At 65.2% G+C, this 222,662-nt stretch carries 211 protein-coding genes, 10 pseudogenes and 1 riboswitch (2 of these 222 running past the window's edge); of the genes and pseudogenes, 96 read left to right on the forward strand and 125 right to left on the reverse strand.

Annotation, left to right across the window (positions count from 1 at the left end; translation table 11 throughout):
* The 4 genes from rpe to ACNJYB_RS25120 form a co-directional block, all read left to right on the forward strand.
* Positions 1–612, forward strand: partial view of a ribulose-phosphate 3-epimerase gene (gene rpe, locus ACNJYB_RS25105; RefSeq protein ID WP_439369106.1) — the 3' portion only. Its footprint begins 90 nt before the window's first position; 612 of the gene's 702 nt are visible here — the last part of the coding sequence; its start codon lies off the left edge, out of view; the stop codon is at positions 610–612.
* Between the two features lie 150 nt (positions 613–762).
* Positions 763–903 carry a hypothetical protein gene (locus ACNJYB_RS25110; protein ID WP_439369107.1) on the forward strand — a complete coding sequence of 47 codons (141 nt, stop codon included), beginning with the start codon at positions 763–765 and terminating at the stop codon, positions 901–903.
* A gap of 5 nt (positions 904–908) precedes the next feature.
* On the forward strand, positions 909–1,082 hold the full coding sequence (locus ACNJYB_RS25115; RefSeq protein WP_439369109.1) for a hypothetical protein: 174 nt from the start codon (positions 909–911) through the stop codon (positions 1,080–1,082).
* A gap of 24 nt (positions 1,083–1,106) precedes the next feature.
* Positions 1,107–1,298 (forward strand): hypothetical protein, encoded by a 192-nt coding sequence (locus ACNJYB_RS25120; RefSeq protein ID WP_439369111.1) that lies wholly within the window; start codon positions 1,107–1,109, stop codon positions 1,296–1,298.
* A 6-nt stretch (positions 1,299–1,304) separates the two neighbouring features.
* Here ACNJYB_RS25120 and ACNJYB_RS25125 read toward each other — a convergent pair whose 3' ends face one another.
* The 5 genes from ACNJYB_RS25125 to ACNJYB_RS25145 all read right to left on the reverse strand — a co-directional run bounded on the left by ACNJYB_RS25125 (position 1,305) and on the right by ACNJYB_RS25145 (position 5,657).
* The gene (locus ACNJYB_RS25125; protein ID WP_439369112.1) at positions 1,305–2,726 is read right to left on the reverse strand and encodes a serine/threonine protein kinase; all 1,422 of its coding nucleotides are present in this window, start codon (positions 2,724–2,726) and stop codon (positions 1,305–1,307) included.
* Positions 2,727–2,732: 6 nt separating this feature from the next.
* Positions 2,733–3,473: a metallophosphoesterase family protein gene (locus ACNJYB_RS25130; protein ID WP_439369113.1), complete on the reverse strand. Its 741-nt coding sequence runs from the start codon at positions 3,471–3,473 to the stop codon at positions 2,733–2,735.
* Between the two features lie 117 nt (positions 3,474–3,590).
* The gene (locus ACNJYB_RS25135; RefSeq protein ID WP_439369114.1) at positions 3,591–4,196 is read right to left on the reverse strand and encodes a hypothetical protein; all 606 of its coding nucleotides are present in this window, start codon (positions 4,194–4,196) and stop codon (positions 3,591–3,593) included.
* Positions 4,189–4,875, reverse strand: coding sequence for a hypothetical protein (locus ACNJYB_RS25140; protein WP_439369116.1), 687 nt, complete (start codon positions 4,873–4,875; stop codon positions 4,189–4,191). The genes ACNJYB_RS25135 and ACNJYB_RS25140 overlap by 8 nt, the downstream gene beginning before the upstream one ends.
* A complete protein-coding gene (locus ACNJYB_RS25145; RefSeq protein WP_439369118.1) occupies positions 4,872–5,657 on the reverse strand; it encodes a MotA/TolQ/ExbB proton channel family protein in 786 nt (261 codons plus the stop codon). Before ACNJYB_RS25145 ends, ACNJYB_RS25140 begins: the two co-directional genes overlap by 4 nt.
* Positions 5,658–5,856: 199 nt before the next feature.
* Between ACNJYB_RS25145 and ACNJYB_RS25150 the strand changes: the two genes are divergently transcribed.
* The 3 genes from ACNJYB_RS25150 (at position 5,857) to ACNJYB_RS25160 (ending at position 8,306) form a co-directional block, all read left to right on the forward strand.
* Complete coding sequence (locus tag ACNJYB_RS25150; RefSeq protein ID WP_439369120.1) at positions 5,857–7,227, forward strand: histidine kinase; 1,371 nt, start codon at positions 5,857–5,859, stop codon at positions 7,225–7,227.
* Between the two features lie 7 nt (positions 7,228–7,234).
* A complete protein-coding gene (locus ACNJYB_RS25155; RefSeq protein WP_439369122.1) occupies positions 7,235–7,888 on the forward strand; it encodes a response regulator in 654 nt (217 codons plus the stop codon).
* Positions 7,889–8,000: 112 nt separating this feature from the next.
* Positions 8,001–8,306 (forward strand): hypothetical protein, encoded by a 306-nt coding sequence (locus ACNJYB_RS25160; RefSeq protein ID WP_439369123.1) that lies wholly within the window; start codon positions 8,001–8,003, stop codon positions 8,304–8,306.
* A 9-nt stretch (positions 8,307–8,315) separates the two neighbouring features.
* Here the strand turns inward: ACNJYB_RS25160 and ACNJYB_RS25165 are convergent, their stop codons facing one another.
* Positions 8,316–8,903, reverse strand: coding sequence for a TetR family transcriptional regulator (locus tag ACNJYB_RS25165; protein WP_439369124.1), 588 nt, complete (start codon positions 8,901–8,903; stop codon positions 8,316–8,318).
* A gap of 562 nt (positions 8,904–9,465) precedes the next feature.
* On the opposite strand from ACNJYB_RS25165, the gene purB reads away from it, so the two are divergent.
* Together purB and ACNJYB_RS25175 are read left to right on the forward strand one after the other, a co-directional pair.
* Positions 9,466–10,773: an adenylosuccinate lyase gene (purB, locus tag ACNJYB_RS25170; RefSeq protein ID WP_439369125.1), complete on the forward strand. Its 1,308-nt coding sequence runs from the start codon at positions 9,466–9,468 to the stop codon at positions 10,771–10,773.
* Positions 10,774–10,887: 114 nt separating this feature from the next.
* Positions 10,888–12,057, forward strand: coding sequence for a M20 aminoacylase family protein (locus ACNJYB_RS25175; protein WP_439369127.1), 1,170 nt, complete (start codon positions 10,888–10,890; stop codon positions 12,055–12,057).
* A gap of 176 nt (positions 12,058–12,233) precedes the next feature.
* Here the strand turns inward: ACNJYB_RS25175 and ACNJYB_RS25180 are convergent, their stop codons facing one another.
* Complete coding sequence (locus ACNJYB_RS25180) at positions 12,234–14,087, reverse strand: ATP-binding protein (protein WP_439375643.1); 1,854 nt, start codon at positions 14,085–14,087, stop codon at positions 12,234–12,236.
* 435 nt (positions 14,088–14,522) lie between these two features.
* Here ACNJYB_RS25180 and ACNJYB_RS25185 point away from each other — a divergent pair, with 435 nt between their 5' ends.
* Positions 14,523–15,662 carry an ABC transporter substrate-binding protein gene (locus tag ACNJYB_RS25185; RefSeq protein ID WP_439369128.1) on the forward strand — a complete coding sequence of 380 codons (1,140 nt, stop codon included), beginning with the start codon at positions 14,523–14,525 and terminating at the stop codon, positions 15,660–15,662.
* A gap of 48 nt (positions 15,663–15,710) precedes the next feature.
* Here ACNJYB_RS25185 and ACNJYB_RS25190 read toward each other — a convergent pair whose 3' ends face one another.
* Positions 15,711–17,036, reverse strand: a complete 1,326-nt coding sequence (locus ACNJYB_RS25190; protein ID WP_439369129.1) for an LVIVD repeat-containing protein — start codon at positions 17,034–17,036, stop codon at positions 15,711–15,713.
* 75 nt (positions 17,037–17,111) lie between these two features.
* A pseudogene (locus ACNJYB_RS25195) lies at positions 17,112–17,381 on the reverse strand (acyl-CoA synthetase); the annotation flags it as partial.
* On the opposite strand from ACNJYB_RS25195, the pseudogene ACNJYB_RS25200 reads away from it, so the two are divergent.
* Positions 17,373–17,717, forward strand: a pseudogene (locus ACNJYB_RS25200) (preprotein translocase subunit SecD); the annotation flags it as partial. The pseudogenes ACNJYB_RS25195 and ACNJYB_RS25200 sit on opposite strands and share 9 nt — an antisense overlap.
* A gap of 244 nt (positions 17,718–17,961) precedes the next feature.
* Positions 17,962–18,768, forward strand: coding sequence for a Crp/Fnr family transcriptional regulator (locus ACNJYB_RS25205; RefSeq protein ID WP_439369130.1), 807 nt, complete (start codon positions 17,962–17,964; stop codon positions 18,766–18,768).
* A 7-nt stretch (positions 18,769–18,775) separates the two neighbouring features.
* Here the strand turns inward: ACNJYB_RS25205 and ACNJYB_RS25210 are convergent, their stop codons facing one another.
* Positions 18,776–19,417: a glutathione S-transferase family protein gene (locus ACNJYB_RS25210; RefSeq protein WP_439369131.1), complete on the reverse strand. Its 642-nt coding sequence runs from the start codon at positions 19,415–19,417 to the stop codon at positions 18,776–18,778.
* Positions 19,418–19,599: 182 nt separating this feature from the next.
* Here ACNJYB_RS25210 and murI point away from each other — a divergent pair, with 182 nt between their 5' ends.
* The 7 genes and pseudogenes from murI (at position 19,600) to ACNJYB_RS25245 (ending at position 24,097) form a co-directional block, all read left to right on the forward strand.
* Entirely contained in the window at positions 19,600–20,391 is a 792-nt protein-coding gene (murI, locus tag ACNJYB_RS25215; protein ID WP_439369132.1) for a glutamate racemase, read from the forward strand.
* A 61-nt stretch (positions 20,392–20,452) separates the two neighbouring features.
* The gene (locus ACNJYB_RS25220) at positions 20,453–21,226 is read left to right on the forward strand and encodes an HpcH/HpaI aldolase family protein (RefSeq protein WP_439369133.1); all 774 of its coding nucleotides are present in this window, start codon (positions 20,453–20,455) and stop codon (positions 21,224–21,226) included.
* 227 nt (positions 21,227–21,453) lie between these two features.
* A pseudogene (locus ACNJYB_RS25225) lies at positions 21,454–21,655 on the forward strand (acyltransferase); the annotation flags it as partial.
* Between the two features lie 199 nt (positions 21,656–21,854).
* A complete protein-coding gene (gene rpsD, locus ACNJYB_RS25230) occupies positions 21,855–22,472 on the forward strand; it encodes a 30S ribosomal protein S4 (protein ID WP_439369134.1) in 618 nt (205 codons plus the stop codon).
* Positions 22,473–22,540: 68 nt separating this feature from the next.
* Positions 22,541–22,756, forward strand: coding sequence for a hypothetical protein (locus ACNJYB_RS25235; RefSeq protein ID WP_439369135.1), 216 nt, complete (start codon positions 22,541–22,543; stop codon positions 22,754–22,756).
* Entirely contained in the window at positions 22,716–23,009 is a 294-nt protein-coding gene (locus ACNJYB_RS25240; protein ID WP_439369137.1) for a type II toxin-antitoxin system RelE/ParE family toxin, read from the forward strand. The genes ACNJYB_RS25235 and ACNJYB_RS25240 overlap by 41 nt, the downstream gene beginning before the upstream one ends.
* A 20-nt stretch (positions 23,010–23,029) precedes the next feature.
* Positions 23,030–24,097, forward strand: coding sequence for a threonine aldolase family protein (locus ACNJYB_RS25245; RefSeq protein ID WP_439369138.1), 1,068 nt, complete (start codon positions 23,030–23,032; stop codon positions 24,095–24,097).
* Here the strand turns inward: ACNJYB_RS25245 and ACNJYB_RS25250 are convergent, their stop codons facing one another.
* Genes ACNJYB_RS25250 through grxD form a run of 4 tightly spaced genes read right to left on the reverse strand, consistent with a single transcriptional unit; the run spans position 24,098 to position 27,580 of the window.
* Positions 24,098–25,363, reverse strand: coding sequence for a serine hydrolase domain-containing protein (locus tag ACNJYB_RS25250; RefSeq protein WP_439369139.1), 1,266 nt, complete (start codon positions 25,361–25,363; stop codon positions 24,098–24,100).
* A gap of 1 nt (position 25,364) precedes the next feature.
* Positions 25,365–26,651: a serine hydrolase domain-containing protein gene (locus tag ACNJYB_RS25255; protein WP_439369141.1), complete on the reverse strand. Its 1,287-nt coding sequence runs from the start codon at positions 26,649–26,651 to the stop codon at positions 25,365–25,367.
* Positions 26,652–26,697: 46 nt separating this feature from the next.
* Complete coding sequence (locus ACNJYB_RS25260; RefSeq protein ID WP_439369143.1) at positions 26,698–27,249, reverse strand: O-acetyl-ADP-ribose deacetylase; 552 nt, start codon at positions 27,247–27,249, stop codon at positions 26,698–26,700.
* A 4-nt stretch (positions 27,250–27,253) separates the two neighbouring features.
* Positions 27,254–27,580 (reverse strand): Grx4 family monothiol glutaredoxin, encoded by a 327-nt coding sequence (gene grxD, locus ACNJYB_RS25265; protein ID WP_018647423.1) that lies wholly within the window; start codon positions 27,578–27,580, stop codon positions 27,254–27,256.
* Positions 27,581–27,827: 247 nt separating this feature from the next.
* Between grxD and egtB the strand changes: the two genes are divergently transcribed.
* Together egtB and egtD are read left to right on the forward strand one after the other, a co-directional pair.
* A complete protein-coding gene (egtB, locus tag ACNJYB_RS25270) occupies positions 27,828–29,126 on the forward strand; it encodes an ergothioneine biosynthesis protein EgtB (RefSeq protein ID WP_439375644.1) in 1,299 nt (432 codons plus the stop codon).
* A gap of 51 nt (positions 29,127–29,177) precedes the next feature.
* The gene (egtD, locus tag ACNJYB_RS25275) at positions 29,178–30,149 is read left to right on the forward strand and encodes an L-histidine N(alpha)-methyltransferase (protein WP_439369145.1); all 972 of its coding nucleotides are present in this window, start codon (positions 29,178–29,180) and stop codon (positions 30,147–30,149) included.
* 13 nt (positions 30,150–30,162) lie between these two features.
* On the opposite strand, the gene ACNJYB_RS25280 is transcribed toward egtD, so the two are convergent.
* On the reverse strand, positions 30,163–31,356 hold the full coding sequence (locus ACNJYB_RS25280; protein ID WP_439369147.1) for a low temperature requirement protein A: 1,194 nt from the start codon (positions 31,354–31,356) through the stop codon (positions 30,163–30,165).
* Positions 31,357–31,395: 39 nt separating this feature from the next.
* Entirely contained in the window at positions 31,396–31,632 is a 237-nt protein-coding gene (locus tag ACNJYB_RS25285; RefSeq protein ID WP_011088461.1) for a BolA family protein, read from the reverse strand.
* Positions 31,633–31,844: 212 nt separating this feature from the next.
* Here ACNJYB_RS25285 and ACNJYB_RS25290 point away from each other — a divergent pair, with 212 nt between their 5' ends.
* The gene (locus ACNJYB_RS25290) at positions 31,845–32,204 is read left to right on the forward strand and encodes a DUF427 domain-containing protein (protein ID WP_018647428.1); all 360 of its coding nucleotides are present in this window, start codon (positions 31,845–31,847) and stop codon (positions 32,202–32,204) included.
* A gap of 67 nt (positions 32,205–32,271) precedes the next feature.
* Here the strand turns inward: ACNJYB_RS25290 and ACNJYB_RS25295 are convergent, their stop codons facing one another.
* Complete coding sequence (locus tag ACNJYB_RS25295; protein WP_439369150.1) at positions 32,272–32,445, reverse strand: DUF1328 domain-containing protein; 174 nt, start codon at positions 32,443–32,445, stop codon at positions 32,272–32,274.
* 182 nt (positions 32,446–32,627) lie between these two features.
* Here ACNJYB_RS25295 and ACNJYB_RS25300 point away from each other — a divergent pair, with 182 nt between their 5' ends.
* Complete coding sequence (locus ACNJYB_RS25300) at positions 32,628–33,818, forward strand: acyltransferase family protein (RefSeq protein ID WP_439369152.1); 1,191 nt, start codon at positions 32,628–32,630, stop codon at positions 33,816–33,818.
* Between the two features lie 156 nt (positions 33,819–33,974).
* Here the strand turns inward: ACNJYB_RS25300 and purL are convergent, their stop codons facing one another.
* A complete protein-coding gene (gene purL / locus ACNJYB_RS25305; protein ID WP_439369153.1) occupies positions 33,975–36,185 on the reverse strand; it encodes a phosphoribosylformylglycinamidine synthase subunit PurL in 2,211 nt (736 codons plus the stop codon).
* Positions 36,186–36,370: 185 nt separating this feature from the next.
* Here purL and ACNJYB_RS25310 point away from each other — a divergent pair, with 185 nt between their 5' ends.
* A complete protein-coding gene (locus ACNJYB_RS25310; RefSeq protein WP_439369155.1) occupies positions 36,371–36,850 on the forward strand; it encodes a PaaI family thioesterase in 480 nt (159 codons plus the stop codon).
* Here ACNJYB_RS25310 and ACNJYB_RS25315 read toward each other — a convergent pair.
* Entirely contained in the window at positions 36,835–36,990 is a 156-nt protein-coding gene (locus ACNJYB_RS25315; protein ID WP_439375797.1) for a hypothetical protein, read from the reverse strand. The genes ACNJYB_RS25310 and ACNJYB_RS25315 overlap by 16 nt on opposite strands.
* Between ACNJYB_RS25315 and ACNJYB_RS25320 the strand changes: the two genes are divergently transcribed.
* Positions 36,926–37,891: a DMT family transporter gene (locus ACNJYB_RS25320; protein ID WP_439369157.1), complete on the forward strand. Its 966-nt coding sequence runs from the start codon at positions 36,926–36,928 to the stop codon at positions 37,889–37,891. The two genes, ACNJYB_RS25315 and ACNJYB_RS25320, sit on opposite strands and share 65 nt — an antisense overlap.
* A gap of 297 nt (positions 37,892–38,188) precedes the next feature.
* Here ACNJYB_RS25320 and ACNJYB_RS25325 read toward each other — a convergent pair whose 3' ends face one another.
* The gene (locus ACNJYB_RS25325) at positions 38,189–39,163 is read right to left on the reverse strand and encodes a tripartite tricarboxylate transporter substrate binding protein BugD (RefSeq protein WP_439369159.1); all 975 of its coding nucleotides are present in this window, start codon (positions 39,161–39,163) and stop codon (positions 38,189–38,191) included.
* Positions 39,160–39,861, reverse strand: a complete 702-nt coding sequence (purQ, locus tag ACNJYB_RS25330; protein ID WP_439369161.1) for a phosphoribosylformylglycinamidine synthase subunit PurQ — start codon at positions 39,859–39,861, stop codon at positions 39,160–39,162. The genes ACNJYB_RS25325 and purQ overlap by 4 nt, the downstream gene beginning before the upstream one ends.
* 167 nt (positions 39,862–40,028) lie before the next feature.
* Between purQ and corA the strand changes: the two genes are divergently transcribed.
* Entirely contained in the window at positions 40,029–41,045 is a 1,017-nt protein-coding gene (corA, locus tag ACNJYB_RS25335; RefSeq protein ID WP_439369162.1) for a magnesium/cobalt transporter CorA, read from the forward strand.
* 21 nt (positions 41,046–41,066) lie between these two features.
* Here the strand turns inward: corA and purS are convergent, their stop codons facing one another.
* A complete protein-coding gene (gene purS / locus ACNJYB_RS25340) occupies positions 41,067–41,306 on the reverse strand; it encodes a phosphoribosylformylglycinamidine synthase subunit PurS (protein WP_439369163.1) in 240 nt (79 codons plus the stop codon).
* A gap of 14 nt (positions 41,307–41,320) precedes the next feature.
* Positions 41,321–42,088 (reverse strand): phosphoribosylaminoimidazolesuccinocarboxamide synthase, encoded by a 768-nt coding sequence (purC, locus tag ACNJYB_RS25345; RefSeq protein WP_172782948.1) that lies wholly within the window; start codon positions 42,086–42,088, stop codon positions 41,321–41,323.
* A gap of 331 nt (positions 42,089–42,419) precedes the next feature.
* On the opposite strand from purC, the gene ACNJYB_RS25350 reads away from it, so the two are divergent.
* Entirely contained in the window at positions 42,420–42,743 is a 324-nt protein-coding gene (locus ACNJYB_RS25350; protein WP_439369165.1) for a DUF1476 domain-containing protein, read from the forward strand.
* Positions 42,744–42,841: 98 nt separating this feature from the next.
* Here the strand turns inward: ACNJYB_RS25350 and cynS are convergent, their stop codons facing one another.
* From cynS to ACNJYB_RS25370, 4 genes and pseudogenes are all read right to left on the reverse strand, one after another.
* A complete protein-coding gene (gene cynS / locus ACNJYB_RS25355) occupies positions 42,842–43,330 on the reverse strand; it encodes a cyanase (RefSeq protein ID WP_211403748.1) in 489 nt (162 codons plus the stop codon).
* 73 nt (positions 43,331–43,403) lie between these two features.
* On the reverse strand, positions 43,404–44,327 hold the full coding sequence (locus ACNJYB_RS25360; RefSeq protein ID WP_439369167.1) for an ABC transporter ATP-binding protein: 924 nt from the start codon (positions 44,325–44,327) through the stop codon (positions 43,404–43,406).
* A 5-nt stretch (positions 44,328–44,332) separates the two neighbouring features.
* Positions 44,333–45,175, reverse strand: a complete 843-nt coding sequence (gene ntrB / locus ACNJYB_RS25365) for a nitrate ABC transporter permease (RefSeq protein ID WP_439369168.1) — start codon at positions 45,173–45,175, stop codon at positions 44,333–44,335.
* 184 nt (positions 45,176–45,359) lie between these two features.
* Positions 45,360–46,741: pseudogene (locus ACNJYB_RS25370) on the reverse strand (CmpA/NrtA family ABC transporter substrate-binding protein).
* Positions 46,742–46,901: 160 nt separating this feature from the next.
* Between ACNJYB_RS25370 and ACNJYB_RS25375 the strand changes: the two are divergent.
* Entirely contained in the window at positions 46,902–48,866 is a 1,965-nt protein-coding gene (locus tag ACNJYB_RS25375) for a sigma 54-interacting transcriptional regulator (RefSeq protein ID WP_439369170.1), read from the forward strand.
* Between the two features lie 98 nt (positions 48,867–48,964).
* On the opposite strand, the gene ACNJYB_RS25380 is transcribed toward ACNJYB_RS25375, so the two are convergent.
* The 4 genes from ACNJYB_RS25380 to ACNJYB_RS25395 all read right to left on the reverse strand — a co-directional run bounded on the left by ACNJYB_RS25380 (position 48,965) and on the right by ACNJYB_RS25395 (position 51,860).
* Positions 48,965–49,843 (reverse strand): sulfurtransferase, encoded by an 879-nt coding sequence (locus tag ACNJYB_RS25380; protein ID WP_439369172.1) that lies wholly within the window; start codon positions 49,841–49,843, stop codon positions 48,965–48,967.
* A gap of 63 nt (positions 49,844–49,906) precedes the next feature.
* Complete coding sequence (locus ACNJYB_RS25385; protein WP_439369173.1) at positions 49,907–51,019, reverse strand: acyl-CoA dehydrogenase family protein; 1,113 nt, start codon at positions 51,017–51,019, stop codon at positions 49,907–49,909.
* 35 nt (positions 51,020–51,054) lie between these two features.
* Entirely contained in the window at positions 51,055–51,597 is a 543-nt protein-coding gene (locus tag ACNJYB_RS25390; protein WP_439369175.1) for an OsmC family protein, read from the reverse strand.
* Positions 51,598–51,707: 110 nt separating this feature from the next.
* The gene (locus ACNJYB_RS25395) at positions 51,708–51,860 is read right to left on the reverse strand and encodes a hypothetical protein (protein ID WP_439375798.1); all 153 of its coding nucleotides are present in this window, start codon (positions 51,858–51,860) and stop codon (positions 51,708–51,710) included.
* On the opposite strand from ACNJYB_RS25395, the gene ACNJYB_RS25400 reads away from it, so the two are divergent.
* Positions 51,845–52,498 (forward strand): TetR/AcrR family transcriptional regulator, encoded by a 654-nt coding sequence (locus tag ACNJYB_RS25400; protein WP_439369177.1) that lies wholly within the window; start codon positions 51,845–51,847, stop codon positions 52,496–52,498. The genes ACNJYB_RS25395 and ACNJYB_RS25400 overlap by 16 nt on opposite strands.
* Positions 52,499–52,777: 279 nt before the next feature.
* On the opposite strand, the gene ACNJYB_RS25405 is transcribed toward ACNJYB_RS25400, so the two are convergent.
* On the reverse strand, positions 52,778–53,977 hold the full coding sequence (locus tag ACNJYB_RS25405; RefSeq protein WP_439369178.1) for a TrmJ/YjtD family RNA methyltransferase: 1,200 nt from the start codon (positions 53,975–53,977) through the stop codon (positions 52,778–52,780).
* A gap of 326 nt (positions 53,978–54,303) precedes the next feature.
* Here ACNJYB_RS25405 and ACNJYB_RS25410 point away from each other — a divergent pair, with 326 nt between their 5' ends.
* Both ACNJYB_RS25410 and ACNJYB_RS25415 read left to right on the forward strand, forming a co-directional pair.
* Entirely contained in the window at positions 54,304–55,518 is a 1,215-nt protein-coding gene (locus tag ACNJYB_RS25410) for an NADP-dependent isocitrate dehydrogenase (protein ID WP_439369180.1), read from the forward strand.
* 151 nt (positions 55,519–55,669) lie between these two features.
* Complete coding sequence (locus tag ACNJYB_RS25415) at positions 55,670–56,170, forward strand: DUF3455 domain-containing protein (RefSeq protein WP_439369182.1); 501 nt, start codon at positions 55,670–55,672, stop codon at positions 56,168–56,170.
* A gap of 4 nt (positions 56,171–56,174) precedes the next feature.
* On the opposite strand, the gene ACNJYB_RS25420 is transcribed toward ACNJYB_RS25415, so the two are convergent.
* Both ACNJYB_RS25420 and alaS read right to left on the reverse strand, forming a co-directional pair.
* A complete protein-coding gene (locus ACNJYB_RS25420; RefSeq protein ID WP_439369184.1) occupies positions 56,175–57,401 on the reverse strand; it encodes a cyclic nucleotide-gated ion channel in 1,227 nt (408 codons plus the stop codon).
* A gap of 6 nt (positions 57,402–57,407) precedes the next feature.
* The gene (gene alaS / locus ACNJYB_RS25425) at positions 57,408–60,086 is read right to left on the reverse strand and encodes an alanine--tRNA ligase (protein ID WP_439369186.1); all 2,679 of its coding nucleotides are present in this window, start codon (positions 60,084–60,086) and stop codon (positions 57,408–57,410) included.
* A gap of 219 nt (positions 60,087–60,305) precedes the next feature.
* Positions 60,306–60,396, forward strand: a riboswitch (glycine riboswitch).
* A 145-nt stretch (positions 60,397–60,541) separates the two neighbouring features.
* Between alaS and gcvT the strand changes: the two genes are divergently transcribed.
* From gcvT to gcvP, 3 genes are all read left to right on the forward strand, one after another.
* Positions 60,542–61,687, forward strand: coding sequence for a glycine cleavage system aminomethyltransferase GcvT (gcvT, locus tag ACNJYB_RS25430; protein WP_439369188.1), 1,146 nt, complete (start codon positions 60,542–60,544; stop codon positions 61,685–61,687).
* Between the two features lie 113 nt (positions 61,688–61,800).
* On the forward strand, positions 61,801–62,169 hold the full coding sequence (gcvH, locus tag ACNJYB_RS25435; protein WP_439369190.1) for a glycine cleavage system protein GcvH: 369 nt from the start codon (positions 61,801–61,803) through the stop codon (positions 62,167–62,169).
* A 17-nt stretch (positions 62,170–62,186) separates the two neighbouring features.
* Entirely contained in the window at positions 62,187–65,054 is a 2,868-nt protein-coding gene (gcvP, locus tag ACNJYB_RS25440; RefSeq protein WP_439369192.1) for an aminomethyl-transferring glycine dehydrogenase, read from the forward strand.
* Between the two features lie 113 nt (positions 65,055–65,167).
* Here the strand turns inward: gcvP and ACNJYB_RS25445 are convergent, their stop codons facing one another.
* Positions 65,168–65,509, reverse strand: coding sequence for a hypothetical protein (locus tag ACNJYB_RS25445; RefSeq protein ID WP_439369193.1), 342 nt, complete (start codon positions 65,507–65,509; stop codon positions 65,168–65,170).
* Between the two features lie 105 nt (positions 65,510–65,614).
* Positions 65,615–66,703, reverse strand: coding sequence for a recombinase RecA (gene recA / locus ACNJYB_RS25450; protein ID WP_439369195.1), 1,089 nt, complete (start codon positions 66,701–66,703; stop codon positions 65,615–65,617).
* Between the two features lie 234 nt (positions 66,704–66,937).
* On the opposite strand from recA, the gene ACNJYB_RS25455 reads away from it, so the two are divergent.
* The 5 genes from ACNJYB_RS25455 to ACNJYB_RS25475 all read left to right on the forward strand — a co-directional run bounded on the left by ACNJYB_RS25455 (position 66,938) and on the right by ACNJYB_RS25475 (position 69,017).
* Positions 66,938–67,072: a hypothetical protein gene (locus ACNJYB_RS25455; protein ID WP_439369197.1), complete on the forward strand. Its 135-nt coding sequence runs from the start codon at positions 66,938–66,940 to the stop codon at positions 67,070–67,072.
* Between the two features lie 44 nt (positions 67,073–67,116).
* Positions 67,117–67,362: a DUF6894 family protein gene (locus ACNJYB_RS25460; RefSeq protein ID WP_439369199.1), complete on the forward strand. Its 246-nt coding sequence runs from the start codon at positions 67,117–67,119 to the stop codon at positions 67,360–67,362.
* A 182-nt stretch (positions 67,363–67,544) separates the two neighbouring features.
* Complete coding sequence (locus ACNJYB_RS25465) at positions 67,545–67,775, forward strand: hypothetical protein (RefSeq protein ID WP_439369201.1); 231 nt, start codon at positions 67,545–67,547, stop codon at positions 67,773–67,775.
* A 72-nt stretch (positions 67,776–67,847) separates the two neighbouring features.
* A complete protein-coding gene (locus tag ACNJYB_RS25470) occupies positions 67,848–68,030 on the forward strand; it encodes a hypothetical protein (RefSeq protein WP_439369203.1) in 183 nt (60 codons plus the stop codon).
* Positions 68,031–68,846: 816 nt separating this feature from the next.
* Positions 68,847–69,017 (forward strand): hypothetical protein, encoded by a 171-nt coding sequence (locus tag ACNJYB_RS25475; protein ID WP_439375799.1) that lies wholly within the window; start codon positions 68,847–68,849, stop codon positions 69,015–69,017.
* Between the two features lie 701 nt (positions 69,018–69,718).
* Here the strand turns inward: ACNJYB_RS25475 and ACNJYB_RS25480 are convergent.
* Complete coding sequence (locus ACNJYB_RS25480; protein ID WP_439375645.1) at positions 69,719–69,958, reverse strand: DUF2798 domain-containing protein; 240 nt, start codon at positions 69,956–69,958, stop codon at positions 69,719–69,721.
* A gap of 239 nt (positions 69,959–70,197) precedes the next feature.
* Here ACNJYB_RS25480 and ACNJYB_RS25485 point away from each other — a divergent pair, with 239 nt between their 5' ends.
* Both ACNJYB_RS25485 and ACNJYB_RS25490 read left to right on the forward strand, forming a co-directional pair.
* Positions 70,198–70,401, forward strand: coding sequence for a hypothetical protein (locus tag ACNJYB_RS25485; RefSeq protein WP_439369205.1), 204 nt, complete (start codon positions 70,198–70,200; stop codon positions 70,399–70,401).
* A gap of 77 nt (positions 70,402–70,478) precedes the next feature.
* On the forward strand, positions 70,479–70,718 hold the full coding sequence (locus ACNJYB_RS25490) for a DUF6894 family protein (protein WP_439369206.1): 240 nt from the start codon (positions 70,479–70,481) through the stop codon (positions 70,716–70,718).
* A gap of 13 nt (positions 70,719–70,731) precedes the next feature.
* Here ACNJYB_RS25490 and ACNJYB_RS25495 read toward each other — a convergent pair whose 3' ends face one another.
* The gene (locus ACNJYB_RS25495) at positions 70,732–70,989 is read right to left on the reverse strand and encodes a hypothetical protein (RefSeq protein ID WP_439369207.1); all 258 of its coding nucleotides are present in this window, start codon (positions 70,987–70,989) and stop codon (positions 70,732–70,734) included.
* A gap of 219 nt (positions 70,990–71,208) precedes the next feature.
* The gene (locus tag ACNJYB_RS25500) at positions 71,209–71,502 is read right to left on the reverse strand and encodes a hypothetical protein (protein ID WP_439369208.1); all 294 of its coding nucleotides are present in this window, start codon (positions 71,500–71,502) and stop codon (positions 71,209–71,211) included.
* Between the two features lie 353 nt (positions 71,503–71,855).
* On the opposite strand from ACNJYB_RS25500, the gene ACNJYB_RS25505 reads away from it, so the two are divergent.
* Positions 71,856–72,320: a PaaI family thioesterase gene (locus ACNJYB_RS25505; RefSeq protein ID WP_439369210.1), complete on the forward strand. Its 465-nt coding sequence runs from the start codon at positions 71,856–71,858 to the stop codon at positions 72,318–72,320.
* Between the two features lie 35 nt (positions 72,321–72,355).
* Here the strand turns inward: ACNJYB_RS25505 and ACNJYB_RS25510 are convergent.
* Positions 72,356–74,322, reverse strand: a pseudogene (locus tag ACNJYB_RS25510) (pyrroloquinoline quinone-dependent dehydrogenase); the annotation flags it as partial.
* 68 nt (positions 74,323–74,390) lie between these two features.
* Positions 74,391–74,615 carry a hypothetical protein gene (locus tag ACNJYB_RS25515; protein ID WP_439369211.1) on the reverse strand — a complete coding sequence of 75 codons (225 nt, stop codon included), beginning with the start codon at positions 74,613–74,615 and terminating at the stop codon, positions 74,391–74,393.
* 153 nt (positions 74,616–74,768) lie between these two features.
* Here ACNJYB_RS25515 and ACNJYB_RS25520 point away from each other — a divergent pair, with 153 nt between their 5' ends.
* Together ACNJYB_RS25520 and ACNJYB_RS25525 are read left to right on the forward strand one after the other, a co-directional pair.
* Positions 74,769–75,173, forward strand: a complete 405-nt coding sequence (locus ACNJYB_RS25520) for a hypothetical protein (RefSeq protein ID WP_439369213.1) — start codon at positions 74,769–74,771, stop codon at positions 75,171–75,173.
* A 111-nt stretch (positions 75,174–75,284) separates the two neighbouring features.
* A complete protein-coding gene (locus tag ACNJYB_RS25525) occupies positions 75,285–75,620 on the forward strand; it encodes a hypothetical protein (RefSeq protein ID WP_439369214.1) in 336 nt (111 codons plus the stop codon).
* Positions 75,621–75,739: 119 nt separating this feature from the next.
* Here the strand turns inward: ACNJYB_RS25525 and ACNJYB_RS25530 are convergent, their stop codons facing one another.
* Together ACNJYB_RS25530 and ACNJYB_RS25535 are read right to left on the reverse strand one after the other, a co-directional pair.
* On the reverse strand, positions 75,740–76,207 hold the full coding sequence (locus ACNJYB_RS25530) for a DUF6691 family protein (protein WP_439369215.1): 468 nt from the start codon (positions 76,205–76,207) through the stop codon (positions 75,740–75,742).
* Positions 76,208–76,212: 5 nt separating this feature from the next.
* Positions 76,213–76,641: a YeeE/YedE family protein gene (locus ACNJYB_RS25535; RefSeq protein ID WP_439369216.1), complete on the reverse strand. Its 429-nt coding sequence runs from the start codon at positions 76,639–76,641 to the stop codon at positions 76,213–76,215.
* 181 nt (positions 76,642–76,822) lie between these two features.
* On the opposite strand from ACNJYB_RS25535, the gene ACNJYB_RS25540 reads away from it, so the two are divergent.
* Positions 76,823–78,016, forward strand: coding sequence for a GNAT family N-acetyltransferase (locus tag ACNJYB_RS25540; protein WP_439369217.1), 1,194 nt, complete (start codon positions 76,823–76,825; stop codon positions 78,014–78,016).
* Here ACNJYB_RS25540 and ACNJYB_RS25545 read toward each other — a convergent pair.
* Both ACNJYB_RS25545 and ACNJYB_RS25550 read right to left on the reverse strand, forming a co-directional pair.
* Positions 77,994–78,659, reverse strand: coding sequence for a DsbA family oxidoreductase (locus ACNJYB_RS25545; RefSeq protein WP_439369219.1), 666 nt, complete (start codon positions 78,657–78,659; stop codon positions 77,994–77,996). The two genes, ACNJYB_RS25540 and ACNJYB_RS25545, sit on opposite strands and share 23 nt — an antisense overlap.
* Positions 78,660–78,733: 74 nt before the next feature.
* Positions 78,734–79,591, reverse strand: coding sequence for a helix-turn-helix domain-containing protein (locus ACNJYB_RS25550; RefSeq protein WP_439369220.1), 858 nt, complete (start codon positions 79,589–79,591; stop codon positions 78,734–78,736).
* A 100-nt stretch (positions 79,592–79,691) separates the two neighbouring features.
* Here ACNJYB_RS25550 and ACNJYB_RS25555 point away from each other — a divergent pair, with 100 nt between their 5' ends.
* Complete coding sequence (locus tag ACNJYB_RS25555; protein WP_439369222.1) at positions 79,692–79,922, forward strand: hypothetical protein; 231 nt, start codon at positions 79,692–79,694, stop codon at positions 79,920–79,922.
* Between the two features lie 27 nt (positions 79,923–79,949).
* A complete protein-coding gene (locus ACNJYB_RS25560) occupies positions 79,950–80,348 on the forward strand; it encodes a hypothetical protein (protein ID WP_439369223.1) in 399 nt (132 codons plus the stop codon).
* Positions 80,349–80,534: 186 nt separating this feature from the next.
* Here ACNJYB_RS25560 and ACNJYB_RS25565 read toward each other — a convergent pair whose 3' ends face one another.
* A complete protein-coding gene (locus ACNJYB_RS25565) occupies positions 80,535–81,095 on the reverse strand; it encodes an SET domain-containing protein (protein ID WP_439369224.1) in 561 nt (186 codons plus the stop codon).
* A 168-nt stretch (positions 81,096–81,263) separates the two neighbouring features.
* Here ACNJYB_RS25565 and ACNJYB_RS25570 point away from each other — a divergent pair.
* A pseudogene (locus ACNJYB_RS25570) lies at positions 81,264–81,527 on the forward strand (hypothetical protein); the annotation flags it as partial.
* 37 nt (positions 81,528–81,564) lie between these two features.
* Here ACNJYB_RS25570 and ACNJYB_RS25575 read toward each other — a convergent pair.
* Positions 81,565–82,290 (reverse strand): TetR/AcrR family transcriptional regulator, encoded by a 726-nt coding sequence (locus ACNJYB_RS25575; protein WP_439369225.1) that lies wholly within the window; start codon positions 82,288–82,290, stop codon positions 81,565–81,567.
* A gap of 105 nt (positions 82,291–82,395) precedes the next feature.
* On the opposite strand from ACNJYB_RS25575, the gene ACNJYB_RS25580 reads away from it, so the two are divergent.
* From ACNJYB_RS25580 to ACNJYB_RS25600, 5 genes are all read left to right on the forward strand, one after another.
* Complete coding sequence (locus ACNJYB_RS25580) at positions 82,396–83,793, forward strand: carotenoid oxygenase family protein (protein WP_439369226.1); 1,398 nt, start codon at positions 82,396–82,398, stop codon at positions 83,791–83,793.
* 127 nt (positions 83,794–83,920) lie between these two features.
* The gene (locus tag ACNJYB_RS25585) at positions 83,921–84,184 is read left to right on the forward strand and encodes a hypothetical protein (RefSeq protein ID WP_439369227.1); all 264 of its coding nucleotides are present in this window, start codon (positions 83,921–83,923) and stop codon (positions 84,182–84,184) included.
* 74 nt (positions 84,185–84,258) lie between these two features.
* Positions 84,259–84,843 (forward strand): hypothetical protein, encoded by a 585-nt coding sequence (locus tag ACNJYB_RS25590; protein WP_439369228.1) that lies wholly within the window; start codon positions 84,259–84,261, stop codon positions 84,841–84,843.
* A gap of 2 nt (positions 84,844–84,845) precedes the next feature.
* Entirely contained in the window at positions 84,846–85,400 is a 555-nt protein-coding gene (locus tag ACNJYB_RS25595; RefSeq protein WP_439369229.1) for an inner membrane-spanning protein YciB, read from the forward strand.
* A 189-nt stretch (positions 85,401–85,589) separates the two neighbouring features.
* Positions 85,590–85,886, forward strand: coding sequence for a hypothetical protein (locus ACNJYB_RS25600; RefSeq protein ID WP_439369230.1), 297 nt, complete (start codon positions 85,590–85,592; stop codon positions 85,884–85,886).
* 232 nt (positions 85,887–86,118) lie between these two features.
* Here the strand turns inward: ACNJYB_RS25600 and ACNJYB_RS25605 are convergent, their stop codons facing one another.
* The gene (locus ACNJYB_RS25605; protein ID WP_439369231.1) at positions 86,119–87,774 is read right to left on the reverse strand and encodes a fumarate hydratase; all 1,656 of its coding nucleotides are present in this window, start codon (positions 87,772–87,774) and stop codon (positions 86,119–86,121) included.
* A gap of 244 nt (positions 87,775–88,018) precedes the next feature.
* Here ACNJYB_RS25605 and ACNJYB_RS25610 point away from each other — a divergent pair, with 244 nt between their 5' ends.
* Positions 88,019–88,492, forward strand: a complete 474-nt coding sequence (locus ACNJYB_RS25610; protein WP_439369232.1) for a hypothetical protein — start codon at positions 88,019–88,021, stop codon at positions 88,490–88,492.
* 281 nt (positions 88,493–88,773) lie between these two features.
* Positions 88,774–88,947, forward strand: coding sequence for a hypothetical protein (locus ACNJYB_RS25615; protein ID WP_439369233.1), 174 nt, complete (start codon positions 88,774–88,776; stop codon positions 88,945–88,947).
* Positions 88,948–89,016: 69 nt separating this feature from the next.
* Here ACNJYB_RS25615 and ACNJYB_RS25620 read toward each other — a convergent pair whose 3' ends face one another.
* The 10 genes from ACNJYB_RS25620 to flgB form a co-directional block, all read right to left on the reverse strand.
* Positions 89,017–89,724 carry a glutathione S-transferase gene (locus ACNJYB_RS25620; protein WP_439369234.1) on the reverse strand — a complete coding sequence of 236 codons (708 nt, stop codon included), beginning with the start codon at positions 89,722–89,724 and terminating at the stop codon, positions 89,017–89,019.
* A gap of 230 nt (positions 89,725–89,954) precedes the next feature.
* Complete coding sequence (locus ACNJYB_RS25625) at positions 89,955–90,635, reverse strand: lectin (RefSeq protein WP_439369235.1); 681 nt, start codon at positions 90,633–90,635, stop codon at positions 89,955–89,957.
* A 145-nt stretch (positions 90,636–90,780) separates the two neighbouring features.
* Positions 90,781–91,794 (reverse strand): Tim44 domain-containing protein, encoded by a 1,014-nt coding sequence (locus ACNJYB_RS25630; RefSeq protein WP_439369236.1) that lies wholly within the window; start codon positions 91,792–91,794, stop codon positions 90,781–90,783.
* 328 nt (positions 91,795–92,122) lie between these two features.
* Complete coding sequence (cckA, locus tag ACNJYB_RS25635; protein ID WP_439369238.1) at positions 92,123–94,711, reverse strand: cell cycle histidine kinase CckA; 2,589 nt, start codon at positions 94,709–94,711, stop codon at positions 92,123–92,125.
* Positions 94,712–94,865: 154 nt separating this feature from the next.
* The gene (gene flhB, locus ACNJYB_RS25640) at positions 94,866–95,945 is read right to left on the reverse strand and encodes a flagellar biosynthesis protein FlhB (RefSeq protein WP_439369240.1); all 1,080 of its coding nucleotides are present in this window, start codon (positions 95,943–95,945) and stop codon (positions 94,866–94,868) included.
* Between the two features lie 7 nt (positions 95,946–95,952).
* Positions 95,953–96,723 (reverse strand): flagellar biosynthetic protein FliR, encoded by a 771-nt coding sequence (fliR, locus tag ACNJYB_RS25645; protein ID WP_439369241.1) that lies wholly within the window; start codon positions 96,721–96,723, stop codon positions 95,953–95,955.
* Positions 96,724–96,740: 17 nt separating this feature from the next.
* Positions 96,741–97,004 (reverse strand): flagellar biosynthesis protein FliQ, encoded by a 264-nt coding sequence (fliQ, locus tag ACNJYB_RS25650; RefSeq protein ID WP_028180904.1) that lies wholly within the window; start codon positions 97,002–97,004, stop codon positions 96,741–96,743.
* Between the two features lie 169 nt (positions 97,005–97,173).
* Positions 97,174–97,482, reverse strand: a complete 309-nt coding sequence (gene fliE, locus ACNJYB_RS25655; RefSeq protein ID WP_008142413.1) for a flagellar hook-basal body complex protein FliE — start codon at positions 97,480–97,482, stop codon at positions 97,174–97,176.
* A 16-nt stretch (positions 97,483–97,498) separates the two neighbouring features.
* Positions 97,499–97,924: a flagellar basal body rod protein FlgC gene (flgC, locus tag ACNJYB_RS25660; RefSeq protein ID WP_439369242.1), complete on the reverse strand. Its 426-nt coding sequence runs from the start codon at positions 97,922–97,924 to the stop codon at positions 97,499–97,501.
* 15 nt (positions 97,925–97,939) lie between these two features.
* Positions 97,940–98,344, reverse strand: coding sequence for a flagellar basal body rod protein FlgB (gene flgB, locus ACNJYB_RS25665; protein WP_439369243.1), 405 nt, complete (start codon positions 98,342–98,344; stop codon positions 97,940–97,942).
* Positions 98,345–98,690: 346 nt separating this feature from the next.
* Here flgB and ACNJYB_RS25670 point away from each other — a divergent pair, with 346 nt between their 5' ends.
* Positions 98,691–99,665, forward strand: a complete 975-nt coding sequence (locus tag ACNJYB_RS25670; RefSeq protein WP_439369244.1) for a flagellar biosynthetic protein FliO — start codon at positions 98,691–98,693, stop codon at positions 99,663–99,665.
* On the forward strand, positions 99,662–100,414 hold the full coding sequence (gene fliP, locus ACNJYB_RS25675) for a flagellar type III secretion system pore protein FliP (RefSeq protein ID WP_439369245.1): 753 nt from the start codon (positions 99,662–99,664) through the stop codon (positions 100,412–100,414). The genes ACNJYB_RS25670 and fliP overlap by 4 nt, the downstream gene beginning before the upstream one ends.
* A 1,770-nt stretch (positions 100,415–102,184) precedes the next feature.
* On the opposite strand, the gene ACNJYB_RS25680 is transcribed toward fliP, so the two are convergent.
* The 6 genes from ACNJYB_RS25680 to fliL all read right to left on the reverse strand — a co-directional run bounded on the left by ACNJYB_RS25680 (position 102,185) and on the right by fliL (position 109,257).
* Positions 102,185–102,421: a hypothetical protein gene (locus ACNJYB_RS25680; protein WP_439369246.1), complete on the reverse strand. Its 237-nt coding sequence runs from the start codon at positions 102,419–102,421 to the stop codon at positions 102,185–102,187.
* Positions 102,422–102,502: 81 nt separating this feature from the next.
* Positions 102,503–106,207 (reverse strand): tetratricopeptide repeat protein, encoded by a 3,705-nt coding sequence (locus ACNJYB_RS25685; RefSeq protein ID WP_439369247.1) that lies wholly within the window; start codon positions 106,205–106,207, stop codon positions 102,503–102,505.
* 102 nt (positions 106,208–106,309) lie between these two features.
* A complete protein-coding gene (locus ACNJYB_RS25690) occupies positions 106,310–107,071 on the reverse strand; it encodes a MotE family protein (RefSeq protein ID WP_439369248.1) in 762 nt (253 codons plus the stop codon).
* Between the two features lie 9 nt (positions 107,072–107,080).
* Positions 107,081–107,527, reverse strand: coding sequence for a DUF6468 domain-containing protein (locus ACNJYB_RS25695; RefSeq protein ID WP_439369250.1), 447 nt, complete (start codon positions 107,525–107,527; stop codon positions 107,081–107,083).
* On the reverse strand, positions 107,524–108,726 hold the full coding sequence (fliM, locus tag ACNJYB_RS25700) for a flagellar motor switch protein FliM (RefSeq protein ID WP_027560322.1): 1,203 nt from the start codon (positions 108,724–108,726) through the stop codon (positions 107,524–107,526). Before fliM ends, ACNJYB_RS25695 begins: the two co-directional genes overlap by 4 nt.
* Positions 108,727–108,756: 30 nt before the next feature.
* On the reverse strand, positions 108,757–109,257 hold the full coding sequence (fliL, locus tag ACNJYB_RS25705; protein WP_211408776.1) for a flagellar basal body-associated protein FliL: 501 nt from the start codon (positions 109,255–109,257) through the stop codon (positions 108,757–108,759).
* A gap of 385 nt (positions 109,258–109,642) precedes the next feature.
* On the opposite strand from fliL, the gene flgF reads away from it, so the two are divergent.
* The 4 genes from flgF to flgH are packed head-to-tail and all read left to right on the forward strand — an operon-like array spanning position 109,643 to position 113,124.
* The gene (gene flgF / locus ACNJYB_RS25710) at positions 109,643–110,404 is read left to right on the forward strand and encodes a flagellar basal-body rod protein FlgF (RefSeq protein ID WP_439369251.1); all 762 of its coding nucleotides are present in this window, start codon (positions 109,643–109,645) and stop codon (positions 110,402–110,404) included.
* A 16-nt stretch (positions 110,405–110,420) separates the two neighbouring features.
* The gene (gene flgG / locus ACNJYB_RS25715; RefSeq protein ID WP_439369253.1) at positions 110,421–111,209 is read left to right on the forward strand and encodes a flagellar basal-body rod protein FlgG; all 789 of its coding nucleotides are present in this window, start codon (positions 110,421–110,423) and stop codon (positions 111,207–111,209) included.
* Between the two features lie 10 nt (positions 111,210–111,219).
* Complete coding sequence (flgA, locus tag ACNJYB_RS25720; RefSeq protein WP_439369255.1) at positions 111,220–112,359, forward strand: flagellar basal body P-ring formation chaperone FlgA; 1,140 nt, start codon at positions 111,220–111,222, stop codon at positions 112,357–112,359.
* 3 nt (positions 112,360–112,362) lie between these two features.
* A complete protein-coding gene (gene flgH, locus ACNJYB_RS25725; protein WP_439369256.1) occupies positions 112,363–113,124 on the forward strand; it encodes a flagellar basal body L-ring protein FlgH in 762 nt (253 codons plus the stop codon).
* Positions 113,125–113,386: 262 nt separating this feature from the next.
* Here flgH and ACNJYB_RS25730 read toward each other — a convergent pair whose 3' ends face one another.
* The 4 genes from ACNJYB_RS25730 to ACNJYB_RS25745 form a co-directional block, all read right to left on the reverse strand.
* Positions 113,387–114,166, reverse strand: coding sequence for a 2-keto-4-pentenoate hydratase (locus ACNJYB_RS25730; protein WP_439369257.1), 780 nt, complete (start codon positions 114,164–114,166; stop codon positions 113,387–113,389).
* An 82-nt stretch (positions 114,167–114,248) separates the two neighbouring features.
* A complete protein-coding gene (locus ACNJYB_RS25735; RefSeq protein ID WP_439369258.1) occupies positions 114,249–114,428 on the reverse strand; it encodes a hypothetical protein in 180 nt (59 codons plus the stop codon).
* Positions 114,429–114,815: 387 nt separating this feature from the next.
* On the reverse strand, positions 114,816–115,181 hold the full coding sequence (dksA, locus tag ACNJYB_RS25740) for an RNA polymerase-binding protein DksA (protein WP_008554760.1): 366 nt from the start codon (positions 115,179–115,181) through the stop codon (positions 114,816–114,818).
* A 216-nt stretch (positions 115,182–115,397) separates the two neighbouring features.
* Positions 115,398–116,009, reverse strand: a complete 612-nt coding sequence (locus ACNJYB_RS25745; protein WP_439369259.1) for an NAD(P)-dependent oxidoreductase — start codon at positions 116,007–116,009, stop codon at positions 115,398–115,400.
* Positions 116,010–116,166: 157 nt separating this feature from the next.
* On the opposite strand from ACNJYB_RS25745, the gene ACNJYB_RS25750 reads away from it, so the two are divergent.
* Positions 116,167–116,538, forward strand: a complete 372-nt coding sequence (locus ACNJYB_RS25750; protein WP_026311964.1) for a winged helix-turn-helix transcriptional regulator — start codon at positions 116,167–116,169, stop codon at positions 116,536–116,538.
* Between the two features lie 153 nt (positions 116,539–116,691).
* On the opposite strand, the gene ACNJYB_RS25755 is transcribed toward ACNJYB_RS25750, so the two are convergent.
* Positions 116,692–117,105 carry a flagellar assembly protein FliX gene (locus ACNJYB_RS25755; protein WP_439369261.1) on the reverse strand — a complete coding sequence of 138 codons (414 nt, stop codon included), beginning with the start codon at positions 117,103–117,105 and terminating at the stop codon, positions 116,692–116,694.
* Between the two features lie 280 nt (positions 117,106–117,385).
* On the opposite strand from ACNJYB_RS25755, the gene ACNJYB_RS25760 reads away from it, so the two are divergent.
* The 4 genes from ACNJYB_RS25760 (at position 117,386) to ACNJYB_RS25775 (ending at position 119,915) form a co-directional block, all read left to right on the forward strand.
* The gene (locus tag ACNJYB_RS25760) at positions 117,386–118,510 is read left to right on the forward strand and encodes a flagellar basal body P-ring protein FlgI (protein WP_439369262.1); all 1,125 of its coding nucleotides are present in this window, start codon (positions 117,386–117,388) and stop codon (positions 118,508–118,510) included.
* A complete protein-coding gene (flgJ, locus tag ACNJYB_RS25765; protein ID WP_439369264.1) occupies positions 118,510–118,884 on the forward strand; it encodes a flagellar assembly peptidoglycan hydrolase FlgJ in 375 nt (124 codons plus the stop codon). The genes ACNJYB_RS25760 and flgJ overlap by 1 nt, the downstream gene beginning before the upstream one ends.
* Positions 118,885–118,895: 11 nt before the next feature.
* Positions 118,896–119,393: a hypothetical protein gene (locus ACNJYB_RS25770; RefSeq protein WP_439369265.1), complete on the forward strand. Its 498-nt coding sequence runs from the start codon at positions 118,896–118,898 to the stop codon at positions 119,391–119,393.
* A gap of 159 nt (positions 119,394–119,552) precedes the next feature.
* Positions 119,553–119,915 (forward strand): hypothetical protein, encoded by a 363-nt coding sequence (locus tag ACNJYB_RS25775; RefSeq protein WP_439369266.1) that lies wholly within the window; start codon positions 119,553–119,555, stop codon positions 119,913–119,915.
* Between the two features lie 133 nt (positions 119,916–120,048).
* Here ACNJYB_RS25775 and flaF read toward each other — a convergent pair whose 3' ends face one another.
* The 4 genes from flaF to ACNJYB_RS25795 all read right to left on the reverse strand — a co-directional run bounded on the left by flaF (position 120,049) and on the right by ACNJYB_RS25795 (position 128,061).
* Positions 120,049–120,417 carry a flagellar biosynthesis regulator FlaF gene (flaF, locus tag ACNJYB_RS25780; RefSeq protein ID WP_018642830.1) on the reverse strand — a complete coding sequence of 123 codons (369 nt, stop codon included), beginning with the start codon at positions 120,415–120,417 and terminating at the stop codon, positions 120,049–120,051.
* Between the two features lie 293 nt (positions 120,418–120,710).
* The gene (locus ACNJYB_RS25785; protein ID WP_439369268.1) at positions 120,711–122,843 is read right to left on the reverse strand and encodes a DUF1522 domain-containing protein; all 2,133 of its coding nucleotides are present in this window, start codon (positions 122,841–122,843) and stop codon (positions 120,711–120,713) included.
* A gap of 349 nt (positions 122,844–123,192) precedes the next feature.
* Positions 123,193–125,466 carry a DUF1522 domain-containing protein gene (locus ACNJYB_RS25790; RefSeq protein WP_439369270.1) on the reverse strand — a complete coding sequence of 758 codons (2,274 nt, stop codon included), beginning with the start codon at positions 125,464–125,466 and terminating at the stop codon, positions 123,193–123,195.
* 321 nt (positions 125,467–125,787) lie between these two features.
* On the reverse strand, positions 125,788–128,061 hold the full coding sequence (locus tag ACNJYB_RS25795) for a DUF1522 domain-containing protein (RefSeq protein ID WP_439369271.1): 2,274 nt from the start codon (positions 128,059–128,061) through the stop codon (positions 125,788–125,790).
* Positions 128,062–128,383: 322 nt separating this feature from the next.
* On the opposite strand from ACNJYB_RS25795, the gene flbT reads away from it, so the two are divergent.
* Positions 128,384–128,821: a flagellar biosynthesis repressor FlbT gene (gene flbT, locus ACNJYB_RS25800; protein WP_439369272.1), complete on the forward strand. Its 438-nt coding sequence runs from the start codon at positions 128,384–128,386 to the stop codon at positions 128,819–128,821.
* Positions 128,822–128,892: 71 nt separating this feature from the next.
* Here flbT and ACNJYB_RS25805 read toward each other — a convergent pair whose 3' ends face one another.
* The 9 genes from ACNJYB_RS25805 to ACNJYB_RS25845 form a co-directional block, all read right to left on the reverse strand.
* Positions 128,893–130,389 (reverse strand): pyridoxal phosphate-dependent decarboxylase family protein, encoded by a 1,497-nt coding sequence (locus tag ACNJYB_RS25805; RefSeq protein WP_439369274.1) that lies wholly within the window; start codon positions 130,387–130,389, stop codon positions 128,893–128,895.
* Entirely contained in the window at positions 130,386–131,639 is a 1,254-nt protein-coding gene (locus ACNJYB_RS25810) for an ATP-grasp domain-containing protein (protein WP_439369275.1), read from the reverse strand. Before ACNJYB_RS25810 ends, ACNJYB_RS25805 begins: the two co-directional genes overlap by 4 nt.
* 1 nt (position 131,640) lies before the next feature.
* Positions 131,641–133,263, reverse strand: a complete 1,623-nt coding sequence (locus ACNJYB_RS25815) for a hypothetical protein (RefSeq protein WP_439369277.1) — start codon at positions 133,261–133,263, stop codon at positions 131,641–131,643.
* Positions 133,264–133,273: 10 nt separating this feature from the next.
* Complete coding sequence (locus tag ACNJYB_RS25820; RefSeq protein ID WP_439369279.1) at positions 133,274–134,056, reverse strand: hypothetical protein; 783 nt, start codon at positions 134,054–134,056, stop codon at positions 133,274–133,276.
* Between the two features lie 71 nt (positions 134,057–134,127).
* Complete coding sequence (locus tag ACNJYB_RS25825; protein WP_439369280.1) at positions 134,128–136,011, reverse strand: flagellar protein; 1,884 nt, start codon at positions 136,009–136,011, stop codon at positions 134,128–134,130.
* Positions 136,012–136,031: 20 nt separating this feature from the next.
* The gene (gene flgK / locus ACNJYB_RS25830) at positions 136,032–137,915 is read right to left on the reverse strand and encodes a flagellar hook-associated protein FlgK (RefSeq protein ID WP_439369281.1); all 1,884 of its coding nucleotides are present in this window, start codon (positions 137,913–137,915) and stop codon (positions 136,032–136,034) included.
* A 34-nt stretch (positions 137,916–137,949) separates the two neighbouring features.
* Positions 137,950–140,217, reverse strand: a complete 2,268-nt coding sequence (locus ACNJYB_RS25835) for a flagellar hook-basal body complex protein (RefSeq protein WP_439369282.1) — start codon at positions 140,215–140,217, stop codon at positions 137,950–137,952.
* A 239-nt stretch (positions 140,218–140,456) separates the two neighbouring features.
* On the reverse strand, positions 140,457–140,969 hold the full coding sequence (msrB, locus tag ACNJYB_RS25840; protein WP_439369283.1) for a peptide-methionine (R)-S-oxide reductase MsrB: 513 nt from the start codon (positions 140,967–140,969) through the stop codon (positions 140,457–140,459).
* Positions 140,970–141,054: 85 nt separating this feature from the next.
* Positions 141,055–142,524, reverse strand: a complete 1,470-nt coding sequence (locus ACNJYB_RS25845) for an NAD(P)/FAD-dependent oxidoreductase (protein WP_439369284.1) — start codon at positions 142,522–142,524, stop codon at positions 141,055–141,057.
* 195 nt (positions 142,525–142,719) lie between these two features.
* On the opposite strand from ACNJYB_RS25845, the gene ACNJYB_RS25850 reads away from it, so the two are divergent.
* Complete coding sequence (locus ACNJYB_RS25850; protein WP_439369285.1) at positions 142,720–143,256, forward strand: SixA phosphatase family protein; 537 nt, start codon at positions 142,720–142,722, stop codon at positions 143,254–143,256.
* Positions 143,257–143,305: 49 nt separating this feature from the next.
* The gene (locus ACNJYB_RS25855) at positions 143,306–143,731 is read left to right on the forward strand and encodes a universal stress protein (protein ID WP_018642845.1); all 426 of its coding nucleotides are present in this window, start codon (positions 143,306–143,308) and stop codon (positions 143,729–143,731) included.
* 154 nt (positions 143,732–143,885) lie between these two features.
* Here the strand turns inward: ACNJYB_RS25855 and ACNJYB_RS25860 are convergent, their stop codons facing one another.
* A complete protein-coding gene (locus ACNJYB_RS25860) occupies positions 143,886–144,119 on the reverse strand; it encodes a DUF1127 domain-containing protein (protein ID WP_439369286.1) in 234 nt (77 codons plus the stop codon).
* A gap of 185 nt (positions 144,120–144,304) precedes the next feature.
* Between ACNJYB_RS25860 and ACNJYB_RS25865 the strand changes: the two genes are divergently transcribed.
* Positions 144,305–145,648 carry a PLP-dependent aminotransferase family protein gene (locus tag ACNJYB_RS25865; RefSeq protein WP_439369287.1) on the forward strand — a complete coding sequence of 448 codons (1,344 nt, stop codon included), beginning with the start codon at positions 144,305–144,307 and terminating at the stop codon, positions 145,646–145,648.
* A 13-nt stretch (positions 145,649–145,661) separates the two neighbouring features.
* On the opposite strand, the gene ACNJYB_RS25870 is transcribed toward ACNJYB_RS25865, so the two are convergent.
* A complete protein-coding gene (locus tag ACNJYB_RS25870; RefSeq protein WP_439369288.1) occupies positions 145,662–146,243 on the reverse strand; it encodes a hypothetical protein in 582 nt (193 codons plus the stop codon).
* A 64-nt stretch (positions 146,244–146,307) separates the two neighbouring features.
* Here ACNJYB_RS25870 and ACNJYB_RS25875 point away from each other — a divergent pair, with 64 nt between their 5' ends.
* Complete coding sequence (locus ACNJYB_RS25875; RefSeq protein WP_439369289.1) at positions 146,308–146,742, forward strand: hypothetical protein; 435 nt, start codon at positions 146,308–146,310, stop codon at positions 146,740–146,742.
* 254 nt (positions 146,743–146,996) lie between these two features.
* Here the strand turns inward: ACNJYB_RS25875 and ACNJYB_RS25880 are convergent, their stop codons facing one another.
* Positions 146,997–147,503, reverse strand: coding sequence for a YciE/YciF ferroxidase family protein (locus ACNJYB_RS25880; RefSeq protein ID WP_439369291.1), 507 nt, complete (start codon positions 147,501–147,503; stop codon positions 146,997–146,999).
* 426 nt (positions 147,504–147,929) lie between these two features.
* On the opposite strand from ACNJYB_RS25880, the gene ACNJYB_RS25885 reads away from it, so the two are divergent.
* The 10 genes and pseudogenes from ACNJYB_RS25885 (at position 147,930) to ACNJYB_RS25930 (ending at position 158,782) form a co-directional block, all read left to right on the forward strand.
* Positions 147,930–149,012: a lysylphosphatidylglycerol synthase transmembrane domain-containing protein gene (locus ACNJYB_RS25885; protein ID WP_439369292.1), complete on the forward strand. Its 1,083-nt coding sequence runs from the start codon at positions 147,930–147,932 to the stop codon at positions 149,010–149,012.
* Positions 149,013–149,098: 86 nt separating this feature from the next.
* Positions 149,099–151,051, forward strand: a complete 1,953-nt coding sequence (locus ACNJYB_RS25890; RefSeq protein ID WP_439369294.1) for a hypothetical protein — start codon at positions 149,099–149,101, stop codon at positions 151,049–151,051.
* A 289-nt stretch (positions 151,052–151,340) separates the two neighbouring features.
* A pseudogene (locus ACNJYB_RS25895) lies at positions 151,341–151,511 on the forward strand (MFS transporter); the annotation flags it as partial.
* A 122-nt stretch (positions 151,512–151,633) separates the two neighbouring features.
* On the forward strand, positions 151,634–152,539 hold the full coding sequence (locus ACNJYB_RS25900; protein WP_439369295.1) for a LysR substrate-binding domain-containing protein: 906 nt from the start codon (positions 151,634–151,636) through the stop codon (positions 152,537–152,539).
* A 126-nt stretch (positions 152,540–152,665) separates the two neighbouring features.
* Positions 152,666–153,610 (forward strand): 5-dehydro-4-deoxyglucarate dehydratase, encoded by a 945-nt coding sequence (kdgD, locus tag ACNJYB_RS25905; protein WP_439369297.1) that lies wholly within the window; start codon positions 152,666–152,668, stop codon positions 153,608–153,610.
* A 26-nt stretch (positions 153,611–153,636) separates the two neighbouring features.
* Positions 153,637–154,980, forward strand: a complete 1,344-nt coding sequence (gene gudD / locus ACNJYB_RS25910; RefSeq protein WP_439369299.1) for a glucarate dehydratase — start codon at positions 153,637–153,639, stop codon at positions 154,978–154,980.
* A gap of 23 nt (positions 154,981–155,003) precedes the next feature.
* On the forward strand, positions 155,004–156,452 hold the full coding sequence (locus ACNJYB_RS25915; RefSeq protein ID WP_439369300.1) for an aldehyde dehydrogenase family protein: 1,449 nt from the start codon (positions 155,004–155,006) through the stop codon (positions 156,450–156,452).
* Positions 156,453–156,547: 95 nt separating this feature from the next.
* Positions 156,548–158,089 (forward strand): galactarate dehydratase, encoded by a 1,542-nt coding sequence (gene garD / locus ACNJYB_RS25920; RefSeq protein WP_439369301.1) that lies wholly within the window; start codon positions 156,548–156,550, stop codon positions 158,087–158,089.
* A gap of 110 nt (positions 158,090–158,199) precedes the next feature.
* Entirely contained in the window at positions 158,200–158,370 is a 171-nt protein-coding gene (locus tag ACNJYB_RS25925; RefSeq protein ID WP_439375646.1) for a hypothetical protein, read from the forward strand.
* A 142-nt stretch (positions 158,371–158,512) separates the two neighbouring features.
* Complete coding sequence (locus tag ACNJYB_RS25930) at positions 158,513–158,782, forward strand: hypothetical protein (RefSeq protein ID WP_439369302.1); 270 nt, start codon at positions 158,513–158,515, stop codon at positions 158,780–158,782.
* 52 nt (positions 158,783–158,834) lie between these two features.
* On the opposite strand, the gene ACNJYB_RS25935 is transcribed toward ACNJYB_RS25930, so the two are convergent.
* The 3 genes from ACNJYB_RS25935 to ACNJYB_RS25945 all read right to left on the reverse strand — a co-directional run bounded on the left by ACNJYB_RS25935 (position 158,835) and on the right by ACNJYB_RS25945 (position 161,433).
* Complete coding sequence (locus ACNJYB_RS25935) at positions 158,835–159,191, reverse strand: hypothetical protein (protein ID WP_439369304.1); 357 nt, start codon at positions 159,189–159,191, stop codon at positions 158,835–158,837.
* A gap of 440 nt (positions 159,192–159,631) precedes the next feature.
* A complete protein-coding gene (locus tag ACNJYB_RS25940) occupies positions 159,632–160,231 on the reverse strand; it encodes a DUF2147 domain-containing protein (protein ID WP_439369305.1) in 600 nt (199 codons plus the stop codon).
* Between the two features lie 173 nt (positions 160,232–160,404).
* Positions 160,405–161,433: an NAD(P)/FAD-dependent oxidoreductase gene (locus ACNJYB_RS25945; RefSeq protein ID WP_439369306.1), complete on the reverse strand. Its 1,029-nt coding sequence runs from the start codon at positions 161,431–161,433 to the stop codon at positions 160,405–160,407.
* Between the two features lie 182 nt (positions 161,434–161,615).
* On the opposite strand from ACNJYB_RS25945, the pseudogene ACNJYB_RS25950 reads away from it, so the two are divergent.
* Positions 161,616–162,086, forward strand: a pseudogene (locus ACNJYB_RS25950) (acyl-CoA thioesterase).
* 13 nt (positions 162,087–162,099) lie between these two features.
* On the opposite strand, the gene ACNJYB_RS25955 reads toward ACNJYB_RS25950, so the two are convergent.
* The gene (locus ACNJYB_RS25955; RefSeq protein ID WP_018642875.1) at positions 162,100–162,420 is read right to left on the reverse strand and encodes a 2Fe-2S iron-sulfur cluster-binding protein; all 321 of its coding nucleotides are present in this window, start codon (positions 162,418–162,420) and stop codon (positions 162,100–162,102) included.
* Between the two features lie 172 nt (positions 162,421–162,592).
* On the reverse strand, positions 162,593–162,967 hold the full coding sequence (locus ACNJYB_RS25960; protein WP_439369307.1) for an Hpt domain-containing protein: 375 nt from the start codon (positions 162,965–162,967) through the stop codon (positions 162,593–162,595).
* Positions 162,968–163,363: 396 nt separating this feature from the next.
* Here ACNJYB_RS25960 and ACNJYB_RS25965 point away from each other — a divergent pair, with 396 nt between their 5' ends.
* Complete coding sequence (locus tag ACNJYB_RS25965; RefSeq protein WP_439369308.1) at positions 163,364–169,147, forward strand: negative regulator of septation ring formation; 5,784 nt, start codon at positions 163,364–163,366, stop codon at positions 169,145–169,147.
* 348 nt (positions 169,148–169,495) lie between these two features.
* Here the strand turns inward: ACNJYB_RS25965 and ACNJYB_RS25970 are convergent, their stop codons facing one another.
* From ACNJYB_RS25970 to ACNJYB_RS25980, 3 genes are read right to left on the reverse strand one after another with little or no spacing between them, the layout of a single operon-like run.
* Entirely contained in the window at positions 169,496–170,368 is an 873-nt protein-coding gene (locus ACNJYB_RS25970) for an MlaD family protein (RefSeq protein ID WP_439369309.1), read from the reverse strand.
* A gap of 16 nt (positions 170,369–170,384) precedes the next feature.
* Positions 170,385–171,155 (reverse strand): ABC transporter ATP-binding protein, encoded by a 771-nt coding sequence (locus ACNJYB_RS25975; RefSeq protein WP_439369310.1) that lies wholly within the window; start codon positions 171,153–171,155, stop codon positions 170,385–170,387.
* A 2-nt stretch (positions 171,156–171,157) separates the two neighbouring features.
* Entirely contained in the window at positions 171,158–172,291 is a 1,134-nt protein-coding gene (locus tag ACNJYB_RS25980) for an MlaE family ABC transporter permease (RefSeq protein ID WP_439369311.1), read from the reverse strand.
* 143 nt (positions 172,292–172,434) lie between these two features.
* On the opposite strand from ACNJYB_RS25980, the gene dgcA reads away from it, so the two are divergent.
* Positions 172,435–173,430, forward strand: coding sequence for an N-acetyl-D-Glu racemase DgcA (gene dgcA, locus ACNJYB_RS25985; protein ID WP_439369312.1), 996 nt, complete (start codon positions 172,435–172,437; stop codon positions 173,428–173,430).
* Here dgcA and ACNJYB_RS25990 read toward each other — a convergent pair.
* Positions 173,400–174,596: an MFS transporter gene (locus ACNJYB_RS25990; RefSeq protein ID WP_439369313.1), complete on the reverse strand. Its 1,197-nt coding sequence runs from the start codon at positions 174,594–174,596 to the stop codon at positions 173,400–173,402. The two genes, dgcA and ACNJYB_RS25990, sit on opposite strands and share 31 nt — an antisense overlap.
* A 75-nt stretch (positions 174,597–174,671) precedes the next feature.
* On the opposite strand from ACNJYB_RS25990, the gene ACNJYB_RS25995 reads away from it, so the two are divergent.
* Positions 174,672–176,084: a hypothetical protein gene (locus ACNJYB_RS25995; protein ID WP_439369314.1), complete on the forward strand. Its 1,413-nt coding sequence runs from the start codon at positions 174,672–174,674 to the stop codon at positions 176,082–176,084.
* A gap of 184 nt (positions 176,085–176,268) precedes the next feature.
* On the opposite strand, the gene ACNJYB_RS26000 is transcribed toward ACNJYB_RS25995, so the two are convergent.
* Positions 176,269–176,628, reverse strand: coding sequence for a hypothetical protein (locus ACNJYB_RS26000; protein ID WP_439369315.1), 360 nt, complete (start codon positions 176,626–176,628; stop codon positions 176,269–176,271).
* 511 nt (positions 176,629–177,139) lie between these two features.
* Here ACNJYB_RS26000 and ACNJYB_RS26005 point away from each other — a divergent pair.
* Positions 177,140–178,828: a Na/Pi cotransporter family protein gene (locus ACNJYB_RS26005; RefSeq protein ID WP_439369316.1), complete on the forward strand. Its 1,689-nt coding sequence runs from the start codon at positions 177,140–177,142 to the stop codon at positions 178,826–178,828.
* A gap of 61 nt (positions 178,829–178,889) precedes the next feature.
* Here the strand turns inward: ACNJYB_RS26005 and ACNJYB_RS26010 are convergent, their stop codons facing one another.
* Positions 178,890–179,330 (reverse strand): RbsD/FucU family protein, encoded by a 441-nt coding sequence (locus tag ACNJYB_RS26010; protein WP_439369317.1) that lies wholly within the window; start codon positions 179,328–179,330, stop codon positions 178,890–178,892.
* A 185-nt stretch (positions 179,331–179,515) separates the two neighbouring features.
* On the opposite strand from ACNJYB_RS26010, the gene ACNJYB_RS26015 reads away from it, so the two are divergent.
* Positions 179,516–181,297, forward strand: a complete 1,782-nt coding sequence (locus ACNJYB_RS26015) for a caspase family protein (RefSeq protein ID WP_439369318.1) — start codon at positions 179,516–179,518, stop codon at positions 181,295–181,297.
* Positions 181,298–181,537: 240 nt separating this feature from the next.
* On the opposite strand, the gene ACNJYB_RS26020 is transcribed toward ACNJYB_RS26015, so the two are convergent.
* From ACNJYB_RS26020 to thiD, 4 genes are all read right to left on the reverse strand, one after another.
* On the reverse strand, positions 181,538–182,521 hold the full coding sequence (locus ACNJYB_RS26020) for a threonine/serine dehydratase (RefSeq protein WP_183240052.1): 984 nt from the start codon (positions 182,519–182,521) through the stop codon (positions 181,538–181,540).
* Between the two features lie 63 nt (positions 182,522–182,584).
* The gene (locus ACNJYB_RS26025; RefSeq protein ID WP_439369320.1) at positions 182,585–183,643 is read right to left on the reverse strand and encodes a glycosyltransferase family 4 protein; all 1,059 of its coding nucleotides are present in this window, start codon (positions 183,641–183,643) and stop codon (positions 182,585–182,587) included.
* Positions 183,644–183,656: 13 nt separating this feature from the next.
* The gene (locus ACNJYB_RS26030; RefSeq protein WP_439369321.1) at positions 183,657–184,469 is read right to left on the reverse strand and encodes a UDP-2,3-diacylglucosamine diphosphatase; all 813 of its coding nucleotides are present in this window, start codon (positions 184,467–184,469) and stop codon (positions 183,657–183,659) included.
* A gap of 221 nt (positions 184,470–184,690) precedes the next feature.
* Complete coding sequence (thiD, locus tag ACNJYB_RS26035) at positions 184,691–185,491, reverse strand: bifunctional hydroxymethylpyrimidine kinase/phosphomethylpyrimidine kinase (RefSeq protein WP_439369323.1); 801 nt, start codon at positions 185,489–185,491, stop codon at positions 184,691–184,693.
* Between the two features lie 203 nt (positions 185,492–185,694).
* Between thiD and ACNJYB_RS26040 the strand changes: the two genes are divergently transcribed.
* Positions 185,695–185,940 (forward strand): Lrp/AsnC ligand binding domain-containing protein, encoded by a 246-nt coding sequence (locus ACNJYB_RS26040; RefSeq protein ID WP_018642903.1) that lies wholly within the window; start codon positions 185,695–185,697, stop codon positions 185,938–185,940.
* Positions 185,941–186,044: 104 nt separating this feature from the next.
* Here ACNJYB_RS26040 and ACNJYB_RS26045 read toward each other — a convergent pair whose 3' ends face one another.
* On the reverse strand, positions 186,045–186,968 hold the full coding sequence (locus ACNJYB_RS26045) for a c-type cytochrome (protein ID WP_439369325.1): 924 nt from the start codon (positions 186,966–186,968) through the stop codon (positions 186,045–186,047).
* A gap of 152 nt (positions 186,969–187,120) precedes the next feature.
* On the opposite strand from ACNJYB_RS26045, the gene ACNJYB_RS26050 reads away from it, so the two are divergent.
* On the forward strand, positions 187,121–187,540 hold the full coding sequence (locus ACNJYB_RS26050; protein WP_439369327.1) for a CHRD domain-containing protein: 420 nt from the start codon (positions 187,121–187,123) through the stop codon (positions 187,538–187,540).
* An 86-nt stretch (positions 187,541–187,626) separates the two neighbouring features.
* On the opposite strand, the gene ACNJYB_RS26055 is transcribed toward ACNJYB_RS26050, so the two are convergent.
* The 9 genes from ACNJYB_RS26055 to ACNJYB_RS26095 all read right to left on the reverse strand — a co-directional run bounded on the left by ACNJYB_RS26055 (position 187,627) and on the right by ACNJYB_RS26095 (position 199,288).
* Positions 187,627–188,910, reverse strand: a complete 1,284-nt coding sequence (locus ACNJYB_RS26055; RefSeq protein WP_439369329.1) for a cystathionine gamma-synthase family protein — start codon at positions 188,908–188,910, stop codon at positions 187,627–187,629.
* Positions 188,911–189,142: 232 nt separating this feature from the next.
* On the reverse strand, positions 189,143–189,592 hold the full coding sequence (locus ACNJYB_RS26060) for a cytochrome c (RefSeq protein WP_439369330.1): 450 nt from the start codon (positions 189,590–189,592) through the stop codon (positions 189,143–189,145).
* Positions 189,593–189,718: 126 nt separating this feature from the next.
* Complete coding sequence (locus tag ACNJYB_RS26065) at positions 189,719–192,028, reverse strand: xanthine dehydrogenase family protein molybdopterin-binding subunit (protein WP_439369331.1); 2,310 nt, start codon at positions 192,026–192,028, stop codon at positions 189,719–189,721.
* A gap of 215 nt (positions 192,029–192,243) precedes the next feature.
* Positions 192,244–192,519 (reverse strand): DUF1127 domain-containing protein, encoded by a 276-nt coding sequence (locus ACNJYB_RS26070; RefSeq protein WP_439369332.1) that lies wholly within the window; start codon positions 192,517–192,519, stop codon positions 192,244–192,246.
* 263 nt (positions 192,520–192,782) lie between these two features.
* The gene (murJ, locus tag ACNJYB_RS26075; RefSeq protein WP_439369333.1) at positions 192,783–194,309 is read right to left on the reverse strand and encodes a murein biosynthesis integral membrane protein MurJ; all 1,527 of its coding nucleotides are present in this window, start codon (positions 194,307–194,309) and stop codon (positions 192,783–192,785) included.
* A gap of 196 nt (positions 194,310–194,505) precedes the next feature.
* Positions 194,506–195,681 carry a DegT/DnrJ/EryC1/StrS family aminotransferase gene (locus tag ACNJYB_RS26080; RefSeq protein ID WP_439369334.1) on the reverse strand — a complete coding sequence of 392 codons (1,176 nt, stop codon included), beginning with the start codon at positions 195,679–195,681 and terminating at the stop codon, positions 194,506–194,508.
* 9 nt (positions 195,682–195,690) lie between these two features.
* Positions 195,691–196,695, reverse strand: a complete 1,005-nt coding sequence (locus tag ACNJYB_RS26085) for a Gfo/Idh/MocA family oxidoreductase (protein ID WP_439369335.1) — start codon at positions 196,693–196,695, stop codon at positions 195,691–195,693.
* 183 nt (positions 196,696–196,878) lie between these two features.
* The gene (locus ACNJYB_RS26090) at positions 196,879–198,291 is read right to left on the reverse strand and encodes a mannose-1-phosphate guanylyltransferase/mannose-6-phosphate isomerase (protein WP_439369336.1); all 1,413 of its coding nucleotides are present in this window, start codon (positions 198,289–198,291) and stop codon (positions 196,879–196,881) included.
* A 7-nt stretch (positions 198,292–198,298) separates the two neighbouring features.
* Positions 198,299–199,288: an SDR family NAD(P)-dependent oxidoreductase gene (locus ACNJYB_RS26095; RefSeq protein ID WP_439369337.1), complete on the reverse strand. Its 990-nt coding sequence runs from the start codon at positions 199,286–199,288 to the stop codon at positions 198,299–198,301.
* Positions 199,289–199,518: 230 nt separating this feature from the next.
* On the opposite strand from ACNJYB_RS26095, the gene ACNJYB_RS26100 reads away from it, so the two are divergent.
* Entirely contained in the window at positions 199,519–200,478 is a 960-nt protein-coding gene (locus ACNJYB_RS26100; protein ID WP_439369338.1) for a lysylphosphatidylglycerol synthase transmembrane domain-containing protein, read from the forward strand.
* The gene (locus ACNJYB_RS26105) at positions 200,475–201,485 is read left to right on the forward strand and encodes an MraY family glycosyltransferase (RefSeq protein ID WP_439369340.1); all 1,011 of its coding nucleotides are present in this window, start codon (positions 200,475–200,477) and stop codon (positions 201,483–201,485) included. The genes ACNJYB_RS26100 and ACNJYB_RS26105 overlap by 4 nt, the downstream gene beginning before the upstream one ends.
* Here ACNJYB_RS26105 and ACNJYB_RS26110 read toward each other — a convergent pair.
* The 6 genes from ACNJYB_RS26110 to rfaD all read right to left on the reverse strand — a co-directional run bounded on the left by ACNJYB_RS26110 (position 201,473) and on the right by rfaD (position 209,422).
* Positions 201,473–202,420, reverse strand: a complete 948-nt coding sequence (locus ACNJYB_RS26110; protein ID WP_439369342.1) for an NAD-dependent epimerase/dehydratase family protein — start codon at positions 202,418–202,420, stop codon at positions 201,473–201,475. The two genes, ACNJYB_RS26105 and ACNJYB_RS26110, sit on opposite strands and share 13 nt — an antisense overlap.
* Positions 202,417–203,637, reverse strand: a complete 1,221-nt coding sequence (locus ACNJYB_RS26115; protein WP_439369343.1) for a glycosyltransferase family 4 protein — start codon at positions 203,635–203,637, stop codon at positions 202,417–202,419. The genes ACNJYB_RS26110 and ACNJYB_RS26115 overlap by 4 nt, the downstream gene beginning before the upstream one ends.
* A gap of 2 nt (positions 203,638–203,639) precedes the next feature.
* Complete coding sequence (locus ACNJYB_RS26120) at positions 203,640–205,553, reverse strand: SDR family NAD(P)-dependent oxidoreductase (RefSeq protein WP_439369344.1); 1,914 nt, start codon at positions 205,551–205,553, stop codon at positions 203,640–203,642.
* Positions 205,554–205,637: 84 nt separating this feature from the next.
* On the reverse strand, positions 205,638–206,891 hold the full coding sequence (locus ACNJYB_RS26125) for an O-antigen ligase family protein (RefSeq protein ID WP_439375647.1): 1,254 nt from the start codon (positions 206,889–206,891) through the stop codon (positions 205,638–205,640).
* A gap of 53 nt (positions 206,892–206,944) precedes the next feature.
* Entirely contained in the window at positions 206,945–208,429 is a 1,485-nt protein-coding gene (rfaE1, locus tag ACNJYB_RS26130) for a D-glycero-beta-D-manno-heptose-7-phosphate kinase (protein ID WP_439369345.1), read from the reverse strand.
* A gap of 12 nt (positions 208,430–208,441) precedes the next feature.
* A complete protein-coding gene (gene rfaD / locus ACNJYB_RS26135) occupies positions 208,442–209,422 on the reverse strand; it encodes an ADP-glyceromanno-heptose 6-epimerase (RefSeq protein ID WP_439369346.1) in 981 nt (326 codons plus the stop codon).
* 171 nt (positions 209,423–209,593) lie between these two features.
* On the opposite strand from rfaD, the gene waaF reads away from it, so the two are divergent.
* Positions 209,594–210,664, forward strand: coding sequence for a lipopolysaccharide heptosyltransferase II (gene waaF / locus ACNJYB_RS26140; RefSeq protein WP_439369347.1), 1,071 nt, complete (start codon positions 209,594–209,596; stop codon positions 210,662–210,664).
* Positions 210,665–210,841: 177 nt separating this feature from the next.
* Here waaF and ACNJYB_RS26145 read toward each other — a convergent pair whose 3' ends face one another.
* The gene (locus tag ACNJYB_RS26145; protein ID WP_439369348.1) at positions 210,842–211,879 is read right to left on the reverse strand and encodes a glycosyltransferase family 4 protein; all 1,038 of its coding nucleotides are present in this window, start codon (positions 211,877–211,879) and stop codon (positions 210,842–210,844) included.
* Between the two features lie 126 nt (positions 211,880–212,005).
* On the opposite strand from ACNJYB_RS26145, the gene galE reads away from it, so the two are divergent.
* The 3 genes from galE to ACNJYB_RS26160 all read left to right on the forward strand — a co-directional run bounded on the left by galE (position 212,006) and on the right by ACNJYB_RS26160 (position 215,677).
* Entirely contained in the window at positions 212,006–213,019 is a 1,014-nt protein-coding gene (gene galE / locus ACNJYB_RS26150; protein ID WP_439369349.1) for a UDP-glucose 4-epimerase GalE, read from the forward strand.
* A 117-nt stretch (positions 213,020–213,136) separates the two neighbouring features.
* Positions 213,137–214,939, forward strand: a complete 1,803-nt coding sequence (locus tag ACNJYB_RS26155; protein ID WP_439369350.1) for an ABC transporter ATP-binding protein — start codon at positions 213,137–213,139, stop codon at positions 214,937–214,939.
* A gap of 36 nt (positions 214,940–214,975) precedes the next feature.
* Positions 214,976–215,677 carry a fumarylacetoacetate hydrolase family protein gene (locus ACNJYB_RS26160; RefSeq protein WP_439369351.1) on the forward strand — a complete coding sequence of 234 codons (702 nt, stop codon included), beginning with the start codon at positions 214,976–214,978 and terminating at the stop codon, positions 215,675–215,677.
* 65 nt (positions 215,678–215,742) lie between these two features.
* Here ACNJYB_RS26160 and ACNJYB_RS26165 read toward each other — a convergent pair whose 3' ends face one another.
* The 4 genes and pseudogenes from ACNJYB_RS26165 to ACNJYB_RS26180 all read right to left on the reverse strand — a co-directional run.
* Positions 215,743–216,201 carry a YybH family protein gene (locus ACNJYB_RS26165; RefSeq protein WP_439369352.1) on the reverse strand — a complete coding sequence of 153 codons (459 nt, stop codon included), beginning with the start codon at positions 216,199–216,201 and terminating at the stop codon, positions 215,743–215,745.
* A gap of 198 nt (positions 216,202–216,399) precedes the next feature.
* A complete protein-coding gene (locus ACNJYB_RS26170) occupies positions 216,400–217,329 on the reverse strand; it encodes an aspartyl/asparaginyl beta-hydroxylase domain-containing protein (protein WP_439369354.1) in 930 nt (309 codons plus the stop codon).
* A gap of 145 nt (positions 217,330–217,474) precedes the next feature.
* Complete coding sequence (locus ACNJYB_RS26175) at positions 217,475–217,630, reverse strand: hypothetical protein (protein WP_014493894.1); 156 nt, start codon at positions 217,628–217,630, stop codon at positions 217,475–217,477.
* A gap of 108 nt (positions 217,631–217,738) precedes the next feature.
* Positions 217,739–217,957, reverse strand: a pseudogene (locus ACNJYB_RS26180) (LysR family transcriptional regulator); the annotation flags it as partial.
* Between the two features lie 154 nt (positions 217,958–218,111).
* Between ACNJYB_RS26180 and ACNJYB_RS26185 the strand changes: the two are divergent.
* A pseudogene (locus ACNJYB_RS26185) lies at positions 218,112–218,821 on the forward strand (SDR family NAD(P)-dependent oxidoreductase).
* A 234-nt stretch (positions 218,822–219,055) separates the two neighbouring features.
* On the opposite strand, the gene ACNJYB_RS26190 reads toward ACNJYB_RS26185, so the two are convergent.
* From ACNJYB_RS26190 to ahcY, 4 genes are all read right to left on the reverse strand, one after another.
* A complete protein-coding gene (locus tag ACNJYB_RS26190) occupies positions 219,056–219,685 on the reverse strand; it encodes a phasin family protein (protein WP_439369356.1) in 630 nt (209 codons plus the stop codon).
* Entirely contained in the window at positions 219,654–220,316 is a 663-nt protein-coding gene (locus tag ACNJYB_RS26195) for a nucleotide-binding protein (RefSeq protein WP_439369357.1), read from the reverse strand. The genes ACNJYB_RS26190 and ACNJYB_RS26195 overlap by 32 nt, the downstream gene beginning before the upstream one ends.
* A gap of 132 nt (positions 220,317–220,448) precedes the next feature.
* Positions 220,449–221,909, reverse strand: coding sequence for a flavin-containing monooxygenase (locus ACNJYB_RS26200; protein ID WP_439369358.1), 1,461 nt, complete (start codon positions 221,907–221,909; stop codon positions 220,449–220,451).
* Between the two features lie 160 nt (positions 221,910–222,069).
* A protein-coding gene (gene ahcY, locus ACNJYB_RS26205; protein ID WP_439369359.1) for an adenosylhomocysteinase crosses the window boundary here: on the reverse strand, positions 222,070–222,662 show its 3' portion. Its footprint extends 829 nt past the window's final position; 593 of the gene's 1,422 nt are visible here — the last part of the coding sequence; its start codon lies beyond the right edge, outside the window; the stop codon is at positions 222,070–222,072.

Consider the following 222,662-nt stretch of genomic DNA (forward strand, 5'->3'; position numbering starts at 1 on the left):
GTGGACGCCGCCGGCGCGGACTGGATCCATCTCGACGTGATGGACGGGCATTTCGTTCCCAACATCTCCTACGGCCCCGAGGTCATCAAGGCGATGCGCCCGCACACGAAGAAGATCTTCGACGCGCATCTGATGATCTCGCCCTGCGATCCCTATCTCGAAGCCTTCGCAAAGGCCGGCTGCGACCACATCACGGTGCATGCGGAGGCCGGTCCCCACCTGCACCGCTCGCTCCAGGCCATCCGCGCGCTCGGCAAGAAGGCCGGCGTCTCGCTCAACCCGGGCACGCCCATCAGCGCGCTCGAATACGTTCTAGACCTCGTCGACCTCGTGCTGGTGATGTCGGTCAATCCGGGCTTCGGCGGCCAGGCCTTCATTCCCTCCGCGATCAACAAGATCCGCGACATCCGGGCAATGGTCGCGGGCCGTCCGATCGACATCGAGGTCGATGGCGGCGTCGGCCCCGACGTCGCAGGCCCGCTGGCGGCCGCCGGCGCCAACGCCTTCGTCGCCGGCACCTCCGTGTTCAGGGGCGGCACGCAGGACGCCTATAAGGCCAACATCGCCGCGATCCGCAACGCGGCGCTCGGGGCGCGTGGCGAGGCGATCTGAAGACCGAAGAAGCGCCCGCATCCTTCGGACCTTACGGGTGCTGCGGCGGGCAATGCCTAAAATTGCAACTTCGACCCGTACTCATCCGGGCTTCACTGCCTCGTGCAAATCACTGCAAGTGATTCCTGCCGGTTTTTGCAGGAGCACATCATGACGACGACCCTGGTTTGGACTGGCGTGGCGTTGTGGATCGGTTTCGGTGCATTTGTCGTGTTCGGCCCGTCGGCCGGACCGGTCGAGGCCCCGGCGCGTTCGGCCCGCAACATCCGTCACGACCGCCATCGGGCTTGACGCCCATGCAGATCGCCCTCGTGAAGCGCCTGCCGAAACGCAGGTGCCGGATTCCGCGGCGCCCCCATCCGAGCCTCGACTATTTCTTCGGTCGGCTCGAACGCACTGACGGCGCGCCGGTCGACGATGCCAGGCCCGACAATTCGGACCTGGACCACCCGTCCCAGCGCCACCACTGACGATCTCCTTTTCGGAACGACGCCATGAAACCGCATTGCCCCAACTGCCTGAAGGAAATGACCAAGGCATCCGCGTCGCGTAACCTGTTCAATTGCGAGCCCTGCCGCGAGATCATCCAGTATTTTGGCGGCAGCGCGGATCACGGCGAGCCGGGGCAGCAATTCTCCTGGCCCATCCGCCGCAAGCGCGTCGTCCACACCGCTCACGCAGCCTGATTTGGTCTAACTGACCTCATCCGCATCCGCCGCCATCCGCGGCGGCCGTACCACGGTGACGGTGCAGGCCGCTTCCGCGGCCACCTTGGCCGAGACGCTGCCGAGCAGCGTGCGGCGAAACGAGCTCTGCCGCGCGCCGATGATGACGTGGTCGACCTGGTTGACCTCGGCGAATTCCAAGAGCGCCGCCGCGGGATCGACGGCCTCCAGCACGTGAACCGAGAGCCGACTCTCGTCGAGCTTCAAGGGCGTCGCCCAATGCCGGAGCGCGACCAGGCGGTCGATATGCTTGTTCGAGCCTTGCTCGTCCAGAGTCCGGTCGATCGCGATGCGGTTCAGCTTGAGCACGTTGACGCAGGCAAGCCGCGCCGAGGGCAGCGTGGCGAGAATGCGCTCGGTGGTGACGCGCAGGGCCTCGTTCAGCTCCGGCGCGCCTTCCGCCGTGTCGAGTGCAACCGCGAGAATCGGGCTCGATGCGATCTGCGCTGCGACATCCGATTTCGCGCGCGGGGCCATGACGCCCTGGTTGAAGCGGCGCCGCCAGGCGATGCTGAGTGGATCGCGCTTCAGCCGCTCCGAGCGTGTCGTCAGCTTGACCTGGCCCGGATGGGCCAGATCGAAGGCGAGCTGGGACGCGGTCGGATAGCGCCACACCGGCTCGATCTCCAGACAGCGCAGCACCACCTCCTGGAGCCAGGGCGGATAGTCGGCGCGAAGCGCGCGCGGCGGATGCGGATCGCGCCAGAGCCTCCGCCGCATCGCGCGCAGCGTCTCGCCCTCGCCGAACGGACGCTCGCCGGTGGTGAAGAAATAGAGCAGCACGCCGAGTGAGAACAGATCGCTGCGCGGATCGTCGCGCACGCCGAGCAGCCGTTCCGGCGCCATGTACGGCGCGGTGCCGTAAGGCAGGCGGAACTCCTCCTGCAGGAGATCGGGCAGATGGTCATGGTGCGACAGGCCATAGTCGATCAACACCGCCTCGCCGCTCTCGCGAAACATGATGCTGCTGGGCTTGATGTCGTGATGGATCACGTTCTGCCTGTGCAGGTCGGCGAGCGCGGTCGCGACCCTGGCGACGAGCTGCCGCGCCTCGTCATACGGCAGCGGCAGGTCGGGCAGCCGCTTGTAGAGCGTGGTCCCGGGGATGCGCTCGATCACGACATAGGCCTGGTGCGCGAAATCGCCGGTGCCGAAACAGGCGGGCACGTGCGGACCCGCAAGCCGCGGCAGGATCATCATCTCCATCTCGAAGGAGACGATCGCGGCGGGGTCCTCGCCCTCCGACACCCTGGGGATCTTCATCAGCAAGGGCACGTCGATGCCGGGATGGGTGACGGTCCAGAGCGTCGCCATGCCCCCGGCATGGACGCATTCGCCGATCGTGTAGCCGTCGATCACAGCGCCCGACTTGACCAGGGGTTTGGGCATCGGCTTCTAGCGTCCCTGCGACAGCCGGTCCGCGAGCCAGTGCGGCAGGCCGTTCTCGCGGATCCGGCTCGCGGCCGTCTCGATGTCATAGGGCGCGCGGCAATAGGTGATCCGGCACGTCACCGTGTCGAACAGCACGAAGGCCGCGGACGGATCGCCGTCGCGAGGCTGGCCGACCGAGCCGAGCACGGCGAGCCATTGCCGTCCGCGCAGCAGCGGCACCGCGACGTCGGTCTTGGGCACGAGGCTCGTCATCTTCGCCGTCACCGACATCGAATACAGCGCCGGACGGTGGATGTGGCCGCAGAAGGTGACATGGGCCGGTGTCGAGATCAGGCTCTTGGCGGCATCCGCCGTCGATCGGACATAGTGCCAGCGCTGTGGGCTGGAGGCTTCCGAATGCACGAACAGGCGGTCGCCGTCCTCGACCAGCATCGGCAGTTCGGCCAGGAATCGCCGCTGCGCGGTATCGAGCCGGCCACGGGTCCATTCGATCGCGATCTGCGCCTCGGCGTTCATGGTCTCGGCCGAGGAATTGACCGCCTGGTCGTGATTGCCGCGCACGGCGACGGCCCCCTGCGCAACCAGCTCCATCGCGGTATCCACCACCCATTCCGGATCGGCGCCATAGCCGACGAAGTCGCCGAGCAGGATGAATCGCTCGGCGCCCTTGGCGCGCGCAGCCTTCAGGCAGGCCTCGAACGCCTGCCTGTTGCCATGGATATCCGAGAAGACAGCGAGAAGCACGCACCCTCCACCCTCAAATTCTTATTGGAGGCCGATGAGGCCAAATTGAGGGAGGTCAACAGGATGCGTCAGCGCTGCGCCGTTTACCAGCGCAGCGCTGCGGTGATGGTGAAAGGCCTATTGCTCGTCCTTCGGCGGCATCCGGGGCGGCGGAATCGGGGTGAACACCGCGCCCTGGGCAGCGGCGGGCGGGGCATTGAATTCGCCGGTCGAGGAATCGCCGCCGCTGGTCTCCAGGATGGTCTTTGGGGTCACATATTCCCTGACCATGTCGATCAGGCTGCCGTCGCCGCCGCCGAAATCGGCCGCGCGGCCGCCTTGCGGATGTCCGAGCGCGATCTCGTTCTCCGCGGCATGGGTCTTGTCGGCCAACCTGTCATTGTAGGGCACACGAAACGCGCGCGGGATGCCGCTCGGGCGATTGTCCTCGTCCAGCGCCTCGACCCAAAGATAGATCGAGCCGGGGTCGCCCTCCAGCGAATGCGGCTCGACGATGCGGGCCTTCAGCAGCTTGAAGGTAGCAGGCAGCCGGTCGGGGCTGGCCCAGCCGAGCAGTCCGCGCATTTCGGTGAAGCTGACGACATAGAAGGCGCTGGTCACGACCACCGCGACCGCCTTCAGCGACCAGTGCAGCCGCGCATAGACCAGCACGACCAGCAGCAGCGCGCCGATGACGGCATAGGCGACCGACAGCGTCGCGATGACCGTCTGCGGGTTACTCACGGCGGATCCTCACAGCGTTCCTGCTCACACCGGTCTTGGGATCGACATCGGCGCCGTTGCGCCAGCTGCTGCGGAACGTCTCCAGCAGCGATTTCGGCCGCTGATCGACATTGACGACCTTGCCTTCGGCATCGATGCGGAATCGCACCGCGGTCTTCTCGTCGCCGGTGTGGTCGAGCGTGAACTTGTTGTCGAAGATCACCTGCGCGGTCGGATTGAGCTTCTGCACCTTCACATTGGCGGTCACCGGCTCGCCGGTCGTCGCAACGAAATGCGAGACGTTCACCGTGTATTCGCCGGCGAGGATGCCGCGCACCGTCACGATCTCCTCGCGGATGGGGGAAGCGATTTTCTTGCCGGCAACCATGATGAAATCGTTGGCGCCGCCACGGTCGTCGCGATCGAGCGTGAGGAAGCCGGCCTCGCGGTGGCGATACCAGGCGATATTGCCGGCGGGATCCTGCACGAACAGGTCGAGATCGTCAGGGTGGTTGTCCGGCCAGTCCAGCGTAATGATGAACTCGGCCTTGGAGTCGATCTTGCCGTCCTTGGCGTCCGGGGACACCGCGAGCAGCGCAAGGAAGAACAGGAAGGCGATCACCTGGAGCGCCTTGAACAGCATCACGCCGAGGGGATCGAACGGCTCCTCGCGTGGATAGAGGCCGAAATCATCCATCATGACGACGTTCCGGCGCCCTTGGTTTCAGAAGCTTTGCGTTCCAGCACCGGCGTCACATAGGTCTCGGTCAGCACCACCGCATCCGAGAACACCCGCTGGGTCGCCGAATCCAGCATGTAGTACTGGATGCGGACCAGGATCGAGCCGACGAGGCCGGCCAGCGTCGTGTACATCGCGACCGCCATGCCGTCGCTCATCAGCCCCATGGACGAGCGCATCGCGACCTTGTCGGCGGCATCCAGCCCCGCGATCGGCGCCAGCATGATGATGAAGCCGATGATGGTGCCGAGCAGGCCGAGCTTCATCAGCGTGTCCGAGACGAAGGCGCCGAAGCCGTTGGAGCCGCGCAGCCGGTCGGCCAGCGTCCGCAGCAGCAGCGTCTGGTCCACGGGGCGGTAATCCTGCGCCGCCGCCTTCGTCACCAGGCTCTCGATGTGATCGCGCACCAGCCCGCGCGGCAGCGCCGTCGCACGCGCATCGAGCACCCTGCCGCCATCAGGCGCGGCGAGCGCCGCCCGGCAACGCCGCGCCGCCGCCCCCTCACGCGCGATCGCGCGCGTGCGCAGGAAACAATGGCCACAGGTGACAATGTAGAGCACCGCGATGACGCTCGAAATGTAGGTGCGGTCCGAGGTCAGCATCAGATGGATCAGGCCGAAGCGCCACAGCAGCACGACGGCGAAGATCGACAACCCGGTGAAGATCATCCAGAACAGCAGCGCGCTGCGCTCGGATGGATCTGCAGCAGACCCGGCGATCGGTCCAATGGTCATTGAACTCATGCTGCACCGCTCCTCGCCCGCAACGATGGGCCTGTAAAGATTCCATCCCGATTAGATCAAAGCTACCGGGCCCGGTCCAAAGACCCATGCCCAAACCGGCTTGGGAAATTTGCCCGAGCTGCAATCCTGCCACACCCTGCAATTGGCAAGGCGCGGCGGCGTTGTTAGGCTGACCTTACCAAACGCCGGGGGTGATCGCATGCGCCTCGTACTTCAGCTTGTTGCCCGCCTGCTGCTCATCGTGGCGCTGTGCCTCGGCGCGGCGACCATATGGGCCACGTTCGACGCCTATCGCAGCATTGACCGGGCGACCGCGGCCTCGGCGCAGCGGGTCGCGCAGGCACTTCAGGCGCTGTACTGGCATGAGCTGTTGTTGCGCAGCAGCAGAGCCCGCGAGCACCTGCTGCCGGTTCCGGAATGGCGCACGCTGGAGACGATGAAGCTGATCTCGCCCGGCGTCTGCGTCGAGTTCCAGCCGGCGACCACATTCGAGAAGCCGCTCTGCGGCCAGAGCGAGGGGCTCGGCAAGACCCCGCCGCGCTGGTTCGCGTCCATCGTGCCGACCTTCCTCGGCAGCCATGCCGAGGTGGTGCGGCCCGTCAGTCCGCGCGCCGCAGCCGCCGGCACCGTGGTCGCGTCGCCGGATGCGATTGCCGCGATCTCGCTCGCCTGGGAATACATCCTCAACGTCATCGATGTCGCGCTGCTGATGGCGGGCGCGATTGCACTGCTGGCGTCGCTCGCCATCGCGCACGCGCTGGCGCCGGCACGCACGATCGTCACGGCTCTCCAGCGCATGGCGCGCGGACAGTATCGCACGAAACTGCCGCGCTTCCGCTCGATGGAGCTGGCGATGATCGGGAGCGCCGTCGGCGAGCTCGGCGGGCGGCTGGAGGAAGCCACCGAACAGCGCGCGGCGCTGACGCGGCGCTTGATCGAGATCCGCGACGACGAGCGCCGCGCGCTCGCCCGCGAGCTGCACGACGAGTTCGGGCAAAATCTTTCCGCTATCCTCGCCTTTGCCAACACCATCGAGACCGCGAGCGCGAAGCAGAACAAGGACGATGGGATCGCGCAGGACGCGCGCATGATCTCGCAGGCCACCCATCATCTGATGGCCTCGCTGCGCGATGCGCTAAAACGGCTGCGCAATCCGCTGCCCGCGGAGCTCGGGCTCGAGGCCAGCCTCGTCAATCTCGTCGACACCTGGCGCTCGCACAGCACGGCGCGGCCGACAATCCAGCTCGACCTCAGGGGCGACCTCACCGACATATCCGGCCCGGCCGCCACCACCGCCTATCGTGTCGCGCAGGAATGCCTGACCAACGCGCTGCGTCACAGTACGGCGCGCGAGATCTCGCTGCGGGTCGAGCGGCGCGCGGGCGAGGACGATGCGCTCGTGATCCGTGTCGAGGACGACGGGGGCGGCGATGCCGCACGCGTCGCGCAGTCGGCCGGCTTCGGCCTCACCGGCATTCGCGAGCGTGTCGCCGCAGCCGGCGGATCGCTGTCGATCCTGCCTGCAACCCGCGGCCTCAGTGTCGCCGCCACCATCCCGCTCGCCGCGTGAGGCCGACATGAGCGATGTCGCCGCAACAGGCATCTCCGTGCTGCTGGTCGACGATCATCCGATCGTCCGGCAAGGCTACCGGCGCGTGCTGGAGAGCCAGGGCGATCTACATGTCGTGGCTGAGGCCGACAACGCGGCGGATGCATACGGCGCCTTCAAGGCGCACGATCCTGACGTCGTCGTGCTGGATATCTCGATGCCCGGCGCCAGCGGGCTGGAAGCCATCCGCAACATCCGCGCCCGCAGCCCGCGGGCACGGATCCTCGTCTTCACCATGCACAACGAGGCCGTTCTGGTGAAAGCGGCCTTCGGCGCCGGCGCCTCCGGCTTCGTCACCAAGAGCAACGAGCCGTCTGCGGTCGTGAATGCAATCCGCAGCGTCGCCCGCGGCGAGCGCGCGATGAGCGACGACATTGCGCATACCCTCGCCGAGGACAGCCTGTCGCCGACCGGCTCGGTGCTGGACCAGCTCGGCGAGCGCGAGATCGAGATCCTGCGCCAGTTCGCCGGCGGAGCTACCACCGAAGAGATCGCGACGCACCTCAATCTCAGTGTAAAGACAGTCCAGAACTATCACTACCTGATCAAGACCAAGACCGGCGCGCGCACGGACGCACAGCTGGTGCGGCTGGCCGCGACGTGCGGGCTGACGAAGATCTAGCAGCGGGGCTGCCGCTTCCGCCTCAGGCGAACTCGAAGCTGCCAATCTGGTAGGCGGATTGGAACTGACAGCATGCGGTTCCGGTTGGTAGCAGAGTGAAGGAGTGAATCTCATGAGTAAGGGTCATCACAACCCGGCAGCCCACCCCCCGATCATCACCGTAGGCGAACTCATCGACGAGCTTTGCCGACTTCCCGATACCGCCGTCGTCCATTTCCGCTGTCCCATGCTCGAACAGGAGCTGACTTTCTATCGCCTCCGCAAGCGGTCAAAGGATGTCGTCGAAATCGCGGTCAATACATACCCGGAGAGCCCGCCGGTCGCACCATCAGCCAACGGCGGGCTTCACCCGCGCCGGCACGCAACTGCATCGCCCTCCGTCCGCGAGGGCGCGCTTCTCCACAAGGCAAGAGGGTAAGCTAGTCGTCTACGCCGCCTTCAACCCACGCAGCACCAGTGCGAGCGTCGCATCGACACGCCCCGGCAGATCGGCGTCTTTCCATTCGTCGGCATGCGCCGGATGATGGAAGCGGCAGGTCGCATCGAAGATCGCGCGCGCGGTCGCCTTGACGTCGTCCACGGCAAACACGCCCTGGCTGACGCCATCGGTCAGGATCGCCGCGATCTGGTCGATCATGGTGTCCTTGTGACACTTGACGGCCGCGCAGGCTTCTCGCGCCAAAGTAAGATAGGTTTCGAACATCTCGGGGTCGTCGAGCACGCGCGAACGCTTGGCCGCGAACAGCGTGCGCAGCCAGCGGTCCAGCCTGTCCGGCGCCGGTCCCTGCTCCCTGACGATTGCCAGGAGCGGCGCGTCGATCCGGTCGAGCCAGCGTTTGGCAACGGCCTCGCGCAGGGAGGCCTTGCTTGGGAAATGGCGATAGACGCTGCCGTGGCTCACATCGAGCGCACGGGCAACGTCAACCACGGTGGCCTTGGCAAGTCCGTAGCGCCGCAAGACGTCCTCGGTGACTTCGAGGATCCGCTCCGGCGTCAGGATAACGGCTTCATTCATGCCAGCACCTTGTTCCCGTCCAGGGTTCGTCCGGCGACGGCGCTGATTCCGAAGCGCCTCTACCGGTCGTTTCGGAAAGCTCTCGCCTTAATGAGGCAGTTTTGCAGCCTGCGCCGCTATCTGGCGCGCCACCAGCAAATTGAGCCAATGCCCAATGGTGCCGGTGAAATTGAGGATTTCGGTCGTCATCGTCTCAAGTCTCCATTCGTCCACGGCTCCCACCCCTTGATTACGTCCCTCGATCCGCTGGTTTTTCGAATCTCGGGACCCCCTGGCAGGATGGCCGCGGGACGCCCAATCGGAGCGTCCGAGAACGGATATACACGTCTAGATGACAGATTTCAATATCTGTCAGTCAAAGATACGTGACTGACAGTTAATATTTGCGGCCCGGCGGCGCCACCCTGCCGGCCCGGGGCCCGGTGGATAGCTCGGTGATCCCCCTCTTCCGGGGCCCAGACCGTTTGTTTCGCCCTGCCCGCTCTGTTAAATCACGGCGTAAAAAGCATTTTGGCCGGCGCAGCCCCGAGGGACCGCCCGCCCACCTTCCTGGAGCCGTCAGATGATCCCCCGCTATACCCGTCCCGAAATGGCCGCGATCTGGGAGCCGCAGACCCGGTTCAAGATCTGGTTCGAGATCGAGGCGCATGCGGCGGATGCCCTGGCCGAGCTCGGGACCATCCCCAAGGAGGCCGCCAAAACGGTCTGGGCCAAGGCCAAGGACGCCACCTTCGACGTGGCCCGCATCGATGAGATCGAGCGCGAGACCAAGCACGACGTCATCGCCTTCCTCACCCACCTCGCCGAGATCGTCGGCCCCGAGGCGCGCTTCGTGCACCAGGGCATGACCTCCTCCGACGTGCTCGACACCTGTCTCAACGTCCAGCTCACCCGCGCCGCCGACCTGTTGCTCGCCGACCTCGACAAGGTGCTGGCGGCGCTGAAGAAGCGTGCCTTCGAGCACAAGATGACGCCGGCCATCGGCCGCAGCCACGGCATCCATGCCGAGCCCGTCACCTTCGGCCTCAAGCTCGCCTATGCCTATGCCGAGTTCACGCGCGCCAAGGAGCGCCTGATCGCAGCGCGGAAAGAAGTCGCGACCTGCGCCATCTCGGGCGCCGTCGGCACCTTCGCGCAGATCGACCCGCGCGTCGAAGAGCATGTCGCGAAGGCCATGGGCCTCGTGCCGGAGCCGATCTCGACCCAGGTGATCCCGCGCGACCGTCACGCCATGTATTTCTCGACGCTCGGCGTGATCGCCTCCTCGATCGAGCGCATCGCGGTGGAGATCCGCCACATGCAGCGCACCGAGGTGCTGGAGGCCGAAGAGTTCTTCTCGGAAGGGCAGAAGGGCTCCTCCGCGATGCCGCACAAGCGCAATCCGGTGCTGTCGGAGAACCTCACCGGCCTGTCCCGCATGGTGCGCGCCTATGTGACCCCGGCGCTGGAGAACGTCGTGCTCTGGCACGAGCGCGACATCTCGCACTCCTCGGCCGAGCGCATGATGGGCCCCGATGCCACCGTCACGCTCGACTTCGCGCTGGTGCGCCTCGCCGGCCTGATCGACAAGCTCCTGGTCTATCCCGCCAACATGCAGAAGAACCTCGACCGCCTCGGCGGCCTCGTGCATTCGCAGCGCGTGCTGCTGGCGCTCACCCAGAAGGGCGCAAGCCGCGAGGACGCCTACAAGCTGGTGCAGCGCAACGCCATGCCGGTCTGGCGCGGCGAAGGCGATTTCCTCCAGCTCCTGAAGAAGGATGCTGAAGTGAAGAAATATCTCAGCGACGCCGAGATCGAGGAGCAGTTCGACCTCGGCTATCACCTCAAGCACGTCGACGCGATCTTCAAGCGCGTGTTCGGGGAGAGCTGAGCGTCACGTCCGTAGCCCGGGTGAGCGCAGCAATACCCCGGCATTCACCTGCGAAAGATCCCGGATGTCGCTTCGCTCATCCGGGCCACCCAACCAATCAAAAACGGATCCCCCATGCCCATCGTCAACCGCATCGCCGCCCTCTCCGACGAAATGGCCGCCTGGCGCCATGACTTCCATGAGAACCCGGAGCTGCTCTACGAAGTCCACCGCACCGCCGGCATCGTCGCCGACAAGCTGCGCGAATTCGGCTGCGACGAGGTGGTGACGGGCATCGGCCGCACCGGCGTGGTCGGCGTGATCCGCGGACGCAAGTCGGCCTCCGGCAAGACCATTGGCCTGCGCGCCGACATGGACGCGCTGCCGATCATGGAGACCTCGGGCGTGCCCTACGCCTCGAAGGTGCCCGGCAAGATGCACGCCTGCGGCCATGACGGCCACACCGCCATGCTGCTCGGCGCCGCCAAATATCTCGCCGAGACGCGCAATTTCGACGGCACTGCGATCATGATCTTCCAGCCCGCCGAGGAAGGTGGCGGCGGCGGCAAGGCGATGGTCGAGGACGGGCTGATGACACGCTGGAACATCCAGGAAGTCTACGGCATGCACAACATGCCCGGCCTGCCGGAAGGCCATTTCGCCACCACGCCGGGCGCGATGCTGGCTTCCTCCGACAACATCCAGATCACGGTCCACGGCAAGGGCGGTCACGCCGGCGCCGGTCCGCACAAATCGGTCGACAGCGTGCTGATCGGCTCGCAGATCGTCAACGCGCTGCAATCGATCGTCGCGCGCAACGTCGATCCGCTGAAATCGGCCGTCATCTCGATCACCCAATTCCACTCCGGAACCGCCTTCAACATCATCCCTGAAGTCGCCGAGCTCGCCGGCACCGTGCGCACGCTCGATCCCGAGGTGCGCGATCTCGTCGAGCGCCGCATTGGCGAGGTCGCCGAGAGCGTCGCCCGCGCCTATGGCGGCTCGGCGGAGACGAAGTACACGCGGATGTATCCGGTGACGATGAACCATGCGCGCGAGGCCGGCCTTGCCGCCGACGTCGCCCGCGACATCGTCGGCAATGATCGCGTCAACGACAAGTTCATCCCGATGATGGGCGCCGAGGACTTTTCGTTCATGCTGGAGGCGCGTCCCGGCGCCATGGTGCTGGTCGGCATGGGCGACGGCAACGAGTGCCACCACCCCGCCTATGTCTTCAACGACAACATCCTCGGCCACGGCGCCTCGTTCTGGGTGCGCATGATCGAGACGAGGATGCCGGCGTAGCTGACCAAAGCTTGTAGCCCGGGTGAGCGGAAGCGACACCCGGGACAAGTCTCGTCAGATCGCAGCACTGCCCCGGATGTCGCTGCGCTCGATCGCCGTCGGCCTTGAACCCGAAATTGCGCACCAGCGGACAGACCCGCCCCGCGCGGCCGCAAAGGGATAGGTGGCGGCCCTCGTCAGTGGGCAACAGAGCGCAGGCCCGTTGGCTCGTCCGCCCTCAACATGCCGGATGTGGCCTCGCCCGAGGCGAGAGGCAGGGAGAACTGAAAGACCGCGCCCCGAGGCTCGTTGGCGCCGGCCCACATCCGTCCACCATGCGCCTCTATGATCGAGTGGCAAATGGCGAGGCCCATGCCCATGCCTGCCGGCTTGGTGGTGTAGAAGGCCTCGAACAGGCACTCGAGATTCTTCGGATCCAGTCCCGGACCGGAATCCCGCAAGGTGACGTGCACGCCGTTCGATACATCCCGGTCGGTGCTGATCAGCAACTCGCGTTCGTGCTCGCCAACCGCGGCCAACGCCTCGATCGCGTTGACGATCAGGTTTAGCAGCACTTGCTGAAGTTGAACCCGGTCCGCCGGAATGGTCGGCAGGCCTTCGGCAAGTTGCGTTCGTACCGAGACGCGGTTCTTGAACGCTTCACTGCGGGTCAGCGCGATGACGTCGAGCACCGCCTGGTTGATGTCCATATCCTCCTTTTGCGGCGGCGCTTTCCTTATCAACGCCCGGATCCGGCCGATGATGCCGCCGGCTCGCATGCCATCGCCGGTGATCCAGTCGAATGTCTGTCGAACCCGCTCCAGATTTGGCGGTTGAGCCTCCAGCCAATTCAACCCGGCCTCGGCGTTCGCCACGATCGCGGCGATCGGCTGGTTGACCTCATGGGCAATCGAAGCCGTGATCTGCCCCATCGTGGTGACGCGATTGGCGTGCGCGAGCTCCATCAGGGCTTCGCGGTAGAGCCGCTCGTGCTCGCGAGCTTCGGCCTCTGCCCGCTTGAGAGGCGTCAAATCGAGGACAAAGCCGACCCCTTGATCTCCACCTGGTGCAAACATCGTCCCGCCGATCAGCACGGAAACACGGCTTCCATCCTTCCGGACATACTCCTTCTCGAACGGCTGGGCCGTCCCGACCCGCTTCAACTCCGCCGCGGTTTTTTCGTCGCGGTCGCGCCATTCCGGCGGCGTCAGATTGTATCGATGCAGGCGCCCCGAAGCGAGATCATTCCGGTCATATCCGACGATGCGCAGGAACGCGTCATTGGCCTCGACAATGCGCCCCTCGACTTCCCAGATGATGATCCCGATGATGTTGGAATCGAACAGGCGCCGGATCTTGATATCCCGCGCTGCAAGATCGCTCTGCAGTTGAATGTTCTCCTCGGTCGCCTGTCTCCGCCGCTTCGCTTCGAGCCGCGCGAGCGCCAGCGCTGCTCCCGCAAGCGCGACGACGAGGACGACGGCGCCGGCAATCAGCCAGGTCCAGCGCTGCTCGAATGCGTCGGCATGCGTCTCCCGGTCGGCGAGCCGAAAGCGCTCATGATCCACCATCTGATCGATCTGCGAGCGGATCTCGTCCATGCTGCGGATCATCGCCAGCGCCGGCTGCCCGGACGTGCCGGCGGACTTCACCATCTGGTCAATCTCGCGCAGCTTTGCCGAAACGGTCAGCGCCAGATGTTGCGCGCGCAGACTTTGCAACGGATCGTCCGCGACCAGCGCGAGCAGCGCCTGCGCCTCGCGCCGCACACCTTCGTCGGAGACCCCGTAGGCTTTGAGATAGGTGGGGTCGAGGGTCATTAGATACCCGCGCCGTTCGGTCTCCAGCTCGGCGGTCATCGAACGCAACCGATCGAGCGTTTCGAGCACCTGGCGGCTGTGCCCAAGCACGTCGTGAGCCGCCTGCCGCTCCTGCTGATATTGCAGGCCGAGAAACGTCGTCGCAGCGAACAGCGTCAGTAGCGCCACGACCGCCACGATCAGCGGACGAGCCAGCCATCGCCAAGACGGGACCAGAGCAGGAACTGACATCGGCCTTGGGTCTTCGATGCTCGTGTGACAGCGCGTCTTCTGGTGTCGACGCCTGCGCGTGATAGAATAATAGCATGGATAGGTGGGGCGGAACGCGACATTCTCGCCCGCCAAGGTATACCGGTCTGGCCAGTCGTTGCGCGATGGCCGCGACATCACCGGCATGGCTCGTGTTGCGAATGATTGCCCGTCGCAGGGAGAGCCAACATGACGTACGCACACAGCGGTCGAAGTCCGACCAGCCGTCGCAGCTTCGTTACGGCATTGGGGGCGGCGGGCGCCGTGTTGCCTGCGCTGGCCGCGTTGCCGCGCTGGAGCTTCGCCGAGGATCGCGCAGCGACCTACGCCAGCGCGAACATCGATTGGAAGCAGTTTGCGGGACAGACCATCTCTCTTTCGGGCGCGATCCATCCCTGGTCGACTGCGATCACGCCGTTGCTGCCTGAGTTCACCCGGCTCACCGGCATCAACGTCACCATCGATTTCCAACTCGAAACCACATTCCTCGGCGCCTTGGCGATCAAACTGGCCCGCGGTAGCGCGACGCCCGACGTCTTCATGTTCACGGCCTATGGCCAGGGCATCGCAGGAGGGTGGCTCGAGCCGCTGAACGGCTATTATTCCAACCGATCGCTGACCGATCTCGGCTGGTACGACGAGAGCGACCTGCTCAAGACCGCTCAGGCCTTCCCGCTGTGGTCCGACGGCGAACGGTATGCCGTACCGATCACCTCCGAAGCGATGACCATGTTCATCAACGGTGACGCGCTTGCAGCCAAGAACCTGTCGGTTCCGCAGACGTTCGAAGAGTTGCTTGCGACCGCCAAGGCGCTCAAGTCCGGCGAGATGTCGGGGATGGCCATGCGGGCCCAGGCGAGCGGCAATTCCTCCCCGCCGGCCATGGGCTTCGTGTTCTCTTACGGCGGCGCCATAGTCAAGGACAACAAGGCCGTCTTCGCAAGCTCCGAAGCGATCGCCGCCGTCGAGATGTACGGGCGCCTGCTCAGCCAGGCCGGGCCCGGCGGCGTCGGCAGCTATGAATGGTACCACGTGCTGGACGATTTCCTGCAGGGACGGACTGCAATGGCAATCGACAGCAGCAATTTCGCGACCGACATCTCCAACCCGGCGCGGAGTCGCGTCGCGAAGCAGACCGTATTTGCAGTCTTTCCGCATCTCCCTGGTCGCGCGCCCGTGCCCTTCATGTCGCACTGGCAGGCCTGCATCAATTCAAGATCACGAAGCAAGCGGGCAGCTTTCCTGTTCCTGCTCTGGGCGACGAGCAAGCCGACATCGCTGCAGACTGCGGCAGCAGGGCTGGCGACGACACGCGTGTCGGCGTGGTCCAGCGAGGGTTTCAAGAGGGCATTCGGCTCGCAAGCCGCCGAGGCGGCGCTGACCAACCTGCAAAATGCCGATGTCGACCGCGCCAAGGCGATTCTCTTCCATCCGCGATCGAGATCGATCCTGGATGCGTTCATGATCGGCGTCAATGAAGTGGTCAACGGCGAGAAATCGGCAAAGGATGCCATGACCGGTGCAGCCGCGCAGGCCAACGCGGCGATCCGCGGGTAGCGGCGAGTCGGTCGCCGAACAAGTCCCCAACTCAACCTTGCGCGGCGTTCACCCCTGATACTGCAGCACGTGCATGCCGGCGTTCCAGTCGGAGACGAACATCAGCCCGTCGGGCCGGACATGGGCGTCACAGGTCTTGGCTGCGAGGGCGACGTTCGGCCGGGGGTCGATGAGCTTCGTCGGCGTCGGCGGCGCCCAGTACGCAATCTCCTTCGGTGCGAAGGCATCCCTGATGTCGAACACTCTAACGCCCGCATTGTTGTAGGTCGCGAAGATCGTCTCCTCGCTCTGGAACGAGCCCGGCCGGTTCTCGTGCAGATTATGCGGGCCGAACGTGCCGCTCGTGCAAAAATCGCGCTCGCGCGGGGTCGGCAAGGTTGCGATCGGCACCGGGTTCTCGGGCGCGCGCACGTCGAGCACGAAGGTGTGGAACAGGCCCTTGGCGCATTTCTCCGCATTGGCTTCGTCCGCGACCATCGCGAGCTGTCGCTTGGGCAGCGGCAACGGCGTATGCGTGCCGCCGGCGAAGGGCGGCGACCAGTTGATATGGGACAGCAGCTTGGGATTGGCGGGATCGCTGATGTCGTGGATGGTGAAGCCGCCATCGCGCCAGGCGGCGTAGCCGCGATCACCCGCCGTGATCATGTGATGCAGCGCAAAGCGCTTGCCCTTGGGCGTCGGCGGCTCGCCGGCCGCGCGGTTCATGCCGGGCAGCCACCATTTCGCGATCACTTCCGGCCTGGTGATGGTCTCGAGATCGACCACGCACAGGATGTGGTCGGTGAAGCCGTCGAAATGCGCCGAAACATAGGCGTAGCGGCCGCCCGGCCACCACAGCCGGTTGATGCCGAACCCGGGCATCTCCAGGAAGGCGATCTCGCGCATCTCGCCCGGTTTCGAGATGTCGTGGATCGACAGGCCGGAGCGGAATCTTTTGGCCTTGGTGATGCTGTCGACCAGCGTGTTCTCGAAATAGCCGCGCATGTTGTCGTAGGACTGCATCGCGACGATGTTGGCGCCGTTCGCAACCAGCAGCAGGTCCTCTGCCGCCTGCAAATGATGGGTGCGGGTGTATTGCCCCGCCGTGAAGAAATTAACCGGCTTCAGCGCACGCGGATCGGAGGCGTCCAGGATCGTCACGCCGTCGCTGAACATGTGCCCGACATAGACGTGCTGCCGGTTGAACATCACTTGCACGCTGTCGGGCCGGCCGCCGATGTCGCTGTAGGAGATGTGCTGGATGCCTTTGCCGATGCCGTCCGGCGGAATGTCGGCCTCTGACGCCGAGGCCGGCCTCGACCAGGGCGATAGCGCGACAGCCCCGAACACGCCCGACAATTGCTGAAGGTGGCGGCGGCGCGAGAATTGACGCATCGGTTTCCCCCCATTTTTTGAGGGATGATGCGCGCACGACGCGAGGCATGCAAGCCCAGTGTCATGCGCCCTCACCTACACCTGCACCACCTCGTGCCGCATCACGAACGGTGCCAGCAGCGTATGCACTTCGCCGGCGACGATCTCGCGCTGGTCCGCCGGCACGCCCGTGAGCGTCACGGTGGCGATCGAGCCGTGGCTGCCATGGGCGCCGACCTTGACCTTGCAGTCGATGCCGCGCTCGACGAGCGGCGTCAGCACTTTCGTGAACACGCGCTGCGCGGCGTCCCAGCGCAGCTGCGGCTTGAACACCTTGCCGACGCCCGTCACCGGCATCGGACCAGCGCGCTCGACGGCAACGACATCAGCTATGCGGGCCCGGGGTTCGCGAGCAGCACGAACGAACCGATCGCCACGTTCCGCTTCAATGGGCGCGGCGCGCGGCGTTTCGCCCACATCACCGAAGAGAATATTGGAAAGCCCTTCGCCATCGTGCTTGACGACAAGGTGATCTCCACCCCCGTGATCCGCGAGCCCATCAGTGGTGGTTCCGGCCAGATCTCGGGCAATTTCACCCTGGAGGAAGCAAGCAGCGTCCCCATGTTGATGCGCGCCGGGTCGCTGCCCGGGCGCCTCGAGCTGGTCGAACAGGAGGCGATCCAGCCTGCCGCCAAGCCCTGAGGCGGAAGGCACCCGGGCGCCCCGCCTCGCCGGGGCGCCCGGGTCCCTCCACGACCCCCACGCCCCCGAATCATGGGCAGGCGGAAGCCATACGCGCAACCAAGGGGCAATTGCCGAAACGCCCGATCGGGCTAAATTTGCCTCTTGCGGCATGACGGCCGAAGGCTTCATTCAAGCGGTCGTCATTCGATTTCCGCTATACGAGTACCGACCAGGACTGAAGGCCTTACGCGGGGTTAGTACCATGCCGTCCGGCAGCGCAGACATTTCCTCGATCCTCGACCGCATTCTCGATGCGGCGACGGATAACCTCAGGATCGCGAAAATCCTGGTCCAGATGGGGCTCGATCCCGAGAACGTCACTTACGACGCCATCTTCAATCGGCTGCTGGAGATCTTTGTCCACAACATCACGTTCGCCAATTTGTTCGCTGCGGTCGGCGCCGGCTTCTTCGTCGCAACCCTCCTGATGCGGACGATGGTGCCCCTGCGGGTGGCCAACATGATCGGCTGCGCGTTCTTCGCCGCTTTCGGCGCACTCTCGGCCAACGTCGCGACGTTCCTGCTCTATCTTCTCTTGCTTCCGATCAACGCCCTTCGCCTGCGGCAGATGCTCAAGCTGGTCAAGAAGGCGCGCCATGCGGCCGAGGGCGACATGTCGATCGAATGGCTGAAGCCGTTCATGACCGAGCGCAAATATCGCCGCGGCGACACGCTGTTCAAGCTTGGCGACCCGGCCAAGGAGATGCTGCTCACGGTCACCGGCAAGTTCCTGGTCAAGGAGATCAACGTCGAGATCCTGCCGGGCTCGCTGATGGGCGAGCTCGGCTTCCTGACGCCGGACAACCGTCGCACCGGAACGATCGAATGCATCGAAGACGGCCAGGTGCTGACGATCACCTATGACCGGCTGCTCGAGATCTACTTCCAGGACCCACAGTTCGGCTATTACTTCCTGGTGTTGACCAGCCAGCGCCTCCTGCAGAACATCGATCGCCTGCAGAAGCAGCTGGCGACCGAGCGCGCGGCGACCACGAACAAGATCGCCTGACGGCTGCTCAGCCGAGCAGCAGCGCCATGCCGGGATCGCCCTTTTCCATCGCCCGCCGGTAGGCGGGACGCGCACCAATGCGGCCGAGATATTTGACCACGTTCGGACAACGCGAGAGATCATAGGGCTGGAAGTAGCGCATCGTGGTGAGCGAGAAGCCCATCATGATGTCGGCGGGGGTGAAGGTCCTGCCCGCCAGATATTCGGCATCACCAACGCGCGCATCGACCAGATCGAAGGCGCGGTCGACGCGGCCCCTGGTCGCGGCCAGCAGCGGATTGTCCTCGGCGAGCTTGAGCCGGTTCAGGATCATCAGCCGGCCCATGCCGGCTTGCAGCGTGCCGTTGGCAAAGTGAAACCAGTACAGGAACTGCGCGAAATCAGGATCGTCAGGACGGAGCACGAGACGGCCACCGCCATGCTTGGCCATGATGTAGTCGACGATGGCACCGGATTCGGCGAGCACGAGGTCGCCGTCGGTGATGACGGGTGCGGCTCCGATCGGGTGCAACGCCTTGTAATCGGGCGGCGCCAGCATGGTGACGGGATCGCGGGCGTAGCGCTTCAGCTCGTAGGGAATATCGAGCTCCTCGCACAGCCAGACAATGCGCTCGGACTGCGACTTGCCGAGATGATGGACCGTGAGCATGAGGCCTCCTGCGACCGCAACTGGAGCACTGTGATGCCGCGTCATACTTCGCGATGGCGGACTTCCCGGAATTTTGCGGAGATGCCCCGGCGCATTCAACCCTTTTAGATCGGCCCCAGGCGGCCCCGCCGCAAAATCGCCCTAAAAACCGAATGGTAACCATGACGCCTTAAGGTAACAACGTGACCAATTCCCCGACGATCCTCGTGTTCGATTCCGGCCTGGGCGGGCTCACGGTGCTCCGTGAGGTCGTGGCCGCGCGCCCGGACGCACACTACGTCTACGTCGCCGATGACGCCTTCTTCCCCTATGGCCACCACAGCGAGGACGAGATCATCGCCCGCGTCGTGCCGCTGATGGGTCAACTGATCGGCACGCACGATCCGGACCTCGTCGTCATCGCCTGCAACACGGCCTCCACCCTGGTTCTATCGCACTTGCGCGCTGCTTATTCCCTGCCCTTCGTCGGCACGGTGCCGGCGATCAAGCCGGCCTGCGCACAGTCGAAGACCCGCCGCGTCTCGGTGCTCGGCACCAAGGGCACGGTCAAGCGCGAATACACCAAGGCGCTGATCCGCGATTTCGCGCAAGGATGCGAGGTAACGCTGGTCGGCTCGCCCGAGCTCGCCTCGCTGGCCGAAGCCGAGCTGAGTGGCGCTTCCGTCAGTGACGACGCCATCCGCGCCGAGCTCGCCCCCTGCTTCGTCGGCGAGGAAGCGGGCGCGCGCACCGATACCGTGGTCCTCGCCTGCACGCATTATCCGCTGCTGCTCGACCGGCTGAAGCAACTCGCACCCTGGCCGGTCGACTGGATCGACCCCGCCCCCGCCATCGCCCGCCGCGTTTCAGACCTTCTCGGCGCGCGCATCGCAGGCGTCGCGCAGTCCGGCGCCAAGATGATTTTCACGTCGAGCCGCGTGCACGGCCTCGGCGCCACGCTGACGCCGTTCTTCGGCGGCCGCGTGCTGGCCTGACTTTCCGCGTTGACGACGCGCTGCTAGGCTCTGCCGTCGTCATCCGCGCGCAGGTCATCACATGTCGATCCCCGCAACGCCGCTCAATCGCCTCCGCCAATTGTGGAGCGAGGGGCGCCCGGCCTTCGGCGCGATCGCGACCATCCCGAGCGTGCAGCTGGTGCAGATCATGGCGCGCTCGCTCGACTGGATCGTCATCGACCTCGAGCACGGGCCGATCGGCCTCACCGAAGCGCATGCGATGATCGCCGCCACGACAGGCACGCCGTGCACGCCCCTGGTGCGGATCGCGGCCAACGAGCCGTGGCTTGCCAAAGCGCCGATGGACATCGGCGCCTTCGGCATCAACTTCCCGATGATCACCAGTCGTGACGAGGCCGAGAAGGCGGTGCGCAGCGTGCGCTACCCGCCGCGCGGCGATCGTCTCTGGGGCCCGTTCCACGCCCCGTTCCGCTGGGGCCAGTCGATGCCGGATTACATGGCCTCTGCCGACGACGAGATGATCTGCATGGTCACCATCGAGCATGTCGAGGCCGTCAACCGCATCGACGAGATCATGGGGACACCCGGCATCGACGTCGCGGTGATCGGCCCCGGCGATCTCGCCACCTCCATCAACAAGCGCGGCCGGATGGACGATCCGGAGCTGTTGGAGCTGGTGGCGCGCGCCGAAGCCGGCATCCTCAGAAGCGGCGTGCCGATCGGCGGTGTGGCCCGCACCGCCGAGCAAGCCAACGCCCTGATCGACCGCGGCTACCGCGCGATCGCGCTCGGCTTCGACTGGTCGCTGTTCCAGCGCGGCATCACGGCCGCGTTCGAGGGGATCAGGTGCTGAACTTTGCCACCTTTACCGTAGGCTCACGGGGATAAGGCTATGAAAGTGCTCGGGGTTTACGTCGTCGACAAGTCCAAGCGGCGAACCGACCGATCCCAAAGGGGTTGGTTCGTGCTGGAGCGGGAAGCGAGCGGGGGACCCCCGCTCGCTGCACATATTTTCATCCGCGGGAACCGAAAAAGCGATGTGGGGGACACCTAGGACCATTTCGCTGCCGCGCCGCCGACCCCATCACGCCCGGCCCCTTCATCGTCAGCGGTGGTCGAGCCCGCCCAGACCATCCATATCGAGATCCGCTGGGATCACGGGGTCACGGATCCAGCCCCCATCGCCCGGGTCCTGACCCGGCTGGAGCAGGTCCTGAATGCTGAAATCGCTGCCGAATTATGGGCAGCCGGCGCCGAGCCGGTCCCGGCGGTCAGGACCTGATTCCGGGGCCATTCGCATTGACAGTGAACCCCAAACTCCCCTAAAAGCCGCCTGCTCGCGGGCCGATTTCGGCCCGCGAAGCGTTTCGCGACCCGTGGTCGGCTCCCTTAAGCTTTGGGGATCGGACCTGTCGGTGGCGGGCCTGGCCCGTCACACAGGAGGGCGCGTTTCCTCAAACCATGTAACCGAAGAGGACGCGATGACTAAGCGCAGTGAGGCGAAGTACAAGATCGATCGCCGTATGGGCCAGAACATCTGGGGTCGCCCGAAGAGCCCCGTGAACCGCCGCGAGTACGGCCCCGGCCAGCACGGCCAGCGTCGCAAGGGCAAGCTGTCCGACTTCGGCGTGCAGCTGCGCGCCAAGCAGAAGCTCAAGGGCTACTACGCCAACATCTCCGAGCGTCAGTTCCATGGCATCTATGTCGAGGCGAGCCGCCTCAAGGGTGACACCGGCGAGAACCTGATCGGCCTCCTCGAGCGTCGTCTCGACGCGGTCGTGTACCGCGCCAAGTTCGTCTCGACGATCTTCGCCGCCCGTCAGTTCATCAACCACGGCCACATCAAGGTGAACGGCCGCAAGGTCAACATCTCGAGCTACCAGCTCAAGGTCGGCGACGTGATCGAGGTCAAGGAAGCCTCCAAGCAGCTCGCCCACGTGCTCGAAGCCAGCCAGCTCCCCGAGCGCGACGTGCCCGACTATCTCGAAGTCGACCACGGCAAGATGACCGCGAAGTACACCCGCATCCCCGGCCTCTCCGACGTGCCGTTCCCGGTGCAGATGGAGCCCCATCTGGTCGTCGAATTCTATTCGCGCTGATATCTCCGCGTTCCATTGCTCAAAGGCCCCGGTTTCCGGGGCCTTTGTCTTGTGGTAACATGCTCTCGATGTCCCAGACGACCGACGAGCTCTCCAACATCACCCCATCGGCAACGCCTTCCGAGGCGGAGCTTGAGGCATGGGCCAAGCTGCCCCGTGACGAGCAGGTCCGCCGATATCAGGCGCTGTTCGCTCGGCCCGATTGCAACAATTTCACATCGGACACGCCGGACGACATCCTCGTTGCCGCGCGCCAACGTGTTGCTCAACGCCGCCATGGCTGAGTATCGGTTATCGGAGCGCACCCGAGCCGACCTGATCGACATCTACGACTTCACCGAAAGCCGGTTCGGCAAATATCAGGCTGAAGCTTATTACGCTGGTCTGATCCGTTCCTTCGGACTTCTCGCCGATTTTGCGGCCGGCTATCGACGCTTCCAATCCCATCTGATCTTCTACACGGTACAACCCGACCACGACGAGATCCGCGCCATTCTTCACGGCGCGCAGGACATCAGACCGCAATTGTTCGACTAGATGAAATGACGAGATCAGCCATGCTCTACACCCCTCCCCCGATCGATCCCAAGGCGCCGCCCGTGCGCATCAATCTGCTCTCGGACACGCAGACCAAGCCGACGGCAGGGATGCGCGAGGCTATGGCGCGGGCGGAGGTCGGCGACGAGCAGGTCGGCGACGATCCGACCGTGAACGCGCTGTGCGAGCGCGTTGCGGATCTGCTCGGCAAGGAGGCCGCGGTCTACATGCCGTCGGGCACGATGTGCAATGTCACCGCGACGCTGGTGCATTGCCGTCCCGGCGACGAGATTCTTGCGCACGAGACGGCGCACATCATTGCCCGCGAAGGCGGCGCGCATGCCGCGATCGGCGGCTTTCAGGTGACGCAGCTCAAGGGTCCTGACGGCCAGTTCACGCCGGAGACCTTTCGCAAGGCGCTGCATCCGCGCACGCGCTATCAGCCGCCGCAGACCGTCGTCAGCGTCGAGCAGACCGCCAATATCGGCGGCGGCACGATCTGGAAGAAGGCCGCGCTCGACGAGATCGTCGCGATCGCCAAGCAACACGGCCTCGTCACCCACATGGACGGCGCTCGTCTCCTCAATGCCACCGTCGCCAGCGGCATCTCCCCGCGCGACATGACCGCGGGCTGGGATTCGGCCTGGATCGACTTCTCCAAGGGGCTGGGCGCGCCGATCGGCGGCGTGCTCGCAGGCACACGCGCCTTCATCGATGCGGTGTGGCAATGGAAGCAGCGCCTCGGCGGCTCGATGCGGCAGGCCGGCATCTGCGCCGCGGCCTGCATCTACGCGCTCGACCATCACGTCGAGCGCCTTGCCGACGACCATGCCAATGCCCGCGCGCTCGCCCGCGGGCTGTCGCAGATCGCAGGCATCGAGGTGCAGGAGCCCGAAACCAATCTCGTGTTCTTCAAGCCCGACGGGGCCGGCATTGCCGGCGACAAGATGGTGGCCGCGCTGCGTCAGCGCGGCGTGACGCTGGCGATGATGGACGGCCGCATCCGCGCCTGCACCCATCTCGACGTCAATGCGGCCCAGGTCGAGGAGACGATCGGACACGTGCGCGAGATCGTGCGCAGGGCGTAACTACCGCCCCATCGCCTGATAGATCAGCGTCTTCAGCGCGAGTTGAATGCGGCCTCGCTGCGAGGGTGTCTGCACCATGAAGATCCCGAACAGATCGTCTTCGGGATCGATGAAGAAGAAGGTGCCGCCCACCCCGTCCCAGCGATATTCGCCGAGCGGCCATGACGTGCCTGATGGCACCGAGGTGCGCACGGCGAAACCGAGGCCGAAGCCGGAGCTGCTGCCCGGATAATAGTTCTGGTCGCGCGCGATTCTGGTCTCCGGCCCGCAATGATCAGACGCCATCAGCGCGATGGTCTCGGGCGTGAGATAGCGCCGGCCTTCAAAAGTGCCGCCGTTCAGCAGCATTTGCGAGAAGCGCGCGTAGTCGCCGACAGTGCCGACGAGGCCGCCGCCACCCGACTCCCATTTCAGCGGTTTCCTGATATCGCGGACCTGCGTCATCGGGCTGATCGCGCGATCTTGCGGCATAGGCTCGGCGATGCGCGGCCACTTGGCGGGATCGGCGACATAATACGCCGTGTCCGTCATCCCGAGCGGATCGAGCAGCCGCTCTTTCTCGAACTGGAACAGCGATTTTCCCGAGATCACCTCGATGATACGGCCGAGCACGTCGGTGGAGAGGCCGTAGTCCCAGATCGTGCCGGGCTGCTCGGCGAGCGGCAGCGTGGCGATCTTCGCGACGAGTTCGGCATTGGTCAAAGCCTTGTTGCCGAACAGGCCGGCGTCGGCATAGAGCCTGTTCACCAGCCCCCCGCCGTAATAGCCGTAAGGAAGCCCGGCGGTGTGGCGCATCAGATCCTTGACCGTGACCGGACGATTGACCGGCTCGAAGGCCAGCGAGACCTTGTCGTCCTCGGCCTTCGTCTCGACGCCGACCTTCATCTCGCCAAAGGCCGGAATGTATTTCGAGACGGGATCGTCGAGCGAGAGCTTGCCCTCCTCGACCAGCATCATCGCCATGACCGTCGTGACCGGCTTCGACATCGAGTAGAGGCGGAAGATGGTGTCCGCGCTCATCGAGAGCTCGGTCGCCACGTCCCGGACGCCGAAATTGTCGTAATAGACCGGCTTGCCGTGCTGCTGCAGCAGCAGGATCGCGCCCGGAAACGTCCCGGCGAGGATCTCCTTGCGGATGTAGTCCGAGACCCTTGCGAGGCCCTCAGGCGAGAAGCTGCGCGCGGCGCGCGTCTCCGAGCCCGCTTGCGCGCCGGCCGCACTCAACAGCAGAACGAGCGCCGCGAACAGCGCACGGCGCCCGAACATGTCAATTCTCCATGGCTTCATAAACCAGCAGCTTCAGCGTCCGCTGCACGCGCTGGCGCTCGGTCGGGGTCTGCTCCAGCAGAACGAAGAACATGTCCTGCTTGGGATCGATCACGAAATAGCAGCCGGAGGCGCCGTCCCATTTCAATTCGCCGAGATCGCCGGGCGGCGGCGGTTTTGCGTTGCCGGGATCGGTGCGGACCGCGAGCCCGAGACCGAAGCCGAAGCCGTCGCCGGGGAAATAGAAATAGTCGCGATCAACGCCCGATTTCGGGCCGATCTGATCGGTCACCATCAGCTTGAACGTCTCCGGCTTGAGGATGGTCTTGCCCTCGAGACTGCCGCCATTGAGCAGCATCTGCGCGAAGCGCTTGTAGTCCGCCATGGTCGTGACCATGCCGCCGCTGGCGAACATGATCTTCTTGACGACGGTGGGATCGTTGATGCGGCCGACGCGGAAATCCGCGTCATTCGGCACCGGCTGTGCCAGCAGCTTCTGCTTCTCTGGATCGGTGACGAAGAAGCCGGTGTCGACCATGCCGAGCGGCGTGAGCAGCTTTTCCTGCATGATGTCGATCAGCGGCTTGCCGACGGCGATCTCCATCACGCGCGCCAGAATGTCGGTGGAATGGCCGTATTGCCAAAGCGCGCCCGGCTGGTTGTGCAGCGGCAGTTTCGCGATGCGCTCGGCGAACTCGGCGAGGTCGAAATCGCCGGCATAGATGTTGGCGTCGCGATAGGCCTTGCGCACCAGGCTGTCGCCATAGAAGCCATACGTGATGCCGGAGGTGTGCGTCATCAAATCGTGCACAGTCATCGGCCGGTTCGGCGGCACGAGCTCGAGCGACTTGCCGCCATCCTCGGCCTTCTTCTCGACGCCGACCTTCACATTGGCGAAGGACGGAATGTATTTCGAGACGGGATCATCCAACTTGATCTTGCCGTCCTCGATCAATTGCATCGCGACGACCGAGGTGATCGCCTTGGTCATCGAGAACAGGCGGAAGATGGTCTTGTCGGTGATCGGCGCCTTGCTGACCACGTCCTGTACGCCGAAAGCCTCGTGGTAGACGGGCTTGCCGTGCTGCTGGATCAGCACGGTTGCGCCGGCGATCTTGCCGGTCGCGACCTCGTTCTTGAAGAAGTCACTGACCCTCGAGAGCTTGTCCTGGTTGAAATGCGCGCCGGCCGGAATCTCGTAGGTGCCTTCCGCGCGTGCCAGTGACAGCAGGCCGAACGACAACAATGCGCCATAGACAAATGGGCGCGGTCCAAAATGAAAATTCATATCCCCTCCCCGGAAAATGGTCCGGCGGAGTGTACTGGCGGCGTCATCAGGCACAAGGGCCGCTGTGGCGCGCCAGCGCTTCGGAATGGAGTTTGGCACTCGGCTCCGCGAAGCAGCAGAACACCACGCGGGTGACCGATGGCGCGGCGGCGAGCCCTTCGATGGTCGTGCGCACCGCGATATCGGCGGCCCGGTCGGCAGGAAAGCCGAAAATGCCGGTCGAAATCGCGGGGAAGGCCACCGAGGTCAGCGCGTGCTTCCCACACAGCTCCATCGCACGGCGATAGCAGGAGGCTAGCAGGTCGTCCTCGCCGAGCGTACCGCCGTTCCAGACCGGCCCGACGGAGTGGATCACATGGGCGGCCTTGAGCCGGTAGCCCTTGGTGATCTTGGCATCGCCCGTCTTGCAGCCGTAGAGCATCCGGCACTCGGCGAGAAGCTCGGGCCCGGCCGCGCGATGGATCGCGCCATCCACGCCGCCCCCACCGAGGAGCGACGTGTTCGCCGCGTTGACGATGGCGTCAACGCGCAGTGTCGTGATGTCGGCAATGACGACGTCGAGCTCCGCGCCGCCGATCCGGCGCGACAGCACGGTCATGCCTTTAGGCCGCGACGACGACGCCCTTCTCGGAGAAGAGCTGCTGCAATTCGCCGGCCTGGAACATCTCGCGGACGATATCGCAGCCGCCGATGAACTCACCCTTCACATAGAGTTGCGGGATGGTCGGCCAGTTCGAGTATTCCTTGATGCCGTTGCGCAGCTCGGCGGATTCGAGGACGTTGAGGCCCTTGTAGCCGACACCGATATGGTCGAGGATCTGGACGACCTGGCCGGAGAAACCGCACTGCGGAAATTGCGGCGTCCCCTTCATGAACAGAACCACGTCGTTCGACTTCACTTCGTTGTCGATGAATTCCGCGATGCTCATATCCGTGTCCTTCTGGGGCAGAGCCCTCACCAATTGCTTCGGGCTGGCTCAGCCGTTTAACCCGATACCTGCCGCTATATGTAGCCCAAACCGTTGTGCATCCAAAGTAAAATGGCGGCGAACGGTCCCCGTTCAGGTCTTGGGCAGCCGGCCCCGGCGCCCCGCCCATTGCATGATGGCACAAATATCATCACCGGGGAGGACTTTCATACCGTAACGGAGGCCCTATCTAGGACGAACCTTGGTTTTGGAACCGGGCAACGCCAACAACGTTCTCTTGTCCTGTCTGGAGAAAAACGTGACGAAACCAGCCTCCGCCACGGCCGCCTCCGCGCTTTCGTCACTATCCTCCGAGGAGGGCAGCCTCGCCCCGCGGCTGGAACAGGCTTTTCTTGCGGTTCGCAATGAGACCGAGCGCCGGGCCGCGCCGCTGTCGCCGGAGGACCAGCAGATCCAGTCCATGCCCGATGCGAGCCCTGCGAAATGGCACAGGGCCCATACCACCTGGTTCTGGGAGCAATTTCTGCTCGGCGAGCACGCCCCCGGCTACCGGCCCTTTCACCCCGATTTCGCGTTTCTGTTCAATTCCTATTACGTCAGCGCCGGCCCGCGTCATGCCCGCAACCATCGCGGCGACATCACCCGTCCGAGCGCGGACGAGGTCGGCGCCTACCGCAGATATGTCGATGCGGCCGTCGTCGAATTCTTCCGCGAAGCGAGCGTCGACAAGCTCGCAGCCCTGGCGCCGCTGGTCGAGGTCGGGCTCAATCACGAGCAGCAGCATCAGGAATTGATGTTCACCGACATCCTGCACGCCTTCGCGCAGAATCCGGTCTATCCGGCCTACGACCCGGACTGGCGCTTGCCGGCGGCGACGCGCACCGGCGACGACTGGCTGACGCTCAATGAAGGCATCCACACCGTCGGCCATGTCGATGACGGCTTCCATTTCGACAACGAGAAGCCCGCTCATCGCGCCCTGGTCGGCCCTGTCAAGGTCGCGCGCAATCTCGTCACGAATGGCGAATGGCTCGCCTTCATGCGCGAGGGCGGCTACCGGACGGCAACGCTGTGGCTGATGGACGGCTTCGCCGCGGCCAGCAAGGAAGACTGGCAGGCCCCCGGCTATTGGCGCGAGGTCGACGGCGCATGGCAGGTCATGACGCTGGCCGGCCTCATGCCGGTCGATCCCGACGCGCCGGTCTGCCATGTCAGCTATTACGAGGCGGATGCGTTCGCGCGCTGGGCCGGCAAGCATCTCCCGACCGAGATGGAATGGGAGGTCGCGGCCCGCACCAGGCAGCTCAACGACGCCTTCGGCATCGTCTGGCAATGGACCCGCAGCTCCTACTCGCCCTACCCCGGCTATCGCGCCGTCGAAGGCGCGCTCGGGGAGTACAACGGCAAGTTCATGGTCAACCAATTGGTTCTGCGCGGCTCATCGCTTGCAACTCCGGAGGACCACAGCCGCACTAGTTATCGCAACTTCTTCTATCCGCACCATCGCTGGCAGTTCACGGGACTGCGGCTCGCCGATTACGTCTAGTCCTTAATCCGACGACAGATGCGCGCCGGACAGCGCGTTCAGGAGAGTATCATGAATGTGCACGCCAGCGCTTTGGCCGAAGCCCATCTTCCCGACGAGCAGACCACCGCTTTCGCCCGCGAGGCCATCGAGGACCTCTCGCAGCAACCGAAGAAGCTGTCGCCGAAATTTTTCTACGATGCGACCGGCTCGGAATTGTTCGAAGCGATCACACGCCTGCCGGAGTACTACCCGACGCGCACCGAGCTATCGATCCTGAAGGAGCGCGGCAGCGAGATCGCGAAGATCATTCCCGAGCATGCCGCGCTGGTCGAGTTCGGCGCCGGCGCGACCACCAAGGTCCGCCTGCTGCTCGGCCACTGCAAGTTCGCGGCCTATGTGCCCGTCGACATTTCCGGCGATTTCCTGGCGGCGCAGGCGAACGGCCTGAAGCGGGATTTCCCCTCACTCGGCATCTATCCGGTCGCAGCCGACTTCACCACGCCGTTCGAGCTGCCCAAAGCAGTCGCCTCCATGCCCAAGGTCGGGTTCTTCCCCGGCTCGACCATCGGCAATTTCGAGCCGCACGAAGCACAGGCCTTCCTGAAGAGCGCGCGCGAGATTCTGGGCCCGGGCGCGCAGATGATCATCGGCGCCGACCTCGAGAAGGACGAGCGCGTGCTGCACGAGGCCTACAATGATGCGGCCGGCGTCACCGCCCGCTTCAACCTCAATGTCCTGGTGCGCATCAACCGCGAGCTCGGGGGCAATTTCGACCTGTCCGCCTTCACCCATCGCGCGATCTACAATCGCGAGCGGCACCGCATCGAGATGCACCTGATCAGCAGGAAGAGCCAGACCGTGCGCCTGCTCGGCACCAGCTTCTCGTTCAACAAGGGCGAGAGCATCCATACCGAGAACAGCTACAAATACAGCATCGACCGCTTCACTGCTTTGGCGCAGGGCGCAGGCTGGCGGGTGCGCGAGAGCTGGACGGATGCGGCGATGATGTTCTCGGTGCATGCGCTGGAGGTTGCGGAGTAAGAGCGCCGGGAGCTCAATCCTCCCCGGCCTCCTCCACCTTCGACCCCAGCGACACCGACTCCCAAACGGCGACCACGATCATGATGACGCTGGTCGCAACCGAGAGCCAGAGCGGTGAGAGATCGGCGGCGAACCACCACAGCACCAGCAGCAGGATGATGCCGATGCCGTGCGAGAGCTGGAGGAAGCCGCGGATCGAGTGTTTGAACAGGATGGTGCCGACCAGGAACACCAGCGGGCCGCCAACCGTGCTCACGATCGTCCTGAGATCGGAATGGCCGGTCGGGTGCTTCAGCACCAGCTCGTCCGAGACCGCAGTCAGGATGATGCCGGCGACGATCGGCATGTGCAGATAGGTATAGGCGAGCCGCGCCAGCCGGCCGGACTCGGTGGATTTCGAGATGCGCTCGGAGCCGGCCTCCGCGCCCTTGTGGAAATAGACCCACCACATCGCGATGCTGCCGACCAGCGCCGAGACGAAGGCCACAATGTTCGCGGCCGTCCACTCCAACTCGGCAAAGGTCGCACCGTTCACCACGACGGCCTCGCCCAGCGCGATGATGATGAAGCCGGCGCAACGCTCGGCCATGTGGTTGCCTTCGACCGCCCAGGCCTCGACCGACGAGAAGCCCAGTTTCGGGACCCAGAACCGGACCGCGGGCGAGACATACTCCCAGGTGACTGCCGCGATCCACAGCCACAGCCGGGTTTCTCCCTCGGAAAGACCGCCCGCAATCCACAGCACCGCCGAGATCGAGAGCCATGTCAGGATGCGGATCGCGTTGTGCCGCACCGCCGTGCGATGGCGGGGGGTCGCGAACAGCCAGAACGCGGTGCGTCCGACCTGCATGGCCGCGTAGGCGATGGCGAACCACAGGCCCCGTCCCTCGAAGGCGGTCGGGATGGTCGTCGACAGCACGAGGCCGCCGAGCATCATCAGGAAGATCAGGATGCGAACCGGCGTCAGATCCGGATTAAGCCAGTTGGTGACCCAGGCGGTGTAGACCCACACCCACCACACAGCGAGAAACAGCACCGTGACATGCACCGCGCCGAGCGGCGTGAAATGGTGCAGCAGCGTGTGCGAGATTTGCGTAACGGCGAAGACGAAGACGAGGTCGAAGAACAGCTCGGCATTGGTGACGCGACTGGGCTGGTTCGGCGTGATGACGCGAAACATCGCGCCGCGCGAATTCTCGGCAGCCATCGTCGTTCCCCGGCGCGTTCGGATCGGGCGCTCGTCAGGTCAGGTGCCCGGCACCCCGGTTTGCAGCGCCAGCGCGTGCAGGACGCCGCCCATCTGGCCGCGCAGGGACTGATAGACGATCTGGTGCTGCTGGACGCGGGACTTGCCGCGGAAGGATTCCGAGATCACGGTCGCGGCATAGTGATCGCCGTCGCCGGCGAGGTCACGGATGGTCACCTCGGCATCGGGGATCGCTGCCTTGATCATCGCCTCGATATCGTGGGCGTCCATGGGCATTCGGGTCTAGCTCCTTAGCTCGGCTGCAAAGCAGCCTCGTCGTCGAATAGCTGGCCGGGGTCCGGATCTGAAAAGCCAAACTTGCCGGCGGGCCAAACTTAGCGTGAACGGCCTTCTACGTCACCCTTTCCGGCACTATATCCCTGATCCCATCGGGACAAAGGCACAACAAAGTGCCGCGCGCGGCAGAATGATCGAAAAGGCGTGAAATCATGAAGCTTCCAGGGCCGGACCACCCCATCACCATCACCCCGAACCCCCGGCGCGTCCGCGTCACGGCGGGCGACATCGTCATCGCCGAGACCAGCAAGGCGCTGACCCTCAAGGAGGCCAAATATCCGGCGGTGCAATATGTGCCGCGGGAGGACGCCAACATGGCGCTTCTGGAGCGCACCGACCGGGTCACCCATTGTCCCTACAAGGGCGACGCGAGCTACTACAGCGTCAAGGCCGACGGCAAAACGCTCGACAACGCGATCTGGACCTACGAGACGCCCTTCCCCGCCATGACGGAGATATCCGGCCATCTCGCCTTCTATCCGGACAAGGTGAAGATCGAGGAAGTGGGGTAGGTTCAACGGTTATTCCGGGGCGCGCCGGAGTTCAATGCCTGGCATCGCCCAGGAATGACTCGCGTACCTACGCCCTGAAGACCGTCAGCCCCAGGATCAGAAGTACCAGGAAGATCACGACGAAGACGTAGAACAGGAAGCGGGCGACATCGGCCGAGGCAGCCGAGAGTCCGGTGAAGCCGAACACGCCGGCCACGATCGAGACGAGTAAGAAGATCAGCGCCCATTTCAGGATCGTCATCACCAGCTCCCAAATTGTAGCGTCCGTTGCGGCCCTCAAGCCCATTTGCGCGAACGCTAACCTTGCTGCGCGGAACTGGTTCCTAATCGTCTCAGGACGGTTGGGCGGCTCACACAACCCTTGCTGAATCCGGTTCCGGGCGGCACATTCGGCCTCGGGACAGGAACGCAATCGGGGCGACCATGACGACGATGTCACATACAGCGACGATCGGCCCGGAGGCGCAAGCTGCACCGAAGGCCAAGGCGCGCAACCTGTCGCTGGATCGGGCCCGCACCTTCCTCACCCTGGTGGTGCTGCTGCACCACGCGGTGATCCCCTATACCTATTTCGGCCATACCGATCCGAAGTACTTCTTCGGCTTCGACATGATCGTGCTCGCCACCGACAGTTTCTTCATGGCGATGTTCTTCTTCCTGTCGGGACTGTTCGCCTGGTCTGGCATCGCCCGGAAGGGAGCGCTGAACTATCTGGTAGATCGCCTGCTTCGGCTTGGCCTGCCATTCGTGATCTGCGCATTCACGATCATCCCGCTCGCCTATTACGCCATCTCGCTCCGACACCATCCCGAGATCGGCTTTTCGGAATATTGGTGGAACATGGTCACGAAGGGCCCGTGGCCGAGCGGGCCAGTTTGGTTCCTCTGGGTCCTGCTCGGCTTCGACGTGGTGGCCTGCATACTGCATCGGCTGTCGCCCAATTTGCTCGATCCGATCAACCGCCTCTCGCTATACGGTCGTCGTCGGCCCGCCGCGTTCTTCGCGGTCATGCTTGCCGTCACCGCGGCGTTCTACATTCCCGGACGGGTTCACTTCGGACCAAGCAGTTGGTTCGAGTTCGGGCCGTTCTCGGTCCAGCACGGGCGCGTGATGCTCTACGCGACCTACTTCTTTTTCGGTGCCGGTATCGGCGTTGCGCAAATGGATCGCGGGCTGCTCGCTGTCGACGGCCGGATGGCAAGGGTCAGCTGGGACTGGATGGTGCTGGCGATCGTTCCGTATTGCCTCTTGTGGACGCTGATCTTCATCAAGCGCGAAATACTGGGCAACCCGTCGCCGTTGCCCGACTGGTATGAAGCGCTCTATGCCCTCTGCTTCAGTGTCTTCAGCGTGGCCATCATGTTTCTGATCCTGGCCCTTTTCCAGAGGTTCAGGCAATCAGGCTCGGCCAAGCTGCTCGATCCGATGCAGGCGGACGCCTACGGCATGTTCCTGGTGCACTACCCGATCGCGCTGTGGCTGCAATATTGGCTGTTCGACTATGACCTGCCGGCGATCGTCAAGGCCACGATCGGCTTCGTGCTGACGGTCGCGTTCAGTTGGGCGTTAACACGCGCCTTGCGGCAGATCCCGGGCGTGACGAAGGTGTTGTGAGGCCAGGCCTCTCCACTCGTCGTTGCGAGGAGCCCTTGCGACGAAGCAATCCAGACTATCCCGGCGGAGGATCTGGATCGCTCCGCGGAGCCTCTCTTCGGGCCGCGCTTCGCGCCGGACCCGTTGGCTCCCAATGACGGAGTGAGTGGCAGCAGCTCAGGCCGCCTTGCCGCCCATATATTCCGGCAGCCAGCGCTCGAATGACTTGCGCAGCGTGTCGATCGTAACCGGCGCCTCGCCGGCGATCGCAATCGCGTCGCCGCCGGTGGTGCCGATCCGCACGCAGGGCACCTCGCAGCCGCGCATCTTGGCGAGCACGCGGCCGGATTCGGTTTCCGGCACGGTGACGAGATAGCGCGCCTGGTCCTCGCCGAACCAATAGGCCTGCGGCACCAGCGCGGTCGGTGCCGCCAGCAGCTTTGCGCCGATGCCGCCCGCCATCGCCATCTCGGCGAGTGCGATCAGCAAGCCGCCGTCGGAGAGATCGTGGACGGCGGTCGCGGTACCCGCATGGATCATGCCGCGCACGCAATCGCCGTTGCGCTTCTCGGCGGCGAGATCGACCGGCGGCGGTGCGCCCTCCTCGCGGCCGCAGATGTCGCGCAGATAGACGGACTGGCCGAGCCAGCCATGGGTCTCGCCGATCAAGAGGACTGCCTCGCCCTCCGCCTTGAAGGCCAGCGAAGCCGACTTGGTGAAGTCGTCGAGCAGGCCGACACCGCCGATCGAGGGCGTCGGCAGGATCGCGCGGCCGTTGGTCTCGTTGTAGAGCGAGACGTTGCCGGAGACGACCGGGAAGTCGAGCGTGCGGCAGGCTTCCGAGATACCCTTCAGGCAGCCGACGAACTGGCCCATGATCTCGGGCCTTTCAGGGTTGCCGAAATTGAGATTGTCGGTGATCGCGAGCGGCTTGCCGCCGACCGCGGTGATGTTGCGCCAGGCTTCGGCGACGGCCTGCTTGCCGCCCTCGAACGGATCGGCCTCGCAATAACGCGGCGTGACGTCGACGGTTAGCGCCAGGCCCTTCGGCCCGTCCTGCACGCGCACCACGGCCGCATCGCCGCCCGGACGCTGCATGGTGTTGCCGAGGATGACGTGGTCGTACTGCTCCCACACCCAGCGCTTGCTGCACATGTCGGGCGTACCGATCAGCTTCTCCAGCGCGGCACCGAGGCCCATCGGCGCGACCACGTCGCGCGCGTGCACGACCGGCAGCGCGGCGGAGGCGACATGCGGGCGGTCATAGACCGGCGCCTCGTCGCCGAGCTCCTTGATCGGCAGGTCGGCCATCACGTCGCCGCCATGCTTGACGACGAAGCGCTTGCTCGGCGTGGTGTAGCCGACAATCGCAAAATCGAGCCCCCACTTCGTGAAGATCTCCTCGGCTTCCTTTTCCTTCTCGGGCTTGAGCACCATGAGCATGCGCTCCTGGCTCTCCGAGAGCGTCATCTCGTAGGCGCTCATGCCGCTCTCGCGGGTCGGCACCGCATCGAGATCGAGATCGACGCCGAGATCGCCCTTGGCGCCCATCTCGACCGCCGAGCAGGTCAGCCCCGCCGCGCCCATGTCCTGGATCGCGATGACGCAGCCCTTCTCCATGATCTCGAGGCAGGCTTCCAGCAGCAGCTTCTCGGCGAAGGGATCGCCGACCTGCACGGTCGGGCGCTTCTCCTCGGACTTGTCGTCGAATTCGGCCGAGGCCATCGAGGCGCCGTGGATGCCGTCGCGCCCCGTCTTCGAGCCCAGATAGACGATCGGCATGTTCACGCCGGAGGCGGCCGCATAGAAGATCTTGTCGGCGTCGGCAAGGCCGACCGCCATCGCGTTGACGAGGATGTTGCCGTCATAGCGGGTGTGGAAACGCACCTGGCCGCCGACCGTCGGCACGCCGAAGGAATTGCCGTAACCGCCGACACCGGCGACCACGCCGGAGACGAGATGCCGGGTCTTGGCATGCTCGGGCGCACCGAAGCTCAGCGCGTTCAGGCAGGCGATCGGCCGCGCACCCATGGTGAAGACGTCGCGCAGGATGCCGCCGACGCCGGTGGTCGCGCCCTGATACGGCTCGATATAGCTCGGGTGGTTGTGGCTCTCCATCTTGAAGACCACGGCCTGGCCGTCGCCGATGTCGATCACGCCGGCATTCTCGCCGGGGCCCTGGATCACCCAGGGGGCCTTGGTCGGCAGGCCGCGCAGATGGATGCGGGAGGACTTGTACGAGCAGTGCTCGTTCCACATCGCCGAGAAGATGCCGAGCTCGGTGAAGGTCGGCTCCCGCCCGATCAGCTTCAGGATGCGCTCATACTCGTCGGGCTTGAGCCCGTGGGCGGCAACCAGTTCGGGGGTGATCTTGGGTTCATTCTTCATGGATTCGGGGCTTTCGGCGGCGGTTTGGCCGTTCTTAGGAACATCGGGGGCTCGCGAAAAGCCCTTTATGGCGCATTTTCCCGCTGTCCCACGTTTTGCGCCGGGGGCCCCGCGGGAACGGGAATTGCACGGCGCGGACGGATCGGATTTAAGGTCAAAACACCCGTAATTGAAGGCCCATTTCCTTGCACGAATTGACCAAAACGGCCGCTTCGCCCCGCCCTGAGCTGCATGTCGCGACCGAGGGCGAATTTGCGGGCTGGCAGACCTGGATCCGCGACAGCTTCGAGAACCATGTCGGCCCGTTCTGGCACCGCCTGGAGGAAGACGGCAGCATCCGCTGCGCCTTCCGGGTCGAGAAGAAGCACCTGAACGGCTCCGGGAACGTCCATGGCGGCTGCTTCATGGCCTTCGCCGATTACAGCCTGTTCGCGATCGGCCGCCACGCCCTGGCCGGCAAAGGCGTGACCGTCAATTTCGCCTGCGAATTCCTCGATGCGGGACACGAGGGCGAGCTGATTGAATGCACCGGCGAGGTCACCCGCGCCGGCAAGTCGCTGATCTTCCTGCGCGGGCAGATGACCGCCGGTGAGCGCCTTCTGTTCACCTTCTCCGGGACAATCAAGCGGGCGAAGTGGAAGTCGCTCCCTCAGCCGAACGCATAGCTCGACGCCTTCCCTTTTGCCGGCCCCTCGCCCACACTTGGGCTGAGCGCGTTCGCGCCGGGGAGCAGAAACAAGGTGCCGCAGAGCACATCGCCAAGGGGCCGCGCAGCGGCAGCAATATCGTCGCCGCCGCCATCCATGCCGGCCACCGGCGCGCGCAACTGGCGCGACTACGCGTTGCTGTTCGCGCTGGCCTGCTGCTGGAGCTCGACCTATCCGCTGGCAAAGCTGGCGCTGCCCACGATCCCGCCCATCACCTTCATCTCGGTGCGCTCCCTGATCGCCGCAGCCTTCCTGTTCGTGATCCTGTGGATGCGCGGCACCAAAATTCCCACCGACGCGAAGGCCTGGAAGCTGTTTGCGACCCAGCAGCTGATCAACTCGACCCTCCCGTTCCTGATCATCACCTGGTCGCAGCAATATGTGCCGGCCTCGAACACGGTGGTGCTGGCCTCGACGACGCCGATCTTCGCCTTCCTGATCACCTCGCTGATCACCCGGCACGAGCCGGCGACGCTGCTGAAGCTCGCGGGTGCGATTTTGGGACTCGCCGGCACCGTCGCCATCGTCGGCCTCGATGCCCTGCGTGGCTTCGGGAGCGAGATCGTGGCGGAGATCGCCATCCTGCTCGCCACCATCTCCTTCGCCTGCGCAACCATCTTCGGGCTCAGGCTGTCCGACTACGACCCGATGGTGGTGGCGGCCGGCTCGCTGCTGTTCGGCGGCCTCGTATTGCTGCCGCCCTCGCTGGTCATCGACCAGCCTTGGACGTTGCATCCGACGCCGACAGCCATCGTCGCCACCATCGTCATGGGCATCGTCTCGAGCGCGCTGGGATTGATGCTGTTCTATGTCTGTCTCGGCCGGCTCGGCACGCTGACCACGAACGCGCAAGGGTACTTGCGCATCCCGATCGGCGTCGGGCTTTCGGTGCTGCTGCTGGGCGAGAGCGTGCCGTCGAACCTGGCGCTCGGCCTGCTGCTGGTGATGGCGGGCGTTGCCGCGATGACGGTGCCGGCGGAGAAGTTGAAGCTACGATAGGGAGAATGAAACGTGGTTGAATCGATGCGAGCCGAGCGCTCGGTTCACCTCTCCCGCTTGCGGGAGAAGAGGTCGCATCGCATCGAAGATGCGATCCGGGTGAGGGCTCTATCCTCTTGCGGAGCCCCTCCGCGGAGACACCCTCTCCCCACCCCTCTCCCGCAGCGGGAGAGGGAGCCGACTCCCGCCACCGGAGGCTCATGTTGGGAAATAGCCTGCGACGCGTGATATTCCTCAAGGGCCTCGTCGAGACGATGCAGGTCGAAATCGCAGCCAAAATGGCGATGGCGCAGCTGCCTACTGCTTGGCGTCGTCCGCCAGCATCTTGCGGTACTTCTCGACGTCGCGCGTCACCAGCTGCTGCAGCAGCTCCGGCGAGTGCTCGTTGTCGTCGGGGGCGACGGTGGAGAGGTCGGCAAAGCGCTTCTTCACCGCGTCGGTCTCCACCGCCGTGCGAGCGGCGGCATTGAGCTTGGCGATCACCGCCGGCGGCGTGCCCTTCGGTGCGAACAGGCCGTTCCAACCCTGCGCCTCGAACTCCGGCACGCCGGCTTCAGCCGATGTCGGCAGCTCCGGCAGCGTGGCAAGCCGCACGGTCGAACCGACCACGAGGCCCCTCACCAGCTTCTCGTTGATCGACTGCGAGACGGAAGCCGCCGCATCGCAGACGCCGTCGATCTGGCTGCCGATCGCGTCAGTCAGCGCGGGGGCTGCGCCGCGATAGCCGACCAGCGTCGCATCGATCCCGGCGGCGGTGACGAAGCTCTTGCAGATCAGGTAGTTCGAGGAGCCAACGCCGGCATGGCCGAGATTGACTTTGCCCGGATTGGCCTTGGCGTAGGCGATGAACTCCTTGAGGTCCTTCGCCGGAAAATCCTTGCGCAGTGCGATGATGCCGAACGTCTTCGCCACCATCGCGATCGGCACGAAGGACTCAGGCGTGAACGGCAGCTTTGGATAGATCGTGTAGGTCGCGGCGTTGGTGCCGGCATTGCCGATCGCGATCGTGTAGCCGTCGGGCTCGGCGCGGGAGGCGCGCGCCAGCCCGGTCGAGCCGCCGGCGCCCGCAACGTTCTCGATCACGATGGTCTGGCCGAGCGCGACGCCCATCTGCTCGGCGACAGTGCGCGCGATCACGTCCGAGGTGCCGCCGGCCGCGAACGGCACGATCATGGTGATCGGCCGCTTGGGATAGTCCTGCGCGAATGCGCCTGCCGCGAACGCCAGCGCCGCGATCGCGGCGAGAGCGCGCTTCACCACGAACGGGATCACGCGGCCTTTTCCAGATGCTGGGCAAGGCCCGCGAACAGTCCGCGGCCGTCGGTGCAGCCCATGATGTGTTCGACGTGGTTTTCCGGATGCGGCATCATGCCGAGCACGTTGCCCTTGTCGTTGACGATACCGGCGATCGAATGCGCCGCGCCGTTGATGTTATGGGCCTCGTCCACGACGCCGTCAGCGGAGCAGTAGCGGTAGAGCACCCGCCCCTCGCCTTCGAGCCGCTTGATGGTTTCTTCGTCCGCCTCGTAATTGCCCTCGCCATGGGCGACCGGCACGCGGATCACCTGACCCGCATTGTAGCCGCGGGTGAACGGCGTGTCGGAGCGCTCGACGCGCAGATGCACATCCTTGCAGATGAATTTCAGCCGCGCATTGCGCATCAAGACGCCAGGCAGGAGGCCGGATTCGCACAGGATCTGGAAGCCGTTGCAGACGCCGAGCACGAGGCCACCCTTCGCCGCATAATCGCGCACCGCATCCATCACCGGCGCACGCGCGGCGATTGCGCCGCAGCGCAGGTAATCGCCGTAGGAGAAACCGCCGGGCACGACCACGAGATCGGTGCCCGATGGCAGCGAGGTCTCGGCGTGCCAGACCATCGCCGGCTCGCTGCCGGAGATCAGCCTCAATGCGCGCGCCATGTCGCGCTCACGGTTGATTCCGGGAAAGACGAGGATGGCGGCTTTCATGGCAGAGGTTCCGGCGGCGGTGGGAATCGGGGCGGCCAAAGGGCCAATTCGTCGAGAGACATAGCCATTTGACGGGGATTTTACCAGTGCTAGCCTTGCCGGCCGGCCTTGTACACAGACCATAGCCACGGCACTTTTGCCCGACGATCTTGCCCGGGATTGAAGCCATGAACGTCCCGTCGCGGCCCGCATCCCCCTCCGAGCCGGTGTCCACCGAAGGCGTCGTCGCCGCCGGCGCCTATGTCGACGGAAGGCGCGTCGCCAACATCGCCATCAGCGAAGCCTCGAGCTGGCGGGCCAAGCCCGGCCACGTGGTCTGGATCGGGCTGCACGAGCCGGACATGGCGCTGCTCGGCGCGGTGCAGAAGCAGTTCGACCTGCACGACCTCGCGATCGAGGACGCCAACCACGCCCATCAGCGGCCCAAGATCGAGCAATACGGCGAGGCCCTGTTCATCGTGGCGCGCACGGCGCAGCTGATCGATGGCCGCATCGCCTTCGGGGAGACCCACATCTTCGTCGGCGACGGCTATCTCGTGACCGTCCGCCACGGCGCCTCGACCTCCTACACGCCGGTGCGCGACCGCTGCGAGAGCTGCCCGCGGGCGCTTGCGCGGGGCGAGGACTACATCCTCTACGCCATCCTCGATTTCATCGTCGACAACTATTCGCCCGTGCTCGAGAGCATCCACGAGGAGGTCGAGCGCATCGAAGACGACGTGCTCGCGCACGCGACCACCAGGGCGCAGATCGAACGGCTCTACATGCTGCGCCGAGACCTGCTACGGCTCCGCAATGCGATCGGGCCGCTGGTGGAGGTCTGCCGCCGGCTCGAGCACGACGAATTGTCGATGGTGCGGCAAGCGATGCAGCCCCTGTTCCGCGACGTTACCGACCACGTCAGGAACATCCAGGAGCGCATCGATTCCATGCGCGAGGTGCTGGCCTTCGCCTTCGAGGCCAGTCTGCTGGTCGGACAGGCGCAGGAGACGGCGGTCTCAAAGAAGCTCGCCTCGTGGCTCGCAATCCTCGCGGTCCCCACCGCCCTTGCAGGCATCTACGGCATGAACTTCAAGAACATGCCGGAGCTGCAATGGGAGTACGGCTATCCCGTGCTTCTGGGCGTGATGGCCGTCACGTGCATCGCGCTCTACTGGCGCTTCCGTCGCGTCGGCTGGCTGTGACGTCCGGGCGACGGCGAGACGCTAGACGATCTCGACCCGATAATTCTCGATCACGGTGTTCGCCAGCAGCTTGTCGGCGGCTTCCTTCAGCGCAGCTTCCGCCTTGCCCTTGTCGGCGCCGGCGAGCTCGATGTCGAACACCTTGCCCTGGCGGACGCTGGAGATGCCGTCAACGCCGAGCGACTTCAGCGCGCCTTCGATGGCCTTGCCTTGCGGATCGAGGATGCCGCTCTTCAGCGTAACGGTGACACGTGCCTTCACGTCGATAATCCCTCTTAGCTCTTCACCAGCACCGGGCCCGTGCCCTGCGGGCGCTCGTTCTCCATGAGGATGCCGAGGCGCTTTGCGACTTCCGTATAGGCCTCGAGCAGGCCACCGAGGTCGCGGCGGAAACGATCCTTGTCGAGCTTCTCGTTCGACTTGATGTCCCACAGACGGCAGCTGTCCGGCGAGATTTCGTCGGCGACGATGATCCGCATCATCTCGTTCTCGAACAGGCGGCCGCACTCCATCTTGAAGTCGACGAGGCGGATGCCGATGCCGAGGAAGAGGCCGGTGAGGAAATCGTTGACCCGGATGGCGAGCGCCATGATGTCGTCGATCTCCTGGGGCGTTGCCCAGCCGAAGGCGGTGATGTGCTCTTCCGACACCATGGGGTCGTTGAGCTGGTCGTTCTTGTAATAGAATTCGATGATCGAGCGCGGCAGCTGCGTGCCCTCCTCGATGCCGAGGCGCTGCGACAGCGAGCCGGCAGCAACGTTCCGCACCACCACTTCCAGTGGCACGATCTCGACCTCGCGAATCAACTGCTCGCGCATGTTGAGGCGGCGGATGAAATGGGTGGGCACCCCGATGTCGTTGAGGTGCTGAAACAGGTACTCCGAGATCCGGTTGTTGAGGACACCCTTGCCCTCGATCACCTGATGCTTCTTCGCATTGAACGCGGTGGCGTCGTCCTTGAAGTGCTGGATCAGGGTGCCGGGCTCCGGGCCTTCGTAGAGAACCTTTGCCTTGCCTTCATAAATGCGACGCCGACGGCTCATGGGGATGTACCGTGTTTTGTTGAAATCCATGAATTTGGTGTGCTCCGGTTGACTAGGATTACGACCCACAGCGGAGCTGCCGTGAACGGCTCGGAACCCGTCCGTAACCCAAGGAAACACCATTGGAAACAGAACGGGAACCAGGCCTTTAGGCAACCTATCCGATTGGCTCTCCGAGCACAATCGATCCGGCCGTCCGGCGCCAACTTATACCGTCTTGCCTGCGGCTTAACGGCTCGTTGTTTTGCCGATTCGTGCTCCTTATCTAGGCATGCGCCCGGGCTCCCGCAACGAGGGCGCCGGGTCCAGTCAGCAGGGAATTGGAAGACGCATGAGCGAACTCAACAAGCGCGAGGAAGGCTTCGAGAAGAAATTTGCCCTCGATGAGGAGCAGAAATTCAAGGCGGAGGCCCGCCGCAACCGGCTGCTCGGGCTGTGGGCGGCCGAAAAGCTCGGCATATCGGGCGACGCCGCCACCGCCTATGCCAAGGAGGTCGTCGCGGCCGATTTCGAGGAGGCCGGCGATGGCGACGTCCTGCGCAAGATCACGGCCGATTTCGCCGGCAAGAACGTCCCCATCACCGAACAGGCGATTCGCGCCAAGATGAGCGAGCTGCTCGCGGTGGCGGCGGCCGAGGTGAAGGCCGGGAAATAAGGCCCAGTGTCATTCCGGGGCGCGCCAACGGTGCGAACCCGGAAACCCGAGATTCCGGATCGCCGCTGGCGCGGCGTCCGGAATGACGGCAAACCAAATCACCCCTCCTTGAAGCCGTATTCCGGCACGTTGCCGCTGGCACCGTAATATTTGTACGGCAGGAACTTGCCGCTCATGGTGATCTTGACGCGATCGCCCTTCGGGTTGGCGACGCGCTCGATCCCCATGTCGAAGTCGATCGCCGACATGATGCCGTCGCCGAACTCTTCCTCGATCAGCGCCTTCCAGGCCGGACCGTTCACCATCACCATCTCGTAAAAGCGATAGATCAGGGGATCGGTCGGCGGCATCGGCGTGCCGGTGCCGCGCATCGGCACCTCGTTGAGCATGGCGGTCTCCGCCTTCGAGAGGCCGAACAACTCGCCGGCGTTCGCCGCCTGCGGCTTCGTCAGCTTCATCTGGCCCATGATCGCGCCGACGATCAGCACCTCGGAATAGCCACCGATCTTCTCGCAGATGTGTTTCCAGCTCCAGCCCTTCTCGCGCTTGATGTCGAGCAGCTTCTCGGTGAGGTCTTCGCGTTTCATGTCGGTGTCTCCTCTTCAAAAGCATGATCCGGAAAAGTGTGAAGCGGTTTTCCGTAGATCATGCGGCTACAAATCAGGCGCTCAATCCGGGATTGGTCCCGGATGTCCAGGTCTGTCGTGGCTCTTCGCCGCTTGCTGCGATCGAGAGGCCAGGCTTGCCGATATGCACCACCGGCACGTTGCGCGGATCGTGATCGGGCGTCTCGGCGGCGAAGGTCTTGCTGCGCGTCACCAGGAAATCGACGATGTGGTTGCGCAGGGCATAATAGAGCGGATGGCGATGCAGGTCGGTGCGGCCGCGCTCCCTGGGCAGCGGATTCTCGACGACCTCGGCGAGCACCGCGCCCGGCCCGTTGGTCATCAGGAAAATCTTGTCGGCGAGATAGATCGCCTCGTCGACGTCATGGGTGATCATGAACGCGGTCTGCCCGGTCTCCAGGCAAATGCGCCGCACCTCGTCCTGCAGCGTGCCGCGCGTCAGCGCGTCCAGCGCCGAGAACGGCTCGTCCATCAACATCATCTTCGGCGTGATGGACAGCGCCCGCGCGATGCCGACGCGCTGCTTCATGCCGCCTGACAGTTCCGACGGCCGCTTGTGCTCGGAGCCGGTGAGCCCGACGAGATCGATGAAGGTCTGCGCGTGCGCCCTCACCTTGGCGCGGTCCCAGCTGCGCCATTTCGAGCTCACGGCGTAAGCGACGTTGCCGAGCACGGTGCGCCAGGGCAGCAGCGCATGGCTCTGGAAGATCACGGCGCGGTCGAGGCTGGTGCCCGAGATCGCCTGGCCGTCGACGATCACCGCGCCTTCGCTCGGCGCATCGAGGCCGGCGAGGATGTTGAGCACGGTGGTCTTGCCGCAGCCGGAATGGCCGATCACGCAACAGAACTCGCCGCGCGCCATCGACAGCCAGAGATTTTCGAATACCGTGGTCGTGGCGCCGCCCGCGCCGGAATAGCGCTTGGCGATGCCTTCGATGGAGATGAACTTGTCGGTCATCGCCCTTACTCCGGAAACGTGACCATGCGCGTGAAGCGCGCGAGGATCTGGTCGAGCAGCATGCCGACGATCCCGATCAAGAGGATCGCGATGATCACGTTGGTGATCGAGAGGTTGTTCCACTCGTTCCAGACGAAGTAGCCGATGCCGGTGCCGCCGACGAGCATCTCGGCCGCGACGATCACCAGCCAGGCGATCCCGATCGAGATGCGCATACCGGTCAGGATCGTCGGCGCCGCTGCGGGGAGGATCACGGTGAAGGCGCGCCTGACGGTGCCGACCTCGAGCGTGCGCGCGACGTTGATCCATTCCTTGCGCACGCTGGCGACGCCGAACACGGTGTTGAGCAGCATCGGCCAGATCGAGCAGATGAAGATCACGAAGATCGCGGAGACCGACGAATCCTTGATGGTGTAGAGCGCCAGCGGCATCCAGGCCAGCGGCGAGATCGGCTTCAGCACCTGGATGAAGGGATCGAGCGCCTTGCTGAGCAGCGGCGACATGCCGATCAGGAAGCCGAGCGGGATCGCCACCAGCACCGCGAGCAGATAGCCGGTGCCGACGCGCGCGATGGAATAGGCGAGCTGGATGCCGAGTCCCTTGTCGTTCGGCCCGTTGTCGTAGAACGGCCGCTTCAGATGGTCCCAGAGCTTTGCGCCGACATCGAGCGGCCCCGGCATGGCGGATTTGCCCTGCGTGGCGGTGAGGCCCATCAGCTTGGCGTATTCCGGGCTCATCGCCGCCACCGGCGCCGTCGAGCGCGTGGCGAGATGCCAGATGCCGAGGAACGCGGCGAGGAGCGCGATGGAGACGAGGCTGGCGCGGAGACGAAGCGAGGATGACTTCATCTCCCTCTCCCCGCTTGCGGGAAGAGGGTCGGGGTGAGGGAGGCTCTCCGCGAGGGAGGTGAGAGTTGGACTCGCGGAGAGTCCCCCTCACCCGCCGCACTCGGGACGATGCTTCGCATCGCCCGGAGCGGGTCGGCCTCTCCCCGCACGCGGGGAGAGGCGAAGAAAGCACGAGCCGAGTCCATCACGACGCCTTCCTGATCTTGAAGCTCGCGACGTAATCTTCCGGCTTCGTCGGATCGAACGTCTTCCCCATCACCGCGAACGACTTGTAGCTGCTCGCCGGCGGCGACAGGCCCATCTCCGTCATCAGCTTCTTGGTGTCGGTCGCCAGATACACCTGCTCGGCGACCGCCTTGTAGTCGACGTCGCCCTTGATCTGGCCCCAGCGCTTCATCTGGGTCAGCATCCACACCGCAAAGGATTGCCAGGGGAACGGATCGAAATCGACGCGTTTTGCGTCCGTCTTCACGCCGCCGAGGCCGTCGGCATAGGTGCCGGTGAGCACCTGTTCCAGCACCGTGACCGGCGCGTTGATGTAGTTGGCCGGCGCGATCGCCTCCGCGATCGGCTTGCGGTTCTCCGCCTTCGACGCATAGGCGGTCGCATCGACGATGGCGCGCGTCAGCGCGGCAAAGCTGTTCGGCGCTGTCGTGATGAACTCGCGGCTGGCCGCGAAGCTGCAGCAGGGATGGCCGTCCCAGATCTCCTTCGAGAGCAGATGCATGAAGCCGACGCCGTCATAGATCGCGCGCTGGCAGATATTGTCCGGCGCCAGGAAGCCGTCGATGTTGTCGGCGCGCAGATTGGCGACCATTCCGGCGGCGGCACCGAGCGCAGCTGCACGTCGGTGTCGGGGTCGAGCCCGTGCTCGGCGAGATAGTAGCGCAGCAGGTAGTTGTGCATGGAATAGTCGAAGGGAATCGCGAACTTCAGGCCCTTCCAGTCCTTCGGGTCCCGCTTGTCCTTGTGCTTGGTTGCGAGCACGATGCCCTGCCCGTTGATGTTCTCGATCGCAGGGACAGCAAAGGGAATTGCGTTCGCACCGAGTCCCAGCGAAATCGCGATCGGCATCGGCGCCAGCATGTGGGCTGCGTCGTATTCCTTGTTGATGGTCTTGTCGCGGATCACGGCCCAGCCGGCGGTCTTCACCACTTCGACGTTGAGGCCGTGCCTGGCATAGAAGCCCATCGGCGCCGCCATGATGATCGGCGTGGCGCAGGTGATCGGAATGAAGCCGACCTTGAGGTCCTTCTTCTCGGGCGCACCGGTCTGCGCAAACAGCTCGGTTGCGGTCTTGAGCGGGAAGAACTGCGACAGCGCCGCGAGCGCGGTCGAGGCACCGACCGACTTCAGGAAGGCCCGCCGCGCCACATCCTGCGGAAACATCGCGCGCATTACCGCGGAAGCGACGACGCCCTCGTAGCGCTTCTCCTCGCTCTCGAGGGGGTCGCAACGCAGCGCTGACGCCGCCTGCTCATGCTCCGCCGCGGATTGATGCTGGCCGCAGACGCAGCCGGCTCGAAGGTTGCGATCGGGATCAAACGGATTGTCGAACGTGGACATCGGCCCTCCTGCGCGTCATTGCGGGGAGGAATTACGCAAGGAGCATGCCACGGCCTTCAGCAAGGCCAGTGCCCTGATGACGCAGCACTTTTGCCCGCGCTTGGCCGTTACGAAAACTCGTGATAAACGAGATTTCGTAGTTCAATGACGAGATTTCGTAATGGCAACGACGCCAATGCCCGTCCACGATGATGTGGCTCCCGCCATCGACCCGCGCATCGCCGCGTTCGAATCCTCGGTCGAGGCGACGCTGCTGGTCGACCCGTTCAGCGACCAGATCGTCGATGCCAATCCTGCCGCCTGCGCCCTGCTCGGCTATGACCGCGCGCTGCTGCGGCAGACCAGGGCCAGCACGCTTCACGCCGGCGAGCTTGCCGCCCTCACCGTCTTCACCCAGGCCGTGCTGCACAAGGGTGCCTACTGGACGACGGCGCTCACGCCCCGCCATGCGACCGGGCAAAACCTCCAGCTCGAATATGCCGGTTGCCTGCTGCCGCATGACGGCCGTTCGCTGCTGCTGCTGACGCTGACCGATCTCGAAGCGCGCCGCCGCCGCAATGTCGATGCGGCCGCTGAGGATCATATGCGCGGCGGCATCTCGACCTGGCAGCGGGTCGAGCGCGTCTTCCAGGACATCGAGCGCGAGAACCAGCTGATCCTGCGCGCCGCCGGCGAAGGCATCTATGGCGTCAACGCCGAAGGCAAGACCACCTTCGTCAATCCTGCGGCCGAGCGCATGCTGGGCTGGACCGCCGAGGAGCTGGTCGGCAAGGAGATCCATCCGATCGTCCACCACACCCATCACGACGGCCGGCACTATCACAACCATGATTGTCCGATCTATGCGGCCTTCCGCGACGGCGCCGTGCACCAGGTCGACGGCGAAGTGTTCTGGCGCAAGGACGGATCGCCCGCCTGGGTCGAATACACCTCCACGCCGATCCGCGACCGCGGCGTCGTGGTCGGCGCGGTCGTGGTGTTCCGCGACGTCAGCCAGCGCCGCGAGGCCGACGAGAAGCTGCATGCCGCGCTCGCCGAGGTCGACCGCCTGCGCGAGCGGCTGGAGCTCGAGAACGCCTATCTCCAGGAGGAGATCCGCATCGAGACCAATCCGCGCGGCATCATCGGTCAAAGCGAGGCGATCCAGAAGACGCTGCGCCAGGTCAAGCTGGTGGCGCCGACCACGGCGGCGGTGATGATCACCGGCGAGTCCGGCACCGGCAAGGAGCTGATCGCGCGCGGCATTCACGAGGATTCCACCCGCAGCGACCGGCCGCTGATCCGCGTCAACTGCGCGGCGATCCCGCGCGAATTGTTCGAGAGCGAGTTCTTCGGCCATGTCCGCGGCGCCTTCACCGGCGCGACGCGCGACCGCATCGGCCGCTTCGAGCTCGCCGACGGCGGCACGCTGTTCCTCGACGAGGTCGGCGAGATCCCGCTCGAACTGCAAGGCAAGCTGCTACGCGTGCTGCAGGAGGGACATTTCGAGCGCGTCGGCGAGGCGCGCACCCGCGCCGTCGACGTCCGCGTCATCGCCGCGACCAATCGCGACCTCAAGCAAGAGGTGCAGCGCGGACGTTTCCGCGAGGACCTCTATTTCCGCCTCAACGTGTTCCCGATCGAGACGGTGCCCTTGCGCGAACGGCGCGAGGACATTCCCCTGCTCGCCCAGCATTTTCTGACGCGCGAGGGCAAGGCGCTGAAGTCGAATTTGCGCCTCTCCGAGGGCGATGCGCGGCGGCTCGCCCGCTACGACTGGCCCGGCAACGTCCGCGAATTGCAGAACGTGATCGAGCGCGCCGCGATCCTGTCGCAGAACGGCCGCCTGCGCATCGATCTGCCGGATGCATCGGGCGCGCAAGCCCCTAGCGGCGCCACGCGGCAGAAGGCCGATGCGCGCCCGGCGGTGATGACGTCCGCGGAGATGCGCGACCACGAGCGCGCCAACATCATAGCCGCGCTCGAGGCCTGCGCCGGAAAGGTGTTCGGCCCCGGCGGGGCGGCCGAGATGCTGGACATCAAGCCGACCACGCTGGCCTCGCGGATCAAGGCGCTCGGGATCGCGCCTCGTCCGCAAGTGGCCCATCCTTCGAGACGCCCGCTTCAGGCGGGCTCCTCGGGATGAGGACGGAGTGTGCGGCAACGGGTTCAACGCACACCGATGCCGCTTAGCCTCATCCTGAGGGACCGCAAAGCGGTCGTCTCGAAGAACGAGGCACGCAGTCAAGCCGCCTTGGTCGTCACATCAGCCGCGATCGGCAACCCCTGCTCGATCGGCAGCGACGGGTCGCGCGACCATTCGTTCCAGGAGCCGAAATACATCCGCACGTCCTTCACGCCGGCGTTCTTCAGCGCCAGGAATGTGTTCGAGGCCCGCGCGCCCTTGAAGCAGTAGAGATAGACCGGCGTCGTCTGCGAGATGCCGACGGTGGCGCATTCGGCCAAAATCTCGTCCTTGGACTTGAAGCGCGGGCCCTCGGCGGTCGGCTTCATCATGCGGTACCATTCCAGCCAGACCGCGCCGGGGATGCGGCCCTTGCGCGGGCAGAAATCCTTCCCATACGGAGAAGAGCTGTCGCCGATCCACTCGTCGACATCCCGCACGTCGAGGATGGCGATGCCGGGCTTGCCGACCGCGGCCAGCATGGTCTTTGCGTCGATCAGGATCTCGCCCGCCTCGGGCACGATCGCGAACGAGGCCTTCACCGGCGTCGGCACGTCCTTGGTCACCGGGAAGCCCGCCGCCGACCAGGCGTCGAAGCCGCCATGCAGCACCTTCACCTTGGGGTAGCCGAGCATGGTGAGCAGGTAATAGCCACGGCAGGACTGGCCGAAGCCCGAGTTCATCGACTGCTCGTAGATCACGGCCGTCTCCTTGCCCGAGAGACCGGCGCCGCCGAACGCATCCGCGAACTTGGTCTTCAGCTCGGCCATGCCTTCCGGCGTCGAGGTCGCCAGAAACGTAAAAATCTCATGCACGTTGACGGCATTGGGCAGATGCCCGGCGGCGTAGGCATCGGGATTGCGGGTGTCGATGACGACACACGGCTCGCTCTTCAAGAGATCGGCGAGTTCGACGGCAGTGATCAGAACGTCAGTCATGGCGGCCTCTCCGTTGAGGTTGGGGGTCTTCAGGTGGACTCGTTGAACTCAAAGACTTGGAACTCAGGCATCGGCAAGCATCTTGCGCAGCTGCTTGGTGGCCGGCGTGACGATCGCGACGAAATAGGCCTCGCGCAGGCGCCGCTGCGCGCGGTGGCTCTTGAGGTACCCGCGCGCGCCACAATGCAGCATCGCCGCATGCGCCGCCGCGACGCTGGTCTCGCCCGCGCGCAGGCGCAGCGCGACCACCTTGCGCCAGTAGGTCTCCTCCTCGTTGTATGGATCGCGCGCCAGCGCCATGGTCTCGGCCTCGAGCTCGGCGGCGAGATCGCGAAAGTGCACCGGCTGCTGCGGCAGATAGCGGTTGATGTGGCCGAGCGTGCTATCCACCTCGTCCATGATGTTGATGCAGTCCCTGATGACGCCGAGCGCCATGCCGGCCTGGAGCAGGATGAAGCCGGCGCGGATCTTCTTGACGAAGGGCGCGGCGGGATCGGCGAGGATCAGCTCATCCGGCACGAACACGTCGCGGAACTGCACGCCGTAAGTGCCGGTGCCGTCCATCGCGAGGAACGGCTTGCACGGCGTCAGCGTGATCGAGGGATCGGAGCAGTCGGCGAGGAACATCACGGTCCCCTGATCGTCCTCGCGCTCGAAGATGGTGCCGAAATAATGGTCCGGGCCGAGATTGGAGACCCAGGGCAGCGCCCCGCGCACGATGTAGCCGCCCTCGACCTTCCGCCCCTTCAGCTTCAGCTTCTCGATGCCGAAAAAGCTCTTCATCGGATTGGAGAGACCTGTGCCGCCGAGCACGCGACCGCTCGAGAAGGCATCGCCAAAACGCCTCGCCAGCTTCAGATTGGTCGAGTTGGCCGCGTACCAGACCAGCGTGTTCTGGCACCAGGCCATGAAGGCCGTGGCGCCGCAGACCTCGCCGATCGCGGCCATCGACTCGATCGCACAGCGTAAATCCGCGGGACCTTCCTGAGGCATATGACTGCCCCAGGCGCCGACCGCGCCGAACGCACGCAGCACCTCGGCCGGGTAGACCGAACCGTCGTCGATGCCGGCGGCGAGCGGCGCGAGCTGCTCCCGCGCAATCCGCGCCACCTCCCCTGCAATGGACGGTGCGGGCTGATCCAGAACTTCGACCCGCGATAAAGACAGTGAACCCATGATCGTCTCCCGCACCGTTGTCCTCGTTGCTATCGCTAGATGCCGACCTCGAGATTGACCGGGCGGGTGAAGGTGTTGGCGACCGGCGACCATTTCTTCACATGGGTGACCAGCGCATTGATCTCGTCCGGCGAGATGCCCTCGCACTCCATGTCCACTTTCACGCGCACGTCGGTGAAGCCGACCGGCTTGTCAGAGACATCGCCGGTGCCCCAGACCGCGGTGATGTTGAGGTCGCCCTCCAGTTCGAGCTCGAGCTTGTTGACGATCCAGCCGCGATGCACCGCGTTGGCGTGCAGGCCGACCGCAAGGCAGGAGCCGAGCGCGGCGAGCGAGGCCTCCGACGGATTGGGCGCGGTGTCGTCGCCCAGGAGTCCTGGCGGCTCATCAACGATATAGGGCGGCAGGTTGCGGATGTAGTTGGCGTGGCGGAATTTGCCCTCCGCGACGGTCTTGCACTTCAAGGTCTTGATGACCTTCGGATTCGCCTTGCCGTTGGCGATCAGTTGCTCGAGCCCGTTCTTGTCGATGGGCGCGAGGCACCCCGTCAGCACTGTCTTCTGAACGACGGCAGTCATCAATCTTCTCCCTGGCAGAAGTGGAAATCGGCAGGATACCGAACGGTCTGTTTCTTTGCATGGAGCGTGCCAGAGCCGGCGAAAATCAAAACGCGAAGCATTGGAGCCGCTTAAGCGTCCCTGCCTGCGGATTGATCAGCGGCCGCTTGCTCAAAGGCGATGCAGATCGCCAGCCCTTTGCGAATCTTTTCAGCGCGGAACAGATGCGGCTTGCTGATGCGGCGCGGCTGCGGGTAAGTTTGAGTCCATGGCAAAAGCTTCATTGAAGAAGACTGCAAACGCGCCGCATTCCGGCGCCGGCGAGGACGAGTCAGCACGCGGCCGTCTGCTCAGCGCCGCGACGCATCTGTTCTGCAAGAACGGCATCAACGCCACCGGCATCGACGCGATCATCGAGGAAGCCGGCACGGCCAAAACCACGCTCTACAAATTGTTCGGCTCCAAGACAAATCTCGTCAACGCGGTGCTGGAGAGCGAAGGCAAACAGTGGCGCGAATGGTTCATCGGCGCCATGGAAGCGGGCGGCGGCGACGCGCAGGCGAAGCTGGCGCGGATCTTCCCAGCGCTGAAGAGCTGGTTCGCCGAAGAGCGCTTCTACGGCTGCCCCTTCATCAACGCGGTCGGCGAGCACGACAAGGACGCCAAACAGTTCCGCACCATCGCGCTGAAGCACAAGAAGATCGTGCTCGGCCACATCGAGAAGCTCGCCGGCGAGCTCGGCTCGAGCGAGCCCGCGGTGCTCGCGCACCAGCTCGGCCTCATCATCGACGGCGCCATCGTCGCCGCGATGATCTCGCGCGACCCGGGGGTGGCCGATATGGCCGCGCTCACCGCCGGCCCCCTGCTCGGCCAGTCCAAGCCGAAGAAGAAGCGCGCGGCGGATCAGTTAGAGGCGGTCTGAACGCGCTCGTCTTGTAGCCCGCATGGGCGCAGCGAGATGCGGGACCTTGCCCCGGATATCACTTCGCTCATCCGGGCTACGAAGATCTCGTAGGGTGGGCAAAGGCGCAAAGCGCCGTGCCCACCAAGCTTGCTCAGCTCTGTTCATCGAGATGGTGGGCACGTTTCGGTTTGCCCACCCTACGCAACTTGCTTTGATTTCCGCAGAGACATAAGAGGTGGGTTACGCCGAGCGGACTGCGCTTTCGCGCAGCCGCATGGCTAACCCACCCTACGCCACCTACGCACTCTGCTCCACCATCCCCTGCAGCCGCACCAGCTCCGTCTCCAGATCGCGCTCGACATCCGCCGCGCGGATGTCGAGCACCCGATAGTCACGCGCCTCGAGCCACGTCCGCCGCCCTGCGCGGTCGGCCGCGATTGCCTCGCCCTCGCCGGGGTTGACCAGCTCGATCGCGATCCGGTGCGGGAACGAGACGAAGTCCGGGATGTGGCGCCCAACGGGGGTCTGGCGCTTGAACTGACCTGCGAAGCGGCGGTCGCGGGTCAGCGCCTGCCAGAGCAGGCGCTCGGCATCGGTCGGGTTGCGGCGGAGCAGCCGGGCAAGCCCGCGCACGGTCGAGCCGCTGTCGGGCACGCCGCCGCCCTGGCCGTGCTCGGCCAGCAGCGCGCGCAGGCGCGTCGCCTGCTCGCCGTCGAGCACGCCGCCCTTGGCCGGGCCCTTGCGCCCCTCCGCGATCGCCATCACGACGCCATGGAGGGTATGCATGTCCTGCTTGGTCGGCTCCATGCGGCTGAAGATGTTGCGCAGGTTCACCAGCATGGTGTCGCGCTTCTCGGCCGGGCGAAGGAATTCGACCTTGTCGAGCTCGCGCACGAGATTGTCGAAGAAGGCCTGCATCTGGTGCTGCGAGGCGCGCTCGGAGCGCTCGGGCATGGCGTGCGGCAGCTCGCCGGATGTGGCCCGCTTGAACCATTCGTAGCCGACCAGCAGCACGGCCTGCGCGAGGTTGAGCGAGGCAAAGCCGGGATTGACCGGGAAGGTGATGATGCGATTGGAGAGCCCGACCTCCTCGTTGGTCAGCCCCCAGCGCTCCCGGCCGAACAGGATACCGCACCTGCCGCCGGTCGCGACGTGCCCGGCGATCTCGCTGGCTGCGGCCTCCGGCCCGACCACCGGCTTGGCCTGGTCGTGGGGGCGAGCCGTGGTGGCGAACAAGAGGTCGAGATCGGCAACCGCCTGCTCCACGGTGTCGAACAATTCGACCTTTTCCAGAATGTGGTCGGCACCGGCCGCGGCCCGCTGGGCCGCAATGTTGGGCCAGCCGTCCCTGGGGTTGACGATACGCAAGGCGCCGAGCGCGAAATTGCCCATGGCGCGCGCGGCCATGCCGATGTTTTCACCCAGCTGCGGCTCGACCAGGATGACGATGGGACCGTCGAGGGAAAGGCCCGTCTTGCTCTTGTCAGTCCCCGACATCTCGCTTCACTTTCACACTGTCTCTCAAGGCCTTGGCAAGGCGCTCTTAGGAAATGATTCAAGGCGGCCTTTTCGAGTCGGTCTTGGGCCGGCCGGCGCTGCCCGCCTGTCGTTTGCCTGTCCTGACAAAATTCTCAAGGGAAATAACAGGTTGGATTGGACTTTTGAATCTCGCCTGAAACCTCACCCCGCTCCCCGTCTGTGGAAGCTGGATGAGCTAAAAGTGCATAATCACTTGGCTTTCGCCCGCTGCTATCAGGTGCTAAGAGGCGGCGGATATTCACGTGGGCGCCACCGGCGCCGTTCCCAAGAGGGCTTCCCCGATCATGGCTAAAATCAAGGTATCCAATCCCGTCGTCGAGCTCGATGGCGACGAGATGACCCGGATCATCTGGCAGTACATCAAGGACAAGCTGATCAACCCGTTCCTGGATGTCGAGCTGCTCTATTTCGACCTGGGCATGGAGTACCGCGACCGTACCAACGATCAGGTCACCATCGACGCCGCCGAGGCGATCAAGAAGGTCGGCGTCGGCGTCAAGTGCGCCACCATCACCCCGGATGAGGCGCGGGTGAAGGAATTCAACCTCAAGCAGATGTGGAAGTCGCCGAACGGCACCATCCGCAACATCCTCGGCGGCGTGATCTTCCGCGAGCCGATCATCTGCAAGAACGTGCCGCGCCTCGTTCCCGGCTGGACCAAGCCGATCATCATCGGCCGCCATGCCTATGGCGACCAGTACCGCGCAACCGACATCAAGTTCCCGGGCAAGGGCACCCTCTCGCTGAAGTTCGTGGGCGAGGACGGCACCGTGATCGAGAAGGAAGTGTTCAAGGCTCCGGGCGCCGGCGTCGCCATGGAGATGTACAATCTCGACGACTCCATCATCGACTTCGCCCGCGCCTCCTTCAACTATGGCCTCTTGCGCGGCTACCCGGTGTATCTGTCGACCAAGAACACGATTCTGAAGGTCTATGACGGCCGCTTCAAGGACATCTTCCAGGAGATCTTCGACAAGGAGTTCAAGAAGGAGTTCGACGCCAAGGGCCTGACCTACGAGCACCGCCTGATCGACGACATGGTGGCGTCGGCCCTGAAGTGGTCCGGCGGCTATGTCTGGGCCTGTAAGAACTACGACGGCGACGTGCAGTCCGACACGGTCGCGCAGGGCTACGGCTCGCTCGGCCTGATGACCTCGGTGCTGCTCACCCCCGACGGCAAGACCGTGGAAGCAGAAGCGGCCCACGGCACGGTGACCCGCCACTACCGCGAGCACCAGAAGGGCAAGGAGACCTCGACCAACTCGATCGCGTCGATCTTCGCCTGGACCCGTGGCCTCGCCCACCGCGCCAAGCTCGACAACAACGCCGAGCTCGCCAAGTTCGCCACCACGCTGGAGAAGGTCTGCGTCGACACCGTCGAGGCCGGCTACATGACCAAGGACCTCGCGCTCCTGGTCGGCGCCGATCAGCGCTGGCTCTCGACCACCGGCTTCCTGGACAAGGTCGCCGAGAACCTGGTCAAGGCGATGGCGGCGTAAGCCGTCAACCACGCCGTCACTGCGAGCGCACAAGCAATCCAGAATCCCTCCGCGGAAACAATCTGGATTGCTTCGTCGCATCAGCGCAAAATTGCTTCGCAATTTTGTCGCGAGCTCCTTGCAATGACGAGACCTTGCCTGAGGAAGCACCATGCCGACACTCAAGAGCCTTGCTTTTGCGGTCTTGGCCCTGACCGGCACCACCGCGCTCGCCGCAGACCCACTCCCCGACACGATCGCCGCCCCCGGCGAGAGCGTCGTGCTCGGCGTCCACGCCGAGGGCGCGCAGGTCTATGAGTGCAAGGCCGCCGCCGACGGCAAGCTCGCCTGGGCCTTCCGCGAACCGGTCGCGACGCTGCTGTCCGAGGGCAAGACCGTCGGCCGCCACTATGCCGGCCCGAACTGGGAGCTCGCCGACGGCAGCGCCGTGGTCGGCAAGGCCGTCGGCAACGCGCCGGGCGCCGAAGCGGCGGATATCCCCTGGCTGAAGCTCGAGGTCGCCTCCCGACGCGGCAGCGGCACCCTCACGCCCGTCACCACCGTCCAGCGCATCAACACCCATGGCGGCAAGCTCGACGGCGCCTGCGACAAGGCCGGCGAGTTCAGAAGCGCGCCCTACTCGGCCGATTATGTTTTCCTGAAGAAGGACTGACCGCTCAGCGGTCAGTGTCTTCCTTCTCCGCCTGAGCCAGCTCAGCCGCCGCGAGATCGCCGGTGTCGGCGAGCCGCGCCCTGGCGGTGGTATGGACGTGCTCGGCCAGCGTCGGCATGCGCGCGATCAATGCGTGGAAATCCTGGGCGTCGAGCACGAGCAGACGCGTCTTGCGCGTCGCCGTCACCGTGCCGCTGCGTTTTGTCTTGTGCAGCAGTGCGATCTCGCCGAAGAAAGTGCCGTCGGCAAGCCGCACCTGCTGGCTCGGCAGCGCGATCTCGACCTCGCCGGCGGTGATGAAATACATCGACGAGGCGGCATCCCCCCGCCGCACCAGGATCTCGCCCTGCTCGATGGTGCGCGCGCGCAAGAGGCGCATGATGTCGGCGATCTCGGACGCGGACAGATGCGAAAACAGCGGCACCCTCGCCAGCATGCCCCAAGTGACGACGAAGTCGCGCCGCTTCACCTCTTCGGCGAACGCCGAGGAGATGATCGCGACCGGCAGCGCGATCATGGCGAAGCCGCTGATGATAGCGAAGGTGGAGATGAACTTGCCGAGCGGCGTTACCGGCACGACGTCGCCATAGCCGACGGTGCCGAGCGTCACGATCGCCCACCACATCGCCTGCGGGATGGTGCCGAGCTTGTCCGGCTGCACGTCGCGCTCGACGGCGTAGAGCAGCGAGGCAAAGGTCAGGACTGCGCCGATCAGGATGACGATGCAGCCGATCAGCGCGCGCCGCTCGGCATGGACGGCGGCGAGCAGCGAACGCATCGCGGGCGAATAGCGGATCAGCTTGAAGAACGGCAGAACGCCGAGCCCGGCCAGCGCCGCATGCCGGCCCGTGGCGAGCACGATTGCAGCCGGCAGGAACGCCATGAGGTCGATGATGCCGAGCGCGGAGAAGACATAGCCCAGACGGTCGGACAGCGCCGAGCCCTTGCGCGGCGTATGACCCGCCACCGTCCACAGCCGCGCCGCATATTCCAGCGCGAACACGAGGACGGCGAGGATTGCGATCGCGCTGAACAGCGTGTCGAACCGCGCATCCAGCTCCGGCACCGAGGCGAGGATCATCGCGGCCACGTTGAGCACGATGACGCCGATGATCAGCTGGATGAAGCGCGACCCGACCGAATAGGCCAAGGGATCGTGCTCCAGCCATTCGTAGAGGCGATCCCGCAAATCGGGATCCCCAAGCCCACGTCCTCGCGGAACGAGGCGCATGGTGGCCTAAGCGCCTGCCATCGCTTTTTCGATCGCCGCCAGCGCCGCGCTCGCGTTGGCGCCATCGGGGCCGCCGGCCTGCGCCATGTCGGGCCGGCCGCCGCCGCCCTTGCCGCCGAGCGCCTCGGAGGCGACGCGGACGAGGTTCACGGCGTTGAAGCGCGCGGTGAGGTCCGGCGTGACGCCGACCACGACGCCGGCCTTGCCGTCCCCGGTGACGCCGACGATGGCGACCACACCCGAGCCGATCTGCTTCTTGCCGTCGTCGGCAAGGCCCTTGAGATCCTTCATCTCGATGCCCTCGACCGCGCGCGCCATCAGCTTGACGTCGCCGATCTCGCGCACGCCGCTCGCCGCGCCGTTGCCGCCGGATGCGCCGCCGCCCATCGCGAGCTTCTTGCGGGCGTCGGACAGCTCGCGCTCGAGCTTCTTGCGCTCCTCCATCAGCGCGGTGATGCGCGCCGGCACGTCGTCGATGGAGGTGCGCAGTTCGTTTGCCGCGGTCTTCGCCAGCGCCATGGTCTCATTGGCGTGTTTTCGCGCGTAATTGCCCGTCAGCGCCTCGATGCGGCGCACGCCCGAGGCGACCGCGCTCTCGCTCGTCAGCGTGATCAGGCCGATATCGCCGGTGCGCTTGACATGCGTGCCGCCGCAGAGCTCGACCGACCAGCCGAGCACGTTGGCGCCGCGCTCGCGCGCGGTCCTGCCCATGGAGACGACGCGGACCTCGTCCCCATACTTCTCGCCGAACAGCGCGCGCGCCCCGGCCTCGCGGGCCTCATCGACCCCCATGATGCGCGTGGTGACCTCGTCGTTCTCCAGCACCACGTCGTTGGCGATGTCCTCGACGCGGGCAAGCTCCTCCGCCGTGATCGGCTTCGGATGCACGAAGTCGAAGCGCAGGCGGTCGGGTGCGACCATCGAGCCGCGCTGGGCGATGTGGTCGCCGAGCACCTGGCGCAGCGCCTCGTGAATGAGATGCGTCGCCGAGTGATGCGCGCGGATCGAGGAGCGCCTTCCATGATCGACCTCGAGCTGCAGCGCTGTGCCGAGCTTGAGCTCGCCGCTCTCGACGGTGCCCATATGCACGAAGAAATCGCCGAGCTTCTTCTGCGTGTCGGTGACGCGGACCTTGATGCCGCCCTCGCCCGTCAGCACGCCGGTGTCGCCGACCTGGCCGCCAGACTCCGCATAGAACGGCGTCTGGTTCAGCACGATCGCGCCGGTCTCGCCGGCGTTGAGGCTTTCGACTTCCTGGCCGTCCTTGACCAGCGCAGACACCACGCCCTCGGCGCTCTCCGTCTCATAGCCCAGGAACTCGGTGGCCCCGAGCTTTTCGCGCAGCGGGAACCAGATCGCTTCGGAAGCTGCTTCGCCCGACCCCTTCCAGGATTCGCGCGCCTTGGCCTTCTGGCGCTCCATCGCGTCGGTGAAGGCGGACTGGTCGACGCCGATGCCGCGCGACTTCAGCGCGTCCTGCGTCAGGTCGAGCGGGAAGCCGTAGGTGTCGTACAGCGTGAAGGCGACGTCGCCGTCGAACATGTCGCCCTTTTTCAGGGACGCACTCTTCTCGTCCAGGATGGCCAAGCCGCGCGAAAGAGTCTTGCGGAAGCGGGTCTCTTCCAGCCGCAGCGTTTCCTCGATCAGCTTCTCGGCGCGCATCAGGTCGGGATAGGCCTGGCCCATCTCGCGCACCAGCGCCGGGACGAGGCGATGCATCAGGGGCTCCTTGGCCCCGAGCAGCTGCGCATGGCGCATCGCGCGGCGCATGATCCGGCGCAGCACATAGCCGCGGCCCTCGTTCGAGGGCAGCACGCCGTCGGTGACGAGGAACGCGGAGGAGCGCAAGTGGTCGGCGATGACGCGGAACGAGGCAACCGTCTGCTCCTGCGGGCCGCTGCCGAGCGCGGACGAGGTCGCGTCGATCAGGTGGCGGAACAGGTCGGTCTCGAACACGCTCTCGACGCCCTGGAGCACGCAGGCCATGCGCTCCAGGCCCATGCCGGTGTCGATCGAGGGACGCGGCAGATCCACGCGCTCCTCCTTCGTCACCTGCTCGTATTGCATGAACACGAGATTCCAGAATTCGAGGAAGCGATCGCCGTCCTCTTCCGGCGAGCCCGGAGGGCCGCCCCAGATATGCTCGCCGCGATCGATGAAGATCTCCGAGCACGGGCCGCACGGCCCGGTGTCGCCCATCGCCCAGAAATTGTCCGAGGTCGGGATGCGGATGATGCGGTCGTCGGAGAAGCCGGCGATCCTCTTCCACAGGCCCGCCGCCTCGTCGTCGGTGTGATAGACCGTGACGAGCAGCTTGTCCTTCTTCAGCCCGAACTCCCTGGTGATCAGCTTCCAGGCGAGCTCGATCGCGCGCTCCTTGAAGTAGTCGCCGAACGAGAAGTTGCCGAGCATCTCGAAAAAGGTGAGATGGCGCGCGGTGTAGCCGACATTGTCGAGGTCGTTGTGCTTGCCGCCGGCGCGCACGCATTTCTGCGACGTGGTGGCGCGCTGGTAGGGCCGCTTCTCGACGCCGGTAAAAACGTTCTTGAACTGCACCATGCCGGCATTGGTGAACATCAACGTCGGGTCGTTGCGCGGCACCAATGGCGAGGACGGCACGATCTCGTGGCCGTTCTCGGCAAAGAAGTTCAGAAAGGTCGACCTGATCTCGTTGACGCCGCTCATGTTCATCCAATCGGGTGTGCTTGGGCCCGCTCCGCCGTCCAAACCGGAAATTAAGGCTGATATCTGCGGGCCAAAGCGCTTTTAGACAAGGCCAGCTTCGCTGTCCAGAAACTGTGCAAGGAGATCAGAGGGTTGCCGCAGGCGCTCAATCCGGTTGAAAGCCGCTGAAGTCGCGTTGACAGGCTTGGCTGCCCTGTGGTCTCTACCCATCTGTATCGTACGGCCACGTCGGGAGAGACCGGCTTTAGGCAGCCGGCGCCGAAGGAGCAACCGCCCCGGAAACTCTCAGGCAAAAGGACCGCGTGGCTTGACAGCATCTGGAAAGAGGCGCCGACGGGCATAAGACCCGGACTGCGTCCGCCGACGGGATAATACTCTCAGGCACAGCGACAGATGGGGCTTCGACTGGTTTGTCTCGGGGAATCGTCCCCGGGGAACCGCCGAGGACCCCTGTGATGCTTGCGTCAGACAAAAACTCCCTGAAACGTACCCCTCTTTACGACCTCCATGTGTCGCTGGGCGGCAAGATGGTGCCGTTCGCGGGCTATGACATGCCCGTGCAGTACCCCGCCGGCGTGCTGAAGGAGCACCTTCATACCCGGACCGCCACCGGCCTGTTCGACGTCTCCCATATGGGCCAGATCGCGCTCCGGCCGAAGTCGGGCAAGGTCGAGGACGCCGCCCGCGCGCTGGAACGGCTGGTGCCGCAGGACATCGTCGCGATTGCGCCGGGACGGCAGCGCTACGCCCAGTTCACCAACATGCATGGCGGCATCCTGGACGATCTGATGGTCGCCAATTTCGGCGATCACCTGTTCCTGGTGGTCAACGCGGCCTGCAAGGAGCAGGACGAGGCGCATCTGCGCGCGAATCTCTCGGATGACTGCATCATCGATTCGCTGGCCGACCGCGCGCTGGTGGCGCTGCAGGGCCCGAAGGCCGAAGCGGTGCTGGCGAAATTCTGTGCCGAGGCGCCGGCCATGAAATTCATGGACGCTGGCCCGCATGAGGTCGCCGGCATCAAGTGCTTCGTCTCGCGCTCCGGCTACACCGGCGAGGACGGCTTCGAGATCTCGGTTCCCGCAGGCGATGCCGAACGCCTCGCCAAAATGCTGCTGGACGATCCCGACGTGCTGCCGATCGGGCTCGGTGCCCGCGACAGCCTGCGGCTGGAAGCCGGGCTGTGCCTGTATGGCCACGACATCGACACCGCCACAACGCCGGTCGAGGCCGCGCTGGAATGGTCGGTGCAGAAGAGCCGCCGCAGCGACGGTGCCCGTGCCGGCGGTTTTCCCGGTGCCGAAAAGATCCTCGCGCAATTCGACGATGGCGCATCCCGCCGCCGCGTCGGCCTGCGTGCCGAGGGCCGCGCGCCGGTGCGCGAGGGCGCGCTGCTGTTTGCCGACGGCGCGGGCGGCGAGGCAGTCGGAAAGGTCACCTCGGGCGGTTTCGGCCCGAGCCTGAACGCGCCGGTGGCGATGGGCTACGTGCCCGTGGGCCTCGCCACGCTCGGCACAAAACTTTTCGCCGAAGTGCGCGGCCGGCGCCTGCCGCTCGCAGTCGCCGCCATGCCCTTCGTGAAAAACACCTACAAACGCTGACGCATGATCAGATTGAGCACAGCAGGCGGTCCCGCGTTCACTTCTCCCCGGAGGGGAGAGGTGAACAGAGCCCGCGGCTTTCAACCAAACCTCACCGCTTCAGGGAATCGACAATGACCACGACGCTGTACACTTCCGACCATGAATGGCTCGCCATCGACGGCGATACCGCCACGGTCGGCATCACCGACTACGCGCAGCAACAACTCGGCGACGTCGTGTTCGTCGAACTGCCCAAGGTCGGCCGCACCTTGAAGAAGGCCGAAGCCGCCGCCGTCGTGGAATCGGTGAAGGCCGCTTCCGACGTCTACGCACCGATCTCCGGCGAAGTGCTCGAAACCAACGAGGCGCTGGCCGCCGAGCCCGCGCTGGTGAACTCGGATGCGCAGGGCGCGGCCTGGTTCTTCAAGATCAAGATCGCCGACAAAAGCGAGCTCGGCGGCCTCATGGATGAAGCCGCCTACAAGGCACACACGGCTTGAGGACGATGGAGCAAGCGATGACCGCGCACCGTAAATCAAGCGGCGAGACCGCCGCCAGTTTCGTTCGCCGCCACATCGGCCCCTCGGTGCGCGATGTCACCGCAATGCTCGAATCCGTCGCCGCCAAAAGCGTGGACGCGCTGATGGCGGAGACGCTGCCGGCCTCGATCCGGCAGGGATCGCCGCTCGATCTCGGCAAGCCCCTGAGCGAGACCGAGGCGATCGCGCATATGGCCGAGCTCGCCGCGCAGAACCAGGTCTTCACCTCGCTGATCGGCCAGGGCTATTCCGGCACCATCCTGCCCGCGGTGATCCAGCGCAACATCCTGGAAAACCCGGCCTGGTACACGGCCTATACGCCCTACCAGCCCGAGATCAGCCAGGGCCGGCTGGAGGCGCTGTTCAACTTCCAGACCATGATCTGCGACCTCACCGGGCTCGACGTCGCCAACGCCTCGCTGCTGGACGAAGCAACCGCCGCGGCCGAAGCCATGGCGCTCGCCGAGCGGCACTCGCAGGTTGAGGCAAAGGCCTTCTTCGTCGACAAGGACGTGCATCCGCAGACGCTGGCGGTGATGCGCACCCGCGCCGAGCCGCTCGGCTGGAATCTGGTCGTCGGCGATCCACTCACCGATCTCGACAAGGCAGACGTGCTCGGCGCGCTGCTGCAATATCCGGGCTCTTCCGGGGCATTGCGCGATCTCCGCCCCGCGATCGCAGCGCTGAAGGCTAAGGGCGCTCTCGCGATCGTGGCCGCTGACTTGCTCGCGCTGACGCTGATCGCCTCGCCCGGCGAGCTTGGCGCCGATATCGCGATCGGATCCGCACAGCGCTTCGGCGTGCCGATGGGTTATGGTGGTCCGCACGCGGCCTATATGGCGGTGCGCGATGCGTTGAAGCGCTCGCTGCCCGGCCGCATTGTCGGCCTCTCCGTGGATTCGCGCGGCGCGCCGGCCTATCGCCTCGCGCTGCAGACCCGCGAGCAGCACATCCGCCGCGAGAAGGCGACGTCGAACATCTGCACCGCGCAGGTGCTGCTCGCCGTGATCGCCGCGATGTACGCGGTCTATCACGGCCCCGAGGGCCTCTCGCAGATCGCGCGGACCGTGCACCGCCGCACCGCCGTGCTCGCGGCCGGCCTGCGCAAGCTCGGCTTTGCACCGCAATCCGATAGTTTCTTCGACACGCTCAGCGTCGATGCCGGCGCCAAGCGCGCCGAGATCATCGCGCGGGCGGCGGCCGAGAAGATCAATCTCGGCGTCGGTGAAACGGCGCTTCGCGTCGCGCTCGACGAGACCACGACGCCGGCGACGGTGGAAGCAGTCTGGCGCGCCTTCGGCAGCCAGCTTTCCTACGCCGAGTTAGATGCGACCACGCGCGAGGCGCTGCCGGAGGCGCTGAAGCGCACCACCGCCTTCCTCACCCATCCCGTCTTCCACGCGCATCGCTCGGAAACCGAGATGCTGCGCTATATGCGCAAGCTCAGCGATCGCGATCTCGCGCTCGACCGCGCGATGATTCCGCTCGGCTCCTGCACCATGAAGCTGAACGCGACCACCGAGATGATGCCGCTGACCTGGCCGGAGTTCGGCAGCTTGCATCCCTTCGCCCCGCGCGAGCAGGCCAGGGGCTACCACGCGCTGTTCGCGCGGCTGGAAAAATGGCTGTGCGACATCACCGGCTATGACGCGATCTCGCTGCAGCCGAATTCCGGCGCGCAAGGCGAATATGCCGGGCTGCTCGCGATCAGGGGCTATCATGCCGCGCGTGGAGAGAGCCATCGCAAGATCTGCCTGATCCCCTCCTCCGCCCACGGCACCAACCCGGCCTCGGCCGCGATGGTCGGCATGGACGTGGTTGTCGTCGCCTGCGAGAAGAACGGCGACGTCGACGTCAATGACCTCCGCGCCAAGGCGGAAAAGCATTCGAACGATCTCGCCGCGGTCATGATCACCTATCCCTCGACCCATGGCGTGTTCGAGGAGCACATCAGCGAGATCTGCGACATCGTGCACGGCCATGGCGGCCAGGTTTATCTCGACGGCGCCAATCTCAATGCGCAGGTCGGCCTAAGCAGGCCCGGCGACTACGGCGCCGATGTCAGCCACCTCAATCTGCACAAGACCTTCTGCATCCCGCATGGCGGCGGCGGCCCCGGGATGGGCCCGATCGGCGTCAAGGCGCATCTCGCCCCGTTCCTGCCGGGCCATCCCGCAGCGAATGGCGACACGCCTGTCGGGCCGGTCTCGGCCGCGCCGTTCGGGTCGGCCTCGATCCTCACCATCTCCTACATCTACATTTTGATGATGGGCGGTGAAGGATTGAAGCGCGCCACCGAGATCGCGATCCTCAACGCCAACTACATCGCAGCAAGGCTCGATGCGCATTTCCCGGTGCTCTACAAGAACGCGAAGGGCCGAGTCGCCCACGAGTGCATCGTCGACCCGCGGCCCCTGAAGACGACGAGCGGCGTCACGGTCGACGACATCGCAAAACGCCTGATCGATTACGGCTTCCACGCCCCGACCATGAGCTTCCCGGTGCCGGGCACGCTGATGATCGAGCCGACCGAATCGGAATCGAAGGCCGAGCTCGACCGGTTCTGCGATGCCATGATCGCGATCCGCAAGGAGATCGCCGAGGTCGAGGCCGGCCGCTTCAAGATCGAGGCGTCGCCCCTGCGTCACGCTCCGCACACCGTGCACGACATCGCCGATGACGACTGGAAGCGCGCCTACCCCCGCAGCGAGGGCTGCTTCCCCGATGGCGTCTCGCGTACTGACAAGTACTGGTGCCCGGTCGGCCGTGTCGACAACGTCTATGGCGACCGCAACCTGGTGTGCTCCTGCCCGCCGGTGAGCGATTACGCGGAAGCCGCGGAGTAAGACACAACGGAGGTTCCGGAGGGCGGGCAAGCGCAAGCGTGCCTACCACCTTCATCTGCGTTGAAAAAACCGTGGGCACGGCGCTTACGCGCCTTTGCCCACTGAACGCACCTCTAGGGCGCAACCAATGATCGGCTTTCGCGGTCCCATCGCCAGAGCCGTTCGTTGGTGAGTTCAGTCCCACCCCGCCAACGCTTGATCGGGTTGTGGCGCCACATGTCGTCTTCGCGCGCTAGACACCCGAGTTCGGTCAGCGTGACCTTCCACTCGCTCCTGCCGAAGTAGCGGTCCTCATCGTCGAAAGCTGGATCGCCCAACAACACTGGCGGCGCCGAATACGCCCCCAGTTCGAGCAAGGCATCGCGCGCGTCGTCATCATCGAACACGTCGCGAAGCCAACTCGCCTCGCAGACGCGCCTCGCGCCGCCCCAGCCAGTCAGGATCAGACGCTTCATCGCACCACCCGATCAACGCAACGCAAAACGAAACGGGCACCGAAGACGTCGGCAACTCAACGTCCTCAGTGCCCGCTCCTCGCGAAAAACGCTTCGCGTCAAGGCTTACTCTTCCGCCGGCTCCTCGCCGTCGGCATCGCGTTCGGGGGCGCCGGCGAGAATCTGCTCGGCGATCAGGCCGGAGTTCTGGCGGATCGCGGTCTCGATCTTGGCAGTGATGTCGGGGTTGGCCTTCAAAAACGCTTTCGAGTTCTCGCGGCCCTGGCCGAGGCGCTGGCTGTCATAGGAGAACCAGGCGCCGGATTTCTCGACGATGCCGGCCTTGACGCCGAGATCGAGGATCTCACCCATCTTGGAGACGCCCTCGCCGTACATGATGTCGAACTCGACCTGCTTGAAGGGCGGCGCCAGCTTGTTCTTGACCACCTTGACGCGCGTGGTGTTGCCGACCACTTCGTCGCGCTCCTTGATCGCGCCGATGCGGCGGATGTCGAGGCGGACGGAGGCGTAGAATTTCAGCGCGTTGCCGCCGGTGGTGGTCTCGGGCGAGCCGTACATCACGCCGATCTTCATGCGGATCTGGTTGATGAAGATCACCATGGTGTTGGACTTGTTGATCGAGGCCGTCAGCTTGCGCAGCGCCTGGCTCATCAGACGGGCCTGCAGACCCGGCAGCGACTCGCCCATCTCACCCTCGAGCTCGGCCTTCGGCACCAGCGCCGCAACCGAATCAACCACCATCACGTCGACCGCCCCGGAGCGCACCAGGGTGTCGCAGATCTCCAACGCCTGCTCGCCCGTGTCGGGCTGCGAGATCAGGAGTTCGTCGATGTTGACGCCGAGCTTGCGGGCATAGACCGGGTCGAGCGCGTGCTCGGCGTCGATGAAGGCGCAGATGCCGCCCTTCTTCTGGGCTTCGGCCACCGTGTGCAGCGCCAGCGTGGTCTTGCCCGAGGATTCCGGCCCGTAGATCTCGACGATGCGCCCCTTGGGAAGGCCGCCGATGCCAAGCGCGATATCGAGCCCGAGCGAGCCCGAGGACACCGCCTCGATGTCCATGGAGCGGTCGTTCTTGCCCAGCTTCATCACCGAGCCCTTGCCGAATTGGCGCTCGATCTGGGAGAGCGCGGCGGCCAGAGCTTTACTCTTGTCCATGGAAGATCCTTCGACGATACGCAGGGCAGTTGCGGACATTGGGTCGTGCTCCTTATGGCGAGGATTCGCTAGGGGGACAAACGATTGAGAGGCGGGCCGGCGATAAAAAACAATGTACTCCATTTGTTCTAGGTTCGCAATATGTTCTTTTGGGAATTGGGCGCCTTCCCGGATTTGAGCCCTGGTGTCCCAGTTCGTTCTGAGCACTGTCCTAATTTGCAGGACCGTTGACTTGGCTCAACTCGCGCCAGTCGTCTGGCGAGACCGTGAGCCATGGTCGAGACTGCGAAACAGAGCGAGGTGGAAGAGCCCAAGCCGTCCCGGCTGGAGGAGGCGCGGCGGATCATTGAGGAGTACGCCGCTGACCTCCGAGCGCTTCTCAAGATGCTTCGGCGCAAGATGAACTAGGCCAGCGCGGAGGAACGCTCCGTGGCGTCCGAGATTATCCGGCAATGCCGCGGTATTATTTTGACTTGCGAGAGGGCCATCACGTCGCCCCCGATGAAGAGGGGCTCGACCTTCCCGACATGGAAGCCGTTCAGAACGAAGCCGCTCGCGCACTGTCAGATCTGGCAAGAGACACCATTCGAGCGACCGCCGCGTTTGGAGTGGCGCGCAATCTCTCGATTGAGGTCCGCGACGACCAAGGCACCGTGATGCAGGCCCGGTTCCAGTTCGATATCAAGCGACTACAGTAAGGTCGATGCTGTCCGCATTGAGCAACCAGTGTCCCAAGTTGAATCCCGCGGTGTCCGAATTCGCTAGCAACCATTGGTTAATAGGTGCATTGTTCCGGTATCACCGGCCAAGGCTCTGCCGTAGGCGTCGGTGGCTGAGAGACCGATAGCGCTCCCGCCTGCATAGCGAAGGGAGCGCCGTCATGGCCAAAGATCCCCCTATCCGCCGCGTGCGAGATTTGGCTGCCGAGATCGCGCAGCAGAACGACGAGCTCCGCCGCTTGACGGCGGAAGCGGCCGAAGCACTCAAGCTGCCAAGGCCAGACACCTTCCTCGGGCGCAAGACTCATGAGCCGTTCCCGGAGCAAGACCCGATGGAACGCGTGGACATTCAGAACCTCATCCACGGCGAGTTGCAGCCGCCCAAGCAGTAAGGCGGCAGCCCTTTTCCCGCTGGATGAGGGCAAGTAAAATATCGCCCGTCCTTGGCTGACCGGAGGCGGCGCATGGGAACGGGCGACTTGGAATGGCTTGCAGAACAGACCAATGCGAAGCTGGACCGTCTGCGAGCCGGCGCTGAGCGCGAAAGGGAGATGATCCGTCGATCTTTCGAGCTGATCGCCGAGGCCGAGGAACTACTCAGCGTGCCGCCCCCTAAAGTCTGGCGTCCCGAACGAAGCAAGGAGTAAGCCCGCCTCATGTGTGGATGGCCCCCGGCTTGCAAGAATTTTTTGCGTGATGAGCAGTGGTCGCTTGCAGTCATGTGTCCGGCCTTTCTTCGCGGTCGTACATAACCGCTCTGGCCTTGATGGATTCCGCGGATCGAGGCCTTATCAGTTGGCCGGGTTCGAACGCCACTGAGGCGGTCAGGTTTCTCTCGATCCGTCGGGTGACCGACTGTGCCATCACGTGTTTTCACTCTCGCAAGCTGGCGGTACGCCCCTCAGAGGTCAGGCCGCCAATGTCGCATTTCGGCAGGTTTCCTGTCTGCTCAGTTGGCGGCCTCTTTCATTCTGCACGAGCCCCTTCTCGTAACAGCTTGTCGTGGGTTGACTGCAATCGGCCCAACTAGCACGGCCCGAGCAAAGGCTCGATAGCCCTTTGATTGATGCCAGCCTGTCCGGATCTGATCACAGGTGTCCCAGTTTGCTCTGAGGGTGTCCCAACTCTCGGGGGCGTCCTCGAGAAGCTTCGCAGCCTCCTTGATCCAACAACCCGCCTAAAGAACCGAACTGCCTGGTCTTGCGCCGGCGATGCCCGTAACGGTGTTGTGCCGGCGATCGCATTGCTGATGGGCAGCGTCACACACCTGTGGCATGGCCGTTGCACATTGAGTTCAACTGAGATTTCAGCGCTCAGTTAGAGAATAAAGTGCTGCCGGGACGCTTATTTCGAGCCCGGCCGCGCTTTCTCAATCCCCCGTCATAAATCCGTAATTCTGGGGCACCCCTCCTGCTATTCCCGATCTTGGATAGGGATCAGCGACTGAGCGACGGGGAGCGTGAGTGGTGACGGAACCGACCCAGCTCGGCATGGCGCCGAAAGATCGCCTGTTGGACGCAGCCCGCAAAGAGTTGATCGCGTTCGAACGGCGGGAAATGGAGTTCCGCAAGAAGGACCGCGAAGAGCGTGCAGCGGAGCTTCGCCTTCCCTTGGATAGGATCGAGATCCACTGAGGCGACGCCGGCGGTCGTCCCTTCCGTTGATGGCACGAGACAATCGCACGGCGGCCTACTGTGCATGGGGTTGTTTTGCAGCTTTTGCAGGACCTGGGGTCCCGTGGCGGCCCTCCGTCTGCGCGCGGGGGTCCTTGCTGGCCCGGACCGGCCGCGGCCTGCCTGCGTACTACAGCAGCACAAGCAATGCGATGCCGATGACCAACACCACGAAGCCAGCCGCTGTCGCGGCGGCAAATGACCGCTCTACGTTATCCATGATGCCACCCCGTTGCCGGCGTGCCACGTTCCCCCATGGCAGCACCGGACCCCGTGGAATCTTGCCTGCGGCTGTGGCTTGAGTGGTGCGATCGGGTGGCCAAATTGGGACTGGTGCGGGGCCAGTCTGCGGCCTCAGCACTTCTGTCGCTGCCGCGGTCAGAGGTCTGTAAGCCAACGCGCCTGGTGTCGATGAGCCCGGTGGACCAACAGCGGGCCTCCATACCAGTCGACGACCCCGCTCTCACCGAGCGGGGTTTTCTGTTTGCGAGCCCGTGCGCGGTGAGCCGGTGCGGATCCTGATTGCGAGCCTGTCAGGTTGCCGTAAGCTCAGCCGGTTAAGGTCTTTCCGCTTATGGTGTTGCAGCCCAGCACCTCAGCCTCCAATAACCTCTGCCCGCTTGGCTCTCCCCGAGCGGGTTTTTTTCATGCGCGCCGACCGTTCACGCGCCGCGCTTCTCCCGCGTCAGCCGCAGCGAGAAGGCACGGATCGCGGGCGCCGCCAGCAGCACCATGGGCAGCATCGCGGCCCATGCGATCAGCCACGACACCATCCAGTGCCGAACGAACAGCATCGCGCCATCGGCGGGAAAGCTGGCGATTCCCGCCGCGATCAGCGAGGTCAATCCGGACTGGATGGCGCCGAAGACGGAATGACTGTAACGGCGGGGAATACCGAGCATGACGCGCCTTGTGCTTGCCGTCATGCGGCCCAGCAAGGCACGTGCCGCGTCGCACACAAAGAGCCGAGCTTTTTGCAACCGGAGACTGATCTGGATCAAGACTCTCCTGCAGCACCAGGATTAGACTGGCTCCGTGGTTCTCCGGCCATGAACAAAGTTCCTGGCCGCGCGGTGACGTGCGCGCTTTCGATATTTCCAGCATGTTTTCAGTGATCGGGGGTGAATCGTGGGAGGTGACCATGAATCACAGGGGTGTTGAGTTCACCGTCGCCAAGACTGCAATTCCCGGAGTCTGGCAGTGGCAGTTTCGCATCGGGGAGCAGGTCAAGTCCGGCAAGACCGAGACCAAGATCGACCTGTTGGCGATCAGGCGGGTGCAGCTGCGCATCGATCGGGAGCTGAAGGCCATCGGGCGCATGTCCTCCGTAGACGCCCGGAATTGATCTGCCGCGGGTTTGGGATTGCACTCCCCGCCCGTGGCCTTGGGAGGCGGGGCCTTCACGCGCGACCGGTGCCAGCCATGCCGCTCTATTTCTTCCGAATCCGCAACGGCCGCTATTCCGGCTGTGCGGACCAGGCGACGGAATTTTCCGATCGCGATTCCGCCTGGAAGGAGATGACCAGCGTCTGCGCCGACATGGCCGCCGGGATCGCCCGCAAGCTGCAGGAAAATTCCGAGTGGCACATGGAGCTCTTGGACGAGGCCAAGGAGCCGGTGTTCCGTATCCGCATCGTCGCCGAGACGCTGGACCAGACGTAGGGCGCGCGCCCCGTCAATCGGCGCTGGGCAGCCGCCGCATGGTGAATTCGATCTCGCCGCCGGGCAGTTCGCGCCAAGTCTCGACCGCGCTCATATAGCCGGCCTTGGGGTAACGGGCGAAGAAGGCCTCTGCCCTCGCCCGCGCCGCCGCACGCGGCAGCGTAAAGGTCTCGCGCAGATAGCCGTCACTGGCGCGCCCGCCCGGCGCGTTGCCGCCGCTCTTGCGCCGGCGCGCCATCCGCTCGGCGAGGTCCCGTGGACGGTCGGCCATCAATTGCCCTCCTCTACGCAATACCTGCGCTCAATGTAGGGAGTGGCGGGGTCAAGGAGGAGTCCCGGCCGGAAGCATGTCGCCTCCGGCCGAAAGGCTCAGTTCGCGGTTGTGCCGGTCTTGGTCTTTTTGGGCGCGCTGGTGGCGGCGCTCAATGTAGGGAGTGGCGGGGTCAAGGAGGAGTCCCGGCCGGAAGCATGTCGCCTCCGGCCGAAAGGCTCAGTTCGCGGTTGTGCCGGTCTTGGTCTTTTTGGGCGCGCTGGTGGCGGCCGCTTTCGGCGCCGCCGGCTGCTTCGGCGGATCGGAGCGCATGCCGCCCCAGGGGTCGTTCGAAGCCTTGGCGTCCGGAATCTTCTTCAGCGTCTCCTTGTAGGCCTTGTCACGCTCGGCTTCCGCAGCCTTCTCCTCCGGTGTCTTGCCCGGACCTTCCTGCAGCAGATTGAGATTGGGCATTTGCGCGTAGGCCGGTCCCGCCAGCACGGCCAGCACCGCGGCCAAACGGAAAAGCTTCATCTTTGACTCCTCAGATCATTTCATGGAGGCGCGGATCGCCGTGCCTTGTCATCCCAGCGGGGCCGCTGGGCCGCAGGGACGGCTAGGATCGGCACGATTTCGGCGCGTGCACCCAGTCGTCCCATATCGGGCCGCACTTGGTGCAGCCGTTCAGCGCAAGACCGAGCGCTACCAGACAAAAGACGAGGACATACCGACGCAACATTCGCCCACCCGTACCCAACCACGGGCATCATATCGGGCCAAGTCAGGCATTTTCAAGCCGACGGGACCGCCGCCGGGCGGGTGACTTTACCGCGCCGATGCGGGCAGAATGTCCGAAACATCCGGCAACAACGGAGGAAACCACAGCAATGCCATCGCAGCCAGAAGCCGAGTTCGGCATCAGTGAGGCCAGACGCATCCTCGGCGAGGTCTTCGCGCCCTGGGTCCAGGATCTCAACCTCTCGGTCGAGCGCATCGAGCACGTGCCGCCGCCGGATGAGCCCGACTGGCAGCCGGGCGCGCTGCTGCGCATGCCGTTCTCAAACCGGCTGTGCCGGAACGGCGGCGTGGTCTGCGGCCAGGCCCTGATGGCGTTCGCAGACACCGCGATGGTGATCGCCATCCTTGCCGCCAATCGCGGCTATCGCCCGATGACGACGGTCGACCAGACCACGCATTTCATGCGCGCAGTCTCCTCCTCGGACGTGCTCGCCGAGGCCCGCGTGGTGCGGCTCGGACGCACCATGAGCTTCGGCCGCGTCACGCTGCTGTCAGCCGCCGACAACAAGCCTGTCGCGATGGTGTCGAGTGCATTCGCGATGCTGCCGGGCTGAGCCTCGTCCCAAAAGAAGAGAGCCCGAGGCCTGCTACGATGGCGGCGACGCCAGCGCAGGCCGACGATCACGAGCGTGATGATCGCGAGCGTGATCGCCGCCGTCGCCGCAACAAATCGTCCGCCCGGCCGATCGGTCGTGCGCGACCAGAGCGAAGGCGCCTCGCCCGGCCGCGCCAGGCGGAACGCAACGACGCTGTCGCCGATCGATGTGCCGGCCTCGGAATGACCGCCGGCACCGATCGCGACATATTGCTCGCCCTTCCAGAGATAGGTCATGGGATTGGCGACGCCCGGCACCGGCAGCCGCCCCTGCCACAGCTCCCTGCCGCTACGCGCATCGAACGCTCGCAGATAGGCGTCCATCGCACCGGTGAAGACGAGACCGCCCGCCGTGACCGCGAGTCCGTTGACCAGCGGCGCGCCCCAGGGCAGTGGCACGCCGAGCGGCGCCAGATCCTCGGTGGTGCCGACAGTCGAACGCCAGAGAATCTTGCCCGCCTTCAGATCGACCGCCACCATCTCGCCCCAGGGCGGCCTGTTGCAGAGAAGGCCGAGCGGCGACATCACCACCGCACGCGACATCGCGAACGGCGCGCCGCGCTGCCGGCCGAAATCATGACCTGGCGGCGGATTGAAGCCGGCGGCTTCCGCGCGCGGCATCAGCCTAATGAGATGAACCGCACGGCTGGTGTTGGCGTAGAGGATCTGGTGGATCGGATCGAAGGCCGCGCTGCCCCAGTTCACACCGCCGCCGGTGAAGGGAAATTCCAAGGTGCCCTGCACCGAGGGCGGCGTGTACAGGCCTTCGTTGCGCGCGTCCGCGAACTGGCGTTCGCATGACGAGCGTCGCAAGCCCGATAGCAGCGAACGCGCATCATCGGTCGAGATCGACTGCGAGGTCAGCACCGGCACATGCGTCGGGAACGGCTGGGTCGGCGACAATCTCTCGCCGTCCGCGCCACCTTGCGGCACCGCGCGCTCCTCGACCGGCCACACCGGCTTGCCGGTGTCGCGGTCGAGCACGAAGACAAAACCCTGCTTGGTCGGCTGGATCACGACGTCGCGCTGACCGCCACCGGTGTCGAGACGCGTCAGCGTCGGCTGCGCCGGCAGATCGTAATCCCAGACGTCGTGATGCACGGCCTGGAAGGCCCATACGAACTCGCCGGTCTCGATGCGCAGGGCGACCACCGAATTGGCATGCTCGTTGTTGCCCGGTCGCTTGCCGCCCCAAAAGTCCGGCGACGGCGAGGTCGTGGGCAAGAACACGAGCCCGCGCGTCTCGTCGACCGACATCGGTGCCCAGACATTGGCGTGGCCGGCCTCGATGCCCTCGCGCTCGAGGGGCTCGAAGGTCCAGCGCGGCTCGCCGCTCCGCGCATCGAATGCGCGCACCATGCCGCTCGGCGCATCGACGCGGCTGTTGTCGCCGACCGCGGAGCCGACCACGACGACGCCGCGGCCGACCGCCGGAGGCGAGGTGATCTGGAATTCGCCGGGCCATTCCAGCCGCATGCCGATTTCGAGCTTGATCTCGCCGCCCTTGCCGAAACCGGCACAAGGAATTCCCGTCTTCGCGTCGAGCGCAATCAGGCGGACGTCGTTCGTGCCCATGAAGATCCGCGATCGGCAAGCGGCACTCGCAGGCGCCTGGTCATCGACCCAGTACGTGACACCGCGGCAGACGTAGCGGTTGGCGGGACGCTATTGGTCGCGATCTTCGGATCGAAGCGCCATTTCTGCGCGCCGGTGCCTGGATCGAGCGCGATCACCTCGTTGAAGGGCGAGCAGAAGATCAGGCTGTCCTCGACGAATAGCGGCGTCGCCTGGAATTTGGTTCGCCGCATCACGTCGGGCGGGCGCGCAGCGAGATCGCCGGTTCGGAATTCGAAGGCGCGAACGAGTTGGCCGACATTGTGGGGCGTGATCTCTCGCAATGGCGAGAAGCGCGAGCCGCCGGCATCGCCGCCCCAACTCTCCCAGGCCGCGCACGGGGGCATCGCAAGCAACAAGAGCGCAACGAGCGCTGGCGAGATTCGCAGGCGGGTCCGCAAACGCCCGCCTCCCCCTATTTCGGCTTCTTGGCCGGTTCGCTCGGGCGGGCCCCGCCCCACGGATCGTACTTTTCCTTGGGCTCGGGAATGCGCTCGAGCGCGGCCTTGTAGGCTTTCTCGTCGACCTTCGGCTTGTTGTCCGCGGGCTTGGCGCCCTCATTGGGTTGGCGGCGAACTTGCGCCTCGGCCGAGCCGCACGCCAGCGCCAGCACCGCAGCCGCTATGACCAAGATCTTCATTGATGCATATCCCCTCGCGAGGGGTACAACCTAGCCTGCAATCCTGTAATAGCAATGCCGCGGGTTCGGCGCCTTTCAGCAAATTTTGATCGGGGCGGACTTCGCCGGATCGCATTCGTGCCTATCTGTTCGCCCGCGGGGGGACCTTCACGAATGTTGCGGATCATTGCCAATGCGGCGCTGCTGGCCGGCGCGCTCGCGCTCGGTGCTTGCGGCTTTGCCGACAGCCGGGCGCCGGTGCCCGAATTCATGCGCATCAAGGAAGCCGAGCAGCCTCCGCCGGAGCCGCCTCCGGACGTCAAGCGTCTGGTGCGCGAGCAGATCGACGTGGTATTTCTCACCACGTCCTATCCACGCGAGGTTCATGTCGCCCCGCCCCATCACGAGGTGCGGGGACCGGGTTGGACTGCCTGCGTCCGCGCGCAGCTCACCTCCGCAACCGGCACGCCACTCGGCGCACAGACCTACATCGTGACGATCAACGGCGGAAAGGTCGTCGATCGCCGGCGGGCCGAAGCCGACGACATTTGCGGGACCGAGACTTACGAGCCGATCTAGGAACAAACGGCCGTTAACGAAGGTGCGGTTCCGGGAAAAACCAGCATGGCAGGCGGGAACGATCACCGCCTCCTCTTCTTGTTACCGCCGAGGGCAGTTTTGGAGGAGGTCATGATGAGGACGTTGACTATTGCGCTGTTGGCGGGCGTTGGTGCTTTGGCCGCCGCATCGGGCGCGAAGGCTTCGGATATCTACACGAGCAGCGAGTATGCCAATCCGGATCTCGTCCAGCAGGTGCGACTTGTCTGCGACGACGACGGCCGGTGCTATCGCACGCGCGGCGGTTCGCGTGTTATCGTGCGCGATTCCTATAATTACATGCCGCGCGAGCGCTATTACGAGCGCCGGATGTATCACCGCGATTGGGATGACGGCCCGCGCGCCGGCGTCGGCATTCGCACACCTGGCGTCAGCGTCGGTGTGGGCGTCGGTGACGACCGCTGGTGATCGGTGAAGCCTTGATGAACAGGACCGGACGAGCATGTCTCGTCCGGTCGATTTTCTACGAAAGAAACCGGCGTCAGGCGGCGACGGATTTCCGCTGGAACTGCTCGTAGGCGGACACCTCAGGTTTCGAGCGGATCGGCCGGCGTGGCGAAGCGCGTCCATGACGGCAGGCGAGCGATGAATCGGGCGAGCACCATGCCGGCGCACATCGCCGCAACGAAGACGACGGCGGAGACCGAACCGAATCCGAGCGCGGTCAGCGCCGGCCCCGGACAGAAGCCCGCCAATCCCCAGCCGACACCGAAGATCACGGCACCTGCGACGATCCTGGTATCGATGTCTCGTCGCGTCGGCAGATAAAATCGATCGGCGAAGAACGGACGCGCGAGCTTCAGGACACGGCTGAAGCCGATGAAGGTCACGGCCACCGCGCCTGCCATCACGAAGGCGAGGCTCGCATCCCATGTCCCTGCCGGAATGCCGCCGATGTCCAGGAAGTTCAGCACCTTGGCCGGGTTCGACATGCCGGAGACGATGAGGCCGATGCCGAAGATCAGGCCGATCGCGAATTGAACCAGGACTGCCATCGCCATCAGCTCCAGTGCCGCATCACGAACACGGTCGCCATGCCGGCCGCCATGAAGGTCATGGTTGCGACCAGCGAGCGCACCGACAGCCGCGACAAGCCGCACACACCGTGGCCGGAGGTGCAGCCACTGCCCCACACCGAACCGAACCCCGTGAGCAATCCGCCGACGATCAGGACCGCCGGCCCTGCCGCGATCGTCTGTGCCGGCAGGTCTCCGGTGACGAGCCGCACCAGCACGGGCGCGGCGACGAGACCGGCGACGAAGGCGAGTCGCCCGGCAAATTCGTGGTCCTCATGGGGCGGAAACAGCCGCGCCGCGATGCCGCTGACACCGGCAATCCGCCCTGTTGCCCACATCAGCAGAACGGCTGACAAGCCGATCAGTGCTCCTCCCAGGAGCGAGGCCATTGGTGTGAAAGGCGTCACGATCATTGTGATCCTCCAGTTCGGGAGCATCCTACCGCATCCATCCCTACAATCGGCGCTCCGATGCTCAACGAGACGTTAATATTACCACTCGAATTGAAGCGGCGTCCCAACGGTATTTTCCAATCTTTGCGCTAAGCATGACCCGTAACACGGGCTCAGCTCGCGTGAACGGGGACGACGGGACGTGGTCGACATCGCGCACCAGGCAGCGAACAATCCGGCATCGACAAGGGATGTCGCGCAATCGCGTGCGCCCGTCCCGCTCAGCGCGATCGACCCTGGCCAATGGCGCGCGCTCGCGCAGCGCGCGGTCGAGCCGAACGGATATTACCTGCCCGCCTGGGAGCTCGCCGTCAGCGCAACCGCTCGCGGCCGCACGGATGCCTCGGCGCTGGCCGCATTCGATCCTTCGGCGCGGCTGATCGGGCTGGTGCCGGTGATCTCGCTGTGGCGCGCCCGGAAGATTCCCCTGCCCGCGCTGCTGAGCGCGCATCCGTATGGCACGCTGTGCAGCCCGCTGATCGATCGCGACGCTGCGTTCGAGGCCGCCGCGCGTCTGTTGCAGCAGGCACGCGAGGCCGGCGCTCATGCCCTCGTGCTGAACGATGTCGCGCTCGACGGTGCGGCGATGAATGCGCTCAACCAGGCTCTGGGCCGCGACGGACTGAAACCACGCGTGCTCTCCTCCTACACTCGCGCCAGCCTCGATGCCACGCAGGATGGCGACGCGCTGTTGCGCGACGCGCTCGGCGCCAAGAAGTTCAAGGAGCTGCGTCGCCAACGTCATCGTCTCGAGGAGCACGGCCCCGTCGTGTTCGAGGTCGCGCGCAGCCCCGACGAGATCGGGCCGGCGCTCGAAACATTCCTGCGGCTCGAAGCCAGCGGCTGGAAGGGCAAGCGCGGCACCGCGCTAGTCCAGCATGCGGGGGATGCAACCTTCATCCGCCGCGCCGTACCGGCACTGGCGGAGACCGCGCAGTGCGAGATCATCACGCTTCGCGCCGGCACGATTGCGGTCGCCGCCGGCATCGTGCTACGGCACCAGGATCGCGCCTTCTTCTTCAAGCTCGGCATCGACGAACGCTTTGCAAGATATTCGCCGGGCGTGCAGCTCGCGCTTGACCTCACCCGCCACCTCTGCGCCGATCCCGCCATCGCCACCGCGGACTCCACCGCAAGCGCCGATCACCCCATGATCAACCCGATCTGGCGCGGACGCCTTGCGATCGGCGACGTGCTGATCCCGCTGCGGCGAAACGATCCCGCGGTGGCCTTGATTCACGCAGCACTAATCGGCCTCAACGTCGCGCACGATGCTGCGCGACGCGCGGTCCGTCTGCTTCGAAAGCAAGATGCTACTCCGCCGCCTGCGCGTTGATCTCTTCCGAGACCTGGCGGATGGCGCGGGCGAGCAGGTTCGGATCCTGCGCACCGGAGACGGCGTATTTCTGTGCGAACACGTAGGTCGGAACGCCGGAGATACCCTTCTCGGCCGCCTCCTGCGCGTCCGCCGAAACACGTGCGACGTCTTCTTCGGTGGCAAGGCGCTTGCGCACGTCGTCGGCATCGAGGCCGACGTCGGCGGCCGCCTGCACCAGCACGTTCACATCGGTGAGGTCGCCGCCGTCGCGGAAATAGAGCTCCATCAGGCGCTGCTTCATCTCGGGCGCCCTGCCGATCGCTTCCGCCCACAGGATCAGGCGATGGCAGTCGGTCGTGTTGGGTTGGCGCGCCACGAGTTCGGGCTTGTAGACGAGGCCCTCCTCGCTCGCAGCGGCTACGACGCGCCCCGCAATGCCCTTGTAGGCCTCGACCGAGCCGAACTTCTGGATGAGATAGGCCTCGCGGCTGATGCCCTCGCGCGGCACCCAGGGATTGAGGAAGAAGGGGCGGAATTTGAGCTTGACCGGAACGTCGGGCACCAGCGCCAGCGCGCTCTCGATCCGGTGCTTGCCGATATAGCACCAGGGGCACACCACGTCGGAGACGACGTCGATCTGGAGCGGTTTCAGCGTGCTCATGGGGCCTCCTGGGCTTGCTTTATCGTCCAACATATGCCGAAGCGCGGGTAGCGCAAGGCACGGTCACTTCGCGGTCACTCGGCAGTCTTTCGATCACATTCATTGCAAGCTCCGCCGGCCGCGCACTGCATCTCCTTCAGTCGCTCGGCGGTGCGCTCGTCCGCTGGAAAGAACGTCTCCAGCGCCAGTTCCGACAGCGTGATGTCGACGGGCGTGCCGAACACCATGGTGGTGGAGAAGAAGCTCAGGATCTCCCCGCCATGCCGCAGCTTGAAGGGGATCGCGACATTATCGCTCGACAGCGGCGCCGAGCGCGCCGGGATGGGATAGCTCTTGAGATCGTTGTAGAGCTTGATCAATCCAGGATCGGCCGTCGCCTCGCATTGCCGGTGCAGCCGCTCCAAGAGATGCCCGCACCATTCCGCGAGATTGACCGTACGCGGCGCCAGTGCCTCCGGGTGAAAGGCGAGCCTGAGCACGTTGAGGGGCTGGCCGAGCAGCCGCTGCGGGATGCCGTCGAGCAGCGGCGCCACCATGCCGTTCGCCGAGACCAGGTTCCAGTGCCGGTCCACCGCGAGCGCCGGATTGGGCTCGTGTGCCCTGAGGACGAGGTCGATCGCCTGGCGGGCTGATTTCAAGGCGGGATCCTCCAGCGGGCGCTGCGGAAAGGCCGGCGCGAAGCCGGCGGCGACCAGCAGCACGTTGCGTTCGCGCAGCGGCACGTCGAGGCGCTCGGCTAGTCTGAGCACCATGTCGCGCGAGGGCGCGGCGCGACCGGTCTCGACGAAGCTCAAGTGCCGCGCCGAGATCTCGGCCTCGCCTGCCAGATCAAGCTGGCTCATGCGGCGGCGCTGCCGCCATTCGCGCAAATGGTCGCCAATATGGACCGGCTGGCTGCGTTCGGCCCGTGCCGTGGATGCATGTGCGTTCATGACCAGATATCTAGCATGCGGATTTCGGCCCTTCCATTACCCGTGAGGTAATCGAATTGGGGCGCCGGCGCGCGCATCTTCGATCGCACAGGAGATGACCATGATCGCGCTGCTGCTCTACCGGACCGTCGCAGACCACGTCTTGCCATGGGCGATGGCGTTCGCAACGCGGATGCTGGCCCGCGGGCTCAATATGCCCGAGCCGCTGCTGCATTCGACCGGCGATTATGTCCTCGCGCAGGTCACAGCCTTCGAGCACAGCATCGGCAAGAGCCTCTGCCCGTTCCGCCTCGCTCGCCTGCTCCGCGCCTGGTGGCGCGGACTGCATTGAATTCCCCCCCAAACAAGGAGACCTACGATGATCGATGCATCGCCCTTCCTGCGCCGCGCCCTGCTCGCCGACGCCATCTTCAGCGGCGTTGCCGCCCTCGGCTTCACCTTCGGCGGAAACCCGTTCACAGCGCTGTTCAATCTGCCCGAAGCGCTGCTGCGCGAGACCGGCCTGTTCCTGATCGCCTACACGTTCCTGGTCGGCTGGCTCGCCTCGCGGGCCACGGTGGCGAAACCGCTCGTCCTGCTGGTCGTGATCGGTAACGCGGCCTGGACGCTCGGCAGCATCGTGCTACTTTTCTCGGGCGCGGTGTCGCCGAACCTCACCGGCGAGTTCATGGTCGTCGCGCAGGCGATCGCCACCGGCGTGTTCGCCGAGCTGCAGTTTCTGGGATTGCGGAAGAGTGCGGATGTGGTGACGGCTTGATGGCCCCTTCACCACGCGCTGTCGTCGCCCGGCCTTGTGCGCGATTGCGCACTGGACCGGGCGACCCATTATTACCGCGACAGTAAACGTATGCGCAGAAGCTGCAAGCGTACCGGATGCCCCGCTCCAGTGCGCAAGTGCGCACCAGGCGGGGAATGACAGTGGGGCTGGAGGCGCAAGTGCGGGCTATGCCCGCGGGCGCCCGCTGGTCTTGCTGAACGCATGACCGTTGAGTTTTTTCGTTTTGGCAGCCTTGGTGCCCGCCTTCTTGGCCTTGGCTTCCGTGCGCGCCTTCACCTTGGCACGCGCGACCCGCGCCTCGGCACGCAGCTTCTTGCGCTTGGCCTCGCAGGAGACGCACTTGCAGCCGATCGGTTTCAGATAGGCTTTGAAATAGTCGGTGCCGTAATCGTAGTTGATCTCGTCGCCCGGCTCGATGTCCTTGATGGCGCGGATGAAGACCTTGCGCTCGCGCGGCCGGACGTCCGACTCCGCGTTGGGCCGGCAGGAATGGTTGATGTAGCGCGCCAGATTTTTCCGCACCGAGCCGTCGATGGTCCAGCGGCCGTTGAGCTCGAACAGATATTTGTTCTCGATCTCGTCCTGCTCAGGGATTCGCGAGTCCAGGATCGGTCCGAAATAACGGATGATCCGGGTTCCCTTCTTGATCGGTTTGGTAGCGAAGAGGCCGAGCCCGGTCTTGGAGCGGCCGACGCGATAGGGTTTGTTCGACGATGTGACTGGCATGATCAGGAGAATGAGAACGCTTACGACGCCGGATGAGCTTCAAGCGAAGCCGCTCTTCTAGAACGATTCCGCGGCGCTGTCAGGTGCCTCGCGGGCTTGTTTGAACCTTTGCCCACAATGAAGACGTCAGATGGCACGGAGGAAGCGGCCGCGGAACTTGCGCGATAGGTCTGGTTCGCCCCGTTCAATTCATGGAGACGACTGTCGAGTGGGCGGGCTGCGGAACAAAGCCGTTCGCGATGATCCGGCGCTGGCACATGCCGACAGCGCCGATTCCGATCGGCAGGGACGCCCGAACACCAAGGCCATGCTGGTGGTGACCCGGCTGCCGCCGGGCCCGGTCTGCCACGCCTATGTCGATGCGATCGCCAGGCGCGCAGCTTCACGTGCGGCAAGGACGAGGTGAAGATCGTCGGCACCCGCGCCCGCGCGCGCGATGATGCGCTAAGGCCGCCTTCGTTCGAAGGCGCTATGCTGGCAGCTTGCCTGCGATCGGCGCCGTTAGCATCGACTCAAACAGAAGTTCGGCTGTGGTTCCCTCGGGCAGCCGCTCCAAGATATCCTCGAGCCGTCCGTCGAGCAGCAGCATGGTGAAACCGTGCACCATCGACCACGCCCGGGCGATGGCCGCGCCCTGGTTCAGCGTCAGCGCATCGCCGCTGATCTGCTCCTGCCGCATCATGCCGATGGCGTTGGCGAGGCCGGCGAAGGAGGCCTCAGCCGCTTCGTGCAGCGAGGGCCGGGAATAATCGAGGCGCTCGGTGCGGAACATCAGCCCGTACATGCCGGGATGGGCCTGGGCGTAGGCCACATAGGCTTTCGGTCGCGCCAGCGCGCGCGCGAGCGGCGTGGTGGCGGCATCGCAGGCCGACACCATCGCGGCATTGAACTGGCGGAAGCCGATCGCGGCGAGCTCGCTGACGAGCCCGGTAAGATCGCCGAAATGATGCGTCGGCGCGGCATGCGAGACGCCCGCCTCGCGCGCCACCGCGCGCAATGTAAGCCCGGCGAGCCCGTCGCGCTCGAGCACCCGTTCGGCCGCCTGGAGCAGCGCTTCGCGCAGGGCACCGTGATGATACGGCGTCTCCGTCTTCGCGCTCGCGCGGCGCGCCGGGCGCGATGCCGCGGTCGATGCCGCTCGTCTGGGTGCACGCGGGTGACGCGCCGTTTCGCCCTTGGTGTCGCTCTTGGCCATTTACAAGCTATATGACGCAATATTGACAGTGTAAAGATTTCGCTTGACGAAAGCTGCGATTGGCACTATTCGATCTTTACAATGTAAAGATAGGGGAGATACGCCGTGCAGCACGACGCCATCGCCGAGCGCGGCGACAATATCGCGCCGATCCCGTTCGAGGCCGACGCGCCCTTTCTGAAGATCGTCGGCGAATTGCCCCGCGAGCTGAACGGCACGCTTTATCGCAACGGCCCCAATCCGCAATTCGATTCCCCCGGCGCGCATTGGTTCGTCGGCGACGGCATGGTGCACGCCTTTCATCTCGAGAACGGCCGCGCCAGCTATCGCAACCGCTGGGTCCGTACGCCGAAATGGCTGGCCGAGCACGATGCCGGCCGCGCGCTGTTCGGCGGCTTCGGCCGCAAGCTGCCGGATGCCCCGGCAAATCTAACCGACGGCGGCGTCGCCAACACCAACATCATCTTCCACGCCGGCAAGCTGCTGGCGCTGGAAGAAGCGCATCTGCCGACCGAGATCGAGCCGGGCTCACTCGCCACGCGCGGCTATCACAACTACCAGGGCCGCGTCGCCGGCAGTTTCACGGCGCATCCGAAGATCGATCCCGCCACCGGCGAGCTGGTATTCTTCGGCTACAACGCCGCGGGGCCGCTGACTTCAGCGCTCTCCTACGGATCGATCGACGCCTCCGGCGAGGCGACACGTTTCGAACGCTTCGAGGCTCCCTATGCCAGCATGGTGCACGACTTCATCGTCACCGCGAACCATGTGCTGTTTCCGATCCTGCCCATCACCGGCAGCATGGAGCGCGCGATGAGCGGACGGCCGCCCTATGCCTGGGAGCCGGACAAGGGCGCCTATGTCGGCGTGATGAAACGCAGCGGCACAGCGAAGGACATCGTCTGGTTTCGCAGCGAGGCCTGCTACGTCTTCCACGTCATGAATGCGTGGGAGGATGGCGACCGCATCGTCGCCGACGTGATGCAGTTCGAGGAGGCGCCGCTGTTTCCGCATCCCGACGGACGACCGACGGACCCGGAGAAATCGCGCGCCCGCCACTGCCGCTGGACGTTCGATCTCGCGGGGAATACCGACCGCTTCCAGCAGACGTACCTTGACGACCTCACCGGCGAATTCCCCCGCATCGACGACCGCCGCGCCGGGCGGAAGAGCCGTCACGGCTGGTACGCCTGCGCCAATCCAAGACTGCCGATGTTCGGCGCGCTGTCCGGCATCGTCCATGTCGACGGCAACGGCAGACGGCTCGGCCATTACCTGCTGCCGGTCGGCGACACGATCTCCGAGCCTGTCTTCGTGGAGCGATCGAAGGATGCGCCGGAGGGGGACGGCTGGCTCCTCGCGGTGGTCTGGCGCGCACGGGAAAATCGCAGCGATCTCGCTGTGTTCAATGCCACCGACATCGAGGCCGGTCCCGCCGCGCTCGTGCAGCTCGGCCATCGCGTGCCGGACGGCTTTCACGGCAATTGGGTGGGCACCGTGTAGCGCTCGTCATTCCGGGGCGCGCGACTTGGCGCGAGCCCGGAATCCATTTCGCTACACGCTTGGCTGGCCGATGGATTGCGGGCTCGCGCTGACGTCCGGCCCCGGAATGACGAAAGAGGAGCTTTCCATGCACATGGCCTCGCTCACTGCAGGCTGCCTCGCCCTCCTCGCCCTGACCGGCGCCGCGCTCGCATTCCAGGTCGTCCGGCTGCGGCGGAGCTGCCATACCCTCTTCAATGGTGGCATCCTGCTCTGCCTCGGTCTGTTGATCGCTGCCGCGCTGCCGCTCCTGGCCGCCCTGCCCTGGGCGGAATTCGCGGAGGAGGCCTGCGGCCAAGCCGTTGCAGCCCTTCATCTTTTGGAGGTCGCCTACGTCATTTTGACACTGTAAAGATTTTGCTTGACCGGGCATCGTCGGCAGGCTACTGATCTTTACATCGTAAAGATCGGTGAGCGGGGCGGCCAATGGCGATTTTCCTGATCCTCGCGCCCTATGGCGCCTTCACTTTCCTGATGCTGGTCACGTCAGCCGAGATCAGCGTGCTCACGGCATCGGCGATCTGCCTCGCCACCGTCGCGGTCGATGTCGCGCGCGGCCGCTCGGTGAAGGTGCTGGCCGCGGGCTCCGCGATCGTGTTCGCCGCAATCGGCCTTTACCTCGCGCTGATAAACCCCGCGCTTGGAACGCTCGGCGTCAAGCTGTCGGTCGACATCGGCATTTTCGTCATCTCGCTCGGCTCGATGCTGCTCCGCCGCCCCTTCACGCTGCAATATGCGCTCGAATCCGTCCCGGCCGAGACCGCGGCAATCCCTGGCTTTCTCACGGCCAATTACGTCATCACCGGCGCGTGGACAGCCGCCGCGCTGCTGATGGCGGTCGCCAATCTCGTGCTGCTTTACGTCCCCGGCCTGCCGCTCTGGTCCAGCCTTGCGGTCGCCTTCGCCGCCCGCAACAGCGCGATCTACTTCACAAAATGGTATCCCGAGTATCGTCAGATCAAGTACGGTACGCCGCCCGCGCTCTTCCCGACGCCCGCTGAACAGGATTGACGATGAAGGACGTGTTCGCCCGCCTCGCCTCCGACTTCCTCTCCGCCATCATCTTCCTGGCCGTCTACCTCATTACCGACAACGTCGTGCTGGCGACGTCGGTCGCGATTGCCGGCGCGATCGCGCAGGTGATCTATGCCCGGATCAAGGGTCACCAGCTCAACTACATGACCTATGCGAGCCTCGCGCTCGTCATCGTGCTGGGCACGGTCACGCTGCTGACCAACGATGCCCGCTTCATGCTGGCAAAACCTTCGATCGCGCATTTCGCGATCGGTGCCATCATGCTCAAGCGCGGCTGGATGCTGCGCTACATGCCGCCGATCGTCGCCGAGACCGTCCCGGAATATGTGACCGCTGCGGGTTACGCCTGGGCCGCGCTGATGTTCGTGATCGGCGCCGGCATGATCGCGGTCGCCGCCACCGGCGATCTGAAGCTGTGGGCGTTCTACATTACGGTGGTTGCGGGCGGCGCCAAGATCCTGGCCTTCGCCGTGCAGTATGTGGTTCTCAGGCTGATCGTGACCAGCCGCCGGCGCGCCGCCGCCCGCGCCTGACGCACGATGCGATCGCACTTCAGGTCGACGTTTGAGCATGATCCCTTCGGAGAACCGCCACACACTTTTCCGGATCATGCTGCAATGCCCTATTGGAGCGTTAGGCAGGAGCTGCGAGTTGGGCTATAGGCTCGCTCAGGACTGGCCGCGGATCGTCGCGGCCCGCCGGGATTTCTTAGGGAGACGGGAATGGCCGTAGACGGCAACTGGAATCTGACGATGACGACGCCGATGGGCGAGCGTCAGGCGACGCTGAACCTGAAGGCTGCGGGCGGCTCGCTCACGGGCACGCAGGGTGCGGAAGGTACTACCGTCGAGATCTTCGACGGCACCGTCGCTGGCGACAACGTCTCCTGGAAGGTTTCAATCACGAACCCGATGCCGCTCACGCTCGAATTCACCGGCACGGTCTCCGGCGACAGCATCAGCGGCGAAATGGGCATCGGCCCGATGGGCAGCTTCCCGTTCACGGGCGCGCGGGCGTAAGGCCGCGCGTTCCACCCATCAGTGCGGCTACGGCTGAGCAAGCGCCTCGTCCTTCGAGACGACCGCTTCGCGGTCTCCTCAGGATGAGGCTGACCACGTCGCCGTCGCCGGAAACCGCAACCGCGTACTCTGCCCTCATCCTGAGGGCCCGCCAACGGCGGGCGTCTCGAAGGATGCGCCGCGGAGCGACTGCTTCAAAGGCGCGCCCCGCCGCAAGTGGAGAGGTGAAGAGCTAGCCCAAGTTCAACTCTTTGAAGAAGTCGTTGCCCTTGTCGTCGATGATGATGAACGCCGGGAAGTCGACCACCTCGATGCGCCAGATCGCTTCCATGCCGAGTTCGGGATATTCGAGCACCTCGACCTTCTTGATGCAGTGCTCGGCGAGGTTCGCCGCGGCACCGCCGATCGAGCCGAGATAGAAGCCGCCATATTTCTTGCAGGCCTCGCGCACGGCCGGCGCTCGGTTGCCCTTGGCCACCATCACCATCGAACCGCCGGCGGCCTGGAACTGGTCGACGAAGGAATCCATGCGGCCCGCGGTCGTCGGACCGAACGCGCCGGAGGCATAGCCCTCAGGCGTCTTGGCGGGACCGGCGTAATAGACCGGGTGGTTCTTGAAGTAATCCGGCAGCGGCTCGCCTTTCTCCAGGCGCTCGCGCAACTTGGCATGTGCGCTATCGCGCGCGACGATCATGGTGCCGGTCATCGAGACCCGCGTCTTGATCGGGTGCTTCGAGAACGTCGCCAGAATGTCCTTCATCGGCCGGTTGAGGTCGATCTTCACGACCTCGCCGCCTAGCGCCTCTTCGACCTGCGGCAGGTATTGCGCCGGGTTGTGCTCGAGCTCCTCGAGATAGATGCCGTCCCTGGTGATCTTTCCGAGCACCTGGCGGTCGGCCGAGCAGGACACGCCAAGCCCGATCGGCAGCGACGCACCGTGACGCGGCATGCGGATCACGCGCACATCGTGGCAGAAATATTTGCCGCCGAACTGCGCGCCGACGCCGAGCGACTGCGTCATCTTGTGGATTTCCTTCTCCATCTCGACGTCGCGGAAGGCGTTGCCGTCGGGCGAGCCGTGGGTCGGCAGCGCATCGAGATAGCGGGCGGAGGCGAGCTTCACCGTCTTCATGCAGAGCTCGGCCGAGGTGCCGCCGATCACGATGGCGAGGTGATAGGGCGGACACGCCGCGGTGCCTAGCGTGAGGATCTTCTCCTTCAGGAACGCGAGCAGCCGGTCCTTGGTCAGGACGGACGGCGTCGCCTGGAACAGAAAGCTCTTGTTGGCGCTGCCGCCACCCTTCGCCATGAACATGAACTTGTAGGCATCGTCGCCCTCGGCGTAGATCTCGCACTGCGCCGGCATGTTGTTGGCGGTGTTCTTCTCCTCGTACATCGAGAGCGGCGCGACCTGCGAGTAGCGCAGATTGCGGCGGAGATACGCATCGCGTGCGCCTTCCGACAGCGCCGCCTCGTCGTCACCGTCGGTGATGACGTTGCAGCCCTTCTTGCCCATGATGATCGCGGTGCCGGTGTCCTGGCACATCGGCAGCACGCCGCCGGCCGCGATGTTGGCGTTCTTCAAGAAGTCCAACGCCACGAACTTGTCGTTCGGGCTCGCCTCGCTGTCCTCCAGGATCGAGCGGAGCTGCTTCAGATGGCCAGGGCGCAGATAGTGGTTGATGTCGCCAAAAGCCGCCTCCGACAGCGCCCGCAGGGCCTCGCGCGACACCACCAGCATGTCCTTGCCGAGGACCTTCTCGACCCTGACGCCCTCGGAGGAGATCTTCTTGTAGGGCGTCTCGTCCTTGCCCAGCGGGAACAGCGGGGTGTGCTTGTAGGGCGGAACGGGCTTGGACTGGTCGGGGAAAGCGGTGGGAGCGTTCATGGGTGAATCTCGGGGTTCTGGAGCCCTCGCGGGCCTCTTAGCGTAGAAGCGTTCTAAGCTTTTTTACCGCAAATGGAAGGTGTTCTGGCGCGGCTGGGGCATCCGTTTCGGCCGCTTGGCGGTCCCTTTCTGCTCGATATCGGCGCTGATGCGTGGGCATCATTGTCCCCGGGAAGGTCTGAATGCACCCCTTGCACTCCGCGCGCGACGAAGGTTGAATGCGCGCCCTCAGGGGCATTTCATCATGATTTTCAAACTGAACGTCCGCGGCGCGATCCTGGTCGCCGCCGCCATCACCGGACTTGTGGCACTCGCCTCGCCCGCACGCGCCGATCGCTGTGACGACAGCGCCAAGGAGCTGGCGAACCAGATCGACCGCCTCAAGGTGAATTTCCGGGCTGCCAACATCGTGTACCTGACGCACCCGGCGGCCAAGGAGCTGTCGGTGGGTTGCCGCGGCGACAAATATTCGATCGAGCTCTATGCCAAGGGCGACCGCAAGCCGGCGCCGGAGTTTTACGCGCTGGTGGGATCGATGGCGGCGATCGTTTTCACCGTGACCAAGGACGACACCACGACGGGCGCGACGCGCTGCCTGAAGCGGATGGGCCTGTTGCGCGGCGACAAGATCAGCATGCGCTACCGGCGGCTCAACATGGAATGCACCCGCACCAAGACAGATGCCTCCATCGCGATCACGCGCGGCAAGGACGAGTAGGCGGCGCGCGGTGCTCATGTGCCGCGACGCGACCAGCCGCATACTCCGTCATTGCGAGCGTAGCGAAGCGATCCAGAGTCTTTCCACGGAGGGATTCTGAATTGCTTCGCTCCGCTCGCAATGACAAGGAGAGAGTTACCGTCCTCTCAAATATTCCCTTCGCGGAAGCAAGAACAGCACAACTGACCGCACCAATTCCCTCGCATTTTAACAATTGCCTTGAAGGAAATTTCGCTCCCGTCGGGGCAGGCTGAATTGTTTCCATGTGTGAGGATTTGTGGATGAGCGTTTCCACCGTTGCGCCGCCGCCGATCGCGATCGTGGTGCCGAGCTACGACACGACCAAGCAGCAGGACGACCAGACCAAGATCAAGGACACTGATCCGACCTACAAGCCGCCGCCGCCCGCGCCGCTGCCGCCGGGTCAGGGCACGCGGATCGATCAGCTCGCCTGACCGGCCCTTTCCGAGATGAATCGCCCGATCCGGTCGATCGGGCTTTCCATCACTTCGATCGAAAACGCTCTAGCTGTCGAGCTCGCGATAGCGGCGAAAGATCCCCTGCTCGTTGAAGGCGATACGGCGCGGGCTGTCGAGATAGGCCTTGATGTTCGGGCGCGCGGCAATGCGGTCGTGCAGGCCGACGAGGCCGGGGACATCTTTCTCGAATGCCTTCATGCGTTTCGGAAACGCGTAGCGCAGCCCGGCGACGATCTGGAACAGCGAAAGGTCGACATAGGTGAGCCGGCGGCCGATGACGTAAGCGCCGCCGTTGCCGGCGAGCAGCTGCTCGAAATAGCCGAGATATTTCGGCACGCGCTCGTCCCAGAAATCGGCCGTGCGCTTCTTCGCCGGCGCCTTCTGGTCCTCGTAGTACAGCGACGGCCCGAGCGGATGATGAGTGTCGTGGATCTCGACCACGAAGTCGGTAATCGTCAGCTGGAGCTGATGCACCCAGAGCCGGCCTGCTTCGGTCTTCGGTGCCAGTCCGTGGCGGCTGCCGAGATAGAGCAGGATGTTCGCGGTCTGGCCAATCACGAGCTTGCCCGCTTTCAGGAACGGCGGCGCAAAGGGCGGCGTGCCCTTCTGCGCATCCATCATCTTCATCATCGCAGCCGTCCCGCGCGCGCTGCGCGCGACGTCGACGTAAGTCGCACCCGCCTCCTCCAACGCCAGCCGCACATATTCGCCGCGGCCCTGGATCTCGGGCCAGTAGTAGAGTTCGTATTTCATCGGAGGGGTCCGTGAGCGTGGGAGCAACCGGACCAATGTACCATGCAGCCGGAGGTTCCGTCAGGGTTGGACGGAAGGTCCGCGCCACATACGCCGTCAGTGCGAGCGTAGCGACTCGTCCGCAAGCCTTGGAGAAGGCGGAAGCAATCCAGAAATGCCTCTGCGAAGACAGTCTGGATGGCTTCGTCGCAAGAGCTCCTCGCAATGACGGGTGGAGAGAGCTCAGGGCCTCAATTCGCCGCGAAACAATACAGCAGCCCGTCGCCACCGGTGCTCTTCAAATCGGCCTGCGAGCAGCCGCCATCCGGGCCCCGCGAGGGGTGAGAGCTATTCCAGGACTTCGACGGCTCGTCATCGCGCAGGCCCTTACGATCGGCGTGGCCGACGACCGCCGCGCCTTGCGTGCTCGACGTCCAGTTCTTGCAGGTTTTGTCGTCACCCGCGGCAAAAGCGGTGCCGTCGGCCTGCGATCCCGTGAGGATGTCGTGCCGGTTCGGCGTGTCGCCAGCGCCGTTGATGACCTCGCCCTTCTCGCTGAGCGCGGTCTGCTTGGTGAGATTGTTGGCCGCGCTGTGCAGGTCGGCAACGTCCTTTGCGATCACCGCACCCTTGGCGTTCTGCCAGGGTCCCTTGCCGATGCGGTCGCGGGCGTTGACGGCCGGCTTGCCGTCGGCGGCCTGCGTCGACAGATAAGCGCGCCAGTTTTTGGCCCCGGCGCCGGCGGCCTGGGCCAGCTTCTGGCACTGCGCGTCGCCTCCCTCCAGGCCGCCGAGATCGGCGCCCTTGCCCGGGCCGCTGGAGGTCACGAAGAACGTCATGTCAGCCGACTGTGCGTACGCGGATGGCGCCGCGAGCAAGGCCAGCGCGAGCACGAGCCCTGAAATCGTCACGGATCTCTCGATACGGATCATCTTGTCCTCCCAGTTGTATTTTTCGTCAGCCGTCTGACTTGAACCCGAGGGGCACCCGCTTATTCCGATGCCGCGCTGCGAGACGCCCAAAGAAAAAGGGCGCCGTGCCGAAGCACGACGCCCTGGTTCCTCATCTCGTCCGCGATCAGTTGGTCTGCTGGATCGCCGACAATTCCCAGCCGCCGTTCGGGCGACGGGCGAAGGTCCAGACCTCGGTGGCCTCGCCCGGCTGCTCGCTGCCGGCGACGATCGCGCCGGTGTTGCGGTCCACCGTCTTGTCGGTGAGCGCGAAACGCAGCGCCACCGTGGCGTAGTCGGTCTCGCCTTCGCGCCAGGCTTCCGCGAGGTCGCCCTGCAGCAGCTTCACGTTGGTGACCTTGTTGACGACGTTGCGCGCGCGGTTCTGGGCAAGATCCTGCTCGAAATAGGAGACCATCTCCGGCGTCGCGAGCGTGTGCAGCTTGGCCACGTCCTCGTTCGACCAGGCGGTCTGGATCTCGCCGAGCAGACGCTCGAACGCCTCATAGTCACCCGGCTTGATCTCGAGCGGCGCGTTGTTGGCGCCGAAGCCGAAGCCGCCGAGGCCACCGCCAAGCCCGCCACCGAGGCCGCCGCGATAGTTCGTCTGCGGTCCCTGGCCACTGCCTGCGTCAGCATTGGCATAGGCCGCCTGAGGCGAGTGGCGGCGCTGCCACCAGGACATCGCCAGCCGCACCACGAACACCACGAGCACGATCTGGATGATCAGACCGAGGATCGACGACAGGCCGCCGAGGCCGCCGAACAGGCCGCCGCCGAACAGCATGCCGAGCAGGCCCGCGCCGAGGAAGCCGGCCGCAAGGCCGCCGAGGAAGCCGCCGCCGCGGCCGAACAGGCCGCCGCGCGCCGGCGCGGTCGCGGCCGAGTTCATGCCTGCACCCGGCTGGGTGTAGGTACGGTTGAACTGCGAGGTCGAGCCCGGCGCGGTCGTGGTCGAGGGCGGCGCCGAATAGGTGCGCGAGCCGCGCGAACCCGACGACATGCCGCCACCGACGCGCGCGTCGGCGGACGAGATCGCCAGCGCAGTCGGCAGCGCGAGCGCCAGCACGACGGCGATCGTCTTGAAGAGAGAGCGGGATCGTTGCGAGAAAGTCATGTGCGTTTCCCAAATCCCCGGCATGGGGACGTGCCCCTAAGATGGGCAGACTTCCCGAAAAGTGAAGCCGGTTTCGGACCCCCCTGGCTGCGGCCCTCAGTCGCGGGGATGGGGCAAAAGCCCATATTTGACGGGGGTTTGGCCGGGTGCACCGAGGGAACCGTGGTCGGTTACCGGTGGGCTTGGGGCGGGATTTCAGCTTGTTCCTCGTCATTGGAGGCGCAGCTCTCTCACCCGCGTCATTGCGAGGAGCCCTTGCGACGAAGCAGTCCAGAATCCCTCCGCGGATGCATTTCTGGATTGCTTCGCTTCGCTCGCAACGACGGAGGACGCGGCGTGCCGACCCTCGCCCTCACCCCTGCTTCGTCATCGTCTCCTTCACCGCCGCCACGAGCTGGCTGAGGGTGAACGGCTTTGGCAGGAAGTCGAACTGCTGGCCTTCGGGCAGGCTTTTCTCGAAAGCATCCTCGGCGTAGCCGGAGACGAAGATGAACTTGATGTCGGGGTTCTTCTCCCGCATCGCCTTCAGCAGCGTCGGGCCATCCATCTCCGGCATCACGACGTCGGAAACGACGAGATCGATCGCGCCGCTCTGCTCCTCCAGCACCTCCATGGCCTCGACGCCGTTCTCGGCCTCGACCACGGTGTAGCCGCGCGAGCGCAGGCCGCGGGCGTTGAGGGCGCGCAGGCCCTCCTCGTCCTCGACGAGAAGGATCGTGCCCTGCCCGGTGAGATCGGTGCGCGGCTTGGCCTCTGCCGGCGCGGCAGGCGCGGCTTCCTTCGCAGCGCCACTGGTCGCGCTGGCCGCGGCTGCGGGCTGCTCGACCTGCACATCCGGCTCGGCGTGATGGCGCGGCAGGAAGATGTGGAACGAGGTGCCCTGCCCCGGCTCGGAATCGACGTAGATGAAACCGCCGGTCTGCTTGACGATGCCGTAGACCGTGGAGAGCCCGAGACCGGTGCCTTTACCCACCTCTTTCGTCGAGAAGAACGGCTCAAAAATCTTGTCGCGAATGTCGGCGGGAATGCCGGTGCCGGTGTCGGCGACCTCGATCCGGACATAGTCCGCCGCCGGCATGCCCTTGTAGGCGAGCTTGCCGGCGTCTTCCGTGGTGACGTTGACGGTGCGGATGATCAGCTTGCCGCCGTCGGGCATCGCGTCGCGCGCGTTGACCGCGAGGTTGACGATCACCTGCTCGAACTGGGAGACGTCGACCTTCACCGGCCAGAGGTCGCGGCCGTGGATCAGGTCGAGCTTGACCTTCTCGCCGATGAGCCGGCGCAGCAGCATGGTGAGATCGCTCAAGGCATCGCCGAGATCGAGCACCTGCGGCCGCAGCGTCTGCCGGCGCGAGAACGCCAGCAGCTGCCGCACCAGGGTCGCCGCGCGGGTCGCGTTCTGCTTGATCTGCATGATGTCCTGGAACGACGGATCGGTCGGCTTGTGCGCGTTCAGCAGGAAGTCGTTCGCCATCATGATGGCGGAGAGCACGTTGTTGAAGTCGTGCGCGATGCCGCCGGCGAGCTGGCCCACCGTCTCCATCTTCTGCGACTGGTTGATCTGGTTCTCCAGGGCGCGCCGCTCGGTGGTCTCGAGCATGTGCACGATGGCGGCTTCCGCCTCGTTCTCGGCCGCATCCACCGGCGTGACGAAGAACTGGCCCCAGCGTTCCTTGGTCCCTTCCAGCGCCACCTCGACCGGAGCGATGTCGGCCTGGCCTTCGGCGGCCTGATTGATGGCCGCGATCAGCAGGTGACGATCGCGCGAATTGACCGCGCGGAAGATCGACTTGGAGGCACTGTCGAGCCCGAGCGCCTGGCCGAGCTTGGCATAGCGGGCATTGGCACGCACAACGTTGCCGGCGCGATCGACGGTCGCGATCGCCATCGGCGTATGGTCGAAGAAGCGCATGAAGCGCACTTCGGCGGCCCGATCGGGATCGCTGCGCTCGTCGCGGGCGCGGCTGATGACCAGGGTACGCGACGGCCCCGGCGCGCCGTCGGCGCCGAAGGCGAGCTTGTGATAGAGCCGCACCGGCATGGTCTTGCCGGTCCGCATGCGCAGGTCGATGTCGAAGACTTCAGTTTTGACTTCACCCGGCACCGCCACGATCGCGGTGAGCAGGGAGGCGCCGTCGCCCGAGACGATGTCGGTCAGCTTCAAGCCGCCCGAGCCGATCTCGGCCAGGTCGTAGTCGAGCCAGTTCGCCAGCGTCGCGTTGACATAGGCGAGTTCGCCGGCCGGATTGACCGAGAAGAAGCCGCAAGGCGCGTGATCGAGATACTCGATGGCGTGCTGGAGCTCCTGGAACACGTCCTCCTGGCGCTCGCGGTCGCGGGTGATGTCGGCGATCGACCACACCGCGTATTTCGCCTCGCGCTTGCCGGTGCCGAGCGGGCGCACGCGCATGCGCAGCCACCGGCCCTGGTTGCCGTCATGGCCGGAGATACGCACCTCCTCCTGCTGGCGCTTGCCCTCGCGGGCGGCCTTGAGCAGGCGGAACACGGCTTCGGAGACGTCGGGGTTGCCGATGAAGACGCGCTCGACGGGGCGCACGTCCTGCGGGCCGCTGGCGCCGGTCAGCGTCAGATAGGCCGCATTGGAATAGACCACGTGTCCGCGCGCATCGGTCACGGCGAGCCCGTCGAACGCGTGATCGGAGATGCGGCCAATGATGGGATCGTCGAGATTGCGGTCGGTGAAGCGGATGATGCCGGCGGCAAAGGCGAACAGGTTGAACAGGCCGACCATCGCCAGCACGGCGAGGATGCCGAGGATATAGGGCTGCGCCTGCGCGCGCCCGAGCGTCATCAGCCCGACGGCGACAGCGACGAGGCCGGCGGCCACCAGCAGCACCAGCGCAATGCTGCCCGAGCGCGGCGACGGCTCGTGCGCCGCAACGGGCTCGCGTGTGAGGTCGTGGTCGGTCTCAGCAGTCATCTCGAGCTGGCGCAGCCTGTTGGCAGAGAATCAACGCGCTGCCGCGCGCGCAGGGCCTTCCCTGCCTCATCAGGACCTGCAGGCGCAAGGGCAGCAGGGTTGAAAGGTACGCTGATTCCCAGATTACAGCCATTTCAGATACTTTTCGGGGGTTTTAGCCACGCCCGGCGCGGAATCCCTGCTTCAGCCGCATGACGTAGCCGATGACCTCGGCGACCGCATGGTAGTGCTCGGTCGGGATTTCCTGGTCGATGTCGACGGTGGCATAGAGCGCGCGGGCGAGCGGAACGTTCTCGACGATCGGGATGTCGTGCTCGCGTGCGATCTCCCGGATCTTGAAGGCGAGGTTGTCGACGCCCTTGGCGACGCAGATCGGCGCCGACATGCCGCGCTCGTAGGACAACGCCACCGAATAGTGGGTCGGGTTGGTGATGATGACCGAGGCCTTGGGAACCGCCGCCATCATGCGCTTCTTGGCGCGCTGCTGCCGGAGTTGCCTGATCTTGCCCTTGATGTGCGGATCGCCTTCGGACTGCTTGAACTCTTCCTTGATCTCCTGGAGCGACATCTTCTGGCGCTGGAACCAACTGCGGTACTGGAAGAAATAGTCGGCGATGGCGACGATCGCGAGCGCCGCAACCACCGCGCCGAGCAGGTGGACGGTCATGCTGGTCGTGGCACCGAGCATGGCGGCCGGATCGAGCCTGACCATCGCCTCCATGCGATGCCGCTCCGGCCACAGGATCATGGTCATGACCACGCCGAGACCGATCAGCTTGCCGAGGCCCTTGAGGAAGTTCGCCGCGGCCTGCTTGCCGAAGATGCGCTTGAAGCCGGCGCCGGGAGAGATCTTGCTGAATTTAGGCTTGAGGGATTCGGCCGACCACACCAGGCGGTGCTGCAGCATGTTGCCGGCGATCGCCGCCAGCAGCAGCATCAGGAGAGGCACGCCGATCGCAGCGAGCACGGCGACTTCGATCTGCTGCATCAGCTTGAGCAGGTTCCCGCCGTCGGTCTTGATCATCCAGGAATTGGCGAGCAGGTTGCGCATCGGCGTCACCAGCCCGCTGCCGACCGAGCCCGAGAAGGTCGAGACCACCAGCGTGCCGCCGGCGATCATGAACCAGGTGTTGATCTCCTGGCTTTTGGCAACGTCGCCGCGTTCGAGCGCGTCGTCGAGACGCTTTTGTGTCGGGTCTTCTGTTTGACTCTCTGGATCGTTGTCTTCCGCCATCGATCCCTCACTTGAGCGGCATCATCTGGTGCATGACACCGATGAAATAATCGAGATACGTGCCCATCATCGCGGTGAGCACCACGGCCAGCACCAGGAAGCCGGCGAAGATCGACAGCGGCACGCCGACAAAATAGACCTGCATCTGCGGCATCAGCCGCGCCAGCACACCTAGCCCGATATTGAAGACGAGGCCGAACACCAAAAATGGCCCCGAGAGCTGCAAGCCAAGCCTGAACGCGGCGGCGAAGGCGCGCGTCGCCAGCGAGGCGACGTCGCCGCTCGACACGGTCTCGCCCGGCGAGAAGATCGAATAGCTGTCATTCAGCGCCGCGATCACCAGGTGATGGCTGTCGGTGGCGAACAGCAGCGTCAGCCCGAGCATGGTCAGGAAGTTGCCGACCAGCACACCCTGCTGTCCTTGCGTCGGATCGACCGAGGTGACGAAGCCGAGTCCCATCTGCTGCGCGATCACGGAGCCCGCGACCTGGAGCGCCGACAGCGTCACGCGGGCGGTCGCGCCCAGCACGATGCCGATCACGATCTCATGCAGCATCAGCACCAGTAGCGGCGCCAGCGACCCCATGTCGACGTGGTAGGCGTTGCGATGCAGCGGCAGGATGATCAGCGTCAGCAGCAGCGCGATCGACAGCTTGATGCGCGTCGGGATGTTGGTCTCGCCGAGGCCGGGCAGCAGCATCACCATCGCGCCGACCCGGGCGAAGGCGAGCATGAAGGAGGCGGCGAGCGCCGGCAGCAGCGAGACGTCGATGCGCATGGTGCGCGCATTGTGCCTCAGCCGCCGATGATTCGCGACGAGATCCGCATCATGTGGGCATGGAGCGAGTCGGCCATGAACGGCAGCGCCAATAGCATCGTGGCAAAGATGGCCAGGATCTTCGGCACGTAGATCAGCGTCTGTTCCTGGATCTGCGTCAGCGCCTGGAACAGCGACACGATGACGCCGACGACGAGCCCGACCACCATCAGCGGCGAGGACACGATCACGATGGTCCAGATCGCGTCACGCGCGACGTCGAGGGTTTCGGGTCCGGTCATTTGCAAGATTCCTTGTTCATCCTTCATCCCTGCCACCCCGGCGAGGAACGAACGCTCCCTACCCGTCATTGCGAGCGAAGCGAAGCAACCCAGGCTGCCGCCGCGGAGAAATTCTGGATTGCTTCGCTGCGCTCGTAATGACGATCGGGGCGAGCGCCAGCGCGAAAAATCAGATCGGCATCTTCATGATGTCTTCATACGCGGCGATCACGCGGTCGCGGACCGAGACCAGCGTGGACACCGCAACGTCGGTGTCGGCCACCGCCGTCACCACGTCCATCACGTTGGCCTTGCCGGCGGCCATCGCCACCGTCTGCGCGTCGGACTTGCGGCCGGATTCCATCACGCTGCCGACGGCGTCTTTCAGCAGCGAGGCGAAGGATTGCCCGCTCGCTTCGCTTCCCTTGCCGGCACCGCTGTTCTCCAGCACCCGGGCGAGGTTGGCGTAGGCGTTGGCGGCGATTGTCGGTGATGCCATGGTTTAAATGTCCTGTTCAGCTCTTGAGGATGTCAAGCGTGCGCTGGATCATCCGGCGCGTCGCACTGATGATGTTGAGATTGGCCTCGTAGGACCGCTGCGCATCGCGCATGTCGGTCATCTCGACCACCGAGTTCACGTTGGGATATTTGACGTTGCCGGTCGCGTCGGCAGCCGGATTGTTCGGCTCGTATCTGACACGGAAAGCGGACTGGTCGGGCTTGATCTTGCCGAGGGTGACGACCTGCGCGTCGAGCGTGCGGTCGAGCGCCGAGGAAAATGTCGGAACCTTGCGCCGGTAGGGATCGCCGCCTGATGTCTGCGAGGTCGAATCCGCATTCGCGATGTTTTCCGAGATCACCCGCATGCGTCCGGCCTGCGCGCGCAGGCCGGAGGTCGCGATCGCCATCGAGCGGGCAAAGTCGCTGCTGTCATTCGCCATGATCTACCTCCAGCTCTAACCCTTGCCGATCGCGGTCTTGAGCAGATGCAGGCTCTTGGAATAGAGCGAGGTCACCGCCGCGTAGTCCATCTGGTTGCTGGCGGACTTCATCATCTCCTCTTCGAGATTGACGGAATTGCCCGCGGGGCGTGTTTCGAAACCCACATTCTTGTTCTGGTCGAATCCGGAGGCTCCGCCAGGGGGCGTCATGTGGGAAGCGCTGGTGACGGCCATCTTCAGCGGGCCCATCGAGCCCGTCACGGCGCCCGATTTGTCGAGCTTCGGCTCGACCAGGTCGCGCGGCCGGAATTTGGGCGTATCGGAGTTGGAGACGTTCTCGGACAGGACGCGCTGGCGCTCCTGGTGCCACTGCATCTTGGTGCGAAGCGCCGACAGCACCGGGAGGTCGTTGATGGACATCGTTGCGGCTCCTTCCGCCGTCGGACCTGTGTCCGAAGCTAGGCAGAATTTGCCGCCTGTATGGTTAACAGGTGGTTAAGGCTGCCGCCGGGACGTGTCCCCCGGCGGGGCACGACCTTACGATCCCGTGATTCTACGCATCAAAAAGCGGCATTAACCAACCGCTTGGCGGCCCACGCACGGACCAAAAGTCGTTTTGGATCGAGCGATTCATAGGTTATTAAGAGCTGGGAACGGCAAAACTTGCCGTGGAACGTTAAGAAATCGCAGTTCGGGGCATCGCACGCCGGTGGTTGGCGCAGCTGACCGCGGGCGCGAGAACAGCGCCATTTTGTCGGGGACAAGTATGCAAGGCAGCCCTATCACCTTCATCGTCGCGTTCATCGTCGTTCTGGCGTTGATCGGCGTCGCTGCATGGCTGGTTCGCCGATTCGCCGGCAATCGGATCGGTGCCAACACCCAGCGCGGCCGGATGCCCCGGCTCGCGGTGATCGATGCCGCCGCGGTCGATGGCCGGCGCCGCCTGGTGCTGGTCCGGCGCGACAATGTCGAGCATCTCCTGATGATCGGCGGCCCGACCGACATCGTCGTCGAGCCCAATATCGTGCGCGCCGCGGCCGGCCGCGACCAGCTCCCGCAGCGCCCCAACGCCGCCGAACCGCCGCGCCTCGCCCCCATGCCCGACGCCGGCGCCTGGGCCGACGAAGCGCCACGGCCAGAACTGCTCGATCAACCCGAACCGCAGATGCCTGAGCCGCCGCCGCGGCCCGCGCGGCCGTCCTTCGCCGACGAACTGCGCCGGCCCGCGCCCGCCTTGGCTGAACGCCGCGGCGAGCCGGCCCTGCCCGGCTTTCCGCCGGAGCCTATGACGCCGCGTCCCGAGCGCGAGCCGCGGCCCGAAGCGCTGCCGCCGCGCATTGCCCGCAGCGAGCCGCCGCTGATGCCGCGCCCGCCGCGCCAGAGCGAACCGGCAAAGATACCGCCGGTGCGCGCCGAGCGCGCAGCCGCGCCGCCGCCTCCGCTGGTGCCGCCGGCCCCGTCGGTTCCGCCGCCGGCGCCCGCCGCCGCTACGCCATCGAGCGCCGAGCAGAATCTTGCTGAAATGGCGCAGCGGCTAGAGGCAGCCCTGCGCCGCCCGGCCGGCGAACCGGTCGCCCCTCCAGTTGCACCGGAACCGCCGGTCGCTCCGGCCCGCGTTGCACGCAGCGAGCCGCCGGCGTCCCCGGCCCCGCCGGCAAAACCTGCCGCGGAGAAGACCAGCTTTGAAAATCTGGAAGACGAGATGGCCTCGCTGCTCGGCCGTCCGAAGCCGTCTTCGTGAGGCTGCCGGCCCTACCGCGTAGAGTTCTTTTCCTTTCTGTCCTGGTCGGTGCGGCTTCGCTCGCGATGCCCGCGCATGCGCAGGACATCAGCATCAATCTCGGCGGCCAGGGCGGCGGCGTCACCGAGCGCGCGATCCAGCTGATCGCGCTGCTCACGGTGCTGTCGATCGCGCCCTCGATCCTGATCATGATGACGTCGTTCACGCGCATCGTGGTCGTGCTGTCGCTGCTGCGCACCGCGATGGGCACGGCGACCGCGCCGCCGAACTCGGTGATCATTGCGCTCGCAATGTTCCTCACCTTTTTCGTGATGGGGCCGGTGCTGCAAAAATCCTACGACGAGGGCATCCGTCCGCTCGTCGCCAACCAGGTCAGTGTCGAGGACGCGCTCCAGCGCGCCTCCGTCCCCCTGCGCGGCTTCATGCAGAAGAACGTGCGCGAGAAGGACCTCAAGCTGTTCCTGGACCTCTCCGGCGAGCCGCCGCCCGCCACCGCCGACGACCTCGGCCTGCGCATCCTCATCCCCGCCTTCATGATCTCAGAGCTGAAGCGCGCCTTCGAGATCGGCTTCCTCTTGTTCCTGCCCTTCCTGATCATCGACCTGGTCGTCGCCTCGGTGCTGATGTCGATGGGCATGATGATGCTGCCGCCGGCGACGATCTCGCTGCCGTTCAAGCTGATCTTCTTCGTCCTGGTCGACGGCTGGTCGCTGGTGGCGGGGAGTTTGGTGCAGAGCTACGGAGGGTAGCGACCGCGGGGGTCGTCAGCGCCCCATCCTCTCGTAACTAGCGATAGCCTCCCGCTCTCTCCTCGTCATTGCGAGGAGCCCTTGCGACGAAGCAATCCAGAGTGCCTCTGCGGAAAGATTCTGGATTGCTTCGCTGCGCTCGCAATGACGGAGTATCTGGCAACGTTACCGGCCGTGCCTCGCGCGGGACCCCTACCCCTTCACGTCTCGTAACTAGCGATAACCTCCCGCTCTCTCCTCGTCATTGCGAGGAGCCCTTGCGACGAAGCAATCCAGAGTGCCTCTGCGGAAAGATTCTGGATTGCTTCGCTGCGCTCGCAATGACGGAGTATCTGGCAACGTTACCGGCCGCGCCTCGCGCGGGACCCCTACCCCTTCACGTCTCGTAACTAGCGATAACCTCCCCTCTCTCCTCGTCATTGCGAGGAGCCCTTGCGACGAAGCAATCCAGAGTGCCTCTGCGGAAAGATTCTGGATTGCTTCGCTGCGCTCGCAATGACGGAGTATCTGGCAACGTTACCGGCCGTGCCTCGCGCGGGACCCCTACCCCTTCACGTCTCGTAACTAGCGATAACCTCCCGCTCTCTCCTCGTCATTGCGAGGAGCCCTTGCGACGAAGCAATCCAGAGTGCCTCTGCGGAAAGATTCTGGATTGCTTCGCTGCGCTCGCAATGACGGAGTATCTGGCAACGTTACCGGCCGCGCCTCGCGCGGGACCCTACCCCTTCACGTCTCGTAACTAGCGATAGCCTCCCCTCTCTCCTCGTCATTGCGAGGAGCCCTTGCGACGAAGCAATCCAGAGTGCCTCTGCGGAAAGATTCTGGATTGCTTCGCTGCGCTCGCAATGACGGCGTATCTGGCAACGTTACCGGCCCTGCCTCGCGCGGGACCCCTACCCCTTCACGTCTCGTAACTAGCGATAACCTCCCCTCTCTCCTCGTCATTGCGAGGAGCCCTTGCGACGAAGCAATCCAGAGTGCCTCTGCGGAAAGATTCTGGATTGCTTCGCTGCGCTCGCAATGACGGAGTATCTGGCAACGTTACCGGCCCTGCCTCGCGCGGGACCCCTACCCCTTCACGTCTCGTAACTAGCGATAGCCTCCCCTCTCTCCTCGTCATTGCGAGGAGCCCTTGCGACGAAGCAATCCAGAGTGCCTCTGCGGAAAGATTCTGGATTGCTTCGCTGCGCTCGCAATGACGGCGTATCTGGCAACGTTACCGGCCGTGCCTCGCGCGGGACCCCTACCCCTTCACGTCTCGTAACTAGCGATAACCTCCCGCTCTCTCCTCGTCATTGCGAGGCGCCCTTGCGACGAAGCAATCCAGAGTGCCTCTGCGGAAAGATTCTGGATTGCTTCGCTGCGCTCGCAATGACGGCGTATCTGGCAACGTTACCGGCCGCGCCTCGCGCGGGACCCCTACCCCTTCACGTCTCGTAACTAGCGATAGCCTTCCCTCTCTCCTCGTCATTGCGAGGAGCCCTTGCGACGAAGCAATCCAGAGTGCCTCTGCGGAAAGATTCTGGATTGCTTCGCTGCGCTCGCAATGACGGCGTATCTGGCAACGTTACCGGCCGCGCCTCGCGCGGGACCCCTACCCCTTCACGTCTCGTAACTAGCGATAACCTCCCGCTCTCTCCTCGTCATTGCGAGGAGCCCTTGCGACGAAGCAATCCAGAGTGCCTCTGCGGAAAGATTCTGGATTGCTTCGCTGCGCTCGCAATGACGGAGTATCTGGCAACGTTACCGGCCGCGCCTCGCGCGGGACCCCTACCCCTTCACGTCATACTGCTTGCTGAGATGGTCGCCGATCTGGACCAGCATGGCGACGCTTTCGGGGAAGCCGGGCTGGTCACGCGTCTCCTGATCGGCGTCCGCGCGGAACTCCCAGCTGTCGCCGTCGCGAACGATGGAGATGGCGAAGCCGTCCGGGCCATCGATATGGGCCTTCAATTCGGCCCGCGCCATGGCGATGAGTTCGGCTTCGGTCTTGGCAGGCTTGCTCATTTCGTCCCTCTCCAGGCATGAAGACGTGCAGGTTGCCGTCTCGCGCGGCAGCTGTCGAGAGGTCTGGTGGTAGCAGGGTTCCTACCGCATCATCTTGATCTGCCGCACGGCGGGGATCGTCGGCAGCGAGCCGGTATGGTCGCTCTCGTCCCTGGCCTGCGGCGAGGCCGGTGCGCGGGCGGTGGCGTCGGGGAAGCGCTGCTTCATCTCGCGCAGGAAGCCGTCGAGCGTATCGACGCTGGCGGCGAGCTTGGCGATCTCGGCGAATTCGGCGCTGGAGGCCGCAGCCGGCTTGCTCGCGATGTCGAAGGCGAGACGATCGGCGCTCTCGCTCATCAGCGGCGCGTATTTCTCGCGGAAGCGCGACAGACCGATCGAGTCGTCGGCGAGCGCGTAGCCGACGGCGGCGCGGATGATGTCGCTCTTCTCCACCGCGTTGAGCGGCTTGAAATCGCGAAAACGCTCTCCATAGTAGAGCTCGATCTGCTCGGCGGACTCGCGCCACCGCCGCGCCGCCCAGAAGATGTCGGAGCGCAGGCGGAGCACCTCGCGCCCGGAAACGTTGGAGACTATGTCGAGCGCGAGATCGTGACGGCCGACATCGCTCTGCGCGCGCGCTTCCAGCAGCAGGCGCTGCTGCCTGAGCTCGCCGGAGAGATCGCTGATGCGGCTTGCGCGCAGCGCCGAGATCGCCTTGTCGGGCCTGCGGTTGGCGAGATAGATCATGGACAGGCGCGCGGCGACCTGGGCGCGGGCGGCGCCTTCGAGGCGGTGGTCGACCTGGTACTGCAAGAGCTCGGCGGCCTGGTCGAGCAGGTCGATCGAGGCGAGACGGTCGGCGAGACGCCGGATCAGCTCGTCGCCGCGGCGGCCGATCGGCGTCAGCTCGCGAAACTCGTAGAACATGCCGAGCGCTTCGACCACAGGCAGGTCGTCGCCCTTGGGCCCCAGGAAGATCTGCGTGAACAGCTCGGAAGCGAGGTCCTGCGCCTGGCGCGAGGCTTCGGCGTTCGGCTGCAGCCTCGTCGCGGTGCGCGCCGCCGTGAGCGCGTCACGGTAGCGCCCGTTCGCGGCATACAGCTGCGACAGCATCTGCAGCGTCTTGACCTCGATCCCATCGCCGCGCCAGGTCATCGACAGCGTCTCGAGCTCGCGCAGCGCGTCTTCCTTGCCGATCTCGTCGCGCTTCTGGCGCAGCGCGACCTCGAGCTGCTTGGCTTCGGCCGCAGCCAGACGATCGTTCGAGCCGACCGCGAACTTGTAGTCGTCGAGCGCATCCTTGTCGTGGCCGAGCGCCTCGGCGAGCCGGCCGCGCAACACCGCAAAACCGGGCGCCGCCTCGGGCGAGACCCCGACGACCTCGAGCTCGCTGCGGCGCTTGGAGGCGCCGGCATAGTCCTTCACCTCGAGCGAAGCGCGCATCGCGTCCATCGTCACGATGCGCTGGATGTCCAGCGGCAGCGAGGCGATGGCGAATTCGACGTTCTTGAACTTCTCGCGCGCGTCCGCCCATTTGCCTTGGCGCGCATAAGCAAGCGCCTTCCAGAGCTGGGAATCATGGCTGTTGCCGATGACGGGATTGGCGAGGTCCTTCAGGCCCTGGGCCGGCCGGCCGATCAGGATGCTCGCGATCGCGTGCATGATAAGGGCGCCGCTCTCCTCCTTGTTGAGCGGATCGGCCAGCATCAATTCGGTCACGGCCTTGGCTTCGTGATACATCGCGCGGGACATGTAGAACTGCGCGAGGTCGAGCCGTGGCAGCGAGCGCTGCGTCGGATCGACCGCGGAGATCGCCATGACCAGATCGCTCTGCCGCGTCCAGAAATTCTCCGACTGCCCCTTGCGCCAGCCTTCCGGGCTGAAGATCGGGCGCACCGCGGTCGGCGCGCGCTCGGCGGAGATGTCGACCGGCGACAGCGTCAGCCCGCCCTTCTTGCCGAGGATGACCTTGTCGGACCCGACCTCGACGCCGATCTCGTCGGAGTTCGGCCGGATCGCGATGCCGTGCGCGGACTCCAGCAGCGAGAGATCGACGAGGTCCTGCCGCTTGATGAAGCCGCGCACCGGCCGTTGTGCGGTGACGATGTAGAGCGTGTCACCGGCATCGGGGTCGGTCAGCTTGTGCAGCTGGCCGGGATTGGCAAGGGGGACTGCGATGTTGGCGAGCGCGGGATCGGTGATGTTGCGCGACATCATCAGCGGCAGCGGCGTCGCCTGGATCTTGTCGGCGAGCGTCAGCAGCCAGTTGGTCTCCTTGCCGACCTCCTCGCTCGTCAGCGAGTAGACCAGCGGCCGGGTGAGACGGATGCGCACCGCCTGTCCCTTGTCGAGTGGCAGGCGTCCGACTTCGCCGATCATCGCGCCGCCCTTGGTGCGGATCGCTTCGAGGTCGATCGGCTTCGGCGTATCGAACACCAGCCAGATGGTATCGCCGCGACGGAACGCCGCCGCAGGGGTCGAAACCTGCAACGGGAACGTCACCCGCAGGCCATCGCTGTCGCGGCGCGCATCGACGCTGGCGACAGCGGCCTGCGGCGCCGGCGCCTCGGCCTTCGAGGCTTCTTTGGCAACTTCCTTGACCGGCTCCTTCGCCGCTTCCTTCTCGACCTCTTTGGGCGCCTCGACGGTTGCAGGCATGGCCGGAGCTTCGGCGACAGGCGCGGGCTTCGGAACTTCCTTGGGCGCTTCCCCCGCGTGGGCAGCCTCAGCCGGGGGCGTCGGCTTCGGTGCGTCGGCGACCGGCATTGCGGCCGGCACTTCCGGCCTCACGTCGATCTTGGCCTCGCGCGCGATCGTCTCCGATGTCGGCGGCGTAATCTCGCGGCGAACCTCCTTCGACTTCTCGGCCGCCGGCTTTTCCGGCGCAGGCGCCGGCGCGTGGCCCGCTGGCATGGCCTGCGCGATCGCTGCCTCCGGCGTCATGGCCGTCTTGCCCCTGTCCGGCTGGAAGGAGATGTCGACAACGTAGTTCTTGTCGTCGCGGAAGGAGTGCACGTCGGAATCGCCGATCAACGCGATCTCGACGCTGGTCTGGTCGATATCGGCCTTCTGCTTGATCGAGGCGACGTTCGGCGGCGCGGCGACGATGGCGTCCGCCAGGTCGAAATTGAGATTGGCGTTGAACATCAGCGTGAGCTTCTGCTCGTTGAGCACGGAGGACACGCCGACGCCGTCAGGCATCTCGAACACGAAGCGCACGAAGGTCGGCTGCACCGAGGCGCGGACGCGGATCTGCGGTCGCTTCTTGGTCTCGGCCGCGGCGCGCTGGGCGCGCAGCGCCCGTTCCGCGAGACGCGCGCGCTCGGCGAGCTCTTTGACCACGTCCATGGGCAGGCTCGGCGGCGGCCCCTTCCAGCCCTCCGGCAGGAGGTCGATGAACGTACGCTCGCCGGCATTCATGGTGTTGACGGTGACGCGTCGCGCGAGCGACAGACGGATGGCGCCGCCGTCAGGGTCGCGGCGGGCGGAGTTGACGTAGTCGGGGGCGCCTTCCGGAACGCGGTCGACGGGGACGTCCACCGGACGATCGAAGCGGATGATGAGGATGGAGCCGGCCGTGGTCACCTCGGACGGAACATCCTCGCCGAGCTTGATGACGAGACGGGCAAAGCCGCCGCCGGCCGAGAAGCTCGCCTCGCCCCTGACGGCATCGGCCGCCCGGCCGGGCGCCGCGAGGCCGATCAGGAGGCAGGCTGCCAGTATCGGCGCCTTGCGGGCGTGACGCGACAATCCCCGCACCAACGCGCGGGCTCGCGACACAAATCCAGCGGCAGCCTCTCGCGCCATTTGCGGCATGTCTTCCGGTTCGGCGGTCCACGCCGGCGCTCAGGCCGGCCGATGCCCTCGAATGTAGGTTTTGCCAATTAAGGACTTCTTAAGTATGAGCCCTCAATTCGGCTTTTGCGTCGGCTTGCCGTCGATCTTGGGCAGGTCGCCGGCCGAGGCGGATTGATCGCCGCCGCCATTGGCACGTCGGGCCATCTCGACCGTGAGCCGCTCGGCGGCCTCGGGCGACATCAGTCCGAGGATGTCCGACATCTTTCGCGGAGCGATCGCCGAGGCGATCTCGATCAGCACGCCCATCTCCAGCCGGTCGAACACCCGCGCGGCGTCCTTCGGCTTCATGCCCTCATACATGGTGACGAGGCCCTTCATGCGCTGGGCCTCGGCGGCCTTCTGCTCGGCCTGCGTCGCGGTGATGCGGGTTTCCACCGCCTTCATCTCCTCGACCTTGTTCTCGATGCGCTTCTCGGCGGATTTGAGCAGGCTCTCGCGGATGTCGATCTCGCGCTGGCGGGCCTCGATCTCCTGGCGGCGCGCCTGCAGCCGCTCGAGGATCGCGCGCTCGGCGGCCGAGACCTGCGGCTGGCCCTCCTCCGCCTTGACCACGGTGCCTTCGGACTTGGTCTCGGGCGCGGCGGGCTTCGGGGCCTCCTTCGGCGCGCCATGGGTCGAGCCGGTGATGTCGGGGTCCTCGCGGCCCGTCGGGAAGTTCAAGTTCTCCTGCGCCCAGGACTTCTTGGTCTGCTTCGGCTGGTAGTCGAACACATAGCCGCCATTGATCACGAGGCCCACGACCTTGAGCGTGGCGAGACCTGCGACGGCGACCAGGACGACCGGAATGACGCGGATGTTACGAAAGGACTTCATACCATGGCTTTATGCGGCAAGGCCGTTGGACCGCCGGCGCTCCGAGAAGGCTTCAGCTGCAGCCGCCACCGCCTTCGCCGACGACGGCTTGGCTACGGGCGCGGATACCGTTTCCGAATTGGTCACAGGCCGCGCCGCGATCGCGATCTTGGACAGGCGCCGGACCACGTTGTCGGCTTCGCCGAGCTGCTTGTAGAGCTGGTCCGACATCTGGCTCGCGGCCGCGAGCTGGCTGCCGAGGTTCTCGTTGACGTCGCGCACGGCGAGCTTCAGCCCGCCTATCGCGCGCTCGGCGATCTCGGTCGCGGTAATCAGCTCGGCGATCACCGCCTTCAGCGAATGCTCGTCCGCCTTCAGCCGCGTCAGGCGCTTGTTCAGCAGGATACAGTAGCCGATCGTGAGCATCAGCAAGATAGCCACCAGCGTCTCGATCGCCATTCCCAGGGAGTGGTTCATGGGGCCTCCATCATCTTGTTCTGCTCGTCCACCTTCTCGAACATCGCAAGTGTCGTACTTGGCTTGCGCAGGGGTTTCGTCACGCGGATCGCGACGCGGTCGCCGACCCGGCCCATGCGCCCCTCGGTCAGCGTGACGTCGCCGCAGCGCACGGTCACGTTGGCGTCGGCGCGCATGTCGAGCGGCAGCGTGTCGCCGACCTTCAGGCGCATCAGCTGCTTGAGCGGAATGTCGGCCTCGTAGAGCACGGCGTCGACGGCGATCTCGGCCTGCACAATCTCGGTGGCGAAATGGCCCTCCCAGATCGGGTCGCGGCCGAACTTTTCGCCCATGAACATCTGGAGCAGGACGCCCCGGATCGGTTCGATGGTCGCATAAGGCAGCAGCAGCTCGATGTTGCCGCCGCGGTCTTCCATGTCGATGCGCAGGCGCACCAGGATCGCGGCGTTGGCGGGACGGCTGATCGCGGCGAAGCGCGGATTGGTCTCCAGCCGGTCGATCGTGAAGGTCACGGGCGACAGCGGCCGGAACGCCTGCTCGGCATCGGCCAGCACCACCTCGACCAGGCGCTTCACCAACTCGGTCTCGATCGTGGTGTAGGGCCGGCCCTCGATCCGGAGCTGGCTGGTGCCGCGGCGGCCGCCGAGCAGCACGTCGATCATCGAGTAGATCAGGTTGGAATCGACCGTCGCCATGCCGAAGTTTTCCCACTCCTCGGCCTTGAACACCGAGAGCACGGCGGGCAGCGGGATCGAGTTCATGTAGTCGCCGAAGCGCACCGAGGTGATGCGGTCAAGCGAGACTTCGACGTTATCTGAGGTGAAGTTGCGCAAGGACGTCGTCAACAGCCGCACGAGGCGGTCGAAGACGATTTCGAGCATCGGCAGACGCTCGTAGGAGACCATCGCCGAATCGATGATCGCGCGGATGCCGCTGTGGTCGTCGAGCGTGACGTCGCCGACGGTGAAGCCGAGGAGGTTGTCGATCTCCTCCTGCGACAGCACCCGCTCGCCGGAATTCTTGCCGGTGCCGAGATCGCGGCTGCCGTCCTCGACCATGGCCGCCCATTGCAGGGCCATGGTCTCCGACAATTCGTTTTCGGCAGCGGCCTTCGCGGCCTCTGCGGGATCCTCGGAATCGAGCGACGCCTCCCATTGGGCGGCAATCGCATCCTGGTCCATTTGCTCGTTGCCGGCCATGACGCTAGCCCGTTACCTTCCGCAGCATCATCACTGGATCACGACTTCCTTGAACAGCACCGCGCTGACCTGGATCGGCGCGACCGCCGCGTTGACGCGCTTGGTCAGCTCCTCCTTGAGGCGGAAGATGCCGGCGGAGCCGTTGAGGTCGGAGGAGCGCAACTCGCGGACATAGGTCTGGAAGATGTCGGTGACACGCGGCATGGTCGGCTTGATCGCCTCGATCTGCTTCTCTTCCTTCAGCTCCAGCACGATCTTCAGCTTCAGATATTGCACGCGCTCGCCCGGCGCGCCGGCGAGGTTGACCATGATGTCGGGCACGTCGACGAAGGCGGGCGGCTTCGGCGGCGGGGCCACCTCGGCATGGTGCTCGTCGTCGCCGTGACGGAAGAAGAAGAACCAGGTCGCCGCACCGCCGCCGAGGACGGCGAGCAGTCCGACGGCCATGATGATGAGCTTGAGCTTGTTCTTCGGGGGAGCGGCTTCGGCGCCCTCGGCGGCTGCGCCGCCTTCCGCTTCATTCTCTGCCATGGTCGCCGGGCTCGCTCATCTCTTAAGGAATCGAAAGAGCGAAGCCCCCTGGCAGACGTTGACGCGATACGAATGTCCCAGCGCAATGCGCTCCTCTTGCCCGCAAACGCTACGGTAATAATGGTTAACGGTTTCTTTCGATTGGGCCCCAGCTAGGAAAAATCTGCCGGGCAAACATGGCTAACAGAACCTTCCTGCCGCCTTCCGGCACCCTCGAAAAATCATCAAATAACTGAAGTTACATACATTTTCAGGTTGGCACGGCTTTCGCTGGTAGAGGGCCGGGACCGCAGGGGTTTGGGAGAACCCAGCAGTCTCGTTCACGGGGTCGGCCAAGGCGCTTGGGAGAGCGAGGTGGCGGATCTCACTCAGGGGAGATCTTCCGATGCAGAACGCGCTTCTGATCGGCTTGTCACGGCAGATGACGTTGGAGCGGCAGATGGATGTCATCGCCAACAACGTCGCCAATGCCAACACCAACGGCTTCAAGGCCGACCATTCGCTGTTCGAGGAGTATCTCAACTCGAACGCGCGCGAGGACAATTTCATCGGCTCCGACCGCCGGGTCTCCTACGTGCAGGACCGCGGCACCTTCCGCGACGTCGGCCAGGGTCCAATGGAGCCGACCAACAACCCGCTCGACATGGCGATCACCGGCAATGCCTTTTTCGCCGTGCAGGCCAACGGGGCCGAGCGCTACACCCGCGACGGCAAGTTCACGCTCAACAGCACCGGCCAGCTCGTCACCTCCGACGGCAACCTCGTGCTCGGCACCGGCGGCCCGATCACCTTCCAGCCGACCGATCACGACATCAACGTCGCCCCCGATGGCACCGTCACCGTGCTCGAGGGCACCGCCAAGACTGACTCGATCCGCGGCAAGATCCGCATGGTCTCCTTCGACGATCCGGCCAAGCTGACCAAGCTCGGCACCAACCTCTACAGTGCGGGGTCGGCGAACCAGCAGGCCGACACCAAGTCGACCGTGCAGCAAGGCTACATCGAGAAGTCGAACGTGAACTCGGTCGGCGAGATGACCCGCATGGTCGAAGTCATGCGCAGCTACACCGCCATCGCCAATCTGCTGCAGCAGCAGAGCGACCTCCACAAATCGGCGATCGAGAAGCTCGCCGACGTTCCGGCCTGATTAGGGGATCACTGACATGCAAGCGCTCCACACCGCTGCGACCGGAATGGCGGCCCAGGAACTCAACGTCCAGGTCATCTCCAACAACATCGCGAACCTCCGCACCACGGGCTTCAAGAAGCAGACCGCGGCGTTCCAGGACCTGATCTACGAACACGTGCGCCGCGTCGGCGCGCAGGCCTCGGATCAGGGCACCATCCTGCCTGTCGGCGTCGACATCGGCGGCGGCGTCAAGACCGTCGGCACACCGCGCAGCATGACGCAGGGCACGCTGTCGCAGACCGGCAACGACCTCGACCTCGCGATCTCGGGCGAAGGCTTCTTCAAGATCCTGATGCCCGACGGCACCTTCCAGTACACCCGCGACGGCACCTTCCAGATGGACAACCAGGGTCGCGTCGTCACCGCCCAGGGCAACCCGGTGCAGCCGACCATCACCATCCCGCAAAACGCCTCGGGCATCACCGTGAACGAGCAGGGCCAGGTCTCGGTCACGTTGCCGGGCTCGTCGACCTCCTCGATCATCGGCACGATCAACGTGACCCGCTTCATCAACAAGGCCGGCCTGCAGCCGGTCGGCAGCAACCAGTTCACCGAGACGCCGTCCTCGGGCCCGCCGCAGGACGGCACCGCCAACACCGAAGGCTACGGCAAGGTCACGCAAGGCAGCCTGGAGCAGGCCAATGTGGACGTCGTCTCGGAGATGAGCGACCTGATCGCGGCCCAGCGCGCCTACGAGATGAACGCCAAGGTCATCAGCGCCGCCGACCAGATGATGCAATCGACTACGGCGCTGTTCCGCTGAGGTGATGACGATGAGCCGGACCACATTCGCCACGATCTCCGCGCTCCTGTTGCTGGCCCTGCCGGCACAGGCCGCCGACGACGGCATCGCCGCGCCGACGCTGCGCGCGAACGTCACCGTGACCTCGGACGTGGTACGGGTCGGCGACCTCATCGACAATGCCGGCTCGGCCGCGCTGATCCCGGTCTACCGCTCGCCCGATCTCGGCACCACCGGTGCGTTGCCGGTCGCCCAAATCCTGGGCGTGCTGCGCGCCAAGCAGGTGATCGGCGTGATGACCGGCGACATCAGGGAAGTCCAGGTCACCCGCCTCGCCCGCACGCTCGCCAGCAGGGAACTCGAAAACGCGGTGGCCTTCGCGCTCGAGCGCCGCTTCGGCCTTGGCGATGCCGCCAACATCACCGTCACCTTCGACCGCGGCGTCTCCGACATGCGGCTGGACGCCTCCAATACCGGCGCGCTGCAGCCGGTCGCCACCCGCTACGATGGGCGCAGCGGCCGTTTCGACATCGCATTCGAGATCAACAACGACAACAACCCGACGCCGACCAGGCTGCGCTTCACCGGCACCGCGATCGAGACCGTGGAAGTTGCCGTGCTGACGCGCGACATCGACCGCTCCGACATGCTGAAAGCCTCGGACATCTCGCTGGAGCGCCGGCCGAAGGCCGAGGTCGCCGGCGAGGCCGCCTCGCGCGATCGCACCATCGGCATGCAGCTGCGCCGGCCGATGCGGGCGGGCACGCCGATCCGCGTCGCCGACATCGTCAAGCCCGACTTCGTGCAGCGCGACCAGAGCGTCACCATCATCTACCAGGTGCCCGGCCTCTACCTCACCACGCGCGGCAAGGCGATCGAGAGCGGCGCCGAGGGCGACACCGTTTCCGTGCTCAACCTGCAATCCAAGCGCACGCTGACCGGGGTCGTCACCGGCCGCGGCCAGGTCACCGTGCAGGGCGCCAGCCAGTCCGCGCCGATGGCGCCGGCCGTCGAGCAAACCTCCTCGCTCAAGCGCGATGAAGCGCCCGCGCCCGTCGACACTGCAGCCCTCGTCCGCAGCCTGGTCCAGGCCCCCGCGTCGCCGGCCCAAATCGCACAAGCCCAGATCCCGCAAGCCCGCGTCTCGCAAGCTCCAGCCAAGTCAGAGTAAGTCATGTCCTCGTTCAGTTCGGCTTCCCGTCTTCGTCGCATCGCGATCTCTGCCCTGCTGCTGGCCTCTTGCGCGCTGGGCGGCTGCTCCTCGATCGATCGCCTGTCGCAGATCGGCGAGCAACCGAAATTGTCCGCGATCGACAATCCGACGACGCAGCCCGGCTACAAGCCGGTGCAGATGCCGATGCCGAAGCCGGAAGTCGCCTCCTACAATCCGAACTCGCTGTGGCGTAACGGCAGTCGCGCTTTCTTCAAGGACCAGCGCGCCCACCAGATCGGCGATCTCCTCACCGTGACCGTGAACATCACCGACAAGGCCAACATCGCCAACGAGACCCAGCGCAGCCGGACCAACTCGGAAAATTCGGGCATTACCGATTTCATCGGCGCGCAGACCATCACGCAACCGCACAAGATTCTGCCCGGCCGCATCCTCACCGCCGACTCCACCGCCGCCAGCGACGGCAAGGGCTCGGTCAACCGCACTGAAGCCCTGCAGACCAACGTCGCCGCAGTCGTCACCCAGGTGCTGCCGAACGGCAACCTCGTGGTCGAAGGCAAGCAGGAGATCCGCGTCAACTACGAAATCCGCGAACTGATCGTGGCCGGCATCGTCCGCCCCGAGGACATCCAGAGCGATAACACCATCGATTCCACCAAGATCGCGCAGGCCCGTATCGCCTATGGCGGCCGCGGCCAGATCATGGACGTGCAGCAGCCGCGCTACGGCCAGCAAGTCATGGATGTGCTGCTGCCCTTCTAAGCTTCTTCAAGAGCTCCCACATCGTGTTCGCGAACCTAGGCGCGAACGACGGTGTACTACGCGGCCCTCGCTAGCTCCCCTGGCGAGGGCCGCACGTGTTTTGTCGTAGATGCGCACCGCGAGCCGGGCCCGCGCAATCGTAGCGATACCGGCGCCCTGCATTCCGTCATTGCGAACGCAGCGAAGCAATCCAGAATCCCTCCGCGGAACGACTCGAGATTGCTTCGTCGCAAGAGCTCCTCGCAATGACGGTGGCGAGAGCTCACTTGAACTCCGCCTCCACCACACCGAGCCCGTCCAGCTCCATCCGCACCTTGTCGCCGGCCTTCAGCCACAGCGTCTTCACCAGGCTCCCGGTGAGAACCAGCTGTCCCGCATGCAGCCCCTTGCCTTCTGCGGCGAGGTGATTGGCGAGCCAGGCGAGTGCGTTGTGGGGATGGCCGAGCACGTCGGCGCCCGTGCCGCTACTGACCTCCTCGCCGTTGACGATGGCGCGGCCCTTGACCGCTTTCAGGTCCGGCACCGACGACCGCGGCACCGAGGGACCCAGCACGCAGCCAGCGGCGAAGAAGTCGTCGGCGATCAGCGTCGGCGCGCCAATCGTCTCCCACTTCACGTAGCGGTCGTCGACGATCTCGATCGCAGGATGGTAGGACTCGACCGCCTCGCCGACCCATTCCGCCGTGAACGGCGCCTCGCCGGCGGCGAGGTCGCGCTTGAGCCGCACCGCGATCTCGCATTCGACGCCGACCCGGACATATTTGGAGGCCTGGAGCTTCGCACCGCTGTCGTGGATGCCCTTCTGGAACACGCCGCCCCCGCACGGGTGCGGAATGCCGATATAGTCCTGCATCACCTGGCTGGTGCAGCCGATCTTGTAGCCGACGAGCGGCCCGACATAGGGCAGCAGCAGATCGTGCAACGCGCGCTGGACCTGGTAGCCCTCGGCCTCGTCGGCCGGCGGAACCTCGAGGGCCGCAAGCGGCGCATGGTTGCGGCGCGCCAGCGCGATCGCCTTTGCGGCTTCGAGAATCTTGTCCATCGGCGCCGCCTCCCGCGCTATGCAAATCCAGGACGGCACTTCAGCATCCCCGCCCCGGCCTGACAAGCGCGGGCGGCGGACCTTACGGCTTGAGAAGGCCAAGCCAGACCAGGCTCTCGGCGGTCGCAAGGATCGCCTCCTCGTTGCTACGCACCTGCCAGCCGAGCAGCGACCGCGCCTTGACGCTGGTGGAATGCCCGACACGCCCGAGCATCGGCACGACGGCGGGCAGCAGCCGAATCGGGCTCGCGGCCAGCCGCACCAGCCAGTCCGGCGCCTGGAGCCGCGGAACCCGGCGTTTAACGAAATATTGAGCTGGTCGAGGCGCTATGGGGATGCGCGCCTCGTGGCGTCGCGCGAGGCTGATTGCAGCACTGCTTGATGCAGCTCGATCAGCCGCTCAGCATCAGGGGCGATCTCGTTGATGCGACTCGCAATACCTTCCCACACCTGAAGCGAAAGTCGATTCTCCTCCGATCTCACGTGAGATCGGAGGAATCGACTCTAGCTCATTGATCGCGATTCACTTTTCGCGATTGCGCTCACGCGTTGATGCGGGCGGCGGCAAGCGACAGGCAAAATGCCGGACATGGCGCGAAATGGCGCCTCGCGTCCAAAAACAAAGAGCCGCATCTCTGCGGCTCGGACCTTATTCGTCGCGATAAACCTTCTCGCGTTTCTCGTGGCGCTCCTGCGCTTCCACCGAGAGCGTTGCGATGGGCCGGGCTTCGAGCCGCTTCAACGAGATTGGCTCGCCGGTGTCCTCGCAATAGCCGTAGGTGTTGTCCTCGATCCGCTGGAGCGCGGCGTCGATCTTGGCGATCAACTTGCGCTGGCGGTCGCGGGCACGGAGTTCGATGGCGCGGTCGGTTTCGGACGATGCCCGATCAGCGAGATCGGGGTGGTTGACGTTCTCCTCCTGCAGGGCTTGCAGGGTGAGCTTGGACTCTTTGAGGATCTCATCCTTCCAGGCAAGGAGCTTCAAACGGAAGTACTCCTTCTGCCGGTCGTTCATGAAAGGCTCTTTTTCGGTCGGTCGGTAGTTTTTCAACTTTTCCAAGGGCGGCCTATCTGTCTAAGCAACGACTCGCAAACGGAACGGGGTCCGTTGAGCGGGGCGTTATATAGCGGCCTCCCGTGACAGACAATATTTCCTTAATCACTCGGTTACCGCCCCCAAACCCTTGCACAGGAAGGTTTATCCGCAAAGGGGCCGGGGGCGGCCGAAGGCCTAGTACCCGACCGTGAAACGCTGCTTCAGATGGGACGGCTTCTCGATCTCATCGACCAGCGCAATGGCGTAGTCGGCGAAACTGATCCAGCTCTTGCCGTTCGCATCTGCGAGAAGCTGGTCGGTCCCAAGCCGGAACTTGCCGGTGCGTTCCCCCTCGATGAACAGCGCCGACGGCGAGATGAAGGTCCAGTTCAGGTCCTTTTCCTGACGCAGCAGATGCAGAAAGGCGGAACCCGCCTCCGCCTCGGCCTTGTATTGGGCCGGAAAACCGGGAGTTGTGACCAGCTTCACGCCGGGGGCGACTTCGAGGCTGCCGGCTCCGCCGACGACGAGGTAACGACCCACCCCGGACGCCTTGGCCGCGCCGAGCAGCTTCTGCGGGTCACTGGCCAGGAAGTGGACGGAACTCACGGCGACGTCGTGGCCGGCCCACAGCTTGGTCAAGCCCGGCTGGTCGAGCACGTCACCCTTGGTCGGCGTGACGTTCGGCAGGGCCGCGATCTTCTCCGGGTTCCGGGCGATGGCGGTGACGCTATGGCCGCGGCGCGACAGCTCCCTGGTGATTTCCGATCCGGCCCGGCCCGAGGCGCCGGCGACTGCGATTTTCATTGGAAGGCTCCTTTGCTCCTCTAGTAACTAGTGGTGACTAGATATCGCAAAGAATGCTAGTGTTAAGAGAGCACTTTGTGCTTACCTGATTACGCTGAAGTAACCGCCGCAACGAAATCGCCGCGCGCAGGCGGCTGGAATGGATCGAGGACCCAAGATGAAGCCCGACGTCTATGCAGCGAATTGCCCCACGCGCCAGATCCTCGACCGCGTCGGCGACAAATGGGCGGTGCTGATCCTCTTGCTGCTGCGCGAAGAGCCAATGCGCTTCAATCAGTTGCGCCGCACGATCGAAGGTATTTCGCAGAAGATGCTGAGCCAGGTTCTCAAGTCGCTGGAACGCGACGGATTGATCAAGCGCCGCGCCATCGCGACCGTGCCTGTGACGGTGGAGTATTCGATCACGCAGCTCGGGCTGACGCTCGCCGCCGCCGTCGATCCCCTGCGCGATTGGGCCGAACAGAATCTGAAAGACGTGCTCGCCGCCCAGCGCCGCTACGACGCGCAACTGAAGGAAGAGGCGGCGTAAGGCACAAGCGATAGCGTAGCTTGCCAACCCAACGTTGGTGTCGTGCCCCGGCTTGACCGTGGCATCCGGTACGCCGCGGCCTCTTGGTTCAACAACGACTGTCTCTGGAATACTGGGTCGCCCGCTCAAGCCGGGCGAGGACAGTCCGCTTGACTAGGCCTGCCCCGCCTTCGCCAGTTCGACCTCGACGCGCAGCTCGATCTCCGAGAGCACGGAGTCCAGTCCGGGATCGCCCGAGGACGATTTCAGGTTCGCCGCGGCGTCGCGCAGCCGCATCACGGTCGAGGCGTCGAGATTGCCGGACAAGAGTCCCATCTTGAGCTCGTCGAGCACGTCGAGCGCGGTCCTGCCGCGGGCGACCGAGCGCTTGCGGCGCTCGACCGGATCCTCCTCGACACCTTGCAGCGCAAGCAGCGCGTCGATGTTGGCGGCGGCCTTCGGTGCAGCGGCGCTCCGCGTCTCCTGCGCCGACGAAGTGTCGGGCAGCACGAAGGTGCCCGAGCCGGTCCGTCTGGCCTGGCTGGTCGGCGTTCCAAGCGTGGTGCCGTTCGGTCCGTAGATGCGCATCGGAAGCAATCCGGGTGATCGATGCGCCACATTCGCCGTTTTATGGTTAACGCTGCGTAAACGGCCCGGCAAAATCTGCCGACGGGCGGCAGTTTCGCTCCTGAAGGCGAACGCCCGCTGACACCGGTCGAAACAGGTTTATTCAACCTATTCAATCATCTAACCCCTCTGCCCAGGTTGGCACAGCGCTCGCAAGGAAAGCGCCGGACCGGCTCGTCATGGGAGTGTCGTGCAGGTCTTCGATTTGAGGAGGCTCTTTGGAAGCCTTGGGGAGCAGAGGATGCCAGCCGTTCGTTGGGTGAGGATTGTTGGGGCGGCCTGCGCCGCGCTGTCGGCGCTGGCGTTGTCGGTCAATTCGGCGGCTGCGACCTCGCGCATCAAGGACCTCGCCAATATCGAAGGCGTGCGGCAGAACCAGCTCATCGGCTACGGCCTCGTGGTCGGCCTCAACGGCACCGGCGACACGCTCAACAACATCCCCTTCACCAAGCAGTCGCTGCAGGCGATGCTCGAGCGCATGGGCGTCAACATCCGCGGCGCCACCATCCGCACCGGCAACGTCGCTGCCGTGATGGTGACAGGCAATCTGCCGGCCTTCGCCACCCAGGGCACGCGCATGGACGTCACGGTGTCCGCGCTCGGCGATGCCAAGAACCTGCAGGGCGGCACCCTGCTTGTCACTCCCCTCCTCGGCGCCGACGGCAACGTCTATGCGGTGGCGCAGGGCTCGCTCGCGATCTCCGGCTTCCAGGCCGAGGGTGAGGCGGCCAAGATCGTTCGCGGCGTCCCGACGGTGGGGCGCATCGCCAACGGCGCCATCATCGAGCGCGAGATCGAGTTTGCGCTCAATCGCCTGCCGAACGTGCGCCTCGCGCTGCGCAACGCCGACTTCACCACCGCCAAGCGCATCGCGGCGGCGGTGAACGACTATCTCGGCGTCAAGACGGCCGAGCCGATCGATCCCTCAACGGTGCAACTGTCGATCCCGCCGGAGTTCAAGGGCAACGTCGTCGCCTTCCTCACCGAGATCGAGCAGCTCCAGGTCGACCCTGATCTGGCCGCCAAGATCATCATCGACGAGCGCAGCGGCATCATCGTGATGGGTCGCGACGTCCGCGTCGCCACCGTCGCGGTGGCGCAAGGTAACCTCACCGTCACGATTTCCGAGAGCCCGCAGGTGAGCCAGCCCAATCCGCTGTCGCGCGGCCGCACCGTGGTCGCACCGCGCAGCAGCGTCAGCGTCACCGAGGACGGCAAGAAGCTGGCGCTGGTCAAGGACGGCGTCTCGCTCCAGCAACTCGTCGATGGCCTCAACGGCCTCGGCATCGGCCCCCGCGACATGATCAGCATCCTCCAGGCGATCAAGGCTGCCGGGGCGATCGAAGCCGACATCGAGGTGATGTGATGCAGACGAGCACGATCAATACCCCGCACCTCACGACGTACTCGCCGACCTTCTCGGTCGAGAGCCGCAACGGCCGACCCGACTTCGAGCTCGCGGCGGCCCTGCAGAAGGTCGCGCCGCAGCAACAAGCCAAGGCGCAGAAGACCGCCACCGACTTCGAAGCGATGTTCCTCAACAGCATGTTCTCGCAGATGACCTCTAGCCTGAAGGGCGATGGTCCATTCGGCAGCACGCCCGGTACCGGCGTGTGGCGCTCGATGCTGACCGAGCAATATTCCAAGAACTTCGCCAGTGCCGGTGGCGTCGGTGTCGCCCGCGACGTCTATCGCACCCTGATCATCCAGCAGGCGAAAGCCACGCTCCGTACGGCATAAGGTCCAACGAGATGAACCAGTTCAACGCCTCACGTCAGCCGATGCAAGCGCAGCGCCCGAACACCGCACCCGGCAGTGCCGAGGCGCGCAAGCTCGCGGAAGATCTGATGGATGCGATGAGCGCGTTGCTCAGCCTGATCGAGCGCGAGACCGAGCTGGTGCGCGCCGGCAACGTCCGCGAGGCCATGACGCTGGAGAGCAGGAAGCAGGAGCTCTCGCGAAACTACGTTGGCGCTGTAAGCCAGCTGAAGGCGAACCAGGCCCAGCTCGCGAAATCCGCGCCCGAGCTGCTCTCGACGCTGCATCGGCACCACGATGCATTCCGCGCGATGCTCCAGGTCAACCTCACCGTGCTCGCGACCGCGCATGCGGTCTCCGAAAGCGTCGTGCGCGGCGTCAATGCCGAGATCCAGAAGCGCAACGTACCGAATACCTATACTGCCGCCGGACGTCGCGCGGCTCCCGGCCCGCGCCACATCACCCCGCTCGCGCTCAGCCGCTCGCTCTGAGCGCACGCAAAAGCTGACTACAATTTGACGAAAAACCGCGCGACGTTGTCGTCGCGTGGTTAGGCACGTTTCCTTACCGGGTCTTCAGTCCTGGTGTTCCATGGTTGCGCATTGAGAGGGGTTGGGATTTGACTCACGTAGGGCAACCAGGAGGCTGCCATGAGTACAGATTTCAGCATCAGGCCGGTGGGGATCCCGGCCCCCGTGCAGATCGTAACGACGTCGAATTCGGCGGCGAACGAAGCCGTGCAAACGGATTTGCCCGTGAGCCAGACGGTCGCCGCGAGCGATACCAGCGCGCCCGTCCGCAACGATTTGCCGAACAACAACGAAAACATCTCGCGGCAGGTCGTGTTCGACCAGGCAGCCGCATCGTTCGTTTTCCAGGTCGTCAACGACAAGACCGACGCGGTGGTGAACCAATTCCCCGACGAGGCGATGCTGCGCCGGCGCGCCTATTTTCATGCGGAGGACTTGAAGTCCAAGCCCGCGCGTCCACTGAACACGGACCTCAGCGCCTGACGATCAGGTGTCGAGCGAGGTGACGGTGTTGGGCGCACCGGCGCGCTTCATAGCCAAGCTGCCTGCGAAATCCGGATGCCGGACTAATAGGCTGTCCGCGAGCCGCTCGCGAAGTCGGCCGTGACGGATCTCATCACGGACGGCCGGACAGACCCGCAGCGATGTTCCGGTTGATCTCGATCAGCGGACGGAAGTGATCGAACTGCGGGCTCATCTGCAGCGCCGCGGTCTGGCTCAATACGAACACGCTGATGTTGGCGATCTTCTGCCGGACGTCGATCGGCTGCGGATTGCTGTCGCGCATGGCTTCGCTCAGGAAGATCGTCCAGAGCTTGCGATTGAACATCAGCGCCTGCATCGTCTGCTCACTGAGCGGATCGGCATTGTTCACCGCATCCTGGAGCTTGTTGGCGGCCTTGAGCAGAGTCTGCGCCTCGATGTCGCGAGGAGATGCGGTGGTCGTTGCGACACGCGCATAGGCCGAGGCAGCGGAATTCGACATCAATCACACCCTGGAAGTTTACCTAGCACGTTGAAAGCGCTTAAGGATTTCTTTCCCAACCCTAGGCAGCACCGCTTAAGATTTACTTACGTGTGTGCTTGGAAGCCCTCCGGACTACTACGGGTCGCGGAGTTTCTTCGTCAGCGCAAACGCTAGATGCACCCACGCGCGATGTAAACTCGCCTGACATGATGCGCGTCGATCTCAGCTAATGTCTTAGCGATCTCCCTCAAAGGAACAGCGGAGCGTTAGCTCCGCCGCGCTATCCTCATCAGTGATCTTGCGCTATGAAACTAGCGCAGCAGCTGCAGCACGCTCTGCTGCGACTGGTTGGCCAGCGACAGCGCGGAGACCGCGATCGACTGGCGGGTCGAGAGCGCCTGGCTGTTGGCCGCTTCCTCGTTGGTGTCGGCGAGCGTCAGGTTGGACGAGCCGGTTTGCAGCACGTTGATCAGGTTCTTCGAGAAGTCCTGGCGCACCTGCACGATCGAGAGGTTCGAGCCGAGCGCCGAGCCTTCCGAGCGCAGCGTGCTCGAGGCCGCATTCAGGCTCGCCAGCACCTTGTTCGTGGCACCATTGTCGATGAAGTCGACGCCGTTGACGAGGTTGCTGAGGCCGAGGCCGGCCGCGTTGAACACCACGCCGTTGATGCTGAGCGTCGAGCTGCCGGTCTCGTTGAAGACCAGCTTCAGCGTGTCGCCGTTGAGCAGGTTGACTCCGTTGAACGAGGCGTCCTGCGATGTGGTGTCGATCTGCGCCAGGATATTGTTGAACTGGTTGACCAGATTGGAGCGCGCCGTCTGCGCCACGGGATCCTGGATCGGCGGCTGCGCGGTGGTGAAGGCAACCGTGCTGGTGATCGTGCCGCCGACGACACCGCCAGCAGTCACCGAGCCGAGCGTCGAAGAGGCGTATTCGTTGACGGTGGTGATCGTGAGCACGCCGTTGGCGTCGATCGTCGCCGTCAGGTGGTTGGCCTGAAGCTGGTTGTTGAGCTGGTCGAGCGTCTTGACCGTGCCGTTGGTGCCGTCGCCGAAGGTGACGTTGACGGGCTTGCCGCCGTTGAAGGAGGTGAAGGTCAGCGTCTTGCCGGAAATGCTGCCGGGACCCGGCGCGCGGCCTGCGGTAAAGGCGGTACCCGTGCCGGTGGGACCGGTCAGCCCGAACGCGGACAGCGCGTTGCCCGTTCCGGTGATCGACAGATCGGCGGTGGTGCCGGTACTGAGCTTGAGCGCACCATTGACGACCGAGGACAGCGACGAACCGCTCGCCGCGACCACGGCGCCGGCGCTGACGATGCCGGCGCCCGAGGCCAGGTCGACCGCGTTGAGCGAATCCTGAACGGTTGCGCCCTGGAGATAGACGATGGAGTTGCCGTTGTTGTCGGTGACCATGTTGCCGATCTTGGTCGACCCCGTCGGAGCGGCAGCAGGGACGGCCGCGTTCTTGAACGTGACCGTCTTGCCGTCGACGTTGAGCGTGGAGCCGTCCTGAACGAGCGTGCCCAGCGTAGCTGGGGCGGTCAGACGCGCCTTGGTCACGTTGACATTGCCGGAGCCGGTCGCGGTGGTCAGGCCCAGCGCCTTGAGGAAGTCGGCCTTGCCCGTGATGCTGAGATCGGCGCCGGTGCCGGTGGTGAGGGTGAGCTGGCCGCCGGCGATGGCGGCGTTGGCGCCCGAGGAGTTCGACAGCGTTGCGGTGCCGCCCGTGATCGCCGCGGTTTGCACGCCGCTAGCAAGATCGATCGCGTCCATCACGTCCTGGACGGTCGCAGCCGGAGCGGCGTTTGTTCCGAGGTAAACCGTGGAGTTGCCATTGCCGTCGGTCACAACGTTGTTGTTCTTGCCGGAACCGGCTGGAACGTTGGCGACCGCAGGCGCGGCCCCCGCCCTGAAGGTGATGGTCTTGCCGTCGACAATCAGCACATCGCCGTCGGACGGCGCACCGTTCGCCGCGATCGTGGTGGCGCTCGGCGTACCGAGCAACTTGAGATTGGCCGCAAGACTTGCCGCGTTACCGGCGCCGTCGGGAGCGGCATTACCGGTCAGGGATTGCGAAATGCCACCGAGCGTGGTCGCGCCGGTGATCGGAGTCGTACCGCCCGCGGTGCCGTTGGTAACGACATTGCCGGTCGCCGTTGCATAGGTATAGCTGGTGGTGCCGCGCAGATCCGCCGGCGTCGCGCCGGGGATCGTGGTCGAGATGTTCGACTTGGTCGAGTAGCCGACCGTGGTCTGGAGCGCCTGGTTGGCGATCGACTTGGCGCTGTCGATCAGCTTTTGCAGCGAGGTGATGCCGGTGTTGGCGGCCTGGAGCACCTGGACGCCGTTGTTGATGCCATCAAGCAGGTTGCTGATGTCGCTCGCCCGGTTGTCCAGCCCCTGCGCGGTGAAGAAGTTGGTCGGATTGTCCAGCGCCGTGTTCACTTCTTGCCGGTCGAGAGACGCGACTGGGTGGTGGCGAGCAGGTCGGCCGTTGATTGCAGCGACAACAGGTTCTGGCGAACTGACGCCGAGAGAACGATGTTGGACATTGGCGGTCTTCCTTTTGAACCGTAAACGAATCGGGCTCGCCGATCTGGAAAGCGGGCTTTTGTCGAGTTTTAGGGGCTGTCCTTTAAAGTATGGTTAACGACGACTTAAGGGAAAGGGTTAATGCCGGGTTAGCGCCCTCCCCGCACTGGAACCCAGGATTTACGGAGCCGCCAGGGAACGCAAAAAAGCGGCGGGGCCGAAGCCCCGCCGCTCTCTTTTGTGTCGTTATTTCAGCCGCTTATTAGCGGAGCAGCTGGAGCACGCTCTGCTGAGATGTGTTGGCCAGCGAGAGCGCGGAGACTGCAATCGACTGGCGCGTCGACAGCGCCTGGCTGTTGGCCGCTTCCTCGTTGGTATCCGCCAGCGTCAGGTTGGACGAGCCGGTCTGCAGCACGTTGATCAGGTTCTTGTTGAAGTCCTGACGCACCTGCACCACCGAGAGGTTCGAACCCAGGGTGGAGGCTTCCGAGCGCAACGTGCTCGAGGCAGCATTGAGGCTCGCCAGGACTTTGTTGGTGGCCGAGTTGTCGATGAAGTCGGTGCCCTGCACCAGCGCGGCGAGACCCAGACCCTTCGAGTTGAAGGTCACGCCGGTGATGTTCAGGCTCGACTTGCCGGTCTCGTCGAACACCAGCTTGAGCTGGTCGCCGTTGAGCAGGTTCACGCCGTTGAAGGACGAGTCGACCGAGGTCGTGTCGATCTGCGACATGATGTTGTTGTACTGCGCCACCAGGTTGGAACGCGTGGCTTGGGCGACCGCGTCGACGGTCGGCGTCGTCGCGTTGGTCCAGGTCAAGGCGGTCGTGATCGTACCGCCGATCACGCCGCCTGCGGCAACCGAGCCAATCGTCGATGAGGCGTAATCGTTGATGACGGAGACCGTGAGCAGGCCGTTGGCATCGATCGTGGCGGCCAAATTGTCGGCCTGCAGCTTGGCATTCAGCTGGTCCAGAGTCTTCACCGTACCGCCGGTGCCGTCGCCGAATGTGACGTTGACCGCCGTACCGCCGTTGAAGGAGGTAAAGGTCAGGGTCTTGCCGGAGATGCTGCCGGGAGCTGCGGCACGACTCGCGGTGAAGGCGGTGCCCGTACCGGTCGAGCCGGTGAGGCCGAGCGCGGACAGCGCATTGCCGGAACCGGTGATCGACAGATCCGAGTTCGCACCCGTCGAGATGTGCAGCGCGCCGGCGACGATCGAGGAGTTCGTCGCACCGGTGGCGGTCTGCAAGGTCGCCGTGCCCGAACTCACGGACTTCACCGACTGCACGCCGGTGGCGAGATCGACCGCGGTCAGCACGTCGGCAACCGTCGCCGCCTGCAGGTAGACGATCGAGTTGCCGTTGCCGTCGGTCACCACGTTGCTGCCGGTACCGGCAATGCTGGAGCCGGTCGGAACGTTGGCAGCCGCCGGAACCACCGCGTTCTTGAACGTGATGGTCTTGCCGTCGACGTTCAGCGTGGAGCCGTCGGCGATCAACGTGCCGAGCGAGGCCGAGGTGGTGGTGCGGGTCGCCGAGACCGTGGCGTTGCCGGAGCCGGTCGCGGTCGTCAGACCGAGGGCCTTCAGCATGTCGGCCTTGCCGGTGATGTTGAGATCGCCGCCGGTCGAGGTCGTGAAGGTGATCTTGCCGGCGGCAATCGCCGCCGCAGTGTTGCCGGCCGGCGTGCTGAGCGTCGCAGCGCCCGCGGCGACGACCGCATTCTGGGCACCGCTGGCGAGATCGATCGCGTTCAAGAGGTCGCCGACGGTTGCGGACGTGGTGGTCGTGCTGGTGCCGGTGTAGACAATCGAGTTGCCATTGCCGTCAGTGGCGATGTTGCCGGTGACACCATAGCCTGCCGGCGCAGCCGCAGCCGCCGGGACCGCAGTCGCCGAGATGGTGATGGTGTGGCCGTTGACCGTCAGCGTGCTGCCGTCGGTGAACTTGGTGTTGGCGCCGGTGGTCAAGCCGGAGGCCGCATCGAACAGCTTGGTGGCCGTCGTGATCGCGGCAGCCGAGGTGTCGTTGACGGCGGTGACTGCCTGGAAGGTTGCCACCGTGCCACCCAGCGTGGTGCTGGCGGTCGCGGCCGTTGCACCGCCGGCGGCGCCGGAGAACAGCACGTTCGACAACGCGCTGGTGCTCGAATAGGTCGTGGTGCCGCGCAGGTCGGAGGCCGTCGCGCCGGCGATCGTGGTGGAGACGTTCGACTTGGTCGAGTAACCGACCGTGGTCTGGAGCGCCTGATTGGCGATCGACTTGGCGCTATCGAGCAACTTCGACAGCGAGGTGATGCCGGTGTTGGCGGCCTGCAGCACCTGCACGCCGTTGGCGATGCCGTCGAGGAGATTGTTGATGTCGCTGGCGCGGTTGTCGAGCGACTGGGCCGTGAAGAAGTTGGTGGGATTATCCAGCGCCGTGTTCACCTTCTTGCCGGTCGACAGACGCGACTGGGTGGTGGCGAGGAGGTCGGCGGTGGACTGGAGAGAGAGCAGGTTCTGGCGAACCGACGCAGAGAGAACGATACCGGACATAACTCTTACCCTTCTGGTTTACGCGTCTTCTTTCGATCGCTTCGGATCGAGTGACGGGCACAGCCTGAGGGGACATGGCTAACAAAGGGTGAAACCTGCTCGCGCGCCGTAAGCGCCGGTTCACCATAACGCTGCGCAAGCGCGTCGAAATCGATGACGATCGATCTGAAACTCTTCACTTTTTTGGCGTTTGCTCCCCGTTAACCATAACCGACGGTTACTTTTTCAGAGCCGCCAGACCACCTCTCGAACGGTTACGCAAAAAGAAAGCGGCGGGGCCGAAGCCCCGCCGCCATGACTTGATTGCGATGTCGTCAACTATTAGCGGAGCAGCTGGAGCACGCTCTGCTGCGACTGGTTGGCCAGCGACAGCGCGGAGACCGCGATCGACTGTCGGGTCGACAGCGCCTGGCTGTTGGCCGCTTCCTCGTTGGTGTCGGCCAGCGTCAGGTTGGACGAGCCGGTCTGCAGCACGTTGATCAGGTTCTTGTTGAAGTCCTGACGCACCTGCACCACCGAGAGGTTCGAACCCAGGGTGGAGGCTTCCGAACGCAGCGTGCTCGACGCGGTGTTCAGCTTGGCCAGCACCTTGTTGGTCGCCGAGTTGTCGATGAAGTCGGTGCCCTGCGCCAGCGCGGCGAGACCCAGACCCTTCGAGTTGAAGGTCACGCCGGTGATGTTCAGGCTCGACTTGCCGGTCTCGTCGAACACCAGCTTGAGCTGGTCGCCGTTGAGCAGGTTCACACCGTTGAACGAGGCGTCCAGCGAGGTGGTGTCGATCTGCGTCATGATGTTGTTGTACTGATTGACCAGGTTGGAACGAGTCGCCTGGGCAACAGCATCAGCAACGGGCGCAGTCGCGTTCGACCACGTCAAGGCCGACGTGATCGTGCCGCCGATCGTGCCCCCGGCACTCGCCGAGCCGATCGTGGAGGAGGCATAGTCGTTGGTGGCCGAGACGGTGAGCAGGCCGTTGGCATCGATCGTGGCAGTCAGATTGTTAGCCTGAAGCTGCGTGTTGAGCTGATCGAGCGTCTTGACCGTGCCGCCGGTGCCGTCGCCGAACGTGACGTTGACCGCCGTGCCGCCGTTGAAGGAGGTAAAGGTCAGGGTCTTGCCGGAGATGCCGCCGGAGGCCGCAGCGCGGCTCGCGGTGAACGAAGTGCCCGTACCCGTCGAGCCGGTGAGGCCGAGCGAGGACAGCGCATTGCCGGTGCCGGTGATCGTCAGATCCGAGTTCGCACCCGTCGAGATGTGCAGCGCGCCGGCGACGATCGAGGAGTTCGTCGCACCGGTGGCGGTCTGCAAGGTCGCCGTGCCCGAACTCACGGACTTCACCGACTGCACGCCGGTGGCGAGATCAACCGCGGTCAGCACGTCGGCAACCGTCGCCGCCTGCAGGTAGACGATCGAGTTGCCGTTGCCGTCGGTCACCACGTTGCTGCCGGTACCGGCAATGCTGGAGCCGGTCGGAACGTTGGCAGCCGCCGGAACGACCGCGTTCTTGAACGTGATGGTCTTGCCGTCGACGTTCAGCGTGGAGCCGTCGGAGATCAAGGAGCCGAGCGAGGCCGAGGTGGTGGTGCGGGTCGCCGAGACCGTGGCGTTGCCGGAGCCGGTCGCGGTCGTCAGACCGAGGGCCTTCAGCATGTCGGCCTTGCCGGTGATGTTGAGATCGCCGCCGGTCGAGGTCGTGAAGGTGATCTTGCCGGCGGCAATCGCCGCCGCAGTGTTGCCGGCCGGCGTGCTGAGCGTCGCAGCGCCCGCGGCGACGACCGCATTCTGGGCACCGCTGGCGAGATCGATCGCGTTCAAGAGGTCGCCGACGGTTGCGGACGTGGTGGTCGTGCTGGTGCCGGTGTAGACAATCGAGTTGCCATTGCCGTCAGTGGCGATGTTGCCGGTGACACCATAGCCTGCCGGCGCAGCCGCAGCCGCCGGGACCGCAGTCGCCGAGATGGTGATGGTGTGGCCGTTGACCGTCAGCGTGCTGCCGTCGGTGAACTTGGTGTTGGCGCCGGTGGTCAAGCCGGAGGCCGCATCGAACAGCTTGGTGGCCGTCGTGATCGCGGCAGCCGAGGTGTCGTTGACGGCGGTGACTGCCTGGAAGGTTGCCACCGTGCCACCCAGCGTGGTGCTGGCGGTCGCGGCCGTTGCACCGCCAGCGGCGCCGGAGAACAGCACGTTGGTCAGTGCGCTCGTGCTCGAATAGGTCGTGGTGCCGCGCAGGTCGGAGGCCGTCGCGCCGGCAATCGTGGTCGAGACGTTCGACTTGGTGGAATAGCCGACCGTGGTCTGGAGCGCCTGATTGGCGATCGACTTGGCCGAGTCGAGCAGCTTCTGCAGCGAGGTGATGCCGGTGTTGGCAGCCTGCAGCACCTGCACGCCGTTGGCGATGCCGTCGAGGAGATTGTTGATGTCGCTGGCGCGGTTGTCGAGCGACTGGGCGGTGAAGAAGTTGGTGGGGTTATCCAGCGCCGAGTTCACCTTCTTGCCGGTCGACAGACGCGACTGCGTGGTGGCGAGGAGGTCGGCGGTGGACTGGAGAGAGAGCAGGTTCTGGCGAACCGACGCAGAGAGAACGATACCGGACATACTGTTACCTTTCTGGTAGCTACGCGTCCTGTCTGACCGAGATTGATCAAACGACCGGCGGACGGTGCCTCCGAGCCTCTAACAATCCGTGAAATGAAATCGCCGGTTTGTCCGCGTCGCGCCCAAAGCGCCTTCTTGCACGCTTGCAGTGCAGCTCTTTGCACCGCTCAAGCCATTGACATCCTTACACTCTTCAACGCGAGCGCAAATCTTTACGACCCGTTAACCACATTCAGCAAGGATTGGACCCAAATCAGGGCCGGCAGTTGTCATTCACTGCGCCGCGCGCCGCTCGTTACAAAAGGGTTGATGGAGAACAGGCATGGCTCTCAAGGTCGAGCTCAAACCGCACGAACGCATCATCGTCGGTAACTCCGTGATCACCAACACGGACCAGCGCGCCCGTCTTCTGATTGACGGCGAGAACGTGCCGATCTTGCGCGAACGCGACATCCTGACGCCGGAGACCGCCGACACCCCCGCCAAGCTCGTCTATCTGGCGGTCCAGCTGATGTACATCTCGCCGGATCCGCAGACCCAGCACGGCACCTATTTCAACCTCGTGCGTGACATCGTCACCGCAGTGCCGAGCGCCTGGCCGATCATCGAGGGCATCAACAACAACATCATGAGCGGCGACCTCTACCGGGCGCTCAAGGAGGCCCGCAAGCTAATCGCTTATGAAGACAAGCTGCGCGACCAGTACGAGGCCACGCATCCGAAGAGCGATATCAAGAGCGACGTCAGCTCGGCCGCCTGAGCGCTTCGCGCATCTGAAAGCAAAACGCCCCGGACCAGGTCCGGGGCGTTTTGACTTGAGCGATCTTGATGTCACTGCGCCGCGATTGGCGGCGCCTCGACCTGGATCACGCCGCCGCCGCGCTGCGCACCGAACTTGACCACGGCCGCAACCAGCGCATCGATATCCGTCTCCTCAGTGCGGTGATTGACGATCGCGGCACGGATCGCGAACTTGCCGTCCAGCGTCGTGCCCGAGGGCGCGGCGATGCCGGACTCCTGGATGTCGGCGACGATCTCGCGATTGAACGCATCGCCTGAGCGATAGCGGAAGCAGACGATGTTGAGATTCACCGGCGCCAGCAATTCCAGCCGCGGTTCGGCCAGCACGCGCGCCTCCAGATATCTGGCGAGCGCGCAGCTTCGTGCGATCACCGCACCCAGCCGGTCGGTGCCGAACGTCTTCAGCGTGAACCAGGCCTTCAGCGCCCGGAAGCCGCGCGACAGATCGGGACCGAGATCGCACGGCCAGACCGCACCCGCCGCCAGCCCCCTCGCCTCGCGGCTCAGATAGGCCGCCGGCTGGGCGAAGGCCTGTCGATGCCGTTCGCCATCGCGCACCAGCAGGAAGCCGGCGTCATAGGGCACCTGCCCCCATTTGTGGAAGTCGAGCGCAATGGAGTCGGCGAACTCGATGCCGGCGAGCAATGGCGCCAGCTCGGGAGAAAGAATTGCGAGCGCGCCAAAAGCGCCGTCAACGTGAAACCAGAGACCTTCCTCGCGGCACAGCTCCGCGACCGCCCTGAGATCGTCGATCGCACCGACATCGACCGTGCCGGCGGATGCGACCACCAGGAACGGCTTGAAGCCGACCTCGCGATCGGCCGCGATCTGCGCGCGCAGCGCGGCGACATCGATGCGATGATCGGCGTCGACGTCGATCTTGCGCAGCGCATCGGTGCCGAGCCCGGCGATGTCCATCGCCCTCGGGACACAGCCATGCGCGGCCCGCGACGTGTAGGCCGTGAGCAGCGCACCATCGTTGCCGATGCCGTGCTGCCGCGCCAGCGTGCCGAGCGTAGCGCCGCGCGCCACCAGCACCGCCATCAGATTGGCCATCGACGTGCCCGTGACGAAGATGCCGCTCGCTTCTTCCGGGAAGCCGAACAGGCTGCGTATCCAGTCGACGATCTGGCGTTCGACCTCGACTGGCATGTGGTCGCGCCCGCCGAGATTGGCGTTGAGCCCAGCGGCAAGCATCTCCGCAACCATGCCGACAGCCGTGCCGCCGCCATGCACCCAGCCCATGAAGCCGGGATGAACGTTGCCAGTCGCATAGGGCGCGACATGCTCGGCGAATTCGCGATAGACCTCCGCGAGATCGCTTGCCTCGCGCGGCACGTCGGACTTGATGGCCGCGCGGACCTCGTCGGGGATCGGCTGCCAGACGGGGCGCGCGCGGACGTTGGCGATGCCGTCGATCGCCTCGTCGAGCATGCGATGGGCGAGCGCGCGGAATTCGCTCCAGTCCTGCGGATCGAGCGAGGTGTACGTGACGGAGCCTTGCGTGTTGCGGATGATCTCGTTCATGCGGCGCTCCCCTCGCCCGCCTTGGCGTGCCGCGACAGCATCGCCGTGAACGCGGCAAAGATCTTGCGCATCTGCGGCGGCTTGTATGGAAACACGGCGGGCGGATCCATGTTGTGCACGACGGCGGTGTTGTCGGCCTCGAACACCAGCAACTCGCCTTTCTGGTTCTCGGCGCAGTCGACGATGAAATAGTCGAGGCCGACGCGCCGGCTCATCTCGTCGAGCGCATTCCTGTGGCGCGCCGCGAAGGCGTGATCGAAGTCCTGCATGAAGACGGCCTCTTCAGCGCGTTTCTCCTCGCTGAACGCCATGTAGGCGTTGAGATACCAGATGTCCCAACGATCGGCGACCGCCATGTGACAGGCATAGGGCTCGCCGTCGACTATGGTGAGCCGGATCTTGCGAAAGAGCCCGTCGGGGCTCGCGTAGTTGACGAAACGCGCGACGAAAAAGTCCTGCTCCTGTCGTTCGACCAGATAGGCCTTCAGCGCAGCTGCATCGTCGACCTTCGCGAGCCCGACGCCGGCGTGCGTGCCGCGCGGCCGTACGATCATTGGAAAGTGCAATTCGTCCGTAATCTCCGCGCAAGCGATTCGTCCCTCCGAGAGAGCCGTCAATTGCGCACGGGTCGCGTTGGCGGTCACGGGAATGTCGAGACCGGGGATATCAGCCAGCAACCGATACAGCTTGTCGCGATCGAGATTGCCAATCAGCTCGGGACGATTGAGCAGCGGCCGCGGCCAGCGCGGCGCGGCCTGTTCCATGACGGCGAGCGCCTCGCGGCATTCCGCGGAATCGGAGGCGACCACGATGGCCACGTCATGATCGGGCAACGTCTCGGGCAGGCCGACGCCCTTCACCACGTAGAGCGTCAGCAGCTCGATGTCGGAGCCTTCGAGCAGGAACTCGATCGGGGTATTGCCGCCCATGTCGATATCGGCCGCGAGCGCAAGCACACGCATGCGTGGTTTGGCAGCCGCGCAGGGCGTGCGAAACAATTGATGAAAGGCGAGCACCTCGGTCTGGATCACGAGGCCGGCCTCTTTCTCGCCGAGCAGCTGGGCGATCAGCGACAGATCGAGGCCCTCGCCTGCCTCCGCGGTTCCTTCCGCGATCCGCGCCAGAAGCTTCTCACGCAACGGATGCAGATTGCCGCCCTCGAAAGCCCGGCGCGTCAGCTGCGCAAAGCCGATACGGTCGGAATAGGCTGGCGGGGCGGCGCCGTTCGGCGCGGAAACAGGATTCAGCATCTTAGGCCTCGAGCACAAACTTCCCCGGCACAGCCGTGGCACCGTCGAGCAGCAGCTCGATCTTCACCAGCACGTCGGCGACGCGATCGAGGATATGCTGCAAATTGCGTTGCGACTGCGCGGCGTCCGCCGACCAGGCTTCGGTGACGAGCCGCGCGCCGACACACAGCCGCAGCAATCCTCGCTTGCCGTCCGCCCGCTCGAGCCGTACCGGCTGACCGACCAGGCAGCGTTGTGCGGCGACCTGCCGGTCCGCCGCGCTGCCGCCGATGTCGTTGCTCATGTCGCGCGCCAGAGCGCGATGCACGGCGCTGGTGTCCGCGATGGGGACTAGCTTGCCGTCGCGGAGCAGCGTGAACGGAAAGATCGTGGCGGCTGCGAATTCCTCGTCATCCACGCCGGCCTGCCCGGACGGATTCGGAACGGCTTGAAGCGCCGGCGACAGCGCGATCATGCTGTCGATGCCGGAGGCGAGCTCGGCCAGCGCCCCGGCGCGGAAAGCGCCGGGCACGGCATAGTAGTTGCCGATCTCCGACAGCGCCGCCTCCCAGCGCAGCCATTGGCCGAAATTCGGCCGGCGCTCGAAGCGCGAGCGCAACGCCGTCCAGGCCGTTGGCCAGTCGCAGCGGCCGGCATAGTCGAAGATGCCCGGCGCCATCGCGCCGATCCGATCGATCGACCGCGCCAGGCCCTTCGGCACCAGCAGCGCGCCGCTGAAGGCGGGACCGCCGAAGAATTTCGAGCCGGTCATCAGCACCATGTAACCGCGCTCGAGATAAGAACGCAGTCGCCCGCGACCGAGTCGCGCCTGGCAGGCATCGACGACCACCTGAACCTTGCGCGGCCAGCGCCGCGCGATCTCATCGAGGCAGGCAGCACTCGGCGCGCGCCAGCCGAGTTTTGACGAATCCATGATATGCAGAAGAACGCAGCGGCCTGGCGCGAGGCTGTTCTCGATTGCTCGCATTACTGCAGCGTCGGCATCGGCGCGCATCGCGATGTCGGCCGTGGCGTGGTCGAGCAGCGGCACCGCAATGCTGTCGCCGGCAAGCCCCGCCACCTCGCCGTCCTTGCGCACCGCGAAGCCGCTCGCCGTCAGCGAGCTGAAATGGCGCCCGCCCGCAGTATGGGCCGTGCCGCTGCCGGTCTGGTCGGCGCCGACCACGATCGTCACCGGCGGCGCGCCAAGCACCACGCGCGCCAGGAACAACGCGTGGAGCTGGGAGTCGGTGCCCGACGGCGAGAACACGATGTCGACGTGCGGCGGAAGCTGGAGGTGCCCGCGCAGCTCCTCGCGCATGCCCTCGCAACGTGCGTCGAAGGCGACTTCGACCTCCTCGAACAGGCATCTATGCATCAACTCTTCGCGCGCCAGCGCGGCGCGGTCATAGGCTCGTTGCGAGATCGTGGACGCGGTCGACGAGGCGAAATTCCAGATCTCCGGCTCCGGCGATGGCGCACAGCCATAGGCGTTGACGCGGTCGTCCAGATCGAGCGTCAACCGGGGATCGCCGCCCGAGACCAGCAGCGTGTCGAGCGGCGTGAAGAGATCGCGCAATCGATAGCGCGAGCCGGCGTCGGACGCCCGTTCGATGTCTGCCGGACGGGATGCGCCGGTGCTCATCCCGAAGCGCTCAGGCCGCGTCGGCCGCCGCCGCAGGCGCCGGCGCGAATTGCGAGGCGATATCGCCGTGGAACACCGACGGCCCGACATGGTCGAGCGAGCTCTGGATGTCGGCCCAGATCTCGCCGCCGATATCGGTCCAGCGCTTGCAGAAGGCGAAGTCCTCGGAGAGATAGGTGCCGGTCCCGGGATCAATCATGCATTCGAACAGCGCGAACCGGTTCTGGCTCGCCGCCAACGTGTCGTGCGAATGCTCTCGGAAGAACTGCAGGTTCGCATAGTCCGGATGGCGGCACATCGCCTCCAGCACGTGACGCCGGATCATCAGGAAGCCGGTGCCGGCATAACGCACGCGGGTAAAACCATTGACCACCACGATGCGGTCGGTATCCTCGATCTCCAGCACGTAGTCGAGCGAGGCGGCCGGCACGTCGGCTCGACCTGACTGGATCGCACGCGCCGCCTTGTCCCAGTTGACCCGCTTGATGGGATAGCAGCCCGCAACGACGTCGGCGCCGCATTCGATCAGCCGGAACACCTGCTCGGGCTTGAAGCCGATATCGGCGTCGACGAAGAGGAAATGCGTCGCCTTGGGATCGTCCAGGAACATCGCAACCAGATTGGCCCGCGCCCGCGTGATCAGTGCATCGCCGTCGCGCAAGTGCACCTTGAGCTCGAGATTGGACATGCCGTGCACGGCGCGCTGAAGCGCGAAGATCGAGCTCGCATAGATGCTCGACACCTGCCCGCCGAAGCAAGGCGTCGCCACCACCAGCTGCATCTTGTCAGACATCGACAGCTCCGCCCCGCTCAAATCCTCACCAAGAGGTAAACAGGCATGGTTAACGGCGTCTTAACGCATCCTTACAGGAACTTGACGAGCGAGAGCTGCGCGAGTTTTGAGGTGGTCTGGTAGGACGCCTGAAGCGCATTCTGGAGCGCCAGGATCTCGCTCGCGACCTGGTCGGGCGAGGCCGATTCCGCCTGGTCGACGATGGTCTGGAGCTGCGCCTTGGCCTGGGTCTGGCGCGTGGTCGCGTCCTTCATCGTGTTCTGGGCCATCGCGATGTCGGTCTGGATGTCCTCGATGCGCTGCTGGCCGGGCTGCTGGGTCAGCGCCTGCGTCACCCGCAGGCTCAGCGCCGAGACCTGCCCGCCGGAGTACTGGCCGGTCGGCGAGGTCGAGAAGGTCGCGAAAACGGCGATCGCCTGCAACTGGCGGCGGATCGCGTCCTCGTTCGCCTGTGCGCCATACTGCACCGTGACGGCATCGTCGACCCGCGCCATCGCGGTGGAGCGCGGCGAGCCGGGCCCGTCATTGCCGAGGTACCATTTCACGGTGTTGGCGGAGCCGTTCACCAGCGTCGTCGCCGAGCTCGCCGGCGATGAGCCGACGCGCAGCGGCGGCTGCGTGGCCGTCACCGGTGTCGCGCTGAAGCCGAGCGAGCCCAGCGCGCTCGTGTTCGAGCTCGTGATGTTCAGGCCCGCCGCATCGTCGGTGTTGATCGTGATCGCGCCGCCATGGACCGTCGACGGCTTCGACGTCCCCGTGATCGCGTCGATCTTGCTCAGCAGGGTCTGGATGCTGTCGGTGACGTTGAGCTGGTTGCCGGTCGCGCCCGAGCCGACGAAGGTGAGCGTAGTGCCGTTGACGGTGATGGTGTCGCCGGCGACGAAGCCCGGCGAAATCGAGTCCGAGGGGCTGGTGCCGGACAGCGCCGTCGCCCCGCTGATCGGTGCGGACGGAGCCGCCTGGTTGGTCTTGGGGGCGCCGATCGCGGAGCTTGCGGTGTTGAAGAAATTATCGCCGGCGGTCACGGCCGACGCCGCGACCAGCGAGGTGTTGGAGAGCTTCTTGATCGCCGTGTTCAGCGCCGTGTTCAGATTCGCCGCCGTGTTGTTGGGGTTGACCGGGACGCTCGCGTCGATCGCAAAGCTGCCGAGCGGCGTCGGCGTCGCCGAGGACGCGGTCAGGTCGATCTGCTCGGTGCTGCCGTCCGGCAGCGTGAACTGGATGCTCAGCTTGTCGCCGTTGTTTGGATTGTTTCCGTTCAGATCGACCGAGAACGACACCGGCGAGCCGCTCGGGCCGGTGACGGTCGCGCCCGTCAGCGTCGAAGACACCGCCTTGATCTTGAGCCCGAACGGCGAGCCGGCAACGTCTTCCGACACCTGCACCGAGCTCGGCGTCGGCTGCGTCTGCACCAGGCGCCCCATGCCGTTGGCCCCCAAGTCGGCGGCCTGGCGTTCCGCCATCACGGTTTTGAAGCCGGCCTGCGTCGCGGTGCCGTTGATGATGTCGCCGGCGTCCGCAACGGACTGCGTGTTGACCGCCGTTCCCGAGAACAGATAGCGGTTGCCCGACTGCGTGTTGAGCACGCCGACCATCGAGCCGAACTGCGCGGCGGCGGTGTTCTGCGCGATCGTCTGACCGTTGACATTCAGATCCTGCGCGGTGTTGGCCGAGCCGGTCTGCACCGTGTTGCGGATCGTCGTCAGCGACTGCAGGGCGGTGTTGGCGAGGTTGATGTTGACGTTGACGTTGGTGATCGTGTCGGTATAGGCGGCGATGTTGGAGAGCTGCGCGCGCGAGGCGATCGCAAAGCCCTCGTTGGTGCCCATGCCGGAATAGTTCTGCGACAGCTTGCCGGTCGAGAGCTGCGTCGAGAGGTCGGTCAGCTGCTGATTGATGTTGCGGATCTGCGCGCCGAGAACCGACGAGGCGTAGTTGATGCTGCTGATCGACATGTTTCAGAGCCCTGTACCGGTTACCTTTGAGCCTGGATCAACGTGTTCATCATGCTCTGCACCACCGACATCACGTGGGCGTTGGCGGCATAGGCGTTCTGGAGCTGGATCAGGTTCGACATCTCCGAGTCCAGATTGACGCTGGAGGTCGAGTCGAACTTGGCCTGGAGCGTCGAGACGACGACGCTCTGGCCCTGCTGGAGCTGCGTGGCCTGGGTCGAGGCGTTGGCCTGGATGCTCAGGAACTGCTGGAGGTAGTTCGAGACGCTGCCGGTGAAGGGCTGGTTGGCCGAGCCGAGGCCGGTCGCCGGCGAATAGGAGAACACCGCATTGGTGAGCTGCGAATAGAGATAGTCCGAACGCGTGGTGTCGCCGGCGGGCGTCACCGGCGAGGTGTTGTAGACCGACAGCCGCGTGGGATCGCTGGCCAGCTGCGTGTTCACGGCGATGCGCCCGGCAAGACCGGTCATCTGCGAACCCGATGCCGTGGTCGTACCGGTGTAGAGCGCCTGCCCGCCATCGGTGAACACCGCCAGCTGCGGACTGCCCGAAGTCAGCGACGAAATCGTCTTGGTGGTCGAGGCCGAATTGACCTTGGCAAGGCCGCTGTTGTCGTCGGTGACCCGCAGCGTCGTGGCCGTTGCCGGCGACGGCGCCGCGGAGAACGTCAGGTGCGAGCCTGACAGCGCGGTATTGAGCGCGGAGGCGATTGCACCCATGCCGCCCGAAAAATTGACGCCAACCTGCATCGGGTTGGCGTTGGTGGCGTTCTGGAGCGGCAGCGCCGCCGGATCGGTCACGTTGACGAGCGTGATCTGGCGCTGGGTATTGGTCGCGGTGTCGGTATAGGTGATGTTGACCGTATTGCCCGGCAGCGCGCCGGCAAGGTCCAGGTCGAACCCGGCGGGCGGGCCCGCGACCTTGCTGCCGGCCGTGGTCTTGTCCGACAGCGCGCTCGACATCGTCGCGGCGAGCTGGTCGATCTGGGTCTGCGCCTGCACCAGCGTCTGGTCGCGCAGCTTCAGGTCGGCCGCGATCTGGCCTGAGGAAACCACATTGTTGGCGACGACGTCGATCTGCGAGCCGTTCGGCAGCCTGACGTTGAATGCGCCGACGCCGGACTTGGCGGGATCGCTGTTGTAGAGCGAGGTCGCCGACAGCGCGCCGGCCGAGGCAAAGGTGAATTGCGAGGCGAGCCCGGCGCCGACGAGCTGGATGCCGGTTGTGGTGTAGATGTTGGACTGGTTCGAACCGTCGGTGGTGACGCGGACGTCGACATATTTCGACAGCGTGTTGATGGCCTGGTCGCGCTGGTCCATCAATGTCGCAGCGGAAGGATCGTTGGCCGACAGGCCCTGGAGCTTGGTGTTGATGTCGGCGACCTTCTGCATCGCTGCGTTGGCCGCCTGCGCCGAGGTGCCGAGATCCTGCTCGACGTTGGAACGCAGCGACTGGATGCCCTTGGTGGCGACGTTGAGCTGCTGCGCCAGCGCCTGCGCCGCGGCCAGCGCTACAGTCTGTGCCGACGATGCGCCCGAGCTCGTCGACAGCGCCTGCAGCGCGGTGGTGAACTTGTTCAGCGCGCTTTCGAGCGTGCCGTTATTGCCGGGCGTGCCATACACACTCTGAAGCTGCTTCAGAATATTGGCCATCTGGTCGGCATAACCGCTGCCACCGGTCTCGGTGCGCAACTGGTTCAGCACATAGGTGTCGAGTTCCCGGCTGACGCCGGTCGTCATTGCCGTCGAGCCGAAGTCGCCGGTGGTGACCTCGATCTGGTTCGCCTTCTGGACGACGTAACCCGGCGTCTGCGAGTTCGCGACGTTCGAGGAGACGATCGAGAGCGCGGCCTGGTTGGCACGCAGACCGCTCATCGCACTGGCGAGGGCTGAACTCAAACCCATGTCACTAGCCGCCTTTGGTTACATCATGCGCCGATCAGCGCAACACGTTCAGGAGGTCCTGCACCATCGAATTCGCCGTCGTGATCACCTTCGTGTTGGCCGAATAGGCCTGCTGGGTCACGATCAGCTTGGTGAACTCATCGGCAATGTCGGTGTTGGAGCCTTCCAGCGACGAGCCGCTGATGGTGCCCGAAGCGCCGTCGATCGCAGGTCCCGATTGCTCGGTCGCGGCATAGGCGCCGCCGTCGAGGGCCTTGAGGTAGTTGGTGCCGTTGAAGTGCGACAGCGAGACCTGCGCGAGATCGAGGTTCTGGCCGTTGGAGAAGGTGCCAACCACGAGGCCGTTGTTGTTGACGGCGACCGAGCGGAGCTGACCCGCGGCGTAGCCGTTCTGGGTGATGGTGTTGATGGTCACCGCGCCGCTGGTGCTGGCATATTGCGTCAGCCCGCCCGAGGAGATGTTGAAGGCGACCGAGCCGAGCTGCTGGCCGCTGACGCTGACGTTGTTGATGGTGACGCCCGAGCCGCTCGGCGAGGTCAGCGAGCCGTCGGCGGCGAAGGTGAAGGCCTGCCCGGTATTGACCCAGCCGACCGTCGTGCCGGTCGCATTCGGATCGGTCTGGTAGAACAGGTTCCAGGTGTCGGAATGGCCGGTCCCCAGCGAGGCACTGTCGGTCTTGGCCCAACGCAGCTGCAGGTTCACCGGCGTGCCCGCGGCGTTGTAGGCGGTGACCGCTCCGCCGCTGATCGATTCCTTGGTGAAGGTCGCGATGTCGTTGCCGATCACGGTGCCGGTGCCGGCCGTGCCGCCGCCGCCGCGGTTCTTGGAGATGGATGACGTGAAGCCGAGCGCCGCGAAGGCGGTGCTGTTGTTGCTCGTCACCGTCAAGGTGGGATTGGCGATACCGGTATTCAGGGTGATCACGCCGTTGCTGATCGAAGAACCGCTCGCACCGCTGAGCGTGTCGATCCTCTGGAGCAAGGTCGCGATGTCGTCGGTGATGTTGATCTGGTTCGGAGCGACAGCACCGGAGGCCACGAAGGTGATCGTGTTGGCGGGTGCCGTGCCATTGACCTGAATCGTGTTGCCGACCACGAAAGGCGTCGAGAGGACTTCCGGCCCGCCGGCTGTGGCGGTGCCGCCGAGTTGTGTGGCGCTCGTAATCGCGGGCGTGGACAGCACGTTGCCGCCGCGCGTCACGCTGCTGACGCCGAGCAAGCTTGCCGCAGTGCCGCCGATCGTGATGTCGGCCGTGGTGTTGGTCGTGATCTGGATGTTGCCGCCGGCCGTCATTGTCGCGGTGGCGGGGGCGCCGCCGGCGCCCAGGGTGATCGCATTCAGGATGTCCGACATCTTTGCGCCGGTCGGCGAGAGCAGGCCGATCGTGGTCGTGCTGCCGACCGTCGAGGCGCCGGAAACGGTGGCGTCGAAGTTGATGGTCTGGCCGTTGACCGTCAACGTCTTGCCGGCCAGGTTGGTGAGAAGGCTGGTGTTCAGATGCGGGGACACGGCGGAATCGAGCGACGTCGCGCCGGTTGCCGCCGCCGAAGCGCTGTCCAGCAGCGCCACCGAGCCGGTCGCTGTCGTTGCCGTATAGGCCGAGCGCAGATTGCCGGTGGCCGCCGCACCCGAGATCGTCGCATTCGTATAGGGCGGCGGGGGCGTGCCGACGATCAGCGGGTTGGAGGCGAAATCGGACGGGTTCAGGCCGCCGGCCGCCAGCAGCGTGCCGCTGGCCGCGGTCGAGCTCGCCGCCGTGTTCGGCACGCTCGGCAGGTTCGCGGCGTACTGGATCGAGGTCGTCGCCTGCGCCGGGATGAAGTTGTTCTGGAATTTCAGGACCGTCGCCACGTTGCCGGTCGGGTTGCCGGTCTTGGGATCGACCGTGGTGCCCATCAGATAGTAACCGGCGCCGTTGACCAGGTTGCCGTTGGCATTGAGCTGGAAGTCGCCGCGCCGTGTGTAAAGGGTTACGCCGCTGAACTGCGGCAAGTTGTCGACAACGCCGGTCGCCTTCTGGATCGAGAAGAAGCCGTCGCCGGTGATCGCCATGTTGGTAGCGACGGTGGAGGACGAGATCGTGCCCTGCGTGGTGATGGTCGCCTTCGCGTTGGCCGTCACGCCGCCCGCGACCTGCTTGCTCGGGACCGAGGCGTCGGGAATGAGATCGACGAAGCTGGTGCCGATGCCCTTGTAACCGGTGGTGGAGGAGTTCGCGATGTTGCCGGAAATGTTCTGCAGCGCATAAGACTGCGCCTGCAGGCCACCCACCGAGGTGTTCATTGCATCGAAGATACCCATAACTTTGTCTCCAAATCCGATCCCGGCGGCCGGTCGACCATGGCCGCAGTCGGAAGAGACAGTCGCAAGGGCCATGCCAATGCGGGTATCTTCAGCAAATCAATGACTTAAATAGAAACGCCCCGGTCAGATGACCGGGGCACAATTGCCGGGCCGGCAACAATTGCCGGGATCCCAAAGCGTTTTCGAGCGAAGTGGGCACCGATTCGCGTGAAGAAAACGCGTCAAATAAAAGGCCCTTACGTCGCCGACGCCGCAGCCGGGTGGAAAACCAGCCCGAAACCGTCGATGCAGTAGCGCAATCCGGTCGGCTTTGGACCGTCGTCGAAGACGTGGCCGAGATGGCCGCCGCAGCGCCGGCAATGCACCTCGGTGCGCACCATGCCGTAGGTGCGGTCCTCGGTCTTGCCGACATTGCCCTCGATCGGCTGGTAGAAGCTCGGCCAGCCCGTGCCGCTCTCGAACTTGGTCTCGGACGAGAACAGCGGCAGGTCGCAGCCGGCGCAGGCGAAGATGCCCTTGCGATGCTCCTTCAGGAGCGGGCTGGAGCCCGGCCGCTCCGTGCCGTGATTGCGCAGGATCTCATATTGCTGCGGCGTGAGCTGGGCACGCCATTCGGCCTCGGTCTTGGTGATCTCGAACGTTTCCGCGGCCTTCTCGCCAGCCTCGGCAGGTGATCCTCTCAGCCAGCGGAAGGCCGAAAGGCCGAACAGGCCGGCCACAGTCGTCAGCAGGATGCGGCGGTCAAACATATCATTCTCCGTGCGCGGGGAGTCCACGCCCTGAGATACGGGCTCTAATGGCCGACGTTACACTTCGGGCGGAGGATTTCTCAACTTATTGCGAGACGCCCTCGTCCTGGACAGCCGGTTCCGCAGCCCGTTTCACGTCTTGGGCCGCATGTTCCGGCGCCGGCGCTGGCCGCGGCCGCACCCCCGGCGGCGGACGGCGCGGTCCGGTGCCGGCGGCCCGGTTGGCTTCGGCCAGACGGGCCTCGCGCTTCCTGTCCTTGACCCTGGCACGTTCGCGGTAGCGGGCCAGCGAGCCCGCGGCGGCGGAACTTGCCCTGCCCCAGATGCCGACCAATTGGCCGGCAACACGGCCGGTCGCCCCGCCAGCCCAGACCAGCTCGAACGGCGAGAACAGCTTCCAGCGTTCATCGCCCCACAAAATGCTGCGCACGATCAGCTGTCCGGCCATCGCCGAGGTGTTCATGCCCTGGCGGCCGAACCCGCTCGCCACCCACAGGCCTTTGCGCAACTGGCCGATCTGCGGCATGCCGTGCACGGTCTGGCCGGTCGCGCCGCCGAACGTCTCGGTGATCTCGACGTTGCCAAGCTGGGGAAAGATCGTGCGGATGCGCCGCTTGATGCTGCCTGCAAAACGCTGCGGTCGCACGGCCCAGGTGGTCTCCGGGCTCTCCCACATCAGGCGGTCGCCATCGACGATGCGAAAATGGTCGACGCCGTCGGAGTCCATCACCGATCCCTTGAAGGCGATGATCTCGTGCAGGAGCTCGCCGAGCGGCGCGGTGATGCCGGCATAGCGCCAGACCGGCAGCAGCGTCTCCGACAGGCGCCGCAAGGGCGCGCCGAGATGGATGTTGCCGGCCAGCACGATGTGGGTGGCGCGCAACCGCGCCGATGGCGTGACGATGCGCTTGCGGATGCCGGAATGATCGATGCTGACGACCGGCGTGTCCTCGAAGATGCGGGCGCCTGCCCGCCGCGCCAGTGCCGCTAGGCCGTGCACATATTTGCGGCCGTCGACCTGGAACGCCCTGGGGTAATGCACGCCGTGGAAGTAACGCTCGGTCTTCAGCGCCTCGCTGACGCGATCGACCTGCCAGCCCTCGACCTCGGTGTCGAAATCCTCGTTCAGCATCTGCAGCCGGCTGATCAGGCGGTCGCCGGCATCGACGTTGGAGACCTCCAGCACGCCGTCGCTCGGGGCAATCCCCGGTATGTTTTCCTCGGTGGCGTTGGCGCGAACGAATTCGGCCCCCTCCTTCGAGAGCGCCCACAATTCGCGCGCGTGCTGGAGACCGATGCGCTCGATCAGCTCTGTGAGCGGCAGCGCAAAGCCCGGCATCACGGTGCCGAGCTGGTTGCCGGAGGCATTCCAGCCGACATGACGGCCCTCGAGCACGACGACGCTGGCCCCGAGCCGAGCCGCCTCCAGCGCGATGGAGAGCCCCGCAAGCCCGGCTCCGATCACGCAGATGTCGGCGTCGAGTTCGAATGAGAGCCGTGTGCGCTCGCGGAAGCCGGCTTCGTCCTGGGACACGCTTGTGAAAGTCTCGCTCATGTCGTTTTCTTAGAGCATGATCCGGAAAAGTGTGCAGCGGTTTTCCGAAAAGATCATGCTGAAAACAACAACTTAAATCGCGATGACGATTTGTTCTGACTTCATCGCGCTTTAACGGTGCAACCGGGCGCCTGTCACCTTGTCCTCAACCGGCGCCTGTAGATTATCCAGGACGTGGAACGATTCGAGAATGCCATGCGCCGTTTGATGCTGCTGCGTCACGCCAAGACTGAGACTGACGCGCCAAGCGGCCGTGACCAGGATCGCCGCCTCGACGACCGCGGCCACAAGGATGCCGCCCAGATGGGCGACTGGATCGCCAGCCATCCGCCCTTCCCCGATACCGTGCTGGTGTCGCATGCCGTCCGGGCACGGCAGACCTGGGAGATCGCCTGGACGACGATGAAGGACCGCGTCGCGGCGCCGCAGGTCGAGGTCCTGCCCGAACTCTACGGCGCCGATCCCGCGCAGATCCTGGAATCCATTCGCACCGCAACGATTCCCGCCGATCCGAAGCGGTTGCTGCTGGTCGGCCACAATCCCGGCATGCACGAGATCGCCCTGATGCTGATCGGCGGCGGCGATCACGCCGGTGCCAAGGCGCTCGCCCACAACCTGCCCACGGCGGGGCTTGCGATCTTCGACTTTGACGTCAAGGATTGGGGGGACGTGGCCTACCGCCGCGGCAAGCTGGTGCTGTTCGTCAGCCCCAAGCTGCTTCGATCGGGCTGATCGCGCGACGTGCCGGCAAGACGTCCTGACCGGAAGACTGGAGGCGCAGATGTTCAAGTCCATCCTCGTGCCCATCGACCTCGCCGACACGGATCTCGCCAAGCCGGCGATCGCGACCGCGGCAACGCTGTCGCAGACCTGGAGCGGCACGGTGCGCCTGCTCAACGTGCTGCCGATGACGCCGGTGATGCTGGCCGAATACGTCCCGGCCGATTTCGACGAGCAGCAGCGCCAGACCTCTGAGGAGGCGCTCGCCATCGTCGCACGCGAATCCGGCATCGAGCCTGCTCGCATCTCCAGCGTGGTGCGCCAGGGCGGGATCTACCACGAGATCCTGGAAGAAGCCGTGCACATGAAGGCCGACCTGATCGTGATGACCTCGCACCGGCCGGCGATGCGCACCTATTTCCTGGGCTCCAACGCCGGGCACGTCGTGCGCTATGCCAAGTGCTCGGTGCTGGTGGTCAGGCACTGAGGGGTGCACCGGGCTCCGTCATTGCGAGCGGAGCGAAACAATCCAGAAATGCATCCGCGGAAAGACTCTGGATTGCTTCGCTGCGCTCGCAATGACGACGCGGAGAGGTTGTGCGTCACCATGCCCGGATCTGCCGGGCGTGGTGACAGTCAGCTCACAGATACCGCGACAGCTCGGCCTTGAACTGCCCGTAGACGGCGTCCTCGATCTGGCTGCGATTGATGCCGATGTCGCGCAGGGCGCGGTCGTCGAGCTCGTTCAGGGTCTTGATGGCGGAGCGGCGCTCCAGGCGGTCGAACAGCGCGTAGGCGGCGGTGGCGAGCGTTGCAAAAAATCCGCTCGAGGATGGGCGTAAACTCCGCCCGGCAGTTTGCGAGATCGTGGTCATGTTTCTTCTCCGGCGTATCGTTCCGCGCGGCGAAGCACGTGCCGTTGGCGCGGACGCGGTCAGCGCCTGCACCTCATCTGCCCTCGGATTGCTCTCGCTCCCCTCGGCTCAATCGCGGAACTTGATGGAACTTAAATGCTCCAGTACACTCCTCGAGCAAGTGAAACATTGCTCTCGGTGCAATAATGTCCAAGTTCGAGTACGTGAAGCTTGCCGATGCCATTGCCGCGGATATCTCTAACGGCACGTTAAGGCCCGGCGACCGGCTGCCGCCGCAGCGCAATTTTGCCTATGATCGCGGCATCGCAGTCTCGACCGCGAGCCGTGTTTATACCGAATTGCTCCGCCGCGGCCTCGTGGTCGGCGAGGTCGGCCGCGGCACCTTCATCTCCGGCGACGTCAGGCGCGAAGTCGAGACGATCCGCGAGCCGGCAGATGCGCGGATCAATTTCGAGGTCAATTATCCGTTATTGCCGCAGCAATGGGCGATGATCGCCAAGAGCCTTGCGGGCCTCGAGCGCGTCGACGCGCTCGAATCCGCGCTACGGGCCTCGACCAGCACCGGTACCAAGAGCGCGCGCAACGCGGCCGCGGCCTATCTCGCGCGCAAGGACTTCACGCCGCAGGCCGAGCAGATCGTCTTCACCGCCAACGGCAAGCAATCGCTCGCGGCCGCGCTCGCCGCGCTTGTCCCCACCGGCGGACGCTGCGGCGTCGAGGCGCTGACCTATCCCTACATCAAGAGCATCGCCGCGCGGCTCGGCATCACGCTGGTGCCGATCCCGATGGACGAATTCGGCGCGCGGCCCGACGCGATCCAGAAGGCGCATCGCGAGGCGCATCTGTCGGCACTCTATCTGCAGCCCATCATCCAGAACCCGCTCGGCGTCACCATGAACGCGACGCGGCGTGCCGACATCATGCGCGTCGCCGAGAAGCTCGATCTCACCATCATCGAGGACGCCGTCTACGGCTTCCTTGCCGACGACACGCCGCTGGCCGCGCTCGAGCCGGACCGCTGCATCGTGATCGACAGCCTTTCCAAGAAGGTCGCGCCGGGGCTCGCGCTCGGCATCCTCGTCACACCACCTCACTTGCGCGAGAGCGTGATGAGTGCGGTCCGCACCGGCGGCTGGATCGCCTCGGGCCACGCGCTCGCGTCCGGCCAGCGGCTGATGGCCGACGGCACCGTCGCCGAGCTGACGCGGCTGAAACGCATCGATGCCTCGCGCCGTCAGCAGACCGCGGCAAGATTGCTCGCCGGCTACCAGGTCGCAGCCGACACACGCGCATATCATTTGTGGCTGACGCTGCCGCCGCACTGGCGCTCGCAGACCTTCGTCGCCGCAGCAGCAAGGCGCGGCATCGCTCTGACGCCCTCGTCGACCTTCGCGATCGCGCATGGCCATGCACCGAACGCGGTGCGGCTCGCGCTAGCCCCGCCCACCCCGGAGCAACTCGATTCCGGCCTGCGCACGATCGTGTCGCTGCTCGGCACCAAGGAAGAGGATTTCGACTCGACGGAGTAGCCGACCGCCAGAACTAAGGCAGCAAGGCTTTCGGCACGCGATCGAAACTGTAGCTCTGCGGCTGGTTGCGCCGCACGAAGCCGCCGACCTGCCAGGCGAACAGCGCCGCGAAGCCGAGGATGAACAGCACGCCGGCGAATTCCCCGATCATGAGCGCGCGGATCAGAAGGCCCGCCATCGCCACGGCGAGCATCGCCAGGAACGCCAGCACCGCCGCATAGCTCTTGCGACCGAGACCTGCGGTCAATTCGGCGCGGCTGCCCGCTTTCGCCATCCGCGCATGCAGCTCGATGAGAAAATCGCGAAAGCCATTGTCCTGCGGCGCCATCAGGGCCGCGGTCTGCCAGCTCGTCGACAGGATGGCGATGCGGCCGCCGCCGCTGTGGCTGACATCGGCGCGAAAGCGGTGCTGCTGCATCGACACCGGGCGGAACGACAGCCGGATCGCCACGATCTCGTCATAGCGCCACAGGCCCGAACGGCCGCCGATGTGCCAGGACAGCCCCTCCTCGGTCAACTCGAAGCGATGCGCCGAGCCGATCAGCGACGCCTTGTAGGCGTAGCTCGTGGCCGCCCCGGCTTCGGAAACCTGCATCTCGAAATCAATCCCGTCCGCGATCCGCTTGCGCGATCGCCCCCGCCCATCCTACAAGCGAGGCATGGCAGAGACGACTTTTTTTCCGCGTCACCTGATTCTCGGCGCCGCAATGATCTCCGGCGTGCTGCTCGCGCTCGCGGTGCATATGCTGGGCGCCCGCTACGGGCTCGACCTCGGCGGCCTCTGGCGCTCCGACACGCATGAGTTCATGCCGGCCGGCGCGGCGATGGCCTGGTGGCTGATCGCAACTGTCGGCTTCTCAGGCGGGTATTTCACCGCTAGCCTGATGCAGAGCGCCGTCTCGGGCCAGATCCCGCAGCGCATGCGGCAATTCCTGATCGCGGTCGGCGTGCTCCTGCTTGCCGGTGCCGGCCAGGTCGCCTCGGCGCCGAGCCCGATCCCGACCGTCTCCGGCGTGCTGGCCGGGCTTGCCGCATTGTGCCTCGGCGCCGTGATGGCGTTTTGCGGCGCGCACTTCGCGTTGCGCCGGGGCTAACCCCTTTACGCCGAGGCGCGCAGCCGCGGGACGCCGCAAGACGCGAGCCGGCACGCCGCGCGCCGGCTCCGTCGTCCAGAGATTTATATTCGATGGTGCCCACGCGCATGCTGATCGGGCGATCCAGTACTCGGCGACGGAAATTGTGCAAACGAAATATGAGTACTGGATGCCTTCGCGGGGCATGACAGCGGATCAAGGGTGAAACAGCGCACCGCGCGGACCACCGCGCGGCGCTCGTCAGCTAAACGTCGTTAACTCGCCGCGCGCAAATTCACCTTGCTCTCGGCAAGCGTCGTCAGCTTCTTGTCGGTCGCCTTCTCCTCCTCCAGCGTCTTGGCGAGCAGGCTGGCGCAGTCGGTGCGGCCGAGTTGCTTGGCCCAGGCGATCAGGCTGCCGTACCGTGCGATTTCGTAATGTTCGGCGGCCTGCGCCGCGTTGATCAGCGCGGCGTCGAGCACCGCTTTGTCCGCGACTTCGCCGGCGGTCTCATCGGCCTCCTCGATGATGCCGTCGATCGCCGGGCAGTCGACTGCCTTCACGGCGACGCCATGCATCCTGAACACTTCCTCGAGCCGCGTGACATGTTGCTTGGTTTCTTCGAGGTGCGTCAAAAAGCCCTGTTTCAGCTGCGGATCGGTGGCCTTGCTGGCCATTTTCGGCAGCGCCTTGGTGAGCTGCTGCTCGGCGTAGTAGATGTCCTGGAGCTGGTGCACGAACAGATCGTTCATGGTCTTGATGTCCTTTGTGAACAGTCCCATCGTTCCAATCCTCTCGGGTTTCGGGAACACGGCGACACCGGCTTGCACGAAAGCCGCTTATTCCGCCGTGTTCGATTGCTGATCGGGACCTAACGAGCGCCCGGCATCGACGTTCCGTAAAAAACGTGCATCGCTTGAGCTGGAACAATGCAGGCGGCGGCACGATAAGAGATCGTGGCGGCATGCGAACGTACGTTCCGGGCCGATCTGCCGACTCACATGCTTAACGCGCGCCCGATGTGAACCGCATATGACAAAAGTAGCTGCTCTGGCGCAGAACCTGTCCTTGTCAAGGGCTGCACAAGTCACCGTTTTTGCCTTAAATGAGCTGGATCATATCCAGCGATCGACACTGCCTTCGGCAACGATCGCGCCCGACTGGCCAATGCCCGGCCGGGTCGGTCTTGCCCCCCGCCGGGAGGATGAATGCACGGACTGCTGCCCGCGCTGAAACGCGGCTTCAAGAGATGGATTGGCTGGCGGCGCCTCGGAATTGCCGCGAGCGTCTTCATCATCGCCTTCGCGATCACAACGCTGGTGCGGACCCTCAAGGGCATCGATACCGGTGTGATTCTGACCGCGTTAACCGAGATTCCCCGCGGCAGCATCGGGCTGGCGGCGATCTGCGTCTTCTTCGCGTTCTGTACGCTGACCTTCTACGACTTTTTTGCACTGCGAACGATCGGCAAGAAGCACGTTCCTTATCGCATCGCAGCGCTCTCCAGCTTCACGTCCTATTCAATCGGCCACAACATCGGCGCCACGGTGTTCACCGGTGGTGCGATCCGCTTCCGGATCTATTCGGACTATGGGCTGAACGCGATCGACGTCGCGAAAATCTGCTTCCTGTCGGGCCTGACCTTCTGGCTAGGTAACATCTTCGTGCTCTCGATCGGCATGGCCATCCATCCGGATGCCGCGTCCTCGATGGACCAGCTCCCGTCGTCGCTCAACCGGCTGGTCGCGCTCGGTGGCCTCGCTTCGATCGGCGCCTATCTGGTCTGGCTCTGCATGGGCGAGAAGCGGCGCGAGCTCGGCCAGAAGGGCTGGAAGGTGGTACTGCCCTCGGCGCCGCTGACGCTGGTGCAGATCGTGATCGGCGTGGTCGATCTCGGCTTCTGCGCCACGGCGATGTATCTGCTGATGCCGGCCAATCCGCCGATCGACTTCCTCTCGCTCGCCGTGGTGTTCATCCTGGCGACGCTGCTCGGCTTCGCCAGCCACGCGCCCGGCTCGATCGGCGTGTTCGACGCCGCCATGCTGGTGGCGCTGCCTGAATTCGGCCGCGAGCAGCTCCTGGCGACGCTGCTGGTGTTCCGCCTGCTTTATTTCGTGATCCCGTTCGGGCTCGCCATCTCCATCATGGGCACGCGCGAGCTCTGGATGAACGTGGTCGAGCCCTGGCAGGAGCGGCGGCGGCTGGCGGAGGCCTGCGCCCAGGCCAATCTGCCCAAGCAGGTGACGCCGATGGAGCGCGAACGGCTGCTGCGGCAGGCCAATAAACGGTAAGCTGCGATCTGGACCCAGAGGGGTTGCCCGCGGAGAGGCAATCCTCTCTTATTTCCGCCTCAACTTTGCCGTTGAAAACGCGGGCCATGATCCCTGTAGCCCTTCGCACACTTTCCGCCAGCGTCCTGCTGCTTGCCGGAATTCTGACCGCCTTGCCGCTTCCGCGCGCGGCGGCGCAAAATGCCGGCGCCATGCAGATTTCCTGGGAGGTGCGCAACCGCTTCCGCCTGTTCCGCGAGGAGCGCGACTTCCTGCTCCATGTCGAGAATGCGCGTAACCGCAGCATTCTCGCCGCCGAGCAATCGCTGGAGCTGCAGAGCGAGGGGCGCGGCTGGGCCCGCAACATGGTCAACCGGCTCTGCATCGATCTGCAGGGCCGGGTCAACCAGCCCTGCACCCGCGACAACGTCAAAGAGAACTACATCACGCCGGTCGACCATCCGGTGACGGTACGTCTCGTCGGCGCGGTGCCGGTCGGGGCCACCTGTGCCTGGTCGTTCGACGACGGCGACGGCCCGCAGGCCTCGACCTTCGACTGTGCCGAGCCGGTCAATCTGCGTGTCCGCTACGGCAAGCAGACGGTTGCGACCGTCGATGTCTCCGCCGGTGCCGACCCGACCCAGCGCGTCCAGACCGAGATCCAGGTCCGCGACGTCTTCGTCGCCGGCTTAGGAGACAGCATCGCCTCCGGCGAAGGCAATCCGGACCGCCCGCTGGCCCTGTCGGACGAAGGTTTTTGCTTCCGCTCCTATCTCGGCACCGCCGGTGCGCAGTACTACCGGCCGAGTCGCGCCGGCTACAAGGGCGGCCGCGCCTGCGAGGCGCCGGACACACTCGCCAACTGGCAGCACTACAGCGCGTTGTGGTTCAATGCGCCCTGCCATCGCTCGCTCTACAGCTACCAGGCCCGCACCGCACTGGCGCTCGCTGTGCGCTACACCCACATCGCCGTGACCTATCTGCCGCTCGCCTGCACCGGCGCCAGCATCGGCGACGGGCTCCTGGGCTCGCAGCGCGCCCGAGAATGCCCGCCCGGCAAGACCGGCGTGTGCAGCACCAGCGTGAACGCGCAGGTCGCCGAGCTGCGCGAAGCGCTCACCGCGGCCAAGAAGCGGCAGCCGGACCGCACGCTCGATCTCGTGCTGCTGTCGGTCGGCGCCAACGACGTGTATTTCTCCGGCCTCGTCGCCGACGTCATCGTCGACACCGCCACCGAGCGCGCGCTGTTCCGCCGCTCCGGCGTGATGGCCAGCGTCGAGGATTCCCGCGACGCGCTGACGCGCGAGCTGCCGCAGAATTTCGTCAAGCTGCGCGAGGCGCTGAAGCCGCTGGTCGGCGGCGACCTCTCGCATGTGGTCTATGTCTCCTACGCCAATCCCGCGCTCGCCGATGGCGGCGTGCCCTGCCGCGGCGGTCGCGCCGGCTTCGACATCCATCCGTCCTTCAACGCCGATCCGCAGCGCCTTGCCCGTGTCTCGACCTTCGTCGACACCGAGTTCTTGCCGCAGCTGAAGGGGCTGGCCACCTGCACGCGCGGTGCGCTGTGCCGCGATCCCGAGGCCGACCGCATGACCTTCGTCGACACGCATCAGGCCGCGTTCGCCGACCACGGCTTCTGCGCCCATTCCGGCAACGACCCCGAATTCGACCGCAGCTGTTTTGCCGAGAACGGCCAGAGCTTCAACCCTGACATCGTGAGCGCGGCGAGCCAGCCGATGCTGTGCGGCCGCGGCGCCTCGGAATACCGCGCCTACCTGCCGCGCGCGCGCTGGATCCGCGACGCCAATGACAGCTATTTCGCCGCGATGACCTATCCGCAAGGGCTGCCGGCGGCGAGCCAGCCGACCGACATCCACGACGCCACCTGGGGCGTGCTCTCCGCCGTCTATGGCGGCGCCGTGCATCCAAGCGCCGAAGGCCACGCCGCCATGGCGGACGCGGCACTGCCAGCTGCAAGCGCGGTGCTCGGCCTAGATGCCGTGCCGCCAAACGTGACGCGCGGATTTCTGCCGCAACTGCTGCCTAGCGCGCAGCAGTAGGCTACGCGGCGACATCCTAGCCCGCCCCGCCGTCATTGCGAGCGCAGCGAAGCAATCAGAGTCCCTCCGCGAAAAGATTCTGGATTCGCTGCGCTTGCAATGACGCGCTTGGGGCTGGCCTCTCGTCCACCCTCACGATCGTTCCGCTCACCTGCCGTTCCATCAATCCAAAAACGGCATCGATCGATACTGCCTTGAAGTTGGACACCTTGCCGCACGCGCCTCTAGGACTCGCCTTCAGGAAACATTTCGAGTTCTAAGGAGGGGCGTGATGAGCGCACTGGTGTCCGGCAACCTCTCCTCGACCACCACCACGATCGTGATCGGCTACATCCTGGCTGCGACCGGCTCGTTCAACGGCGCGCTGGTGTTCGTCGGCCTCAACGCGCTGGTGACCGCCTTCGCCTATCTCGTCATCGTCGGAAAGATCGAGCGGGTGACGCTCAAACGTTCCTCCTGAGGGCTCCCATGGGAGCTTGACCAGGCAACTCAACGGCGGCTTCACGGCCGCCGTCTTTGTTTTGAGGATGATCGATGCTAGAAGTGCCGGGGAAACGCCTTATCCATCTAAGGCATGTATCGATGTTCGACCTCAACCAGCTCCGCTGTTTCGTCACGGTGGCGGAGGAATTGCATTTCGGCCGCGCCGCCGCGCGGCTGAACATGACCCAGCCGCCGCTGTCCCGGCAGATCCAGGTGCTCGAGCACATCATCGACGCCCCGTTGCTGGAGCGCACCAGCCGCTCGGTGCGCCTGACGCCGGCGGGACGCAGCTTCCTGCCGGAGGCGAGGCGCATCCTGAAGCTTGCCGAAAGCGCCTCGCAGGTCGCCCGCCGCATCGCGCTCGGCAAGACCGGCTCGCTGAAGATCGGCTTCACCGCGGCAGCCGCCTACGGCTTCCTGCCCGAGCTAATCGCCGCCTGCCGCGCCAGGCTGCCCGAGGTGGACTTCTCGCTGAAGGAGATGGTGTCCGGCGACCAGTTCGAGGCGCTGACCTCCGGCCAGATCGACGCCGGCCTGCTTCGGCCGCCGATCGCGCGGCCCGAACTGACCAGCCGCCGCGTCGTGGCCGAGCCGCTGCTCGCCGCGATCCCGAAGAAGCATCCGCTGGCCAATGCCGACAGCATCACCATCAAGGACTTCGACGACCAGCCCTTCGTGATGTATTCGCCGTATGAGAGCCGCTACTTCCACGATCTGCTGGTGGCGCAATTCACCCGCGCCGACGTGCTGCCGCGCTATGTCCAGCATCTCAGCCAGATCCACTCGATCCTCGCCATGGTCCGCGCCGGGCTCGGCCTTGCCATCGTGCCGGCGGCGGCGGCGGGCCTCAAGATCTCCGATGTCCGGCTGCGGCCGCTCAAGCTGCGCAACCGCGTGCCGGTCGAGCTGTTCATGGTCTGGCGCCGCGAGGACGAGAATCCGCTGCTCTCCGCGCTGGTCAAAATCGCCGGTGAATTGTCCTCCGCGGAGGTGGGGGAAGATTGATGCTCATTGCGCATCGGTCGATATAGGCTTTGGGTTGGACGCGCATCGAACGGTTGCCTAAACCACGGCGCATGGACGCGCAGCCTTCTTGCGTCCTCCACAACACGCGATAAGGGAGCCGCGCCCATGAGCAAGATGACCCCGCAGGAAATGGCCCGGAAGATCGGATCGGGCCTCCTGTCCTTCCCCGTCACGCCGTTCAAGGCGGACTACTCCTTCGACGAGGCGACTTACCGCGCCAACATGGACTGGCTGTGCGGCCATGACGTCGCAGGTCTATTCGCCGCCGGCGGCACCGGCGAGTTCTTCTCGCTGACCCCGACCGAGGTTCCGCAAGTCGTGAAAGTCGCCGTCGACGAGACCAAGGGCCGCGTGCCCGTGCTCGCCGGCACCGGCTACGGCACCGCGATCGCCCGCGAGATCGCGATTGCCGCTGAAAAGGCCGGGGCCGACGGCCTCCTGCTGCTGCCGCCCTATCTCACGCATTCCGAGCAGGAGGGCCTTGCCGCCCATGTCGAGGCGGTCTGCGCCGCCGTGAAGATCGGCGTCGTCGTCTACAACCGCGACAACGCCATCCTCCAGCCCGACACGCTCGCGCGCCTTGCCGAGCGCTGCCCGAACCTCGTCGGCTACAAGGACGGCATCGGCGACATCGAGCTGATGACCCGCGTCTACACCAAGCTCGGCGACCGCTTCACCTATGTCGGCGGCCTGCCGACCGCGGAAACCTTCGCGCTGCCCTATCTCGACATGGGCGTGACGACCTATTCCTCGGCCGTGTTCAACTTCGTGCCGGCATTCGCCACCAACTTCTATGCCGCCGTGCGCAAGCGCGACCATGCGGCGATCCACGCCGGGCTGAAGGATTTCATCCTGCCGCTGATCGCGATCCGCAACCGCAAGAAGGGCTATGCGGTCTCGATCATCAAGGCGGGCATGAAGGTGATCGGCCGCGATTCCGGCCCTGTCCGTCCGCCGCTCACCGACCTCACCGAGCAGGAAATCGCCGAGCTGACGGCGCTGGTGAAGAAGCTGCCGGCCGCACGATCGTCACAACAGGCTGCAGAATAGCCGAACACGACAGGGAGGATTGTGCGATGGCCCGGACCGAGATTTCTGGCGCACCGGTCGTCACAGCGATGCAGGTGATCCCGGTCGCGGGCCGCGACAGCATGCTCCTCAACCTCAGCGGCGCGCATGCGCCGTTCTTCACCCGCAACGTCGTCATCCTCACCGACAATGCCGGCCACACCGGCGTCGGCGAGGTGCCGGGCGGGCAGAAGATCTGGCAGACGCTGCAGGACGCGCGCGATCTCGTCATCGGCAAGACCGTGGGCGCGATGAACAACATTCTCGCCGACGTCCGCACCGCCTTCGCCGACCGCGATGCCGGGGGCCGCGGCAAGCAGACGTTTGATCTTCGCGTCATGATCCACGCGGTCACGGCGATCGAATCCGCGCTGCTCGATCTGCTCGGCCAGCATCTGGGCCTGCCGGTCGCCGCCCTGCTCGGCGAAGGCCAGCAGCGCAAGAGCGTCGAGACGCTCGGCTATCTCTTCTTCGTCGGCGATATCAGCAAGAGCAAGCTCGACTACATCAAGGGCGAGACCGGCACGGCGGAATGGTTCAACCTCCGCCACGAGGAAGCCATGACGCCCGAGACCGTGGTGCGGCTCGCGGAAGCCACCCACGACCATTACGGCTTCGCTGACTTCAAGCTCAAGGGCGGCGTGCTCCGGGGCGAGCAGGAGATCGAGGCCGTCACCGCGATCGCCAAGCGCTTCCCCAATGCACGCGTCACGCTGGACCCGAACGGCGCCTGGTCGCTCGATGAAGCGATCAGCCTCTGCAAGGGCATGCACGGCATCCTCGCCTATGCCGAGGATCCCTGCGGCGCCGAGGCCGGCTTCTCCGGCCGCGAGATCATGGCCGAGTTCCGGCGTGCCACGGGGCTGCCGACCGCGACCAACATGATCGCCACCGACTGGCGGCAGCTCTCCCATGCGCTGCGCCTGGGCGCGGTGGACATTCCCCTCGCCGATCCCCATTTCTGGACCATGCAAGGCTCGGTGCGCGTGGCCCAGACCTGCCGTGACAACGGCCTGACCTGGGGCTCGCACTCCAACAACCATTTCGACATCTCGCTCGCCATGTTCACCCATGTCGGCGCAGCCGCCCCCGGCAAGGTCACCGCGATCGACACCCACTGGATCTGGCAGGACGGCCAGGCGCTGACCAGAGAGCCGCTCCAGATCAGGGGCGGCAAGATCGCCGTGCCTGACAGGCCGGGCCTCGGCATCGAGATCGACCGCGCCGCCATCGAGGCCGCGCATGAGCTCTACAAGAAGCATGGACTCGGCGCCCGGGATGACGCTATGGCCATGCAGGACCTGATCCCCGGCTGGACCTTCGACGACAAGCGTCCCTGCCTCGTGCGTTAAAAACGTTCCCCTGGAGGAAAAAGATGACAGCGATCCTGAAAAACTTCATTGGCGGTGAATGGGTCGACGGTTCCGGCGTCACCAAGAACATCAACCCCTCCAACACCAACGATCTCGTCGGCGAATACGCCAAGGCCGACAAGGCGCAGACCGAGAAGGCGATCGCCGCCGCCAAGGCCGCCTTCCCCGCCTGGGCACAGTCGACCCCGCAGGTGCGCTACGACGCGCTGAACAAGGTCTCGACGGAAATCCTCGCCCGCAAGGAAGAGCTCGGCCGCCTGCTCGCCCGCGAGGAAGGCAAGACGCTGCCGGAAGGCATCGGCGAGGTCGCCCGCGCCGGCCAGATCTTCGCGTTCTTCGCCGGCGAAGCGCTGCGCCTGCTCGGCGAGAAGGGCGCCTCGGTGCGTCCCGGCCTCGACGTCGAGCTGACCCGTGAGCCGGTCGGCGTCGTCGGCATGATCACGCCCTGGAATTTCCCGATCGCGATCCCCGCCTGGAAGATCGCGCCTGCGCTCTGCTACGGCAACACCGTGGTGTTCAAGCCCGCTGAGCTCGTGCCGGGCTCGGGACATGCGCTCGCCGAAATCATCACCCGCTCCGGCATTCCCGCCGGCGTGTTCAACCTCGTCGTCGGCTCCGGCTCCGTCGTCGGCCAGACCTTGCTCGACCATCCTGATGTCGCGGCGATCTCCTTCACCGGCTCGGTGCAGACCGGCCGCAAGATCGCGCAGGCCTGCGTGCTGTCGAACCCGATGAAGAAGTTCCAGCTCGAGATGGGCGGCAAGAATCCGCTGGTCGTGCTCGACGACGCCGACCTCAAGACCGCCGTCGAGGTCGCCGTCAACGGCGCCTATTTCTCGACCGGCCAGCGCTGCACCGCCTCCTCGCGCCTGATTGTCACCGAAGGCATCCATGATCGCTTCGTCGCGGCGATGGCCGAGCGGCTGAAAGGCCTGTCAGTCGACGACGCGCTCAAGGCCGGCGTGCATATCGGCCCCGTGGTCGACCAGAGCCAGCTCGACCAGGACCTGCGCTACATCAAGATCGGCCAGGACGAGGGCGCCAAGCTTGCCTTCGGCGGCGAGCTGCTCAAGCGCGAGAACCCCGGTCACTATTTGCAGCCCGCGCTGTTCACCGACGCCAACAACAACATGCGCATCGCGCGTGAGGAGATCTTTGGCCCGGTCGCCGCGGTCATCCGCGCCAAGAACTACGAGGAAGCCCTCGCCATCTCCAACGACACGGAGTTCGGCCTCGCCTCCGGCATCTGCACCACCAGCCTGAAATACGCCTCGCACTACAAGCGCAACAGCGAGTCCGGCATGGTGATGGTCAATTTGCCGACCGCCGGCGTCGACTATCACGTGCCGTTCGGCGGCCGGAAGGGCTCGAGCTACGGCGCCCGCGAGCAGGGCTCCTATGCACGCGAGTTCTACACCACCGTGAAGACGGCCTATACGTATCCGGGCTGACGAGCGATGTTCGTGCCGCGGCGCAGGTGCCCACCTCTCCCCTCCGGGAGAGGTGAACGAAAACACGGCTTCTTCCGTTCTTGAGGCAAGCGCAGATGGACCAGGACGTCGCAGCGAAAGAGCAGCCCCGCTACATCAAGCTCAACGAGCGCGACAATGTCGCGATCGTGGTCAATGATTTCGGGCTTCCCGCCGGCTCCCGCTTTGCCTGCGGCCTGACGCTGCGCGCCTTCGTGCCGCAGGGACACAAGACCGCGCTGGTCGACATCGCGCAAGACGCACCGATCATCCGCTACGGCGAGATCATCGGCTACGCGCTCTCGCCGATCCTGGCCGGCGAATGGGTCGATGAAGCCCGCATCCGCATGCCGGAGGCCCCTGCCCTCGACAAGCTGGAAATCTCGACCGCCGTCCCCGCACCGCTGCCGCCGCTCGAAGGTTTCACCTTCGAGGGCTATCGCAATCCGGACGGTTCGGTCGGCACCAAGAACATCCTCGGCATCTCCTCCTCCGTGCAATGCGTCAAGGGCACGATGGAATATGCGGTCAAGCGCATCCGCGCCGAGCTGCTGCCGAAATATCCGAATGTCGACGACGTAGTGCCGCTGACGCATGCCTATGGCTGCGGCGTCGCCATCACCGCACCCGACGCCGTCGTGCCGATCCGCACGCTGCAAAACCTCGCGCTGAACCCGAACTTCGGCGGCGAGATTCTCGTCGTTGGCCTCGGCTGCGAAAAGCTCGCGCCCGAGCGGCTCGTGCCCGAAGGCGTGAATGACGCCATCGTCCGCATGCAGGACGAGGCCTTCGACGGCTTTGGCGCGATCGTCGATGCGATCATGACTCAGGCCGAGGCGCGCCTGAAAATTCTCAACACCCGCAAGCGCGAGACCTGCCCCGCCTCCGATCTCGTCATCGGCCTGCAATGCGGCGGCAGCGACGCCTTCTCCGGCGTCACCGCCAACCCCGCCGTCGGCTTTGCCGCGGACCTCCTGGTCCGCGCCGGCGCCACCGTGATGTTCTCGGAAGTGACCGAAGTGCGCGACGCGATCCAGCTCCTCACCCGGCGCGCCATCAACGAGGACGTCGGCCGCGCGCTGGTGCGCGAGATGGCTTGGTACGATTCCTATCTCGCGCGCGGCGGCGCCGACCGCAGCGCCAACACTACGCCCGGCAACAAGAAGGGCGGCCTCGCCAACATCGTCGAGAAGTCGCTCGGCTCGATCGTCAAGTCCGGCTCGAGCGCCATCACCGGCGTGCTCTCGCCCGGCGAGAAGGCGACGCGGAAGGGCATGCTTTTCGCGGCGACGCCGGCAAGCGACTTCATCTGCGGCACGCTCCAGCTCGCCTCCGGCATGACCTTGCAGGTGTTTACCACCGGCCGCGGCACGCCTTACGGCCTCGCGGCCGCGCCCGTGATCAAGGTCGCGACCCGCAGCGAGCTCGCGCGGCGCTGGAAGGACCTGATCGACTTCGATTCAGGCAGCATCGCCACCGGCGAGAAGACCATCGAGGAATGCGGCTGGGACCTGTTCCGCCTGATCCTCGACGTCGCCTCCGGCCGCACCAAGCCCTGGTCGGACCGCTGGGGCATCCACAACGACCTGACGCTGTTCAATCCGGCGCCGGTGACCTAGATAAGACCTAGATAAAGCGTTTTCGAGCGAAGTGGATACCGGTTCGCGAAGAAACGCGTCACGGCGCAGCCGACGGCGCCGGCCTCGGCTTGTCGATCGTCCGCGAGATCATGGCCGCAAACGGCGGCGAGCCCGTCATCGCCTCCGAGCCCGGCCGCGGCACGACGATGCGCGTTTCCCGAGACTGCCGCGGCGGCCAGCTACGCAGCTCGAACTGCTGGAGCACTGAGCGAGGCGCATCGGCTTCCCGCACGAAACCATCCGGAAACATTGGCGCGTAAAACTTCTTCCCCGTTTCGTCCTCTCGCCCCAAGCAACCAATATCCGGGCCGACGGTAACAGGAATCCTCGCAAACGAGCGAACCTGCCCCGGCATCATCGCGACCAAACCTCCGATTGACATCTTTCACGGAGATTTTCCAAATGCGCGTTCTCTCGATGATTGCCATTGTCAGTGCAATGATTGCCAGCTCCGCTGCCGCGTTCGCCGGCGAGCTTCCCTCTTACGAAGTGAAGTCGTTTCCGATCTCGTCGACGCAGGTGCAGGTGCTCGGCAGCGCCGGCGTCGAGGAGCAGTCGACCGCGCCCGCGATGATCGTCGCCGGCATGCCCGCCTCGCCTGCGCAGGTCTCGGTGCTGTCGCCGCGCGTCAAGCGGCTTGCCAGCGCCAATTCGGACAGCGAGTCGCGCTAAACCTTCGCATTGCTTGCGGCGCCCGCACCCGATGCGGGCGCCCCGAGCGTTTTCAGGTCATGCTGCCCGGCATGAAGCAGCGCACGCGCGGGTGGCCGTCGACATAGTGCTTCCACACCATGGTGCGGCCGATCTTGTTCGGCTCGGTGATCACGGCTCCTTCCGGCACGACGACCCATTCGCCGTCGAGATGGACCCGGTAGCGGCCTTGGTCGGATTCCCAATCGACATCAGCGACCACGTAGCCGTCGGCATCCGAGCAGCACTGCCCGTACTCGCTGTGCAGGCTCTCGAACCAGGGTTTGAGCGGCGAGTTGGCGTAGCGCCCGTCGTCGCGCGCCTGCGCCGATGTCGCCAAAAGCGCGGTCAGGCCGAGCAGCATCACCGCACACGGTCTTGCAAGTGTCATGGCGTCTTCTCGCGGATCGAAGTCAGCGCCGCGAGGGACAGGCGCCGCCGTTCGCCTTCCGCACATGGCGGCAGGCGGTGAGACGGCGACTCGCTCCCCCAGCAGCTTTGCGACAGCCATGCAAATCCGGCGCCAGCCCGCATTCCGGAGAACTACTGCCCGGGTCTCGCCGATTCCGGGCAAGGCGGAAATGCACGAACTTCACTCCGGCGATTCAGGGCCCGATCTGGCGCCGAGGCATTATGTCCCGAGCCTGGGATCGCAGGCCTATTATGGTCTCGTAGGCAGCAAGATCGAGGCACGGACGAGCCGCACACTCGACTCTCATCGCCCGACTTGATCGGGCGATCCAGTATTCCAGGGACAGTGTAAGGCTACGAAGAGGGCGCGGCGTACTGGATGCCCCCGGTCAGGCCGGGGCGCGAGAATGCCGAAACAACCTACTGCTTAGGCCCCGGCGCCATCATCGCGCCGCCCTTCTTGGCTGCGGGCGTGGGGGCCGGCTTGGTTGCGGCGGCCTGCGCCGGCAGATATTTCGCGACGATGGCGGGATCGATCTGGGCGATGTTGGCGTCGGGCAGGCGCGTCCAGGTCTCGTCCTTGCCGAGCAGCGCGATGCCGAGATAGCCGCGCAGCGTCAGGGTCTGGCCATCGGGGCTGACTTTCATGTTGGCCTTCCAGATCTGGCCGTCGCGCGGATTGAGCACGTTGCCGCCTTCGTAATTCAATCCCTGGCGCTTCATGTTGCGAACGAAGGAGATGCCGAGCACCGGCGCATTCTTGCGATCGTCGGTGCACTTGCTGCAGACCTCGTTCGGATTGTCGCCGGGCCGCGGGAAGGTCTTGGCGATCACGCCTTCAAAGACGCCGCTGTGGTCGATGAAGAGGAACCATCCGACCGTCTTGCCGTCCTCGACTTTCTGCCAAAGGCCGGCAGCCGTCGGCTCCGCGGTCTGCGCCGCAGACGGGCTCACCGCAGCGACCGACACCACGAGCGCGAGGAAGGGCAGCAGCCGAAAGCTGGAAAAGAGAGTCCGCATTATCATCACCTTGCTGAGCCAATCGTCTTGCTGAGCCAATTGCCTTGCTAAGCCAAGACTTTGTCAAGCCAAGACTATCCTAAGCCAAGACCGGAATGGCCGCACACTACGGCGATTTCGCGAATGGTTCCAGCACCAGAACCATGGGGCATCGAAAGCCCCGCTCTCTCGCGTCAGTTGACTCCGAGCTTCTTTTGCAGGCTGGACGAGGAGGTCGTGTACTGGAACACGAGCCGCTTCTCCGGATAGACATAACGATGGGCTTTTTGCGACATCAGCGCGCCCTCGTGGAAGCCGCACAGGATCAGCTTGATCTTGCCGGGATAGGTGTTGATGTCGCCGATGGCGAAGATGCCCGGCACGTTGGTCTCGAATGCGCTGGTCTCGACCGGCACGAGGTTGTTCTCCAGCGCAATGCCCCAGTTCGCGACCGGACCGAGCTTCATGGTCAGACCGAAGAACGGGAGCATGGTGTCGCAGGCGACCTCCGTGATGCTGTTGTCGTTGCCCTTGACGGTCGCACCCGTGAGCTTGCCGTCGGCACCGGAAAGCGCGGTGACCTGGCCGAGCCGCAGATCCATCTTGCCGCCGGCAACCAGCGCGCGCATCTGCTCGACGCTGTGGGGGGCTGCGCGAAAATCGTCGCGCCGGTGCAGAAGCGTGATGCGCTTGGCGAGCGGATGCAGGTTGAGCGTCCAATCGAGCGCGGAATCACCGCCGCCGACGATGAGCACGCTCTTGTCGCGGAACGTCTCCATCTTGCGCACGGCGTAGTGGACGGACGTGCCCTCGTAAGCCTCGATCCCAGGCACCGGCGGGCGCTTGGGCTGGAACGAGCCGCCGCCGGCCGCGATCACCACCACCTTGCATTCGAACACCTTGCCGGCGTCGGTGGTGCAGCGAAACGCGGGGTCGCCTATCTTCTCCACCGTCTCGATCATCTCGCCGAGATGGAAGGTCGGATGGAACGGCTTGATCTGCTCCATCAGCGCGTCGGTGAGCCCCTGCCCGGAGACCTGCGGAATGCCGGGAATGTCGTAGATCGGCTTTTCCGGATACAGCTCGGCGCATTGGCCGCCGACCTTGTCGAGGATGTCGACGAAATGCGCCTTCATGTCGAGAAGGCCGAGCTCGAAGGCGGCGAACAGACCGCAGGGGCCGGCGCCAATAATCAGCACATCGGTTTTGATCACGTCGCTCATGTCGTCTCTTTATCGGTCGTTATCGGTTGGACGGCGCCCGTTGGGCAGAGGTGACCCTGCCTGTCTAGCCAACGGGGATGGAACAGGGAAGGCATAAAAGCGGGATCGCCCCGGCGCCGCGCCCACTTGCCGGGCCAAAATAACTGGGCTGTAACGAGGATGGATATGACGGAGATCAATCGGTGAACGCACCAGCCCGCCTCGACACGACGCCGCGCCTTGAGGACTTTCCGTTTCGCCTCAGTGACAATGTCCGCTTCGGCGACCTCGACCCGAACCAGCACGTCAACAATGCGGTGTACGCCACCTATTTCGAGACCGGCCGTGTCACGCTGATGAAGCTTCCCGAATACGGGCTGACCCCGCCGGGCTTCGCCTGAATCATGGTGCGGCTCGACATGCATTTCCGCGCCGAGCTGCACTGGCCGGGCACGATCGAACTCGGCCTCGGCGTCGTGAAGCTCGGACGAACGTCCGTGACCTTCGAGCAGGTCGTGTTTTCGAACGGGAAGTGCATTGCGTCCGCGACCTCCGTCGGCGTGCTCCTCGACGAGGCGACGCGGCGACCCGCGCCGCTGACCGAAGAGGTGATCGAGAAGTTCAGACCCTGGCACAAGGGCGGCATCGAGGTCGCGCCGCCGAGCAGCTCGTAACAGCGAGGGACGATCAGGCCTGACGCTCCGGCGTCGCCACGACCAGCCCGTCGAGGTCGTCCGAGACCTTGATCTGGCAGGACAGGCGCGAGTTCGGGCGCACGTCGAAGCCGAAATCGAGCATGTCCTCTTCCATGGGCGTCGGGCTGCCGACCTTCTCGCGCCAGGCTTCGTCGACATAGACATGGCAGGTCGCGCAGGCACAGGCGCCGCCGCATTCGGCTTCGATGCCGGGAATGCTGTTGCGGATGGCGGCTTCCATCACGGTCGCGCCGTTCTCGATTTCCACCGTGCGGGTTTCGCCCTTGTGGTCGACAAAGTGAATCTTGGCCATGTGTGCTCGTGCTGCCGCGATGTTGGGAATGAAGGAGGGTCCGGGCTGTCCTATAACGGGTCGGTTAGCCCGGCGCCATAGCGTTTTCGAGCGGCGTGGATCCGCCTCGCGCGCAGAAAACGCGCCGATCAAACGACGAGTGCGCAGGTCCCATATTTGCGGGGACGCCGGCCTAATGCTTCAGGATCGCCGCGATCGCGGCACGGACCTCGGCCACCGCCTCTTTCAGCGCGGCCAGGGCATGCGGCCGGTCGTGACCGGTTCGGATCGCCGTCTCGAGGCTGGCGGCTGCATTGGCCACCGCAAAGGCGCCGACGCCGCGGGCCGAACCCTTGAGCTTGTGCGCGAGCGCGCCGGCCTCGGCCGGCAGCGCCGTCATCGCCGCGAGCAGGCGCACGGCCTGCTCGGCGAACATCGCGAGCACTTCCTGTTCCAGCTCGGCGTCGCCGAGCGTCATCCGGGAGAGGTGGTCGAGATCGAGCGGGCTGTCGATGGGCGCAAGCGGGGGCGAGGGCATCCAGTCCATCCGTTGCAGTTCAGGCGTCATGATGCTGGCCCCGGCAGCGCGCGATGGTCCGCCGGTCCGGCGGTACGGTACGCCCCACCCAAGCACGAGAATGGTTAACGAAATGTTTGCGCCGATTTACGCAAATCCGCCCGCTTATTGACAAAAAGTTGCCGCAATCGACCGAGTTCCGTGGGGAAATCTGTTGATTACTAAGGCGTTACGCCGCGATCCTGTTAACGATGATTAAGATTGTCTTAATCGCGGGCATTTCATTCGCGACGCTCTGCCAATAGGATGTTGCGGAAATTAGCGGACAAGCCGTCCGGGTGGGGACGGCTCGGAGATCCGCATAAGCGGCATGATCCGGTCGGTGGGCTTGCGTAGCGCGCAGGGCTCGCGGGGGGCGTGTACAAGTAACGAGGGCTCGGACTGAATATGGCGAACACCCCCAAGAAGGTCAAAGACCCCACAGAAGTTGCGCTTTCTGCAATCCAGGAAGCCCTGAACATCAGCGATACCGCCGCGGACGCCAGCCGCAATGCCACGATGCGCAATGAAACGGCGCCTTCAGTGCCGCCGCCGGCGCCCCCGGCCTTCGACGAGCCAAGCTTCGAGCCGCACCCCGCTGCCAACGAACGGTCGACCGTGTTCGACCCGGTCGAGGAGCCGCGCACTGTACGCCGCGCTGCCAATGACGACCGCGAGACCATCGGCCAGTTGCTCCAGGCGCTTCAGAAGGGCCGCCCTGCCCGTAGCGTCTACACCTTCGCCACCATCTTCGCCGGCGTCTGGCTCGCCGCCTGCGCGGCGCTGACGGTCGGCTTCCTGCCCTCGATCCAGGCCGCCATGGGCCAGAGCGGCGGCGTCCTCGTCATCGCCGGCCTGATCGCGATGTTCTTCGCGCCGATCATGCTGTTCTACTTCCTGGCGAGCCTCGTCTGGCGCGGCCAGGAAATGCGCATGATCGCGCAGGCGATGGCGCAGGTCGCGATCCGCTTCTCCGAGCCCGAAGGCTCGGCCTCCGATTCCGTGGTCACCGTCGGCCAGGCCATCCGCCGCGAGGTCGCGGCGATGGGCGACGGCATCGAGCGCGCCATTGCGCGCGCCGGCGAGCTCGAGACGCTGGTCGCCAACGAGGTCGCCGCGCTGGAGCGCGCCTATACCGACAACGAAGTGCGCATCCGCGCCCTGCTCCAGGACATCGCGCATCAGCGCGACAATCTGGTCGGCCAGGCCGAGCAGGTCCGCAGCGCCATCTCCGGCGTGCAGATCGATCTGCGCCACGACATCGCGCTGATCTCGGACGCGATCGCCTCGCGGGTCGACGAGGTCGCCAAGTCCATCACCGGCGCGCTCGAAGAGCGCGGCGCCCACATCACCAGCGCCTTGAGCAACGCCGGCGACAACATGATCCTGGCGCTCGGCGAGCGCGGCGGCGACCTGCTCGACCGCCTCGAGGAAGCCAGCAACGAGACCACGCGCGCCGTGCTCGACGCCAGCGAGCGGCTGACCACCAGCCTCAACTTCAAGACCGGCCACGTCCACGACGAGTTCGTCGACCTCGCCGACCGCGTCCACGAGATGCTGAACGAGCGCATCGACCGCATCACCGGCGAGTTCGAGCAGCGCTCCGCCGCGATCGTCGACGGCATCTCCGAGCGCACCGAGCAGGTGCACGACAGCCTGAAGAACTCGTCGGACTCGCTGCTGCTCGAGCTCGAGCTGCGCTCGAACGACATCTCCGCCAAGATCGACGACGCCGGCAGCCGCCTCGCCAACCAGATCATGACGAGCGGCGACAAGGCGAGCGAGGCGCTCGACGCCACCGTCAACACCCTCGTCGCCAAGGTCGTGAGCCAGACCGAGACTGCGCACGACTCGCTGTCGCTGCAGATGAGCGCCTTCGACGAGCTGGTGAAGAACCAGGGCACCGAGCTGGTCGAGAAGTTCGCCCGCGACTCCGGCACGCTGGGCGCGCTGATCACCCGCCACATCTCCGAGTTCGACCGCACCGTGAAGACCTTCGGCGGCGAGATCGTCGAGCGCATGGGTCAGCGCACCCAGGACATCCACGAGTCGCTGAAGACCTACGTCGACAATTTCGACACCCGTTTCACCTCCAGCGGCGGCGAGATCACGGCCCTGCTCGATCAGCGGCTGGTGCAGTTCGAGGCCACGATCGGCGAACGCGTCAACCATCTAGATGCCTCGCTGAACGGCAAGATCGCCGGCCTCGACGGCACGATCGAAGGCCACATCAAGACCTTCGACAACCAGCTCGTCGGCCGCGTCGCCGCGCTCGAACAGTCGTTCGACAGCCGCGCGAAGTCGATGACCGAGACCATCGACGGCCGTCTCAACACGCTCGCGGCGTCGCTCACCGACGGTGCCGCACAGGCGATCCAGTCGATCGACTCGCGCCTCACCCACCTCACATTGTCGCTCACCGACGGCGCCTCGCACGCCATCGAGACGATCGATTCGCGCCTCAACCAGCTCACGAGCTCGCTGACCGATGGCGCGTCGCAGAGCATCCAGTCGATCGACTCCCGCCTGACCCACCTCACGACGACACTGACGGGCGGCGCGACGCAGGCGCTCGAATCCATCGACTCCCGCCTGACCCACCTCACGACGACGCTGACGGGCGGCGCGACGCAGGCGCTCGAATCCATCGACTCCCGCCTCACCTATCTCACCACCGCCGTCACCAACGGCGCCTCGCAGGCCGTGCAGTCGATCGACACGCGCCTCACGCTGCTGACCTCGACGCTCACGGACGGCACCGCCCAGGCGATCGAGGCGGTCGACCGCCGCATCACCGGCGTCACCGAGATGATCAACGGCCGCAGCACGCACCTGACCGACACGGTCACGGCGCGCTTCCAGGACATCCAGCAGGCCATCGAGACCAAGGTCGGCTCGGTCGCGAGCGACATCGACGTGCGCGTGGCGCAGTTCGAGGACCTGCTCGGCTCGCGCGTCGAGGCCGTCGCCGGCCGCATCGAGAGCAGCGGCCGCCGGGCCAGCGAGGACATGATGTCCCGCGCCGAGATGATCTCGACCGCGATCCGCTCGCACGTCGAGGACGCCGAGCGCTCGCTCACCAACCTCGTCGTCAACACCAGCGAGACGATCCAGACCGGTGCGCGCACCGCTCAGCAGTCGCTGATGACGGTCTCCTCCGACGTCAACGCCCAGCTCAAGATGACCGCAACCGAGGTCGAACACGCGCTGACCGCGGTCGGCACGGGTGCCGCCAACTCGATCCTCTCCAGCGCTCGCGAGGCGCAGTCGACCCTGGTTGCGGTCTCGGGCGATGCGTCCAGCCAGATCAAGGGGCTCGCGGCCGACGTCGAACGCACGCTGTCGGCGGCCGGTTCTGCCACCGCAGCCTCGATCCTGGCCGGCGCCCGCGAGGTGCAGACCACGCTCGTCACCGCGTCCTCGGATGCGGCCAACCACGTCAAGACGCTCACCGCCGACGTGCAGCGCTCGCTGTCGATGGCCGGCGCCTCGACGGCGGAATCGATCACGGCCGGCGCCCGCGATGCGCAGACCGCGCTGATCGCGGCCTCGACCGAGACCGCCAACCAGATCAAGGCGCTGTCCTCTGACGTGCAGCGCTCGCTCTCGATGGCGGGCACCGCGACGGCCGAGACCATCATGACCGGCGCCCGCGAAGCCCAGAGCACGCTGGTCACGGCGTCCTCGGATGCGGCGAGCCAGGTCAAGTCGCTCGCGGCCGAGGTGCATCGTTCGCTCTCGCAGGCGGGACAGTCCACCGCCGAGACCATCACCACCAGCGCCCGCGACGCCCAGAGCACCCTTCTTGCTGTCTCCGCAGAACAAACCGGCCAGGTCCGTTCGCTCGCGGCCGAGATGCAGCGCGCGCTGGCGACCGCCGGCGGCGCCACCATCGAGGCGCTGACCAGCGGCGTGCGCGAGGCCCAGGGCACGCTGATCTCCGCCTCGACCGACGCGGCCAGCCAGATCAAGTCGCTGACCACGGATATCGAGCGCACGCTGACCGCGGTCGGCGCCGACACCGCCTCGACCATCCTCAACAGCGCGCGTGAGGCGCAGACCTCGCTGACCTCGACCTCGGCGGATGCCGCGAGCCAGATCCGCACTATCTCGACCGAGATCGAGCGCGCCCTGAGCGCGGCGGCCGCGAACGCGACCAATGACATCCAGAGCAGCGCGCTCAACGCCCAGAATGCGCTGATCTCCGCCTCCAACGAGGCGAGCTCGCGGGTCAAGTCGAGTTCGGCCGACATCGAGCGCTCGGTGCTCGCCGCCAGCTCCAGCTTCGGCCAGGCCATGACTGGCAAGACCGACGAGATCGTCACCTATGTGCAGCAGCAGGCCGACCGCCTGTCGAACATGATCGACGCCAAGCGCGGCGCGCTGGTCGATGCGATCGGCTCCAAGACCAGCCAGCTCACGCTCGACATCGATCGCGTCACCTCCGACGCGCTGAAGTCGATCGAGACGCGCGGACATGCGTTCTCGCAGACCATGATGGGCAACGGCTCGGAAGTCGCGCGCACCATCAATGCGGCGAGCGAGATCGCCACGAGCGCGGTCGGCAAGTCGCTCAAGGACCTCGAGCAGGCCTCGCGTTCCGCGATCGACCAGTCGCGCCAGGTCTCCATCGCGGCCGTCACCGAGATGCAGGAGACCAGCAAGATCCTGCGCACCGATACGGTCGCCCTCTTCGAGCGTCTGCGCGAAGGCAACATCCTGCTCCAGGAGGTGCTGACCGGTGCGCACGACAACCTCAACTCGCTCGAGCGGGCGCTGGTGACGCGCGTTGCCGACTTCGTCTCGGCGATGAACGATGTCACCTCGCGCAACGGCGCGGCGACGCAGAACCTGGAAGACCAGCTCAACGTCTTCAACAGCAAGACCACGAAGGCGCTCCAGGATCTCGGCGAGCTGTCGACCCAGTTCGACAAGCACGGCAAGGCGCTGGTCGATGCCGCGCAGGTCGTGGAGCAGAGCAACAAGAACACCACCGCCTCGCTCGCCGAGCGCAAGCAGGCGCTGGAATCGCTCGTCACCACGATCGACCTGCGCACGGCCGATCTCGACCAGCGGCTGTCGCGCTTCACCGGCCTGCTCGACGAGTCCTTGGCCGCCGCCGAAGAGCGTGCGCGCGACATCGCCCGCGTCGTCGCCGAGACCGCCGGTGCAGGCTCGGCCGCGATCACCCGCCAGTTCGAGGCGGTGCGCGCGGCGTCCGAGGAGGAGCACCGCCAGACCATCGAGGCGATGCACGACATCTACCGCCAGACCACGGACGAGGCGGATGCGATGTTCAAGCAGTCGACCGAGAAGTTCACCAACCTCGTCTCCAGCATGAAGCAGATGGCGCTCGAGATGCACAACGAGCTCGAAGCCACCCGCAACGAGCTGCGCCGCGGCGTTCTGGAGATGCCGCAGGAGGCCGCCGAGAGCACTGCGCAGATGCGCAAGGTGATCGTGGACCAGATCGAGGCCCTCGCCGAGCTCAACCGCATCGTTGCCCAGCACGGCCGCGGCCTCGACGTCACCACGACCGGCCGCGCCTCCGTCGCCGTCCAGCGTCAGGAAGAGCCGATCATGGCGTCTGTCGGCGGCCGGGTGACCGAGACCCGCATGCGCGACACCGGCAGCGCCTCGACGCTGCCGCCGCCAGACATCGGCATGCCCGCGCCCTCGCGCCGCGCCGAGACGCCGCCGGTTGCGCCCGGCAACAACGACCAGGGCCGTGACGGCTGGCTGTCGGATCTCCTGAACCGCACGGACGCCAACCAGGGCGCTCCGAACGGCCGTGAGGCTTCCCGTGGCCGTGCTGCTGCCCCTGCACCGCAGCCGCAGGCCCCGCAGAACAGCGGCAATCCGCTGGAATCGCTGTCGCTCGACATCGGCCGGCTGATGGACCGCAACCTCGCCGCCGAGATGTGGGACCGCTATCAGCGCGGCGAGAACAAGGCCTTCACCAAGCGCCTCTACACGCCCGCCGGCCAGAAGGCCTTCGACGAGGTCGCCCGCAAATACCGCGCCGACCGCAACTTCAAGGGTACGGTCGACCGCTACGTCGCCGAGTTCGAGCGCCTGCTCGACGAAGTCGCCCGCGACGGCCGCGGCCCGCAGGAGCTGCGCGGCCACCTGACCTCGGAGACGGGCCTGGTGTACACCCTGCTCGCGCATGCGGCAGGCCGGCTGGGGTAAGCGGCGGATATCAACGAATAGCGAATGAAAACGGAGGCCTCGCGGCCTCCGTTTGTTTGGAGCGGCGTCACCACCCCAAGACCAGCGTCATTGCGAGGAGCCCTTGCGACGAGGCAATCCAGATTGCCTCCGCAGAGACAGCTGGATTGCTTCGCTTCGGTCGCAATGACGGCGGAGAGAGGCCCCGGATTGCGATGCGCTCCATCCGGCTACGAAGGCAGCGCACGCTCTCTCCATGTCGTCATTGCGAGGAGCGAAGCGACGAAGCAATCCAGACGCTGCCTCGGAGAGAGTTGCCGTTGCAGCTCGCTTCTCTTCGTCTCCCACAGGGGACAAGGGAAGAGAACGCTACTGCCGCCTGCGCTCAGGTGCCGCCGGCTTCGGCGGCTCGGGCGGCGGAGCGGCTTGCGACGAGTTGCTGGCTCCGAAAAGCACGCGGGTCGGGTTGCGGTCGAAATTGTTCACGGCGCGGCTGATGTCGCCGAGGGTGCGGCGGCCGTCGGCCATCAGCGCGCCGGAGCGCTTGTCGAAATCGTCGGCGAGCTCGCGGATCGACTTCACCGCCTGGAACAGCTCGCCACCGTCCTTGCCGCCGGCGAGCGTGTTGAGGCCGAGCATGAGGTTGTCGGCCTTGAGCATGACGCCGTCGACCTTGGCCATCACGCCGTCGATCTTCTCGGAATTGCGCGCCAGCGAGTTGGTGAAGGTCTCCAGATTCCTCAGCGAGTTCTTCACCGATTCCTGATTGTCGGCGACGATCTTGTTGATGTTCTGCAGGGTGGCGCGGATCGCCTCGGTGACGTCCTGCAGCTTGTTGGGGTCGGCCGTCAGCGTCGGGATGCCGTCCTCGTCCAGCGGCGGCGGCGGAGCCGTCTCCTCGCCGCCCTTGAGCGAGATGGCGGCAACGCCGGTGAGGCCCTGGAATTCGAGGCCGACCAGGGTGTCCTTGCGGACCGGGGCGTTGTTCTCGATCATGGCAAGTGCGACAACCCGCCGCGGGTTGTCGAGCTTCACCGAGACCACCTCGCCCACCCGGATACCGTTGAAATTGACGCTGCCGCCGTTGCGCAGGCCCGCTGCCGGGCCCTCGAACACGACACGCAAGGGGCTGCGCTGCTTGGTGGTGTGCAGCGACTGGAACCAGAGCACGAAGCCGATCGCAGCGGCGATCACCGCCAGCGTGAACGATCCGATCAGGACGTAATTCGCCCGCGTTTCCATCAGGTGCTCCGGCTACTCAACTCATGACCGCACGGGCGCGCTTGCCATGGAAATACTGCCTCAGCCAGGGATGCTGCGAGGCCTGCATGTCGGCGATCGACCCGGCCGCAATGATCTTACCGTTCCCTAAAACGGCGATGCGGTCGCAAGCGGTGTAAAGGCTGTCGAGATCGTGGGTTACCATGAAAACGGTCAGACCCAAAGTGCGCTGGAGCGTCCGCACCAGCTCGTCGAAATCGCCCGCGCCGATCGGATCGAGACCCGAGGTCGGCTCGTCCAGGAACACGAGGTCCGGATCGAGCGACAGCGCGCGCGCCAGTGCGACGCGCTTGATCATGCCACCCGAGAGCTCCGATGGAAAACGCTCGGCAACTTCCGGCTTGAGCCCCACCATGGCGAGCTTGGCCATGGTGATCTCGTCCATCAGCCGCTGCGAGACGCGCAAATACTCGCGCATCGGAAACTGGATGTTCTGCCGCACGGTCAGCGAGGAAAACAGCGCGCCCTGCTGGAACAGCACGCCCCAGCGCCGCTCGACATTGCGTCGCTGCGAGGCGCTTGAGGAATCCAGATCGACGCCGAACACCTCAATGCTGCCCGCGACCTTCGGCACGAGGCCGATGATGGTGCGCGTCAGCACCGATTTGCCCGCGCCGGAAGGACCGACGAAGCCCAGGATCTCGCCGCGCTTGACGTCGAGGTCGAGCCCGTCGAGCACGCGCGTTGAGCCGAACTGCACGGTGATGTCGCGGACGCGGATGATGGGATCTTGAATCTCGCCAGCCATCGTCACATTCCGATCGAGGCGAAGAAGATGGCGAACACGCCGTCCATGACGATGACGAAGAAGATGCCCTTCACCACCGACGCCGTGGTGTGCTGCCCGAGCGATTCCGCGCTGCCCTGCACCGCAAGCCCCTCGACGCAGGCGACGATACCGATCACCGCGGCCATGACCGGCGCCTTCACCATGCCGACGATGAAATGGTCGATCGAGATCGCATCGCGCAGGCGCAATAGAAAAGCTTCGGGATCGACCCCGCCATAGAGCCAGGCGACGAGGCCGCCGCCGTAGAGCGCAGCCATCGCGCCGAGGAAGGCGAGGATCGGCAGCGCCAGCACCAAGGCCAGCATGCGCGGCAACACCAGCACCTCGATCGGATCGAAGCCCATCGTGCGCAGCGCGTCGATTTCTTCCCGCATCTTCATCGAGCCGAGCTCGGCGGTGTAGGCGCTGCCCGAGCGGCCGGCCACCATGATCGCGACCAGGAGCACGCCGATCTCGCGCAAGACCAGCACGCCGAGCATGTCGACGACGAAGATGTCGGCGCCGAAGCGGCGGAAGTGGAAAATGCCCTGCTGCGCGATGATGCAGCCGATCAGGAAGGTGATCAGCACGATGATCGGCACCGCGCGCCAGCAGACCTGCTCCATGTGGTGGACGGTCGAGGTCAGGCGGAACGCGCGCGGGTGGATCAGCACACGAAAGCCGGCCGCCAGCACCGCGCCGAGCATGTCGATCAGGCCTGCCACGGTGCCGCCGACGCCGGCCACGGCGCGGCCGATCTGCTCCAGCATGCCGGTGATGGTGATCGTCGAGGTCTCGACCACGGGCGTCGCCCGGACCCGCCGCACCTCGTCGACAAGGCTCGAATAATTCGCCGAAAGCCCCGCGATCTGTGCCTCGACCGCGCCTTGCGTCAGGCTGCGGCGCAGCCGTTCGATCAGCCAGGCGCCGAACGTGTCGAGCTTGGCGACCTCGGAGACGTCGATGAAGATGCTTTGCGGACCGCCGGCGAGCTTCTCGGCATCCGCCACCATCCGCTCCAGGACCGGCGCGAAGCTCGCGGTCCAGGTCCCGGTGGCGCAAAGTGCCAGCGCGTTGCCCTTCGCAATCCGTTCCAGCTTGGGATCGCTGTTCAAGATGTCCGCTCCCGCGCCGGAGCGCAAGAAACAGATGAATTCAGATAGTTGCGCACGCGCCCTTCCCCAGAGAAGGTATCCCCAAGTGGTTCATGTTAGTTGTTACAGGTAACCAGCAGGTTCAGATTTCGCCAGAGTTCAAAATGACTTCCAGCGAGGTTCCGGCACTTCAGGCGCGAATCGAGCGCTTTCCCATTGCCGGCAGTTTCACGATCAGCCGGGGCGCCAAGACCGAGGCAGTCACCGTTGTGGCCGAAGTGAGCCATAATGGCCGCATCGGCTACGGCGAGTGCGTGCCCTACCCGCGCTACGGCGAGACGCCCGAGGCGACCCTTGCCGCCATTGAGGCCATGCAGGACGCCGTGGCCGGCGGCCTGACCCGCCAGGCCCTGCAAGGTGCCATGCCCCCGGGCGCCGCCCGCAACGCGCTGGATTGCGCGCTGATCGACCTGGAGGCCAAGGCGGCCGGCGAGCGGGCCTGGAGCCTGCTCGACCGCCCGGCCCCCGTCGAGCGCACCACGGCCTACACGATCTCGCTGGGCACGCCCGACGCCATGGCAGCGGCCACCGCCAAGGCGGCGCACCGGCCGCTGCTCAAGATCAAGCTCGGCGGCGACGGCGACCCGGAGCGCATCGCGGCCGTGCGCAAGGCGGCACCGGAGTCCGAGCTGATCGTCGATGCCAACGAGTCCTGGACCGAGGCCAATCTGGCGCACAATCTCGCCGCCTGCGCGGCCGCCGGCGTCACCCTGGTCGAGCAGCCGCTGCCATCAGGCAAGGACGAGGCGCTGGCACGGATCAGGCGGCCGCTCGCGGTGTGCGCCGACGAGAGCGTGCATGACCGCTCTTCGCTCGCGCCCTTGCGCGAGCGCTACGACGCCGTGAACATCAAGCTCGACAAGACCGGCGGCCTCACCGAGGCGCTCGGGATGGCCGATGCCGCGCAGGCGCTCGGCTTCGAGATCATGATCGGCTGCATGGTCGCGACCTCGCTGTCGATGGCCCCCGCCATGCTGGTGACGCCGCAGGCGCGCTTCGTCGATCTCGACGGCCCGTTGCTGCTCGCACGCGACCGCGATCACGGCCTGCGCTATGACGGCAGCCTGGTCTATCCGCCAGACGCTTCACTCTGGGGATGAGCGTTGAGCCGGTGCCGCGCCGACAAGATCAGAAGCGCGCCGCCCGCGGCCATCGCCGCCATCACATAGTACAGGCCATCGCCGATGCGGGCGTAGATCGCGCCTGACGCGATCGATGTCGTCGCGCCCAAGAGCCCGCTGCATGCGGCGTAGTAGCCCTGCCCCCGCGCGAGCTGATGCGACGGTACGCGCTGCACCAGGAGGTTCATGGTGCCGACGATGGTCATGCCGAAGGTGAGACCGTGGCCGAGCTGCACGATGGCGAGCAGCGCCAGCGGCGGCTCGTTGGCGGTGACGATCCAGCGCACCACGGCGCTCAAGCCGCCGATCGCCATCATCGTGGACGGGTGCAGCAGGAAGCGCGGCGACAGCGCGAACACGACGATCTCGGCGATCACGCCCAGCGTCCACAGTCCCGCGATCGTCAGTCCGCCGAGACCGTGAAGCTGCCAGTTGATGGCTGAGAAGGTGTAATAGGCGACGTGGCTGCCTTGGATCAGCGCCGCCGAGGCGATCAGCGCCCAGAAGCCCGCATCGCGCAGCAGCGCGGTGTCGGCCCTCGTCTCGACGCTCTTGCGCCCGACGTCGTCGAGCGGCTGCAGCAGCAGGCTGGCGAGCACCGCAACGGCCGCCCAGGCCACGATCACCCAGATCAGGTCACGGCCGGCGATGACGTCGACGAGATAGCCGCAGGCGAGCGAGCTGGCGGCGAACGCCGCCGAGCCCCACAGCCTGAGGGGTCCGTAGTCGAGCCCGTAGCGCGCGACACCGCGAAGCGCATAGGCATCGGTGAGCGGGGTCGACGGCGTCCACATCATGCAGGTGAGCGCGTAGATCAGGAACAGGGCGAGCGGCTGCTGCTGCAAGCCCACGACCGCAAAGCCGATCGCGGTCGCCAGCACCGACACCATCATGCCGGCGCGAATGGCATGCCGCTTCTCGTCAAAGGCGGTGAGCTGCGGCAACGTGGTGAAGCGCGTGATCGCCGGCAGCGCATTGATGAGGCCGATCCAGGCCGCGTCGACGCCGATCGCCTTCAGCCAGACCGGGAAGAACGGCAGCTGCGTGCCCGTCACCGCGAACAGCGCCGAATAGAACAGCGCCAGACTCACTGCGAATCGCCGCTTCACGGCGGCTGGCGTGGGGATTTGTGATTCGGACTGCATCAAACCAATTGCGATTCGGTCGATATCGTGGTGATCGTTAGTGTAACGCGCACTGATTTGCGCGACGAGATTGTCATGGCCAACGAAGCATTCGCCCTTTCGCCCATGTCTGCCCGTGCGGCCGAGCCGAACGAGCAGGACTACGACGCGATCCGCGAAGCCTTCATGGAGACCGCGCGCGGCCGCTGGTTCCTCGGCGAATACGCCAAGCGCAACCGCAATGCGGACACCCGCATGGTGCTGGATGCGGTCGCGAAAATCGAAGAAACCCTTGCGGCACAGCGACAACCCGTCGTCGAGGACCGCCTGCCCGAGGCGCTGGTCGAGATCCGCCGCGCCATCCGCGAGGCCGAGACGATCGCGCTCGCAGCATTCGATCCCGCTACGCTCGAGGCGAGCCTTTCGCCGATCCCGCGCGGCGTGCGCATCATCAAGGAGATCTCCTGGCGCTGGCGCGAGATCGGCGCCGACGGTCGAATCTGCGACCTCATTGATTCGCAGCTTGCCTCGATCGAGGCCGCCTACGGACAGACTTCGACCATCGATCCCCGCGTCGAGCTCAAGGCCGCATTCGATCTGCTCAGGGAACGGATCGAGCAGACCGAGGGCGGCGCATCGCCACAGGCAGAGCGTTCCTCGCCGGCTCCGCCGCAGGAGGCGCCGTCGTCCGTAGCAGAGGCGCCGCCCATTGAGGTCGCGCCTGAAGCGACGGCAAGCGACGCTCCCGTGGCTTTTACGGAGACGCCGCAGGACGTCGCAGCAACTCCCGAGCCCGAAGCGGCGGTAGAGGAAACCGGCAGCGCGGAAGCATTCGCAATGGCCGAGCAGGCCATGGATGCGACCGTCGCGCCGGGGATCGCAGCCGACAGCGAGATCGCGCCCGGCAATGCCGCACTCGAAAACGCCGCGGAAAGCGTCGCTCTTGAAGAGCCGGTCGCAGCGACCACCGCGGTCGCGGAGGTCACCGACGCGTTCCCGCTCGACGCCGCCGCGGAGGCCGAGGACGAAGCCATCCTCGAGGCCATCGCGCTGGAGATGGCCGCACCCGATCCGGAGTTCGACGAGATCATCGAGCCGCCCGAGATGGCCGCAGCAAGTCCGGATCCGATGGCTGCGGAGGCCGTGGCGCCAATTGCCGCCGAGATTCCGGAGCCGGTCGCACCTGAGCCGGCCGTCGCAGCCGTCGCGGAAGAGCCCGCAGCCGCGCCGATCGCGATGGATTCGCTCGCGCGCCTCACCGACGCCATCGCGGAAGCCGCGGCCGAAGTGATGGAGCAGCAGGCCCTGGCGATAGCAGCCACCGCATCACTCGCCGCGGCACCGAGCGCAGCGCTGCCGATGCCCACGCCCTTGTCCTCGTCCGAGCCCTCGCTCGGCGCCACCATCCTCGCCAGCGGCATCCTGCAAAAACCCCGCGCGCCCGCCAACGACCCCCTCGCCCCGATCCGCCGCATGACCCAGGCCGAGAAGATCGCGTTCTTCTCGTAAGGAACGCGCGCTCTCAACGTCGTCATTGCGAGCGCAGCGAAGCAATCCAGAATCCCTCCGCGGAAAGACTCTCGATTGCTTCGCTGCGCTCGCAATGAGGCCTATCAATTCCCGCGACAACGGCTCCGCCGTTGCGCGGGGCGACAGTGATGGATGAGTACTCACGACGACGGAGATCAGTCGCTCACCCGCAATTCCACACCGCCCCGATCGGCGTGCGCGTCCAGCACGGGCCAAAACTGCCGCCGTTGTAGCGGCCGCCGCCGAAGCCGGGGCGGCCGAAATAGTGCCACTCGCCGTCCCAGCGGTAATACTGAGGCACCGGGTCGATGTACCAGTGGCGTCGTTCACTGCGCGCGAGGCGGCGCATGGCATCCTTCTGCTTGTAGAGCGGAATGCTGTTGCTCAGCGGCTGGCGATAGCCCGGCAGGAAGCCGTAGCCCTTCCAGACCGGCTTGGGACGCTTTTGAGCGGGCTCAGCGGATGCGACGGCCGGCAGCAGCGACAGGATGACAGCAACGGATAGACACACAAGGCGAGACATGGAGCGACCATAGACAGGCGGATGCGAGAAGGCACTCAAATTCGAGTGAGAGGCGTTTCGCCACCTCGATCAATATCCCGCACACGCAGCCATGCCGACTGTCGCGGAATCGTTACGCGTTGGCTTGCGGCGATCGGGCCGCTGGCCCGATCTGATGACGTCTCCTGGCTGATCGCAGGGGTATGGCATATGGCGTGCACGGTGCTGCGGCATCGGCGGGGTGGGGGTGTCTCCGCGTTGGGATTGTTGAATTGTGGAAGGCGTCTCTGGGTGGCGAGAGCCCTCACCCGCCGCGCTCCGCGAGCGCGTCGGCCTCTCCCGCAGGCGGGAGAGGCCGAGCAAGCCCGCGGGGAATCTTCGTGAAACCCATATGCGATAGCCCTGCGGCTGATCGCGCCCATCCGAAACCCGGGGAGCCCGACCATCGTGCAACAATTGATCCGACCTATCAGCACTCCGTTGCTGTACTGTCTGCTTCGCCATTCGTGGTGCCCTGTCGGAAGGAGCACACATGTCCACGGCGATCTCGACGCTCGGCGGGGTAGGTCTCTTCCTGCTCGGCATGACCGTGATGACGGAGGGGCTGAAGACGCTGACCGGCTCTGCGCTACGCACGGTGCTCGGCATGGCTGCCTCGACGCCGCTGCTCGGCTCGTTTTGGGGGGCTGTGGTCACGCTGCTGGTGCAGTCCTCCAGCGCAACGACCATGACGACGATCGGTCTCGTCAGCGCCGGCCTCTTGACCTTCCAGCAAGGGTTGAGCCTCGTCTTCGGCGCGAATATCGGCACCACCGGGACCGGCTGGCTGGTCGCGCTGATCGGCGTCCGCGTCTCGCTCACGGCAGCGGCGCTGCCGATGATCTTCGTCGGCGCGCTGACCAAGCTTCTCGGCAGGGGACGGATCTCCGGGGTCGGCGCCGCGCTCGCTGGCTTCGGCCTTGTGCTGTTCGGCTTGACGACCCTGCAGCAGGGCATGGGCGGGCTGGCTGAACGATTGCACCCGGCGGACCTGCCCGCGGTCCTCGGCAGTCCCGGGGTGTCATGGTGGTTGGGCCTCTTCGGCGTGCTGGCACTGATCGTGATCGGATTGGTGATGACCGCGCTGATGCAATCGTCGACGGCCGCGATCGCGGTGACCCTGTCCGCCTATTTCGCGGGCGCGATCGGGTTGGACCAGGCCTGCGCCCTGATCATCGGCCAGAACATCGGAACAGCGACGAGTTCCGCCCTGGCCGCGATCGGCGCCAGCCCGACCGCGAAGCGGCTGGCCATCGCCTACGTTCTTTTCAAGCTGATTGCCGCACTCATCGCGTTGGTGGCTTTTCCCATAGTAACGCCCATGCTGCTGCGCGCCGCTGACACGATCGACGGCGTCACGCTGTTGGCCGGCTACCACACGGCCTTCAACGTCGTCGGCGTCGCGGTCCTGCTGCCCCTGATCAAGCCGTTCACGCGACTGGTCGAACGGATTCTGCCCGAGCGCGGCTCGCCGCTGACGCGATGTCTCGATCCTTCGGCGCTTGAGACCCCGGTCGTGGCGGTGGAAGCGGTACGGCGCACGATCGCGCGCGTGCTCTTGACGGTGTGCAGTTCGGTCGAGGCGAAACTGGCCGGCCGCGCTGGATCGATACGCCTGGGGAAGGACGCTGTATCCGTAGAGGAGGCGGCCGATGCCGTGCGCCAGGCACAAATATTCCTGTCTGATGTGGCTGGACCGCCTGAGACCGACGACGAGCAACAGCGTCTGACGAGCACGCTGCACGCCCTCGACCACGCGTCCCGGCTGACGGACCTCGCAAGTGGAGGAAACAATTTCGCTTCGGTGGCAGGCGGGCCGGAGGACATCCGCGCCGGAGAGCTATGTGCCGAAGTCATGCGAAGCGCGGCTGCGATTGCGCGCGGCATGGCGGCGCCGCCCCGCGCCGACGGATCGCTGCACTCCGTACCCGCCTCGCGTGCCGGCGACGCCATGGCCGGTCCGCGCGCCGCCCCGCCCGACGAGGCAATCGCCGAGCTCGAGCGTTGTACGACACAGCTCGCCGAAATGCTGCGCACCCATCGCAGTGCGACGCTCGGTGCGGTGGCCAATGGAACCCTGACCGCCGACGCCGCCCTGCTTCGTGTCGAGGCGGTGCGAAACCTCGAAGCCCTGTCGCAGCATGCCTGGCGCTCGGCGGCTCATCTGGTGGGGCGGGGCTAGCGCGGAGATATGTTCAAACAGCAGCCTGAAGCGCGAGGAGCGTTCGCCCACTCATCGCGATTCAGATCACGCCCTTCCTGATCAGGAAGCAACCATAGCCCCTGCTGTCGCCGACCTGCACGACGCCGAACCCCGCGGCCGCCGCGCGATAGAAATCCGGACGCGAGAGCTTGCCGGGAGTGACAGTTCGGCCAGCAGCGCGCGCGATCTCCGCGAGCACCGCGCGCTGCACGTCGGGCACGCGATCGGGATCGTCGACCGGCATCATCACGCGCACCGGATCCGGATCGAAATCGTCGAGCGGGTAGACCGACATGATCGCGCGGATGGCAGCCTCCATGCTCATGCCCGGCAACTGGATCAGGCGCTGTGACGTCGTGGTCTGCGCGATGCGGGTCGCGGGATGATTGGCGTCGACGAAAACGAGGTCGTCGCCGTGGCCCATCGAGGCGAGCAGCCAGAGCAGGTCGGGCGTGAGGATCGGATCGATCGATTTCAGCATGTGACGGCACTTTCCCAGCGCATGTTCTTCGCCGGCGAACCGGCCATTCACACCATAGCAGGTTCCGAGCGTGATTCAGATCACGCAGCCACCATGGTGACAGGGATCACGGACCCCGAACTCGAACGCGGCCAGTCTGCCTCGCAACTAATCTTGCATCGAGATCAGTGCGAAAGGAGCACGCCATGTTCCGCCTAAGACCTTTCCTGATGACGGCTAGCCTCGTGGGAAGCCTGTTCGGCTTCGCCTGCGGCCCTGTTTCCGCGCAAGTCGCCCCGGCCCAGCCCGCCCCCACGGCCCTGCAAGGGCCGGAGCGGCGCGTCGCGCTGGTGATCGGCAATTCGAACTACCAGAACGCGCCGCAGCTCGCCAATCCCGACAATGACGCCGAGTCGATGGCGCAGTTCCTGAACTCCGCCGGCTTCGAGGTGGTCTCCGCGACCGACCTCGGCCAGAACGACATGCTCCGGGTCGTCCAGGACTTCTCCGCCAAAGTGTCCGCGCGCGGTCCGAACACGGTGGCGATGGTCTATTACGCCGGTCACGGCGTGCAGCTCGCCGGCGAGAACTATCTCGTTCCGGTCGACGCGAAGGTCTCGAGCCCGACCGAGCTCGTCAACAACTCCGTGCGCCTCGTCGACGTGATGTCGACGCTGGAGACGATCCCGAGCCGCATGCGCATCGTCATCCTCGATGCCTGCCGCAACAACCCGTTCCCGAACGTGAATGATGCCGGCCGCGGCCTCGCCATCGTCGATGCGCCGAACGGCTCGATCGTCGGCTACTCGACCGCGCCGGGCGCCGAAGCGCTCGACGGCACGGGCGGCCACAGCCCCTACACGCAGGCCTTTCTGAACGTCGCACGCGAGCCCAACGTTCCGATCGAGCAGCTGTTCAAGCGCGTCCGCCTTCAGGTGAACCAGAGCACCAGCGGCGCGCAGATCCCGTGGGAGAGCTCCTCGCTCACGAGCGATTTCACCTTCTTCGGTGACACCGCTGTTGCCGCCAACCGTGCGCCGGTGAATGCGCCCGTGGTGCAGATGGCCTCCAATTTGCCGAGCCGCTCGACCCGTCAGGCCTACGACTACGTCGTGTCCGAGGGCCGGCCGGAGTACTATCAGGAGTTCATCCGGATGTATCCGCACGACCCGCTGTGCGACCACATCCGCTGGCTGCTCAATAACCTCCTGATCTCGCAGGCCTGGCACAAGGCGGTGTTGGCGAACTCGCCGCTCGGCTACAAGAGCTTCTATGACAGCTACGGCAACAGCCCCTATGCGCAGGTCGCGCTGAAGCTCGAGGCGCAGCCGAAGCAGATCCCGCTGATGCAGCCGACCAAGTTCCTGGCGCCGCAGAACATTGCTCCCGTCTTCAAGATGGGCAATCTCGGCCTGCCCAAATACATGCCGCTGCAGCAGGGCAATGGTGGCGCACAGGTCAATGGCAACCTGCCGGTCGTGCAGAAGCCGATCGAAGGCAATGTCATCGGCAAGCTCGGCAATGGCGGCCAGGTCGGGAGCCTGCCGGCCGGCAACAACCAGCCGAACGGCACGCCGTCGCAGATCCCGGGCAAGATCGTCACCCTGCCTGCGCCGACCAACACTGGCGGGACCGGCAAGATCGTGACGCTGCCGGTGACCAACACCAAGCCGAACGGCGGCAACGCCAACGGCAACCCGCGCAAGATCGTGGGCATGCCGGTGAATGTCGGCAAGGGCGGCACGACTGTCGACGCGAAGCCCGTCCAGACGCAGAACAGCCCGATCCGCGTCAACAACGGCAACACCGGTATCGTGAAGCTCAACAACAATTCGGTGAACAACGTGCAGGTCAAGAACCAGGACAACCGTCCGCAGCTCAACGCGACCAATCGCACGGTCGGCAACGGCGGCAACAGGTTCCGCCAATCGATGAACCAGGCCCCGAGCATGGGCGGCGGCAACAACCACCGAGGCTTCATGCATTGATCGCGGCAAGCGAAACGACAAGGGGCAGAGCGGAAACCCTCTGACCCGTCTTCGTTTCGGGGAATGGACATGGGCCTGTGCGCACGCCTCGTCCTTCGAGACGACCGCTTCGCGGTCTGCTCAGGATGAGGCTAATGAGTATCGGAGCCGGTTGAAACTGCCGCCACACACGCCGTCCTCATCCTGAGGAGCCCGCCGAAGCGGGCGTCTCGAAGGATGGGCCACACAGATAAACTGCTCTCAGGCCACCAGCTCCGCGAACAGGTCGGCATCCACATTGCCGCCCGACAGCACGATGACGACATTCTTGCCGGCCACATCAAGGCGGCCCGCGAGCAGTGCGGCAAGGCCCACCGCCCCGCCCGGCTCGACCACCAGCTTCAGCTCACGATAGGCGAATGCCACGGCTGCGCCGACTTCCTTGTCCGACGCCGTGACGCCGCGCGCGAGCAGCTTGCTGTTGATCGCAAAGGTCATCTCGCCCGGCATCAGGGCCATCAGCGCATCGCAGATGGTGCGGCCGGCCGGCGGATGCGGCTCGCGATGACCGGCGGTCAGCGAGATGCCGTGATCGTCGAATGCCTCGGGCTCGGCCACCACGATCTCCGCTTGCGGATAGCGCGCCTTCACGGCCGTCGCAACGCCCGCGATCAGGCCGCCACCAGAGGCCGGCGCCACCACGATGTCGGGGCTGAGGCCGAGCGTTGCCATGTCTTCCGCAATCTCGCGGCCGGCGGTGCCCTGCCCCGCGATCACAAAGGGATCGTCATAGGGTTTGACCAGCGTCGCGCCGCGCTTCTCGGCGATGCCGCGCGAGATCGCCTCGCGGTCGTCCTTGTCCCGATCGTAAAGCACGACCTCGGCGCCGTAGGATTTGGTGCGCTCGCGCTTCGACAGCGGCGCGTCCGCCGGCATCACGATGGTCGCCTGCATGTCGAGGATTTTTGCCGCAGCCGCCACACCCTGGGCGTGGTTGCCGGAGGAGAACGCGACGACGCCGCCGGCGCGCTTGTCCTGCGGGATCGAGAACACCTTGTTGAAGGCGCCGCGGAACTTGAAGGAGCCGGTGCGCTGGAGCATTTCCGGCTTCAAAAACACCTTGGCGCCGACGCGCTCGTTGAGCACGGGAAAGGACAACAGCGGGGTGCGGATGGCATAGGGCGCGATCACGCGCGCTGCGGCATCGATGTCGGCGGGGCCGACCGGAAGGAGCTGTTCGGTCATGGCCAACTGTATCGCGGCCATCGAGCCCGCGGCAAGACACCTCCGCGCGAGGGTTCTGGGTTCTCAAGCCACGAAGCGCGGCTGTTCCGCGCCGTTCCGGCCGGGTAGCACCGCCCCGACCGCCAGGATGCTGCTGATGAAGACCCGGGCCGAGGCCTCCCAGGTGTAGTGGGCGGCGAATTCGACGCAGTCCTGCCGGGACACCCCGAGCGCGGCGAAGCAGGCATTGCGCAGATCGTGATCGAGCGCGCCGACCGGCGCATCGCCGATGACATCGCGGGGGCCCTTCACCGGGAAGGCCGCGACCGGCAGGCCGCTGGCCAGCGCCTCCAGCAGGACCAGGCCGAACGTGTCGGTCTTGCTGGGGAACACGAACACGTCGGCTGCCGCATAGATATCGGCCAGTTCCTCGCCGTGCTTCTCACCGAGGAAGATCGCATCGGGATAGGCCTCTTCGAGCGCCGTGCGCGCCGGGCCGTCGCCGACGATCACCTTGGTGCCGGGCAGATCGAGGTCGAGGAACGCCTCGAGATTCTTCTCCACCGCGACGCGGCCGACCGACAGGAACACCGGACCCGGCAGACAGAGATCGACGGCGCGCGGATGGAACAGGCCGGTGTCGACGCCGCGCGGCCACAGCACGACATTGTCGAAGCCGCGCTCGCCGAGCTCACGCGCGAGCGCCGGCGTTGCCGCCATCACGGCGCTACTGGGCGCATGAAAACGGCGCAGCGCCCGCCAGATCAGCGAGCCCGGGACCGGCACGCGGGCGCGGACATATTCGGGAAAACGGGTGTGGAAGCTGGTCGTGAACGGCAGCTTGCGCTGCCGGCAGTAGCGGCGGACCATCAGGCCGATCGGCCCTTCGGTCGCGATGTGGATGCTGTCGGGCCGCGCCTCCTCGATCAGTCGCGCGATCCGCGCCGGACGCGGCATCGCGAGGCGCACGTCGCGATAGCTCGGCATTGCGAAGGTGCGGAACGATTGCGGCGTCAGGAACGTGAACTCGACGCCAAGACCTTGAAAGCCAAGCCCCTTGGCGCCATCAGCGAGCTTGGCCAGCGTCCGAACCACACCGTTGACTTGCGGGTGCCAGGCGTCGGTCGCGACCAGGATGCGCATCAAGTGGCCCTTGCTATGCAGCTCTTGCCGCGACCTGCGGGACCTGCGCCGGCTTCTGCAACTGGTCCGCCCAGGTGATGATTTCGAAATGGCCGTCGTCATGCTCGACCAGGGCGGTGCAGCTCTCGACCCAGTCGCCGCAGTTCATGTAGCGGATGCCGGCCTCGTCGCGGATCACGGCGTAGTGGATGTGGCCGCAGATCACGCCCTCCGCCTCGTGCCGCCGCGCTTCGGCGGCGAGCGCCTGCTCGAACGCGCCGATATAGTTGACGGCGTTCTTGACCTTCTGCTTGGCCCATTGCGACAGCGACCAATAGGGCACGCCGAACATGCGACGGAAGAAGTTGACGAAGCGATTCATCTGGATCGCGAAGTCGTAGGCCTTGTCGCCGAGATGGGCGAGCCAGCGCGCGTTCTGCACCACGAGGTCGAAGATGTCGCCGTGGATGACGAGATAGCGCTTGCCGTCCACGCCGGTGTGGACGGTGTTCTCGACCACGTCGATGCCGCCGAAATGCGTGCCGTAATAGTTGCGCAGGAACTCGTCGTGGTTGCCGGGGATGTAGATGACCTTGGCGCCTTTGCGCGCCTTGCGCAAAAGCTTCTGGACGAGGTCGTTATGCGATTGCGGCCAGTGCCAGCTCGATTTCAGCGCCCAGCCGTCGACGATGTCGCCGACGAGATAGATCGTGTCGGCATCATGGTAGCGCAGGAAGTCGAGCAGAAGGTCGGCCTGAGAACCGCGGGCTCCGAGATGAACGTCGGAGATGAACAACGTGCGAAAGCGCCGCTCCGGGCTCTCGTCACTGACATCGTAACTTCCCATGCGCCAGCCTGTAACAATGTCCCGTGACAGGGGGATGACCGATTGAACCCTTGAGGCACCTTCAAAATACGAATCACGCCTGCCTCGCCCTCCCCCGCGAATATCAGTCGCATGCGACAACCAGGCGACATGGCGCCGCCGGCGGTGCCCGCAAAACCACGGAACCGCATTGCCTTATTGGTTAACTGGAGAAGCAAATTGCGCCGCGCGAACGCGCACCGTCAGTAAAACTTGTGAAAATGATGGATCGGCCCGTGGCCATGGCCGACGCTGAAGCGGTCGGCGGCAGCGATCGCGGCGCTGATCCAGATCTTGGCGGTGCGCACGGCAAGCTCCAGATCCTCGCCCTTGGCCAGCCCCGCCGCGATCGCCGCTGACAGCGAGCAGCCGGTGCCGTGGGTGTTCCTGGTGACCACGCGGGGCGCGGCAAGCGTGGTCGTGCTCTCGGACGTGACGAGATAGTCGATGCTCTCGGCGCCCTCGCCGTGCCCGCCCTTGATCAGGACCGCACGGCAGCCGAGCGCCAGCAGCCGGCGGCCCTGGGCTTCGATCTCGGCCTCGCTCGCCGCAATGTGCTCACCGAGAAGGGCCGCGGCCTCAGGCAGGTTCGGCGTGATCATCGAGGCCAGTGGTATCAGTCTCGTGTGCAAGGCATCGACGGCTTCGGACGCCAGCAGGCGATCGCCCGAGGTCGCCACCATCACGGGATCGAGCACGATGTGGCGCGGCTGCCAGCGCGACAGCGCCGCCGCGATCGCATCGATGCTGTCGGCCTGGCCGACCATGCCGATCTTCACCGCGCCGATGTCGAGATCGGAGAACACCGCATCGATCTGTGCGGCGACGAACTCGGCCGGCACGGCGTGAATGCCGCTGACGCCGCGCGTGTTCTGCGCCGTCACCGCCGCGATCACGGAGGCACCGTAGACGCCGAGCGAAGCAAAGGTCTTCAGATCGGCCTGGATGCCGGCGCCGCCGCTGGAATCCGAGCCGGCGATGGTGAGCGCAACGGGCGTCGTCATCGCCGGATACGTTCGTTTGAGGAGGACAACGCCATGCCTTGTCCTAGCGCGCTCCCGACGTGCCAGCAAGCCGGGCCGGCGAATCAGGCGGAGAGCCCCCGCTTCCGTCCTGGAAGCGGCTCCGGCCGGGGCCGGCAAGTTCGCTTGCCAAGCCACCCCGGTTTTGGCCTATTAGCGCCAGATGCGCTTTCGGAGTGACTGCAATGGTTCCTTTTTTCGTCCAGATCAAATGCAAGCTCGGCCAGTCCTATACGGTCGCCAATGCGCTCGCCGAAGCCGAGATCGCCTCCGAGATCTACTCGACCGCCGGCCAATACGATCTGCTGGTGAAGTTCTACGTCGACAAGGACACCGACATCGGCCACTTCGTCAACGAGAAGGTGCAGGTGCTGCCGGGCATCCAGGACACCCTCACCATCATCACCTTCAAGGCGTTCGGCACGGGCTAGAGCATGATCCGGAAGAGTGCGGAGCGGTTTTCCGAAAAGATCATGCTCCAACAACAACCTAAAGCGCGATGACGATTCATCTCATCGCGCTTTAGAGCTCGCTGCTAGCCGCCCTCCTTCTTCTTGGGCGGTGTCGGACCCTGCACCGGTGGCAGCGACTTCAGATAAGCCGCCATTGCGGCGCGATCTTCCGCCGTCAGCTGCGCCAGGTTCTTGATCACCGGCCGCATCGCACCCGAGGCGCTGTCGCCCTCGGGCATGTCGCCGGTCTCGAGGAAATCGGCGATGTCCTTCTCGCTCCAGCTGCCGATGCCCTGCTGGGTGATGTTCGGCACCCAGCCCTCCCCGTCCGGATTGGGGCCGCCGGCGAAGCGCTGCGCCGTGACGATGCCGCCGAGCAGATTGCGCGGGCTGTGGCATTCGGCGCAATGGCCGAAGCCGGTCACGAGATAGGCACCGCGATTCCATTGCGGAGGGCGCGCAGCGTCCGCGACGAACGGCCCGGTGTCCATGAACAGCAGTTTCCAGATGCCGACATTGCGGCGGATGTTGAACGGAAACGGCAGCGCGTGGTCGCGCACTCTGCCCGTTACCGGCGGCAGCGTCTTCAGATAGGCGAAGAGGTCGCGGACGTCATCTATTCTTGCCAGATGATAGGACGTGTACGGAAATGCCGGGAAGTAGTGCGTGCCCTCGGGCGAGATGCCGCGCATCACGGCGTTGACGAAATCAGCCTCGCTCCATCGGCCGATCCCGTCGGTCGGATCGGGGGAAATATTGGGGACGTAGAACGTCCCGAAAGGCGAGCCGAGCGCCAGCCCGCCGCCGAGTCGCAGGCGATCGGGCTGGTTGGGCACCGCATGACACGACGAGCAGCCGCCGGCATTGAAAAGCTCCTGCCCGTTGGCGAGATCGGGCTTTCGTGTCGGTGCCGGAACGGCCAGCGCGGCCGGGGCGGACAACCACCAATAGAGGCCGGACGCCGCGACGGCGGCGATCAGGGCGGCAAGTAGTGCTCGTCGCAGCATTCAATCATTCCATCGTCAGCGCGAACTTAAGGGTCATGCTGGGCCCGATCCAGCCACGAATATTTTAGGTGGTCCGGCTGTAATGCGGGAATAAACTGAATGACGTACTGTTTGGAGATTGACAGCAATCAGGCGTCAACAGGGAGAGACTCATGACCAAAGCCCTTTTTGCCACACTGGCACTCGGAGCTGCCGTTGCCTTCGCCGCCCCGGCCAGCGCGGAGAAACTGAAGGCGACGCTGGACGGCAAATCCGAAGTGCCCGCCACCACCAGCAGCGCCACCGGAACGGCCGAGCTCGACTATGACGCCGCCAGCAAGAAGCTTTCGTGGACGGTCAGCTATTCCGGGCTGTCCGGTCCTGCCACCGCCGCTCACTTCCACGGCCCGGCCGAGGCCGGCAAGAACGCCGGCGTCGCGGTCCCGATCGCGAATGCGGGCTCGAGCCCGGTCAAGGGTGAAGCGACGCTCACCGAAGCGCAGGCCGCCGACCTGCTCGGCGGCAAGTACTACATCAACATCCACACCGCGGCGAACCCGGGCGGCGAGATCCGCGGTCAGGTGACGAAGTAAGCGAAAACGCGCCTTCGTCGCGGAAAGGCCGGACGCAAGGAGGGAGCGTCCGGCCTTTTCGATTCCGGCGAGGACCTGCCTTGCGCTCAAGCCGCGTTCAGCGCCTGCGCGAGGTCCGCGATCAGATCCGACGGGTTCTCGATCCTGATCGACAGCCGGATGGTGGAATCGAGCACGCCGATCTTTTGGCGGATGTCGGCGGGAACGCCGGAATGGGTCATGGTCGCGGGCAGGCTCGCGAGCGACTCGGTGCCGCCGAGGCTCACCGCCAGCTTGAGGATCTGCAGCGCATTGAGGAATTTCACGGCCGCCTCCTTGCCGCCGACGATGTCGAACGAGAAGGTCGATCCCGCGCCCAGGCATTGTCTCGCGAACACCCGCCCCGAGGGCGAGGCCTGCTCGTGATGACCGAGATAATGAACCCTGGCGACCTTGGGATGGTCGCGCAGATAGCTCGCGACCAGGCGCGCATTCGCATCGGCCTTTTCCATGCGCAGGCTCAGCGTCTCCAATGAGCGGTTGATCATCCAGCACGAATGCGGATCGAGCTGGGTGCCGATGGCGCCGCGCAGCGCCTTGATGCCCTTCATGATCGCCTTCGATCCGAGTGCGGCGCCCGCGATCAGGTCGGAGTGGCCGCCGACATACTTCGTCAGCGAATACAGCGACAGGTCCGCGCCGTGCTCGATCGGCCGCTGAAACACCGGGCCGAGCAGCGTGTTGTCGCAGGCGATGATCGGCGTGTGTCCCTGGGCCTTGCCGACGGAATCGGCGATGCGGCGGATCATCGCGACGTCGACGAGGCCGTTGGTCGGATTGGCCGGGGTCTCGATCAGGATCATCGAAACCCGCCCCCTCCCCGTCGCCTCCTCCGCGGCCTGCCTGACGGAGGCCTCATCGATGCCGTCGGCAAAGCCGACCGCGCCGATCGACAGGCGCGCCAGCGTGTTCGTCAGCAGCGTTTCCGTGCCGCCATAGAGCGGCTGGGAGTGCAGGATGACGTCGCCGGGCCGGACGAAGGCGAGGATCGTGGTCGCGATCGCCGCCATGCCCGAGGAGAACAGCGCACAGCTCTCGGTGCGCTCGTAGACCGCGAGCCTGTCCTCGACGATCTCGCTGTTGGGGTGGTTGAAGCGCGAATAGACCAGGCCCGCGCCCATGCCTTCTGGCGGCTCACGCCGGCCGGCGACGTAATCGAAGAAGTCCTGGCCGTCTTCGGCGGTCTTGAACACGAAGGTCGAGGTCAGGAACACCGGCGGCTTGATGGCGCCTTCCGACAATTGCGGATCATAGCCATAGGTCAGCATCAGGGTTTCCGGATGCAGCATATGGTTGCCGATATGGGTCTTCGACGGGAACGGTTTTGCCATGGCTGCCTCGCTGTTCTGATGCTCGCCGCGCGTTGGAACTCCTGACGTCATGAAGCAGTCGGGAGCGAGATGCGTCGACTCGTGTCAGCGCACGGCCGTTGGCACAAAGATAGCTGCTCACAGAGCGATCCGTCAGGCCTTGCGCACAGAATTTCTGCCGCGCTGCGACTCCCGGCCATGCAAAAAGGCGGCTGCTTTCGCAACCGCCCTTTCTGAAGTCCTCATCGCTCTATTATTTCAACTTCAAGCGATAGGTTTCGTGACAATCGTTGCAGCGATCGTTGATTGCGGTGTAGGCAGCCTTCAGGCTCGCGACATCGTGGATCTTGCCCTTGACGTCGGCGATCGCCTTCTGCACCGGCGGGATCTTCGAATCGAAATCGGCCTTGTTCTGCCAGACCTTCGGCGAAGCGCCATAGGTCGCGTTGACGACATCCTGCTTTGGATTGACCTCGAAGGTCTTGGCGATCTTGGCGACGTCCGCCTCCAGATTGGCAATCGCCTCGTCGACGGCCTTCTGGTTGTAGGGAATGTCGCCCTTGGTCATCTTCTGAATGACCGAGTACAGGCTCTTTGCCTGCGAGCGCATCAGATTGTCCTGCTGGACGGCAATCTCCTGTTGCGCCATTACGGCGCCCGCGCCCAACAGGAGGGCGCCCGCGACAATCATCGTCCGTTTCATTGGTCCGTTTCTCCGGCTCTCGAGACGTTCAGGAAATGAGACTGCACCGGCTTCACGGGAAGCCGGTACCCCATCATGGCTAGAACCCCGCGCGGCGCGTTTATTCCCGGCGCGCGAAGCTCGGGTTTAGAGGCTGTGGCGGCGATGGTGCTCGCTGATGGCGATCCACACCCGCTCCGGCGTTGCCGGCATGTCGATGTGGTCGATCTTGTATTCGCGCCAGAGGGCGTCGACGATGGCGTTCACGACGGCCGGGCAGGAGCCGATCGCGCCGGCCTCGCCCGCCCCCTTCACCCCCAGCGGATTGGTCTTGCAGGGGATGTTGTGGGTCTCGAACACGAAGGCGGGACCATCAGCCGCCCGCGGCAGCGCGTAGTCCATGTAGGTGGCGGTGATGAGCTGGCCGTCGGTCGCCCCATAGACCACCTGCTCCATCAGCGCCTGGCCGATGCCCTGCATGGCGCCGCCATGGACCTGGCCCGCCAGCAGCAGCGGATTGAGCGTCTTGCCGAAATCGTCGACGATCACGTAGTTGACGATCTTGATGATCCCGGTGGCCGGATCGATCTCGACCTCCGCCAGATGCGTGCCGTTCGGATAGGTGCCGTCGGCGCTGGCGAAGGTCGCGCTGCCGTTGAGCTTCGACGGATCGACGCCGGGCCGCTTGGCGAGATCGGCGAAGGAGATCGAGCGGTCGGTGCCGGCGATGCGGATGATGCCATCCGTGATCTCGAGATCGCCGACGCTGGCTTCCAGCGCCTGCGCCGCGATCTCTTTCAGCCTCGAGCCGAGCTCGCGCGTGGCACGCTCGACGCTGACGCCGCCCGAGGGAATCGAGGCCGAGCCGCCGGTGCCGAGGCCCGTCGCGATCTCGTCGGTGTCGCCCTGGCGGACGTGGACGCGCTCCGGCGCGAGGCCGAACTGCTCGGCGACGATCTGTGCATAGGCGGTCTGGTGGCCCTGCCCGCTCGACTGTGTGCCGATCAGGACGGTGACGTCGCCGTTGGGATCGAGGCGGACATTGGCCGTCTCCTCACCCATGACGCCGCAAATCTCGACATAGCTTGCCAGGCCGATGCCGCGGATCAGGCCGCCCTTCTTGGCCGCCTTGGCGCGCTTGGGAAATTCCTTCCACTCCGCGATCTCCATCGCGCGTTTCAAATGCGCGGCGAAGTCGCCGGAATCGTAGACCTTGCCGGTCGCGGTCTTGTAAGGCAGCGCCTTCGGCGGAATGAAATTCTTGCGGCGGATGGCGTCCGGCGTCATGTCGAGTTTTCGCGCGCAGGCATCCACGAGGCGCTCGATGACATAGGCCGCCTCGGGCCGGCCAGCGCCACGATAGGCATCGACCGGCACACTGTGGGTGAAGATGGTGCGCACCCGGCAGTGGAAGGCCTGGATGTCGTAGAGGCCCGGCAGCATGCCGGCGCCGCCATGCGGGATGTAGGGCCCGAAGGTCGACAGATAGGCGCCCATGTCGCCCATGAGGTCGCAGTCCATCGCGAGGAACTTGCCGTCCTCGGCCAGCGCCATCTTCGCGGTGGTGACGTTGTCGCGGCCCTGCGCATCGCCCATGAAATGCTCGGAGCGGTCGGCCGCCCATTTCACCGCCTTCTTCAGCTTGCGCGCCGCGACCGCCATCAAGGCGTATTCCCGGTACGGAAACAGCTTCGTGCCGAAGCCGCCGCCGACGTCGGGGCAGATCACCCGCATCTTGTCGGTGGGAATGTTGAGCACGTTCTGGCACAGGATGTCGCGCAGGCGGTGGCTGCCCTGGCTGCCGACCGTCAGCGTCAGATGGTCGCGCTTGGCGTCGTATTCGCAGACCGCCGCGCGCGTCTCCATGAAGCTCGCGACCACGCGCGGATTGACGATGGAGATTTCGGCCACCGCATGCGCCCTGGCGAAGGCGGCTTCCGTCGCCGCCTTGTCGCCGATCGAGACATCGAACAGCACGTTGCCGGGCTTGTCCGGCCAGACTTGCGGCGCGCCCTTCTTCACGGCGTTGACGACGCCGGTCACCGCCGGCAGCGGCGACCATTTGACCTCGATCGCCTCGATCGCGTCGCGGGCCTGATCGATGGTCTCGGCAACGACGAAGGCGATGGAATCACCGACGTGACGCACTTCGTCCTTGGCGAGGATCGGATACGGTGGGCCGGTGAACGGATCGGTCTCGAGATTGAACAGGCAGGGCAGATTGCCGAGATCCATGACGTCGTCCGCGGTCAGGATCAGCGCGACGCCGGGCAAGGTCCGGGCGCGGCTCGCATCGATGGTGTATTTGGCATGCGCGTGCGGCGAGCGCAGCACCAGGCAGCGGAGCGCGGCCTGCGGCGCGTAATCGTCGGTATAGCGGCCCTTGCCGCGGATGAGCGCGTCATCCTCCTTGCGCAGCACGCTTTGGCCAACGCCGAACTTGATGGGAGCCGCCATTGTCTTGACCCGTCCTATGGTTGTTTTGCCGGCATATTGCCGTGGAAAAACTGGCAAGGCAAACGGGTTTGGGCGGGCACATGGGCGCAGGCGGTGAAAGCGCCGCGCCCGCCCATGGCGCCAAGATTGCGCCGCGAAACACGACCTCATCCTGAGGAGCCCGCCAAAAGCGGGCGTCTCGAAGGATCGGCGGCGACGCCGCGCGCCTTAAAAAGTTACATCCCACTGCGCCTCCATAGATCCATCGTCCGATCTCGCAGCCTTTCGATAGCTCGTTCGGGCGCGATGCAGTCGATCTCGCCACGCGTCAGGCCGATATCCATCAGCTCCCTGTCACTCAGGTGGTGCAGGGTGACACGCGGCCGCTGCCGCCAGCCCTGAAACGCGCGCCAGTATCGCCCGAGCAGGCTCGAGGCGATGGAAAAGTCGAAGCGAAGCCGCGCAGAGTCGACCTCCGGCTCGCTCGTGGTGTTCGTCAATTGTGGTGGCATCGGATGCTCCTGCTGTTGTGCCGGCAGGGAGCGTGGCCAATGAAAAGGCCCCGTCCGATGCCGGCGGGGCCTGGTGGAAAAGGTGTCGTCGTCGAAATCCTAGCGCGCGACTCCTTCCACGGCCCAGCCGAAGCGGGTCATGTCCCAGAGATTGACGTTGCGTACGGATTTGATCATGAGCCATCAGTAGCACGGCAATCGTACAAAATCAAGAGATGTGCAGAGGCCCGCTGCACCCTTGAGGCGAGTACGCGCTCCGGCGGCTAGCCGCGCACAAGCGACACGAGCCAGCGGCGGCCGAACAGGACGAGGATCGCAAGCGCGTAGACGATCGTGCCGCCGACGCCGAGCAGGGCCAGCATCACTTCGTCCCGGAAGTGCATCGAGCCCAACGCAGAACCACTGAAGCGCGCAATCAGCCAGAACGCTGCGGCGAGGATCAATCCGGTCAGCAGGAATTTGGCGAGCGACATCAGCCAGGCGCGGTCGAGCACGAGGAAGCCGCGCCGCACGGCGAAGAAAAGCACCAGCAACAGATTGGTCCAGACGCCGACGGCGGTTGCCAGCGCGAGGCCGATCTGAGCCAGCGATCCCATCAAGGCGACCTTCAGCGCGACGTTGACGGCAATGCCTGTCAGCGACGCCCGCACCGGCGTCGCCGTATCCTTGCGGGCATAGAAGGTCGCAACTGCGCTGCGGATCAGCACGAAGGGGATGAGCCCGATGGCGTAGGCTGCGAGCGTGCTGCCTGCGGCAACGGCATCGGCCTTGGAGAACGCGCCGCGAGCGAACAGCGCGCGCATGATCGCATCGGGCACGGTGAGGAAGGCCGCGACGAACGGCACCGAGAACAGCAGCGTGAAGTCGAAGGCGCGGCGCTGCGCCTTCATCGCGCCGTCATGGTCGTTGGCGGTGATGCGCCGCGACATTTCCGGCAGCAGCACCGTGCCGATGGCGATGCCGATCACGCCGATCGGAAGCTGGTTGAGCCGATCGGCATAATAGAGTGCCGACAGCGCGCCGGCCGGCAGGAAGGTCGCGATGATGGTATCGGCAAACAGCGCGACCTGCGTGCCCATCGAGCCCAGCGTCGCAGGTCCCAGCGCCTTGAAGAAAGCACGGACGTCTTCGTCGAGCTTGGGCGGCGCAAAGCGCGGCAGGCCGCCATGGCGGGCGAGATCGCCGGCGAGCAGGAAATATTGCATGAAGCCGGAAATCAGCACGCCCCAGGCTGCGGCATGGCCCGCGGTGGGAAACCAGACGGCAACCGCCAACGTCATCATCATCGCGACGTTGAGAAAGATCGAGGCGGCGGCGGCGCTGGCAAAGCGCTGCATCACGTTGAGCATGCCGCCATAGAGCGTCACGAGCGTGATCAGCAGCAGATAGGGAAAGGTGATCCGGGTCAGCTCGATCGCGAGCTTGCGCTGCTCGGCATCCTCGGAAAAGCCCGGCGCCAGAATGCTCATGGCCTGCGGCATGAACAGCCAGGCGACGATCAGCAGCAGCACCTGCGAGGCCAGCAGCAGCGTGAAGATGCGGTCGGCGAACAGGTGTGCTGCCGCCTCCCCCTTCTCGCCATGGACATGCGCATAGGCCGGCACCCAGGCGGCGTTGAAGGCGCCCTCTGCAAAGATCGCGCGAAAATGATTGGGCAGCCGCAGCGCCACGAAAAAGGCGTCGGCCACCGGGCCCGCGCCGAGGATCGCCGCGAGCATGATGTCGCGGGCAAATCCCGTGAGCCGCGAGAGCAGCGTGTAACCACCGACCGTGAAGATGCGTCCGAGCATGCGTCTGTTCTAGAGCATGTCAGGAATAGGTCTAGGTGCAAACCGGGGCGGAAGTCAGCTCCCTCCCCCGCTTGCGGGGGGAGGGTCGGGAGAGGGTGTCTCGATAGCGAAGACTCCCCAAGAGGGGGAAACCCTCACCCGCGCCTTCGGCGCGACCTCTCCCGCAAGCGGGAGAGGTGAAGAAGCCGCAGCGAACTCAGCCCGCGAGCGCGCCGCGGACGGCGGCGATGATTCGCTCCTGGTCGGCTTCCGTCAGGTAGGCGTGCATGGGCAGGCTGATCACGTCCTGCGACAGGCTCTCGCAACCCGGCAGGCCGCCTTCGGCGACCGGATACTGCTTGTAGGCGGTCTGCTGGTGCATCGACTTGCCGTAATAGATCGCGGTCGGCACGCCCTGGGCCTTCAGCGCGGCGGCAAAGCCGTCGCGGTCGGTGCCCTCAGGAAGACGGATCGTGTACTGCGCCCAGACCGAAGTGTTGCCAGGGGCGAGGCGCGGCACGTTGACGACATTCGACAAGCCTCGCGCGTAACGTTCGGCAACCCTGTTGCGGGCGGCGATCTCGTCGTCAAAAATCTTCAGCTTCTCGATCAGGACCGCGGCCTGTATGGTGTCGAGCCGGCCGGTGAGGCCGAGACGGACGTTGTCGTATTTGTCGACGCCCTGCCCGTGCACGCGGATGCTGCGAAGCGTCGCGGCGAGCTCGTCGTCATCTGTGAAGATCGCGCCGCCGTCGCCGAAGCAGCCGAGCGGCTTGGCCGGGAAGAAGCTGGTCGCCGTGGCGTGCGCCAGCGTGCCTAGCTTGCGGCCCTTGTAGCTCGCGCCAAAGCCTTGCGCGGCGTCGTCGAGCACGAACAGGCCCTCGGCCCTCGCGATCTCGGCAATGGCGTCGTGATCGGCGGGCTGGCCGAACAGGTCGACCGGAATAACCGCGACCGGCTTCAGGCCGGCATTGCGGGCGGTCGCTATGCCGCGCTTGAGCGACTCCGGGCTCATGTTGAAGGTGGCCTCGTCGACGTCGACATAAACAGGCGTCGCACCGGTCCGCGCCACCGGCGAGGCGGTCGCGATGAAGGTGAAGGACGGACACAGCACGGCATCGCCGGGCCCAACATTCTTCGCCATCATCACCATCAGGATCGCGTCGGTGCCGCTGGCGCAGCCGATCACGTGCTTGGCGCCTGAGTAGGCCGCGAGCTGCTTCTCGAGCTCGAAAACCTCGGGCCCGTTGACGAACTGGCAATGGTCCATCACGCGCTTGACGGCCGCATCGAGCGAGGCGCCTAGCCGGCGGCGCTGCGAGGCGACGTCGATGAAAGGGATGGGTTCGGAACGTAAGTGCTGGTTCATGACGCCTTCTTGAGTAGTCGACATGGAAAGGGATCAGCCGGCGACGAGGCGCGGCTCCTTGCGGGCGGGCGCCGTCGCGGCGGGACGCGAGGGCGTCTCCAGGCACTGCGTCGCGATCTCGAGGCTGGCAACGCCCTCATCGCCCGTGACCGCCGGCGTCTCGCCGTTGCGCACCGCTTTGAGGAACGCGATCAGCTCGGCGCGGAGCGGCTCGTCATGTCCGACTGGCAGATGCCGCATCGAATAGCTGCCGTCCGGCTTGAAGCCGAAGCATTCGGTGACCTGGCGCGTCAGCAGATCGCCCATCACATATTTGCCGCGGGTCGCGACCGTGACGCTGCGCGCCTTGAACGGCGTCAGCCAGTTGGTGTTGATGTGGGCGAGCACGCCATTGGCGGTGCGGAACTGCAGGAGTGCGATGTCCTCGCGCTCGGCGACCGCGCTCGACAATTGCGGCTGCACCTCGACGATGTCGGATTCGGTGAACCAGCGGATCAGGTCGATGTCGTGCACGGCAAGGTCGATGACGACGCCGACGTTGGACATGCGCGGCGGGAACGGACCGACGCGCGTGATCGCGATGGAGAGAATGTCTTCGCCCGCGATCGCCTGCTTGACGGCGGCGACCGCCGGATTGAAGCGCTCGACATGGCCGACCATCAGCGTCACGCCGGCCTTTTGCGCGGCGGCGACGATCTCACGCCCCTCTTCCACCGTGGACGCGATCGGCTTCTCGACCAAGACATGGATGTTCTTGGCGATGCAGGCGAGCGCGACCTCGTGATGCAGGTGCGTGGGTGCCGCGATGGTGACGGCATCGACCCCGGCGGCGAAGAGCTGGTCGAGCGTCTCGAAGCTCGCGCAATCGGCGAGTTCCGTCGCGCGCGTGCGATGGGCTGGCGACGGATCGACCACGCCAACGAGGCTGACGCCGGGCAGGCCGCTGAGCACGCGCGCATGGTTGCTGCCCATGACGCCCGCGCCAATCACGCCGACGCGCAAGCCGGCCTTTGCCGGTGCAGACACTTTGGAACTCATCTGAGCAAACCCCGATTCAACGCAAATCCCCACGCCGCTTCTAGCACGGGCGCCATATTTGTGGCGAATGCCGGCCTGACGGTCCGGACACGATTTGATTCAAAAAGTTACACGTTTCCCGGGTCTTAAGCGGCGAAAGATACCGCTCTTTCGGCCCGGGCCGCGTGATTCGGAGCCTGCTGGTTACGACCTTTGATAGTCGTCTTCAATCCGGATGATGTCGTCCTCCCCGAGATAGGAGCCGGTCTGGACCTCGATCAGCTCCAGCATGATTTTACCGGGGTTTTCAAGGCGATGGACCGCGCCCATGGGGATGTAGATCGACTCGTTCTCGTGCACGGTCTTCACGGTCTCGTTGACGGTGACCCGGGCCGCGCCGCGGACCACGATCCAGTGCTCGGCACGATGGTGGTGCTTCTGCAGCGACAGCCGTCCGCCCGGCTTCACCACGATGCGCTTGACCTGGTGGCGTGCGCCGTTGTCGACGGACTGATAGCTGCCCCACGGACGGTGCACCTTGAGATGCTCCTCGGTGACCTTCGGCGCGACCGTCTTGAGCTTGGTCACCAGACGCTTCAGGCCGTTGGCATCCTTCTGGCGCGAGACCAGCACCGCGTCCGCAGTCGCGACCACGACGAGATCATCGACGCCTTCGAGCGCGACCAGCGCGGAATCGGAGGTGACGTTGCAGTTGCGGGAATCCTCGAACACCGCGGTGCCATGCGCCGCGTTGCCCTGCGCGTCCTTCTCGGACAGCTCCCACACCGCATGCCAGGAGCCGACATCGGACCAGCCGCAGGACACCGGCACCACGGCGGCGCGCGAGGTCTTCTCCATCACGGCGTAGTCGATCGAGATCGCCTTGGCCGCACCGAAGGCCTCGGGCTCCAGCGTCACGAAGCCGAGATCGCGGCCGGCATTGTTGACCGCGTTGGAGATCGCCTCGACGCTGGCCGCATCGACCTTGCGGTATTCATCGAGCAGGAGGCTGGCCGGGAACATGAAGTTGCCGCTGTTCCAGAGATAGCCCGAATTGACGTAGTCGGCGGCCGTCACGGCATCAGGCTTCTCGACGAAGCGGACGACCGCATGCACCTGGCCGGAGATCACCTCGCCCGGGCTGATATAGCCGTATTCGGTCGCCGGCCGCTCCGGCTTGACACCGAAGGTGACGATGCGCCCGACGCTCGCGGCGGTGAGGCCCTCGCGGCACGCCGCGACGAAAGCGGCATTGTCCTGCACGACGTGATCGGCGGCAAGCGCGAGCACGATCGCTTCACTGGTGCGGTTCTGCGCGAACACGGCGCCCGCGGCGATCGCGGGGCCGGAGTCGCGCCGCATCGGCTCGAGGATCACGTCGGCCTCGATGCCGATCTCGGCGAGCTGCTCCAGCACCATGAAGCGATAGGCCGCATTGGTGATGACGATCGGGCGATCGAACAACGATGCATCGGAGACGCGCAGCAGCGTGTCCTGGAAGGTCGAGCGGGCGCCGAACAGCGGCAGGAACTGTTTCGGGCGCACCTCGCGCGAGGCGGGCCACAACCGCGTGCCGGCACCGCCGCACATGATCAGGGGGATAATGCGTTTGTCCATCGTCATCTCAAACCTTGAAGTAGTCCCGATACCAGGTGACAAAATTACGGACCCCCTGCGCGATCGGCGTTGACGGCGCAAAGCCGGTGTCGCGCATCAGGTCGTCGACATCCGCGAACGTTTCCAAGACGTCTCCCGGCTGCATCGGCAGCAATTCTTTGATCGCCGTCCGACCCAGCTCCTGCTCCAGGAGTCCGACCACATACATCAGCTCCTCGGGGTGGTGGTTGCCGACATTGTAAACCCTAGACGGCGCATTTGCGGCAGCCGGATCATCCGCAGGCACCCGATCGATCAGCTTGGACACAACACGGCTGACGTCGTCAATATAGGTGAAGTCGCGGCGCATCCTGCCATGGTTAAAGAGCCGGATCGGCCGGCCCTCCATGATGGCGTTCACAAACAGGAACATGGCCATATCCGGCCGTCCCCACGGACCGTAGATGGTGAAGAAGCGCAAGGCGGTGACCGGCAGCCGGTAGAGGTGGCTGTAGGACTGCGCCATCACCTCGTTGGCCTTCTTGGTCGCGGCGTAGAAGCTCACCGGATGGTCGGTGCGGTCCTTGACCGCAAATGGCAGTTTCGTGTTGGCGCCGTAGACGGAGGATGACGAGGCGTAGACGAGATGGCGGCAGCCGTTGTGGCGGCAGCCCTCCAGCACGTTGAGAAAGCCTATCAGATTGGAATCGGCGTAAGCCTGCGGCTGGTCGATCGAATAGCGCACGCCGGCCTGGGCGGCCATGTGCACGACCTGCGTGAATCGGTGGCGCGCAAACAGCGCCGCGATGGCCGCGCGGTCGGCGAGATCGGCCTCGACGAAGGCGAAACGGGAATCGCGGCCAAGCAGTTCCAGCCGCGCCCGTTTCAGCGCAGGGTCGTAATAGCTGTTGAGATTGTCGAGCCCCACGACCGGCCGGCCTTCGGCCAAAAGCTGCCGGGCGAGGTGAAAGCCGATGAATCCGGCGGCTCCCGTGACCAAAATCGCGTGATCCGTCATCCTGTTCCCGAGGGACCCGATCCCCGGCCTTTCTGCGCCTCTTTAGCTGCCGTATCGCGGGGCTCGCAAGTGCCGTCCGGCCCGTCATAGCGGCTGTTCATGACCGCCTGTTATAACTGCTCTTATCAGCGCTATTGCAAGATCGGCTCCAAAACCATACCAAAGCGCCCGAATTCGGCGCCTCGCGTCGGGTTGCCACAGTCTTCGCGAACCCAGTACATGCGGGCGAGATGCGCCGAATCCTGCTTTCTGCGGCCAAGATCCTGATTTCCGCGGCGCTGCTCTACCTGGCGCTGCGCAAGGTCGACCTGTCCGAGCTGTTTTCGCGTTTCACCGTGACCAGCCTGTTCTGGATCGGCCTCGCGATCGCGATCACGTTCCTGCAGATCTTCGTCGGCGCGCTGCGCTGGCGCGAGATCAGCGCCGCATGCGGTGCGCCGCTCGAGCTCGCCCGCGCGATGCGCTACAACGTGATCGGCTCGTTCTTCAACCAGACCCTGCCCTCCGCGATCGGCGGCGATGCGGTCCGGCTGTGGCTGGTCGCGCGCGCCGGCGCCGGCTGGCGCGCGGCCACCTACTCGATCTTCGTCGATCGCGCCATCGGCCTGATTGCGCTCGCTATCCTCATCGTCGCCAGCCTGCCCTGGAGTTACGCCCTCATCACCGATCCGCACGGGCGCTCGGCGCTGCTGCTGGTCGACCTCGCCGCGCTCGCCGGCGGCCTCGGCTTCCTGGTGTTCGGCGCGCTGAAATGGCGCTGGCTGAAAACCTGGTGGGCCACCCATCACATCCACGCCTGCGCCGTGATCGCGAACCGCGTGATCTTCAGCCGTACGCGCGGACCGATCGTCTCGATCCTGTCGCTTGCCGTACACGTGCTCACCGTCGTCATCGCCTGGTGCGTCGTGCAGTCGATTGCGGCTCCCGTCGGCTTCGGCGACGTGTTCCAGCTCGTGCCCCCGGTGATGCTGATCACGATGATGCCGATCTCGATCGCGGGCTGGGGCGTGCGCGAGGCCACCATGGGCCTCGCCTTCGGCTTTGCCGGGCTTGCCGCCAACGAGGGCGTCAACATCTCGCTGCTGTTCGGCGCGGTGTACTTCGTGGTCGGCGCGATCGGCGGCCTCGTCTGGATCCTGAGCGCGGAGAAAGCCGCGCAAGGCTCGGCACCGATCGGAGTGCCGGAGTGAGCCCTGCCACCGAAGCCGTGCCCGCGCTGCTTGCCCTGGCGATTGCCGCGCTGATATCGGCGCTCATCACCTGGACCAGCCGCCCCCTGCTCCAGCGCTACGCGCTGGCGCGGCCGAATGCACGCTCCTCGCACCGCGTCCCGACGCCTCAGGGTGCGGGTATCGCGGTGATCGGCGCGACGCTTCTCGTCACCTCGGTGTGGGCTGCCTGGGCGAACGTCGCGATCCCGCCGGCGCTGGTCATTGCGACGATCGTGATCGCACTGGTGGGGTTCGCCGATGATATCCTGTCACTGCCCGTGCTGGTGCGGCTCGTGCTGCAGGCCGCCGCCGTCGGCGCCGTCGTGTTCACTGCGCCCGAAACGGCGCGCATCGTGCCGGCGATGCCTCTTGCGCTGGAGCGCGGCCTCATCCTGCTCGCCGGAATCTGGTTCGTGAACCTCGTCAACTTCATGGACGGGCTCGACCTGATGACGGTCGCCGAAGTCGTGCCGGTCGCCGCGGCGCTGCTGCTGCTCGGATGGCTGGGCGATCTGTCCTGGCCGGCGGCAGTCGTCGCCACCGCGCTCTGCGGCGCCATGATCGGCTTTGCGCCCTTCAACAAGCCGGTCGCAAAAGTGTTCTTGGGCGATGTCGGCAGCCTGCCGATCGGCCTCCTCCTCGGCTGGTGCCTGCTCGAGCTCGCCTGGCAGGGGCAGGCGGCTGCGGCGTTGCTGCTGCCGGCCTATTACTTCACTGATGCCACCATCACCCTGTTTCGGCGCATCGCGCGCCGCGAGCAGTTCTGGTCGGCGCACCGTTCGCATTTCTATCAGCGCGCGACCGACAACGGTTTTTCGGTGTCCCGGGTGACTTGTGAGGTCTTCCTGCTCAACCTCGTGCTCGCTGGGCTTGCGATCCTCGCCGTTCGCGCGGCGACAATGGCGGTCACGCTGCCCGCGCTGCTCGCCGGCGCGATCGCGGTCGGCTTCGTGCTGCGGCGCTTCTCCCGCCCTCAAGGTTCCTGAGCCGACAGCGCAAGCCGCAGGCCCTCGTCGAGCGAGACCTCCGGCTGCCAGCCGGTCGCGAGGGCCTTGGAGACGTTGAGCTCGAGCGAGCCGATCAGGCTGTCATGCGTTTCCTGCCGTCCCGTCACGTTGAGGAGTATGGCGAGCAGGTCCGGCGGCATGCGGAACAGACGCGGGATCTTGCCGGAGGCCCGCCCCAGGCGCTCGATGAATTCGGGTGTCGAGACCTGTTCCCTGTCGGCCACCAGGAAGATCTCGAAATTGCCGGCCGCGGCGGGGTGGGCAAGCCGGCGCACGATGAACGAGGACAGGTTTTGCACGGCAAGGAAGGCGCGGTGATTGCGGATCGCGCCAAAGGGCAGCGGCAGCCCCAGGCTGACCGCACGCGTCAAGAGCGCGAAATTGCCCTTGGCGCCCGCCCCGTAGACCAGCGGCGGCCTGATCACCGAGATCTTCATGGCGCCGTCGCGCGCCAGCGTCCGGAGGCCCGCCTCGGCCGCGGCCTTGGACATGCCGTAGAGGCCGCGCGGCGTCGGGATATCGTCCTCGCTGAAGGGGGCGCGGCCGTCGTTGCTGCGACCGTGCACGAGCACGGTGCTGACGAAGATGAACTGGCGCGCGCCTGCCATCGCCGCCGAGCGCGCCAGATGCAGCGTGCCGGCGATGTTGACGTTGCGGTAGAGCTGAACGGCGTGCTCCTCGTGCTTGTGATGCACGCGCGCGGCGAGATGGACGACGGCGTCGACGCCTTCGAGCGCCGCCTGCCAGTCGGTGTCGGGACCGATCGTCTCGATCACGACCTCGTCCTCGGTGCCTTCGGCGCGGCGCACGGCACGGCGCACCGACCAGCCCGCACGCGCGAGCGCTGGCACGACATGACGGCCGACAAAGCCGCTAGCTCCCGTCACCAGCACGACCGGTTTGCTCTCGCTCATCGCGTCTCCGTAAGGTCCGGGTTGCGCAACAATTCGTCGACCAGAGCGGCATAGGCGTTCATCGCGGTGGCGCGATCGAACCGCGCCGCCGCCTTCACCGCACGCTCCGCCATGGCAGCATCATCGGAACGGGAGGCCGCGCGGATTGCGTCTGCGAGCCGATCGGCGCGGCCCGGCGTCACGACCCAGCCGAGCCCGTTCTCCACCACCGTCAACGCGGCCTCGGCCTCCGGCTCCGAGACCAATGCCACGGGACGGCCGACCGCCAGTAGATTGTAAAACCGGCTCGGCACCGACACACCCGCAACGTCCTTCCGGTATGGAATGATCCAGAGATTGGCCGACGCCAGGAACGCCTCGAGCTCGGCGTCCTCGACCCGGGCCACGAAGGACACATTGGGCAGGTTTGCTTCCGCCTGCAACTGTTTCAGCCGCGCGAAACCGACGCCCCAGCCGGACAGCAGGAAGTGGATGTCCGGCTCGTCCCTGAGCAGGCGCGCCGCCTCGAACACGATCTCCGGATCATGGGTGAAGCCGAGATTGCCCGACAGGCCGACGACGAAACGCGCGGAAATCGCTTTGCGGAATGGATTGTCCTGCGACAGGGGACGCGGCCCTGGCACCAGCGTCGCCCAGTTCGGGATGAACCGGATCTTGTTCCGTCGCATGCCGGAATAGCCGAGCAGCGGCCGCTCGGCGTCGCGGCCGATGGTGATGACGGCGTTGAGCGCACGGAACATCAGGCTGTTGGCCAAGCGCATCGTCCGCGTCACGGGCGAGCCCGGCTTCAGCAGGCCCGCCATCACCAGCACGTCGGGAAAGAGGTCGTGCATGATCAGCGCGGAGCGCGCGCCCTTGAGCCTTGCCGCGGCGGCGACGGCGTAGGGCAGCATGAACGGGGCCGTGACGGTGAGCACGACGTCACTTCGCCGGAGCTCCCGAATCAAGGCGAGGAACGTACGCGCCACGAACAGCAGCTCGGACGCCCCGCGCCGCACCAGCGCCGCCTTTCCCGCCATCCGGTTCCTGACCGCCACGACGCGCGGCTTGCCGGGACCGGTCTGCGAGGCCGGCAGAGCGCCCGGTGAGCCCGACAGCACGACGACCTCGTGATCCCCGGCGATGCGGCAGGCGATCTCCGCCATGATCGCCGCGGTCGTACTCGGATCCGGCGGATAATGCTGGCTCGCGACGACGATCTTGCCTTGGGGCTGCATGGTCAGGCCGCGGTCGACCCGAATTCCGGGACCGCATCCTTCAGGATCGTCCTGATGGTGGCGCGATCGTCGCGGGCGATCGCCTGCTCGAGCGCTGCGATCCATTTGCGCAGCGTCTGCATCGGCGGCTCGTTCGGCTGCGCCGCCATGATGCCGGCGACGCCGATCTCGCGGGTCGGCTCCTCGGAGGCGAACAGGATCTCGTGCAGCCGCTCGCCCGGCCGCATGCCGGTGAACACGATCTCGATGTCGTAGCCCGGCTGCAGGCCGGACAGGCGGATCATGCGCTCGGCGAGATCGACGATCTTCACCGGCTGGCCCATGTTCAGCACATAGACCGACACGTCCGGGCGCGCCGTTCCAAGCGCGTGCGTCGCCGCCGTGATGACGAGGTCGCAGGCCTCGCGGATGGTCATGAAGTAGCGGACCATGTCGGGATGCGTCACCGTCACCGGACCGCCGGCCTCGATCTGGGCCTTGAACTTCGGCACCACCGAGCCGTTCGAGGCCAGCACGTTGCCGAACCGGACCGAGATCAGCCGCATCGGCGGCCTGGCACCGCTGCTGCCCGCGGCAAGATCATGGTCGAGCGCCTGGCAGTACATCTCGGCGAAGCGCTTGGTGAGGCCCAGCATCGACACCGGCTCGATCGCCTTGTCGGTCGAGATCATCACCATGGCCTCGGCGCCGGCGGCGTGCGCGGCATCGGCGACGTTGATCGAGCCGAAGATGTTGGTCTTGACGCCCTCGCTCCAGTCGCGCTCGAGGATCGGCACGTGCTTGAGGGCCGCGGCGTGGAACACGATGTCGGGCTTGAACTCGGCCATCAGGCGCATGATCCGCTCGCGGTCGCGGATGTCGGCGATTCGTCCTTCGATCGCGGCGGCCGCACCGTGCGCGGCGAGCGCCTCCGTGACCGCGTAGAGCGCCGGCTCGGAATTTTCCACGATCAGCAGGCGCGCGGCGCCGAAGGCGACGACGCGCTCGCAGATCTCGGAACCGATCGAACCGCCGCCGCCGGTGACGATCACCGCCTTGCCCCTGATCAGGGCTTCGAGACGCGCATAGTCGATCTTCTCGCTCGGCCGCAGCAGGAGATCCTCGACTGCGACGGCCGTGAGACGCGGCGTATCTCCGCTCTCCAGCGAAGGCATGCGGTTGACGATCACACCCAGCTTGCGCGCCCGCATCAGGATCGATTCCGGATGCGCGTCCGGCTCGAACGCCGACGGCGTCATGATAAGGCGTCCGATCGGCTTGTTGCGCTTGGCGAAGTCGGTGATGACGTCCTCGACGTCGTCGATGCCGCCGAGCACGGGCACGTTGCGGATGAAATGGCCGCGATCCGAGCTCGACGGCGACAGGACGCCGACCGGCCAGATGCGCTTGATCGCCCCGCTCTCGATCCCGCGCAGCAGCACCTCGGCATCCGCAGCCCGGCCGATCAGCAGCGTCGGCGCGGCATCCTCGGTGCGGGCATGGCGCCGCACCCGCGTGTAGCGGAAGTAGCGGTAGGCCATGCGCAGTGCGCTGAGGAAGGCGATCTCGAGGAACCAGTACAGGACGATCGTCACCTTGCCGAGGAAGAAGGCACCACGGACGTTGGGAGCGACGAAGATGTAGTCGAGCACCAGCAGCGCCACCGTCAGCACGGTCGCGACGCGGATGATGTTCAGCGCATCCGGCAGCGAGATGAAGCGCCATTTCGTCGTGGTCAGGTTGGAGACGAAGAACACGACTACGCTGAAGGCGAGGAAGTAGGGCAGGATCTGAACCAGCAGCGGCAGGCGGTCGTAGAAGAAATCGCCGCCCTCGAAGCGCAGATAGAACGCGGCGAACAGCGCCGCCGTGGTCGCCAGCAGGTCGTGGAGCGCGATCAGAAAATTGCGCAAGGTGAGATGCGAAAGGCGCGTCATTCGCGGACCGATGAATATCCCGTTGGGTGCAACCTGACCGCGCTGATAGCCCATCTTAACAAGACTTGCCAGCCGCGCGGCCGTTCAGGAACCTGCTTCCCCCATCTTCGTCTCCGCCTGTTGTGCCCGGATTACCATGCCGCCGGCAACGCCGACGCCGATGACGTACATCCAGCCCTCGTGGAAATCGAACAGATGGGAGTTGAACAGGGAAGTGAAGACGTTCTGCACCACGACCAGGAGGCCGACATAATTCGCCAGTCCGTCGCCGCGGAACAGCAGGAGATGCAGGATCCAGATCGCGTAGAGAACGACGACGCCGATGACGCCCCATTGCACGGCGACATTCAGCGTCTGGTTATGCGGATTGCCGATCACCTCGGAGGACGCCCGGTGTTGGTCGGCGGGTGTTGCGACCTTCTCGAACAGGCCGCGCGTCGAGCCCGTGCCGTGCCCCTTGATCGGCGCCTCCGCGAAGAAGCCGATCGATTTCCGCCAGAATTCGATCCGCAGGCCCATCGAGGTCGGCTCGCCCTTCTCGACGTAGCGCGTATAGTCGCTGGCGAAGGTGTCGGCGGTCCTGCGCAGTTGCGGCGAGACCTGCCACGCCAGAGCCGCGCCGACGAGCAGGGCCGCGGAGATGATCGCGATGCTGCGCCATCTGAGGTGCAGCAGCGCAAACACGCCGAACATGACCGGGATGGTGACGAGCGCGGTGCGCGACACGATCACGAAGACCATGTTGACGAAGAAGCTCAGCGCCAGCGCGGTCAACAGTCCCGCGAGCCGGTAGCGCTTTTCGCGCAACAGCATCACGATCGGATAGGCCAGTCCGACCGCGCAGAGCGTGAATTCCTGGCTCTGGTCGATGTAGTTCTTCACGAAGATGCCGCGTTCGACCCGGTCGGACTTGATCGACAGGTCGGGATAGAAGGCGACCAGCCAGGACATCACCGACAGCAGCGCGCAGGACACCAGGAAGGCGACGAAGACCCAGCGTCCGCGCGATGAGCGCTCGAAATGATAGAGCAGAACCGGAAGCACCAGCAGCTTGACGGTCGGATTGACCGCGTAGAAGCGTGCGCCCCAACTCGCGTCCGACCACAGCGTCCCGACCAGCGCGAGCAGGACCAGCGCGATCGGAGCGATGCAGATCGGACGCTTCAGGAACTGCAGGAACGCACGGACGTCGAGGAACGGCAGCATGCACAGGAGCATCAGGGTGTTGAAGATCGCCGCCAGCGACGTCGACCAGGGCAGCGAGGCCGCGGTCAGGATCGCGAACCAGTCGACGGTCTCGCTCCAGGCTGCCGGGCTGCGCAAGCGGCGCGACAGCATCTGGCCGGTGGTCTCGCGGGCCAGCGTCGTCGCTTGACCTGTCACCTGAGCGGTCACTTGGCCCCTCCCCGCGCGCGATCCACCAGCGCCGTCGTGCTGAAACCCTGGAGAATGTCGACCAGCATGACCACCCCGCCCGCGGCCTCGACCACCTCGTGGCCGACCACCTGCGCGCGGGTGTAGTCGCCGCCTTTCACCAGCACGCTCGGCTTGATCCGCGTGATCAGCTCGAGCGGCGTGTCTTCCTGGAAAATGACGACGAGATCGACCGCTTCGAGTGCGGCGAGCACCTCGGCGCGCGCGCGCTCGTCCTGGACCGGGCGATCGGCGCCCTTCAGCCGCCGCACCGAGGCGTCGCTGTTGAGGCCCACGATCAGGCGGTCGCAGGCGGCACGCGCCGCCGTCAGCACCTTGACGTGGCCCGGATGCAGGATGTCGAAGCAGCCGTTCGTGAAGCCGACGCGGAGGTCCTGCCGGCGCCATCCGGCGAGTTGCGCGTCGAGCGTATCAGGCTCGAGCACGATCTTCTCCTCGGCCGCGAGATAAGCGTGCGGCAATATCCTGCGCCTCAGCTCGGCGGCACTGACGACGGCGGTGCCCTGCTTGCCGACGGCGACGGCGGCGGCAGCGTTGGCCACGCGCAGCGCCGTGTCCCAGTCCGCGCCCGCCGCGAGCGAGACCGCAAGCGCGGCGGCGACGGTGTCGCCGGCGCCGGAGACGTCGCGCACCTTCACGGGAACGGCAGGAACGTGAACGAACCCGCCGCCACGCGGCACCAGCGTCATGCCGTGCTCGCCCTGCGTGACCAGGATCGCCTCGCAATCGGCGAGCCGCATCACGTCCTCGCTGGCATCGACGATGCTCTGCGGGGTGTCGGCGCGGCTGCGGGTGGTTTCAGAAAACTCCTTGCGATTCGGCGTGAGCAGCGTCGCACCGCGATAGATCGCCCAGTTCAGGCTCTTGGGATCGACGATCACGGACTTGCCGAGCTTTCGCGCGGCATCGATGGTGTGGCGGATCACGCGCGCGGTCAGCACGCCCTTGGCGTAGTCGGACAGCAGCACGATGTCGGCGCGCGCGATCTGTGGCAGGATCGCCTCGATCAGCTCGGTCTCGACCGCGTCGGAGGCCGCGACCGCCTGCTCCCAGTCCGCGCGCAGCATGTGCGTGGAAAAATGCTCGGAGACGAAGCGGACTTTTCGCGTGGTCGGCCGCGACGGATCGCACACCAGCACGCTTTCGATAGCACCATGTTCGGCCAGCGCCGAGGCGAGCCGCTTGCCGGCATCGTCCGCGCCGACGAGGCCGACGAAGATGCAGCGTGCGCCGAGCGAAGCGATATTGCGCGCGACATTGCCGGCGCCGCCGATATGGATTTCGCTGCGCTGGGCGGCGATGACCGGGGTCGGCGCTTCCGGCGAGATCCGCGACACCTCGCCATAGACGAACTCGTCCAGCATGATGTCGCCGATGCAGAGCACCGTGCGGCCTGAGATCGTTTGCGCGAGGGCGTCGAAATCGAGAATGGGCGTCGCCATGATCAAAAAGCCTCAGCGGAAACGGTCGGGCCGGTCGAGATAGTCCCCGACATAGGCCTTCACCGCGTCCTCGAGTGTCGTGAAGCCGCCGTTATAACCGGCGCGGCAGAGGCGATCGACCTCGCTCTGGGTGAAGTACTGGTAGGCGCCGCGGATGTTCTCGGGCATGTCGATGTATTCGATGTTGGGCCTGGTGCCGAGCGCGGCATAGGCCGCCAGCATCAGGTCCTTGAAGCTGCGCGCCTGGCCGGTTCCGACATTGAAGAGGCCCGACGCGGAGGGCGTTGCCAGCAGCCACATGATGACGCGCACGACGTCGTCGACATAGATGAAGTCGCGGCGCTGATCGCCGTCGGCGATGCCCTCGCGATGCGACTTGAACAGCTGCACGACGCGGCCCGCCTTGACGTCGTCGAAGCGGCGCGCGAGCACGCTCATCATCGAACCCTTGTGGTATTCGTTCGGGCCGAACACGTTGAAGAATTTCAGGCCCACGCATTGCGGCGGCAGCGGATCCCCGTTCGCGACACGCTCGGCGACCGCGAGATCGAACATGTGCTTGCTCCAGCCGTAGAGATTCATCGGCCGCAGTTTTTTCAGGGCCGGCAGCGAGGCATCGTCGCCGAAGCCGGCCTCGCCGTCACCATAGGTCGCTGCCGAGGAAGCGTAGATGAACGGCACGGCACCGGCCGTGCACCACTCCAGCAGGCGCATCGACATCCGGAAATTGGTCTCGAACACGTGGTCGCCGTCGGTCGCGGTGGTCGCGGAGATCGCCCCGAGATGGATCACGGCATCGAGCTTGCGGCCATTCAGCCAGTCGAGCAGCTCGCCAGGGGGGACGATATCCACAAGCTGGCGCTTGGCCAGGTTCCGCCACTTGCCGTCGTTGCCGAGCAGGTCGCACACCACGACGTCGCTGCGGCCCGCGTCATTCAGCGCGGCCACGACATTCGATCCGATAAAACCGGCCCCGCCGGTCACCAGCAACATTCACCTACCTGCCCGATTTCTTAAGGCCCGACCCTGCCGTAGCGCATCATCCGCCAAAGTGTAAGCATTTTGGGCAGGCGCCTTTTGGAGTCGCGCAATGCCTGCTTTACGTCTCGGCCCGGAGCGGCTAACCGAACCGCCACATCAGCTCGCCTTCGGCCCTATTAACGAATGAACCAAGATTCGCAACTTAGTGAGGGTGCAGACTGGGACGACACCCGGCCGATTCTGATCATTCCCTACATGTGGATCGGCGATTTCGTCCGGAATCATACCGTAGTGCGGGTCCTGAAGGAACGCTGGCCGAACCGGCCGGTCGATCTCCTGACCACGTCCCTATGCGCCCCGCTGGTCGATTACATGCCCGGCGTTCGCGAGGGGATTATCTGGGACCTGCCGCGCAGCCGGCTGGCCGTAGGCCGGCAGTTCGGCCTTGCCAACCTCCTGCGGAAACGGAACTACGGCACCGCCCTGGTGCTGCCGCGGACCTGGAAGGCGGCCATCGCGCCGGCGCTCGCCGGTATTCCCGAACGGGTCGGTTTCGTCGGCGAGTTCCGGTTCGGCCTGCTCAACCGCTGGCGCTGGGGCGAGAAGAAGCTGCCGCGCTTCATCGACAAGAACGCTGCGCTGGCCCAGCCCGACGGCGCGCCCCTGCCCCCGGAATGGCCGGTGCCGCAATTGCGCGTTCCCGCCGAGGAGATCGTGCGCTGGCGGCAGGCCAATGGCCTCAGCGCAGGCTCCGCCGTGGCGCTGGCCCCCGGCTCGGTCGGGGTCTCAAAACGCTGGACCTATTATCCGGAAGCCGCCCGGCTGCTGGTCGAGCACGGGTTCGAGGTCTGGGTGGTCGGTGGCCCCGCCGAAAAGGGCCTCGCCCGGGAGATCGTCGCTGCGGGGGGCCCTGATGTCCGGGATCTCACCGGCAGTGATCTGCGCAATGGCGTCCTCGCCATGGCTGCCGCCGGCGTCGCCATCTCCAACGATTCCGGCCTGATGCACATCGCAGCAGCCCTCGGCACGCCCACCATGGGCATCTTCGGCCCGACCAGCCCCTATCTCTGGGCCCCCCTCAACGGCCTCGCCGCGACCGTGGTCCAGGACAAGAGCGTGCTCTCCTGCCAGCCCTGCCAGAGCACGATCTGCAAGATGAACGACCACCGCTGCATGCGCGACATTGCGGCCGCGGAGGTGGTGGCGATCGCGCAGCGGGTGCTCGGTGAAGCGGGGGCGAGGGCCGAGACGTGAGGCCGCCGAGGCTCGCACCCATGGTAACATCCTGCCACTGTTTTGCCCGACGGGTCAAATCCATTTCGTAAAATCAGCAACTGGATCACATCGGCCGCCAAGCCGTTGTTTCCATTATCGCCGGCTACTGTGCATGGGGTTGTTTTCGAGTTTTTGTTTGCGACCGCCAACCGGCATTCAAAGCAGCGGCCGATAGACCTCGCCGATCCGTGCCGCCTCCGCATCGAGGCTGAACTTTGCCAGCACCCACGCCCGCCCGCGCTCGCCCATCGCGGTTGCGGCGGCCACGTCGCGCATCAGCGGCTCGAGCGCAGCCGCGAGCGCATCGGCATCTCCCGTCGGGATCAGCACGCCGTTGACACCATCTTCGACGACGAGCTCGGCCGCGCCGGCGCGTGCGGCGACGAGCGCGCTTCCCGCCGCCATCGCCTCGATCAGCGTCAAACCAAAACCTTCGTTGCGCGAGGTGAAGGCGTAGATCGTCAAACGCTGATACCAGCGCTGCACGTCCTCGATCGGCAGCTCGCCGGTGATGACGATGCGCGATTGCAGGCCGGCTGCCTCGATGCGCTTCTTCAGGTCGTTTGCGAAGGCAGTCTGTTCGGCAGTGATTTGTCCGACGATGATGGCGGTGAAGTCCGGATAGCGCGGCAGCAGGCGGCACATCGCATCGACGAACAGGTCGGTGCCCTTCTGCGCGCGCACACGGCCGAAGCAGCCGATGGCGAAGCGGCCCGGCAGCGCGGCTTCCGCGAACGCCGCCGCGCGATCGATCGGCGGCGCGTAAACGTCGGTGTCGACGCCGTGCGGGATCACCGTCGCCTTCACCTTCAGGAACGAGGCCGAGATCTCACTCGTCGCTATGACCACGTCCATGCGCCGGATCAGCCAGCGCGTGATCCAGCTGTGATGGCGCTGCGCCGCCGAGGTGAACACGAGCTTCAGCGGCCAGCCGAGCGCGCGCAGCACGACGCCCGCGATCATCTCGTTGTTGCGCCGCGCGTGCCAGATCACCGGCGCCTTGCGCCGCCAGAGCTTCAGGAAATCGGCTACACTCAGCCGCGCGATCGCCTCCGGCGCGTCGGAGCCGAACCAGGCGGCGCGATACAGTTTGGCCAGCCGCGGCGCCACCATCCGGTTGGTCGCGGTCACCCCGGAATAGCGCCTGTGCAGATTTGGCACGATCACCTCGAGATCGCCCTGGGGATTCGCCACGTCATGCTCCGTTTCGAATGGTCCCTATACGCAACATTAAGCATAGTGACCAGTTCAGCCGCCCCGATACCCCCTCTTCACCACGCAAGCGCTAGCCTTGCGCGTTGATCGAGGACGGGTGAGATCATGACTGTGCTAGTCACCGGCGGCGCCGGTTATATCGGAAGTCATACGGTCCTGGCGCTGGCGGAGGCCGGCGAGGACGTCGTCGTGATCGACGATCTCTCCACCGGCTTCTCGGCGTACTTGCCGGAAGGCGTGCCGCTGTTCATTGGCGATGCCGGCGACGAGAACCTGCTCGAAGGCGTCATCGCCCAGCACAACATCGAGAGCATCATCCATTTCGCCGGCTCGGTGGTCGTTCCGGAGTCGATGCGCGATCCGCTGGGTTATTACCGCAACAATTTCGTCACCGCGCGCAACCTGCTCAGCGTCGCCGTGAAGCGCGGGATCGGCCGCTTCATCTTCTCCTCGACCGCGGCGGTCTACGGCGATCCGGACCAGGTGCCGGTACCCGAGCATGCGCCGACCCGGCCGCTGTCGCCTTACGGCTCGTCGAAGCTGATGAGCGAGATCATGCTGCACGACGTCGCCGCCGCCTACGGCATGCAGTACGTGACCTTGCGCTATTTCAACGTCGCCGGCGCCGATCCGCAGGCACGCATCGGCCTTGCCACCGTCGGCGCCACGCATCTGCTCAAGATCGCGGTGGAGGCGGCAACCGGACAGCGTGCCAAGATCGACGTGTTCGGCACCGACTATCCGACCCCCGACGGCAGCTGCATCCGCGACTTCATCCACGTCTCGGACCTGTCGCAGGCCCATCTCTCGGCACTGGCTTACCTGCGCAACGGCGGCGCCTCGACCACACTGAATTGCGGCTACGGCCGCGGCTATTCGGTGCTGGAGACCATCGACGCCGTGCGCCGGGTATCGGGCCGCAGCTTCGCCATCCAGTACGCCCCGCGCCGGCCCGGCGACATCATGACCATGGTCGCCGATACCAGCCGCATCCGTGGCCTGCTCGACTGGAAGCCGCAATATGACGACCTCGAGACCATCGCGGCCCATGCGCTGGCCTGGGAGGACAAGCTGTTCCGCGAGCGCCGTGGCGAGCTCCGCCAAGCCGTCTCGGCCTAAATTCCGTCCGGACGCAAGCCCTTAATGGGGCTTGAAAAACCCCGCTTGAGCGGGCACAGAGGCCCATCGATCCCTGACGCGCGGGCAGGCTTGTCCTGCGCCGTCAATGGACTACGGATGGCCCAGTTTCCAAAGAAAATCACCGACGACCCCTATGCGGCAGCGGTCCTGATTCGCCGCCTCGTCACCGAACAGGGCATCGTCTACTGGCGGCGCTACCTCCTCGCCTTCGCGCTGATGGCGGTCGCCGCAGGCGCCACCGCATGCGCGACCTATGTGCTCGGCCAGGTCATCAACCAGGCCTATGTCGACAAGAACATCCCGGGCATCGCGATGTTCTCGGGGATCACGGTGCTCCTGCTCTTCATCAAGGGCGTGGCGACCTACGGCCACATGGTGATCCTGACCAAGATCAGCAACGCGATCCTCGCCACCAACCAGCGCCAGCTGTTCGCCAAGCTGATGCGCGAGAGCGTCGGCTTCTTCTCCGAGCGGCACTCCTCCGAATTCCTGGCGCGGCTGACGGCCGGCGCCAAGTCGATCACCGACGTGCTCAACATGCTGGTCAACGCCATCGGGCGCGACCTGTTGATGCTGCTTGCCATGATCGGCGTGATGGTGTGGCAGGATCCGCTGATGTCGTTCATCGGCCTCGTCGCGGTGCCGCCGGCGATGCTGGTGCTGCGCAAGCTGGTCAAGCGCATCAAGGGCCTCGCCTTCAACCAGTTCACCGGCACCGCCGACATCATGGAGACGATGCAGGAATCGCTGCAGGGCATCCGCACCGTCAAGGCGTTCACGCTGGAAGACACCATGCAGAAGCGCATCGACGAGAACATCGCGATCGTCGAGCGCAACGCCAACAAGATGGCCCGCGTCGCCAACCGCTCCAACCCGCTGATGGAGATGCTCGGCGGCTTCGCCGTCGCCGGCTGCCTGATGTACGGCGGCTATGCCGTGATCGCGCTCAACGCCACGCCTGGCGCGTTCTTCTCCTTCATGACCGCGTTCCTGATGGCGACCGAGCCGGCGAAGCGGCTGGCGCGGCTCAACATCGATCTCAACAGCCAGCTCGTCGGCGCGCGCATGCTGCTCGAGGTCATCGACAGTCCCGCCAGCGAGCGGTCCGACGACGACAAGCCGGCGCTGAAGCTCTCCGACGCCCGGATCGAGCTGCGCGACGTCAGCTTCTCCTATCGCGCCAGTGAGACCGTCCTCAACCGCATGAGCTTCGTGGCCGAGCCCGGCACGGTCACCGCGCTGGTCGGCCCCTCCGGCGGCGGCAAGTCGACCGTGCTGGGGCTGCTCTTGCGCTTCTACGAGATCACGCAAGGCGACATCGTGATCGACGGCCAGTCGATCTCTAAGGTCTCGCGCAAATCGCTGCGCGCCCAGACCGCCTATGTCGGCCAGGACGTCTATCTGTTCCGCGACACCATCCGGAGCAACATCGCCTTCGGCAAACCGGGCTCGAGCGAGGACGAGATCATCGAGGCGGCGAAGGCGGCCTGCGCGCATGATTTCATCATGGGCTTCCCGCTCGGCTACGACACGCCGGTCGGCGAGCACGGCACGCAGCTCTCCGGCGGCCAGCGCCAGCGCATTGCGGTCGCGCGCGCGCTGCTCAAGAACGCACCGATCATCCTGCTCGACGAGGCTACCGCCGCGCTCGATTCCGAATCCGAGCGGCAGGTGCAGGAGGCGATCGAGCATCTTTGCCAGAACCGCACCACCATCGTGATCGCGCACCGCCTGCACACCATCATGCACGCCGACAGCATCCTGGTGGTCGAGGGCGGCGAGATCGTCGAGCAGGGCCGCCATGACGAATTGCTCCGCCGCGGCGGCCGCTACGCCTCGTTCTTCCGCCTGCAACATCGGGACGCCGGCGCTCTGGCGCCGATCAGCGCAACCGCCTAGAGTTCCTTACCACCTCAAGAGCAGCGAGACCGCTTCATGAACGCCGCCTCCTACGTCATTCCGCTTCCGCCCCAGGCTTCGCTTCCCGTCGTCGGGGAGAGCGGCCGTTTTCCGGTGCGCCGCATCTGGTGCGTCGGCCGCAACTATCTCGAGCACATCCGCGAAATGGGCAATGACGAGCGCGCCCCACCGTTCTTCTTCGCCAAGCACGCCGACATGCTGGTGCCCGACGGCGCCACCATTCCATATCCGCCGCTGACCAAGGACCTGCATCACGAGGTCGAGCTGATCGTCGCCCTCAAGAGCGGCGGCCTCAACATCCCCGCCGACAAGGCGCTCGACCACGTCTACGGCTATGCCGTCGGCATCGACCTCACCCGCCGCGACCTCCAGATCGCCTCGCGCAAGAAGGAGCGTCCGTGGGAGATCGGCAAGTCGTTCGACGGCTCGGCGCCCGCCTCGGCATTGCAGCCGGCCTCGAAGATCGGCCATCCCTCCAAGGGCAAGATCTGGCTCACCGTCAACGGCAAGGAAGCCCAGACGGGCGACCTCAGCGAGATGATCTGGAACGTGCCGGAGATCATCTGGCAGCTCTCGCAGCAGGTGAAGCTCGCCGCCGGCGACATCATCATGACCGGCACGCCCGCCGGCGTGTCGCAGCTTCAGGTGGGCGACAAGCTCGAATGCGGCGTCGACGGCATCGGCACGCTGAAGGTGTCGATCGGCCAGCCGGAGTAACCGACCCACCACCGCGGAATCAAAAGGCCCCGGAAACATCCGGGGCCTTTTTTATTGGCTTGCAGCTACCAGGCCTTCACCGGCCGGTTGGCGTGGCTTGCCTGCGGCACACCGCGATTGAGCGACATGTGCGAATGCACGCACAGCCAACCCTCGCCATTTCTCGAAAACACCATCGTCGCCCGGCCCGGTCGCGGAAACGCGCTGCCGTCGGGATGATAGCCCGTGCTCGTCCACGGCGCGATAACCGCCGCCATCGTGCCGTCGGCAGACGCCAGAACGGAGGTCTGGTCTAGGACGAAACGGAAGTCGGCCGTCTTCGGCCAAACGTTGTCCCATTGCGTCTCGACCCATTGCTCGAGACCGGGAATGACATCGTTGTGCGTGCCAAAGGCGAGCACGTCGGGATGGAAGAGCGGCCGCGCCGAGGCGTAGTCGACCTCTCGGACATAGCCAGCGAAGGTGTCCAGCCACTGGCGGAAGAACTGCGTGATCTCGGTGTTCGCGGTCGGCAAAGGCACCATTGCCTGCTCCTTGTTCGGCAACTCGATTGCGACATCTTTGTCGCCCTGGGTCGAACTATTCAGCAAGACTCGCAGCAGCGGTTCGGATCGGAGGGTCCGCTGCGATCATCGACAAGGACGCCAAGCCGGTATGAGACAAAAACAAAGCCCCGGAGATCACTCCGGGGCTTTGTGATTCCGAACTCCCGGGTCGTCGGATCACCGCAGCGCAGACAGCACGATCAGGCCGAGGATCAGCGCCGTCAGCGAGTATTTCAGCGTGTAGTACACGTTGCGGTTCCACTCCTTGACCTTGCGGCTGCCGAGATGGATCTCGTAAAGCTTGCCGAACACCTTGTTGAGCACGCCGACGTTCTCGCCCTCGACGTTCTGGGTCGCCGACGCCTTCACGATGTGATGGCTGACCCAGCGATTGATCGCGGTCATGAAGCCGAACCTCATCGGGCGCTCGACGTCGCAGAACAGGATGATGCGGTTGACGTCGGTCGCATTCTCGGCGCTGTGGATGAAGGTCTCGTCGAACATGAAGGCCTCGCCGTCGCGCCAGACGCATTCGACGCCGTCGACGAGGATCCGGCACTTGTTCGAGTTCGGCGTCACGAGGCCGAGGTGATAGCGCAGGGAGCCGGCGAAGGGATCGCGGTGCGCACCCAGCTTGCCGCCCGGCGGCAGCATCGCGAACATCGCACCATGCACGCTCGGGATCGACTTGAGCAGCTCCACCGTCTTCGGACACAGCGTGTTCGCCGACGGCAGGAAGTCGTCGTACCATTTCAGGTAAAAACGCTTCCAACCGCTCTTGAAGAACGAGTAGAAGCCCCAGTCGTTGTTCTTCGCCGCCGCGCGGATGAAGCCCTCGTCGAACAGGCGCACGGCCTCGTCGCGGATGGTCTCCCAGTTCTCGCTCAGCGGCTTCAGCTCCGGAAACTGATCGACCGAGATCACCGGCTTGTTCGGCACGGCCGAGCCGGCATACATCAGCACGTTGTAGGGCGCGAGATAGGTCGAGTGGTCGCCAAGCTGGCGCGCGAAGCGCAGCCGCTGCTTGCCGCGGAAGTGGACGTAGATCGTCGATGCCGCAAGCACATACAAAATGACGAGTTGCGGCGCAAAAAGCTGTTTCAGCATTTCCCCAAGTTCCCAAGTGACCCAGCCGGGACCCCATCTACTCCGCCCCGGCCCGAGCGGCAAGACATTCACCGGTGGGTTGCAATCACGCCGGGGAGAGCATGGGGATGGAACTTGCGGGCCAAGCCGGCCGAAACGAGCCGAATCAGGCCCGCGACAGCGCCTGCAGGCCCTTGAAGGTCAGCCGCTTGGGGTCGGTGACGCCGGCGAGATAGAGTCGGCGGATGAACGCGATCACGGCATCGCGGTCGCAATCGGTCAGCGCGACGACGGCGTCGACCGCAATCTTCTGGGCTTCCATTGGGCTCACCTCGGCCTTGCGAGTAACCCCGGCCGAGACAGGCTAGGACTCATCCGTTAAATCGGCGTTAACCGTTCGGGAACCATCACCGATTCACCCGGCCCGCCGGGCCAGCACGATCTCGAGCTCGCCGCGCGCGACCTGCTCGGCCACCTGGTACGAATACACCCGCGCCACGCCGCGCCCGGCGACAGCGGACGCCACCGCCGCATAGGTGCTGTTGACAACGAGCCGCGGGGAGAACTGCACCGAGCGCGGCGCCGACGAGCCGGCTTGCGGCGAGAAGGTCCAGGAATTGGGCAGATGCGCCATCGCCACGATCTGGTGCAACCACCGCCGGCCGCTGATCCGGCATTCGTTCGCGCCACGAAAGAGTGTCTGCCGGGCAGCGGATATTCGCAAGCAAGCCGGCGCGGCGTACCTCAACGCCCAAGCCAGCCGCTGCTGGCGCAGGTGTTCAAGCCAACAACAGGAGCCCATCATGGGTATCGAGCAGAAGGTCGCCATCATCACCGGTGCCTCACAGGGTATCGGTGCCGCCCTGGTCCAGGGTTTTCGCGATCGCAACTATCGCGTCGTCGCAACGGCGCGCTCCATCAGCCGGCGGGAGGCGACGACGTTCTCGCCGTTGCGGGCGACATCGCCGACCGGTCCACCGCCGAGCGCGTGGTGTCGCAAGCAATCACGCGCTTCGGCCGCGTCGACACCCTGGTCAACAACGCCGGCATCTTCGTCGCCAAGCCGTTCACGCAGTACACCGCCGAAGACTACGCCGCGGTGATGGGCACCAACGTCGCGGGCTTCTTCAACATCACGCAGCTCGCGCTCGCCGAGATGGAGAAGCAGGGATCCGGTCACGTCGTCCAGATCACGACGACGCTGGTCGACCAAGCCAATTCCAAGGTGCCATCGGTGCTGGCCTCGCTGAGCAAGGGCGGCCTGAACGCCGCGACGAGATCTCTTGCGATCGAATACGCCAGGCGCGGCATCCGCGTGAATGCGGTGTCACCCGGCATCATCAAGTCACCGATGCACCCCGTCGCGACGCATGCCCAGCTCGGCGCGCTACACCCGGTCGGCCACATGGGCGAGATGTCCGACATCGTCGATGCCGTGCTCTATCTCGAGCGTGCCTCCTTCGTCACGGGCGAGATCCTGCATGTCGACGGCGGCCAGAGCGCGGGGCACTGAACGCGGAGGAGGATGACATGACCGACGCGGATACGGAGCAACACGTCGAGATCCGGCCGCATCCGTTGATGCCCTGATCGCGGCAGAATGGTTCAGCGCATCCGCTGTCGTTTATCTCGGCGAGTTTTCTCTCCGGCACCCGAGCAGAGCGGCTATGCGCTTCGCTCGCGGGGCTGGGACTTGCACGGCTGTCCAGCGCGCCATTGATCCAGTTTCGCGCCCTGCTGTGCTATGTCAGCGGCCACTACCTGGCTTTGTCGTGTTATGAGCAAACGGTTTGAGCGATTCGGCCTGCTGCAGGACCAGCTCACACTGCTTGCGGGCATGGCTGCTCGATAGCTCAATCAATTCCGAGAGCGTTCTGGCGCGGCCCAAACTCCGCGTATACTGCAAAGTCGCACCCGCATTCACTTTCATCAGTTCGAGTACGATCGCGTGACACTCAGCGGCCGGTCCTTGCAGGAGGTCGCTTTCCGGACTGGCAAGGTCCCTCGCGTAGTCCAACGCGGCGTGCACACCTGCCCGCATTGTCTCCAGGGTGCGAGCCTGCATGTCTCTGATAATTTCCACGGCGAAATCCGTAGTGGTGCCGTTGGAATCCTGGCTTCGCGCGGAGCGCGACGCCGCCTGTGCAGACACGGGGATCGCGACACTCCCGTCGCCCCCCGCTGGAGCTGCCGTCTGAGCAGGCGTCGCTGTCTGTTCGACCTGCGGTCCATCGTCCCGGACAACCGCGACGGGGCCGGGCGAAATCCCCAGCAGGCCCTCGTCGATGGTGCGGCTAGCCGCCGCCGTCAGTTCCACCAGTGAACGACGCTTGGCGCGTGCAATTTCAGCAGGCTGTCTTGAGTGCGGCTTGTGCATGATCAGACGACTCCACGATGAGGTGCTTCGAGATCCAACCCCAGAGCGCAACGATTTCGTCCGAGGCTTTTCCCCCTGGTGCGAACTCGGTCACGCCCAATCCTGCGCCAAGCGCATCCTGGTGGTCGTTGCGCTGCGCGATAAAGGGAAGTGCAAGCACGCCGAGGGAATTGAGCGACGTTGCGGCCTCACTCAGCCGGCCGCCCCGCGTGGGGGTTTGATTGAGGATGAAAGCAAATCGGCGGCTGAGCCTGCGAATGGCGATCAGCGTCGGTATTGCGGCTTCGATATCGGCCGGACTGGGACGCGCCGGGATGAGACAAAGATCGGCTTTGGCGATGGCACTCATCGCCAAGACGTTGCTCGTGGCGGCCGTATCGATGATTGCGAGCCATATCCCATCGGCCTCGAGGCGAGAGATCACCGGATCGATATCGGCCGGATCAACAATGCGATCGACGCGAGGATAGGAATTCGTTCGCCGCTCTTTCCATTTCGCGATCGTTCCTTGCGCATCCGCCTCAACGAGAGCGACACGCTCTTTATGCGCCATAGCGGCCACTGCAAGTCCTGTCGCCAGCGTGCTCTTACCGCTTCCACCCTTTTGTGTGACCAGAGCAAGCACGTACATTTCCTGCGCTCCCTCGACTGGCAGCGACGCGGAACTCACACGCTGTCGGAAATAAATCGCAGTGCAGCGCACAGCAGTACTTCAAGTCGCGATTCGACTCAAGCAATCCGCGGGTTCCTCCGGCAACGGAGATCAGGAATACTGCATCACGCCGTCATCGATCCGGCCGAAACGCAGCGAGACGATGTCGAGCGCATAGTTCTGGTACAACCGCCACGGCCGCTTCGAACCCTGCTTCGGCATCTTTGCGACCGAGCGCTGCACGTAGCCCGAGGTGAAATCCAGCGAGGGCTGCGCTGTGATTTCGGGGTCGTCATTGTGCGGCATGCATTGCCGGAAATTGTGCCGCTCCATGTAGTTGACGAGCCGGCAGACATATTCGCAGGTGAGATCGCATTTCAGCGTCCAGGACGCGTTGGTGTAGCCGAAGGCTGACGCCATGTTCGGCACGTCGGCATACATCATGCCCTTGTAGGTCAGCGTCTTGGCGAAATCGACGGCGCGGCCGTCGACGCTGACCTCGAGACCGCCGACGACCTGGAGCACCAGCCCCGTCGCAGTCACGATGATGTCGGCGACGAGCTCGCTGCCGTTCTTGAGGCGGATGCCGTCGCGCGTAAATGTGTCGATCTCGCTGGTGACGACGGCGGCACGCCTTTCGCGGATCGCCTTGAAGAGATCTCCGTCGGGCACGAGGCAGAGCCGCTGATCCCAGGGATTGTAGCGCGGGGTGAAGTGGGTCGCGACGTCGTAGTCTGGCCCCAGCGCCATCTGCACGCCCTTGAGAATGAGGTCCTTCACCTTCGCGGGCCGCCGCCGGCTGAGCTGGAAGAAGAACATCCCCCACATCACGTTGCGCCAGCGGATCAGATGATAGGCAAGCCGCGCCGGCAGGTTCCGCCGCAGCTTGTTGGCGAGCGGATCCTGCGCAGGGCGCGACACCACATAGGTCGGCGAGCGCTGCAGCATGGTGACCTGCGCCGCCTTCTTGGCAAGCTCCGGCACGAGCGTCACCGCGGTCGCGCCGGAGCCGATCACGACGACGCGCTTGCCCGCATAGTCGATGTCCTCGGTCCATTTCTGCGGATGGACGATGCGGCCGGCGAAATCGGCAACGCCCGAAAACTCCGGCGTATAGCCCGCCTCGTACTTGTAATAGCCCGAGCACAGAAACAAGAAATTGCAGGTGAAGCGCACGAGTTCGGTCGCGCCCTCGCCCTTGATGCGCTCGGCCTCGACGCTCCAGCGCGCATCCGGCGTCGACCACCCGGCGCGCCTGACGCGATGGCGGAAACGGATGTGCTTGTCGACGCCGTTCTCGGATGCGGTCTCGCGCACGTAGTTGAGGATCTGCGGGCCATCGGCAATCGCCTTCGGATCGGTCCACGGCTTGAAGGAGTAGCCGAGGGTGAACATGTCGCTGTCGGACCTGATGCCGGGATAGCGGAACAGATCCCAGGTACCTCCGATGCAGTCGCGGCCCTCCAGGATGACGTAGCTCTTGGTGGGGCACTTGCTCTGCAAATGATAGCCAGCGCCGATGCCTGACAGCCCGGCGCCGACGATGAGCACGTCGAAATGTTCTTGTTGCATGGTTTCCTCCGCCAGAGAGGATTGTCCGTCCGCCGCCGCTGGCCGTCAATTGGCAATCGGCCGGCCCGCAACCGCAAAGCGAGTAGAATTCCATGCGCCGAAACAACGAAGCCCCGGATCGCTCCGGGGCTTCGCGTCGATGGTCGGTCGAACCAGTGGCTCAGTACCGGTAGTGGTCCGACTTGTACGGACCTTCCTGCTTCACGCCGATGTAGTCGGCCTGGTCCTTGCGCAGCTCGGTGAGCTTGACGCCGATCTTGGCGAGGTGCAGGCGCGCGACCTTCTCGTCGAGGGTCTTGGGCAGCACGTAAACCTTCTTCTCGTACTTGCCGTCCTTGTTGTTGGCAAACAGCTCGATCTGCGCCAGCGTCTGGTTGGTGAAGGACGCCGACATCACGAAGGACGGATGTCCCATCGCATTGCCGAGGTTCACGAGGCGCCCCTCCGACAGCATGATGATGCGGTGCTTGTCGGGGAACTCGATCTCGTCGACCTGCGGCTTGATGTTGGTCCACTTCAGATTGCGGAGCGCCGCGATCTGGATCTCGTTGTCGAAGTGGCCGATGTTGCAGACGATGGCGCGATCCTTCATCACGCGCATGTGCTCGATGGTGATGATGTCCTTGTTGCCGGTGGCGGTGACGAAGATGTCGGCTCGGGGCGCGGCATCTTCCATCGTCACGACCTCGTAGCCTTCCATCGCGGCCTGCAGCGCGCAGATCGGATCGACCTCCGACACCATGACGCGGCAGC

The sequence above is a fragment of the Bradyrhizobium sp. SMVTL-02 genome (genome assembly GCF_051853005.1).
GTDB lineage: Bacteria > Pseudomonadota > Alphaproteobacteria > Rhizobiales > Xanthobacteraceae > Bradyrhizobium.

What these genes read in the sequence shown, in the direction of transcription:
- ACNJYB_RS25110 (WP_439369107.1), top strand. Translation starts at nt 763, where the DNA reads ATGACGACGACCCTGGTTTGGACTGGCGTGGCGTTGTGGATCGGTTTC.
- ACNJYB_RS25115 (WP_439369109.1), top strand. Translation starts at nt 909, where the DNA reads ATGCAGATCGCCCTCGTGAAGCGCCTGCCGAAACGCAGGTGCCGGATT.
- ACNJYB_RS25120 (WP_439369111.1), top strand. Translation starts at nt 1,107, where the DNA reads ATGAAACCGCATTGCCCCAACTGCCTGAAGGAAATGACCAAGGCATCC.
- ACNJYB_RS25125 (WP_439369112.1), bottom strand. Translation starts at nt 2,726, where the DNA reads ATGCCCAAACCCCTGGTCAAGTCGGGCGCTGTGATCGACGGCTACACG.
- ACNJYB_RS25140 (WP_439369116.1), bottom strand. Translation starts at nt 4,875, where the DNA reads ATGATGGATGATTTCGGCCTCTATCCACGCGAGGAGCCGTTCGATCCC.
- ACNJYB_RS25145 (WP_439369118.1), bottom strand. Translation starts at nt 5,657, where the DNA reads ATGAGTTCAATGACCATTGGACCGATCGCCGGGTCTGCTGCAGATCCA.
- ACNJYB_RS25150 (WP_439369120.1), top strand. Translation starts at nt 5,857, where the DNA reads ATGCGCCTCGTACTTCAGCTTGTTGCCCGCCTGCTGCTCATCGTGGCG.
- ACNJYB_RS25155 (WP_439369122.1), top strand. Translation starts at nt 7,235, where the DNA reads ATGAGCGATGTCGCCGCAACAGGCATCTCCGTGCTGCTGGTCGACGAT.
- ACNJYB_RS25160 (WP_439369123.1), top strand. Translation starts at nt 8,001, where the DNA reads ATGAGTAAGGGTCATCACAACCCGGCAGCCCACCCCCCGATCATCACC.
- ACNJYB_RS25165 (WP_439369124.1), bottom strand. Translation starts at nt 8,903, where the DNA reads ATGAATGAAGCCGTTATCCTGACGCCGGAGCGGATCCTCGAAGTCACC.
- purB (WP_439369125.1), top strand. Translation starts at nt 9,466, where the DNA reads ATGATCCCCCGCTATACCCGTCCCGAAATGGCCGCGATCTGGGAGCCG.
- ACNJYB_RS25175 (WP_439369127.1), top strand. Translation starts at nt 10,888, where the DNA reads ATGCCCATCGTCAACCGCATCGCCGCCCTCTCCGACGAAATGGCCGCC.
- ACNJYB_RS25180 (WP_439375643.1), bottom strand. Translation starts at nt 14,087, where the DNA reads ATGTCAGTTCCTGCTCTGGTCCCGTCTTGGCGATGGCTGGCTCGTCCG.
- ACNJYB_RS25190 (WP_439369129.1), bottom strand. Translation starts at nt 17,036, where the DNA reads ATGCGTCAATTCTCGCGCCGCCGCCACCTTCAGCAATTGTCGGGCGTG.
- ACNJYB_RS25205 (WP_439369130.1), top strand. Translation starts at nt 17,962, where the DNA reads ATGCCGTCCGGCAGCGCAGACATTTCCTCGATCCTCGACCGCATTCTC.
- ACNJYB_RS25210 (WP_439369131.1), bottom strand. Translation starts at nt 19,417, where the DNA reads ATGCTCACGGTCCATCATCTCGGCAAGTCGCAGTCCGAGCGCATTGTC.
- ACNJYB_RS25220 (WP_439369133.1), top strand. Translation starts at nt 20,453, where the DNA reads ATGTCGATCCCCGCAACGCCGCTCAATCGCCTCCGCCAATTGTGGAGC.
- rpsD (WP_439369134.1), top strand. Translation starts at nt 21,855, where the DNA reads ATGACTAAGCGCAGTGAGGCGAAGTACAAGATCGATCGCCGTATGGGC.
- ACNJYB_RS25235 (WP_439369135.1), top strand. Translation starts at nt 22,541, where the DNA reads ATGTCCCAGACGACCGACGAGCTCTCCAACATCACCCCATCGGCAACG.
- ACNJYB_RS25245 (WP_439369138.1), top strand. Translation starts at nt 23,030, where the DNA reads ATGCTCTACACCCCTCCCCCGATCGATCCCAAGGCGCCGCCCGTGCGC.
- ACNJYB_RS25250 (WP_439369139.1), bottom strand. Translation starts at nt 25,363, where the DNA reads ATGTTCGGGCGCCGTGCGCTGTTCGCGGCGCTCGTTCTGCTGTTGAGT.
- ACNJYB_RS25255 (WP_439369141.1), bottom strand. Translation starts at nt 26,651, where the DNA reads ATGAATTTTCATTTTGGACCGCGCCCATTTGTCTATGGCGCATTGTTG.
- ACNJYB_RS25260 (WP_439369143.1), bottom strand. Translation starts at nt 27,249, where the DNA reads ATGACCGTGCTGTCGCGCCGGATCGGCGGCGCGGAGCTCGACGTCGTC.
- grxD (WP_018647423.1), bottom strand. Translation starts at nt 27,580, where the DNA reads ATGAGCATCGCGGAATTCATCGACAACGAAGTGAAGTCGAACGACGTG.
- egtD (WP_439369145.1), top strand. Translation starts at nt 29,178, where the DNA reads ATGAATGTGCACGCCAGCGCTTTGGCCGAAGCCCATCTTCCCGACGAG.
- ACNJYB_RS25280 (WP_439369147.1), bottom strand. Translation starts at nt 31,356, where the DNA reads ATGGCTGCCGAGAATTCGCGCGGCGCGATGTTTCGCGTCATCACGCCG.
- ACNJYB_RS25285 (WP_011088461.1), bottom strand. Translation starts at nt 31,632, where the DNA reads ATGCCCATGGACGCCCACGATATCGAGGCGATGATCAAGGCAGCGATC.
- ACNJYB_RS25290 (WP_018647428.1), top strand. Translation starts at nt 31,845, where the DNA reads ATGAAGCTTCCAGGGCCGGACCACCCCATCACCATCACCCCGAACCCC.
- ACNJYB_RS25295 (WP_439369150.1), bottom strand. Translation starts at nt 32,445, where the DNA reads ATGACGATCCTGAAATGGGCGCTGATCTTCTTACTCGTCTCGATCGTG.
- ACNJYB_RS25300 (WP_439369152.1), top strand. Translation starts at nt 32,628, where the DNA reads ATGACGACGATGTCACATACAGCGACGATCGGCCCGGAGGCGCAAGCT.
- purL (WP_439369153.1), bottom strand. Translation starts at nt 36,185, where the DNA reads ATGAAGAATGAACCCAAGATCACCCCCGAACTGGTTGCCGCCCACGGG.
- ACNJYB_RS25315 (WP_439375797.1), bottom strand. Translation starts at nt 36,990, where the DNA reads ATGGATGGCGGCGGCGACGATATTGCTGCCGCTGCGCGGCCCCTTGGC.
- purQ (WP_439369161.1), bottom strand. Translation starts at nt 39,861, where the DNA reads ATGAAAGCCGCCATCCTCGTCTTTCCCGGAATCAACCGTGAGCGCGAC.
- corA (WP_439369162.1), top strand. Translation starts at nt 40,029, where the DNA reads ATGAACGTCCCGTCGCGGCCCGCATCCCCCTCCGAGCCGGTGTCCACC.
- purC (WP_172782948.1), bottom strand. Translation starts at nt 42,088, where the DNA reads ATGAGCCGTCGGCGTCGCATTTATGAAGGCAAGGCAAAGGTTCTCTAC.
- ACNJYB_RS25350 (WP_439369165.1), top strand. Translation starts at nt 42,420, where the DNA reads ATGAGCGAACTCAACAAGCGCGAGGAAGGCTTCGAGAAGAAATTTGCC.
- cynS (WP_211403748.1), bottom strand. Translation starts at nt 43,330, where the DNA reads ATGAAACGCGAAGACCTCACCGAGAAGCTGCTCGACATCAAGCGCGAG.
- ACNJYB_RS25360 (WP_439369167.1), bottom strand. Translation starts at nt 44,327, where the DNA reads ATGACCGACAAGTTCATCTCCATCGAAGGCATCGCCAAGCGCTATTCC.
- ntrB (WP_439369168.1), bottom strand. Translation starts at nt 45,175, where the DNA reads ATGAAGTCATCCTCGCTTCGTCTCCGCGCCAGCCTCGTCTCCATCGCG.
- ACNJYB_RS25375 (WP_439369170.1), top strand. Translation starts at nt 46,902, where the DNA reads ATGGCAACGACGCCAATGCCCGTCCACGATGATGTGGCTCCCGCCATC.
- ACNJYB_RS25380 (WP_439369172.1), bottom strand. Translation starts at nt 49,843, where the DNA reads ATGACTGACGTTCTGATCACTGCCGTCGAACTCGCCGATCTCTTGAAG.
- ACNJYB_RS25385 (WP_439369173.1), bottom strand. Translation starts at nt 51,019, where the DNA reads ATGGGTTCACTGTCTTTATCGCGGGTCGAAGTTCTGGATCAGCCCGCA.
- ACNJYB_RS25390 (WP_439369175.1), bottom strand. Translation starts at nt 51,597, where the DNA reads ATGACTGCCGTCGTTCAGAAGACAGTGCTGACGGGGTGCCTCGCGCCC.
- ACNJYB_RS25400 (WP_439369177.1), top strand. Translation starts at nt 51,845, where the DNA reads ATGGCAAAAGCTTCATTGAAGAAGACTGCAAACGCGCCGCATTCCGGC.
- ACNJYB_RS25395 (WP_439375798.1), bottom strand. Translation starts at nt 51,860, where the DNA reads ATGAAGCTTTTGCCATGGACTCAAACTTACCCGCAGCCGCGCCGCATC.
- ACNJYB_RS25405 (WP_439369178.1), bottom strand. Translation starts at nt 53,977, where the DNA reads ATGTCGGGGACTGACAAGAGCAAGACGGGCCTTTCCCTCGACGGTCCC.
- ACNJYB_RS25410 (WP_439369180.1), top strand. Translation starts at nt 54,304, where the DNA reads ATGGCTAAAATCAAGGTATCCAATCCCGTCGTCGAGCTCGATGGCGAC.
- ACNJYB_RS25415 (WP_439369182.1), top strand. Translation starts at nt 55,670, where the DNA reads ATGCCGACACTCAAGAGCCTTGCTTTTGCGGTCTTGGCCCTGACCGGC.
- ACNJYB_RS25420 (WP_439369184.1), bottom strand. Translation starts at nt 57,401, where the DNA reads ATGCGCCTCGTTCCGCGAGGACGTGGGCTTGGGGATCCCGATTTGCGG.
- alaS (WP_439369186.1), bottom strand. Translation starts at nt 60,086, where the DNA reads ATGAGCGGCGTCAACGAGATCAGGTCGACCTTTCTGAACTTCTTTGCC.
- gcvT (WP_439369188.1), top strand. Translation starts at nt 60,542, where the DNA reads ATGCTTGCGTCAGACAAAAACTCCCTGAAACGTACCCCTCTTTACGAC.
- gcvH (WP_439369190.1), top strand. Translation starts at nt 61,801, where the DNA reads ATGACCACGACGCTGTACACTTCCGACCATGAATGGCTCGCCATCGAC.
- gcvP (WP_439369192.1), top strand. Translation starts at nt 62,187, where the DNA reads ATGACCGCGCACCGTAAATCAAGCGGCGAGACCGCCGCCAGTTTCGTT.
- ACNJYB_RS25445 (WP_439369193.1), bottom strand. Translation starts at nt 65,509, where the DNA reads ATGAAGCGTCTGATCCTGACTGGCTGGGGCGGCGCGAGGCGCGTCTGC.
- recA (WP_439369195.1), bottom strand. Translation starts at nt 66,703, where the DNA reads ATGTCCGCAACTGCCCTGCGTATCGTCGAAGGATCTTCCATGGACAAG.
- ACNJYB_RS25455 (WP_439369197.1), top strand. Translation starts at nt 66,938, where the DNA reads ATGGTCGAGACTGCGAAACAGAGCGAGGTGGAAGAGCCCAAGCCGTCC.
- ACNJYB_RS25460 (WP_439369199.1), top strand. Translation starts at nt 67,117, where the DNA reads ATGCCGCGGTATTATTTTGACTTGCGAGAGGGCCATCACGTCGCCCCC.
- ACNJYB_RS25465 (WP_439369201.1), top strand. Translation starts at nt 67,545, where the DNA reads ATGGCCAAAGATCCCCCTATCCGCCGCGTGCGAGATTTGGCTGCCGAG.
- ACNJYB_RS25470 (WP_439369203.1), top strand. Translation starts at nt 67,848, where the DNA reads ATGGGAACGGGCGACTTGGAATGGCTTGCAGAACAGACCAATGCGAAG.
- ACNJYB_RS25480 (WP_439375645.1), bottom strand. Translation starts at nt 69,958, where the DNA reads ATGCTCGGTATTCCCCGCCGTTACAGTCATTCCGTCTTCGGCGCCATC.
- ACNJYB_RS25485 (WP_439369205.1), top strand. Translation starts at nt 70,198, where the DNA reads ATGAATCACAGGGGTGTTGAGTTCACCGTCGCCAAGACTGCAATTCCC.
- ACNJYB_RS25490 (WP_439369206.1), top strand. Translation starts at nt 70,479, where the DNA reads ATGCCGCTCTATTTCTTCCGAATCCGCAACGGCCGCTATTCCGGCTGT.
- ACNJYB_RS25495 (WP_439369207.1), bottom strand. Translation starts at nt 70,989, where the DNA reads ATGGCCGACCGTCCACGGGACCTCGCCGAGCGGATGGCGCGCCGGCGC.
- ACNJYB_RS25500 (WP_439369208.1), bottom strand. Translation starts at nt 71,502, where the DNA reads ATGAAGCTTTTCCGTTTGGCCGCGGTGCTGGCCGTGCTGGCGGGACCG.
- ACNJYB_RS25505 (WP_439369210.1), top strand. Translation starts at nt 71,856, where the DNA reads ATGCCATCGCAGCCAGAAGCCGAGTTCGGCATCAGTGAGGCCAGACGC.
- ACNJYB_RS25515 (WP_439369211.1), bottom strand. Translation starts at nt 74,615, where the DNA reads ATGAAGATCTTGGTCATAGCGGCTGCGGTGCTGGCGCTGGCGTGCGGC.
- ACNJYB_RS25520 (WP_439369213.1), top strand. Translation starts at nt 74,769, where the DNA reads ATGTTGCGGATCATTGCCAATGCGGCGCTGCTGGCCGGCGCGCTCGCG.
- ACNJYB_RS25525 (WP_439369214.1), top strand. Translation starts at nt 75,285, where the DNA reads ATGATGAGGACGTTGACTATTGCGCTGTTGGCGGGCGTTGGTGCTTTG.
- ACNJYB_RS25530 (WP_439369215.1), bottom strand. Translation starts at nt 76,207, where the DNA reads ATGGCAGTCCTGGTTCAATTCGCGATCGGCCTGATCTTCGGCATCGGC.
- ACNJYB_RS25535 (WP_439369216.1), bottom strand. Translation starts at nt 76,641, where the DNA reads ATGATCGTGACGCCTTTCACACCAATGGCCTCGCTCCTGGGAGGAGCA.
- ACNJYB_RS25545 (WP_439369219.1), bottom strand. Translation starts at nt 78,659, where the DNA reads ATGAGCACGCTGAAACCGCTCCAGATCGACGTCGTCTCCGACGTGGTG.
- ACNJYB_RS25550 (WP_439369220.1), bottom strand. Translation starts at nt 79,591, where the DNA reads ATGAACGCACATGCATCCACGGCACGGGCCGAACGCAGCCAGCCGGTC.
- ACNJYB_RS25555 (WP_439369222.1), top strand. Translation starts at nt 79,692, where the DNA reads ATGATCGCGCTGCTGCTCTACCGGACCGTCGCAGACCACGTCTTGCCA.
- ACNJYB_RS25560 (WP_439369223.1), top strand. Translation starts at nt 79,950, where the DNA reads ATGATCGATGCATCGCCCTTCCTGCGCCGCGCCCTGCTCGCCGACGCC.
- ACNJYB_RS25565 (WP_439369224.1), bottom strand. Translation starts at nt 81,095, where the DNA reads ATGCCAGTCACATCGTCGAACAAACCCTATCGCGTCGGCCGCTCCAAG.
- ACNJYB_RS25575 (WP_439369225.1), bottom strand. Translation starts at nt 82,290, where the DNA reads ATGGCCAAGAGCGACACCAAGGGCGAAACGGCGCGTCACCCGCGTGCA.
- ACNJYB_RS25585 (WP_439369227.1), top strand. Translation starts at nt 83,921, where the DNA reads ATGCACATGGCCTCGCTCACTGCAGGCTGCCTCGCCCTCCTCGCCCTG.
- ACNJYB_RS25590 (WP_439369228.1), top strand. Translation starts at nt 84,259, where the DNA reads ATGGCGATTTTCCTGATCCTCGCGCCCTATGGCGCCTTCACTTTCCTG.
- ACNJYB_RS25595 (WP_439369229.1), top strand. Translation starts at nt 84,846, where the DNA reads ATGAAGGACGTGTTCGCCCGCCTCGCCTCCGACTTCCTCTCCGCCATC.
- ACNJYB_RS25600 (WP_439369230.1), top strand. Translation starts at nt 85,590, where the DNA reads ATGGCCGTAGACGGCAACTGGAATCTGACGATGACGACGCCGATGGGC.
- ACNJYB_RS25605 (WP_439369231.1), bottom strand. Translation starts at nt 87,774, where the DNA reads ATGAACGCTCCCACCGCTTTCCCCGACCAGTCCAAGCCCGTTCCGCCC.
- ACNJYB_RS25610 (WP_439369232.1), top strand. Translation starts at nt 88,019, where the DNA reads ATGATTTTCAAACTGAACGTCCGCGGCGCGATCCTGGTCGCCGCCGCC.
- ACNJYB_RS25615 (WP_439369233.1), top strand. Translation starts at nt 88,774, where the DNA reads ATGAGCGTTTCCACCGTTGCGCCGCCGCCGATCGCGATCGTGGTGCCG.
- ACNJYB_RS25620 (WP_439369234.1), bottom strand. Translation starts at nt 89,724, where the DNA reads ATGAAATACGAACTCTACTACTGGCCCGAGATCCAGGGCCGCGGCGAA.
- ACNJYB_RS25625 (WP_439369235.1), bottom strand. Translation starts at nt 90,635, where the DNA reads ATGATCCGTATCGAGAGATCCGTGACGATTTCAGGGCTCGTGCTCGCG.
- ACNJYB_RS25630 (WP_439369236.1), bottom strand. Translation starts at nt 91,794, where the DNA reads ATGCCGGGGATTTGGGAAACGCACATGACTTTCTCGCAACGATCCCGC.
- cckA (WP_439369238.1), bottom strand. Translation starts at nt 94,711, where the DNA reads ATGACTGCTGAGACCGACCACGACCTCACACGCGAGCCCGTTGCGGCG.
- flhB (WP_439369240.1), bottom strand. Translation starts at nt 95,945, where the DNA reads ATGGCGGAAGACAACGATCCAGAGAGTCAAACAGAAGACCCGACACAA.
- fliR (WP_439369241.1), bottom strand. Translation starts at nt 96,723, where the DNA reads ATGCGCATCGACGTCTCGCTGCTGCCGGCGCTCGCCGCCTCCTTCATG.
- fliQ (WP_028180904.1), bottom strand. Translation starts at nt 97,004, where the DNA reads ATGACCGGACCCGAAACCCTCGACGTCGCGCGTGACGCGATCTGGACC.
- fliE (WP_008142413.1), bottom strand. Translation starts at nt 97,482, where the DNA reads ATGGCATCACCGACAATCGCCGCCAACGCCTACGCCAACCTCGCCCGG.
- flgC (WP_439369242.1), bottom strand. Translation starts at nt 97,924, where the DNA reads ATGGCGAATGACAGCAGCGACTTTGCCCGCTCGATGGCGATCGCGACC.
- flgB (WP_439369243.1), bottom strand. Translation starts at nt 98,344, where the DNA reads ATGTCCATCAACGACCTCCCGGTGCTGTCGGCGCTTCGCACCAAGATG.
- ACNJYB_RS25670 (WP_439369244.1), top strand. Translation starts at nt 98,691, where the DNA reads ATGCAAGGCAGCCCTATCACCTTCATCGTCGCGTTCATCGTCGTTCTG.
- ACNJYB_RS25680 (WP_439369246.1), bottom strand. Translation starts at nt 102,421, where the DNA reads ATGAGCAAGCCTGCCAAGACCGAAGCCGAACTCATCGCCATGGCGCGG.
- ACNJYB_RS25685 (WP_439369247.1), bottom strand. Translation starts at nt 106,207, where the DNA reads ATGGCGCGAGAGGCTGCCGCTGGATTTGTGTCGCGAGCCCGCGCGTTG.
- ACNJYB_RS25690 (WP_439369248.1), bottom strand. Translation starts at nt 107,071, where the DNA reads ATGAAGTCCTTTCGTAACATCCGCGTCATTCCGGTCGTCCTGGTCGCC.
- ACNJYB_RS25695 (WP_439369250.1), bottom strand. Translation starts at nt 107,527, where the DNA reads ATGAACCACTCCCTGGGAATGGCGATCGAGACGCTGGTGGCTATCTTG.
- fliM (WP_027560322.1), bottom strand. Translation starts at nt 108,726, where the DNA reads ATGGCCGGCAACGAGCAAATGGACCAGGATGCGATTGCCGCCCAATGG.
- fliL (WP_211408776.1), bottom strand. Translation starts at nt 109,257, where the DNA reads ATGGCAGAGAATGAAGCGGAAGGCGGCGCAGCCGCCGAGGGCGCCGAA.
- flgF (WP_439369251.1), top strand. Translation starts at nt 109,643, where the DNA reads ATGCAGAACGCGCTTCTGATCGGCTTGTCACGGCAGATGACGTTGGAG.
- flgG (WP_439369253.1), top strand. Translation starts at nt 110,421, where the DNA reads ATGCAAGCGCTCCACACCGCTGCGACCGGAATGGCGGCCCAGGAACTC.
- flgA (WP_439369255.1), top strand. Translation starts at nt 111,220, where the DNA reads ATGAGCCGGACCACATTCGCCACGATCTCCGCGCTCCTGTTGCTGGCC.
- flgH (WP_439369256.1), top strand. Translation starts at nt 112,363, where the DNA reads ATGTCCTCGTTCAGTTCGGCTTCCCGTCTTCGTCGCATCGCGATCTCT.
- ACNJYB_RS25730 (WP_439369257.1), bottom strand. Translation starts at nt 114,166, where the DNA reads ATGGACAAGATTCTCGAAGCCGCAAAGGCGATCGCGCTGGCGCGCCGC.
- dksA (WP_008554760.1), bottom strand. Translation starts at nt 115,181, where the DNA reads ATGAACGACCGGCAGAAGGAGTACTTCCGTTTGAAGCTCCTTGCCTGG.
- ACNJYB_RS25745 (WP_439369259.1), bottom strand. Translation starts at nt 116,009, where the DNA reads ATGAAAATCGCAGTCGCCGGCGCCTCGGGCCGGGCCGGATCGGAAATC.
- ACNJYB_RS25750 (WP_026311964.1), top strand. Translation starts at nt 116,167, where the DNA reads ATGAAGCCCGACGTCTATGCAGCGAATTGCCCCACGCGCCAGATCCTC.
- ACNJYB_RS25755 (WP_439369261.1), bottom strand. Translation starts at nt 117,105, where the DNA reads ATGCGCATCTACGGACCGAACGGCACCACGCTTGGAACGCCGACCAGC.
- ACNJYB_RS25760 (WP_439369262.1), top strand. Translation starts at nt 117,386, where the DNA reads ATGCCAGCCGTTCGTTGGGTGAGGATTGTTGGGGCGGCCTGCGCCGCG.
- flgJ (WP_439369264.1), top strand. Translation starts at nt 118,510, where the DNA reads ATGCAGACGAGCACGATCAATACCCCGCACCTCACGACGTACTCGCCG.
- ACNJYB_RS25770 (WP_439369265.1), top strand. Translation starts at nt 118,896, where the DNA reads ATGAACCAGTTCAACGCCTCACGTCAGCCGATGCAAGCGCAGCGCCCG.
- ACNJYB_RS25775 (WP_439369266.1), top strand. Translation starts at nt 119,553, where the DNA reads ATGAGTACAGATTTCAGCATCAGGCCGGTGGGGATCCCGGCCCCCGTG.
- flaF (WP_018642830.1), bottom strand. Translation starts at nt 120,417, where the DNA reads ATGTCGAATTCCGCTGCCTCGGCCTATGCGCGTGTCGCAACGACCACC.
- ACNJYB_RS25790 (WP_439369270.1), bottom strand. Translation starts at nt 125,466, where the DNA reads ATGTCCGGTATCGTTCTCTCTGCGTCGGTTCGCCAGAACCTGCTCTCT.
- ACNJYB_RS25795 (WP_439369271.1), bottom strand. Translation starts at nt 128,061, where the DNA reads ATGTCCGGTATCGTTCTCTCTGCGTCGGTTCGCCAGAACCTGCTCTCT.
- flbT (WP_439369272.1), top strand. Translation starts at nt 128,384, where the DNA reads ATGGCTCTCAAGGTCGAGCTCAAACCGCACGAACGCATCATCGTCGGT.
- ACNJYB_RS25805 (WP_439369274.1), bottom strand. Translation starts at nt 130,389, where the DNA reads ATGAACGAGATCATCCGCAACACGCAAGGCTCCGTCACGTACACCTCG.
- ACNJYB_RS25810 (WP_439369275.1), bottom strand. Translation starts at nt 131,639, where the DNA reads ATGCTGAATCCTGTTTCCGCGCCGAACGGCGCCGCCCCGCCAGCCTAT.
- ACNJYB_RS25815 (WP_439369277.1), bottom strand. Translation starts at nt 133,263, where the DNA reads ATGAGCACCGGCGCATCCCGTCCGGCAGACATCGAACGGGCGTCCGAC.
- ACNJYB_RS25820 (WP_439369279.1), bottom strand. Translation starts at nt 134,056, where the DNA reads ATGTCTGACAAGATGCAGCTGGTGGTGGCGACGCCTTGCTTCGGCGGG.
- ACNJYB_RS25825 (WP_439369280.1), bottom strand. Translation starts at nt 136,011, where the DNA reads ATGTCGATCAGCAGCATCAACTACGCCTCGTCGGTTCTCGGCGCGCAG.
- flgK (WP_439369281.1), bottom strand. Translation starts at nt 137,915, where the DNA reads ATGGGTTTGAGTTCAGCCCTCGCCAGTGCGATGAGCGGTCTGCGTGCC.
- ACNJYB_RS25835 (WP_439369282.1), bottom strand. Translation starts at nt 140,217, where the DNA reads ATGGGTATCTTCGATGCAATGAACACCTCGGTGGGTGGCCTGCAGGCG.
- msrB (WP_439369283.1), bottom strand. Translation starts at nt 140,969, where the DNA reads ATGTTTGACCGCCGCATCCTGCTGACGACTGTGGCCGGCCTGTTCGGC.
- ACNJYB_RS25845 (WP_439369284.1), bottom strand. Translation starts at nt 142,524, where the DNA reads ATGAGCGAGACTTTCACAAGCGTGTCCCAGGACGAAGCCGGCTTCCGC.
- ACNJYB_RS25850 (WP_439369285.1), top strand. Translation starts at nt 142,720, where the DNA reads ATGCGCCGTTTGATGCTGCTGCGTCACGCCAAGACTGAGACTGACGCG.
- ACNJYB_RS25855 (WP_018642845.1), top strand. Translation starts at nt 143,306, where the DNA reads ATGTTCAAGTCCATCCTCGTGCCCATCGACCTCGCCGACACGGATCTC.
- ACNJYB_RS25860 (WP_439369286.1), bottom strand. Translation starts at nt 144,119, where the DNA reads ATGACCACGATCTCGCAAACTGCCGGGCGGAGTTTACGCCCATCCTCG.
- ACNJYB_RS25865 (WP_439369287.1), top strand. Translation starts at nt 144,305, where the DNA reads ATGTCCAAGTTCGAGTACGTGAAGCTTGCCGATGCCATTGCCGCGGAT.
- ACNJYB_RS25870 (WP_439369288.1), bottom strand. Translation starts at nt 146,243, where the DNA reads ATGCAGGTTTCCGAAGCCGGGGCGGCCACGAGCTACGCCTACAAGGCG.
- ACNJYB_RS25875 (WP_439369289.1), top strand. Translation starts at nt 146,308, where the DNA reads ATGGCAGAGACGACTTTTTTTCCGCGTCACCTGATTCTCGGCGCCGCA.
- ACNJYB_RS25880 (WP_439369291.1), bottom strand. Translation starts at nt 147,503, where the DNA reads ATGGGACTGTTCACAAAGGACATCAAGACCATGAACGATCTGTTCGTG.
- ACNJYB_RS25885 (WP_439369292.1), top strand. Translation starts at nt 147,930, where the DNA reads ATGCACGGACTGCTGCCCGCGCTGAAACGCGGCTTCAAGAGATGGATT.
- ACNJYB_RS25890 (WP_439369294.1), top strand. Translation starts at nt 149,099, where the DNA reads ATGATCCCTGTAGCCCTTCGCACACTTTCCGCCAGCGTCCTGCTGCTT.
- ACNJYB_RS25900 (WP_439369295.1), top strand. Translation starts at nt 151,634, where the DNA reads ATGTTCGACCTCAACCAGCTCCGCTGTTTCGTCACGGTGGCGGAGGAA.
- kdgD (WP_439369297.1), top strand. Translation starts at nt 152,666, where the DNA reads ATGAGCAAGATGACCCCGCAGGAAATGGCCCGGAAGATCGGATCGGGC.
- gudD (WP_439369299.1), top strand. Translation starts at nt 153,637, where the DNA reads ATGGCCCGGACCGAGATTTCTGGCGCACCGGTCGTCACAGCGATGCAG.
- ACNJYB_RS25915 (WP_439369300.1), top strand. Translation starts at nt 155,004, where the DNA reads ATGACAGCGATCCTGAAAAACTTCATTGGCGGTGAATGGGTCGACGGT.
- garD (WP_439369301.1), top strand. Translation starts at nt 156,548, where the DNA reads ATGGACCAGGACGTCGCAGCGAAAGAGCAGCCCCGCTACATCAAGCTC.
- ACNJYB_RS25925 (WP_439375646.1), top strand. Translation starts at nt 158,200, where the DNA reads ATGGCCGCAAACGGCGGCGAGCCCGTCATCGCCTCCGAGCCCGGCCGC.
- ACNJYB_RS25930 (WP_439369302.1), top strand. Translation starts at nt 158,513, where the DNA reads ATGCGCGTTCTCTCGATGATTGCCATTGTCAGTGCAATGATTGCCAGC.
- ACNJYB_RS25935 (WP_439369304.1), bottom strand. Translation starts at nt 159,191, where the DNA reads ATGACACTTGCAAGACCGTGTGCGGTGATGCTGCTCGGCCTGACCGCG.
- ACNJYB_RS25940 (WP_439369305.1), bottom strand. Translation starts at nt 160,231, where the DNA reads ATGCGGACTCTCTTTTCCAGCTTTCGGCTGCTGCCCTTCCTCGCGCTC.
- ACNJYB_RS25945 (WP_439369306.1), bottom strand. Translation starts at nt 161,433, where the DNA reads ATGAGCGACGTGATCAAAACCGATGTGCTGATTATTGGCGCCGGCCCC.
- ACNJYB_RS25955 (WP_018642875.1), bottom strand. Translation starts at nt 162,420, where the DNA reads ATGGCCAAGATTCACTTTGTCGACCACAAGGGCGAAACCCGCACGGTG.
- ACNJYB_RS25960 (WP_439369307.1), bottom strand. Translation starts at nt 162,967, where the DNA reads ATGACGCCTGAACTGCAACGGATGGACTGGATGCCCTCGCCCCCGCTT.
- ACNJYB_RS25965 (WP_439369308.1), top strand. Translation starts at nt 163,364, where the DNA reads ATGGCGAACACCCCCAAGAAGGTCAAAGACCCCACAGAAGTTGCGCTT.
- ACNJYB_RS25970 (WP_439369309.1), bottom strand. Translation starts at nt 170,368, where the DNA reads ATGGAAACGCGGGCGAATTACGTCCTGATCGGATCGTTCACGCTGGCG.
- ACNJYB_RS25975 (WP_439369310.1), bottom strand. Translation starts at nt 171,155, where the DNA reads ATGGCTGGCGAGATTCAAGATCCCATCATCCGCGTCCGCGACATCACC.
- dgcA (WP_439369312.1), top strand. Translation starts at nt 172,435, where the DNA reads ATGACTTCCAGCGAGGTTCCGGCACTTCAGGCGCGAATCGAGCGCTTT.
- ACNJYB_RS25990 (WP_439369313.1), bottom strand. Translation starts at nt 174,596, where the DNA reads ATGCAGTCCGAATCACAAATCCCCACGCCAGCCGCCGTGAAGCGGCGA.
- ACNJYB_RS25995 (WP_439369314.1), top strand. Translation starts at nt 174,672, where the DNA reads ATGGCCAACGAAGCATTCGCCCTTTCGCCCATGTCTGCCCGTGCGGCC.
- ACNJYB_RS26000 (WP_439369315.1), bottom strand. Translation starts at nt 176,628, where the DNA reads ATGTCTCGCCTTGTGTGTCTATCCGTTGCTGTCATCCTGTCGCTGCTG.
- ACNJYB_RS26005 (WP_439369316.1), top strand. Translation starts at nt 177,140, where the DNA reads ATGTCCACGGCGATCTCGACGCTCGGCGGGGTAGGTCTCTTCCTGCTC.
- ACNJYB_RS26010 (WP_439369317.1), bottom strand. Translation starts at nt 179,330, where the DNA reads ATGCTGAAATCGATCGATCCGATCCTCACGCCCGACCTGCTCTGGCTG.
- ACNJYB_RS26015 (WP_439369318.1), top strand. Translation starts at nt 179,516, where the DNA reads ATGTTCCGCCTAAGACCTTTCCTGATGACGGCTAGCCTCGTGGGAAGC.
- ACNJYB_RS26020 (WP_183240052.1), bottom strand. Translation starts at nt 182,521, where the DNA reads ATGACCGAACAGCTCCTTCCGGTCGGCCCCGCCGACATCGATGCCGCA.
- ACNJYB_RS26025 (WP_439369320.1), bottom strand. Translation starts at nt 183,643, where the DNA reads ATGCGCATCCTGGTCGCGACCGACGCCTGGCACCCGCAAGTCAACGGT.
- ACNJYB_RS26030 (WP_439369321.1), bottom strand. Translation starts at nt 184,469, where the DNA reads ATGGGAAGTTACGATGTCAGTGACGAGAGCCCGGAGCGGCGCTTTCGC.
- thiD (WP_439369323.1), bottom strand. Translation starts at nt 185,491, where the DNA reads ATGACGACGCCCGTTGCGCTCACCATCGCCGGCTCGGATTCCAGCGGC.
- ACNJYB_RS26040 (WP_018642903.1), top strand. Translation starts at nt 185,695, where the DNA reads ATGGTTCCTTTTTTCGTCCAGATCAAATGCAAGCTCGGCCAGTCCTAT.
- ACNJYB_RS26045 (WP_439369325.1), bottom strand. Translation starts at nt 186,968, where the DNA reads ATGCTGCGACGAGCACTACTTGCCGCCCTGATCGCCGCCGTCGCGGCG.
- ACNJYB_RS26050 (WP_439369327.1), top strand. Translation starts at nt 187,121, where the DNA reads ATGACCAAAGCCCTTTTTGCCACACTGGCACTCGGAGCTGCCGTTGCC.
- ACNJYB_RS26055 (WP_439369329.1), bottom strand. Translation starts at nt 188,910, where the DNA reads ATGGCAAAACCGTTCCCGTCGAAGACCCATATCGGCAACCATATGCTG.
- ACNJYB_RS26060 (WP_439369330.1), bottom strand. Translation starts at nt 189,592, where the DNA reads ATGAAACGGACGATGATTGTCGCGGGCGCCCTCCTGTTGGGCGCGGGC.
- ACNJYB_RS26065 (WP_439369331.1), bottom strand. Translation starts at nt 192,028, where the DNA reads ATGGCGGCTCCCATCAAGTTCGGCGTTGGCCAAAGCGTGCTGCGCAAG.
- ACNJYB_RS26070 (WP_439369332.1), bottom strand. Translation starts at nt 192,519, where the DNA reads ATGCCACCACAATTGACGAACACCACGAGCGAGCCGGAGGTCGACTCT.
- murJ (WP_439369333.1), bottom strand. Translation starts at nt 194,309, where the DNA reads ATGCTCGGACGCATCTTCACGGTCGGTGGTTACACGCTGCTCTCGCGG.
- ACNJYB_RS26080 (WP_439369334.1), bottom strand. Translation starts at nt 195,681, where the DNA reads ATGTCGACTACTCAAGAAGGCGTCATGAACCAGCACTTACGTTCCGAA.
- ACNJYB_RS26085 (WP_439369335.1), bottom strand. Translation starts at nt 196,695, where the DNA reads ATGAGTTCCAAAGTGTCTGCACCGGCAAAGGCCGGCTTGCGCGTCGGC.
- ACNJYB_RS26090 (WP_439369336.1), bottom strand. Translation starts at nt 198,291, where the DNA reads ATGGACAAACGCATTATCCCCCTGATCATGTGCGGCGGTGCCGGCACG.
- ACNJYB_RS26095 (WP_439369337.1), bottom strand. Translation starts at nt 199,288, where the DNA reads ATGACGGATCACGCGATTTTGGTCACGGGAGCCGCCGGATTCATCGGC.
- ACNJYB_RS26100 (WP_439369338.1), top strand. Translation starts at nt 199,519, where the DNA reads ATGCGCCGAATCCTGCTTTCTGCGGCCAAGATCCTGATTTCCGCGGCG.
- ACNJYB_RS26110 (WP_439369342.1), bottom strand. Translation starts at nt 202,420, where the DNA reads ATGAGCGAGAGCAAACCGGTCGTGCTGGTGACGGGAGCTAGCGGCTTT.
- ACNJYB_RS26115 (WP_439369343.1), bottom strand. Translation starts at nt 203,637, where the DNA reads ATGCAGCCCCAAGGCAAGATCGTCGTCGCGAGCCAGCATTATCCGCCG.
- ACNJYB_RS26120 (WP_439369344.1), bottom strand. Translation starts at nt 205,553, where the DNA reads ATGACGCGCCTTTCGCATCTCACCTTGCGCAATTTTCTGATCGCGCTC.
- ACNJYB_RS26125 (WP_439375647.1), bottom strand. Translation starts at nt 206,891, where the DNA reads ATGCTGTCGCGCCGCTTGCGCAGCCCGGCAGCCTGGAGCGAGACCGTC.
- rfaE1 (WP_439369345.1), bottom strand. Translation starts at nt 208,429, where the DNA reads ATGGCGACGCCCATTCTCGATTTCGACGCCCTCGCGCAAACGATCTCA.
- rfaD (WP_439369346.1), bottom strand. Translation starts at nt 209,422, where the DNA reads ATGTTGCTGGTGACCGGCGGGGCCGGTTTTATCGGATCGAATGTCGTG.
- waaF (WP_439369347.1), top strand. Translation starts at nt 209,594, where the DNA reads ATGAACCAAGATTCGCAACTTAGTGAGGGTGCAGACTGGGACGACACC.
- galE (WP_439369349.1), top strand. Translation starts at nt 212,006, where the DNA reads ATGACTGTGCTAGTCACCGGCGGCGCCGGTTATATCGGAAGTCATACG.
- ACNJYB_RS26155 (WP_439369350.1), top strand. Translation starts at nt 213,137, where the DNA reads ATGGCCCAGTTTCCAAAGAAAATCACCGACGACCCCTATGCGGCAGCG.
- ACNJYB_RS26160 (WP_439369351.1), top strand. Translation starts at nt 214,976, where the DNA reads ATGAACGCCGCCTCCTACGTCATTCCGCTTCCGCCCCAGGCTTCGCTT.
- ACNJYB_RS26165 (WP_439369352.1), bottom strand. Translation starts at nt 216,201, where the DNA reads ATGGTGCCTTTGCCGACCGCGAACACCGAGATCACGCAGTTCTTCCGC.
- ACNJYB_RS26170 (WP_439369354.1), bottom strand. Translation starts at nt 217,329, where the DNA reads ATGCTGAAACAGCTTTTTGCGCCGCAACTCGTCATTTTGTATGTGCTT.
- ACNJYB_RS26175 (WP_014493894.1), bottom strand. Translation starts at nt 217,630, where the DNA reads ATGGAAGCCCAGAAGATTGCGGTCGACGCCGTCGTCGCGCTGACCGAT.
- ACNJYB_RS26190 (WP_439369356.1), bottom strand. Translation starts at nt 219,685, where the DNA reads ATGCACAAGCCGCACTCAAGACAGCCTGCTGAAATTGCACGCGCCAAG.
- ACNJYB_RS26195 (WP_439369357.1), bottom strand. Translation starts at nt 220,316, where the DNA reads ATGTACGTGCTTGCTCTGGTCACACAAAAGGGTGGAAGCGGTAAGAGC.
- ACNJYB_RS26200 (WP_439369358.1), bottom strand. Translation starts at nt 221,909, where the DNA reads ATGCAACAAGAACATTTCGACGTGCTCATCGTCGGCGCCGGGCTGTCA.